General features: G+C 42.6%; 225 protein-coding genes and 5 tRNA genes (1 of these 230 cut by a window edge). 143 read left to right on the forward strand and 87 right to left on the reverse strand.

What is annotated here, in order from left to right; translation table 11 throughout:
- Nucleotides 1-728 precede the first annotated feature (728 nt).
- A complete protein-coding gene (locus tag LX73_RS10675; protein ID WP_148899506.1) occupies nt 729-1,505 on the reverse strand; it encodes a queuosine precursor transporter in 777 nt (258 codons plus the stop codon).
- Between the two features lie 90 nt (nt 1,506-1,595).
- On the opposite strand from LX73_RS10675, the gene LX73_RS10680 reads away from it, so the two are divergent.
- Together LX73_RS10680 and LX73_RS10685 are read left to right on the forward strand one after the other, a co-directional pair.
- Nucleotides 1,596-2,879, forward strand: coding sequence for a Y-family DNA polymerase (locus LX73_RS10680; RefSeq protein ID WP_148899507.1), 1,284 nt, complete (start codon nt 1,596-1,598; stop codon nt 2,877-2,879).
- A gap of 84 nt (nt 2,880-2,963) precedes the next feature.
- Nucleotides 2,964-3,893 (forward strand): 2-hydroxyacid dehydrogenase, encoded by a 930-nt coding sequence (locus LX73_RS10685; protein WP_148899508.1) that lies wholly within the window; start codon nt 2,964-2,966, stop codon nt 3,891-3,893.
- Nucleotides 3,894-3,939: 46 nt separating this feature from the next.
- Here the strand turns inward: LX73_RS10685 and LX73_RS10690 are convergent, their stop codons facing one another.
- The gene (locus LX73_RS10690) at nt 3,940-5,016 is read right to left on the reverse strand and encodes a branched-chain amino acid aminotransferase (RefSeq protein ID WP_148899509.1); all 1,077 of its coding nucleotides are present in this window, start codon (nt 5,014-5,016) and stop codon (nt 3,940-3,942) included.
- A gap of 364 nt (nt 5,017-5,380) precedes the next feature.
- Here LX73_RS10690 and LX73_RS10695 point away from each other — a divergent pair, with 364 nt between their 5' ends.
- Entirely contained in the window at nt 5,381-6,067 is a 687-nt protein-coding gene (locus tag LX73_RS10695; protein WP_148899510.1) for a uracil-DNA glycosylase, read from the forward strand.
- 34 nt (nt 6,068-6,101) lie between these two features.
- Here LX73_RS10695 and ppc read toward each other — a convergent pair whose 3' ends face one another.
- On the reverse strand, nt 6,102-8,891 hold the full coding sequence (gene ppc, locus LX73_RS10700; RefSeq protein ID WP_148899511.1) for a phosphoenolpyruvate carboxylase: 2,790 nt from the start codon (nt 8,889-8,891) through the stop codon (nt 6,102-6,104).
- Between the two features lie 67 nt (nt 8,892-8,958).
- On the opposite strand from ppc, the gene LX73_RS10705 reads away from it, so the two are divergent.
- Both LX73_RS10705 and LX73_RS10710 read left to right on the forward strand, forming a co-directional pair.
- Nucleotides 8,959-9,534, forward strand: a complete 576-nt coding sequence (locus LX73_RS10705) for a DNA-3-methyladenine glycosylase I (protein ID WP_148899781.1) — start codon at nt 8,959-8,961, stop codon at nt 9,532-9,534.
- Between the two features lie 117 nt (nt 9,535-9,651).
- Nucleotides 9,652-9,861, forward strand: coding sequence for a hypothetical protein (locus LX73_RS10710; protein WP_148899512.1), 210 nt, complete (start codon nt 9,652-9,654; stop codon nt 9,859-9,861).
- A 32-nt stretch (nt 9,862-9,893) separates the two neighbouring features.
- Here the strand turns inward: LX73_RS10710 and LX73_RS10715 are convergent, their stop codons facing one another.
- Nucleotides 9,894-11,309, reverse strand: coding sequence for an MBL fold metallo-hydrolase (locus LX73_RS10715; protein WP_148899513.1), 1,416 nt, complete (start codon nt 11,307-11,309; stop codon nt 9,894-9,896).
- Between the two features lie 378 nt (nt 11,310-11,687).
- Here LX73_RS10715 and LX73_RS10720 point away from each other — a divergent pair, with 378 nt between their 5' ends.
- From LX73_RS10720 to LX73_RS10730, 3 genes are all read left to right on the forward strand, one after another.
- The gene (locus tag LX73_RS10720) at nt 11,688-13,217 is read left to right on the forward strand and encodes a M16 family metallopeptidase (protein WP_148899514.1); all 1,530 of its coding nucleotides are present in this window, start codon (nt 11,688-11,690) and stop codon (nt 13,215-13,217) included.
- Nucleotides 13,218-13,260: 43 nt separating this feature from the next.
- A complete protein-coding gene (locus LX73_RS10725) occupies nt 13,261-15,369 on the forward strand; it encodes a M16 family metallopeptidase (protein ID WP_170245668.1) in 2,109 nt (702 codons plus the stop codon).
- 188 nt (nt 15,370-15,557) lie between these two features.
- Entirely contained in the window at nt 15,558-16,115 is a 558-nt protein-coding gene (locus LX73_RS10730; protein WP_148899516.1) for a DinB family protein, read from the forward strand.
- Here LX73_RS10730 and LX73_RS10735 read toward each other — a convergent pair.
- Nucleotides 16,095-17,126: a glycosyltransferase family protein gene (locus tag LX73_RS10735; protein ID WP_148899517.1), complete on the reverse strand. Its 1,032-nt coding sequence runs from the start codon at nt 17,124-17,126 to the stop codon at nt 16,095-16,097. The two genes, LX73_RS10730 and LX73_RS10735, sit on opposite strands and share 21 nt — an antisense overlap.
- Nucleotides 17,123-17,941, reverse strand: coding sequence for a UDP-2,3-diacylglucosamine diphosphatase (locus LX73_RS10740; protein ID WP_148899518.1), 819 nt, complete (start codon nt 17,939-17,941; stop codon nt 17,123-17,125). The genes LX73_RS10735 and LX73_RS10740 overlap by 4 nt, the downstream gene beginning before the upstream one ends.
- Before the next feature lie 189 nt (nt 17,942-18,130).
- On the opposite strand from LX73_RS10740, the gene LX73_RS10745 reads away from it, so the two are divergent.
- Nucleotides 18,131-18,586 (forward strand): OsmC family protein, encoded by a 456-nt coding sequence (locus tag LX73_RS10745; RefSeq protein ID WP_148899519.1) that lies wholly within the window; start codon nt 18,131-18,133, stop codon nt 18,584-18,586.
- Nucleotides 18,587-18,682: 96 nt separating this feature from the next.
- On the opposite strand, the gene LX73_RS10750 is transcribed toward LX73_RS10745, so the two are convergent.
- Nucleotides 18,683-19,624: an ion channel gene (locus tag LX73_RS10750; protein ID WP_148899520.1), complete on the reverse strand. Its 942-nt coding sequence runs from the start codon at nt 19,622-19,624 to the stop codon at nt 18,683-18,685.
- Between the two features lie 87 nt (nt 19,625-19,711).
- Nucleotides 19,712-22,627 (reverse strand): aminomethyl-transferring glycine dehydrogenase, encoded by a 2,916-nt coding sequence (gene gcvP, locus LX73_RS10755; RefSeq protein ID WP_148899521.1) that lies wholly within the window; start codon nt 22,625-22,627, stop codon nt 19,712-19,714.
- A 460-nt stretch (nt 22,628-23,087) separates the two neighbouring features.
- Here gcvP and LX73_RS10760 point away from each other — a divergent pair, with 460 nt between their 5' ends.
- From LX73_RS10760 to LX73_RS10775, 4 genes are all read left to right on the forward strand, one after another.
- A complete protein-coding gene (locus LX73_RS10760; protein ID WP_148899522.1) occupies nt 23,088-23,924 on the forward strand; it encodes a ZIP family metal transporter in 837 nt (278 codons plus the stop codon).
- Nucleotides 23,925-23,999: 75 nt separating this feature from the next.
- Nucleotides 24,000-24,386, forward strand: coding sequence for a response regulator (locus tag LX73_RS10765; RefSeq protein WP_148899523.1), 387 nt, complete (start codon nt 24,000-24,002; stop codon nt 24,384-24,386).
- Between the two features lie 77 nt (nt 24,387-24,463).
- Nucleotides 24,464-25,552, forward strand: coding sequence for a fatty acid desaturase family protein (locus tag LX73_RS10770; RefSeq protein ID WP_148899524.1), 1,089 nt, complete (start codon nt 24,464-24,466; stop codon nt 25,550-25,552).
- Nucleotides 25,553-25,628: 76 nt separating this feature from the next.
- On the forward strand, nt 25,629-26,102 hold the full coding sequence (locus LX73_RS10775; RefSeq protein ID WP_148899525.1) for a hypothetical protein: 474 nt from the start codon (nt 25,629-25,631) through the stop codon (nt 26,100-26,102).
- Between the two features lie 16 nt (nt 26,103-26,118).
- Here LX73_RS10775 and LX73_RS10780 read toward each other — a convergent pair whose 3' ends face one another.
- From LX73_RS10780 to LX73_RS10790, 3 genes are read right to left on the reverse strand one after another with little or no spacing between them, the layout of a single operon-like run.
- Entirely contained in the window at nt 26,119-27,570 is a 1,452-nt protein-coding gene (locus tag LX73_RS10780; RefSeq protein WP_148899526.1) for a PH domain-containing protein, read from the reverse strand.
- Nucleotides 27,563-28,054, reverse strand: a complete 492-nt coding sequence (locus tag LX73_RS10785; protein ID WP_148899527.1) for a PH domain-containing protein — start codon at nt 28,052-28,054, stop codon at nt 27,563-27,565. Before LX73_RS10785 ends, LX73_RS10780 begins: the two co-directional genes overlap by 8 nt.
- Nucleotides 28,055-28,076: 22 nt before the next feature.
- On the reverse strand, nt 28,077-29,387 hold the full coding sequence (locus LX73_RS10790; protein ID WP_246138238.1) for an MFS transporter: 1,311 nt from the start codon (nt 29,385-29,387) through the stop codon (nt 28,077-28,079).
- Nucleotides 29,388-29,484: 97 nt separating this feature from the next.
- Between LX73_RS10790 and LX73_RS10795 the strand changes: the two genes are divergently transcribed.
- From LX73_RS10795 to LX73_RS10805, 3 genes are all read left to right on the forward strand, one after another.
- Nucleotides 29,485-30,051 (forward strand): hypothetical protein, encoded by a 567-nt coding sequence (locus LX73_RS10795; protein WP_148899528.1) that lies wholly within the window; start codon nt 29,485-29,487, stop codon nt 30,049-30,051.
- Nucleotides 30,052-30,384: 333 nt separating this feature from the next.
- Nucleotides 30,385-31,851, forward strand: coding sequence for an SDR family oxidoreductase (locus tag LX73_RS10800; protein ID WP_148899529.1), 1,467 nt, complete (start codon nt 30,385-30,387; stop codon nt 31,849-31,851).
- A 50-nt stretch (nt 31,852-31,901) separates the two neighbouring features.
- Nucleotides 31,902-32,681 (forward strand): alpha/beta fold hydrolase, encoded by a 780-nt coding sequence (locus LX73_RS10805; RefSeq protein WP_148899530.1) that lies wholly within the window; start codon nt 31,902-31,904, stop codon nt 32,679-32,681.
- On the opposite strand, the gene LX73_RS10810 is transcribed toward LX73_RS10805, so the two are convergent.
- The gene (locus LX73_RS10810; RefSeq protein ID WP_148899531.1) at nt 32,678-33,118 is read right to left on the reverse strand and encodes a 5' nucleotidase, NT5C type; all 441 of its coding nucleotides are present in this window, start codon (nt 33,116-33,118) and stop codon (nt 32,678-32,680) included. The two genes, LX73_RS10805 and LX73_RS10810, sit on opposite strands and share 4 nt — an antisense overlap.
- 30 nt (nt 33,119-33,148) lie before the next feature.
- Nucleotides 33,149-34,174 (reverse strand): zinc-binding dehydrogenase, encoded by a 1,026-nt coding sequence (locus LX73_RS10815; protein ID WP_148899532.1) that lies wholly within the window; start codon nt 34,172-34,174, stop codon nt 33,149-33,151.
- 187 nt (nt 34,175-34,361) lie between these two features.
- Here LX73_RS10815 and LX73_RS10820 point away from each other — a divergent pair, with 187 nt between their 5' ends.
- Together LX73_RS10820 and LX73_RS10825 are read left to right on the forward strand one after the other, a co-directional pair.
- Nucleotides 34,362-35,558, forward strand: coding sequence for a CynX/NimT family MFS transporter (locus tag LX73_RS10820; protein WP_148899533.1), 1,197 nt, complete (start codon nt 34,362-34,364; stop codon nt 35,556-35,558).
- A 187-nt stretch (nt 35,559-35,745) separates the two neighbouring features.
- Nucleotides 35,746-36,132, forward strand: a complete 387-nt coding sequence (locus tag LX73_RS10825; RefSeq protein WP_148899534.1) for a hypothetical protein — start codon at nt 35,746-35,748, stop codon at nt 36,130-36,132.
- On the opposite strand, the gene LX73_RS10830 is transcribed toward LX73_RS10825, so the two are convergent.
- Together LX73_RS10830 and LX73_RS10835 are read right to left on the reverse strand one after the other, a co-directional pair.
- On the reverse strand, nt 36,125-37,201 hold the full coding sequence (locus LX73_RS10830; RefSeq protein WP_246138239.1) for a DUF368 domain-containing protein: 1,077 nt from the start codon (nt 37,199-37,201) through the stop codon (nt 36,125-36,127). The genes LX73_RS10825 and LX73_RS10830 overlap by 8 nt on opposite strands.
- 144 nt (nt 37,202-37,345) lie before the next feature.
- Nucleotides 37,346-38,014, reverse strand: coding sequence for a protein-L-isoaspartate(D-aspartate) O-methyltransferase (locus tag LX73_RS10835; protein WP_148899535.1), 669 nt, complete (start codon nt 38,012-38,014; stop codon nt 37,346-37,348).
- 137 nt (nt 38,015-38,151) lie between these two features.
- Between LX73_RS10835 and LX73_RS10840 the strand changes: the two genes are divergently transcribed.
- The 7 genes from LX73_RS10840 (at nt 38,152) to LX73_RS10870 (ending at nt 50,899) form a co-directional block, all read left to right on the forward strand.
- Nucleotides 38,152-41,256, forward strand: coding sequence for an AsmA family protein (locus tag LX73_RS10840; protein ID WP_148899536.1), 3,105 nt, complete (start codon nt 38,152-38,154; stop codon nt 41,254-41,256).
- A 332-nt stretch (nt 41,257-41,588) separates the two neighbouring features.
- The gene (cysS, locus tag LX73_RS10845) at nt 41,589-43,052 is read left to right on the forward strand and encodes a cysteine--tRNA ligase (RefSeq protein ID WP_148899537.1); all 1,464 of its coding nucleotides are present in this window, start codon (nt 41,589-41,591) and stop codon (nt 43,050-43,052) included.
- A 52-nt stretch (nt 43,053-43,104) separates the two neighbouring features.
- Nucleotides 43,105-44,130 (forward strand): prolipoprotein diacylglyceryl transferase, encoded by a 1,026-nt coding sequence (gene lgt / locus LX73_RS10850; protein WP_148899538.1) that lies wholly within the window; start codon nt 43,105-43,107, stop codon nt 44,128-44,130.
- A 205-nt stretch (nt 44,131-44,335) separates the two neighbouring features.
- On the forward strand, nt 44,336-46,072 hold the full coding sequence (locus LX73_RS10855; protein WP_148899539.1) for a phospho-sugar mutase: 1,737 nt from the start codon (nt 44,336-44,338) through the stop codon (nt 46,070-46,072).
- A gap of 261 nt (nt 46,073-46,333) precedes the next feature.
- Nucleotides 46,334-47,086, forward strand: coding sequence for a ZIP family metal transporter (locus LX73_RS10860; protein WP_148899540.1), 753 nt, complete (start codon nt 46,334-46,336; stop codon nt 47,084-47,086).
- A gap of 85 nt (nt 47,087-47,171) precedes the next feature.
- Nucleotides 47,172-49,406, forward strand: coding sequence for a S9 family peptidase (locus LX73_RS10865; protein WP_148899541.1), 2,235 nt, complete (start codon nt 47,172-47,174; stop codon nt 49,404-49,406).
- Between the two features lie 395 nt (nt 49,407-49,801).
- Nucleotides 49,802-50,899 carry a hypothetical protein gene (locus LX73_RS10870; RefSeq protein WP_148899542.1) on the forward strand — a complete coding sequence of 366 codons (1,098 nt, stop codon included), beginning with the start codon at nt 49,802-49,804 and terminating at the stop codon, nt 50,897-50,899.
- 28 nt (nt 50,900-50,927) lie between these two features.
- On the opposite strand, the gene LX73_RS10875 is transcribed toward LX73_RS10870, so the two are convergent.
- Nucleotides 50,928-51,842 (reverse strand): mechanosensitive ion channel family protein, encoded by a 915-nt coding sequence (locus tag LX73_RS10875; RefSeq protein WP_246138240.1) that lies wholly within the window; start codon nt 51,840-51,842, stop codon nt 50,928-50,930.
- A gap of 195 nt (nt 51,843-52,037) precedes the next feature.
- Here LX73_RS10875 and LX73_RS10880 point away from each other — a divergent pair, with 195 nt between their 5' ends.
- From LX73_RS10880 to rlmN, 3 genes are all read left to right on the forward strand, one after another.
- Nucleotides 52,038-52,466: an OsmC family protein gene (locus LX73_RS10880; RefSeq protein ID WP_148899543.1), complete on the forward strand. Its 429-nt coding sequence runs from the start codon at nt 52,038-52,040 to the stop codon at nt 52,464-52,466.
- A 116-nt stretch (nt 52,467-52,582) separates the two neighbouring features.
- Nucleotides 52,583-53,197, forward strand: coding sequence for a peroxiredoxin-like family protein (locus LX73_RS10885; protein WP_148899544.1), 615 nt, complete (start codon nt 52,583-52,585; stop codon nt 53,195-53,197).
- Between the two features lie 62 nt (nt 53,198-53,259).
- Complete coding sequence (gene rlmN, locus LX73_RS10890; RefSeq protein WP_148899545.1) at nt 53,260-54,372, forward strand: dual-specificity RNA methyltransferase RlmN; 1,113 nt, start codon at nt 53,260-53,262, stop codon at nt 54,370-54,372.
- A 60-nt stretch (nt 54,373-54,432) separates the two neighbouring features.
- On the opposite strand, the gene lepB is transcribed toward rlmN, so the two are convergent.
- The 4 genes from lepB to LX73_RS10910 all read right to left on the reverse strand — a co-directional run bounded on the left by lepB (nt 54,433) and on the right by LX73_RS10910 (nt 58,463).
- Complete coding sequence (lepB, locus tag LX73_RS10895) at nt 54,433-55,521, reverse strand: signal peptidase I (RefSeq protein WP_246138241.1); 1,089 nt, start codon at nt 55,519-55,521, stop codon at nt 54,433-54,435.
- Nucleotides 55,522-55,545: 24 nt separating this feature from the next.
- Complete coding sequence (locus LX73_RS10900) at nt 55,546-56,190, reverse strand: hypothetical protein (RefSeq protein ID WP_246138242.1); 645 nt, start codon at nt 56,188-56,190, stop codon at nt 55,546-55,548.
- 27 nt (nt 56,191-56,217) lie between these two features.
- Nucleotides 56,218-58,029, reverse strand: coding sequence for a translation elongation factor 4 (gene lepA / locus LX73_RS10905; RefSeq protein WP_148899546.1), 1,812 nt, complete (start codon nt 58,027-58,029; stop codon nt 56,218-56,220).
- 152 nt (nt 58,030-58,181) lie between these two features.
- Complete coding sequence (locus tag LX73_RS10910) at nt 58,182-58,463, reverse strand: hypothetical protein (RefSeq protein ID WP_148899547.1); 282 nt, start codon at nt 58,461-58,463, stop codon at nt 58,182-58,184.
- A 401-nt stretch (nt 58,464-58,864) separates the two neighbouring features.
- Between LX73_RS10910 and LX73_RS10915 the strand changes: the two genes are divergently transcribed.
- The 13 genes from LX73_RS10915 (at nt 58,865) to LX73_RS10975 (ending at nt 72,047) form a co-directional block, all read left to right on the forward strand.
- On the forward strand, nt 58,865-59,701 hold the full coding sequence (locus tag LX73_RS10915) for a DUF4382 domain-containing protein (protein WP_148899548.1): 837 nt from the start codon (nt 58,865-58,867) through the stop codon (nt 59,699-59,701).
- Nucleotides 59,702-59,890: 189 nt separating this feature from the next.
- Nucleotides 59,891-60,892: a YCF48-related protein gene (locus tag LX73_RS10920; RefSeq protein ID WP_148899549.1), complete on the forward strand. Its 1,002-nt coding sequence runs from the start codon at nt 59,891-59,893 to the stop codon at nt 60,890-60,892.
- A gap of 302 nt (nt 60,893-61,194) precedes the next feature.
- Nucleotides 61,195-62,076, forward strand: a complete 882-nt coding sequence (gene hisG / locus LX73_RS10925) for an ATP phosphoribosyltransferase (protein WP_148899550.1) — start codon at nt 61,195-61,197, stop codon at nt 62,074-62,076.
- Nucleotides 62,077-62,078: 2 nt separating this feature from the next.
- Nucleotides 62,079-63,368, forward strand: a complete 1,290-nt coding sequence (hisD, locus tag LX73_RS10930; RefSeq protein ID WP_148899551.1) for a histidinol dehydrogenase — start codon at nt 62,079-62,081, stop codon at nt 63,366-63,368.
- 23 nt (nt 63,369-63,391) lie between these two features.
- A complete protein-coding gene (hisC, locus tag LX73_RS10935) occupies nt 63,392-64,453 on the forward strand; it encodes a histidinol-phosphate transaminase (protein ID WP_148899552.1) in 1,062 nt (353 codons plus the stop codon).
- Complete coding sequence (gene hisB, locus LX73_RS10940) at nt 64,450-65,343, forward strand: imidazoleglycerol-phosphate dehydratase HisB (RefSeq protein ID WP_148899553.1); 894 nt, start codon at nt 64,450-64,452, stop codon at nt 65,341-65,343. The genes hisC and hisB overlap by 4 nt, the downstream gene beginning before the upstream one ends.
- Nucleotides 65,343-65,954, forward strand: coding sequence for an imidazole glycerol phosphate synthase subunit HisH (gene hisH, locus LX73_RS10945; protein ID WP_148899554.1), 612 nt, complete (start codon nt 65,343-65,345; stop codon nt 65,952-65,954). Before hisB ends, hisH begins: the two co-directional genes overlap by 1 nt.
- Before the next feature lie 149 nt (nt 65,955-66,103).
- A complete protein-coding gene (locus LX73_RS10950; protein WP_148899555.1) occupies nt 66,104-66,700 on the forward strand; it encodes a TetR/AcrR family transcriptional regulator in 597 nt (198 codons plus the stop codon).
- Complete coding sequence (locus LX73_RS10955) at nt 66,687-67,454, forward strand: outer membrane lipoprotein-sorting protein (protein ID WP_148899787.1); 768 nt, start codon at nt 66,687-66,689, stop codon at nt 67,452-67,454. The genes LX73_RS10950 and LX73_RS10955 overlap by 14 nt, the downstream gene beginning before the upstream one ends.
- Nucleotides 67,455-67,565: 111 nt before the next feature.
- Nucleotides 67,566-68,786, forward strand: coding sequence for an ABC transporter permease (locus LX73_RS10960; RefSeq protein WP_148899556.1), 1,221 nt, complete (start codon nt 67,566-67,568; stop codon nt 68,784-68,786).
- 3 nt (nt 68,787-68,789) lie between these two features.
- On the forward strand, nt 68,790-70,010 hold the full coding sequence (locus LX73_RS10965) for an ABC transporter permease (RefSeq protein WP_148899557.1): 1,221 nt from the start codon (nt 68,790-68,792) through the stop codon (nt 70,008-70,010).
- Between the two features lie 109 nt (nt 70,011-70,119).
- Nucleotides 70,120-70,806, forward strand: a complete 687-nt coding sequence (locus LX73_RS10970; RefSeq protein ID WP_148899558.1) for an ABC transporter ATP-binding protein — start codon at nt 70,120-70,122, stop codon at nt 70,804-70,806.
- Nucleotides 70,807-70,877: 71 nt separating this feature from the next.
- On the forward strand, nt 70,878-72,047 hold the full coding sequence (locus tag LX73_RS10975; RefSeq protein ID WP_148899559.1) for a hypothetical protein: 1,170 nt from the start codon (nt 70,878-70,880) through the stop codon (nt 72,045-72,047).
- 27 nt (nt 72,048-72,074) lie between these two features.
- On the opposite strand, the gene LX73_RS10980 is transcribed toward LX73_RS10975, so the two are convergent.
- On the reverse strand, nt 72,075-73,661 hold the full coding sequence (locus LX73_RS10980) for a calcineurin-like phosphoesterase C-terminal domain-containing protein (protein ID WP_211359419.1): 1,587 nt from the start codon (nt 73,659-73,661) through the stop codon (nt 72,075-72,077).
- A gap of 191 nt (nt 73,662-73,852) precedes the next feature.
- Here LX73_RS10980 and LX73_RS10985 point away from each other — a divergent pair, with 191 nt between their 5' ends.
- Complete coding sequence (locus LX73_RS10985) at nt 73,853-74,812, forward strand: WD40/YVTN/BNR-like repeat-containing protein (RefSeq protein WP_148899560.1); 960 nt, start codon at nt 73,853-73,855, stop codon at nt 74,810-74,812.
- Between the two features lie 16 nt (nt 74,813-74,828).
- On the opposite strand, the gene LX73_RS10990 is transcribed toward LX73_RS10985, so the two are convergent.
- Nucleotides 74,829-76,427: a calcineurin-like phosphoesterase C-terminal domain-containing protein gene (locus tag LX73_RS10990; RefSeq protein ID WP_148899561.1), complete on the reverse strand. Its 1,599-nt coding sequence runs from the start codon at nt 76,425-76,427 to the stop codon at nt 74,829-74,831.
- 127 nt (nt 76,428-76,554) lie between these two features.
- Between LX73_RS10990 and hisA the strand changes: the two genes are divergently transcribed.
- Nucleotides 76,555-77,274, forward strand: a complete 720-nt coding sequence (gene hisA, locus LX73_RS10995; protein WP_148899562.1) for a 1-(5-phosphoribosyl)-5-[(5-phosphoribosylamino)methylideneamino]imidazole-4-carboxamide isomerase — start codon at nt 76,555-76,557, stop codon at nt 77,272-77,274.
- Between the two features lie 6 nt (nt 77,275-77,280).
- Here hisA and LX73_RS11000 read toward each other — a convergent pair whose 3' ends face one another.
- Entirely contained in the window at nt 77,281-77,784 is a 504-nt protein-coding gene (locus tag LX73_RS11000) for a cupin domain-containing protein (protein WP_148899563.1), read from the reverse strand.
- Between the two features lie 510 nt (nt 77,785-78,294).
- On the opposite strand from LX73_RS11000, the gene hisF reads away from it, so the two are divergent.
- The 4 genes from hisF to LX73_RS11020 all read left to right on the forward strand — a co-directional run bounded on the left by hisF (nt 78,295) and on the right by LX73_RS11020 (nt 81,461).
- On the forward strand, nt 78,295-79,056 hold the full coding sequence (hisF, locus tag LX73_RS11005; protein ID WP_148899564.1) for an imidazole glycerol phosphate synthase subunit HisF: 762 nt from the start codon (nt 78,295-78,297) through the stop codon (nt 79,054-79,056).
- Between the two features lie 73 nt (nt 79,057-79,129).
- Entirely contained in the window at nt 79,130-79,744 is a 615-nt protein-coding gene (hisIE, locus tag LX73_RS11010) for a bifunctional phosphoribosyl-AMP cyclohydrolase/phosphoribosyl-ATP diphosphatase HisIE (RefSeq protein WP_148899565.1), read from the forward strand.
- A 129-nt stretch (nt 79,745-79,873) separates the two neighbouring features.
- Nucleotides 79,874-80,290: an OsmC family protein gene (locus LX73_RS11015; RefSeq protein WP_148899566.1), complete on the forward strand. Its 417-nt coding sequence runs from the start codon at nt 79,874-79,876 to the stop codon at nt 80,288-80,290.
- A 4-nt stretch (nt 80,291-80,294) separates the two neighbouring features.
- Nucleotides 80,295-81,461: a trans-sulfuration enzyme family protein gene (locus LX73_RS11020; RefSeq protein WP_148899567.1), complete on the forward strand. Its 1,167-nt coding sequence runs from the start codon at nt 80,295-80,297 to the stop codon at nt 81,459-81,461.
- On the opposite strand, the gene msrB is transcribed toward LX73_RS11020, so the two are convergent.
- The 9 genes from msrB to LX73_RS13140 all read right to left on the reverse strand — a co-directional run bounded on the left by msrB (nt 81,462) and on the right by LX73_RS13140 (nt 92,657).
- Nucleotides 81,462-81,914, reverse strand: a complete 453-nt coding sequence (msrB, locus tag LX73_RS11025; RefSeq protein WP_148899568.1) for a peptide-methionine (R)-S-oxide reductase MsrB — start codon at nt 81,912-81,914, stop codon at nt 81,462-81,464.
- Nucleotides 81,915-82,101: 187 nt separating this feature from the next.
- On the reverse strand, nt 82,102-83,106 hold the full coding sequence (gap, locus tag LX73_RS11030; protein ID WP_148899569.1) for a type I glyceraldehyde-3-phosphate dehydrogenase: 1,005 nt from the start codon (nt 83,104-83,106) through the stop codon (nt 82,102-82,104).
- Nucleotides 83,107-83,233: 127 nt separating this feature from the next.
- Entirely contained in the window at nt 83,234-84,148 is a 915-nt protein-coding gene (gene fmt / locus LX73_RS11035) for a methionyl-tRNA formyltransferase (protein ID WP_148899570.1), read from the reverse strand.
- Between the two features lie 6 nt (nt 84,149-84,154).
- Complete coding sequence (def, locus tag LX73_RS11040) at nt 84,155-84,721, reverse strand: peptide deformylase (RefSeq protein ID WP_148899789.1); 567 nt, start codon at nt 84,719-84,721, stop codon at nt 84,155-84,157.
- Nucleotides 84,693-85,148 (reverse strand): Holliday junction resolvase RuvX, encoded by a 456-nt coding sequence (ruvX, locus tag LX73_RS11045; protein ID WP_170245669.1) that lies wholly within the window; start codon nt 85,146-85,148, stop codon nt 84,693-84,695. Before ruvX ends, def begins: the two co-directional genes overlap by 29 nt.
- Before the next feature lie 2 nt (nt 85,149-85,150).
- Nucleotides 85,151-85,483 (reverse strand): HU family DNA-binding protein, encoded by a 333-nt coding sequence (locus tag LX73_RS11050; RefSeq protein ID WP_148899572.1) that lies wholly within the window; start codon nt 85,481-85,483, stop codon nt 85,151-85,153.
- Between the two features lie 156 nt (nt 85,484-85,639).
- Nucleotides 85,640-87,886, reverse strand: a complete 2,247-nt coding sequence (locus tag LX73_RS11055) for a RelA/SpoT family protein (RefSeq protein WP_148899573.1) — start codon at nt 87,884-87,886, stop codon at nt 85,640-85,642.
- A 178-nt stretch (nt 87,887-88,064) separates the two neighbouring features.
- Nucleotides 88,065-88,631, reverse strand: coding sequence for an outer membrane protein (locus LX73_RS11060; RefSeq protein WP_148899574.1), 567 nt, complete (start codon nt 88,629-88,631; stop codon nt 88,065-88,067).
- Nucleotides 88,632-88,718: 87 nt separating this feature from the next.
- On the reverse strand, nt 88,719-92,657 hold the full coding sequence (locus tag LX73_RS13140) for a T9SS type A sorting domain-containing protein (RefSeq protein ID WP_148899575.1): 3,939 nt from the start codon (nt 92,655-92,657) through the stop codon (nt 88,719-88,721).
- A gap of 315 nt (nt 92,658-92,972) precedes the next feature.
- Here LX73_RS13140 and LX73_RS11070 point away from each other — a divergent pair, with 315 nt between their 5' ends.
- On the forward strand, nt 92,973-93,191 hold the full coding sequence (locus tag LX73_RS11070) for a cold-shock protein (protein WP_148899576.1): 219 nt from the start codon (nt 92,973-92,975) through the stop codon (nt 93,189-93,191).
- 74 nt (nt 93,192-93,265) lie between these two features.
- Here the strand turns inward: LX73_RS11070 and LX73_RS11075 are convergent, their stop codons facing one another.
- The 7 genes from LX73_RS11075 to LX73_RS11105 all read right to left on the reverse strand — a co-directional run bounded on the left by LX73_RS11075 (nt 93,266) and on the right by LX73_RS11105 (nt 102,092).
- A complete protein-coding gene (locus LX73_RS11075; protein ID WP_170245670.1) occupies nt 93,266-94,624 on the reverse strand; it encodes an MptA/MptB family glycosyltransferase in 1,359 nt (452 codons plus the stop codon).
- Nucleotides 94,621-96,114 carry a cellulose synthase family protein gene (locus LX73_RS11080; protein ID WP_148899578.1) on the reverse strand — a complete coding sequence of 498 codons (1,494 nt, stop codon included), beginning with the start codon at nt 96,112-96,114 and terminating at the stop codon, nt 94,621-94,623. The genes LX73_RS11075 and LX73_RS11080 overlap by 4 nt, the downstream gene beginning before the upstream one ends.
- A gap of 6 nt (nt 96,115-96,120) precedes the next feature.
- Nucleotides 96,121-96,813 carry a glycosyltransferase family 2 protein gene (locus LX73_RS11085; protein ID WP_148899579.1) on the reverse strand — a complete coding sequence of 231 codons (693 nt, stop codon included), beginning with the start codon at nt 96,811-96,813 and terminating at the stop codon, nt 96,121-96,123.
- Between the two features lie 54 nt (nt 96,814-96,867).
- The gene (locus LX73_RS11090; protein WP_148899580.1) at nt 96,868-97,827 is read right to left on the reverse strand and encodes a hypothetical protein; all 960 of its coding nucleotides are present in this window, start codon (nt 97,825-97,827) and stop codon (nt 96,868-96,870) included.
- A gap of 16 nt (nt 97,828-97,843) precedes the next feature.
- The gene (locus tag LX73_RS11095) at nt 97,844-99,478 is read right to left on the reverse strand and encodes a 4Fe-4S binding protein (RefSeq protein WP_211359420.1); all 1,635 of its coding nucleotides are present in this window, start codon (nt 99,476-99,478) and stop codon (nt 97,844-97,846) included.
- A gap of 4 nt (nt 99,479-99,482) precedes the next feature.
- Entirely contained in the window at nt 99,483-100,832 is a 1,350-nt protein-coding gene (locus LX73_RS11100) for an NAD(P)/FAD-dependent oxidoreductase (protein ID WP_148899581.1), read from the reverse strand.
- A gap of 210 nt (nt 100,833-101,042) precedes the next feature.
- Nucleotides 101,043-102,092, reverse strand: a complete 1,050-nt coding sequence (locus LX73_RS11105) for an NAD(P)-dependent alcohol dehydrogenase (RefSeq protein ID WP_148899582.1) — start codon at nt 102,090-102,092, stop codon at nt 101,043-101,045.
- 271 nt (nt 102,093-102,363) lie between these two features.
- Between LX73_RS11105 and LX73_RS11110 the strand changes: the two genes are divergently transcribed.
- The 5 genes from LX73_RS11110 to LX73_RS11130 all read left to right on the forward strand — a co-directional run bounded on the left by LX73_RS11110 (nt 102,364) and on the right by LX73_RS11130 (nt 108,943).
- Nucleotides 102,364-102,897, forward strand: a complete 534-nt coding sequence (locus LX73_RS11110; RefSeq protein WP_148899583.1) for a hypothetical protein — start codon at nt 102,364-102,366, stop codon at nt 102,895-102,897.
- A gap of 51 nt (nt 102,898-102,948) precedes the next feature.
- Complete coding sequence (locus LX73_RS11115) at nt 102,949-105,360, forward strand: TonB-dependent receptor (protein ID WP_148899584.1); 2,412 nt, start codon at nt 102,949-102,951, stop codon at nt 105,358-105,360.
- A gap of 166 nt (nt 105,361-105,526) precedes the next feature.
- Entirely contained in the window at nt 105,527-105,916 is a 390-nt protein-coding gene (locus tag LX73_RS11120) for a hypothetical protein (protein ID WP_148899585.1), read from the forward strand.
- 241 nt (nt 105,917-106,157) lie between these two features.
- Nucleotides 106,158-106,847: a DUF305 domain-containing protein gene (locus tag LX73_RS11125; RefSeq protein WP_148899586.1), complete on the forward strand. Its 690-nt coding sequence runs from the start codon at nt 106,158-106,160 to the stop codon at nt 106,845-106,847.
- Between the two features lie 131 nt (nt 106,848-106,978).
- Complete coding sequence (locus LX73_RS11130; protein ID WP_148899791.1) at nt 106,979-108,943, forward strand: LVIVD repeat-containing protein; 1,965 nt, start codon at nt 106,979-106,981, stop codon at nt 108,941-108,943.
- A gap of 107 nt (nt 108,944-109,050) precedes the next feature.
- On the opposite strand, the gene LX73_RS11135 is transcribed toward LX73_RS11130, so the two are convergent.
- Nucleotides 109,051-109,123, reverse strand: a tRNA-Ile gene (locus tag LX73_RS11135).
- Between the two features lie 194 nt (nt 109,124-109,317).
- Between LX73_RS11135 and LX73_RS11140 the strand changes: the two genes are divergently transcribed.
- Nucleotides 109,318-109,405, forward strand: a tRNA-Leu gene (locus tag LX73_RS11140).
- A gap of 225 nt (nt 109,406-109,630) precedes the next feature.
- On the opposite strand, the gene LX73_RS13000 is transcribed toward LX73_RS11140, so the two are convergent.
- Nucleotides 109,631-109,768, reverse strand: a complete 138-nt coding sequence (locus LX73_RS13000) for a hypothetical protein (RefSeq protein WP_170245671.1) — start codon at nt 109,766-109,768, stop codon at nt 109,631-109,633.
- Between the two features lie 406 nt (nt 109,769-110,174).
- Here LX73_RS13000 and LX73_RS11145 point away from each other — a divergent pair, with 406 nt between their 5' ends.
- From LX73_RS11145 to LX73_RS11175, 7 genes are all read left to right on the forward strand, one after another.
- Nucleotides 110,175-111,296 (forward strand): efflux RND transporter periplasmic adaptor subunit, encoded by a 1,122-nt coding sequence (locus LX73_RS11145; RefSeq protein ID WP_148899587.1) that lies wholly within the window; start codon nt 110,175-110,177, stop codon nt 111,294-111,296.
- A complete protein-coding gene (locus tag LX73_RS11150; protein WP_148899588.1) occupies nt 111,297-114,446 on the forward strand; it encodes an efflux RND transporter permease subunit in 3,150 nt (1,049 codons plus the stop codon).
- Nucleotides 114,436-115,773 carry a TolC family protein gene (locus LX73_RS11155; protein WP_148899589.1) on the forward strand — a complete coding sequence of 446 codons (1,338 nt, stop codon included), beginning with the start codon at nt 114,436-114,438 and terminating at the stop codon, nt 115,771-115,773. Before LX73_RS11150 ends, LX73_RS11155 begins: the two co-directional genes overlap by 11 nt.
- A 321-nt stretch (nt 115,774-116,094) precedes the next feature.
- Nucleotides 116,095-116,472 carry a response regulator gene (locus LX73_RS11160; protein ID WP_148899590.1) on the forward strand — a complete coding sequence of 126 codons (378 nt, stop codon included), beginning with the start codon at nt 116,095-116,097 and terminating at the stop codon, nt 116,470-116,472.
- A 169-nt stretch (nt 116,473-116,641) separates the two neighbouring features.
- Nucleotides 116,642-118,564, forward strand: coding sequence for a M1 family metallopeptidase (locus LX73_RS11165; protein ID WP_211359422.1), 1,923 nt, complete (start codon nt 116,642-116,644; stop codon nt 118,562-118,564).
- 180 nt (nt 118,565-118,744) lie between these two features.
- A complete protein-coding gene (locus LX73_RS11170) occupies nt 118,745-120,448 on the forward strand; it encodes a sensor histidine kinase (protein ID WP_148899592.1) in 1,704 nt (567 codons plus the stop codon).
- On the forward strand, nt 120,441-121,148 hold the full coding sequence (locus tag LX73_RS11175; RefSeq protein WP_148899593.1) for a response regulator transcription factor: 708 nt from the start codon (nt 120,441-120,443) through the stop codon (nt 121,146-121,148). Before LX73_RS11170 ends, LX73_RS11175 begins: the two co-directional genes overlap by 8 nt.
- A 38-nt stretch (nt 121,149-121,186) precedes the next feature.
- Here the strand turns inward: LX73_RS11175 and LX73_RS11180 are convergent, their stop codons facing one another.
- The 4 genes from LX73_RS11180 to LX73_RS11195 form a co-directional block, all read right to left on the reverse strand.
- A complete protein-coding gene (locus tag LX73_RS11180) occupies nt 121,187-121,753 on the reverse strand; it encodes an NADPH-dependent FMN reductase (RefSeq protein WP_246138244.1) in 567 nt (188 codons plus the stop codon).
- Between the two features lie 93 nt (nt 121,754-121,846).
- Nucleotides 121,847-123,220, reverse strand: a complete 1,374-nt coding sequence (locus LX73_RS11185; RefSeq protein WP_148899594.1) for a replication-associated recombination protein A — start codon at nt 123,218-123,220, stop codon at nt 121,847-121,849.
- A gap of 97 nt (nt 123,221-123,317) precedes the next feature.
- Nucleotides 123,318-124,877 carry an acyl-CoA carboxylase subunit beta gene (locus tag LX73_RS11190; RefSeq protein ID WP_148899595.1) on the reverse strand — a complete coding sequence of 520 codons (1,560 nt, stop codon included), beginning with the start codon at nt 124,875-124,877 and terminating at the stop codon, nt 123,318-123,320.
- A 10-nt stretch (nt 124,878-124,887) separates the two neighbouring features.
- A complete protein-coding gene (locus LX73_RS11195) occupies nt 124,888-126,663 on the reverse strand; it encodes a hypothetical protein (protein ID WP_148899596.1) in 1,776 nt (591 codons plus the stop codon).
- A 196-nt stretch (nt 126,664-126,859) separates the two neighbouring features.
- Between LX73_RS11195 and LX73_RS11200 the strand changes: the two genes are divergently transcribed.
- Complete coding sequence (locus LX73_RS11200) at nt 126,860-127,489, forward strand: ABC transporter ATP-binding protein (protein ID WP_148899597.1); 630 nt, start codon at nt 126,860-126,862, stop codon at nt 127,487-127,489.
- Nucleotides 127,490-127,535: 46 nt separating this feature from the next.
- On the opposite strand, the gene LX73_RS13005 is transcribed toward LX73_RS11200, so the two are convergent.
- The 3 genes from LX73_RS13005 to LX73_RS11210 form a co-directional block, all read right to left on the reverse strand.
- Entirely contained in the window at nt 127,536-127,709 is a 174-nt protein-coding gene (locus LX73_RS13005; RefSeq protein WP_170245673.1) for a hypothetical protein, read from the reverse strand.
- On the reverse strand, nt 127,702-128,607 hold the full coding sequence (locus LX73_RS11205; RefSeq protein WP_148899598.1) for an MBL fold metallo-hydrolase: 906 nt from the start codon (nt 128,605-128,607) through the stop codon (nt 127,702-127,704). Before LX73_RS11205 ends, LX73_RS13005 begins: the two co-directional genes overlap by 8 nt.
- A 73-nt stretch (nt 128,608-128,680) precedes the next feature.
- Nucleotides 128,681-129,052 (reverse strand): co-chaperone GroES, encoded by a 372-nt coding sequence (locus tag LX73_RS11210; protein ID WP_211359423.1) that lies wholly within the window; start codon nt 129,050-129,052, stop codon nt 128,681-128,683.
- Nucleotides 129,053-129,147: 95 nt separating this feature from the next.
- Between LX73_RS11210 and LX73_RS11215 the strand changes: the two genes are divergently transcribed.
- On the forward strand, nt 129,148-129,999 hold the full coding sequence (locus tag LX73_RS11215; protein WP_148899599.1) for an SDR family oxidoreductase: 852 nt from the start codon (nt 129,148-129,150) through the stop codon (nt 129,997-129,999).
- On the opposite strand, the gene LX73_RS11220 is transcribed toward LX73_RS11215, so the two are convergent.
- The gene (locus LX73_RS11220; RefSeq protein ID WP_148899600.1) at nt 129,991-130,497 is read right to left on the reverse strand and encodes a hypothetical protein; all 507 of its coding nucleotides are present in this window, start codon (nt 130,495-130,497) and stop codon (nt 129,991-129,993) included. The genes LX73_RS11215 and LX73_RS11220 overlap by 9 nt on opposite strands.
- Before the next feature lie 138 nt (nt 130,498-130,635).
- Entirely contained in the window at nt 130,636-130,983 is a 348-nt protein-coding gene (locus LX73_RS11225) for a hypothetical protein (RefSeq protein WP_148899601.1), read from the reverse strand.
- A 67-nt stretch (nt 130,984-131,050) separates the two neighbouring features.
- On the opposite strand from LX73_RS11225, the gene LX73_RS13220 reads away from it, so the two are divergent.
- On the forward strand, nt 131,051-131,206 hold the full coding sequence (locus LX73_RS13220; protein WP_148899602.1) for a zinc ribbon domain-containing protein: 156 nt from the start codon (nt 131,051-131,053) through the stop codon (nt 131,204-131,206).
- Between the two features lie 312 nt (nt 131,207-131,518).
- Here LX73_RS13220 and LX73_RS11235 read toward each other — a convergent pair whose 3' ends face one another.
- From LX73_RS11235 to LX73_RS11250, 4 genes are all read right to left on the reverse strand, one after another.
- Nucleotides 131,519-132,760 (reverse strand): hypothetical protein, encoded by a 1,242-nt coding sequence (locus LX73_RS11235; protein WP_148899603.1) that lies wholly within the window; start codon nt 132,758-132,760, stop codon nt 131,519-131,521.
- Nucleotides 132,760-133,812: a nucleoid-associated protein gene (locus LX73_RS11240; protein ID WP_148899604.1), complete on the reverse strand. Its 1,053-nt coding sequence runs from the start codon at nt 133,810-133,812 to the stop codon at nt 132,760-132,762. The genes LX73_RS11235 and LX73_RS11240 overlap by 1 nt, the downstream gene beginning before the upstream one ends.
- A 790-nt stretch (nt 133,813-134,602) precedes the next feature.
- Entirely contained in the window at nt 134,603-135,049 is a 447-nt protein-coding gene (locus LX73_RS11245) for a hypothetical protein (protein WP_148899605.1), read from the reverse strand.
- 108 nt (nt 135,050-135,157) lie between these two features.
- Nucleotides 135,158-135,622 carry a hypothetical protein gene (locus tag LX73_RS11250; RefSeq protein ID WP_148899606.1) on the reverse strand — a complete coding sequence of 155 codons (465 nt, stop codon included), beginning with the start codon at nt 135,620-135,622 and terminating at the stop codon, nt 135,158-135,160.
- Between the two features lie 59 nt (nt 135,623-135,681).
- Between LX73_RS11250 and LX73_RS11255 the strand changes: the two genes are divergently transcribed.
- The 59 genes from LX73_RS11255 to LX73_RS11530 all read left to right on the forward strand — a co-directional run bounded on the left by LX73_RS11255 (nt 135,682) and on the right by LX73_RS11530 (nt 171,084).
- Nucleotides 135,682-135,933, forward strand: a complete 252-nt coding sequence (locus tag LX73_RS11255) for a hypothetical protein (protein WP_148899607.1) — start codon at nt 135,682-135,684, stop codon at nt 135,931-135,933.
- A gap of 49 nt (nt 135,934-135,982) precedes the next feature.
- On the forward strand, nt 135,983-136,234 hold the full coding sequence (locus tag LX73_RS11260; protein WP_148899608.1) for a hypothetical protein: 252 nt from the start codon (nt 135,983-135,985) through the stop codon (nt 136,232-136,234).
- A 6-nt stretch (nt 136,235-136,240) separates the two neighbouring features.
- A complete protein-coding gene (locus tag LX73_RS11265; RefSeq protein ID WP_148899609.1) occupies nt 136,241-136,630 on the forward strand; it encodes a hypothetical protein in 390 nt (129 codons plus the stop codon).
- Nucleotides 136,631-136,640: 10 nt separating this feature from the next.
- Nucleotides 136,641-136,898 (forward strand): hypothetical protein, encoded by a 258-nt coding sequence (locus LX73_RS11270; RefSeq protein ID WP_148899610.1) that lies wholly within the window; start codon nt 136,641-136,643, stop codon nt 136,896-136,898.
- Nucleotides 136,895-137,155, forward strand: coding sequence for a hypothetical protein (locus LX73_RS11275; RefSeq protein WP_148899611.1), 261 nt, complete (start codon nt 136,895-136,897; stop codon nt 137,153-137,155). Before LX73_RS11270 ends, LX73_RS11275 begins: the two co-directional genes overlap by 4 nt.
- Nucleotides 137,156-137,157: 2 nt before the next feature.
- The gene (locus LX73_RS11280; RefSeq protein WP_148899612.1) at nt 137,158-137,724 is read left to right on the forward strand and encodes a nucleotidyltransferase family protein; all 567 of its coding nucleotides are present in this window, start codon (nt 137,158-137,160) and stop codon (nt 137,722-137,724) included.
- 1 nt (nt 137,725) lies between these two features.
- The gene (locus LX73_RS13010; protein WP_170245674.1) at nt 137,726-137,890 is read left to right on the forward strand and encodes a hypothetical protein; all 165 of its coding nucleotides are present in this window, start codon (nt 137,726-137,728) and stop codon (nt 137,888-137,890) included.
- Complete coding sequence (locus tag LX73_RS11285) at nt 137,877-138,320, forward strand: hypothetical protein (RefSeq protein WP_148899613.1); 444 nt, start codon at nt 137,877-137,879, stop codon at nt 138,318-138,320. Before LX73_RS13010 ends, LX73_RS11285 begins: the two co-directional genes overlap by 14 nt.
- A gap of 28 nt (nt 138,321-138,348) precedes the next feature.
- Complete coding sequence (locus LX73_RS11290) at nt 138,349-138,804, forward strand: hypothetical protein (RefSeq protein WP_148899614.1); 456 nt, start codon at nt 138,349-138,351, stop codon at nt 138,802-138,804.
- 1 nt (nt 138,805) lies between these two features.
- Nucleotides 138,806-138,967 carry a hypothetical protein gene (locus LX73_RS13015; RefSeq protein WP_170245675.1) on the forward strand — a complete coding sequence of 54 codons (162 nt, stop codon included), beginning with the start codon at nt 138,806-138,808 and terminating at the stop codon, nt 138,965-138,967.
- The gene (locus tag LX73_RS11295) at nt 138,964-139,323 is read left to right on the forward strand and encodes a hypothetical protein (protein WP_148899615.1); all 360 of its coding nucleotides are present in this window, start codon (nt 138,964-138,966) and stop codon (nt 139,321-139,323) included. Before LX73_RS13015 ends, LX73_RS11295 begins: the two co-directional genes overlap by 4 nt.
- A complete protein-coding gene (locus LX73_RS11300) occupies nt 139,320-139,598 on the forward strand; it encodes a hypothetical protein (RefSeq protein ID WP_148899616.1) in 279 nt (92 codons plus the stop codon). Before LX73_RS11295 ends, LX73_RS11300 begins: the two co-directional genes overlap by 4 nt.
- On the forward strand, nt 139,598-139,834 hold the full coding sequence (locus LX73_RS11305; protein ID WP_148899617.1) for a hypothetical protein: 237 nt from the start codon (nt 139,598-139,600) through the stop codon (nt 139,832-139,834). The genes LX73_RS11300 and LX73_RS11305 overlap by 1 nt, the downstream gene beginning before the upstream one ends.
- 11 nt (nt 139,835-139,845) lie before the next feature.
- Nucleotides 139,846-140,178 carry a hypothetical protein gene (locus LX73_RS11310; protein WP_148899618.1) on the forward strand — a complete coding sequence of 111 codons (333 nt, stop codon included), beginning with the start codon at nt 139,846-139,848 and terminating at the stop codon, nt 140,176-140,178.
- A 2-nt stretch (nt 140,179-140,180) separates the two neighbouring features.
- Nucleotides 140,181-140,891: a hypothetical protein gene (locus LX73_RS11315; RefSeq protein WP_148899619.1), complete on the forward strand. Its 711-nt coding sequence runs from the start codon at nt 140,181-140,183 to the stop codon at nt 140,889-140,891.
- A complete protein-coding gene (locus LX73_RS11320; protein ID WP_148899620.1) occupies nt 140,888-141,067 on the forward strand; it encodes a hypothetical protein in 180 nt (59 codons plus the stop codon). Before LX73_RS11315 ends, LX73_RS11320 begins: the two co-directional genes overlap by 4 nt.
- 265 nt (nt 141,068-141,332) lie before the next feature.
- Nucleotides 141,333-141,530 carry a hypothetical protein gene (locus tag LX73_RS11330; RefSeq protein WP_148899621.1) on the forward strand — a complete coding sequence of 66 codons (198 nt, stop codon included), beginning with the start codon at nt 141,333-141,335 and terminating at the stop codon, nt 141,528-141,530.
- Nucleotides 141,531-141,638: 108 nt separating this feature from the next.
- Nucleotides 141,639-141,875: a hypothetical protein gene (locus LX73_RS11335; RefSeq protein WP_148899622.1), complete on the forward strand. Its 237-nt coding sequence runs from the start codon at nt 141,639-141,641 to the stop codon at nt 141,873-141,875.
- Between the two features lie 25 nt (nt 141,876-141,900).
- The gene (locus LX73_RS11340; protein WP_148899623.1) at nt 141,901-142,212 is read left to right on the forward strand and encodes a hypothetical protein; all 312 of its coding nucleotides are present in this window, start codon (nt 141,901-141,903) and stop codon (nt 142,210-142,212) included.
- A 36-nt stretch (nt 142,213-142,248) separates the two neighbouring features.
- Nucleotides 142,249-143,022, forward strand: coding sequence for a ParB N-terminal domain-containing protein (locus LX73_RS11345; RefSeq protein ID WP_148899624.1), 774 nt, complete (start codon nt 142,249-142,251; stop codon nt 143,020-143,022).
- Between the two features lie 86 nt (nt 143,023-143,108).
- Nucleotides 143,109-144,722 (forward strand): DNA cytosine methyltransferase, encoded by a 1,614-nt coding sequence (locus tag LX73_RS11350; RefSeq protein ID WP_148899625.1) that lies wholly within the window; start codon nt 143,109-143,111, stop codon nt 144,720-144,722.
- Nucleotides 144,722-144,928: a hypothetical protein gene (locus LX73_RS11355; protein WP_148899626.1), complete on the forward strand. Its 207-nt coding sequence runs from the start codon at nt 144,722-144,724 to the stop codon at nt 144,926-144,928. Before LX73_RS11350 ends, LX73_RS11355 begins: the two co-directional genes overlap by 1 nt.
- A gap of 179 nt (nt 144,929-145,107) precedes the next feature.
- Nucleotides 145,108-145,365 (forward strand): hypothetical protein, encoded by a 258-nt coding sequence (locus tag LX73_RS11360; RefSeq protein ID WP_148899627.1) that lies wholly within the window; start codon nt 145,108-145,110, stop codon nt 145,363-145,365.
- Nucleotides 145,366-145,631: 266 nt separating this feature from the next.
- A complete protein-coding gene (locus tag LX73_RS13020) occupies nt 145,632-145,775 on the forward strand; it encodes a hypothetical protein (protein WP_170245676.1) in 144 nt (47 codons plus the stop codon).
- A 31-nt stretch (nt 145,776-145,806) separates the two neighbouring features.
- The gene (locus tag LX73_RS11365) at nt 145,807-146,235 is read left to right on the forward strand and encodes a hypothetical protein (protein ID WP_148899628.1); all 429 of its coding nucleotides are present in this window, start codon (nt 145,807-145,809) and stop codon (nt 146,233-146,235) included.
- Between the two features lie 27 nt (nt 146,236-146,262).
- Nucleotides 146,263-147,036 carry a CHC2 zinc finger domain-containing protein gene (locus LX73_RS11370; RefSeq protein ID WP_148899629.1) on the forward strand — a complete coding sequence of 258 codons (774 nt, stop codon included), beginning with the start codon at nt 146,263-146,265 and terminating at the stop codon, nt 147,034-147,036.
- A gap of 10 nt (nt 147,037-147,046) precedes the next feature.
- Nucleotides 147,047-149,425 carry a hypothetical protein gene (locus LX73_RS11375; protein WP_211359424.1) on the forward strand — a complete coding sequence of 793 codons (2,379 nt, stop codon included), beginning with the start codon at nt 147,047-147,049 and terminating at the stop codon, nt 149,423-149,425.
- 29 nt (nt 149,426-149,454) lie between these two features.
- Entirely contained in the window at nt 149,455-149,877 is a 423-nt protein-coding gene (locus tag LX73_RS11380; RefSeq protein ID WP_148899630.1) for a hypothetical protein, read from the forward strand.
- Between the two features lie 4 nt (nt 149,878-149,881).
- The gene (locus tag LX73_RS11385) at nt 149,882-150,145 is read left to right on the forward strand and encodes a hypothetical protein (RefSeq protein ID WP_148899631.1); all 264 of its coding nucleotides are present in this window, start codon (nt 149,882-149,884) and stop codon (nt 150,143-150,145) included.
- A gap of 17 nt (nt 150,146-150,162) precedes the next feature.
- A complete protein-coding gene (locus LX73_RS11390; RefSeq protein ID WP_148899632.1) occupies nt 150,163-150,492 on the forward strand; it encodes a hypothetical protein in 330 nt (109 codons plus the stop codon).
- A gap of 112 nt (nt 150,493-150,604) precedes the next feature.
- The gene (locus LX73_RS11395) at nt 150,605-150,865 is read left to right on the forward strand and encodes a hypothetical protein (protein WP_148899633.1); all 261 of its coding nucleotides are present in this window, start codon (nt 150,605-150,607) and stop codon (nt 150,863-150,865) included.
- A gap of 599 nt (nt 150,866-151,464) precedes the next feature.
- Nucleotides 151,465-151,537 (forward strand) — tRNA-Met (locus LX73_RS11400).
- Nucleotides 151,538-151,574: 37 nt separating this feature from the next.
- Nucleotides 151,575-151,934 carry a hypothetical protein gene (locus LX73_RS11405; protein ID WP_148899634.1) on the forward strand — a complete coding sequence of 120 codons (360 nt, stop codon included), beginning with the start codon at nt 151,575-151,577 and terminating at the stop codon, nt 151,932-151,934.
- Nucleotides 151,935-151,992: 58 nt separating this feature from the next.
- A complete protein-coding gene (locus LX73_RS11410) occupies nt 151,993-153,447 on the forward strand; it encodes a hypothetical protein (RefSeq protein WP_148899635.1) in 1,455 nt (484 codons plus the stop codon).
- Complete coding sequence (locus LX73_RS11415) at nt 153,447-154,223, forward strand: transglutaminase-like domain-containing protein (protein WP_148899636.1); 777 nt, start codon at nt 153,447-153,449, stop codon at nt 154,221-154,223. The genes LX73_RS11410 and LX73_RS11415 overlap by 1 nt, the downstream gene beginning before the upstream one ends.
- Nucleotides 154,224-154,277: 54 nt before the next feature.
- The gene (locus LX73_RS11420) at nt 154,278-154,742 is read left to right on the forward strand and encodes a hypothetical protein (RefSeq protein ID WP_148899637.1); all 465 of its coding nucleotides are present in this window, start codon (nt 154,278-154,280) and stop codon (nt 154,740-154,742) included.
- Nucleotide 154,743: 1 nt separating this feature from the next.
- Complete coding sequence (locus LX73_RS11425; RefSeq protein WP_148899638.1) at nt 154,744-155,223, forward strand: hypothetical protein; 480 nt, start codon at nt 154,744-154,746, stop codon at nt 155,221-155,223.
- Nucleotides 155,224-155,226: 3 nt separating this feature from the next.
- Complete coding sequence (locus LX73_RS11430; protein ID WP_148899639.1) at nt 155,227-155,724, forward strand: hypothetical protein; 498 nt, start codon at nt 155,227-155,229, stop codon at nt 155,722-155,724.
- 2 nt (nt 155,725-155,726) lie between these two features.
- Nucleotides 155,727-156,068 carry a hypothetical protein gene (locus tag LX73_RS11435; protein ID WP_148899640.1) on the forward strand — a complete coding sequence of 114 codons (342 nt, stop codon included), beginning with the start codon at nt 155,727-155,729 and terminating at the stop codon, nt 156,066-156,068.
- 2 nt (nt 156,069-156,070) lie between these two features.
- Nucleotides 156,071-156,706: a hypothetical protein gene (locus tag LX73_RS11440; protein WP_148899641.1), complete on the forward strand. Its 636-nt coding sequence runs from the start codon at nt 156,071-156,073 to the stop codon at nt 156,704-156,706.
- Nucleotides 156,707-156,716: 10 nt separating this feature from the next.
- Nucleotides 156,717-156,965 (forward strand): hypothetical protein, encoded by a 249-nt coding sequence (locus LX73_RS11445; protein ID WP_148899642.1) that lies wholly within the window; start codon nt 156,717-156,719, stop codon nt 156,963-156,965.
- Nucleotides 156,966-156,969: 4 nt separating this feature from the next.
- Nucleotides 156,970-157,239 carry a hypothetical protein gene (locus tag LX73_RS11450; RefSeq protein ID WP_148899643.1) on the forward strand — a complete coding sequence of 90 codons (270 nt, stop codon included), beginning with the start codon at nt 156,970-156,972 and terminating at the stop codon, nt 157,237-157,239.
- Nucleotides 157,239-157,988, forward strand: coding sequence for a hypothetical protein (locus LX73_RS11455; protein WP_148899644.1), 750 nt, complete (start codon nt 157,239-157,241; stop codon nt 157,986-157,988). The genes LX73_RS11450 and LX73_RS11455 overlap by 1 nt, the downstream gene beginning before the upstream one ends.
- Nucleotides 157,985-158,398, forward strand: coding sequence for a hypothetical protein (locus LX73_RS11460; RefSeq protein WP_148899645.1), 414 nt, complete (start codon nt 157,985-157,987; stop codon nt 158,396-158,398). The genes LX73_RS11455 and LX73_RS11460 overlap by 4 nt, the downstream gene beginning before the upstream one ends.
- Complete coding sequence (locus LX73_RS11465) at nt 158,391-162,593, forward strand: zincin-like metallopeptidase domain-containing protein (RefSeq protein ID WP_148899646.1); 4,203 nt, start codon at nt 158,391-158,393, stop codon at nt 162,591-162,593. The genes LX73_RS11460 and LX73_RS11465 overlap by 8 nt, the downstream gene beginning before the upstream one ends.
- Nucleotides 162,594-162,611: 18 nt before the next feature.
- Nucleotides 162,612-163,358, forward strand: a complete 747-nt coding sequence (locus LX73_RS11470) for a hypothetical protein (protein ID WP_148899647.1) — start codon at nt 162,612-162,614, stop codon at nt 163,356-163,358.
- A 98-nt stretch (nt 163,359-163,456) separates the two neighbouring features.
- A complete protein-coding gene (locus LX73_RS11475; RefSeq protein ID WP_148899648.1) occupies nt 163,457-164,104 on the forward strand; it encodes a hypothetical protein in 648 nt (215 codons plus the stop codon).
- Nucleotides 164,105-164,197: 93 nt separating this feature from the next.
- Nucleotides 164,198-164,965, forward strand: coding sequence for a hypothetical protein (locus tag LX73_RS11480; RefSeq protein ID WP_148899649.1), 768 nt, complete (start codon nt 164,198-164,200; stop codon nt 164,963-164,965).
- Nucleotides 164,966-164,976: 11 nt separating this feature from the next.
- A complete protein-coding gene (locus tag LX73_RS11485; RefSeq protein ID WP_148899650.1) occupies nt 164,977-165,375 on the forward strand; it encodes a hypothetical protein in 399 nt (132 codons plus the stop codon).
- 5 nt (nt 165,376-165,380) lie between these two features.
- The gene (locus LX73_RS11490) at nt 165,381-166,961 is read left to right on the forward strand and encodes a hypothetical protein (RefSeq protein WP_148899651.1); all 1,581 of its coding nucleotides are present in this window, start codon (nt 165,381-165,383) and stop codon (nt 166,959-166,961) included.
- Nucleotides 166,962-167,549, forward strand: a complete 588-nt coding sequence (locus tag LX73_RS11495; RefSeq protein WP_148899652.1) for a transglycosylase SLT domain-containing protein — start codon at nt 166,962-166,964, stop codon at nt 167,547-167,549.
- Nucleotides 167,534-168,163 (forward strand): hypothetical protein, encoded by a 630-nt coding sequence (locus tag LX73_RS11500; protein WP_148899653.1) that lies wholly within the window; start codon nt 167,534-167,536, stop codon nt 168,161-168,163. Before LX73_RS11495 ends, LX73_RS11500 begins: the two co-directional genes overlap by 16 nt.
- 6 nt (nt 168,164-168,169) lie before the next feature.
- On the forward strand, nt 168,170-168,619 hold the full coding sequence (locus tag LX73_RS11505; protein ID WP_148899654.1) for a peptidoglycan-binding domain-containing protein: 450 nt from the start codon (nt 168,170-168,172) through the stop codon (nt 168,617-168,619).
- Nucleotides 168,620-168,668: 49 nt separating this feature from the next.
- Nucleotides 168,669-169,013, forward strand: a complete 345-nt coding sequence (locus LX73_RS11510) for a hypothetical protein (RefSeq protein WP_148899655.1) — start codon at nt 168,669-168,671, stop codon at nt 169,011-169,013.
- A gap of 19 nt (nt 169,014-169,032) precedes the next feature.
- Nucleotides 169,033-169,335, forward strand: a complete 303-nt coding sequence (locus LX73_RS11515; protein ID WP_148899656.1) for a hypothetical protein — start codon at nt 169,033-169,035, stop codon at nt 169,333-169,335.
- Nucleotides 169,244-169,834 (forward strand): CHAP domain-containing protein, encoded by a 591-nt coding sequence (locus tag LX73_RS11520; RefSeq protein ID WP_148899657.1) that lies wholly within the window; start codon nt 169,244-169,246, stop codon nt 169,832-169,834. The genes LX73_RS11515 and LX73_RS11520 overlap by 92 nt, the downstream gene beginning before the upstream one ends.
- Nucleotides 169,824-170,501 (forward strand): hypothetical protein, encoded by a 678-nt coding sequence (locus LX73_RS11525; protein WP_148899658.1) that lies wholly within the window; start codon nt 169,824-169,826, stop codon nt 170,499-170,501. The genes LX73_RS11520 and LX73_RS11525 overlap by 11 nt, the downstream gene beginning before the upstream one ends.
- Before the next feature lie 59 nt (nt 170,502-170,560).
- Complete coding sequence (locus tag LX73_RS13025) at nt 170,561-170,734, forward strand: hypothetical protein (protein WP_170245677.1); 174 nt, start codon at nt 170,561-170,563, stop codon at nt 170,732-170,734.
- The gene (locus tag LX73_RS11530) at nt 170,719-171,084 is read left to right on the forward strand and encodes a PIN domain-containing protein (RefSeq protein ID WP_148899659.1); all 366 of its coding nucleotides are present in this window, start codon (nt 170,719-170,721) and stop codon (nt 171,082-171,084) included. Before LX73_RS13025 ends, LX73_RS11530 begins: the two co-directional genes overlap by 16 nt.
- 12 nt (nt 171,085-171,096) lie before the next feature.
- Here LX73_RS11530 and LX73_RS11535 read toward each other — a convergent pair whose 3' ends face one another.
- A complete protein-coding gene (locus LX73_RS11535; protein ID WP_148899660.1) occupies nt 171,097-172,332 on the reverse strand; it encodes a tyrosine-type recombinase/integrase in 1,236 nt (411 codons plus the stop codon).
- 205 nt (nt 172,333-172,537) lie between these two features.
- Nucleotides 172,538-172,611: transfer RNA gene (locus tag LX73_RS11540), tRNA-Pro, on the reverse strand.
- A gap of 132 nt (nt 172,612-172,743) precedes the next feature.
- Between LX73_RS11540 and LX73_RS11545 the strand changes: the two genes are divergently transcribed.
- The gene (locus tag LX73_RS11545) at nt 172,744-174,588 is read left to right on the forward strand and encodes a DUF4153 domain-containing protein (protein WP_148899661.1); all 1,845 of its coding nucleotides are present in this window, start codon (nt 172,744-172,746) and stop codon (nt 174,586-174,588) included.
- A gap of 120 nt (nt 174,589-174,708) precedes the next feature.
- On the opposite strand, the gene mce is transcribed toward LX73_RS11545, so the two are convergent.
- The 13 genes from mce to uvrA form a co-directional block, all read right to left on the reverse strand.
- Nucleotides 174,709-175,107, reverse strand: a complete 399-nt coding sequence (gene mce, locus LX73_RS11550) for a methylmalonyl-CoA epimerase (protein ID WP_148899662.1) — start codon at nt 175,105-175,107, stop codon at nt 174,709-174,711.
- Nucleotides 175,108-175,175: 68 nt separating this feature from the next.
- Nucleotides 175,176-176,771 (reverse strand): phosphoglycerate dehydrogenase, encoded by a 1,596-nt coding sequence (gene serA, locus LX73_RS11555; protein WP_148899663.1) that lies wholly within the window; start codon nt 176,769-176,771, stop codon nt 175,176-175,178.
- Nucleotides 176,772-176,817: 46 nt separating this feature from the next.
- Complete coding sequence (gene yihA / locus LX73_RS11560; protein WP_148899664.1) at nt 176,818-177,411, reverse strand: ribosome biogenesis GTP-binding protein YihA/YsxC; 594 nt, start codon at nt 177,409-177,411, stop codon at nt 176,818-176,820.
- Nucleotides 177,411-178,910 carry an amidophosphoribosyltransferase gene (gene purF / locus LX73_RS11565; protein ID WP_148899665.1) on the reverse strand — a complete coding sequence of 500 codons (1,500 nt, stop codon included), beginning with the start codon at nt 178,908-178,910 and terminating at the stop codon, nt 177,411-177,413. Before purF ends, yihA begins: the two co-directional genes overlap by 1 nt.
- Before the next feature lie 111 nt (nt 178,911-179,021).
- Nucleotides 179,022-179,834 (reverse strand): mechanosensitive ion channel family protein, encoded by an 813-nt coding sequence (locus LX73_RS11570; protein ID WP_211359425.1) that lies wholly within the window; start codon nt 179,832-179,834, stop codon nt 179,022-179,024.
- 412 nt (nt 179,835-180,246) lie between these two features.
- Nucleotides 180,247-180,510, reverse strand: coding sequence for a GIY-YIG nuclease family protein (locus LX73_RS13225; protein ID WP_148899667.1), 264 nt, complete (start codon nt 180,508-180,510; stop codon nt 180,247-180,249).
- 89 nt (nt 180,511-180,599) lie between these two features.
- Nucleotides 180,600-180,671, reverse strand: a tRNA-Gly gene (locus tag LX73_RS11580).
- A 173-nt stretch (nt 180,672-180,844) separates the two neighbouring features.
- A complete protein-coding gene (locus LX73_RS11585) occupies nt 180,845-182,119 on the reverse strand; it encodes an adenylosuccinate synthase (protein WP_148899668.1) in 1,275 nt (424 codons plus the stop codon).
- A gap of 68 nt (nt 182,120-182,187) precedes the next feature.
- On the reverse strand, nt 182,188-182,541 hold the full coding sequence (locus tag LX73_RS11590; protein WP_148899669.1) for an STAS domain-containing protein: 354 nt from the start codon (nt 182,539-182,541) through the stop codon (nt 182,188-182,190).
- 164 nt (nt 182,542-182,705) lie between these two features.
- A complete protein-coding gene (gene secF / locus LX73_RS11595) occupies nt 182,706-183,620 on the reverse strand; it encodes a protein translocase subunit SecF (protein ID WP_148899670.1) in 915 nt (304 codons plus the stop codon).
- Nucleotides 183,621-183,661: 41 nt separating this feature from the next.
- Nucleotides 183,662-185,482 (reverse strand): protein translocase subunit SecD, encoded by a 1,821-nt coding sequence (secD, locus tag LX73_RS11600; RefSeq protein ID WP_148899671.1) that lies wholly within the window; start codon nt 185,480-185,482, stop codon nt 183,662-183,664.
- A gap of 77 nt (nt 185,483-185,559) precedes the next feature.
- Nucleotides 185,560-186,105, reverse strand: a complete 546-nt coding sequence (locus tag LX73_RS11605) for a hypothetical protein (protein WP_148899672.1) — start codon at nt 186,103-186,105, stop codon at nt 185,560-185,562.
- A gap of 102 nt (nt 186,106-186,207) precedes the next feature.
- Entirely contained in the window at nt 186,208-189,066 is a 2,859-nt protein-coding gene (gene uvrA, locus LX73_RS11610) for an excinuclease ABC subunit UvrA (protein WP_148899673.1), read from the reverse strand.
- A gap of 140 nt (nt 189,067-189,206) precedes the next feature.
- On the opposite strand from uvrA, the gene LX73_RS11615 reads away from it, so the two are divergent.
- The 6 genes from LX73_RS11615 (at nt 189,207) to LX73_RS11640 (ending at nt 196,054) form a co-directional block, all read left to right on the forward strand.
- Complete coding sequence (locus LX73_RS11615; RefSeq protein ID WP_148899674.1) at nt 189,207-189,869, forward strand: DUF975 family protein; 663 nt, start codon at nt 189,207-189,209, stop codon at nt 189,867-189,869.
- A gap of 74 nt (nt 189,870-189,943) precedes the next feature.
- The gene (locus tag LX73_RS11620) at nt 189,944-190,993 is read left to right on the forward strand and encodes a WG repeat-containing protein (protein ID WP_148899675.1); all 1,050 of its coding nucleotides are present in this window, start codon (nt 189,944-189,946) and stop codon (nt 190,991-190,993) included.
- Between the two features lie 111 nt (nt 190,994-191,104).
- Complete coding sequence (locus LX73_RS11625) at nt 191,105-192,487, forward strand: 3-deoxy-7-phosphoheptulonate synthase class II (protein ID WP_148899676.1); 1,383 nt, start codon at nt 191,105-191,107, stop codon at nt 192,485-192,487.
- A gap of 307 nt (nt 192,488-192,794) precedes the next feature.
- Nucleotides 192,795-193,223 (forward strand): Hsp20/alpha crystallin family protein, encoded by a 429-nt coding sequence (locus tag LX73_RS11630; RefSeq protein ID WP_148899677.1) that lies wholly within the window; start codon nt 192,795-192,797, stop codon nt 193,221-193,223.
- Nucleotides 193,224-193,378: 155 nt separating this feature from the next.
- The gene (locus tag LX73_RS11635; RefSeq protein ID WP_148899678.1) at nt 193,379-194,866 is read left to right on the forward strand and encodes a Do family serine endopeptidase; all 1,488 of its coding nucleotides are present in this window, start codon (nt 193,379-193,381) and stop codon (nt 194,864-194,866) included.
- Nucleotides 194,867-195,040: 174 nt separating this feature from the next.
- Complete coding sequence (locus LX73_RS11640) at nt 195,041-196,054, forward strand: DnaJ C-terminal domain-containing protein (RefSeq protein ID WP_148899679.1); 1,014 nt, start codon at nt 195,041-195,043, stop codon at nt 196,052-196,054.
- Nucleotides 196,055-196,165: 111 nt separating this feature from the next.
- Here the strand turns inward: LX73_RS11640 and LX73_RS11645 are convergent, their stop codons facing one another.
- The gene (locus LX73_RS11645; RefSeq protein ID WP_148899680.1) at nt 196,166-196,543 is read right to left on the reverse strand and encodes a DUF2784 domain-containing protein; all 378 of its coding nucleotides are present in this window, start codon (nt 196,541-196,543) and stop codon (nt 196,166-196,168) included.
- Nucleotides 196,544-196,789: 246 nt separating this feature from the next.
- On the opposite strand from LX73_RS11645, the gene LX73_RS11650 reads away from it, so the two are divergent.
- Complete coding sequence (locus LX73_RS11650; protein WP_148899681.1) at nt 196,790-197,569, forward strand: S1/P1 nuclease; 780 nt, start codon at nt 196,790-196,792, stop codon at nt 197,567-197,569.
- Nucleotides 197,570-197,634: 65 nt separating this feature from the next.
- On the opposite strand, the gene LX73_RS11655 is transcribed toward LX73_RS11650, so the two are convergent.
- Nucleotides 197,635-198,171 (reverse strand): macro domain-containing protein, encoded by a 537-nt coding sequence (locus LX73_RS11655; RefSeq protein WP_148899682.1) that lies wholly within the window; start codon nt 198,169-198,171, stop codon nt 197,635-197,637.
- A 284-nt stretch (nt 198,172-198,455) separates the two neighbouring features.
- Here LX73_RS11655 and clpB point away from each other — a divergent pair, with 284 nt between their 5' ends.
- Nucleotides 198,456-201,089, forward strand: a complete 2,634-nt coding sequence (clpB, locus tag LX73_RS11660; protein WP_148899683.1) for an ATP-dependent chaperone ClpB — start codon at nt 198,456-198,458, stop codon at nt 201,087-201,089.
- A 186-nt stretch (nt 201,090-201,275) separates the two neighbouring features.
- On the opposite strand, the gene LX73_RS11665 is transcribed toward clpB, so the two are convergent.
- From LX73_RS11665 to LX73_RS11680, 4 genes are all read right to left on the reverse strand, one after another.
- Entirely contained in the window at nt 201,276-202,274 is a 999-nt protein-coding gene (locus LX73_RS11665; RefSeq protein ID WP_148899684.1) for a lipid A deacylase LpxR family protein, read from the reverse strand.
- A 75-nt stretch (nt 202,275-202,349) separates the two neighbouring features.
- Nucleotides 202,350-203,456 carry an aminopeptidase gene (locus LX73_RS11670; protein WP_148899685.1) on the reverse strand — a complete coding sequence of 369 codons (1,107 nt, stop codon included), beginning with the start codon at nt 203,454-203,456 and terminating at the stop codon, nt 202,350-202,352.
- Nucleotides 203,457-203,583: 127 nt separating this feature from the next.
- Complete coding sequence (locus LX73_RS11675; RefSeq protein ID WP_148899686.1) at nt 203,584-208,029, reverse strand: translocation/assembly module TamB domain-containing protein; 4,446 nt, start codon at nt 208,027-208,029, stop codon at nt 203,584-203,586.
- Nucleotides 208,030-209,955, reverse strand: a complete 1,926-nt coding sequence (locus tag LX73_RS11680) for a BamA/OMP85 family outer membrane protein (protein WP_148899687.1) — start codon at nt 209,953-209,955, stop codon at nt 208,030-208,032.
- A gap of 149 nt (nt 209,956-210,104) precedes the next feature.
- On the opposite strand from LX73_RS11680, the gene LX73_RS11685 reads away from it, so the two are divergent.
- From LX73_RS11685 to crcB, 7 genes are all read left to right on the forward strand, one after another.
- Nucleotides 210,105-211,388, forward strand: a complete 1,284-nt coding sequence (locus tag LX73_RS11685; protein ID WP_170245679.1) for a M14 family metallopeptidase — start codon at nt 210,105-210,107, stop codon at nt 211,386-211,388.
- A 71-nt stretch (nt 211,389-211,459) separates the two neighbouring features.
- The gene (locus LX73_RS11690) at nt 211,460-212,377 is read left to right on the forward strand and encodes a cation diffusion facilitator family transporter (protein ID WP_148899689.1); all 918 of its coding nucleotides are present in this window, start codon (nt 211,460-211,462) and stop codon (nt 212,375-212,377) included.
- A gap of 12 nt (nt 212,378-212,389) precedes the next feature.
- Nucleotides 212,390-212,770 (forward strand): hypothetical protein, encoded by a 381-nt coding sequence (locus LX73_RS11695; RefSeq protein WP_148899690.1) that lies wholly within the window; start codon nt 212,390-212,392, stop codon nt 212,768-212,770.
- A 98-nt stretch (nt 212,771-212,868) separates the two neighbouring features.
- Nucleotides 212,869-215,184 carry a TonB-dependent receptor gene (locus LX73_RS11700; RefSeq protein WP_211359426.1) on the forward strand — a complete coding sequence of 772 codons (2,316 nt, stop codon included), beginning with the start codon at nt 212,869-212,871 and terminating at the stop codon, nt 215,182-215,184.
- 25 nt (nt 215,185-215,209) lie between these two features.
- Nucleotides 215,210-215,803: an SCO family protein gene (locus LX73_RS11705; RefSeq protein WP_148899691.1), complete on the forward strand. Its 594-nt coding sequence runs from the start codon at nt 215,210-215,212 to the stop codon at nt 215,801-215,803.
- Nucleotides 215,800-216,276, forward strand: a complete 477-nt coding sequence (locus tag LX73_RS11710; RefSeq protein WP_148899692.1) for a copper chaperone PCu(A)C — start codon at nt 215,800-215,802, stop codon at nt 216,274-216,276. The genes LX73_RS11705 and LX73_RS11710 overlap by 4 nt, the downstream gene beginning before the upstream one ends.
- A 12-nt stretch (nt 216,277-216,288) precedes the next feature.
- Complete coding sequence (gene crcB, locus LX73_RS11715; RefSeq protein WP_148899693.1) at nt 216,289-216,660, forward strand: fluoride efflux transporter CrcB; 372 nt, start codon at nt 216,289-216,291, stop codon at nt 216,658-216,660.
- A 93-nt stretch (nt 216,661-216,753) separates the two neighbouring features.
- Here crcB and LX73_RS11720 read toward each other — a convergent pair whose 3' ends face one another.
- Both LX73_RS11720 and pafA read right to left on the reverse strand, forming a co-directional pair.
- Complete coding sequence (locus tag LX73_RS11720) at nt 216,754-217,569, reverse strand: 5'-nucleotidase, lipoprotein e(P4) family (RefSeq protein ID WP_170245680.1); 816 nt, start codon at nt 217,567-217,569, stop codon at nt 216,754-216,756.
- A gap of 136 nt (nt 217,570-217,705) precedes the next feature.
- Nucleotides 217,706-219,343, reverse strand: coding sequence for an alkaline phosphatase PafA (pafA, locus tag LX73_RS11725; protein ID WP_148899695.1), 1,638 nt, complete (start codon nt 219,341-219,343; stop codon nt 217,706-217,708).
- 187 nt (nt 219,344-219,530) lie between these two features.
- On the opposite strand from pafA, the gene LX73_RS11730 reads away from it, so the two are divergent.
- The 4 genes from LX73_RS11730 (at nt 219,531) to LX73_RS11745 (ending at nt 221,591) form a co-directional block, all read left to right on the forward strand.
- Nucleotides 219,531-219,917, forward strand: coding sequence for a hypothetical protein (locus tag LX73_RS11730; protein ID WP_148899696.1), 387 nt, complete (start codon nt 219,531-219,533; stop codon nt 219,915-219,917).
- 199 nt (nt 219,918-220,116) lie between these two features.
- Complete coding sequence (locus tag LX73_RS11735; protein WP_148899697.1) at nt 220,117-220,359, forward strand: hypothetical protein; 243 nt, start codon at nt 220,117-220,119, stop codon at nt 220,357-220,359.
- Nucleotides 220,360-220,376: 17 nt separating this feature from the next.
- Entirely contained in the window at nt 220,377-220,946 is a 570-nt protein-coding gene (locus LX73_RS11740) for a TlpA disulfide reductase family protein (protein ID WP_148899698.1), read from the forward strand.
- A 24-nt stretch (nt 220,947-220,970) separates the two neighbouring features.
- Entirely contained in the window at nt 220,971-221,591 is a 621-nt protein-coding gene (locus tag LX73_RS11745) for a TlpA family protein disulfide reductase (protein ID WP_148899699.1), read from the forward strand.
- Nucleotides 221,592-221,635: 44 nt separating this feature from the next.
- Here the strand turns inward: LX73_RS11745 and LX73_RS11750 are convergent, their stop codons facing one another.
- From LX73_RS11750 to LX73_RS11795, 10 genes are all read right to left on the reverse strand, one after another.
- The gene (locus LX73_RS11750; RefSeq protein WP_148899700.1) at nt 221,636-222,088 is read right to left on the reverse strand and encodes a methyltransferase family protein; all 453 of its coding nucleotides are present in this window, start codon (nt 222,086-222,088) and stop codon (nt 221,636-221,638) included.
- 46 nt (nt 222,089-222,134) lie between these two features.
- Complete coding sequence (locus LX73_RS11755; RefSeq protein ID WP_148899701.1) at nt 222,135-222,971, reverse strand: sterol desaturase family protein; 837 nt, start codon at nt 222,969-222,971, stop codon at nt 222,135-222,137.
- 27 nt (nt 222,972-222,998) lie between these two features.
- A complete protein-coding gene (locus LX73_RS11760; RefSeq protein ID WP_148899702.1) occupies nt 222,999-223,394 on the reverse strand; it encodes a rhodanese-like domain-containing protein in 396 nt (131 codons plus the stop codon).
- Between the two features lie 48 nt (nt 223,395-223,442).
- The gene (locus tag LX73_RS11765; RefSeq protein ID WP_211359427.1) at nt 223,443-223,826 is read right to left on the reverse strand and encodes a rhodanese-like domain-containing protein; all 384 of its coding nucleotides are present in this window, start codon (nt 223,824-223,826) and stop codon (nt 223,443-223,445) included.
- Between the two features lie 43 nt (nt 223,827-223,869).
- Complete coding sequence (locus LX73_RS11770) at nt 223,870-224,631, reverse strand: sulfite exporter TauE/SafE family protein (protein ID WP_148899703.1); 762 nt, start codon at nt 224,629-224,631, stop codon at nt 223,870-223,872.
- A 61-nt stretch (nt 224,632-224,692) separates the two neighbouring features.
- A complete protein-coding gene (locus LX73_RS11775; protein WP_148899704.1) occupies nt 224,693-226,108 on the reverse strand; it encodes an MBL fold metallo-hydrolase in 1,416 nt (471 codons plus the stop codon).
- Between the two features lie 298 nt (nt 226,109-226,406).
- The gene (locus LX73_RS13230) at nt 226,407-226,667 is read right to left on the reverse strand and encodes a YgaP family membrane protein (RefSeq protein WP_211359428.1); all 261 of its coding nucleotides are present in this window, start codon (nt 226,665-226,667) and stop codon (nt 226,407-226,409) included.
- A 23-nt stretch (nt 226,668-226,690) separates the two neighbouring features.
- Nucleotides 226,691-227,002 (reverse strand): hypothetical protein, encoded by a 312-nt coding sequence (locus LX73_RS11785; RefSeq protein WP_148899705.1) that lies wholly within the window; start codon nt 227,000-227,002, stop codon nt 226,691-226,693.
- A 31-nt stretch (nt 227,003-227,033) separates the two neighbouring features.
- Nucleotides 227,034-230,279 carry an efflux RND transporter permease subunit gene (locus LX73_RS11790; RefSeq protein ID WP_148899706.1) on the reverse strand — a complete coding sequence of 1,082 codons (3,246 nt, stop codon included), beginning with the start codon at nt 230,277-230,279 and terminating at the stop codon, nt 227,034-227,036.
- Between the two features lie 27 nt (nt 230,280-230,306).
- Nucleotides 230,307-230,686, reverse strand: partial view of an efflux RND transporter periplasmic adaptor subunit gene (locus LX73_RS11795; RefSeq protein WP_148899707.1) — the end only. The gene runs 715 nt beyond the window's last position; the window shows 380 of its 1,095 coding nt (coding positions 716-1,095); the start codon falls outside the window, past its right edge — the gene reads right to left on this strand; the stop codon is at nt 230,307-230,309.

The following is a 230,686-nucleotide window of genomic DNA, read 5'->3' on the forward strand; positions in this document are numbered from 1 at the left end:
TCGTTGATACTCTTGTGGGCCCCAAAAATTCAGGCCCCAACAAGGGCTCGACGTGCGATCGTCTGTCTGTTCTCAATATGGTATAGAACAAAAAATATTGCCCAAATGCTTCTGTGAACAACGCTCGGCCCTGCTTTAACAAATCGTTAACTTCAGTTCCGAAGCGATGCAAATATCAACACTCTGAAGGACATTTCCAAATTTAATTTTAACTCTTTTTTAGAGCTAAAAAAACGGGGTTGAGCTTGCTCTTTGAAGAGGACTCGACCCCGTTCTTAAATTGGAATTCCAAGATACTATAATTAGGGGGTTCGTGTCAACAAATATTTAAGGTTTTTTAAGAAAAATCGGTTATCCCAACTACCATTATTTAAAGGACATTTTGGCAAGATCATACCCCCTTCATATAGGTTATATCGCCGGAAGATTTTTGATAGCTTGAGAATAATTTGCCTTCCAAATAAAAAACGGGGGTCGCTTAGTGCGCAGAAATATTAGACACACCATTTCAGCTGTATGGGACAGCGTGTATATCCTAAATTTTGTTTACGTATTTATATGTAATTTCTGAATAAAGAACTAATTAGTACGGCTAATATAGAAAAGAAGATCAGGGTTATATCATCTAAGATTCCAACTGGAAAACTTACGGCTTATCATTAAGCTGTCTATTATTACCGAGAAGGGGCACACAACAGATATAATAACTACCAAACCAACTGTTTCTATCACTCAGAATCATATAAGCTGTGAGCACTGGGATCTTCCTCAAAGTTTTGGAAAATCTTAACACCCAAATAGCAAAGTGGGGTATCAAAGAGTGCGAAGAAGAATTTAAAGAGATAAGAATTTAAAATGAGGATGATCAATTTTCCAATAGTATCTACTTCTTTTCCTAAGTTACCAGCAACAAATAAAATAGTTAAAATAGCTGTAGAGTCTACTAGTTGACTAATAGTTGTCGATGCATTGTTTCGGAGCCACAAATGTTTGCCGTTGGTAAGCTCTTTCCAAAAATGAAATAAGCGTACATCCACAGTCTGGGCAACCAAGTAAGCGACCATGCTGGCAATAGTGTTCCCAATCATAAATTCATACACCCCTTCAAAAAGCTGCAGTCCTCCACTCACTCCTCCTGTATTGGGCAACCAGTGATTAACACTCATCAGAAATAGCATAAATACATTCATCCAAAAACCAACCCACACAACTAACTGGGCTTTTTTTCTACCATACAACTCAGATATTAAATCAGTTGCCAAGAACGTAAATGGATAAGCAATAACGCCCACAGGTACGCTCATAGTGTAGGTCCCATCATCCCGAACTAGTTCGGGCACAATAGATTGCATCCAACTGGATAGTTCAACTGAAAAAATAGTAACAAACTTCGTTGTTCCTATCACATTACCTAACACAAGAGACGTCAAAAAGATACCCGATAACGATAAAAAAAGTACATCTCTCTTATAACTTACAGGCGATTGAGAATTAGTTTCTGTCATTCGATTGCTTTTTAGAATTGTGTTGTAAATAACCTCGCCATAATAATAAATTACATAAAGAAAATTTTCAGCTTCAGCATTTAGTTTTTTATGGATACTTCGGTTTACGCCCTTATTGACTGCAATAATTTTTATGCTTCATGCGAGCGGGTGTTTGATCCTGCTCTGCGGGATCGGCCCATCGCAATTCTTTCCAATAATGATGGATGCATTATTGCTCGGTCAGATGAAGCCCAAAAGGCCGGGGTCGAAATGGCAGTCCCCAAATTTAAAATCCGAAAGTTAATAAAAGAAAAAGGGGTAATCCTTCGTTCTTCTAATTATGCACTATATGGGGATATGTCTCGCCGGGTAATGTCCACCCTTCGACATCTAACGGATAAAGTAGAACCATACAGTATTGATGAAGCATTTATTGAACTTCCCCTACTGAATAATCAAGATCTGCGCGACTTTGGATGTACTATAAAATCCACGATTAAACAATGGACCGGACTTCCTGTTTCGGTGGGTATTGCTCCCTCAAAAACACTGGCTAAAATTGCTAATGAAAGAGCTAAATCAAATCCTGATCATCACGGTGTTCTCAATCTTGTTGACAATCCTGAATCAGACGACATTTTACAGGATACTGACCTTACGGATATTTGGGGCATTGGCGGCGGACTTTCCCAACGGCTCTTCAAGGAGGGAATTAACAATGCCTACCAACTTAAGAAGCAACATAGTCGCCCCGAATGGGTACGAGACCGACTCACAATAAAAGGACTCCGTACAGTGATGGAACTTAACGGCCAGCCCTGCATCGATATTGAGCATAGAACTGATCCGCGAAAGGGTATTATGACCTCTCGATCTTTTGGTAAAGCTGTTACTGAACTACAAAATCTCAAAGAAGCAGTGGCAGCATTTACCAGCATTGCAGCCGAAAAACTGCGGGCTCAAAAATCAGTAAGCTCTCTGTTACATGTTACACTGCGGACCAACAAGTACTCTAATTATAATTCTCAATATAAATATGGTATTGAAATCCCGCTCCCAACTCCCACAGCAAACACTTCTTATCTGATTAAATGTGCCCATGCCGCTGTACAGCAACTGTATAAAACAAAATGTAAATACAAAAAGGCTACTGTCATGCTTACGGGATTGATCCCAGAATCGGAAGTGCAGGGCGACCTATTTGACCGACAACAATATTCCGAAGAACAGCATAATCTGATGAGCACTATTGATCAGATCAATACGAAATATGGATCAGATACAACACATTTTGCTGCTACGGGTATCGAACAACCCTGGCAGATGAAGCAAGAACATCTTTCTCCAAAATATACGACCTCATGGAATGATATCCTCGAAGCAAAATGCTAATCAATAAATTACGCAGTTGCTTACTACTCCGAATCAGGTTTTCTTATATGTTGGATTAACCCTTTAATCTAAGAATACTACCCAATGTCACTCTTATTAATTGCTCCTGACCGCGACATGTCGGACTGGGAGCAAGCACTCCAAAAAAGCGATCCCAATCTGGATATTGAAATTTGGCCGGATGTTGAAGATCCAAAACGCGTACAATTTGCCGTTTGCTGGAATCACCCCAAGAATGTACTCAATCAATATCCTAACCTGCAGGCAGTATCTTCACTCGGGGCGGGTGTCGATCACCTATTAGCTGATGAGGAACTCCCAGAATCTACTGATATTTGTCGGGTTGTCTCACCTTCGTTAGTTCAACAGATGAAGGAATATGTGCTGGCAGCAGTCTTAAACATCCAGCGTAATATTGTCCATTATATTCATCAAAATGAGCAAGGGAGGTGGCAGCCTCATAACCATCAACTCTCGGGGGAGGTAAAGGTAGGCATAATGGGACTCGGGGAACTGGGCCGACCGGTGGCACAACAGCTGGCTAATATAGGATATCATGTGTCGGGATGGTCTCGCTCAACCAAAGACGTAGAAAACATTACCACTTATGCCGGAACCGAGGAGTTTGAAACTTTTCTCCACAATACCCAAATGCTTGTCTGTCTGCTTCCGCTCACTCAAGAAACGGAAGGGGTTTTAAATCTCGAAACATTCAAAGCTCTAAACAATCCCGCATGGATTATCAACGTAGGCCGGGGTGAACATCTAATAGACGAAGACCTGATTTATGCACTGGACAGTGATATACTGCAAGGCGCTTGGCTGGACGTATTTTCAGAGGAACCACTACCTGATAAGCATGCATTCTGGAATCGGCCAAACATTATCATTACCCCCCATATTGCTAGTATTACACAACCTTCTGGAAGTGCAGATCAGATTGTTGAAAATTATAAACGGGCATTGTCCGGAATGGAATTAAACTACAAAGTAGATCGAAATAAAGGATACTAATCTCTAATCAAAAAGATGATAAGCAACAAGTAAAAAAACTCATTTTTTAGCTATTAACCGAAATCGGTGTAATCCATCCAAAAGGATCTTCTGCCTTACCCCACTGTATATCTGTAATTTGGTCATGTAACTTTTGGCCAACAGGTCCGCGCTGCTCAAAATCAAAGCGTACCGACTGGCCATCGTGATGGATTTCTTCCACAGGAGCAATGACGGCTGCTGTACCTGCGCCAAAAGCTTCATCCAATGTTCCATTGGCGCCCGCTTCCATAACTTCATCAATCGTCAGGCGACGTTCTTTAACCGGCAGTCCCCAGTGCTTGGCCAACTGAATGACCGAAGCACGTGTAATGCCCGGTAAAATAGTACCACTCAGCTCCGGCGTTACCAGTACACCATCAATCACAAAAAAGATGTTCATCGTCCCCACTTCTTCAACAAATTTGTGCTCACAAGCATCAAGCCACAGCACTTGGTCAAACCCCTTCTCTTCGGCCTCTTGCGCGGGATACAAACTGGCGGCATAATTACCGGCTGTCTTCGCAGCTCCTACACCACCCTTAACAGCTCGTGCATATTTTTGAGATGTCGTAAGCTTAACCGGCCTGTTATAGTACGAACCCACCGGAGTTGTAATAATAAAAAATCGATAGCTGTCAGAAACGCGTGCAGAAATAATGGGGTCAAACGCACAGACAAAGGGACGAATATACAAGGTATTTCCTTCTTTCTGAGGAACCCACTGATGGTCAAGTTTAATAAGCTTAGTTATACCGTCGATAAATACATCCTCAGATACGGGCGGTATACACATTCGTTTACATGACCGAACAAGCCGCTGATGATTTTTCTCCGGCCGAAACAGATTAACAGTATTCTCATCTGCATAATAAGCTTTCATTCCCTCAAACACTGATTGTCCGTAATGCAGCGTATTGAGCGCCGGCGTCACCTCAATTGTCCCAAAGGGTTTAATTGAAGGTTTCTGCCACTGCCCTTCCCGATATTCAACCTCCAGCATGTGATCTGAAAAACGTTCGCCAAACCCGGGGTCATCAAGATTTACATTCTCTACTCTTGTGGATGATACTTTGGTAATATTAAATGTATTGTCGGTACTCATAATCACTGTTTATTAAAGATATGGATATCCATTTCGAAAACTTTCAAGCACTTTCTAGCAAAAGCTAAATACCACAAACATTTGTATAACTTTTACCCATCAACGCAAATTACTTGGTTTCTACCGTCTTTCTTGTTGCCATTTTTCAATGGAAGAAACCGTGCAGAAGTTATGAATTCCTTAATGAAAGCAAAAGGGGATCCCACACTATGCTTGAAGAATATGATTTTTTTGATGGGAAGGATGTTCGATATATTGACGGGCAGTAAACTCAGCTTTGGATTATCCCCAAACCATAATATTTACCACTAAGAAACTAAGTACGCTACGAAATTACTTTCTCATTGAGTAACCAAAAGAATCTATGGACCAACTAGAATCTCTTTTTAAAGAACTAAAGAAAACACCGGAAGGTGCTTTTTTTAATCCCTGGTTTCAAGAAGATGCTGCTCACGATCAACCTGAGGATGCTCCGAATATTCGGCGGCGTCAGCTACGAACATACCTTAGCGAGCGGATGGGTAAAGCAAAGTACCTTTTTATAGCAGAAGCACTTGGCTATCAGGGCGGGCATTTTACCGGCATTGCTATGACCTCGGAGCGTATTTTGCTCGGTCATCACAAATCTGTGCACGGCATCCCCGCCGATGGAGCCTTTACATCCATCAAACCAAAACGAACAAGTAAGCCTGCTGTAAACAAAAAAGGGATGTCGGAGCCTACTGCCACTATTATGTGGAAAGCCATTTACCAGCTGGGAATTGATCCTTATGAATGTGTATTGTGGAATGCCCTGCCCTGGCATCCTTATGATGCTGATGAAGGCTTGCTCAGCAACCGGACGCCTACGAATACCGAATTGGAAAAGGGATATCCGGCGCTGCGAGCGTTTTTGGAATTATATCCCGATGCCAGCATTATTGCCGTTGGAAGAAAATGCGAACAAAGCCTTGATGCCTTTGATATCTCAAACTACGTACCCGTCCGTCACCCGGCCCATGGCGGAGCACCCAAATTTCGACGACAAATGAAAAAGCTGATTGAGAACTAGAAGTTAGGCATCAAAATGCGTCCATAGCTGATTATTATCCAGTACTCTGCATTGCCGCGGCTATACCATTAATACTCAAGAATAATGCATCTCGTAAAGAGTCTTCATTATCCCTTTGATCATTTTTCCAACGATCCAACAGTTCGGCCTGCATCATATTTAACGGATATGTGAACGGATTCCGAAAGCGTATTGATTTTTTAATTACCCGACTGTTATCCAAAATTTGTTGCTGGCCGGTTATTTTCTTGATTGCCTGCTCTGCCTTTTTAAAATCTTTTGTAATACGCTTGTGAAATGTTCCGTCTTCTATATCCTCATAAACATTAGCCGTAGGAATATGTGTACGCGCCATTTCGCGCTGTGCATTATCAAGCACCGTTTTGAAAAATATCCCTTCCTCATACCATTGCTGTAACTGTCTCAGCTTCTTATCATTATCAACAAAATCATCAAGTGCCTGACCTATGCCATACCAGCCTGGCACATTATACCGTACCTGTGTCCAAGCAAATACCCATGGGATGGCCCGCAGATTTTCAAAATCAGCAGCCTTGGCACTACCCCGGGATACCGGACGGGAGGCAATCGGCAATCGACTGATATGCTCGATAGGAGTCTTTGCAGTATACCAATTCCAGAAATCTTCATCATCAATCAAGTTCCGATAAGCTTCCATTGACACAGTCGAAAGCTGCTCCATAGTGTTGTCAAACTTCTCTTGCTGGGGATGCCCTTCCTCCTCAGAAATAGTTATCCTAACCATCGCATTGACGATCTGTTCAAGATGGCGGTGAGTAATCGTTGCCAATGAATAACGAAAAGAAATTACTTCGCCCTGCTCTGTAAACCGGATACGTCCATTATTACTAATGGGAGGCAATGCTAAAATTCCCTGGTTCGATCGTCCACCCCCACGACCCACAGTACCACCCCGGCCGTGAAATAATCGGAAATCTATGTCATATTCCCGGCAAACTTTGCCCAGGCTTCGCTGCGCTTTTTCAAGCGCCCAGTTGGCCATCCAGTAACCACCATCTTTATTGCTATCGGAATAACCAAGCATAATCTCCTGCAGATTATCACGTGCTGCCAGCTGTTTCCGGTACAGCGGACTCTCATAGATCTCGGTCATCAGTCGACCGCACTCTTCCAGATCTTCAATCGTTTCAAAAAGCGGAACAACATCAATCTGGCTTTCTACTTCACCATCCCTATAATTCCAAAGGCCCATTTCTTTCGCCAAAATGAATACTTCCAGCATATCACTAACGCCATGCGTCATGCTAATGATATAATTACCAAAACTATTGGGGTCGAGTTCTAGCATCTGTCCGATGACATCAAACACTTCCAACATCTGTGCTGTATCGTCATTTAACTGGGCTCGCAATGGCGACAATGGACGTGGATTTTTTAACTCTTTCGTAAGCAGTGCAACCTTTTCCTCCTCCGACATTGTCTGATATTCATCCGTAACCTCTCCTATCGAAAACAATTCTGCAACGGCTTCTTCATGCTTGGCACTATGTTGACGGACATCTAACCCTGCCATATGAAAACCAAATGTTTGGGCACGCACCAGCAAGTGCTTTAATTTGCCCTGTGAACCTACACATTCCAGCCCGGATTTTATGAGGCTCTGCCCAATCATTTGAAGCTCGTCAATAAAATCCTGTGATGTGTACTTCTGGGCCTCTTCCAGCACGCGGTCCGAATTCTCAGACTTTGCCACCTCTATTTGGTGACGCAGTTTATGCATCATATGTGTAATCTTTCGGCGATACGGTTCCTGAGTGTATAACCGCTGATACCGCTCCGAGGGCGGATCCGTCTGTTGATCTTTTTTCAACGAGTTAACCAGCTCATCCGAGATGGTATATTTGTTTTGAGAAATACTGAGGTAACGTCGCAAGTCATCAAGCTCGTTGAGATACAGTTCCATTACAATTTGCCGCTGCTCTAGAATTGTTTCCCACGTCACTTCGGAGGTCACATTTGGATTTCCATCACGGTCACTTCCAATCCATGAACGGTATTTTAAAATCGTACTAAAATCAGGAACTTCATCATAATACGTTTCAAAAGCATTGCGCAGATCATCATAAAGTACGGGGATGGTCTCCCAAATAGCATTACGGAAATAAAACATTCCGTTTTCAACTTCATCTTCGACGGTCACGCGTTCACTTCGCACCTCATCAGTAGCCAACAGCAAATGGATTTCATTAAAAATATCCATCTTCTTTTCTTTCCGTTCCGAGGGCGTCAAATCCTGCCGGCGTAATTGCCCGATCATCTCAGTAATACGCTGTTGTTTAACCAAAACACTGTGCCGACGTGCTTCTGTGGGATGCGCCGTAATGGTTGGTTGAATATCGAGCTTACCAATAACCTTAGCTGCTTCCTCCATATTATATCCCTTTTCCTTCATATAGAATACAGCCTCGGCAATGCTTTCGCTGCGCGGGGATTGCGGATTAGTATGTATCGCCCGGTCACGATTAATACGTGTGATTTCGCGCTGCTCCTGAGAATTCATTAAATGGAAAAAGACGGTATAATACCGCAAAAAACCGGATATCTGCTCAATGGATAAATCATTAATTTTATGTTCCAGATCTTTGAAAGCCTGATCATCCCCATCATCAAAAGCACTGGCAGCCAGCTGTGGAAATGTAATAAGCATCTCGAGAAATGCTTCGCTCTCTTTTCCCCGGACAATGTCTTCTAAAAAATGAGTAAGCAGTTCAACCTGCCCCGCCAACTCACTGCTTATGTCAGTTTCTTCTCCGAATGTCTCAATTAATTTTTCCCAATGCATTGATTCACTATATATTTTATATAAGGATAAATCATAAAATGCATTTTAAATTGTAAAAAAGACAATGATGCCTGATCGATGCGACTGGTGCGAAAATACCTTTGACCAATATGTCCGATACCATGATGAAGAGTGGGGTGTGCCTGTACATGACGACCGCGTACTTTTTGAATTTTTGATACTTGAAACCGCCCAGGCGGGATTAAGCTGGAGTACCATCCTTAAGAAAAGAGAAGGATACCGAAAAGCATTTGCAGAGTTTGACGTAGAAAAAGTTGTCAAATTTGATGCAGAAAAGATTCAACAGCTGCTAAACAACCCTGACATTGTGCGCAACGAACGCAAAGTTCGATCAGCCATTAGTAATGCTAAATGTTTTATCGAAGTACAAAATGAGTTTGACAGTTTTGACCAATATTTATGGTCGTTTGTTGACGGCAATCCTGTCCAAAACGAGTGGAATAACATGGACCAAGTACCGGCTACAACGAAGCTATCAGACAAGCTAAGTAAAGACCTCAAAAACCGTGGGTTCTCATTTATTGGAAGTACCACCATCTATGCCTATATGCAATCTGTTGGGCTGGTTAATGACCACCTGACCAGCTGCTTTCGCTACTCGAAAGTTAAGAACGCAAATTAATACATCATTTAGGGAAATGCCCTTTAACGCTGTTTCTCGATGTTTTTACTGACTAGAAAAAAGTTGTTTTTTAGTATTTTAAGTGCTTATTGAAATACAATAAAAATGGGTAATATTATGCGCTCAATGTTCTCTCTGGAAGAAGTTGGTGAAATGTTAGACATGAAAACCAGTGAGATAGAAAAAGAAATTAAAAGTGGTCATTTAACGTACTCATTTCACGAAGGTGAAAAACAGATTACCCTGTACGATCTTGAAAAATACATGGGGGCCGAACAGACTAAAAAGATCACCCAAGATTATTTATCCGAAAATAGCTCTGAATAATAACAGAGGCTTCCACATTTATGCTGTTATTTTTAAGTCGTAACAAGCTCCCCATTTAACGCCTTTTCTATTTGATCATTAACATATGTCACATTCAATCCATTGCGTTTGAGCAGTGCTGATGCAACAGATGCTCGTCTTCCTGAACGGCAATACACCAACCAATCTTTATCCTGATCCAACTTCTCTACTTCGTCGGCTAATCGAGTATGAGCAATGTTAACAGCTCCTTCGATATGTCCTTCACGAAATTCGGTAGCCTTTCGCACATCGAGAATAGCATACTCCTTATCGGTAATTTGGCTACGGGCCTGTTCAAAATTAACAGTCTCAATCTGTTCTGCATCAGCTAACGAGAAGAACTGCTCCAGATCTGCAGGCGTTGCATATCCTTGAATATTGTCTAATCCTATACGTACAAGATCGCGAATGGCAGTATCCACTTCTTCATCGTTAATAATCAGAAAAATTTCATCATTCTCATCCACATATGAGCCGACAATGGTATTAAAGTGTTTGTCAAATTGCGCCAGCAGTGATTCTCTGAGATGAGCATTCATGAATTCTATTCGTCCGCGTGTATCAATAACTGTCGCATCCGGTTGGCTACCCCGCGATGCAATTTTTGCCATCTCTATTTTCGAAGGCCTGGGGAGATCTCCAAGTACAGTCGGTCCACTTCTGTTATCACGCTTCATCCGGGCAAAGTAGAGCGGTGGCTCGGGCTGCCCGTCCAGCACAAAATCCACAAAATGCTGCTCGGTATCAGTCGCTTGAATAGAAGGATTAAATCGCAGCTCGTAGCCCACTGTTGATTCGGGTACCGATCCCAAGGCCTTACCACATGCACTGCCCGATCCGTGTCCCGGCCACACCTGTAGATACTCCGGCATAGACTTAAACTTTTCTACGGACTTAAACAATTGCCTGGCAGACGCTTCCATAACTCCTTCTTGTCCCGCAGCTGATTCCAACAGGTCTGGACGACCCACATCCCCCACAAATATAAAATCGCCGGTCAGAATACCCATAGGCTCATCAGCCGCAGCACCATCGGTTACAAGATAGCTAAGATGTTCAGGCGTGTGTCCCGGCGTATGCCTAGTCTCAAAATGAATGTTTCCCACGCTAAACTTGTCTCCGTCTTTTATCAGCTGGTAATCATACGAACTGCCTGGGAGCCACTCATACTTCCAGTCCGAACCACCCTCGTCTGAAGCATATACTTTTGCTCCTGCTTCAGCAAATTCGCGAAGGCCAGAAAGGTAATCGGCGTGGATATGTGTTTCGGTTGCAGCCTCAATGCGCAATCCGTCTTTTTCTGCTATATTCTGATACCGATCTATGTCTCGCATAGGATCAACGATAATAGCTTCTCCTGAAGCCTGACAACCAATCAGATAGGTATACTGCGATAATTTTTCTTCGTAAATCTGCTTAAAAACCATGAAGGTTAACTTAATTGAAGTACTCTTATTAATGATACATCGGTAAGAAATTATGGCAGGCAGTAGATCTTTTTGAAAAAAATATCATTTTTTTTGATTTCAGTGTAACATCTTCACAAAAAACACGTAACCCTAACTGCTTGCTATTATTACCATCAAAATTATGCTATTGAAAAATACAAAAAATGGGCACAAATAGCATTCTGGGACATTATGGATATCGTACTTTTATTATCCGTATCCTATTTCAAATAAATCCAGCCAATGAAAATAGTTTTACAACTAGATTTTTTTACAAATACGATCGAAATGCATAGTATTACTTTTTCAGAAAAATAGCTTAACCTATAACTACCTATCTAATAAAATCACAATAAGATGCTACGACGTGCAATAACCTTACTCACGGTTGTGCTGCTTAGTCTTGGTTATTTATACCAACCTTCGACAGCACAATCAATAGAAAAATTTGAAGATAAAGTAACCGAATTTACCCTTGATAACGGCCTCACCTTTATTGTTATCGAGCGACCGGTTGCTCCTGTTGTCAGTTTTGCCACTTATGTTAATGTTGGCGGAGCTAATGAACCGGTTGGTCATACCGGCATGGCTCATATTTTTGAGCACATGGCCTTTAAAGGTACTCATACTGTTGGAACAAGTAACTGGCAAAAAGAAGAAGACGTGTTGGAAGAAATGGATAACACCTATCAGAAGTGGCTGGCTGAAAAATACGAGCCGCAACCTGATTCTGCCCGCATGGATAATCTCTGGAGCAAGTTTAAGAAGTTGCAGGAAGAGGCTGGACAGTATGTTGTAAATAATGAATTTTCTCAGATTATTGACCGCAATGGCGGTACAGGGATGAACGCTTCAACAAGCCAAGACCGGACCAATTACTTTTATAACCTGCCCGAAAACCGAATGGAGCTTTGGTTTAGCCTAGAATCAGATCGATTCAAAAATCCGGTATTTCGTGAGTTTTACAAAGAAAAAGAAGTAGTCCGCGAAGAACGACGCATGCGTACCGAATCGCAGCCCATTGGCCGACTGATTGAAGAATTTGCCGCCGTAGCATACACCGCTCATCCTTATGGACGTCCAACAATAGGATGGAATTCCGACATTACGGCCACTACTAGGGAGGATGCACGCAAATTCTATAATACCTATTATGTACCCAGTAACATTACCTTTGCAATTGCCGGTGATGTTAAAGCTGAACGTGCGAAAGAACTTGCCAAAAAATACTTTGGTGATATGGAATCAGCTTCTAACCCTCCTCCCGTTTATACCAAGGAACCCGAACAGCGTGGTGAGCGTAGATTTACCATCAAGGGTGAATCACAGCCATTTTTTATAATGGGATACCATACAGTATCACAAGAGCATCCTGATTTCCAAGCACTGCAATTACTTGGGAGTATCTTATCTGGCGGGCGTACGTCAAAGCTATACAAACGTATGGTCGATGAAGAAAAAACGGCATTACAGGTAAGTGCTTTTAATGGCTACCCGGGTACAAAATACAAAACCCTTTTTGCTACTCTTGCCATCCCTAATCAAAATGTTGGCGTTGATACGATGGAAACAACCATCCTCGAAGAGATTGAGAAAGTAAAACAGGGTGAAATTTCACAACAGGCTCTAGATCGTGCACGAACCAATGCACGCGCAAGTTTACTTCGCAGCCTAGATTCCAACTCCGGTCTGGCATCTTCGCTTGCATCCGCTGAAGCACTGCGCGGGGACTGGAAAAAAGTATTTACTGACCTCGAAAAGCTGCAACAAGTTACGGTAGATGATATCCAGCGTGTAGCTAAGAAATACTTGACCAAAGATAATCGCACTGTTGGAGCTATAGTACCAAAATCTGACGACGAGGAGGTTGCAGATGCTAGCCAATAACTTATTATCTCAAAAATTTTTTAATACCAAGAATTCAACCATTATGAAGAAACTAAGCATATTATGTCTGTTAGCTGCCTTTGTGGCTTCTTGCACAGGTTCTCAACAAACAGCTGAGACCAACAAGCAAGAACAGCAGCCGATGCAAGAGAAAAGCGCTCATGAGAAGCTTGAGTTTCCTGAGCTTGACGACTTCCAAAAGCCAGAAGTCAAAACATTTACTACTGAAAATGGCATCAAATTCTTTTTGGTGGAAGACGATGAACTGCCACTCATTAACCTAAGTGCTAATATTCGTACAGGTGGTGTACAAGTACCAAATAAAAAAGCAGGATTGGCCTCCATTACAGGTACTGTTATTCGTTCAGGAGGCACAAAAACGTATCCCGCAGATTCGCTTAATGCCATGCTCGAAAATAATGCCGCCAGTATTGAAACAGGGATTGGGTTTACCTCGGGCAGAGCCAGTATGGATGTCCTTAAAAAGGATTTTGATACGCTGCTTCCTGTTTTTGTGGATGTCTTAACTAATCCGGCTTTCCCAAAAGAAAAAATTAAGCTGGCTAAAACACAGACCAAATCCGGAATTTCGCGTCGGAACGACGACACACAACAAATTGGATTCCGCGAATTTGATCGTCTTATTTATGGCAAAAATTCCGTCTATGGACGTAATACGGAGTATGCTACCATCAACAACATCAGTCGAAAAGATCTCGTAAACTTCCATGATAATAATTTCGTAGCTGAAAATATGATGATTGGCGTAGTCGGTGATTTTAACGCCACTGAAATGAAACAAAAGCTTCGTAAAGCATTTGGAGATATTCCTGAGGGTAATCAAAATAATTTAGATTTTCCTGAAGTTAATTACGAATGGGAAAGCACGATTAATTTCATTAACAAATCAGATGTTAACCAAAGCTTTGTACTGATAGGACATTTAGGTGGCATGCGCGACAATCCGGATTATGCCAAAATACAAGTTATGAATCGAGTACTTAGCGGAGGCTTCTCAGGTCGGCTAATGCAGGTTGTCCGCACCGAAATGGGGCTAGCTTATTCTGTGTTTGGCCAATATGGTATGAACAGTTTTTATCCCGGAAACTTCTATGCTGGCGTTATGACTAAAAGTTCTACAACTGCCAAAGCCATAGATGCTATCATTAAACAAATTGAACGACTGCAAAACGAACCCATAACAAAGAAAGAATTACGAGATACAAAGGATCAGATTCTAAATTCCTCGGTTTTTGAATATGACAGCTATGAAGAAGTACTCAGCCAACAGATGTCATACGACTATCGCGGACTGCCCAGTGACGCTTTCGAGCAATATATAGAAGGAGTCAAGAAAACGACAATTGAAGATGTGCAAAATGTTGCTCAGGAATACCTGAATCCAGAAAACCTGCAAATTCTGGTCGTAGGCAATAAGGATGAAATCGGCGATCAGCTTCAAAAATATGGTGATGTCAACACCATCGACATCAGCATTCCAGAACCTGGTAGTGGCGACCAAAAGATGGTAAAAGGTGATGCTGCCAAAGGGAAGCAGTTGCTCAACAAAATGGCCGATGCCGTTATTAGTCCCAGCACTGACCTAAATACACTTACAGTTTCAGGTGAGGCAACCATGCAGGGACGTAAAATGCCTATGACTATGACAGTAGATTACCCCGATGCCATTCAACAAACGATTGAAGGACCTACGGGAGAAGTCAAGTTGAATTATAAAGGAGGTTCTGGAACCATGGTCGCCGGTGGACAAGAACGTCCCCTCCCCCCGGCAATGGCCAAAGGACTGAAAAGTACCCTTAACAAAAGCTTTGTGTCTATAGCACTAAATGCCAATGAGGTTAATCCTCAATTTTTGGGTACCGAAAAAGTTGAAGGCACGACCTATAACAAACTTAACGTCACAGTAGATGGCTCTAATGTTACACTTCTGCTTGACCGGGAAACAAATTATCCTGACATCATTCGCTACAAACAGTTCAATCCCCAAGCAGGTAGCCAGATAACGATTGAAAATCGTAATTCCAATTGGAAGGTTGTTGACGGCGTTGCATACCCCTACTCACAAGTTACAATGCAAAATGGTAACAAAGCTTCTTCAGTGACCTACAAAAGTCATGAAGTAAACAAATAACTATATTTTAACTTTTATTTTTTAAAAGGCCGGAGCAATCCGGCCTTTTTTATTTTTAACAATAATACTTCCTCAAGCACCGATCTTTGAAGAATACTTTTACTCCAACACATAAATCATATTTTCTTCTCCTTATTTAATCCCCTACTATTTGAGCATAATATTAATTCCAATAGACACTCATTGTCATGTCACTTTTTGACTGGGAAGATAATCATCCCCAACCTGATGAATACGGAACATTTTATCGCGGATATATTGAGCAGGTTACGAGCTCCAATGTACTACAAATGCTTATCCAACAGGGACAAGAAACCTACACCCTTATCCAACAATTAACACCTAAACAAGCATCTTATCGTTATGCAGACGATAAATGGAGCGTCAAAGAAGTCATCGGGCACCTGATAGATACCGAACGCATCATGGCCTATCGAGCACTCTGTATCAGTCGCGGGGAAACCAAATCGTTACCAGGCTATGATCAGGACCAATATGTTGCCCAAGCAAACTTTGAAGAACGCAGCCTGCAAAACTTATCCAGCGAATATGATACACAGCGTAATGCCAACATCAGTTTGTTTAACAATTTAAGTGAACAACAAATTATGCGAAAAGGCACAGCCAATGATGAAACAGTATCCGTTCGGGCCTTGGTATATATTATTGCCGGACATGAACGGCATCATCTCAACATCCTGGAAGAAAAATATAACATTGATCAGTCAACAAATCGCTCTAAATAAAGACTGACTGTTTGCCATATTTTTTTCTTCAATATTATGAGCATCTAAAATATGTTGCACAATGCTTTTCGGGTTAGCAATTTCATCAATAGCTACAGCATCTCGGTTTTGCAACCAATACCATATTTCTTCTTGCTTATTTTCAAGGGAATTTATGATTGTAACCCCCAGCTGTTGCAGCGCAGCGGCATTGCATGCTTGTTCATATTGATTTCGGATAGGGACTGCCAATAACTTTTTACCCAGAAACATTGCTTCAGCACAAGTTTCAAATCCTGCATTACAAATAACGCCACGACAAGAGGCAAAACTATCTAAAAATCGTTGGTTACTTATCGGGTAGATCCAACAGTTTCCAGATTGATATTCACTTTTGCAAGAAGGCGAAAAAATATGCCAATCTACATGTGTAAACGGTGCGAATATTTTTTGTAGTACTTGGTGATGATAAGCAGGCAAATACACGGTAATATGATTGCCTTGCTTAACATCCAACTCTCGAATAGCCTTACGTATAATAGGCGGTGATACAAAATCATCATACGACTTAAAATGAACTCCCACCGGCCGATCGACAGGCGCAAAATGTCTGAGCAGAGTCTCTGATATCAGCGACCTTCTTTCAGGTCGTGGTGTATTGGGTGATAAAAAAGCTGCCTGATGACTCAATCCTACCACAGGTACATTTTGCAACTTTGCTGACCATGCAGAAACCGGTTCATAATCACTGACCACCAAATCATAATCCTGTAATGGGATAGACTGTATGTCACTCATGAACTGAATGGGCCGAAAATCACGAAGGGTATTCAACACCGACACGCCGCCGGCACTGTCATACGTCAGACTAATGCCATACTTCTGATATGTTATTTCATCCAGACTCAATTGGTTCGCATGACCACTGATTATTACATCCACTGAGGCATATTGACGTAATAGAGGAAGCAATTCACGCGCACGGCTGATGTGCCCGTGCCCAGTGCCCTGTACACCATATAAAATATTCATCGTATCACTGTTACTTCTTTGATTTCTTGACGAACGGGAACAACTACTGATGCATCTTTATCAATAAATTCGTCTTCGGCATATTTATACATGTTCCACTCTCCGCCGTCATATTCCAAAGCTGTTAGATTTTCAATCCAATCGCCGGAATTCATATAGATGACCGATCCATTCTCATTTTGATATCCCCGAATTTTAGGCTGATGAATATGCCCACAAATAACATAATCGTACTCATTTTGGATGGCTAAATCCATGGCTGCCACTTCAAAATCCTCAATGAAACGAACAGCTTTTTTTACACTGTCTTTAATCCGCTTGGAGAGTGATATTTTACTGCGTCCCGCCTTTCGCAAAATCCAGTTAACCAATCGATTTAGCAGGATGAGCATATCGTAGCCCTTCCCTCCGATCTTTGCCACCCACTTGGTCTGTTTCATGGTTATATCAAAAATATCCCCGTGAAAAATCCAACACTTTTCGCCATTGAGGTCCAGCACCAACTTGTCTTTGACAAAAAGCGGTCCCAGCTGTAGGCTCGAAATTTTGCGTATTACTTCATCATGGTTCCCCGTCAAATAATAAATATCCGTCCCGTTGCTCATCATGCTAAGAAAACACTTTACTACCTGCATGTGAGAGTCGGGCCAGTAATATTTTTTGAAGTTCCACATATCAAAAATATCACCATTAAGGATTAGCAACTCCGGTTCTATGGAATTCAAATACTGAGTTAATTCTACGGCATGGCAACCCACCGTCCCCAAATGCAAATCAGAAAGAACAACAATATCAACTGCTCGCTTATTATCCATATATGTTTCTTTGTTTATGAGAAAACAACAAAACTGGTGTTAAGGAGCAATAGCCTCACTGTTAATTTTCAGTCATTTCTATATTAAGAGAGTTTGACCTAAAAAGGGTATGCGAATTATATCAAGCTGATATTCTTTTCTTACATTGTAACTTTTAATTGAATTCCGGTATACCAAATCCAACTTATTATGGCTGACGAATCCAACAAGAAAAAGATTGTGCACGCTCATCTGCCCGAAGATGAACAGTTTACGACAACGTTAACAGCTGGAAACCATGAATTGCTTGCTGATGAACCAACCAGTGTTGACGGTGGAAAAGACAAAGGCCCTGATCCCTATGACTACCTCTTGATGTCGCTCGGTACTTGTACGGTTATGACCGTAAAAATGTATGCTAATCGAAAAGGTTGGGAGCTCGGCAATACATATATGGAACTGCGTCACAATAAACAGCACGACGTGGACTGTGAAAACTGTGACGATCCCAAGAGCAAAATTGACGTCATCGAAAAGGAATTGATTATCGAAGGCAATCTCAGCGACGAACAGCTAGACAAACTACTGGATATCTCTAAGAAATGTCCCGTTCATCGAACTTTGCTAGGGGATATAAAAATCGAGAGCAGCATTACTCAGCAGTAACCAATCCGAACAATATAAAGTAATAGTTGTGAAGCTCACTCGATGTGAGCTTCACACATCTAACCCATCGATTTATCAGTGGGCATTTGCCATTACTCACAGCTCTTCATAATTGCTCAACCCTTGCATATCGATCATAATTTTACCCTCTTCATTAACATCAAAGATGCTTTCAAACTCAGCATTCCACGTGATTTCATCATATTTGTAGGATGAACGAGTATGAACCGTCTGCGAAAATGTCTCATCAAAACCAGAAAGCAGAATCAATATCTCGGCGTCGTTCTGTTTAAAGCTCTCTTTGGATCTCTCCCAAAGTGGACTTTTTTCATCGATGGGATGCACGATGGTCCAATTGAGCGGGAAAAATGTAATTTTCTTCCGTTCGAGGGCTAGCGGATAAAATTGCCTATCACCATCCTCAATACACGTAAAAATAACCTCAGCTGAGAGCTCCACAAGCTGGCTGGCACGTGCATTCGCAATCCGAAACATCAGTGCCGTTCCCTCTTCATAAGGTGCAACAAGTGCCTGCTCGCTAAAAGCGATTTTCGCATGTGGACGTGAAAACCGTGCAAACATAAATCCCGTTACCAGTGCAAAGCCCAACAACCCGATAAACGATTCAAAGGTAAATAAAACGTTAGCTGCCACCCCTACGGGCGTCACTTGCCCAAAACCCACTGTGGTAAAAGCCTGTACACTAAAGAAAAAAGCATTCAAGAACAGTGAATCGATGCCCGTAATATTAGTTCCAGCCAACGCTTGCGGAGCCAATGCCACATATCCCAGTGCAAAGATGGCGTTTACCACTAAGTAGGACCCTAACGCAATCAGGTAAAACTTGAGCCACGAGACCTGAATCAAAAAGTGGTACAACGTCATCGACTCCCAAAACGGCAGTCCATCACGTTCAACATTAAAGCTGCCATCTTTGTTAAGCAACCGATAACGACTTTCACTGCTTACGCGTGAGCCAAAACCAAGATCTTTCAGCTCATCTTTTAAGTTTTGACGATAGCGTTTCCAGTCTAGCATGAGAACTACTTCCCATCAATTTTGATTCAGAAAATGCGCAAATTATGTAATAAAATATAACGGCGCCTCTCAGCTATAAGATGCAAATTAATCTACAGCGGCCGGCTCTTGCCCCTCGGCATAAGCGTCTACAGGCACACAGTTACACATCAGATTACGGTCGCCATAGGCATCATCCACACGACCGACTGCCGGCCAAAACTTATTAAATCGGAGGTAGTCCAACGGAAAGATAGCCTGTTCTCTGCTGTAGGGACGGTCCCAATCCTCATCCATAACTACCCGCATGGTATGAGGTGAATTCTTAAGTACATTATTTTCAGGCTCGGCTTCCCCTTCCTCGACTTCACGGATTTCTTCGCGGATTGAAATCATTGCCTCACAAAAACGGTCAAGCTCCTCCTTCGTCTCACTTTCCGTGGGTTCTACCATCAATGTACCCGGCACAGGAAACGACATCGTGGGCGCATGGAATCCGTAATCCATCAGGCGTTTGGCCACATCAATAGAACCAATACCAGCCGATTCTTTGAACGGACGTAAATCCACAATAAACTCATGCGCCGTACGGCCATTCTTGCCGGTGTATAGGATGGGATAATAATCTTTGAGCTTCTCTTTCAAGTAGTTCGCATTCAAAATCGCGTATTGTGTTGCCTGCGTCAATCCTTCGGCGCCCATCATCTTAATATATGCATATGAAATCGACAAGATGCTGGCACTACCCCACGGCGCAGCCGAAATACCCGGAATAGCATGTTCACCACCGGTTTCGATTACAGCGTTAGTCGGTAAAAACGGACCCAGCTCTTCGGTAGCAGCAATGGGACCCATACCCGGACCGCCACCGCCATGAGGAATACAAAATGTTTTATGCAGATTCAGGTGACAAACATCAGCACCGACTTCAGCGGGACTCGTCAATCCTACCTGTGCATTCATATTCGCGCCATCCATATATACCAATCCACCGTGATCATGAATAACTTGGCAAATCTCTTTAATGTCTTCCTCGAATACACCGTGCGTAGAAGGATAAGTTACCATCAATGCCGCAAGGTTATCTTTATGCTCCTCCGCCTTTTCACGCAGGTCATCGAGATCAATATTTCCGTGCTCGTCACACTTGGTAACCACCACATCCATGCCGGCCATCACTGCACTGGCAGGATTAGTGCCGTGCGCAGAATCAGGCACAATAGTCACATTGCGATGAGCTTCACCATGATGCTTGTGATAGGCGCTGATAGTCATTAAACCCGAAAATTCGCCCTGAGCACCGGAGTTTGGCTGCAGCGATACAGAGGGAAATCCCGTAATTTCTTTTAGTTGATTTTCCAGCTTTTCAAACAGCTGATGATACCCTTTGGCTTGATCCTCAGGCGCAAATGGGTGAATATTACCAAACTCGGACCACGTCAACGGAATCATCTCAGCCGTAGCATTTAACTTCATTGTACATGAACCGAGAGAGATCATCGAATGTACCAGTGATAAATCCTTATTCTCCAATTTCTTCAAATAGCGAAGCATCTCGTGTTCGGAGTGGTACAAGTTAAATACCGGATGGTCAAGATAGCTGGATGTCCGTGTTAGTGCTTCCGGATAGTCAACCTCTACAGACTCTGAAAGTGATGGAACATTAACGGTATTTTCTACATCTTTTACAGATGCAAAAAGGGTCAAGAGTTCCTGAACGTGATCCAGTTCCTTTACCTCATCAAACGAAATACCCACCGCCGGCTCATCGAAATAGCGCAAATTAAACTCGTGCTCAAGTGCTAAGCTTTGTAGGGCTTCTTTTTGATCCTGATCAGTCAGCGACACTTTTAATGTATCAAAATAACAATCGGTCTCAACCTCAAAACCAAGTTTGTGTAATCCCTGATCCATAATTTTTGCCAGTCCGTGAATACGCTCAGCAATTCGGCGCAATCCATCGGGGCCATGATATACTCCATAAAATCCGGCAATAACAGCCAACAGCACCTGAGCGGTACAAATATTAGAGGTTGCGCGTTCGCGGCGAATGTGCTGCTCCCGCGTCTGCAACGCCATCCGATAAACGGGATTTTCTTCGGTATCCTGCGACACCCCAATAATGCGGCCCGGTATTTTACGTTTATATTTGTCGCGCGTAGCAAAAAAACCGGCATGCGGTCCGCCATAGCCCATGGGTACGCCAAAACGCTGGGTCGATCCTACCACCACATCAGCCCCCATTTCACCAGGTGGAGTTAGCAAGGTTAGGCTCAGCAGATCAGCTGCCACAACCACATTTACATTTTGGTCATGAGCTGCTTCAATCAGGCTCGAGTAATCTTCAACTGATCCGTCAGTGGCCGGATACTGTAACAGCATACCAAAAAGGTTTTCGTCCGTTACATCCAGCTCGTTATGATCACCAACAATTACCTCTATATCCAGCGGTTCGGCCCTTCCCTGTACCACATCAATGGTTTGGGGATGACATAACTCAGAAACAAAAAACGTGTCGGCTTTTTTACGCTTGGCGCCGCGCCGCGTAGAATAGAGCATCGACATACCTTCAGCAGCGGCCGTCCCCTCATCTAAAAGTGAAGCATTAGCCAGCTCGCGTCCCGTAAGATCCGAAACCATCGTCTGAAAGTTAATAAGTGCTTCGAGCCGTCCCTGTGCAATCTCAGCCTGATAGGGAGTGTACGCCGTGTACCACCCGGGATTTTCAAGCACATTCCGTAAAATTACGTTGGGCATTAACGTATCGTAATAGCCCATACCGATAAACGATTCATAAACTTCATTCTGATCCGCAACTTCACGAAACTCTTCTAAAAACCGATATTCACTCATCGGCTTGTCGAGACCAAATTCTTTGGTCAAACGAATGCCCTCCGGAATGGTCTCATCCATCAGCTTTTTGAGAGACGAAGCGTCAATGTCAGAAAGCATTTCGGTAGTTTGATTCTCATCCGGACCGATATGACGATGTAAAAAACGTTCTTTATCAAAGTTGATGCTCATGTAACTTAAGCCTTTATGTAGATTGTAAAATAGTGACCCAAAACAAATTTGGGGATAAAAAAATTTTATAGAGGCTGTTTCTATATCCTGAAATTAAATGGCAGAAATTACAAAAAAAGTTGCATAGTTAACACATATAACCTCCAATTAGCTGCACCGCACTCCAGTTTAGTAAACCTTTTATATAACCCCATTAAAACTCTTCCCCTAAACTAAACATCCTGTAACATCTTTTGGATTTTGAATAAACGGCCCCACTTCCTCTTTATATTTACTGTAGCAGAAAAATAGTGCGCCACAACCAATACCCTCCCCTTAAAACTACTTTGGCATTCGAGCAGAGTAATGCATAAGCCCCGGATATAGAACGTTTATTTTAGCCTTAGCTAATTTATAGTTTTTATTTACTTTATAAATTTATTTTCTTGTGTCTTAATAAATTAGAAATAAGAACTTAACTATGGAATCTTGGTTTTTAAATGATTGGTTTATTTCGCTCAGTCCCATTTACCAAAGTTTGTTCGGCGGACTTTTTACCTGGGGATTAACCGCACTGGGCGCAGCTATTGTCTTTTTTACACGCAATGTAAACCAAAAGGTGCTGGATGCCATGCTCGGCTTTGCCGCCGGGGTAATGATTGCTGCTAGTTTTTGGTCGCTGCTTGCCCCCGCTATAGATATGGCCACTGCACAGGGGATAACCGCTTGGTTACCGGCTGTTACAGGATTTCTGATGGGCGGCCTTTTTATTCGAATTTGTGATGCATATCTACCTCATTTACACCTCGGATTTCCTATGGAAGAAGCAGAAGGAATACCAACCTCTTGGAGACGCGCCACTCTTTTAGTCTTGGCTATTACCCTGCACAACATTCCCGAAGGATTAGCTATTGGCGTTCTCTTCGGAGCGGCAGCTTCGGGTATTGAAGCGGCTGGTGGAGCTACCGTAGCAAGTGCCGTTGTACTGGCTATTGGTATTGGCATTCAAAATTTCCCCGAAGGTACAGCCGTCTCGGTCCCCCTTCGGCGCGAAGGAGTTTCAGTAGGTAAAAGTTTTTGGTATGGACAACTCTCAGGCGTAGTAGAACCAATATCTGCAGTCTTTGGGGCAGCAGCAGTATTGCTCGTACAACCCATTCTACCCTATGCCCTGGCTTTTGCAGCAGGGGCTATGATTTATGTAGTCGTTGAAGAACTTATTCCCGAATCCCAGTTAAAAGGAAATACTGATATTGCTACACTGGGAACAATGCTTGGGTTTGCTATTATGATGCTTTTGGATGTAGCATTAGGATAAGTTCAAATTTGCTTTATTCCCCTGCTTGATATTTCTTGTGTCATGGTTATGAGCACCAAGAAATAACATGTACATATGAGCAGTTCTATTTCGGAAAAAAAGATACTCGTCGTCGAAGATGATATGATTATCGCACTGGCCCTAGCCCAATCCGTTAAACAATTGGGGCATGCGGTGGTTGATAAGGTAACTTCCGGTGAAGGTGCTATCAATGCAGCTTTAGAGCACAAGCCGGATCTTATTCTGATGGATATCAAACTTGAAAAAAGTATTGATGGTATTACGGCCATAAAAGAAATTAGAAAAGAGATGGAGGTAGATGTCATTTTTATCACCGGCAATTCCGACCGTCACAATTTAACACGGGCTGAGGACACAAATTTCATAGACTACCTCGTGAAACCCGTACAAAAAAATCATCTGCGACAATCCTTTTTAAAAGCGTTCTCAGAAACTGATTAAAATAATTTTTTTACCGCCCATAATTTGATTTATTGAATAGCGAACAGCAATCCAGCAATTTTTAAAGGGCATTTGGTATGGCTGCAACAAGGATTTCTTTTAAAGGGAAAGACAAGAAAAATTTTTCTCGTGAATTAAAAGAAAGAGTTGACAAGTACTTCGAAGAAAACAACCTATCTAAACATGCTAATACCCAGATGGTTGCCAAAACCATCATACTACTGACTCTCTATTTTGGCAGTTACACCCTTATTATGATGGAGAGTTTAAGTGTAGGAGGTATGGCTCTACTCTGCTTTTTGATGGGAATTGGCATGGCCGGTATTGGCTTTTCGGTATCTCATGATGCCTTACACGGTGCCTACTCCTCGAACAAATACGTCAATCAGTTTCTGGGATATACCTTTGACCTTATGGGAGCCAACAGTTATATCTGGAAAATAACCCACAACATCATCCACCATACCTATACCAACATCTATGAACATGATGAAGACCTGGAAGTCGCTGAATTTATTCGTCTTTCGCCCAATGCCGAACACAAAACTATTCACAGATTACAACATATATTGGCTTTTTTTGCTTACGGGTTTGCTACTCTCTTCTGGGCTTTCATTAAAGATTATAAATATTTCTTCCAGTCCAGCCTAGGACCTTACGAAGATAAAACTCATCCTGCCAAAGAATGGATTACCCTTGGCATTACCAAAATACTATACTACGGATATATGCTGGTTTTACCTTATATCCTACTCCCTATCACCTGGTGGCAATTAGCTATCGGCTTTTTGATTGTACATTTTACCGCCGGTATTATTTTGGGGGTCATCTTTCAGCTGGCACATGTTGTGGAAGAAACCGAACATCCCACCGAAAATGAGGAGGGTAACATCGAAAATGCCTGGATGATACACCAGATCGAAACAACCTCTGATTTTGCTCATGACAACGATTTGCTCTGCTGGTACATTGGTGGACTAAACTATCAAATTGAGCACCATCTGTTTCCTCAAATTTGCAGTGTCCACTATCCCGAAATAAGTGATATTGTACGAGATATGACCCAAAAATATGGGCTCCCGTATAATTATCACGAAACATTGGGTATCGCTATAAAATCACACTACAATACCTTAAAAGAGTTTGGCAAGCCTGCTAACGCTTAATCATTGCCGAAAGTTGCATTCTTGCCCTGCCATTACTATTTATTAACATTCCACAAACCAAAAATGGGAGGGTATTATGGAAATACACTTTCTAATGGCAGCAATCTCGGGCTTGGTGGGAGCAATTATTCTAACCCTGCTGATCTATTTACTGCCAATCTTTGATTATGACTTGGATATCCCCTACCTGATTGGATCTCGTTTTGTTGACATCCAAAATACAAAACTGGTTTATACAGTCGGAATCATTGCACACCTTCTTGTCGGGGCCGGATGGGGAATCCTGTATGTCATTTTATTAACAGCCATGGTGGTTACTCCCAATTGGCCCGCCGGTATTTTATGGGGTTTCGCACACGGTATTTTTGTGGGAGCCATGATGGGAATATTGGCAGACACACATCCAAATATAGGTAAAGGAAAGGCCATTGCTCATCCCGGCATCATGGGACGGCGATGGGGCGCTGCAATGCCGTATTTTATTTTAGGATTTCATATCATTTTCGGTGTTTGTGCTATGACTCTCTACCATTATCTGGTTCTGGGATAAATGGATAAGGTTCTACCTATTCTTCTAATCTATCCTTATGCACCTTTTGTATAGGAGTGCCATTCCATGCCGTCCATTCCTTAATATCGATTGCCTCCTCTTCGGTGAGTTCGCGCACCTTAAAGGAGCGCCCCTGATTACCGCTTGCCACATGTATGATAATATCTGCTAAATCCAGCCGAGACTGAAAGGGGTTTTGTTTAACCTGTGCAGATTGGATTCGGTATTTTTGAATTATAGCTGTTGTCTTGCTCAATAAACGGGCTGTCATCACCAGTGTGGAATCATCCGAACGCACCTCAGCATCCCGGTACTGCTGATATCCCAGCAATAACATTGGAATAAGAATAAACCATGAAAATACGCCATACGGAACCGCCCACCATATAAGTGCAATAAGAGGCAGTGATATCCAAACCATCTGTAGTAAATAACGCCGTAATCCCAGTCTGTTAATCTGCAGCCGGTGATTGGTTTCAACGTCATATTCGGGAATTACTTTTTCGATAAAGCTATTTAGCCTGTCTTTGCGAATCAGCGGAAACAGCGTATTCGAGTTCCCCTCATTTTCACCGTATCCCGCACTTTCAATAACAAGCGAAGCATAACCCAGCGGTTGGCGCAGCAGTCCCTCTTTGATTTGAACAGCTTGGATACGGTTAAAGGGGATAGTCAGTTGTTTGCGTTCAAATAATCCTTTGGTGATAAGAAGATCATCTTCCCGCACTTCTACAGAAAAATCATAATACTTAATCAACGTACTTAAGAAAGCAAATAGCCATGCTATTATAATTGCAACCAAAATACCGGAAACGATAAGCGAAGCAGAGGTAGAATGCGGCATATGCGTCTGTATAAACTGTATCATCCGCTCTTCCGAAACCACTTGGTCAAGTTGCGAAAAGGCACCCCCAACAATCGATAGTGCTACTCCCATCCGACCAGAGGTTGAAGCAGCAGTAAGCAAATCTTTGGTATCAAGAGTATATAGCTCTGACAGTGATTCCTGCTTGGATTCTGATTTAACCTCATCTCCATTTGAACGAAGTAGGTTTTTTAGTCGCTCAGCTTCTTCGCGACTCAGAGCATCGATCTTGGCTTGTTTAGAACCACTGCCAGCTGTCTTCACTTCTACAGCTACCAAACCAAATATGCGCTGTATTAGTCCCGCAGAAATATCAATTACCTGAATACGGTCGGCCGTTAAGTATATTTTTTTATGGACGAACACTCCCTGTTCTATTTTTAGCTCACCTTCATCTGCGCTAAAGGTAAAACGAAGCCAGGATATAATACCCCAAATCAACAGTATGATAAAAGCACCGAAAATCCAGTAAAGGGTAAAACTCCCTTCATTCCCGAGATTTCCTACAAAAAGCAAAATAAGGATAGTGAAGAAGTTAGCCCTGATAATCTCAAAGGAACGGGCTAGTGCTGCTACGGGATGTTGACGCTGCGTGTTAAACATCTTCTTTGGCAAGCCGGGCAAACCTGGAAATTTGATTACGCACTTGTTCAGCTGTTTCTTCGTCAAGTGCAGGAATACGATGTGTGGTGGCAGCAGTGGATATGGTTACATCTGCTAAACCATAATTTCTTAATATAGGTCCCTGTCGTGTATCAACGTGCTGCACGCGCTTAACCGGAACCAGCGTACGCGTGATAATAAAAATACCGTTCTGTAAATCGATTTCATGTTTGTCAACCTGGTAATACCAGTGCTGCCAGCGCACCTCCGGCAGATAGGTAATAAATAATCCTGCGATGACTACAATAAGAAAACCCAAAGTAGCAATCATCCAAATGGAAAAATTCCCCTCCCCCGGACTAACCACATTGTATATCCAAAATAAAAAGGGGATAAACCCTATAAGCAGGCAAAAAATGCATGTAGTGAGCCGCCATGCCTTAATTGCTGCCGACGATAACTTATTTTCTGGTTTAGAACGCATAAATTAATATCCTGCTGGTAGTTTAATCAAATGATGATGCTCCATCGACCTGTACCTGCTCTGCATTGGGAACGGTGTAAAGCAATCCGAAACCAATAACAAAAAGAGCGACAATTACAGTCATTCCTATTCGCTGGCTGCCCGACCAATAGGTAAGCCATCCCACAAGAAATGGTCCCATAAAAGCAGTAACCTTTCCAGAAAGAGCCATCAGTCCAAACATCTGATTTTCTAACCCCTCTGGAGAAACGCGAGCCATATACGTTCGGCTTGCAGCTTGTGCAGGGCCTACAAAAATACCCAACAACAGTCCAAAAACCCAAAACAGGTTCAAACTTGTAACAAGCAAAACGCCTGAGGTAGTCATAATAAGCCCCAGCAAAGAAATAAGCATTGTCGGTCGGCTGCCAATTTTGTCATCAAGCCAAGCGAAGATTGCTGCCCCTATTCCGGCAGTCAGATTCAATCCAATCCCAAAATAGAGTACTTCGGTAAAACTAAAATCAAATACTTCTTTGGCATAAATACCGCCATACGCAAATACTGTCGCTAAAGCATCAACAAAAACCATGCGGGCAATTAAAAAACGAACAATATGTTTATACTCACGTACATTTTTTATAGATGTTTTAAGTTGCTGCCAACCAGATTTTGCTGCTTCCAATAAACTTATATTCTGTCTCGGCCGATCAGAAGTTTTCACAAACATAGGAACAGAAAAAACAGCATACCATATTGCTACCAATATGAAAGTAGCCCTTATGTGTTCCGATGATGCTTTTGAAAGCCCCAATGGAGGCTCTTCCACATTTACAAATATAAATAGCGCTACAATCAGACAGGCCAAACCGCCGGCATAACCCAGCCCCCATGACCAACCCGACCAACGCCCTATTCGCTGCTTTGATGCAAGGTCGGGCAGCATAGCATTATAAAAGATGATGGCAAATTCAGCCCCTATTGTCCCAAAGAATACAAGCACCATGGCTAGTACAATATAATCCTGTGAAGGCTCTACAAACCAGAGAGCTGCTGTAGCCCCTATGGATACCAATGAAAACCATCCAATCCAGGGCTTTCTTCGGCCAAGTTGATCGGCAATAGCACCAACAAACGGAGCTGTCAAAGCAATGACCAACCCTGATGCAGCTACAATATTTCCCCAAAGCGTACTACCAAGCGTCTTATCCTGAACAACAGATTCAGAAAAGTACGCTGCAAAAACAAAAGTCAGGATAACCGCAAAAAAAGCACTGTTGGCCCAGTCGTATAGTGCCCAGGAAAACAGCGAAATAAAAGACTCAGATTTGTTATTTTTACTCTTACTCATCATAAAATTATATACAAAATTCATCGTTAGTATGAATGGAATATTTTGAAAATGCAATCTGTTATTTTGGTCCACCGGCAAAGCAAACTATACCCACGCTATGAGCACTGATAAACAAAATTTGATTTATATTTACGATACCGATCGTCAAAAAATCATTATGATTAACGGTGAAACCGGTGAACAAGTAGACACCAAAGATGACCGGGTTACGGCGCTGATCAAACATCTTAATAGCGATAATCGCTCTATCCTTTTGCGAAAATTTGCCGTTTGGTGTGTACAACAAATCAATGATGATCTAAAACCTATTCAGAAAAAAATTCTTGAACTGGCCGAAAAAGCAATTCAACAACAAGCTACTGAAAAAGAATTACGTGAGCTCTATGAAGAAACTGAAGGGACAGCTATTGCAACTGATACAGTAGGATTACGCCAGGGAGAAGAAAGTGCTCCAGCTTATCTTGCAGCTCGGGAATGTATTAATCCTGATGTATTGGAGGGTGCTATTCAAGCGGCACGTTTCCACCGTGTTTGGGCCGAAATAATGCACAAAAATGACAAAGAGCCCGTTCTTAAAGAAGTGAAAGCCAACGCAACTAAAGATATAGTGCACAAAGTAGAACAACAGCAAACCGACTATTTACTTGATTTAATGAACAAATAGTTTTTTGCTCTATTTAAGAGTAAGTTTTTACTTTTTAGAAACATTTTCAGTGAAATGATAATTAATTTCGCAGCCCCGCCTGTCCAAACCACTTACCTGGCAGAACCAACGCTCCCAAAAACCAAAACATATTACACTACTCTAAAATACGTGGTCGGAAGCCACTAATATCTTTCCTGTACGTTCGAAAAGTAATACCCTATTATACTAACGAACAACAAATCTACCGTTAGGAAGAATTACAAAAAAAGAAGATAATACCGAGAAAAATGAACGCTTAGAACTTATATTTGGGTTTACTCAATAAGCATAACTTAAAGTTATACACATATTTTGGCTGATAAAAAATTTTGCTTGGTTACTGGTGCTACAGGGTATATCGGCGGTCGACTAGTACCCCGTCTTTTAGAGGAAGGGCATCGGGTTCGTGTGCTTTCAAGAAATATTGATCGGCTGGATGGACGCCCCTGGGCTGAGAAAGTAGATCTGGTTGAAGCAGACGTTCTAGAACCTGCGACTCTCGAAAATGCCTTCGAAAAAATTGATGTCGCCTATTACCTAATACACAGCATGAGTGGTAATGAAAATGCTGACTTTCATAAAAGAGATATGCGGGCAGCAACAAATTTTGGAGATGCTGCTAACAAGCATAATATCGGCCGTATTATTTACCTGGGAGGCTTAGGTGACGACAATGATCAACTATCCAAACATTTATCTTCACGTCAGCAGACAGGTAAAGTGCTTCGTAAATCCGGCATTCCTGTTACCGAATTTCGGGCAGCCATCGTTGTTGGCTCTGGCAGCAAATCGTTTGAAATGATTCGTTATCTGACCGACCGTCTCCCTGCAATGATTTGCCCAAGCTGGGTCTATAGCAAAGTTCAGCCTATTGCAATCCGAAATGTACTGCAATACTTAACAGCAGCAATCAATAATGAAAAATCCAAAGGAGCGATTATAGAAATTGGTGGCAGCAGCGTTATCACATATGCTCAAATGATGCAGATTTATGCTGATATCAATGGGCTCAAACGCCTACTTATTCCCGTGCCCGTACTTTCTCCCGGGCTCTCTTCTCACTGGGTACATTGGATGACGCCCCTTCCTGCTTCTCTGGCAAGACCATTAATTGAGGGATTAAAAAATGATGTTGTCGTTAAAGATCAACGAGCCCATGAAATATTTCCTGATATAGAACCCCTTAGTTATGCTAAAGCTGTAAAGTTAGCAATCACACGCCTTACTACCACGGAAGACGAAATTGAAACCACCTGGAATGATGCCCTTCTTAGTAGCAAGGGTGATGAGCAGCCCGTAACGCTGAAATCCAAGCAAGGCCTTAATATTGAACGCCGTATCCGTACAGTTGATGCTACACCACAACAAGTATTTGATACATTTACGGGCCTAGGCGGTAAAACAGGCTGGCTTGCCTTCAACTGGGCTTGGAAACTACGTGGAATTATCGATCGATTAGTGGGAGGCGTCGGGTTTCGACGCGGGCGGCGTGATGCCAATGAATTACGTGTCGGTGATGCTCTCGATTTTTGGAGAGTTGAAGCGGTTAAAGAAGAAGAACTTTTACGCTTACGCGCCGAAATGAAAGTGCCGGGTAAAGCATGGCTCGAATTTCAATCTATAGAATTAAAAGATGGCAAAACAAAACTCGTACAAACTGCTTACTTTGCCCCAAAAGGTTTGCTGGGGTTGCTATATTGGTATTCGTTATATCCTTTTCATGCCATCATATTTTCGACAATGATTAACTCTATAGCAGAACACGCAGAGTTAAAATAGATATAAATTATTGGTAAACCTGTCCGTGATTTGTAGCTTAACTATTATACATGCTGTATTATAAAACATATCATAAAGATGAAGATGCCGACTGGGTGGTATTTGTCCATGGTGCGGGTGGCAGCTCTTCTATCTGGTTCAAGCAACTTAAGGCCTACAAAAAAGATTTTAATGTGTTATTGGTAGATTTGCGCGGACACGGCAAATCAAAAGGAATGCTGCAACAGTATTATGAGGATGAATATTCCTTTAAGCTGGCCAGCCAGGATATTATTGATGTTCTGGACGATGCAGGCATCGAAAAAGCACATTTCGTTGGGGTATCCCTGGGAACAATCATCATTCGTACGATCGGTGAGATGCAACCCGAGCGTGTGCAGTCACTGGTGATGTGTGGAGCTATAATGCGACTTAATATACGTTCCCGGTTTTTAGTTTCACTCGGGCACTTATTCAAAAAGGTTGTGCCATTTATGTGGCTGTATAAACTTTTTGCGTGGATTGTCTTACCCCGAAAACATCATTCTGAATCTCGAAATCTATTTATTCGCGAGGCCAAAAAACTATATAAAAAAGAGTTTATAAAATGGTTCAATCTTACGCACAAAGTTAATCCCCTGCTAAAGTATTTCCGCGAAAAAGAACTCAAGATTCCCACACTATACGTGATGGGCAGTGAAGATTATCTTTTTCTTCCCCCTGTCCAAAAGATGGTTCAAAATCATACTAATTCCATTCTTAAAGAAGTGGAAAAATGTGGTCATGTAGTCAATGTAGAGAAACCTGATGTCTTCAATCGCGTATCGCTTAACTTCTTGAAGAATGGCTAAGGTAACAGATAGGAAAGTACTGATTCCCAGTCTTTGTACGGTTCACTGCCAAATTGAATATGCTCTCCTTTAAATTCCGCAGCGCCATTAGCCGCACGATCATCGATAAGATAATCACCGTGGGTTAAATTTTTGTGATGCGTTAAGGTTAACCGTTTGTGACCAACCTCTGGTAAATGTTTTTGGACCCACAATAATTTATCCGTCCACGCAGATGGATTTCCCCACGGAGCTGTGGACAAAATATAGGTATCATAGTGGTGACTCAGCTCTCGAAATCCATTAATAGCTCCGTCAACGGGGGGCAAATCACTAAAAAAACCGGAAATTTCATCAAGCTCTCCTTCATACTCTTTCTTTATCTCCTCTGAAAGCTGTTCCACGCCCCATGGGAAATCAACTAATACATTATCCATATCAACATGTACAATCTGCATAAAAATATATGCTCCTATTTAAAATTAGAATTAAGGTACCAATATAACCTTACCGATATTTTTGCGCTGCTCAATATATCGATGGGCATTACCCACATTTTCAAACTCAAATACCTTATCCACCCGTGGATTAACCCAACCATCTTCAACCCCCTCAAGCAATGTATCTATCCATAATTCTGCCTTTTGTGATTCGTGCCACAGGTGACCAAGATTAACGCCGAATACACCTTTATTTTTATTGAGCAATGGCAACGGGTGGTAAAATGGCATCTGCAACAATGTCTTAAACATATTCCACATTCCCTTTACTCCACCTTGCGTACCTTCACTGGCAGAGGAAATTCCGAACATGCCTAGCCTCCCGGTTGAACGCAGTGCTTTATAGCTTCGCTTCCATTCTTTGCCGCCCAGCGGATCCGTAATAAGCTCCACGCCCTTGTCGTCGGTAAGCTCCATCAGTACATCATACCAGTCATTATTACGATAATCGATAGCATAATCGAGTCCGCGTTTATCTAAAAAATCATGCTTCCGCTGACTGGCCGTGCCATATGTAGTGGCTCCAATATGCTGGGCTATATCCAGAGCAGCAACGCCTACGCCCCCACCTACATTGTGAATCAGGATTGATTCATTGGGCTGCAGCGATCCCATTACCACAATCAATATATAGGCAGTAAGGTAATTTACGGGAATAGCTGCAGCCTCTTCGAAGGACAATTGCTGCGGCTTTTCAAAAACTTGATGAGGTTGTACTGCTACTTGTTCAGCCTGTCCTTTAAACCGGGTTGTTGCAATAACGTTCTTACCGATCCATTGGTCATTTATACTGTCACCAACTTCCGACACAATACCGGACACTTCATATCCCATCACACATGGTTTGTCGGGTCCGTCCGGGTACTGACCTTTACGAGCCAAGATATCAGCAAAATTAATGCCCGATGCTTTTACATCAACAACCAGCTCTTTGGGTTTGGGAACTAAATCAGGTACTTCTTGCAGCTTAAGTATATCGTATCCGCCATTGGCTGTATTAACAATTTGTCTCATTACGATTAATTATATATCGGGATTACAGTTACAAGTATAGTAAACTAAATTTGGCCGATCGGCATTTCTATCAATAAATCTAATATATGAATATATTTAGAAGAAGTTAGTTCATGCATATTGCAAGCAGTTTCATATCTTTAGCAGACATAATTTTAGTCATTAAATTGATAATTGTTTAGCCTGAATGGCAGCATCTTCTCCCTTCGAACAAAACTCTACATCAAAGAATATATTACTCATTGCGGGCATCGTTCTTATTGCCCTCAACCTTCGTCCGGCGTTGGCAGGCGTGGGGCCACTTATTGGCGCTATCCGTGATTCAACCGGCCTCTCCAATACCATGCTGGGCCTGCTTACCACTATTCCCTTACTAGCTTTTGGGGTTCTTTCTACCCTTACCTCCCTATTTTCGCGCCGTTTAGGCATTGAAGGCACATTAGCCCTGGCCATGGGATTACTTTCGGGTGGAATTCTACTTCGCGTGATCCCGGCAAACTGGGCACTGTTCACCGGAACTATACTATTGGGTATTGGTATTGCTTTTGGCAATGTATTGCTCCCAAGCTTAGTAAAACGTGACTTCCCAAACCGCTCAGGAATTATGACAAGCGTTTATTCCAGTATGCTTGGGCTGGGTGCAACACTGGCCGCGGGCATTAGCGTACCCTTAGCACAAAATATTGGCTGGGGATGGCGATGGTCACTCGGTGCTTGGGCCGTAATTTCAATTTTAGCACTGATTGTTTGGATTCCACAACTCAAAAATTTGACCTTACCCAAATATGAACGGAGTTTTGCTAATTCTCTAAAAGACCTTGGAGGCTCCAAAACCGCCTGGCAAGTTGCTTTTTTTATGGGATTACAATCACTCGCCTTTTACGTAATACTAGCATGGCTGCCCGAAATTCTACAAGATCGTGGACTATCTGCCAGCAAAGCCGGATGGATGCTTTCTCTTTCACAGGGGATGGGTGTAGTGGGTACTATTTTAATTCCGGTATGGGCCGAAAATATCGAAGATCAACGTGGCCTTGTCTGGCTGTTGGTAGTCTTTGAGACCGTCAGCTTGATTGGGCTTATGCTTCCCAGTGGATTTTTGGTAAGCCTTTGGAGCTCCCTGATTGGCCTCGCATTAGGAGGAAGTTTTGGATTAGCGCTTCTATTTATTGTTATGCGATCGCCTGATCCAGAAACGGCTACCGAACTTTCAGGGATGGCCCAATCTATTGGCTATTTGCTTGCTGCCTTAGGCCCTACCCTTTTTGGGGGGATTCACGATATCACGCAGGCGTGGGTTGTACCTCTTCTTTTCTTAATTATTGTTGTTGGCCTTAAACTTATTTTCGGCTTGGGTGCCGCACATCCAAAAGTAGTTTCATAATTAGAAAGTACTATTTAAGAACTGTTAATACGAGGGTAAGGAAGGGAATGTAAATTTTTCACCCCTCTCATCTCTTTTAAAACCGTATTTAATTCTCTCTCTTTATAGATTATTAAATTTTGATAAGCCCCTTACTCAACAGTGTATTTATTCCCTATCTTACTAAAAATAATAGTAGGGGTTCAGTATGGGACAACAACAACTTCTTATAACAATTTTAGTTACTATCATTATAGGCATCGCAATTGTGGTAGCAATTAACACCATGCAAAAAGCAGGTAAGGATGCCCAAAGATCTGCAATGCGACAAGATATTTTGATGGTCATAACAGACGCCAGACAATATTATCAAAAGCCAACAGCGTTAGGCGGAGGCGATAAATCTTTTGATAATATCTCAAAGGATAATATTCTTTCAATTGATCCAAATAATGAAAATGGCTCATATAGCATTTCAGGATCGGGCAACTCAGTAACGGTAACTGGTACTGGTTCTAATGGTGACATAACTTTATCTGCTACAGCTACCAAAACAAATGATGGGATGGATATCAGTTGGTCAGACTCTAATTAACTAAAGAGCTTGACCCACGAAGCCTATCAAGCCCGAGCACCATTAAAACCCCAATTAGCATCCCTCCTATACCCGACCAAAAATGAGAAGTACCGGCATCTTGCCTCGTTATATATGGCACAAACGGACTGCTAGCAATAAGCTTTTGTTTGACTGTAAGTACTTCTACTTTTTGAGATGACTGTGAAGATGAATCAGTCGAAATAATTTTGCCAAGCTTAGTAAATTCCGGCTGTTTTTTATTGATAGGATTGGAGCGAAGTTTTTGGGCCTGCGGACTGTAATATTCAACAATACTTCTGTTTGATACAATCTCTTTGTAGCTGCGATCCTGATAGGGCCAAATCACATAAAGGGAACCAATTAAAAAACCGATCAAAACAGCGAGTGTTTTAGCCTCATAACGGTTCAACAACCAAGATAATATTCTTGAAAATATTGCCAATCCACATATAGCGCCAAACACAAAAGGTAATAATGCCCACAAACCCGCTCCCATTTCGGGCGTCCCAACCTTTCCTACCTCACTCAGGATATAATCATATTTTCGGAGGATAAGTAAAATATATGATCCCGAAATGCCTGGCAAAACCATGGCACAAATGGCAACAGATCCACTTAAGAAAACAAAAAGCGGCGATTCGGGAGTACTGGTCGGTACCAATGTAACTACCCAAAACCCTATTCCAGCACCCAATACAATCATCAGTCCGTATATCCACCCAAAACCATCAATGGCTTTAACCAAAATCACTATGGATCCTACGATTAATCCAAAGAACAGTCCATATATCAACTCCGGGTCAGTGAACATATAAACCTGCAAAGGAACAACTTTCGTAAAGAACAATACAGCTCCGATCATTCCGCAAAAAAGTACCAGCAGGAAACGCCAATCCACTTCGCGGAGTGCCGACTTAAATCTGAGTGTTAGCAGTCGCTTAAAAAATGTAGTGTCAAAACTTTTAATAGCATTAATAAGACGGGTATAAATCCCCACAATCAGTGCCATCGTGCCCCCGCTTACGCCGGGTACAATATCGGCCGACCCCATTAAAAACCCTTTCAAAAATAAGAATGGAGACTCTTTCCAGAATAAAGAGTTAGACTTTGAATCAGATTGCTCGGTTTTGGGCAAAAGAATGAAAAGTTAATAATTAGGAATTAGCATAAGCAAAAAGATATAGTAAGGAATGCAATTCTTCATTCCCAATCACTCCTTCCAACCCTTTTTGCCAATTAGAGGCACAAATTTAAAATTACTAAAGCGCTCTTCTTCAAATTCATTTTCTCGAATCTTGGTTATACGCACCATTTCCTGACGATTGTCATCCCCGACGGGAACAACCAGCCGACCGTTGATATTTAACTGTTCCACCAAATCTTCGGGTATCGACGGCGCCCCCGCCGTAACCACAATAGCATCATAAGGAGCATAGGCTGACCATCCCAACGTGCCATCTCCCAGCTTAAACCGGACCGAATAGCCCAACTCTCCAAGAATGGATCGTGCTCTTTCATACAGTTTTTTGTGGCGCTCAATGGTATAAACTTCGGCTCCCAGTTCACATAATACAGCAGCCTGATAGCCCGAGCCAGTACCAATTTCGAGTACTTTTTCGCCGGGCATTAGTTGCAATAACTCTGTTTGACTAGCCACTGTAAACGGCTGCGATATGGTTTGCTCTTTACCAATGGGCAAAGCCGTATCTTTATAGGCTCTGTCGCGCAAAGCGGTATCTAAAAACATATGGCGGGGTACCATATTCAATGCTTCCAGCACAGCTTCATCTTGAATACCCTTCTTGGCTAGTTTTTCAACCAGCTGTCTGCGGCGCCGCTTATATTTTGGATTGTTAGCTCCTGAACCCCAATTCAACATGCCAAATAAAAATTATGGAAATGAGTAAACACTATAACATAAAAAACTTGCAGCAATAAAATCGATTTTAATTGTACTATCAATTGTCAGACATCTATATTTAAAAATAAAATTCTATTACTCGAGGCTATGTTATTATGAAAACATTTTTAAAAATTGTTGGTGCTATTTTAGCCCTCTTCATCGTCGTCATCATTGGACTCAACATCTATTTCACCAATGAGCGGCTGCAATCAACTATCATGCCTTATGTGAATGATGCAGTAGGACGAACGGTAGAAGTTGAATCAATGTCGCTTACTATATTTAGCACCTTCCCACAACCAGGTCTAAGTATCGAAAAAATGAGTATCCCCGGCGAAACACAGCAAGACACCCTTCTTGCACTCGATGAACTGGTTGCCTCTGTTGAACTATTTTCTTTGATGGGGGACCAGATTGAAGTTTCCCAGATTAGCTTGCGAAACCCCCAATTTACTTACGTTGTTCATTCAGACGGATCTACCAACATTGATTTCTTGATGACCAGCGAAGCGACCGCCACAGATACCTCGGCTGCGGATACAACAGCCTCTGCTGGTTTTGCTGTAAACATTCCCTCATTCCAAATTTCTGGCGGCGATTTTGGATATACCGATTCAACCGCTAACACTACGGCCCAACTTAACAGCCTAGATGCCAACATTGCCCTCCGTTATGCTGACCTTATTGAAAGCACTATCGACCTGCAGGTTGGGGGGATATCGGCTAAGGTTGAAGACACTAATTACTTAAACGGGCTTGCGCTGGACCTCAACCAGCAATCGACCATCGATATGAAAAACGAAAACCTGATGCTGGATAAGGGAACGCTTTCTATTCGCGGGCTTGCGCTCAATCTTTCGGGTACCATATCCGACTGGAGCAAATCCCTGAATGCCGACCTTGCGTTTAACTCTTCATCAGACGACTTCGGCGAACTACTTCGGCTGGTCCCAAAATCATACGAAGAGTACATTCAGGGACTTAAAACTGAAGGATCCTTAGCCATTGACGGAACACTCAAAGGTCCATTAGCCGGTGACAAACTACCCCGCTTTGATGTATCCACAAAAGTACAAGACGGCTATCTCAAAAATCCCGATTTACCAAAACCAATAGAAAACATTCAGCTTGATGCCTCGGCCTCAAACGATCTAGTTACCATTTCTAAACTTAATGCCGAAGCCGGAGAAAATACGCTCTCTGCCAGCGGTGAACTGCAAAATCCCCTGGAAAGCAGCGGTAATTTTTCCCTGGATATTGATTCCGACGTTAACTTAAGCACCATCAACAATTTTTACGATATCTCACAATTTGATATCGAGCAGCTGGACGGTCAGCTTTCGGTCAATGGTACAGCCAACGGCAACACCAGCAATCCCGAAGAAGCTAACTTTGATGCCGCTATCTCACTTAGTAACGGCGGGCTGACTTACGCTGATGTCAACAAACCAATTGAAAACATTACCATTGATGCCCAGGCCAGTCAATCTAAGATCGACATTAACAAATTAGCCATGGAAGCGGCTAGCAACACTATCTCCATACAGGGCGACATCAATCAGCCGTTAAAAGAAGAACAACGAAGCATAGACCTGACTGCTAACCTCCAATTTGATCTAGGAACCGTAAAAGACTTTTATCCCATTAGTGAAGATACTATGCGACTGGATGGCATGTTTACAGCCAATGCCACACTCAAAGGTAAGGCTACGCAGATCGAAAATGCCGTGCAAAGCGGTTCCATATCACTAACAAATGGATTTATTGAACATAAAACACTCGCGAAACCACTGCAGGACATTACACTGCAGTCGGATTTAAGCGGTTCAACTATTAGCATTTCTAAGGCTAGTTTCCGCACAGGCAATAACGGAATGTCGGCTTCGGGAACAATTTCAAATTATTTAAGCGATAACAAAACCGTGGACCTTAGGCTTGAAGGGCAAGCTGACCTATCACAAATTACCGAATATTATGATTTGAATCCGACGATTACCAAACTAACCGGCAATGCTGACCTTAACTTGCGTGCTTCCGGTGCGCCGGGAGATCCCGCTAATATGCAATTCAATGGCAAATTAACTGCAAACGGTATCAACATGCAAGGAGAGGCATTAACACAGCCGGTCAAGAATCTTAATGGCAAGCTTACCCTTTCTCCTGCTAAGGTAAGCCTTGATGCCCTCAACTTTAATCTAGGCTCTTCGGACATTTCGCTTAATGGTTCGCTTAATGACTACATGGCCTATTTGAAGGCAGAGAAAGATCGGGATACAACACCACATCTTACCGGATCATATAAAAGTAAACTACTGAATGTAGATGAACTTATTAACTGGGAAGATACCACTACCACTTCTAACGAACCAGTACCTATACATCTGCCTGATTTAACTAGCTCCGTTACGGCCGAAATTTCTAAGCTGGTCATTACAGAAGTTACCATGAAGAATCTCGAAGCCAAGGCCAGCACCACCCCAAAACAGATTAAGCTAAACAGTGCCAGCGTTCAACTTTTTGGCGGACAGGCAAATGGTTCGCTGATATGGAATATTCCCCAACCTGACCGCACAAACTTATCTTTCAATGGCTCGCTGGATGGCATGCAGGTCAACACTTTTTTTGAGGAATACCAAGTACTGGGCGAAAACAGTAAATTCCATGAATATGTCAGCGGCAATTTTTCGGCTAATGTAAACTACGCTACTGAGCTTGATGATATGCTGCTGCCTGTGATGAAAACATCAACTATGGACGGTGATATGAGTATGGCTAATGCCCGGCTGCAGGAACATCCGCTACAAAATAAATTAGCGGTACTCTTTAATTCGAATGAACTTAAAAATGTAGAACTTGATGATTTTAAAAGTACTTATACACTAAAAGACAATATCTTTACCATTAAGAACCTGCGGCTCACCAGTGGTGATATTGGCATGCAAATGGACGGCACTCAACATATGGTTACCGGTAAAATTGACTATCACATGAAAGCTTACCTCCCCGGGCGATTTCAGAGTGCTATCGGATCAGTAATTAGCGATCGGGCAGCAAAAGCATTAAAGCAAGAAGATGGCACCATTATGGTTCCCTTGCGAGTAACCGGCACGCAGGATAACCCCAAAATTCGTCCCGACCAAGAGGCCATAAAACCTATCATCAAAGAATTCCTGAAAGACAAGGCAGGCAACACTCTCAAAAAATTATTTGACGGCTGATATTTTAATACCCCATCCCTGTCCTGCGGAATAGAACTCAATTCCACAGGGTATATACCTTCTTTGGAAAGGAGAGATTGTAAAGAATAACGTAACACTTAAAAAACGTAACATTCGGGGAGCGGCTACTAAACCAATTCTATCTCAACCCGGAGACGATTACAAGTTTAAAATTTGTCCTCATTTCTATACCTGTAACGACTTCTTCGTCTCAGCCTATACCTCCTTTAATATTTATATCTAATCACAAAATGAAGATTGTCAACTATTCGATCTAAACTTTATCTTAGAGTTCAATAAATTTTGTGCGTTAACAAGAGTCATCCCACTCCATGAATAACCTGCATATTTACAATACGCTTAGTCGCAGTAAAGAAAAGTTCGAACCTATTAATGAAGGATTCGTCGGCATCTATGTATGCGGCCCTACCGTTTATGGGGATCCCCATCTGGGCCATGCCAAAAGCTATGTCTCTTTTGATGTCGTGGTGCGTTATCTCCGCTATCTGGGATACAAAGTTCGCTATGTGCAAAATATTACCGATGTAGGTCATCTTACTGATGACGCCGATCAGGGAGAAGACAAGCTCGAAAAACAGGCTGCCATCGAAAAACTCGAACCCATGGAAATTGCCGAGAAATATACGTACAACTATTTTCGCGATATGGATAAGCTAGGCGTGCAGCGTCCCGATATTTCTCCTCGTGCAACAGGCCACATCATCGAACAAATTAAGATGGTAGAGAAATTACTCGAAAATGGACATGCCTATGAAACTGAAGACAATGTGTATTTTGATGTTTCTTCGGATGAGAGCTACGGCAAGCTAAGCGGCCGTGACATTGAAGATCAGGAAAGTGGCTCGCGTATAGATACTGCCAGCGACAAAAAAGCACCCGAAGATTTTGCACTATGGAAAAAAGCCGGCGACGGACACATTATGAAATGGCCTTCTCCCTGGGGAGAGGGTTATCCTGGCTGGCATGTCGAATGCTCAGCCATGTCCACAAAATATCTGGGCGAACATTTTGATATCCATGGCGGTGGCATGGATAACCAGTTCCCTCATCACGAATGCGAAATTGCCCAAAGTGAAGGTGCTTTTGACCAACCGTTTGCCAACTACTGGATGCACAATAATATGGTAACACTGGAAGGCCAAAAGATGGGAAAATCACTGGGCAATGCGATTTCGCTGGATCAGTTTTTCTCCGGTGATCACGAACTGCTAACCCGCGCTTGGGATCCGCAGATTATTCGCTTTTTTCTATTGCAAAGCCATTATCGAAGTACCACTGACTTTTCTGAAGATGCGCTTTCCGGTGCCGAAAATGGACTCCAGAGCCTACAAGATATGGTTAAAACAATTGACCGCATTGATCCCGATGAGGCAGGTAATGAAACCTATGAGCTTGAGAAACTACGTACCACGCTGGAAAGCAAACTCAATGACGATTTTAATACTGCCCAGGCCATCGCCATTCTGTTTGAAGAACTTAAGGCTATCCGGAAAAAAATTAGCGAGGGTGATGTTCCGGCGAATATTAGCGAGATTAACGAATTTCTACATAACTTTGTGGATGGCGTACTGGGACTTTGGCCGAAACAGGAGCACACTACATCTCAAAATGACAAGACGGAACAACTTATCGAGCTGCTTATTGATTTCCGGAATGAAGCGCGTCATAATAAAAACTTTGAACTCTCAGATGCTATCCGCGATCGCCTGCAAGAAATGGACATTAAATTGATGGATGGCCCCGAAGGAACAGAATATAAAATTGATAATGCGTAACGAGTAATAAGTAAACCCCTGTTCCTTATTACTCATGACTAAAAATGAATATATGCAACAATCTGATTATCTAGTTTGGAACATTGATCCGGTAGCCCTCGATTTTGGTACCATAAACCTGCCATTCTCTATTTCTATCTTGGGTATTTTGGCAGCCCTTGTATTCATCTACCTGGGATATCAAAAGATTAAACCTGAGAACACAAGACAAGATGAAGAAGCTGAACCCCCGCCCCTGAAATTTTGGGGGCTCGTGCTCGGTTCTTTTGTACTTGGACAACTCCTATTTTTGATTCTCCCGTCACCCACTATTAGTGAACTTGGTCCCATTCAGTTACGGTGGTACAGCCTGCTTTTTGCATCCTCATTTTTAGTGGGATTTTGGCTGACTCGTAAAATGTTTATCCACGCTGATCGTGATCCTCTAGAGGTTGATCAGCTTTTCTTCTATGTCATTATTGCTACTGTTCTGGGAGCACGGCTGGGACACGTACTTTTTTACGATCCTTCTTTTTATCTACGTCATCCCTCCGAAATATTGGCCGTATGGCATGGTGGATTAGCTAGTCACGGTGCAGCTGTAGGTATCTTAACTGCACTATACTTTTTTGTCCGTGATAAAAGAAATATGAGTTTTTTGTGGGTTACCGATCGGGTAGTCGTTGTCGTTGCCATCGCTGGAGCCTTTATCCGAACGGGCAATTTCTTTAACTCCGAAATTATAGGCGAACCCACCGAAATGGCCTGGGGAGTTATTTTTACGCGGCTCGATATGATTCCCCGCCATCCTACCATGCTATACGAGGCGATCCTCTGTATTGGCGTCTTTGCGATTCTCTGGAAGATCTATAAAAACTATGACAATGATCCCCCAGAAGGCTCTTTATTTGGCCTTTTCCTCGCTATCCTTTTTAGCGGTCGCTTTTTGCTGGAATTTACGAAGATGGAGCAGGCTGCCTTTGCCGCTGACTGGATTTTCAATATGGGGCAATGGCTGAGTATACCACTGATCGCCGTCGGCATCTGGCTGGTCACAAAAAAAGTAGATTGGCAACAGTCTCCTGAAATTGAATCTTGACAACAAATTTAGCAGGTTCTCATTTTTTCTGCTATAGAAGAAAATAACTTTCTTTTATTTATCATAAGGAAATTAAATAAACCATCCTTATGCTCCTACTTGATAAAGAGGGAGTGTTCTGCGAATTCCAAAACTGAAACAAGCTTCTAAATTCTCTCCTTCCAAGGAAACTCACTGAAATAATTAGAAAATTCATTAACCGCCTATGCAATCATTAGATCCTGAAATTAAAGAAAAAATAAAGCAGTGGCTCAACGGTAGCTACGATAAAGAAACCAAAGATGCCATCCGTCAAAAGCTGGATCAGGAAAAATATGATGAACTGACCGATGCTTTTTATAAAGATTTGGAATTTGGTACCGGGGGACTCCGCGGGATTATGGGTGTGGGATCGAATCGCGTCAACAAATATACCTTTGGTATAGCCACACAGGGGTTTGCTAACTATCTGAACAAGGAGTATCCCGATGAGAAAATTAGTGTAGCTATTGCACACGACTGCCGCAATAATTCCGAATCTCTTGCTCGTGTAGTGGCAGATATTTTTTCTGCTAACGGTATTTACGTGTATCTGTTTGATGGGCTGCGTCCCACTCCAGAACTGTCTTTTGCCATTCGCGAACTCGACTGTCAGGGTGGTGTAGTACTAACGGCTTCTCACAATCCCAAAGAATACAACGGCTATAAAGCATACGGCTCCGACGGTGGTCAGCTGGTTGCACCACAGGATCAAGCCGTGATGGAAGAAGTGCAAAAAATTACAAGCATTGATGAGGTAAACTTCCAAGCTGATGAAAGTAACATCGAGATGATTGGCGAAACTATTGACAAGAAATATCTCGATGCCATTGCCGACCTATCTGTTTCTGAGGATGCCATTGCCCGGCAAAAAGATTTGTCCATTGTATTTTCCCCCATCCACGGTACCTCCGGAGTAATGGTCCCCCCGGCACTGAAGCGATACGGGTTTGAAAATGTACACTTGGTAAAAGAACAAATGAGCTTCGACGGTAACTTTCCCACCGTAGAGTATCCCAACCCCGAGGAAAAAGAAGCACTATCGATGGCACTCGAGAAAGCCAAAGCCATCGACGCCGAGCTGGTAATGGCTACCGATCCCGATGCCGATCGTGTGGGCATAGCTGTAAAAAACAACCATAATGAATGGGTACTGCTCAATGGCAATCAAACAGGCACACTTATTATCAACTATATGCTCAACGCCTGGAAAAAAGCTGGCAAGCTATCCGGCAATGAGTATGTCGTCAAAACTATTGTCACTTCTTACCTGATTGATCGTATCGCCGATGAGTACGGCGTGGACTGTTACAACACCCTTACCGGCTTTAAATATATTGGCGAACTAATGACCAAGCTCGAGGGCAAAAAACAATTCATTGCCGGTGGAGAAGAAAGCTACGGCTACCTGATTGGCGAACACGTCCGCGATAAAGATGCGGTGGTTTCGGCAGCAATCATTGCCGAAATGACGGCCTATTATAAAGATCAGGGGAGCAGCCTATTTGAAGCTCTTTTAGACATGTATATTGAACATGGTTATTATCGGGAGCGATTAGTTTCGGTTTATAAACGGGGACGCGAAGGGGCTAAAGAAATTAAGAAGATGATGGATAACTACCGGAAAAATCCACCTAAAAAGCTGGGCGGTTCGGAGATTATACGAATCAAGGATTATCAGACGAAGCAGGAACAAGATCTCAAGTCCGGAGAAACCCAAGCTATTGAGCTACCTCAATCAAACGTTCTGCAATTTATCACTAAAGATGAATCTATCGTTTCGGTTCGCCCCTCGGGCACGGAGCCAAAAATTAAGTTCTATTGTAGCGTGAACACAAATATCGAAAACAGAGCAGACTTTGATACTACTACTAAGCAGCTTGAAGATAAGATGGATGCTATTATTAATGACCTAACTGAATAATATAGTATCGAATGATAAATAATGCATATGAAAGGATTTACAAGGGAAGCCTACTTCCACTATTCTGAGATACAAGTGCAGAATTACAGTTTCTTTATTAGAGATAGGCAATAATACATGGCTTTGCAGCAGAGTTTTTAACCATCTATTATTTTACTCCTCAGTCATCACTTCCCTATTTAATTCCATTCTAAATTTTAGCATCCCGATGGATTAGGAAAAAGCTATATTTATATTCCCCTGCATAAACTATTATACCTTATGTCAGAACTCCTTCAAAATCCTGCTGTTCAAGTTTTTCTGTATGCCCTGATTACTGCCATTGCCACAGGGTTAGGGGCCCTTCCCTTTTTCTTTATAAAAAATCTGACACGCAGTTGGCTAGGGATTTCTAACGCTATAGCTTCGGGGCTCATGCTTGCTGCCAGCTTTGGGCTAATATATGAAGGACTCAACCACGATCTATGGTTCACATTCTGGGGTATCCTGATTGGCCTGGGATTTATCGTCCTCAGTCAAAAAGTGCTGGACCAGTATGATGGAGACTTTTCTATCAAAAATATCAACAAAGCCGACAGCGCCAAGATGCTGCTTATTGTTGGTATTATGACACTACACTCTTTCACCGAAGGTGTAAGTGTAGGTGTATCATTCAGCGGTGGTATTGACCTAGGATTATTTATCACTACTGCAATTGCCGTTCATAATATTCCCGAAGGGCTTGCTATCTCCCTGGTACTTATCCCCCGTGGCACTTCTGTAGCTCGAGCGGGCTGGTGGAGCATCTTCTCGAGCTTGCCTCAACCGCTGATGGCTGTACCTGCTTTTCTGTTTGTAGAAATTTTTCGTACCTACCTGCCCATGGGGCTTGGCTTTGCAGGCGGCGCTATGATCTGGATGGTCTTTGCTGAACTTATCCCTGATGCCATCGAAGAAACCAATACATCAACTGTAGCAACTACTACCACTATTGCCATAACATTGATGATTGTCTTTCAGACACTTATCGGATGATAAATATTTTACTTGCCCAACCCTGTAATATTTAATTACTTCTACTAATCTGAAAAGAATTGATTTTAAACCATACTGCAAAGAAATGAAAAAACTATCTACATTAGGCTTTCGGATTTTCGCTTTAACTATTTTTATTGCTGGCTTTGCTTTTTCTCATCAAGCGTATGCCCAACAGAAAAAACAGTATTCCAGCGTTAAAGAAGCACTTTCAAAGAGTAGTCAGCTCAGTGGCTCCAACGGCCCCCGTAATGTTACATGGATAGATAACGGCAACCGGTACTCCTACATGCAGTACAACAAAGAGACCGAAAGCATGGAAATTCGAGCCTATGACCCTGCCACCGAAGAAGATGAACTGATATTTAACAATACCAACCACACCTTCCCATCCACAGATTCTACCTTTGAATACTCGTCATTCCAGTGGTCTAAGGATTCGGAATATTTGGTGTTTAAATCAAACTTCCGTCCTGTTTACCGGCGCTCTGGTATTTCTGATTATTACCTCTATTCTGTTAATAAAGGCACACTGAAACTATTGGTCGAAGATGCTCGAACAGCAGAACTTTCACCAAACGGTGAAAAAATCGGTTATGAACGAAATGGCGATTTGTTTGTCTATGATTTGGAATCTGAAAAAGAAAAACAACTTACCAACAGTGCCAAAGAAAACTTTTATAATGGACGATTTGGATGGGTTTACGAGGAAGAGTTTGGATTAGCACAAGGCTGGGAATGGTCACCGGATAGCAAACATATTGCCTATTGGCAAACGGATGAACGAGACGTCAACATTTTTCAGATGACAGACTATTCCGGCCAACATCCTGAATACCAGGAAATTCCGTACCCAAAAGTAGGCGACAAAAATCCCAAGGTGAAAATTGGTGTTATCAATATTGAATCAACGAACAAGCAATGGATGGACATCCCTGAAGGCGGATACATCCCACGATTGTACTGGACCTCAAAAAGTAATAAACTAGCGATAGTGCATCTGAATCGTGCTCAAAATCACCTTAAACTACATTTTAATGATATAAATACCGGCACTAGCCGACTGGTAATGGAAGAAAAATCGGATGCATGGATTGATGTGTTTGACTTTTTCGCCGGTATCAATCACCTGTTTTTCTTTCCCAAAGACAGTGAAGAATTTTTCTGGATATCAGACCGCGACGGTTATAGTCACATTTATCGCTATGGATATGATGGCCAGCTCAAGAATCAAGTAACAGATGGGAACTGGGAAGTAACCTACGTACATACCGTAGATTATCGCAATAATCGCATCTATTATAATTCTACAGAAACTTCTCCCCTCGAGCGTCATCTGTATTCTATCAACTTCAACGGCGACAATAAGATGAAGCATACCACTGCCCAGGGTACTCATGATATTAGTATGGGATCAAACGGCAAGTACTTTATCAACCGGTACTCAAATACCACCACTCCTACGCAGGTTGAACTCTGGAACACCATGAATGGGAAGATGAAGGTATTGGAAAATAACAGCTCAGTTAATGATTTTATTCAATCTCACATTTATTCTCCGCGCGAACTGTTTTCCTTTACCACATCCGATGGCCAACAGCTCGACGGCTACATGATTAAGCCCGTTGATTTTGATCCGGACTCAACCTATCCGCTACTGCTGAATATTTATGGGGGACCCGGTGCACAGGGTGTTTATAATTCGTGGGAATCCAACGGATGGAATCAATATTTAGCTCAAAAAGGTTTTGTCGTTGTTAACGTCAATAATCGTGGCAGTGGCGGTTATGGCTCGGAATTTGAAAAAATTGTATATAAACAATTGGGTAAATGGGAGGCCAATGACTTTACCGAAACAGTCAAATATATGGCACAAAAAGATTGGGTGGACGGTGATCGCATGGCCATCCGCGGGCATAGTTACGGTGGATACATGACCACTTATACCTTAACAACTCATCCCGATGTTTTTGCCGCCGGTATTGCCACAGCCCCTGTCACAGACTGGCGATTTTACGACAGCATCTATACCGAGCGCTATATGGGACTACTTAAAAATAATAAAAGTGGATACAAGCAAAGTGCCTCTATTACACATGCCAAGAATCTTAAGGCTAATCTACTGCTCTCGCATTCTACGGTGGATGAGAATGTGCACATTCAAAACACTATGCAGCTAATGACTGCCTTTACCGGCAACGGTATTGGTGTGGATCTGCGAATATATCCGCCCGGCGCCCACGGCGTGGCATTCAATACAGCTAGCTATTATTTGCTCTATGAAACTTATACTAATTATTTAATTGAACACCTTAAATAATCATTCAGTCAAAAGAACGATTATTTCTTATCCCCTGTTTGGAATCACATCCAAGCAGGGGATTTTTTATGCTAAAACATCTGTAATCTTTTGGGTACTTAACGCCGCCTTTTTAAAAAGCTTTTGTATGAAAACGTTGTCTCAAAAGATTAAAAAGTCTTAATTATAGTTTTTACATTCAACGCTCTCCCACTCCTAACACAATCCATAAACTTTTAGCCTTAATAATGGTTTATACCAAAACAAACGTTACCCTTTTATTCATAATTATTCTTGTTCCTTTTATCAGTCATGGTCAAAAAAAGGATGTTTCAGATGGTACCATCAAAATATTTTTAGATTGTAACCGATGTGATCGCTCATATATCCGCGATAACATTAACTTTGTTAATTACATGCGAGACAAAGAGGATGCTCAACTTCATCTACTGCTAACAAAACAACGCACAGGTAGTGGGGGAACGCAATACACGTTGCGTTATATCGGGCGTAAAAACTTTAATTCACAAGATCAAAAGCTAACGTATACTTCTCCAAAATCGGATACCAAGGACGAGGAACGCAAAGGATTAGTTAAAAAAATAAAAGTTGGCCTTATTCCTTATTTATCAACCAGTCCTGTTTTAGGGAATATTAATATAACCTATAAAGCAGATAATGAGTCTACAGATCAAAGATCTGCTCAATCTGACAAATGGAATTACTGGGTATTTGAGTTAGATGGAAGAAGCTTCTTTAATGGCGAAGAAAGCAGGAAAAACTTATTTATTTCGATGGGTGCTTCAGCAGATCACGTTACTAAAAACTGGAAAGTAAACATGGAATATGATTATGACTACAACAGAAAAAAGTTCACATCGACCGACTCATTAGGTAACGAAGAAACCAATATCTTTGTAACACGGGGGCAGAGTTTTGAAAGTTCTGTTGTCAGAAGTTTGACAGAGCATTGGTCGTTGGGCTTACTTGCCGAATCGTTCTCTTCCAGTCGAAATAACATTGACTTTAATATTTCTGGCAGCCCCGCTATTGAGTATAATGTATTCCCCTACGAAGAATATGCAGAACGCAGAATAAGCTTCATGTATGTAATGTCTGCAAGTTACTTTGACTACCAAACAGAAACCATTTTTAATAAAAAGACTGACTTTCTGATCCGTCCTGAACTACGAAGTCGATTAGAGTTTACCCAACCATGGGGAGAAATCGAAGGCCGAGTAAAAGCGTCTACCTATCTTCGCGATCTCAGTAAAAACCGACTTGATCTTAACCTTGAGTTTGACTTTCGCATATTCCGGGGACTTTCGTTAAACCTATCTGGTCGATATTCACTAATAAATGATCAACTTTCAATCCCTAAAGAAAGTATATCGGACGCCGAACAACTACTGAATTTGCGCCAGCAGAGTACCTCTTATTCCTATCGTGGTTCAGTCGGTATTGAATACTCCTTCGGATCTATCTATAACAATATTGTCAATCCACGATTCTAAGTAATGTCGTAATGCTCAAAATATTATTTTAATTATCTTCTCGGGTTGATTGCTCCCTATTTTCCAACATAGCATTCAACTTTTCTCCCCCGCGAATTCCAAAGTCGAGCGTCCGGATTGGGAATGGAATCATGATATCGTGTTCATCAAATTTATTGGTGATAGCCATAATCGCATCACTGCGGGCCGACAGGTAATCGGGATTATTGCGGAAGTCCACCCAAAATCGAATACTGAAATTGATGGAACTGCCTCCAAACTCATCATAATAAAACTCGACGTCGCGGGCGCTGTTATAGTTGTCCAATCCCTTGACAGCTTCAATCGCCAGCTCTTTCGCCTTTTCTAAGTCATCACCGTAAGAAACACCGCACGACAAATCGATACGCCGCTCGTTATTTGCTGTATAGTTGATAAATGGATTTTCATACACTTCCTTATTGGGAATATATACGAGTTGTCCCTGCGGGGTTTTCACCAGCGTATTGCGGAGATTTATCTTACGGACAGTACCATAAAAATCATTGCTCTCAATAATATCACCTTTACCAAACGGATGCCGGATAGAAAGCAGGATACCCGAAATAAAATTGGCTGCAATATCCTGAAATGCAAAACCTATAGCCAAACCAATAATACCAGCACCTGCCAGCAGCGAAGTTACTGTACCTTGTAGATTCAAGATCCCTAAGGCAATAAATAGCCCAATGCCAACAATAATTACGCCAACAATAGTCTCAAGGAGATCAATAATCGTTTGATTGTTGGTTGCTTTGTGTAACAACCGATCAACCATTTTGCGAATCAGCTTACCCAATAATACAAATGCAGTAAGAATTACCGCCGCCAATAAGAGATTGGGTAGCATTTCGATCGTTGCATTCAGCCATCCCTGCAGTTTATCTAAAAGCTGTCCATAAGCTTCGTTAATACTTATATCCATCGTTCAAAAAAATTTAAGTATTTATTTTTTTCTGATTAATATGACAATCAATTCAAGAAAATTGCTCGACATTCCCCATCAAATGAGAAACATTTTTTGATGCCCTAATATAAAAATATTATGCGAAGGAATGCCTAATGATTTGCAATTGTTATCAGTTCATAATCAGAAAATATAATTAATCATTATTTTACTATGCCAAATAGAAAAGCAAAAGCACAATGGAATGGAAATCTGGAATCAGGAAAAGGAAATATGTCGTTTGGCAGTGGTGCCTATGACGGCGATTATTCTTTTAAATCACGATTTGAGGAAGGAGACGGTACTAATCCCGAAGAACTAATTGGGGCTGCCCATGCCGGGTGTTATTCCATGGCTTTGTCTGGAGCTCTTGCGGAAGAAGGATTTTCACCAGAATCAGTACAAACTGATGCTGAAGTATCTCTCGAAATAGTGGATGGTGATCCTGCTATTACTACTATTACACTTAATACAGTCGGTAATATTGCGGATATTGATGATGAGACGTTCCAGGAAATTGCAGAAGCGGCAAAGAAAAACTGTCCGGTTTCAAAGGCACTGGCAGGCGTCAATATTAAACTAAATGCCACACTACAAAGCTAAATTAACGACTTCCATTTTATATTTTGGGGATGTCTCGCTTCAGGACATCCCTTTTTTAGTAAGATTGTGCCGGCCCACAACATCATTAAAAAAAATTCACATAAATAGATCTTACTATGAAATACACTTTTACTGCTTTTTTTGCTTCTTTCCTATTAATACTAGCCACCTCTCTTCAAGCGCAATCATATGCGAAAAAACCATCAGAAATTAGTCCTGTCCTCACTGGGTCCACTATACCTAATTCTTCTCTTCAAACAATTGACGGCTCTCTGGTCAATTTAGAAAATTTGATTAACAAACAAGCAACAGTGCTCGTGTTTTATCACGGCGGATGGTGTCCATTTTGTAATACCCACTTGGCCGAACTCCAACAAATCCAACAAAAGCTGGTAGATATGGGATACCAAATATTGGCTGTAAGTCCCGATAAACCCAGCAATCTTAAAAAGAGTATTAAGGAAAATGACCTGGACTATACCCTGCTTTCCGACAGTTCAATGAAACTAGCTCGGTCTTTCGGACTGGCATTTAAGTCAAATAATGAAGAAAAGAGGTTGACAATAGAAAAAAGCTCGGGACAAAAACATCATCTACTGCCGGTTCCATCAGTCTTTCTGGTTAATCCTGACGGACTCATTACCTTCCAGTATGTAAATCCCAACTCCAAAACGCGCATTAACTCAGATGTACTGTTAACTGCAGCAAAGGCTTATCACCCCAATAATTAATCAGTACATAGTTTTCAATAACTGGTTAACAACACTGCGACAGTATTTGTATCTTTGGGGTTATGGCTACAAAAACCGATACCAAAGAGAAAGTAAACCTCAAAGATCTTACGAAAACCGAACTACAGGAGTTCTGTGATGATCTGGGACTTCAATCTTTTCGAAGTGATCAGATCTTTCAATGGTTGTATCAAAAAGGCGTGCATAGCTTTGAGGAGATGACTAATCTCTCCAAAGACTTACGCAACCAGCTTGCTGAGGTAGCAAAAGTGCCTACTATTGAACACGTGCGCCAACAGGAATCCAAAGACGGTACTATCAAATTCCTGTTTAAATTGCAGGGTGAAGAAGAACACAAAGTAGAATCGGTACTAATTCCCGACTTTTATGATGATGGAGCCGCTAACCGACTAACCGTCTGCGTGTCATCCCAGGTTGGGTGTGTATTCGGATGCTCGTTTTGTGCAACTGGCAAAATGGGATTTTTCCGTAGCCTCACGCACGGCGAAATTGTTGATCAGGTACAATATATCGACGAGCTTTGCGAAAAGAAGTTCGGCAAGGGCATCACCAATATTGTATATATGGGAATGGGTGAACCACTGCATAATTACAGTGCTATCGTCAACTCTGCATCCATTATTACAGACGAACTAAGTATTAACCTTTCTCCCAAACGAATCACCGTCTCTACGGTAGGATTAACAAAGCAGATAAAGCAACTTGCAGATGAGCGGCAACCCTTTAATCTGGCGATTTCGCTGCATGCAGCCAATGATGAAAAGCGTGATGAGATAATGCCCATCAACAATTCGATGAACCTCGAAAAACTCGAAGAAGCCGTAAAATATTATTACGGCAAACTCCATCGCCCGATTACTTATGAATATCTATTATTTGATGAGTTTAATGATACTCCCGAAGATGCTCGTCAGCTTGCTGACATTGTGCAATGGGTTCCCAGCAAAGTCAATATCATCATGTACAATGATGTTGCCGGTGTTGCGCTAAAGGGAGCGCGCGAAGATCGGTTGGATGCATTTATGCAAGAACTTGTTAAACGTGATATTACCGCTACAGTACGTCGAAGCCGCGGTGATGATATAGATGCCGGCTGCGGTCAACTAGCCATCAAAGACGGTCAAGAGAAAGGAAAGACCATCCGCAAGAATTAGTTATTGGTTCACTTTAAAAAACTACCTACATCTATTAACTAATAACAGTATAACCAACAACTATTCATTAATAAAGTTAAGCATGCGTCCAAAGCGCGGTAACCAGCGTTCGCTGTCCCAAGAAAAATAGATCATGCCTGCCTTACCCACAATATGAGACTGAGGCACAAATCCCCAGAACCGGCTGTCCTGGCTGTTATCGCGATTATCACCCATCATAAAATAATAATCCTGTTTGATGGTGTAAGTATCCGTCTGTTTCCCATTAATAACAAACTGATTACCATTACGTTTTACATCATTCTTTTCGTATCGAGTGATAATATTTTCGTAAATATGGTAATTATCAGGTGTTAATGTAACTGTATCACCTTTCGACGGAACAACTACCGGAGGCAGATGGTGATGATTATTGAATCCCGATGAAAAGTTAAAGTCGGCACGACTGTATTCATTAAAATTATCGGGTAGTACAAAAGGCTTTACGTTATTTACTTCCGGCCAATTTTGTACCGTCTCAGCAACTTCTTTGGTCATATTTACCCGGTAACCATTGCCACCCTGAGAGCGCAGAAGCTGTCCACCGGCAGCACGTACTTTGGCAGAGCTTAACCGCACGCGATCCCGAACCTGTACCGCATATGTATTTTGGATCCCGGCAAAAGATTCGGCCGAATCACCATTAACGTAAAGCTGGGTATCATCGATTGAGAGTGTATCGCCAGGCATACCTACCGCACGTTTAATATAATTTGTCTTGGCTGCTATAGGTGATAAATCAATAGGATAATTAAATACAACAATATCGTTACGCTCTATCTCCTCAAAACCGGGCAGGCGGGTCCATGGCATCACAACGCCAGGCAAATACACATTTGTAAAAGGCACACCCAAGACCATAGGAGTTCGAGGACCATAATTGATTTTGGATACGATAAGAAAATCCCCCGTCAACAATGTCTTCTCCATCGAGGGCGTAGGAATACGATAGGCTTCAAAAAGAAACGTTCGAATAATCAGTGCGGCGATGACTGCAAAAAACAGTGCATCCATCCACTCCCTAAGCCATCCCTTAGCCTGTTTATTCTTCTTTTTAGTCCGCTGTTTTCGGCGTTTTTTGCGTTCTTCTTTCGAAAGTTGATCTGCCAATGTTTACTCCTTATCGTCCATTAATTATTGATCGTAATTTATGTCCATTCCGTTGGGAGATGATATTTTCTCAGTCTTATATTCACCGTTCTTATACTCCACTCGAAACCACTGCTCCCGCTCAGGAGAATAAAAATAATCACTATAGTCTCCCGGCTCTTCAATATTCATCAGTTTTCTAACAAAACTACGCTTAATTTGCGGCATCAGGTCAATATATTTGCTCGCTCCTCCAAAGACCAGCCCATCTGTAAACGGCCCGTCCACATCCAGTACCATCATCGGAATGCTGTCATTGACCGTAAACCAGTATTCGAATTGTATAGCCTTTCCAGGTCTAAACCCTTTTGTATTTATTAGGTCTTCAAGCGTTTTTGTAGGATTCCCAAAAGCAGCTTGTAGTTTTGCCCGAATCTTATTCGTTTTTATATCATCCAAATCGGTGTTGTCATATAGTCCGCGACCGGTCCAATTAATATCTTCGAATTGTTGCGAAAACTGCTCGTGCTGGTCCGCTGTTATTTTTTTAAACTCCGGTTTTTCAAACTGGGCATTTGCCACACTGGCAAATAACAACATACAAACTAGGAGCAAACAGCCCCGCATACGTTGCCGAAAAGAGGATTGCTGCAATTTATGTAGTCGTCCTGAAAGCATTATTTTCTTCATTTTGGCTAAATTAGCATACATTAGAGGTTACGAATTGTCATCATCCATCGACAATACAGCAAGAAATGCCTCCTGGGGTACTTCTACTGTTCCTACTTGTTTCATTCGTTTTTTCCCTTCCTTCTGTTTTTCGAGCAGCTTACGCTTTCGAGAAACATCGCCGCCGTAACACTTTGCCGTTACATCTTTACGAACAGCCGGGATTGTCTCACGAGCAATAACATTCGACCCAATAGCGGCCTGGATGGGAACCTCAAACTGATGACGATCAATTAAGTCTTTCAATTTCTTACATAACTTACGACCTAATTCATAGGCTTTGTCACGATGAACAATACTTGATAACGCATCCACCGGATCTTTATTAAGTAGAATATCCAAACGGACCAAATCACCTTCGCGATACTCCAGGAAGTCATAATCTAGAGACGCATAACCACGCGTACCACTTTTGAGGCGATCGTAAAAATCAAAAACTACTTCAGCCATCGGCAGTTCGTATTTAATCTCTACCCGTTGACTCTGCATGTGAAGCTGATTCACATATTTGCCGCGTTTTTCTTCGCACAAGGTCATTACCGGGCCAATGTAATCCGAGGGAGTTAATATACTAGCCTTGATATATGGTTCATACACTGCATCTATTTTATGCTGGTCGGGCATGTCCGTGGGACTGTCAACCGTTATTTTCTGTTGCTCCCCGTGCTCACTCATGAGTACTTCATATTCCACGTTGGGCACGGTAGTAATAATATCAATATCGAACTCACGGTCCAGCCGCTCTTGTACAATCTCCATATGCAGCATTCCCAAAAATCCGGCACGAAATCCAAAGCCAAGTGCTTTCGACGTTTCCGGCTGATAAGTAAGCGACGCATCATTAAGCTGTAGCTTTTCCAGTGCTGATCGCAGGTCCTCAAAATCATCGGATTGTGTAGGGAAAAGCCCGCTAAATACCATCGGCTTGGGCTCTTGATATCCCGGAATAGGCTCTTCAGCAGGATTATCAACCGACGTCACTGTATCACCCACTCGGGCATCATCCAGCGATTTTACGCTGCCTATCACATAGCCCACATCGCCAGCCTCCAGTTTTTCGGTCTGCTCTTTTTCGAGCTTGAGATAACCAATCTCTTCGGCTTCATATTCTTTCTGCGTTGCCATAAATCGGATAGCATCCCCCTTCTCGAGTGTACCCTCCATCACCCGTACATAAACAATAGAACCACGGTAACTGTCGTGAATGGAGTCAAAAATAAGGGCTCTCAGCGGCTCCTCAGATTTACGTCCCGGTGCGGGAATACGCTCGACGATCGCTTCCAGCAGCTCATCAACACCTTCACCGGTTTTGCCTGATACTTTTAAAATTTCCTCATGGTCACAGCCAATAAGATCCACTATCTGCTGACCTACACCTTCAGGATCGGCGCCCGGCAGATCAATTTTATTAAGCACAGGTACAATTTCAAGATCTTGCTCCATCGCCTGATAAAGCGTTGAAATAGTCTGGGCTTCAATCCCCTGAGCAGCATCAACCACCAGCAGTGCACCTTCGCATGCTTTAAGAGCACGAGACACCTCATAGGCAAAGTCAACATGCCCAGGTGTATCAATAAGATTAAAGAGTACCCGCTCCCCACTTGGCCGCTGGTAATCCATGCGGATAGCATGACTTTTAATAGTGATCCCCCGCTCGCGTTCCAGATCCATATCATCAAGAATCTGTTCCTGCATTTCGCGCTCAGTAATAGCACCGGTGCGCTCAAGCAAACGATCTGCGAGCGTTGACTTGCCGTGATCAATATGGGCAATAATACTAAAGTTGCGAATCTGAGTCATAAAGACGTGCCGTCAACAAAAATTGGGTTTCTGAAAAGAACGGTCAAGATACAAAAATGGCGAGGGCATTGCATACATATCCGTCAGAAAAGCAAAAATAATCTTAAAGCCCAATACCAGAAAGTATTGGGCTTTAAGAACAAATTTCTGATCTATTCATCACCACTGGGGATATCTATTGGATCCTGCTCTTCTGCTTCGGGACTTAGCAATTCAACATGGAAACGGAATTCTTCTTTTTCTATCGTCATAGTGTCATACATTTCACGAATCAGTTCAAACACTACTTCGGTCTCACCCCGAACACTTGTTGATAGATAATTTACATCCACTTCTACATCATGCTGAGCAACCAGCTCCAGCAAATAATCAATACTCTCACGCGGATCAGCCGCTCGAAGCGGGATGTAAGTAAATTGAGCCGTTGTAATCATAATATTATATCTCGATTAATTTTCTGTTATATCTTATTCAATTATAAGAATAATCGTTTAGGTATAATAGATCAATCACTAAAATAACCTAAATACTGCGATGGGGAACAATTATTATCGGCGGTAGTAAAAGTATATTTAATACCACTGTACAAAACTTATTAAATGTATAAGTCCGCATGCTCAAAAAATTGATTTATAATCCTATTATACAGTTTTCCCTCTTTACTCTCCTGCTTATTGTTTTCGTAGCGGCTATTTATGCCTGATTAGAACATTTTATCCCTACTCTAAACGAAATATGCAATTAGACTATTTCAAAAAGGTTTAACGTCGAAACAAATTTTAGCAGGTGGGGTTAAAATCTATTCTAATGAAAACATGAATAAATTTATACTGCTATGAAAAACATTTCGCTACTATTAACGATTATAATGACTCTTGCTATGGGATTTACCGCATGTGACAACACTGGATCTAATGGTGGAACAGGCACCATGGAAGTTACCATGACCGATGCCCCCACTAATTACGATTCAGTAAATGTCACCATTAACAAAGTGCGTGTTAACAAAAAAGAAAACGCAGAAACCGATAGTACAGAATCCGATGAGGAAGCTGAAGAAAACGGATGGGTTACCATCATGAATCAGCAGATGAAAATAAATCTACTAGAATTAACCAACGGTAACCAAATCATGCTTGGTTCCAAGGAACTAGAAGCCGGTACTTATTCACAAATTCGGTTTATTTTGGGTGACGATAATACCGTTACGGTAGATGGACAAACTCATCCCCTGCAAACACCCAGCGCAAAACAATCCGGGCTTAAGCTTAATGTAGATGCCGAAGTAGAAAACGGTGTAACCTACTCTCTACTTATCGATTTTGATGTTGCTCGGTCTATTGTAGAAAAAGGAAATGATGGATATTTGCTCAAACCGGTGCTTCGTGCGGTAAATCTTGCAGAAACTGGATCTATTGCCGGAAATGTACAACCCGCAGATTTTAACACCAATGTGCTCGCTGTGCTCGAAGGCGATACAGTAACATCTACTATCACCGCCGAAAATGGAACCTTCGAAATTATCGGCCTTGCTCCCGATAGTGACTATGAAGTTGTTTTTGATCCCAGCAGCGATCAGTATTCTGATTCTACACAAACCAATATTAAAGTAGAGGCAGGTAAAGAAACTGACCTTGATACTATCCAGTTAGAACAAAACAGTACTCTTTAACCCCTCAAGGTTAAATGATGAGTCAAAGGCTCTTGTCGCAAGGCAAGGGCCTTTTTTATTCGAACATCTTTGGCGGAATATTAAAACAAATTAATCCAAAATACCTTTAAATGGATTTTTGCTACGAAACATTACCGGCCTCAAAACAATTTGATTGACCTAAATTGAAGTCGAATAAAAAACCAATACATGAAACGATTATCATTACTAATTTCTGTTGTTTTAATTTCACTCTCATTGGCATTTACAGCATGTAATACTACAAATTCAGATGGTGAGGATGGAACACCCGATCCTGTTCCACCAAGCGAAGCGCAAAACGGGGAATGGACACTGGTTACCTCCTCAGTAGATAATACTATTCACGATGTGGTTATTACCCCCGAAGGAGCCTACGCTGTAGCAGAAGGTGGCATCCTACTTGAACGGACCCAAGAAGAATGGATTAAAGTTGTCGATAGCGGCGTATCCGGTAACGGCAACAACCTGTTTGGCTTAGCTAAAACTGCGGATGAAAATAAGCTCTGGATGGTTGGTTCCAGCGGAGCTGTAGGCGAATACAATATATCTACTGGCAATCTTAATGACTTTTCTCAGCCGATGGATGCATCCAACAATTTCAATGATGTTGCCGTCACCCGAAAGCCTGATGCCACTAATATTTACATAGCCGGAGATTCAGGACAAATGTATTACAATTTTGATGACGGCAAAGAAGGGAAATGGAACAGCGTTACCCCGGGTAATGGTTCTGCCATTAACGCGGTCGGATTTTTCAATGATCGGGAAGGGCACATTATTGATGCGAATCAATCAGTATTTGTTACCCAAGACGGCGGTACGTGGAACCAAGCTGGTATTGCCGATGCAGATGTTGATTTCGAAGGCATAGACAGTGACGGCACAAAAAACGTTCGGGTTTCCGGAGGCAATGGCATGATCTTTACATGGAATGGTTCGGAATGGATGTCCACCAGTGTAGCAGAGGCAACATTAATGGACATTGAAGTCGATGCTGAAGATCAGAGTGGGTATGCCGTTGGTGGTGGTGCCACGATAATTAGCTACAATGGATCCACTTGGTCACCCCAAGAAACGCCAACAACCGAAAATATCAATGCGGTTGCGCTGGGATCTGACACACAACCTGATATTGCAGTAGGTGCCGGTGGTACCATCTTGGAACGATAAGTCCGATATGGTAACTTTGCAGTAAGGCTCCCTTTTTAACGGGGAGCCTTTTTTTTGAAAATGTTTTTATCTCGAGGTCAGTTACAATAGCAGAATTAAATTTTTGCAGATAAATTATTTTTGTGGATGATTTACAAAAAATGTTATCTTAGATCTGATGCAAGAACAACAGTTCCATATTGATTCCCATCTCCATCATGGCGGTTCCCACCGTCAATAGCATCGCTTTAGGTAGCTAATACTACCCACATCTCCCGACATTTCTACAAAACTTTTCTCATTCAATATAATAAACTGTTGTTATGCAACGCACTGCCGACTCTAAGACTTCACTACGTATTGCCATTCAAAAATCCGGACGTCTGACCGATAAAACCATTGATCTGTTGAAAGGTATCGGTCTCCGTTTTGATGATTACAAACGAAATCTGCTGGTTAAATGCCGTAATTTTGATGTTGAGCTCCTGCTCATCCGCGACGATGACATTCCCGAATATGTACAAGACGGTGTTTGTGATCTTGGTTTTGTAGGAGCCAATGAAACACAAGAAAAAGGTGCTGATGTTACTGTACTTCGTGGTTTGGATTATGGCGTTTGCCGATTATCATTAGCTGTCCCTAAAGATGGTAACATCCAATCGGTTGAAGATTTTGAAGGAAAATCAATAGCAACAAGTTATCCCAATATAACCCAAAACTTTTTTAAAGAACGTAATATCAATGCTGATACGGTTACAATTTCGGGAGCTGTAGAAATTGCACCCCGCCTGGAAGTGGCCGATGCTATTTGTGATCTGGTATCTACCGGAAACACCTTAAAAGCCAACGGACTCCAAGAGTTAAAATCAATCTTGGAATCGGAAACGCAGCTCATCCGCACCAACAAAAAATTATCGCCAGGCAAAAAACAGCTTATTGACAAATTTTTGCAACGGATGGACGGGCACCAGCAAGCCGAGCGCAGCCGGTATATCATGATGAATGCTCCTGAAGAAGCAGTACCACGAATCAAAGAGATCATCCCGTCACTCAAAAGCCCCACTGTTATGCCCCTGGCTGATAACGGCATGGTGGCAATTCACACGGTTATCCCAATTGACGAATTCTGGATAGTAATGGAAAAACTAAAGACCGAGGGCGCAACCGGTATTGTTATCCTTCCTATTGAAAGTATGATATTGTAACCATGAGACAGTATACCTATAGCAACTTAACGGAAGAACAGATACAAAAGCTCTGCCAGCGGCCGAAGATGGATTTCAACTCTATCTTCGAGCAGGTTGAGCCTATTATCCAGCGTGTTACTGAGGAAGGTGACGATGGGATCAACCATTTCACTACTAAGTTTGATGGCGTTACCCCTGACCCGTTGGTCATCAGCCCTGAGAATCAACAGATCAATTTGGATAATAAAATTAAAGAGGCCATAGATACGGCATTCGATAATATCTATAAATTCCATAAGGCCCAGCTTCCTTCTACATTAGAAGTAGAAACCATGTCCGGCGTGGAGTGCAAACGTGTAACTCGTCCCATTCAGCGAGTGGGATTGTACGTGCCCGGAGGCACCGCCATTCTACCCTCTACCCTGATGATGTTAGGCATTCCCGCAATGTTGGCCGGTTGTTCTACAATTGCAATTGCAACACCGCCTCAAAAAGACGGCTCCATTGCTGATGAAATTTTGTATATCGCCCAAAAGGTCGGTGCTACACACCTACTTAAAGCCGGAGGGGCGCAAGCAGTAGCCGGAATGGCTTTAGGTACGGAGTCTGTGCCGAAGGTGGATAAAATATTGGGTCCGGGTAACCAATACGTAACTGCGGCTAAAATGATGCTTCAAAACAGTGAAGCACAAATAGCTATTGATATGCCGGCCGGACCATCAGAGGTACTGGTCATTGCTGATGGCTCTGCCAACCCAGAGTTCGTTGCTGCAGACTTACTTTCCCAAGCCGAACATGGCAAAGACAGTCAGGTGGTGCTGTTGGCTACTGCCAATTTTGATTGGAATACATGTAAGCAGGCCATTGCAAAACAAATGGACGATCTACCGCGCAAGGAAGTTGCTCAAAAAGCAATTGAGCAAAGTTTCAGCATTACAGTAGAAAATATTGAGCAGGCCTTTACATTTTCAAATCAGTATGCCCCTGAGCACCTGATCATCCAGTGTAAAAATCCACAACAATTTGAAGAAAAAATCATTAATGCTGGATCAGTATTCTTGGGACACTGGACCCCCGAGAGTGCCGGTGATTATGCTTCGGGAACGAACCATACATTGCCAACTTATGGCTATGCCCGGATGTTCAGCGGGGTCTCTGTAGATTCATTTATCAAGCAAATAACAATGCAGAAAATTACTGAGGATGGCTTGCAAGCACTTGGCCCCACGGTAGAAAAATTGGCCGAAATTGAAGGATTACAAGCTCATAAAAATGCAGTCTCTATTCGGCTTGCTGACATAAATAAGTAACACAACAAATACTTTTTAAGACGATGAGTAGTTCATTTAATATTGAAAATTTTGTTCGTCCTAATATTCGACAACTTGAACCTTACCACAGTGCTCGCGAAGATTTTGAAGATGGGTTGCTACTTGATGCCAATGAAAATAGCCTGGGTGCACCTTTTACTGATGACAGTAAGCTACATCGCTACCCGGATCCAGCCCAAAAAAGGCTGCGGGGGCTCATTGCCAAATGGCGGGGTGTTCGAAGGGAAAATATATTTACCGGAGTTGGCAGCGATGAGGGGATCGACCTGTTATTTCGCATCTTCTGCACTCCCGGTAAAGATCGGATATTAACGGTCCCTCCTACTTATGGGATGTACACCGTATCTGCTAATATTTACGATATTGCAATTGATGAAGTATTGCTGGAAGAAGAAACGTTCCAGCCACGGGTAGAGCCCATCCTAAATGCGACAACTCCAGAGACAAAGATTCTATTTCTCTGTTCTCCCAATAATCCAACGGCTAATACTTTTGAAGCTGACAGAGTAGAACAACTGGTGGAAAAATTCCCAGGTATTGTGGTAGTGGATGAGGCCTATATCGACTTTAGCGAAGAACCTAGCTGGACTTCAAAAATAGCTGAATATTCAAATCTTGTTGTTTTACAGACGATGTCTAAGTCGCTGGGCCTAGCCGGAATTCGACTAGGCATTACCTATGCTCAGGAACAGATTATAAATTATATGATGAAAGTAAAGGCCCCTTATAACATCAATAAATTAACGGCTCAAAAGGCCATCGAAGGATTACAAAATTGGGATACGGTCAGTTTTAAAATTAATGCCATCAAAAAGGAACGTAAACAGCTTGCTGAAAAGTTAAATCAACTGAATGCTGTGCAGAAAGTGTATCCCAGCGAAGCTAATTTCTTACTGGTCAAAATCAACAATGCCCGCACGCTTTATGAGCAACTCACTAAACGAGATATCATCGTCCGATATCGCGGTGATGAACCGCACTGCAACAGCTGCCTGCGGATTACAGTAGGAACGCCGGACGAAAACGAACGGTTAATTTCAGCATTACAAGACCTAACATCATGAATATCAGAATTTCTACAGCATCACTAATCGGTGAAAATGATGACATGCTATGGAGTGGCGCTCTCTATGGACTCAAGCGCCTGCAGGAAATGGATCATCAACTCTTTTTTATCCCAGATGATCTTTCCAAACAACAGCTTGCGTTGCTGGGAAACGAAGAAATTTCTGCCAGTGATATGGACCCCAATGCTGTTGACTTGCAAGTGATTACTGATAATGGCATCCTTAAGGTGATGGATACGAACGGTGCCGAGATCGAGTCCGCTAAAAACTGGATTATCCTGAGTACTAAAATTTGCTTCCCCTCGCGGAAAGCCTTTCTACAACGAACAACCTCTGAAACAGATATCGAAATAGCCCTCAATCTGGACGGCACCGGAGAAAACAGTATCGATACGGGACTTGATTTCTATGATCACATGCTGGAACAAATTGCCAAACACGGACTCATTGACCTGAATATCTCCTGCGACGGTGATTTGAATATTGATGAACATCATACTATCGAGGATGTGGCGATTTGCCTTGGTCAGGCGATAAATCAGGCATTGGGCGACAAAGTTGGTATTCAGCGATACGGATTTACGTTGCCCATGGACGAGTCGCTGGCTGAAGTAGCAATTGATTTTTCAGGCCGCCCTTTTTTGAAGTTCAATGGCGAATTTCAACGTAACATGGTTGGCGATTTCCCCACAGAAATGACGCAGCATTTCTTCTATTCGTTAACTATGAACCTGAAGGCTACCCTACACATTTCGGTACAAGGCGATAATGATCATCATAAAATTGAAGCCTGTTTTAAGGGGCTAGCAAGATGCCTGCGAACGGCTGTCAGTCGTAATGAACGAATAGCAAACATTTTACCCAGTACAAAAGACTTACTTGAATAATGATCGCAATTATTAATTATGAAGCCGGAAACTTGGCATCGGTATCCAATGCCCTTAGCCGACTGAATGCTAACCATATTGTTACCAACCAAAAGGAAGAGCTAAACCAAGCTGAAGGCATTATCTTTCCCGGGGTTGGTCATGCTGAACCGGCAATGGAATCACTGAGAACAAACGAGCTTGACCAATGGTTAAAAGATACCAATAAACCGGTTCTTGGCATCTGCCTGGGCATGCAGCTGCTGTATGAATCCTCAGAAGAAGGTAATTCTGAAGGGCTGGGACTCATCCCTGGTACGTTAAAAAAGTTCAATTCTGAAACCAAAAAAGTTCCACATATGGGATGGAATACTTTTACCGAAGTCAATACCGACCACCCACTAGTCAGTAATTTTGACGATTCGGAGTATTTCTACTTTGTGCACAGCTATTTTGCCCCAATCAACAAATATTCAATAGCCAATTGCCATTATATTCAAGACTTTACAGCTGTTGTTAGCAAGGGCAACTATATGGGAGTACAATTTCATCCAGAAAAATCGGGAAAGGCCGGATCACTGCTGCTTCAAAATTTCTTGGATTACGTGCACTACACCGATCTTGAAACCTAAACAGGCCAGTAGCGTCACCAGCGTCCCGTAGATCTTGCGATACCATATTCTCTGACCTGCCTATACCCTTCTTCGCACCTCCACCTTAACGGCTTGTAAATCTTATTTATAAAATTTAACTTATTGACTGAACATTCAGTCAACATAATATGGCACCGCGAACACCTGAACAAAACGAAAAAATCCGAGAGCAACGCAGCCAGAGTATCATTAATGCGGCGCTCAAGCTTTTTGCCGAAAATGGCGTTGCAAACACCAGTATCAGTCAGATTGCCAAAGAAGCTGATACATCCAAGGGACTCATTTATAACTACTTTAGCGGAAAAAGAGACTTACTTCATAATGTAATCCAAGAGGGTATGGAGAAGATGCCGTTGGATATGCCCGCTCCCCAAACCAAAATGCAAGCCCGCCAACAGCTCGAGCTTACCCTGGACCAAATGCATGAATTAGCAGTCGAGGGCAAACTCTTTTGGAAATTCTATGCAGAGCTTCTGTTCCAATTGGTTCGTAACGAAGAGCTTTCAAAGGAGTTTGAGGACGAGTTTAATTTATTTATCGACTTCTTTACAACACTGCTTGATTGTATGGACTACCCTGATCCACAGATCAACGGCCGTATCCTGGCTGCGAAGCTGGATGGTATACTTTTGCACGGTTTATATTACGACAACTATCCCACCAAACAGATTTTTGAACAGATAAAAAAAACATATCTGACCGATGAAACCAATGAACATCAATAAATCTCTTTCTTTAAAGTCCCTGTTAATACTTGGTGTGGCCTTACTATTTGCCAGACCTGCCCAATCGCAGGATGCTACTGAAATTGTCCGAAAGGCCAACGAAAAGATGCAGGGCAAGAGTTCACAGGTCAAAATGACTATGCAAATCGTGCGCCCAAACTGGGAGCGTAGCATCTCGATGAAAGCCTGGAGCAAGGGACAGGATTACAGCCTTATTTTAATTACCGGTCCGGCCCGTGATAAAGGATCGGCGTATCTAAAACGCGGAAATGAAATCTGGAACTGGCAGCCAAGTATCAACCGGACAATCAAGATGCCGCCTTCAATGATGAGCCAATCCTGGATGGGATCAGACTTTTCAAATAATGACCTAGTCCGCGAATCTTCTATCGTCGTGGATTACAACCACACCCTACTTGGTGATTCGACTCTTAGCGGATACGATAGCTACAAAATTGAAATGATCCCCAAGCCCGAAGCACCTGTAGTCTGGGGAAAGGTTATCTCCTTTATATCAAAGGACAAGTATATGCAGCTGCGGGCCGAATTTTATGATGAGGATGGCGAACTGGTTCGACTGATGAAAGGTTCAAAAGTAAAAGAGATGGACGGACGTATTGTCCCTACCCGAATGGAGATGATTCCCGTAGATGAGAAGGGCAACAAAACAGTTATCAACTATGATAAAATGGAATTTAATATTGACATCTCTCAGCGATTCTTTAGCATCCAGAATATGAAAAATGTAGAATGACACAGTAAAGAGTTCAACAATAATTAATTCTCTTTCTGTATGGCTGTCAACAAGATAATTACTAACAGAATTAACTTTCGATATCTGTTCACGGAATAACTGGTACGTAATATGCTGACTTTAAAGCTAGCTTGGCGAAATATTTGGCGGAACAAACGCCGTACACTTATCACGACGACTTCCATCATTATAGCGGTATTGCTTTCTTCAGTGATGCGTTCCATGCAAGAAGGACAGTACAAAGATATGATTGAAAGTACAGTCGGTACCTTTTCCGGCTATATTCAAGTACATGCTAAGGGGTATTGGGACGAGAAAACGCTGGACAACAGTTTCCAAGCTACCGATTCGCTAATGAAAAAATTGCAAACTCCTGAGGAGGTCTCAGGGGTTGTGCCACGTATCGAATCATTTGCTCTGGGCGCCGGCAAGCAACAAAGTCGGCCGGTGATGGTAATGGGCATTGATATCGAAACCGAACAACTCCTAAGCAAACCGAAGGAGCGGCTTCAAAAAGGGAGCTATTTTAAAAGCAATAGCGAACAATCCGTTCTCGTCGGCCATAAGGTGCTCCAGCGACTGAATATGCAGGTAGGGGACAGTCTTGTATTATTGGGACAGGGATTTCGCGGAATGAGCGCCACAGGGTTATATCCCATTAAAGGAACCCTGGAATTCCCTAATCCGGAAATGAATAAGAACCTTGTAATGCTGCCGCTGCAAACCGCCCAACACTTTTTAGCCGCTGACGAACGCTTAACAACAGCGGCATTTACTGTTGAAAATCCAGAGCATATTGCCCCCCTCGTAAACCAATTAAAGAGTAATCTTACTGATGATTATGAAGTGATGAGCTGGCGCGAAATGATGCCCTCACTCGTCCAAAGTATTGAGGCAGATCGCGGAAGTGGCTATATCATATTAGGGGTTCTCTATATGGTTGTTGGTTTTGGAATTTTAGGTACAGTCCTGATGATGGTTACCGAACGGACATATGAATTCGGCATCATGCTCTCCGTCGGCACTCCACAAGGTAAACTAGCTCGCATTTTGAGCATCGAAATACTATTCATCGCCATGCTGGGTAGCGCCATCGGCATTCTACTGAGTCTGCCTATTACTTGGTATTTTCACCTTAATCCCATTCAGCTTACCGGCGATATGGCTGTAGTAACAGAAAGTTATGGCTTGCAACCGATTATCCCCTTTTCGGTAGAACCCTCAATATTTCTTTCACAGGCACTGGTTATCTTTATTATCACACTTTCATTCAGCCTGATTCCCGTCATAAAAGCTAGCAATATTAATCCCGTAGAAGCCATGAGGTCTTGATTTATGTTTAGCACTATCATCAAACTTGGCTGGAAGAACATTTGGCGAAACCCCACGCGTAGTGCGGTCGTTATTATTGCCGTGCTTTTGGGTACCTGGTCAGGCATTTTCTTATCAGGATTTTTTACTGGGATGATGCAAGGCTATCTCGATAACCAATTTGAACTTACTGTCGGACATATTGAAATAAGCCACCCGCAGTTCGATGATATGTATAGCCCGGAATACTATGTTCCTAACTCTGATCAAGTAATCAGAGAACTTGATCAGCTATCCTATATTCAGGATATCTCAACACAAAGCCTTGCTACCGGCTTGGCACAAAGCGCGCGTAATAACTACGGTGCAACTATCCACGGACTCCATCCCGACAGCAATTATAGTATCAAAGAATACCTCAAAAAAGGATCGATGCCCGGGGCATCGCAAAAACGGAACCCAATTATCATTGGACAGAAACTGGCTGAACGGCTAGATATTAAACTGGACTCACGTATAGTACTCAGCTTTCAAGACAAAAACGGGGAAATCACTGGTGGAGCATTCCGGGTGGCAGGCATTTTTGATACGTTCAGCAATCCCTATGACGAAAGTAATGTGTTTGTCAACCGAAATGATTTAAACGGGTTGATGGAACTAAGTAATCAGGTTCATAATATTCGATTAACCCTCAGCGACTTTAGTCAGGCGCAACACTATACTCAGCAACTTCAGGACCAATTTCCAAATCTGCAGATTAAAACCTGGGGTGAAACAGCACCCGAACTGCAGTACATGTATGATATGACTGATCTTATGATGTATATCGTAATGGTGATCATCATCATTGCGCTAATTTTTAGTATCATCAACACCATGCTAATGGCCGTACTTGAACGTACCCGAGAGCTGGGGATGCTTCGCGCTGTGGGAATGAATAAACCCCGAGTGTTTTCGATGATTGTCTCCGAAACTGTATTTCTTACGATGGTCGGCGCCCCCATCGGTATGTTGTTGAGCTGGATCACGATCTCCTACTTTGGGGATGTAGGCATTGACCTGAGTATTTTTGCCGAAGGGCTTAGCGCTTACGGTTTTGGGACCGTCATTTATCCGTACTTGCCTAATATGTACTATCTGAATATCACACTGATGATCGCCGGAGCTGCCCTGCTTTCAGCATTGTATCCCGCTTTCAAGAGCTTGCAACTAAATCCTGTAAAAGCAATCAGAAAATTCAATTAAAAACCCTATTCCACCTAAACCTCAAATTCGGCTATAAAATTACCCGTAACACAGAAAAAGTAACCTGCAACGTCTAACCCGAAATCCTGCAACACGAATCACCAAAACCATGGCTGTTATAGAAACCACGGAACTTACAAAAGTGTATAACTCAGATCAGGTACCTGTTCATGCTTTACGAGGAGTAGACCTGACAATCGAAAAAGGAGAGTTTACGGCCATTGTCGGTCCCTCTGGATCGGGTAAAACGACATTGCTAAATATTATCAGCGGCCTTGATGAACCTACCAAAGGCAAAACCGTAGTACAGGGTACGGAGCTCAATACCTTATCCGACCGTGAACTCATCGACTTTCGACTACATCATATCGGATTTGTCTTTCAGGCCTATAATCTAATTCCAGTGCTTACCTCAATCGAGAACGTTTCGTTTGTGATGCAGATGCAGGGACGTCCGACCAAAGAGTGCCGCGAAAAGAGCAGAAATTTATTAGAAGCTGTTGGATTGGGAGACAAAATCAACAAACGTCCCTCAGAGCTTTCCGGCGGACAACAACAGCGTGTAGCCGTTGCACGTGCCTTGGCTTCCAAACCTGACTTTGTACTGGCCGATGAGCCCACAGCCAATCTCGACTCCGTATCTTCAGCAGATCTTCTTGATATGATGGCTGAACTCAACGAAAAAGAAGAAATGACTTTTGTTTTTTCAACTCATGATCAGCGGGTAATAGATCGTGCACGGCGGGTGGTTACGCTCGTAGATGGTAAAATTGATAAGGATGAAATACGAAAATAAGTATGCTGAATTACTACATAAAGTTACAGAAAGAAGTCTTTCATAGTTTTCTGAACCTTCTTTATAACTCTTTGTGCAAGAGCTTAACATGTTTAAGTCTGATAGCCGCGATAATATTTTTTAGCACTCATACCATAAATGCCCAAGGTAACAGTGAATTCGATGTTGAACTCAGTGGCTATCTAAAAGAGCTTGGTAAACTTTCAGTTAGTAATAATTTTTCCACCGCACGATACGATAACATTCTGCATCACCGCATCGAAAGTGACTGGACATTATCAGATCATTTTGAATTCAGGGCAGATTTGCGAACACGGTTACTCAATGGCTATACGGTCAATAACACTCCGGGATTGGAACAAATCTACGAGCGGGATGACAACTATTTTGATTTGTCTTGGGTCTGGTTTAGCACCGACCACTCGCTGATGCACTCCAATATCGACCGCCTACACCTTAGTTATATTAACGGTCCATGGGAGGTACATGCCGGCCGCCAGCGCATCAACTGGGGGCGCACGTTGGTTTGGAATCCCAATGACTTGTTTAACAACTATGCTTTTCTAGATTTTGACTACGAAGAACGTCCCGGCGTGGATGCCATCAGCGCGCAATACAATTGGAGCTATGCTTCAAACGTAGAAGTTGGCTACCGCATCGCTGACAGCTGGGAGCGATCCGTGCTGGCCGGGATGGTCCGTACGAGCTTGGGCAGCTACGACATCCAGTTTACCGGCGGGCACTACCTAGACCAACTGACTATAGGAACGGGATGGGCCGGCTATCTGGGGGATACCGGCTTCAAAGGTGAAATCTCATACTTCCATCCCGAAGAGCAGTTTGTTGAACAAACAGGACATTTTACTGCTACAACAGGATTTGACTATATACTTTCAAGCGGTATTTATTTACAGAGCGAACTACTTTACAACGGAGGCTATAATTCCCAGGCCAATCCGCTTAATATACTTACACAGCCACCATCTGCTGATAATCTCTTTGTCGCAAAATCGGGCTTTTATCTCAGCGGCTCCTACCAAATTCATCCATTGGTGAATAGTAATCTAGGATTTATGAGCAGCTTTGATCGCCCCATGTTTATCGTAATTCCACAAATCACAATATCAGCAACCGAAAATCTGGATCTGTTATTCCTCTCTCAGCTGCTGAAAGGGGCGGTATTTAATCAAACCATCGAAACTCCCAACCTGTTTTATTTCCGAGTCAAGTGGTCGTATTAACAGTTACCAGATACTGCTAATCTTTTACTACTTCGGTTCTACAACTTCATAGTTGAACTCATCGGTAAACGTACGCCCAAACATATCAGTTACACGTATCTCGACGGTATATTCACCAAGCGATAAATCATTGGGCACCCAGGTTTTCCATAAGTGCGTGGACTTCTCGGGGTTGGCGGGGCGCTTGCCTTTGGGTAAAGTCTTTGAGTTATCCCACTCGTACTGCAATTCAATCGCATGCGGGTCACGCTCCGATACCTTACTCATCGGTCGCCACTGTTCATGGTCTTGAAGTTTATATTCCACCGTTGTGTATTCACTTCCCAAAAAGTAATTAACATAAAACTGTGGCGTCGGCCAAGAATTTTGAGCCACAACGTCCGGTCCCCAAATGCTCATCTTGAAATCGGCTGGCTTACCTGCCACCTTGTAATCGATCGTGAATGTATTGCCATCAACATTTAACATGGCATAGCCATTGGGTGTGCCATCCGCCATGAGCGCAGGCGGAATACCATCCTCACCGAGAATGCCCGACCACCAGCTGCCGCCCGAAGCTCCTACGTTATAATGCATATGAGGGGTTATCCGCTGCCAACCTTGTTCGGGACCAAAAAAGTGAATTTGCTGAGTATGGGTGTGGCCGGACAATGACAGTGTATGAGAATAATCTTTCAGCAGGCTAAACAATTGCCGCCGGCTATTTTCTTTGAACGATCCAAAAAGCGGTACATGAAAAGCCAGTACCACCAGCCGATCTTTTGAAACATGCTCAAGATCATTTTTGACAAACAGCAGCTGATCTCTCGTCAAGGTGTAATGCATTCTTGCATCATCCTCGGTGGGATAAATCATATCATCAAGGATGATGAAGTGGGCCTTGCCGTGATTGAACGAATAGGTAGCTGGCCCAAACGTTGCCTCAAATGTTTCATCGGCATGTCGGTCTGTTTCGGCATCCAAATTAATATCATTGTTGCCATATACATTAAACCACGGGATCCCGATCTTGGCAACCGACTTACTATACAGGGGATACAGATCCATATCTCTACCGACAAGATCTCCCAGTGTAATGCCAAAATCATAGCTCGTTACATCCTGAAGTTCTGCTACAATATCACGATCAAAATATTCCACTTCTTTTTTTGTATACGGCTGTGGATCACCAAAAAGAAGCACGCTGAATTGGTTATCCTTTTCACCTTTCAAAAGCGGAAAGTTCACCGATTCCGGAAGCGGACCTGTTGGCTCAACTCCATCATAGTTTAACTCAGGCGAACCTTCAGGTTTGTGTAAATAGTAAAATTTTGGATGGTTTTGCTCATCAGTGGGCAATCGGTATCCCGAGGGCTTGATGACAAAAATATTCCCTTCCATTTTGCCAATATCCAGCGAATAGCGGCCCTCATCATCAGTAAGCACTACCTCCCGTCCATTGGAAACGGATACCTCAGGAATCCCTTCCTCACTGGGATCCATCCTCCCGTTATTATTCTCGTCCAGAAATACAGTTCCTGTGGCTGTTTCTTGAGCTTGTGCAGGCAGTGTACAACAGGTCAGAGTGCTAAAAATAAGAAAGAACAACTGTTTCATATTAATTGATGTCATCATTCCAACTCTTACTTTTATCTATAATAACCTAATTACTTTAGCCATTCTTAACAATATCTATTGCTATATCCTTAACGTTTTTTATTCTCCCCACATACTGTAACACAATTAAATCTAATACTGTATGAATTTAAAAACGATATATCCGAACTACCTCTGAATTAAAACTGACGAGAAAAATTGCCAGTACAATGCGTTTACTATTCACACTATTTTATTGCTTTCTTTGTGTTCTTAGTGTCCATGCCCAATCAGAATGGGAAAAACATCAGAGTCCGGTACAGGCCGATTTGCACAATGTCTTTTTTACTAATAATTCGGTGGGTTGGATCGTAACTCACAATACAGGTACCATACTCCATACAAAAGACGGCGGGAAAAACTGGTTTATTCAAGCTCAGAAGGATTCAATGTTTTTTGAGGATATCCATTTTTTGAATGAGCAAAAAGGTTGGGTTTCCGGCGAACATGGTCTCCTTTTTAAGACAACCGACGGCGGGAAAAACTGGTCGAGCCATAAAATTTCTAAAGATGATGCATGGATTTACGGAATCCATTTTCATGATAAAAATCACGGCATAGCTGTTGGTCTTCGTGAAAAAGGACCAACGACACTATTTTTGGAAACTCAAACAGGTGGTACTGAATGGAATGATGTCACTCAAAAAGTACCCGCTTCGTTTTATGAACCAATATCATTTATTAATAAGCAAAGAGGATATGTAGCCGGGGGCAAAAAAATAATTTACACACCCGACAGCGGAAAGACTTGGGAAACTCAATTTTCCGATACTACTTCGAATTCCAAGTGTAGAGAAGCTATCCGTGGATTAACTTTCGCAAACAATAATATTGGGTGGGCCGTTGGCCACTGTGGACTTGTTCTCAGAACTCTGGATGGGAAACAATGGAAACGACTCGATAAATTTACAACAAACCGACTGAGAAGTATTGCATTTCTCAGCAAATCGGAGGGATATATTGTCGGAGACAGTAATAATGAGCCGGGTGTACTCTATCACACTCAAGACGGCGGCCAAACATGGAGCACCGCCTTAAAAGATACTACTGACCTACACCGAGTTGAACTTACGGAAGAGAAAATATGGGTCGTCGGCGATAACGGCACAATTTTGTCGAAATCCCGATAAGATAGACAGGTTCAGCTTATCGCTCCGGTTTAACTACCTTGTAGGTATATTCATCGGTAAACGTACGGCCAAACATGTCGGTCACCAGTATCTCGATGGTATGTTTACCAAGCGATAAATTGTTGGGTACTCCTGTTTTCCAGAGATGTGATGAAGAAACCGGATTCGACGGACGCTTACCTTCAAGTACGGTATCGGATCGATCCCACTTCTGTCGCAACGCTGCCACATGCGGATCTTGCTCTTCCACTTTATTCATGGTGCGCCAGTCACTTTGTTCACCCTTCACTCGATATTCGACTTCAGTATACTCATTTCCCATAAAAAAATTCACAAAAAGCTGCGCGCCATGCCATGAATTTTGTGGAACAACCTCTGGTCCCCACAAGCTCATCTGGTAATCAGCGGGCTTATCAGCAACTTTATAATCCAGCGTATAATCATTGCCATTGATATTGAGCATTGCATATCCGTTTGGCGTACCGTCGCGCATCAACGTATGGGGAATACCACGCTCATCAGCTACGCCCGACCACCAATCTCCGCCGGTAGTACCCACATTGTAATGTACATGAGGATTAACGAGATGCCACCTTTCATCCGCATCAAAGAAACGAAATTGCTGTATATGGGTGTGGGCCGAAAGCGATAAGGTGTTTGGATAATCTTCGAGCAGGTCAAACAGTCGATCCCGATTCTCAACACGGAACGTCCGTCCCGATTCATCGGGCAAAAAGATGGGAATGTGGAATGCAATAATTACTAAACGATCGTCCGGCACGTGTTTTAAATTATTTTTAATAAAGGTGAGTTGACGATCAGTAAAACCACCGATATATCCCGACTTCCCATCCTTTCGAGGATAAACGACATCATCCACAATGATAAAGTGAGCATCACCGTGATTAAACGAATACGTAGCAGGACCAAAGGTAGCCTCGAAAGTCTCATCGGCAAGAGAATCACTTTGTACATCAACATTCATGTCGTGATTGCCATACACATTGAACCATGGTACTCCAATTTTAGCAACTGATTGAGTATAGGGCTTAAACAGATCTAAGTTGTCACCCACAATATCGCCGAGTGTGATACCAAAAGCGTAGCCTCTGGCATCCTTCAACTCCGATACAATATCCCGATCGAAATACTCCACTTGCTGACGCGTGTAGGGCTGGGGATCCCCAAATAACAACACCCTGAACTCCTCTTTGGTATCAGCTTTTAGCAACGGAAAATTGATTTCATCAGGCAAATTTTCCGTCGGCGAAACGCCATCAAATTCTAGTTCTGGAGATCCTTCTGGCTTATGCAGATAATAAAACTGTGGACGATTTCGCTCATCAACCGGCAGGCGATACCCTGATGGTTTAATAACAAACACTTTGGCATCATTTTCGTCAATGGATATGGAATATTCCCCATTCTCATTGGTAAGCACAACCTCTTTGCCGTTGGATACTGGAACTTTAGCCATGCCTTTTTCACCAGAATCGAGTATTCCATTACCATTTGAATCGACAAAAACGGTTCCCTTTGCTGTATCTTGCGCCACTCCTTGAGATACCGAAACCAAGCAAAAGAAAATAATGAGTGAAATTAATCGGGTATTCATAACAAATCATTAATTAAAATTGGGTTCCAAAACCTACCAAAAATCAAAGATCTTTGTTTAACGTGGAGATTAACGAATCATAAACTTACTTTCCCTGCTTCAAACATAATCTAACAACCAACAACTCATGCGCGTAATTCCAGCTATAGATTTACTCAACGGCAAGGTTGTTCGTCTACACAAAGGAAACTATGATGAAGCCAAAATTTACAATGACGATCCCATTGCCGAAGCCCAAAAGTTTAAAGATGCCGGATTTGATCATATCCACGTGATTGACCTTAACGGCGCCAAAGAAGGGAAATTTGTGAACCTTGAGTATATCCAGAAAATAATAAATGGGGTTGGGCTATCCGTTCAAACGGGAGGCGGAATCCGCAGCTATGAAGATGCCGCCATGCTGCTCGATACAGATTTATCAAACATCATTTGTAGTTCCATGGCTGTAAAAAGCCCGAATGAATGGCTCAACGTGTTGGATAAATACGGTGATTCTGCCATTCTGGGTATGGATTTAAAAGATGGCCAGGTAGCTTATAGCGGCTGGCTAGAGACACTTGATAAATCACTAAATGATTTTTTGCAGCCGATGATTAAGCGTGGTTTATCTACTGTGTTGAGTACAGACATCTCCCGGGACGGTACACTCGAAGGACCTAATATGGAACTTTACCGGCAACTTTCTGAACAATTTCCAAACCTCAATTTTATTGCTTCCGGCGGTGTCTCAAATGCTTCTGATCTCGCTACACTAAACAACGATGGTCAATATGGGGTAGTTGTAGGACGTGCTTACTATGAAGGAAAAATATCTCTGGACGAGATGCTCCAATATCATTCAGGATAGTAATTCTTAACGACCAAAATCGTCCTGCACGCGCACAATATCATCTTCGTCGGAAGGATTATCTACATCGGTATGCTGCCAAATCTCAGCTAAAATGCCCCAGTTATCTAATCCAATCAACCGGTGACGCTCACCCTGCTGGAGCCGTACAAACTCTCCTGTTTCATATTCTTTAACGGGACCTTGCTCATCGGTATCGCTGGTCATGACTCCCACTGGCCCTTCAAGCACTTTCCAGATTTCGGCCCGGCGGTGGTGATATTGCCACGACAGGCGTTTATCAGGCTGAACCACCAAAATTTTGGGACTTAATTTCCCTGATATTTTAAGCTCTTCCACATCAATATCACCAAAATAAGTTTTAGCAAACTTAGCAGCTTCACTCTCGTCAATCACGAAAAAACCGCCCCACGGTCGCTCGTAATCCTGATCGACAATGGTAAACCCATTCTCGGTAATTTGTTTTTTAATCTTTTTGAATAATTTTTTCTTTGATTGATTGGTACTCATTAACCAAATACTTAGAAGTTATCAGTTCATATTTTCTGGCTGGAATTTACAAATAATCATCCCCAAAAATTACTTATTAATCCCTTTAGCCAACTAGATAAAAGATTCCCTCTTCAGCAAGATATCCATCGTAAATTGAAGTGGAAACTCTAAGAAAGGAAAGCTGTATCAGGACGTGCTCATAACTGTTTAATTTTACTGAAAATCACTGATCAGTATCGTATAACGCACAAAATAAAAAAGGCTGCGAAATAAATCGCAGCCTCAAAATCGTTTCAAAGTAATTAACTATTAGTGATCACGTTCACAATCGATCTTTGGTTCTTTCTGACATGGATCAACTGCTGTTGCTCCGCATTGTGGACATTCAGTTGGTTGTGCCATAGTGTCTTCGGTTTTTGGATTAACCTTCACTTCTATTCTACCAAAAAATTTGGTAATATGATTCCCTTTTGCACAAATTTATATTCAATCTAATTTAAATACATTAAAGTTTAATTTTACTGCAGCATGCTTGCAAAACGGATTATCCCCTGCCTCGATATCAAAGACGGACGAACAGTGAAAGGCGTAAATTTTGAAGGACTCCGTGATGCCGGAGACCCCGTAGAGCTGGCAAAACGTTATTCTGATGAAGGTGCCGACGAGCTGGTGTTTCTCGATATAACGGCCACTAAAGAAAAACGTAAAACGCTGGTCGATCTAGTGAAAAGGATTTCAAAAAAAATTAATATTCCCTTTACTGTAGGCGGTGGCATCAACAGTGTTAGCCAAATTGCCGAACTACTGCATGCCGGAGCTGATAAGGTATCGCTAAATAGCGCAATTGTTCGAAATCCCGATCTTATTAATAAAGCAGCACAACAATTTGGCTCACAATGTATTGTTGCTGCAGTAGATGCCAAGCGAATCGGGAATCAGTGGACGGTCTTTATTTCCGGGGGATCTATCAACACCCAAAAAGATGCACTGCAATGGATTAAAGAAGTTCAGCAACGTGGCGCGGGCGAAATACTGCTTACTAGCATGGATAAAGATGGAACCAAATCCGGTTATGATCTGGAACTTCTTCAAGCAGTAAATGCCTTTGCCCAAGTTCCCGTTATTGCCAGCGGTGGTGCCGGCACAAAGCAACACTGCATTGAAGCTATTACTGAAGGTAATGCTGATGCTATTCTGGCTGCCAGTATTTTTCACTTCCAAGAGATTGCAATCAGCGATTTAAAAGGAGAACTTAAGAAAGCTCATATAACAGTAAGAGAAACAACTTAATATTGCGTATTTGTAGTGCGTAGCATCTCCTAATCACTACTTTTGCGCAATACGAACTACGCAATATGCTACTATGATTGACATCGAAACATTAGATTTTAAAAAGGTCAACGGGCTTATTCCGGCTATCATTCAAGATGCCAAAACATTCCAGGTACTAATGCTGGGATACATGAATAAAGAAGCTCTTGAAACTACACTAGAAAATGAACGCGTCACCTTTTACAGTCGAAGCAAGGAACGTCTTTGGACCAAGGGCGAAACTTCAGGCAATTACCTTGACCTGGTCGATATCCAACAAGATTGCGATGATGATACGCTTTTGATCCTGGCAAATCCCCAGGGACCAATATGTCATACGGGCGAACAGTCATGTTTCTATGAAAAGGATTTTAAACCCAAACAAAAATTAGCCTTTCTCAATGATCTCGAAGAGCTGATTATCAGTCGTAAAAATGAGATGCCCGACAATTCGTATACTACCTCCCTTTTTGAAAAAGGAATTGATGAAATTGCCCAAAAGGTAGGAGAAGAAGCCGTAGAAACAATTATTGAGGCTAAGAACAATCAAGAAGAAGCGCTTAAGAATGAAACGGCTGATTTGTTATATCACTTGCTGGTATTGTTAGCTGAAAAAAATCTTTCACTCTCTGATATCACAGACTTATTAAAGAAACGTCACGAATGAATTCATAATAATACCTTGAGGATATCAAAACTATTGCCTGTTAAATCAGAGATCTTATTGCTTTCCTCAGCACTTTCCATTTCGTAAGTTTGACAATCTAATTTCTGCTAACATCTAAACTAGAAAATAATGAAAATTACGATTGACCAGCTGAAAAACACTCACATGGAAGCCGAAAACGAGGAGGGTGGACTTATTCGCATGGATGGATCCACTGAAATTGGAGGGCTCGAGGGTGGATTTAGTCCCATGCAATTACTGTTGGCCGGTGTTGGAGGTTGTAGTGCCATTGATATCATTGGCATCCTCAAAAAACAACGGCAAGATCTACAGGATCTGAAAGTAGAAGTGGAAGGTGATCGCCAGTCAAAAGAAGAGTATTCTGAATTTAAGACCATCCATATAAACTTTATTTTTACCGGAGATCTTGATGAATCAAAAGTAGAACGAGCTATTAATCTTTCGCTTGATAAATATTGTTCAGTTTCCAAAACCCTTGAGCAAGCATCCGAAATAACCCACAGCTACGAAATTTTATCCGGCTAACATCATGAATAATCAACAGGAAGAGACAAAAGCAATACGAAATCAGACTAATCGTACCGAGCAGCGAGAACATTCGACACCACTTTTTATGACGTCGAGTTTCGTCTTTGATTCGGCCGAGCATGCTCGCGCCTTGTTTGCCGACGAGATAAAGGGGAATGTATACAGCCGGTATTCAAACCCCAATGTAGACGAGTTTGTTGCCAAAATTTGCGATATGGAAAAGGCACAATCTGGAGTAGCCACGGCATCAGGGATGTCAGCCATCTTTTCGAGCCTTGCTGCTTTATTAGAACAAGGTGATCATGTACTAGCTTGCCGATCGCTGTTTGGATCATCGCATCAGATTCTAAGCGGCATTCTTCCCAAATGGGGTATTGACTTTTCGTATGGTAACATTGACAATCCCGAAAAATGGGAGTCTCGTATTGAGGATAATACCAAGGTACTTTTCCTAGAAACTCCTTCCAATCCCGGGCTTGACCTGATTGATCTTGAATGGGCCGGTAAACTTGCTGATGCTCATAACTTAATCCTCATTGTCGATAATTGCTTTGCTACACCTTATCTCCAAAAACCAATGGAGTATGGCGCTGATGTAGTGCTCCATTCGGCCACAAAATTTATTGACGGACAGGGACGCGGTATTGGCGGAATTGCTGTAGGGAAAGAAAGATATCTTGAAGAAATCAGTTTTTTCTGCCGGCATTCGGGTCCTGCACTTTCGCCCTTCAATGCCTGGATGTTTTCAAAAAGTCTTGAGACACTACCTGCACGCATGGATCGGCATTGTAATAATGCCCTGGCACTTGCCAGCTCGCTGGAAGATCATCCCAATGTGGATTGGGTTAAGTATCCCCATTTAGAAAGTCATCCGCAGTACAATCTTGCAAAAAAGCAGATGAAAAAAGGCGGCGGTGTAGTATCGTTTAATATTAGTGGTGGATATGAAGCAGCAAAGCAATTTCTGGATAAATTAAATACTTTATCTCTCTCTGCTAATCTGGGAGACTCCAGAACTATAGCTACACACCCTGCTTCTACAACACATTCGAGCCTGACAGAAGAAGAGCGTGCCGCAGTTAATATAACCTCTGGCATGATACGTATTGCAGTAGGACTGGAGGGTAAAGATGACATCCTTGAGGATGTACACCAAGCATTAAATTAATTATACACCTTCCTCTGCCAGCTGTAATGCTGCAGAATTAATACAATATCGCAGTCCGGTAGGTTCTTCACCATCAGGAAATACGTGCCCTAGATGGGCATCACAAACGTTACACCTCACCTCTATGCGCTTCGTCATAAGTCCGTAATCTTCTTTGTAGCTAATCACATTTTCCTGTACTGGTTGTGTAAAACTGGGCCACCCGGTACCGGACTCAAATTTTTCGGTGGAGTCAAAAAGCTCGGTCCCGCAGCAAACGCAGGTATATAATCCTGGTTTATGAAACTCACAGTATTCACCGGAACCAGCTCGCTCAGTGCCCTCCTCACGAGTTATCCGGAATTGCTCGTTGGTAAGCTGTTCTTTCCACTCTTCATCAGATTTTTCAACACGCTGAGGCGGCTTAGGATTACCATCTTCGGCAAAAGAATTTACCTGTTCCCAGTCAATCATATTCAATAGAAATTAATATCCAATTATACTTCCGTTAATAACTTTACAATTATTTAGGTTATTACATTCCTAGTTATAAAACAGAATCTTCATAATTAGCAAGTCTCATTATGCATAACACTTTAATTAACAAAGGGTAGCCCGAATTCTCATCCGAACTACCCGCTGTTTCAAATAAGCTTGCAAATTATCCTATTTCGGTAATCAAATCAGCAGTACGAGCAGAATATCCTGCCTCGTTATCATACCAAGCTAATATTTTTACCAAATTGCCATCGGTTTTTGTAAAACCACTATCATAAATACAGGAGTGAGGATTACTCAGGATATCCGTAGAAACCAGCTCTTCTTCGGAGTATTGCAGGACTCCATGCATGGCTCCATCGGCAGCACTGCAAAAAGCATCGTGCACTTCATCTACCGAAACATCACGATCAACAACAGCTGTCAGATCGGTTAGTGAACCATCAGCTACCGGAACACGAACAGCGCTTCCGTCTAGCTTTCCATCAAGATTGGGCAATACTAACCCTACAGCATCTGCCGCACCTGTTGTGGTAGGGACCAGATTATTAGCTGCTGTTCGTCCGCGTCGCAGATCCTTATGCGGGCCATCAAGAATATTCTGGCTGCCGGTATAAGCATGCGTCGTAGTCATAAATCCTTTTTGCAGACCAAAAGCATCATCCAGCACTTTCACCATGGGCGCCAAACAATTAGTGGTACAGCTAGCATTGGAATAGATCTGAATATCATCCTCAATCTCTTCATTATTTACCCCCAGCACAATAGTTTTTACATCCTTATCTCCTTTAGCCGGAGCTGAAATAATTACTTTGTCTGCCCCTGCTTCCAGATGCTTGGCAGCTGCATCCCGGGTTCGAAACAATCCAGTGGATTCAATCACGACATCAGCACCGCGCTTATCCCAGTTGAGGTCAGCAGGATCACGTTCCGACGATATCCCAATTTCCATGCCGTCAATACTAATACTGTCTTCCGTAGCACTTACGTCACCGTCAAAGGTTCCATGCACAGAATCACGCTTAAATAAATATGCTAACGTTTCTGCATCCGTTAAATCATTAATACCTACAATATTAATTTCATCGTTATGATAGGCGAATATTGATCGTGCCACTAATCGACCAATACGTCCAAATCCATTGATACCGACATTAATTTTAGCCATAAATGTAATCGTTTATTTGTCTCTGTGTTGAGTTAAACTCTAAATTTTTTGGGCGCTACTAGTTTAGAGCGCTCAAAAATAATAGTTAATCCATCATTTGTAAATTTTTGGGCTGATTTATTTATATCTATTTCAGCTGTCCGGTCCCGTGATATCCATTCATAAAATCGATCCCGCTCATCCGACGTTTCCCCTCCAGTTGGACTTCACGCAGTACAACAGTACCCGGCTCACATCCTACCAGCAAATCACCATTCCGAACCTCCAGCTGGCCTTTTTTTAGCGAGATATCAGGACCAACTTCGGAGCGATACATGTTAAACTTTAACCCATCGAGCGTGGACCATGCTGTGGGAAAGGGACTCAAACCCCGAATTTTATTGTGTACCGATTCAGCCGGCTCATGAAAATCAATCTCACAATCATCGGTAAATAATTTAGGTGCCGGCGTCGCTTCACTGTCATCCTGTGGAATCGTTTCATACTCATCGGCCGCAATTTCTTGCACGGACTGCAATAACGCCTCACTACCCTGCTCTTTCAGCCGCTTATACACATCACCAGTCGTTTCATTGTCACCAATTTCTGTTTTTTTCTGTTTAATGATGTTACCAGTATCTACCTCCTCATCCAAAAAGAAAACAGTACAACCTGTTTGTTCTTCACCATTCATTACTGCCCAATGGATAGGAGCTGCTCCGCGATATTTCGGTAACAGCGATGCGTGCAAATTGATTGAACCTTTTTTAGGGAGAGATAAAATATTGGGTGGCAGAATGCGAAAGGCAACAACCACAAATAAATCGGCATCAAGTAGTTCTAACTGTTCATAGAACTCCGGATCATCTAATTCTTCAACCTCAATTACAGGCAAGTCCAGCTCCAGAGCACGCTTCTTTACTTTTGTGGGATGCGTTTGAGAGCCGCGCCCCCGGCGTTTATCTACGTTACTGACCACCGAAACAATCTCATGCTCTGACTGATGCAGTTTCTCAAGGCTGGGAATAGCAAAATCCGGAGATCCCATAAAAACAATGCGCATAGACGTTTACCCTGCCTGAGCCTTTTTTGAAACTACCGGATAATCAATCTCCATACGTCCCTCATCAATCTCTTTTAACTTTGAGGACAGCAATTTACGCTTGAAATACGAAAGATGATCCAAAAATAATATGCCATCAAGATGATCAGCTTCGTGCTGTATAACACGTGCCCACCAGCCATCAATTTCGAGCTCTCGCTCCTCAAAATGCCGATCGCGATAGGAAACTACAATCTTTTCGGGACGACTGACTGTACTGTTTACGCCCGGAATACTCAGGCAACCTTCATCCATATCTACTTCCCGATCACTTTGAAAAGTTATTTCGGGATTAATCATCGCAACCGGTCCGCGTTTATCTTCTTCATCCTCGTACATCGGGTCGGCATTGGCCACAAAAATACGAAGCAGCTTTCCAATCTGCGGAGCTGCTAATCCAACCCCATCAGAATTATACATGGTATCAAACATATCGTCGATAAGCTGCTTCAGCTCCGGACCAAATTCTTTGATGGGCTCCGCTTTTTTGCGGAGCACCTCATCATCATACGTAACGATCGGTAATACGGACATCATCTGATTTGTTCTGTTCAATATATTTTTGGAGAATTATCGCAGCGGCTGCCTGGTTAACACGGTCTGACTCACGACGCTTCATTTTGGGTACATCGGCTTCGACCATAGCCCGCACTGCTTCTTTGGTGGTATAACGCTCGTCGATCTTAGCAACTTCCATATCTGGGAATTTAGCTTCAAGCTCTACGAGAAATTCTTCAACCATTTTAATGGCTCTGCCTTCGTTACCTTCGGGTGTAAGAGGCCAACCAACAACAATCTTTTCAACCTCTTCTTTGCTAATTAATTCGTGAAGCGCCTCCATAACCTCTTCAGTATGGTAGGTATCAATAGGATTGGCAACTGTTTTTAACAGATCAGTGCGTGCCACCCCAATCCACTTAGTACCAATATCAAGACCTATGATTCTTCCGTATTCTGCCACTGTTAACCTTCTGATTCTTCTTTTTCCTCTTCTTCAAGAGGCTGTTTTAGAAATTGTTTAAGTAACTTGCTGGGCTTAAAATGTGTTTTGCGATGCGGAGGCACATATATTTCCTCATTGGTACGAGGATTTCGTGCCCGCGGCTTTGCTTTGGTTTTCTTCACTTCAAAAACACCAAAATTACGTAATTCGATCCGGCATTCAGGATCAGCATCCATCATTGTTTCGCGCAGTGCGTTGAGTACACTGTCAACCCACGGTTCGGTGTGCACTTTCGGCTCATCCATCTTTTCAGCTACGCGACGAACAATATCTCGCTTGGTATAGGTGATCATAACCAGAGATTAATAATTTATTCTGCCTGCCGCTTGAAACACAAACTTCCAACAGCGAATAGACAATAACGAAATTAATTTATGAATGCTGGATGATATTACTTTTATCAGGAATATGAAAGTTCTTACACCTCCACATATGCCTATTGTTATCAGCTATTCGTAACGAAATACACTCTTCACACCATCCACTTTCTGAAGCTTCGTGATAATACGGTCCAAGTGATCAATATCATCCACAAAGACGGTAAGCATTCCCTCAAACATGCCGCTGTTACTATTTACGTTTATACTCTTCATATTTGTTTCCATCGACTTTGAGAGCACATCTGTAATATCATTAATCATACCTACACGGTCTTCGCCGATTACTTTGAGACCGCCCAAAAATTTCGAATCAATATTCTTAGCCCACGATACGTCAACAATGCGCTCACCGTCCGTTTGAATAAGATGATGGATATTCTTGCAGTTTGAGCGGTGAATCTTCACCTCACCATTACGGCTAATAAATCCCATAACGTCATCACCTGGAATGGGATTGCAACAATTGGCATAATTGTACTTAACATTGGTAAGCTCACCTTTTACAATCAGTGCTTTATCATCGCTGACCGAACGCGCCGCGTCAATATAGGTCTGCTGAACCTGCTCATCAGTTACCGGCTCTGGTGCTTCCTCATTTTTCTGATCGTCATCAACCCGCCCCTTACTGGTATACTGTTTCGCAGCTTTGTAAAGGTCATCAACATCATAAGTGCCCTTTCCTATGTCATAAAATAGATCCTGAGTAGTATCATAATCCAACTTTTGAGCAACCGGCATCAAATCTTGCTCGGAAATTTCAATATTGCCACGATCGACTCTTTTCTCCCAGGCTTTGCGACCCTCATCAGCTGTTTCGCGCTCTTTCTGCTTGATAAACTGTCGAATCCGCGACTTTGCCTTATGCGTTACGACATCATCAATCCAGTCAGGATTCAAATTAATATCGTTGCTCATAATAATTTCAACCTGATCCCCCACACTCAGCTCTTCGCGCAATGGAGCCATCTTGCCGTTTACTTTTGCTGCTTTGGCTCGCTCCCCAATTTCACTGTGGATCTCAAACGCAAAGTCGATAGGCGTGGCGCCCTGTGGTAATGTGCGCAGCTCTCCGTCGGGCGTAAATACATAAATTTCATCCTGATACAGATTAAGCTGAAAATCCTTTACAAACTCTGTTGCTGCCTCGGGACGCGGATTATCTAAAATATCACGTACCCAGTGCACAAATTTATCGAGGGTCTCTGAACCTCCTCCCTCTTTATACTTCCAATGGGCGGCCACTCCTTTTTCGGCGACATCATCCATGGGACGCGTACGAATCTGCACCTCCACTTTACGCCCCTTTTCGGTGATCACTGTGGTGTGCAACGACTGATAGCCATTTGCTTTGGGTACTGAGATAAAATCTCGAAATCGCTTAGGGATGGGCGTGTACCAGTCCGTAATAATAGAATACACACGCCAGCAGTCTTCTTTACTATGCGGATCTTCGAGAATAATCCGAATGGCAAATAGATCATAGATTTCCTCAAACGGCTTCTGCTGACGCTGCATCTTTCTAAAAATAGAATAGATGTGCTTGGGTCGTCCTTTTATTTCAAATGTGAAGCCCTGACTGTCCAGTTCTTCGCGAATGGGCTTCATAAATTTTTCAATAAAGGCCTCCCTGGCTTCCCGCTTTTCGCGTAGCTTACGAGAAATAAATTTATAGGAGTTTGGATCAATAACTCTAAAACAGAGATCTTCGAGCTCACTTTTGATGCTAAAAAGACCAAACCGGTGTGCCAACGGAGCATATAGCTCCATAGTTTCGGTGGCCTTTTGCATCTGCTTTTCGCGCGGCAAATGCTGAATCGTCCGCATATTATGGAGCCGATCGGCGAATTTTATCAACACCACGCGGATATCCTCGGCCATGGAGAGCAGCATCTTCATAAAGGTTTCGGCCTGCTTAGTATTTCGGCTTTTAAAAACGCCCGAAATTTTTGTAACACCATCTATGAGATGAGCAACAATATCACCGAACAGTTCTTCAATATCTTTGATTGTAACGCTGGTATCTTCAACCGTGTCGTGCAGCAGCGCAGCGATTACCGAAACATCATCAATATTAATTTCGGAAGCCACTATTTTTGCTACGGTAACGGGATGACGGTAAAACGGCTCACCAGATGCCCGGTCAACATCTTGATGAGAGATATAACAAAGCTTAAATGCCCGTGAAACCATCTCTTCATCCACGGAATCAAGGTTTTCTCGACATACCTCTAACAACTGATCCAGATCCTGCTGCTGAGCAGCATCCAAATCAAAAGCGCTGAAATCAATATTTTCTATGGTTTTTAAGTCAGCCATACATTTTAAAACCCTACCAAAAGATCATCACGGGTTATTATTAACAATCTAATATCAGTCTGCATTCAAAATAAACGAACTTGCTGCTTATTCCAATCAATCATCAGGCACATACTGCCCTAGTAAAATAAAAAAAGCGGGCGCCGTTAAACGCCCGCTTAACATACTTGTGCTCCAATTAGAAACTAAAAGAAATACCAAAAATCAGACGGCCTGTATTACTGTCAAAACTGGCATTTTGTGTAACACCGCTGAAACTTTCAGCAGATTGGAACCGATATTCCACAAACGGTTTTAGTGCAGGAATCGGACTTACTTTTGCCCCAACAAAGCCATTCCAAAAGAATCTGTTTTCTGATCCGGAAGCAAGTTGGGAAATCTCCACATCCGTTGTTGTAGAACCTACTCCTGTACCTACATATGGACTGACCAGTCCAATTGAGGCACCCACTGTTGCTGCAACCCCATAGTCGTAGTTTGTTATTTCTCTGGAGAAACTTTGGTTGTTCTGAGTAATTGTATTTTCATCATTGAAATAGCTAAAGTGTGCCCGCAATCCCAAATTTAGAACCGGCATTTTACTCAAAATCTCGCGTTCCAAACGCACACCAAAACCATTTGTGGGATCTTCATTCCTAATTTCATAAGAAGCACCAATACTCCATTGTGCCGCAGCAGATTGTGGTATACCACTTATGACAAATGCAAAAACAGCGAAGGCAAATAGTAGCTTATGTAGTCTCATAGTAATAATTAAATTAAGGATTAATGTTTATGTTGATTATGAGCAACATACAAGCTTATAAAAAGTAATTCCACATTCTGCGAAATACTATTTTATAAGCGTCATCTTTTGAACTTGAACAGTATTTCCTGCTTTTAAGTGTATAAAATAAGTTCCGCTGGCTAAATCACTCCCATCAAATTGTAGATTATATTTTCCGGGACGCTGTCTGTCATTAACCAAGGTTCGTACTTTGCGACCCAAGACATTATACACATTAATATTTACATCTGCTTCTGAAGAAAGCTGGTAGCGTATTTTTGTCGAGGGATTAAACGGGTTAGGATAATTTGGCTTCAAACTCGTTTCGGTTATGCCGCCTGCCACCTTTGAATTATCCAGTAATAGTTTTTCATATTCGCGATCTATACTAACCGTTTTACCGGGCGCTAAATCATAAAATACCGTATCCTGGTCGGTAACTCCTTTAATAGTATACCCTTCTGAAAGAGATTGAGCCGACAGCCGTGCTTTAACCGGAAAGTTATAAGTGGTAAGCTGTAATTCTGTATTTGGCTTGTCTGCTATGCGATATCCCTCCTCCGAACGAACATCAAGCTTAGGTTTTGGAGATTGGGGAGGCATCAAATAGGATTGACGCTGCTGACCATTAAGTTCTGATGGGGACACATAAAACTTCTGTACGTTATTGCCACGACGAAAGGTAACAACATCAGGCTGATTTTTATCAGTGGATACGATCCTGTTTTTAGGTGTACTGGCTCCCACAGCCATGGAAATAGTACCCGATTGATTAGCATTAATCCAGTAACCGTCATTCGGGTTAATTTCAGTGGCCGATTGATAAGTTCCACCTTCATATTTAAAGATGTCTGCCGAACTTAAAATAGCTCCCGGATCGTTGATAGCTGAAGCTTGTACTGTATCTGCAATTCCGGCTATTAAGTTCCAACCCTGATCAAGGGTAATACTTGCCGAGATGCTAGCCTCTCCGGCAAAGCCTATCTGTGAACCTGAGCGACTTTTAACCCAGTATCCCGTTTGGGATTCTAAATCAGAAGACGAACTATAGCTGCCTGCAAAACCATATACCGTTACATCATTACCAATTTGACTACTGCCGGTGGAAGATGTCAGTGGTGAACCAATGAGATTCCAGCTGTCAGTAACGGATGCATTTCGTTGATGGTAACCCAGCAGTCCGGAAGCATTACTTTCATTATCATCTATATCTTTAGCCGTAATTTTATAATAGTAAAAATTATTCCCCACATTGGTATCAGTATAAGAAGGACTACCCAATGCAGCCACAGAATCATACTTGGCTAAAGTATTGCTATCCAGTCCACGGTAAATATAATATTTCGTGATATCTGACTCTGTGTTTGCATCCCATTGCAGCTCTACGCTAGAACTATCGCCAGTTAGTGCCGAACCGGTAGGAGCACTTGGCGTCATGCCATCACTTGTCAGCTGTACATCAGCAGAACCGGCAAAAATACCACGACCGTGGGTAGCGGCCGCCACCGTACCATCTGATGGTCGAGATGTAATATGCTCAACAATAGAATAGCCAATACTGCCGGGCGAACCGTCATCCGATTCGCGAACCCATGTTGTGGATGGCCCGTTTAATGCCCCCGTAGAATAGATACCGGTACTTGTACCTACAAAATACACCGGCCCAGCCTGGGTGGGCAAAATTGTTGCACTGCGTAACGAAGGTCCCGGATCGGAATTAGTACCTTCCAGATCTCCTTCAATAGCCGTCCAATTGGTACCCCCATCAGCTGTATGATATAAACCTACGATATCATAGTTAGACATTACCACCATCGCTTCGTCACCGTCAATAGGGTTAACTGCAATATCATGCACGTAAGCACCTGATGGCGCCCCAGAAATCGAAATATCTTGGGGGGTAAAATTATTTGAGGCATCATCCGAATAAAATATTTCAGGAGTCCCATTTGTTGATGAAGTAGCATAATACAACCGATCCGATGGTTGTGAGGTTGTTACTGCAAGCGTTGTCACCTGATAACCTGTACTCGTAGTCGCATCATACTTACTCCAGCCTTGCGTAGTCCCTCCACTATTAAAATTTGAGATTTGATCTAGTTCGGTATTAATCCACATATTTGCCTGAGACGGATAATACATAATAGCATCATCATTCGGGTCAATGGCAAATGGGTGCACAAATAATTGGCCTGAAGCTTGGGACGGATATACAGATGTCCACTCGGTTGAAGTAGATGAATTATAACGAGAGGTTAAGTTTCCATCATTTTCTATCGTTAATCGAGTTACCTTTCCTTGTTGGGAAGAGACATAAGCATAGTCTGTGCCCCAAAATGCATAACTGCCGTCACCACTAGAAATATCAACCAAATTTGTCTGTGAAGTATTTTGGGTAGCCGCACGAAAGTATGGTGTTCCATTATCCTGTGTGCCCCCCATATAGCGATTGTCTCCTGCCTGTGAGGGAATAGCTACGGTATAAAATTGACCTGTCACATATCCTTCATCCTTGTCTTGCCAGCTAACTGATGAAGCTGTGATATCTGACGATACGCTGATACCCCCGTCATGACCACTCCAAACCCTGTCCGGGTTGGCAGGGTCATACGCAACTACATGCTGATCGGGATGCTGACCGGGATACTGAGATACATTGTTAATTTTTGCATATCCGCCAATCCAATGCTCGTCTTTGCTTGTATTAGCAGCAGTTGAAAATCCATCTCGAGATCGGAATAAGTTGGTGCCTCCAATCATAACAAAATCTGAATCATCTGGTTTTACTGAAACAACCATATTATACCCGCCTTGTAGATTAACCCCTCCGACAGAACCTCCAAAGTCAGGCAAGTTGGCAGATCGATCTTCAGCAGTAGGATTTTGAGGATCAGAAATATCAATTTTGTAAAAGCTAACTCCCTGATTCGAGGTATTATTCGCCCCTTTCAATGTAAAAACGTATAGAATATCCGGACTGCTTGGTGCAAAAGCCAAAACACTGCGGCGATAAGTATCAGGAAAATCACTTGGCGTTATCTCCGTCCAACTGCCCGATTGTCCGTCATTGTCAGAAATATAGATACCGGGATTGTGGTTATTTGCAGGATCCGACGACGACTGATCACTAAACGATGCCTCTGATATTACGGCTCCCACTGTACCATCAGAAGCAACCGTGACATCCGTAAAAAGTTGTTCTCCTTCAGTACCTAAGACCGGAGAACTGGAGAACGATTGGCCATCTGTTGAACGGTATATACCATAACCTGTGCTGGCGATAAAAATACTTCCAGTGGTAGGGCTAATTCTAATGCGGCTTACCGAGTTAAACTTATCAACCAATCCTTCGGTATCAGAACTTGCCTGGGAAAGCAGCTGCCAAGTATCGCCGTTGTCGGTTGACTTGTAGATTCCTTGCCCATAATAGGCCGCATTCGGAGCACTGGCAGAATTAGCCAAAACTTCTCCCGAGGCATAATACCAGTTGTCCAGATTCACGGGACTCTGGGCAAGGCTGGTTACGCTCATATTTTGATTGGGATCAGATCTAAGATTCCATGTACTACCGCCGTCCGTACTTTTCCAGATACCGCCTGATACTCCTCCTGCAATAATGATATCCGAGTTACGCTCATCAATAGCTAATGCTCGCGTACGACCACCTAAATCTTTGGGACCAGCAAGCTCCCAAGTGAGATCAATATTGGGATTACCCTGCACTGTTTTCGGACGCAGACCACTTCCACTTTTGCTGGGGATTGTTTGGGCATGCTTCAACTCTCGTGAACGAATATTTTGGGGAATTTTTCCTGTTGCCGGATCTCTGAGTAATCGGTGAAAATATTCACCCCGAGCCTTCTTCATCTTAATGGGATTCTCTTCAACCTCCTCAGCTACCTGCTCACTGTTAATCTTTTGTGATGGCTGAACATACCATAAGCCTGTAAAAATAATGAGGATCCCTACTGTAATCCCAACAAATATATACGCTTTTTTACTCATCTTTGAAGAATTTATTAAAAACTAATATAGCTATCTAATGATCATTATTTCTAACAATCCTACTTCTAATTAAAGCATTTTTTAACAATTCTGGAAATCCGACACTACCATCTTACTTAGCAACAAAAAAGCATTTTCAAATTTATAAATTCAGAAAATAATGAATGGACATTTCACAATTATACCCTTATTTTATGATACAATTTTAATTCCCACCTGTAGCAATACATCTTAATTAAGATATGTAACGGTATACACGATGCTATTCTTATTCAAAGATGAAGCTTGAGGTGCAAAACACAACATTTATTTTACATGACACAACAAGGAAAAGTTAAATGGTTCGATATCGAAAAAGGATACGGTTTCATCGAGCCTGAGGACGGAAGCAAAGATGTATTCGTCCACCGAAACAACGTAGAAAATTTAGATTATAATCAAGGTCTTGAAGACGGAGAAAGCGTAGAATTTGACGTCGAAGAAACCGATAAAGGATTAAGTGCGACTGATGTTCGCAGCCTTGATTACAAGTAATTCTTAGCTTGTTTATAAAAAAAGGTCCGTTTCTTTATTGAAACGGACCTTTTTTATTTTTCTCCTGTTTCTCCTTATTCCTTTTCTTGCATCAGCCACTGCAGTCTTGGCTTGGCCTTCTTTTCTGTTCTATAGTAGTCAAGCCCGATTACCACAGCCAACAATAAGTATTCCACTGCTACTAACCACAGATTTTCGGTGTAGTCTGCCGTAGCATAGGTTACATAGCTAAGAGGAATAACCACTGACCATGCCACCGGATACAACATGCCCGTCAGTGGCATAAACACGAGTAGTGAACTTATATACCAGGGATGCACTGTCGTTGAAAACAGATAATAGGCAGTAAGCGTGATCAAAAATACCAAGGGGATATTTTTAAGGGATCGATCTCGCAGCTTCCATGAAATCCCGAAAATTAAAGCTGTACTTACTGCTGCCAAAGTGGGTCCCGCGAATTGAATTATATTATATCCCACAACCTGCATTCCTACCCAGCGAATTACATAATACAGACTGGCATTAAATTCGAAGGTTTGAAAATAAAGTCCCAAGCTATCGCCAAAATTTTGGAAAAATGAGGGATCGAGAAAAGGCATATGCAGCAATATTGTACCTCCTCCCAAAACGCCTGTAAGCCAAAGGGCCTGTTTGCGAGACAAACTAAACAGCAGATATGGAACCAGTAAAAGTGGAATAAGCTTCACATTTACTGCAATCACAAATGAGATGAGCGCCCATAGCTTTTGATGTATCACAAAAAAGTATAACGAGAGTACCAAAAAGAAAATCATCACCGCTTCGAAATGCAGATTTCCGGAAAGCTCAACAATAATTAACGGGTTTAATGCATAAATAAGAAGATAAGAGGAGTTTAACCCGTAGTACTTCAGCAATTTTTTTAGTAACCATATTGTACCTAGTTCGACACCAATAACAAATAAACGGATGGTGACCACATTGCCCAGCAGCTCTCCTCCAAATATCCACGCAGAAAAGCCAAAAATATATTGGCAAACCGGTGGATAAACCGAGTAATAGTCCGGCGAATTAAGCTGCTGATATAAATGATCACTCACAATTGACAGTGAGGCAGATTCTTTCAGAGCCGAAGGCGTATGTGCAAAAGGATTGATACCGTTTACAAAAAGATTGCCGTCCCAAATAAACCGAAAAATATCATCCGAAAGCTCGGGAACAGAAAAAAGAAACAACAACCGGAAAATAACCGCTGCGGCAATCCCCCATTGTAGTTTAATCGTAGTATCCCAAGATGACCTCAGCATTAGAATATACTGAACAAACAAGAGGCCAAAGGTAGCCAGTACCCAACCAGTTTGGCTACGTTCCAGAGCGTATCCCAACAAAAAATATGCGCCCAGTGATACCAGCACTAGTCCCGCAAAACGAATATGGCTGCCGGATTTTTTCATACCGCCTTCGCCCATCGCTCATAGAAAGAATAGCCCACGAGAATTCCAAAACCGGCACTAAGCATCAGGTGAAAAACAAGCATAGCCTTATCCCCAATGAGAAAGGCAGCTACAACCCCGAGCAGAAAATAGAGCGCCAATAGGCCCTCTGCAACCGTCGAGAATGAAATATCGTTGCTTAGATACTCATTCGATTTCCATGAATCTGAAAGACCTGTAATATTAAATTTGGGCGTTCGAATGAAGGCAGAAGACTTTCCCAAAAATCCCTTGAAGACGGCAATAGAATTATGGGCGGAAAGAGCCATAGATATAGATAAAAATACGGGAAACATCAGTATAAATCGCCCGATTTTTCTACTTGTTTTACCTTCTTCAGTAAGTAACGGCAGGCTATAAATAAAAATCCATAGCAAAATACCACTCAAGAAGAAGCTTAATGTTTTCAGTACGGTACTTATGCCTCCTGTTGAAGCACTTATTAAAAGAAGAGGTACACTTATAACCGATATCAAGAGGATACATACAAAGATACTGCTGCTCATCAGATGACTGCTTGCCTGTAGTTTGGTGATAAATGGAAGGCGGCTATTCCAAATATTGGTGAAATGTTTGCGGGCAGTCTCCGCTGCACCCTTCATCCAGCGATACTGCTGACTTTTAAGTGCAGACACCGTAACCGGCAATTCGGAGGGCGATGTTACTTTTTCCAGATATTTAAAATCCCAATCCTTAAGCTGGGCACGATAGCTGAGATCCAAATCCTCGGTAAGTGTATCGTGATGCCAACCTCCGGCGTCTTTTATACAGGAGTTGCGCCACACTCCGGCCGTGCCATTAAAATTCATAAAAAAACCGGCACTATTTCGTCCCTTCTGCTCAACCGTAAAATGAGCATTCAGCGCAAAAGCCTGCATCCGGGTGAGCAGTGAATAATCGCGATTCAAATGGTCCCAGCGTGTTTGAACCAGCCCAACCTCCTCATCTTCAAAATGAGGGATCGTCTGCTTTAAAAAGTCAGGATCAGGTACAAAATCCGCATCAAAGATAGCAGTAAACTCACCTTTTGCCCGCTCCAGCCCATGCTGCAGAGCTCCGGCCTTGTATCCCTCGCGCGAATCTCTGCGTATGTGCTTAATGTTAATATTCTCCGACTGAAGCTGTTGTACCTTCTCTGCAATAATATCAACCGTTTCGTCAGTAGAGTCATCAAGGACCTGGATTTCAAATCGCTCTTTCGGCCAGTCGAAATCCGCCACCGCATCAATCAACCTGTTGACCACATATTTTTCGTTAAAAATCGGCAGTTGCACCGTCACCATAGGACATTCATCCGGACTCCTTTTTGACCAGTCCACCTTCGGCTCCCGGGATTCACCTCTGCCCTTCAGGTAGTGATATGCCAAATGACTTTGGCCCAGCGTATAAATAAAGATAGCTGCAAGCCCCAGCATATATAAGCCAACCACAATGACATCTACAAACTCCATGGAGTACTATAAATTTTTAAAAATCGTATATAAGATTTTGTACCCGGCTTTAATTGATCCGTTGATGGTACCCGAAATTTTAGAAACGCCAATACGCTTTTTATAGCTTACCGGCACCTCGGTATATGCAAAATTGTGCTTTAATGCTTTTACCTGCATTTCTACGGTCCATCCAAAAGTTGTATCTTGCATATTCAACTCCAGTAACTTGTTGAATTTTATAGCCCGGAACGGACCAAGGTCAGTAAATTTTGCATTCCAAAACAGTCGCATAAGACTCGTAGCCAGCCAGTTACCAAAAATTTGCTGTGGTTTCATCGCTCCCGGCTCTCGGTTACCCAACGCCCGAGAACCGATGACCAAATCAACATTATTTTCAATAATCGGATCTACTATTTGTCCCATTTCATCAGGGCTGTCGGAATAATCTGCATCTAAAAAGACAACAATATCCGGCGGATTCTTACTTTTCTTCAGATAGTCAATGCCTTTTAAACAAGCATTGCCATATCCCCTTTTGGGCTGATCAATGACCGTAGCCCCTGATTGTCGTGCTCGCTTTGCCGTGGCATCGCTGGAGGCGTTATTAACAACTACAATTCCATCAACCAGCTTCTTGGGAATATCCTCAATGACCTGTTGAATGGATTGCGATTCATTAAAAGCCGGAATAATAACTTTAATTACAGGTTCTTGCATCTAAATAATAACACTAAAAAATTCGTACTGTTTCCTTTATAGGAATACAACTATTTATAGCCCCAGCTTCTTTCGCAGTTTCTCATCTGAATTTGTATTTTTCTGCCAATAAGAGCTTTTGATGGAGTGCGTTCGCACTGATTTTGCCGTTAACGTATCGTCCTCTGAGGTCACCTTCGACTGTATCCACCCCGCAATTTGGTGCGGAAACGACTGCTCATAAATAATATTCAGCATGCGTCCGCTCTCATTATATCGCAAGGAATAAGATTTTAAGCTGTCGCCGGGAAAGCTGCTGCCTGTCCATTTACTTTTTTTAGCCGTTGCTTGTTGAATACCCCATTCGGCATGAGTGGTACGAATAGAAAAACTAGAGGGAATAACCTGAATATTACCTTCCGGCAGCAAGTCGGGATTGAGCCGCAGCTTGGTCCAAATCTCATCTTCCAGTAATGTAGCCTCAACCGATTTTTGGTAATCACCTTCAGCTTCAAAATATGAGTGCCCGGTGATTTTATACTTATTTTTTACAGCATTGAAATTCATCTGCGAATAGGTTGTTCCACACCACTCCTGGGATGAGCTGGCTACTTTTAAGGATCGCGGCCGATCTTGGTAGTTTACCGGCGTAAATATCGATGACATCATATTATATTCATAAATACCGGTTACAAACTCTTTTATAAAATTGAGCTTTAGCACTGAGGCTGTTTCTCTGCCCTCGGCCGCCGACTCCAGCTTGACCTGTTCTTCAGTCAAAAAATCCTCCGTCACAAATACCATTACAGCATCACCATCACGTACTTCACCATATCGAATCTGCTCCATATCATACCGGTTCAGCTCAGCCTCGCCCTGGTACCAATAAGCTTTAAAAGTAGAATCACTCATCAACGACTTGCCGGATGAGAAGGCACCGGACTGCACCTGAGGATTCCCACAGCCGGCTACTGCTAGCAGTACGACCAATGATAGATAAACGATTACATTACATTGTTGGCTCGTAATATCCATGAAATATGAGTCTATTTTATGTTTCTATGCCGCCATTTACCGTTACTCCATCTTCGTGAACAGTGAAGGCCTTCGGCTCATTGAACCGACCTTCTTCGGGACCGTTTTCAAGTTTAAGAACGCCACGCGGACATACCGATGAACACACACCGCATCCTACACACGAAGAACGAACAATATTTTGCCCGCGCTGGGCATACCAGCGCACGTCGATACCCATTTCACAGTATGTAGAACAGTTGCCACAGCTGATGCACTGTCCCCCATTAGTAGTGATGCGAAAACGGGATTTAAACCGCTGTATCAATCCGAGGTAGGCCGCCAACGGACATCCAAACCGACACCACGGCCGGTTACCCAAAATGGGATAGGTGCCTACTCCAATAACGCCGGCAAAAGCAGCACCAATTAAAAATCCATACCAAGATCGTAGGTTATACGTATCAATACCCAGTAAACTACTGCTGCCTGTAAAATAAGTGTAAAGCACGCCAATAGTCATTATAGTAACAAGGACCAGCACGCTGTGAACCGACCACCGCTCAAGCTTCCAGGCGCTTTTTGAGTTATCAGAAAGCTGGCGGTAAGGATCTCCGAATGTCTCAGCTAATCCCCCGCAGCCACATACCCAAGAACAATACCATCGTTTGCCGTAGAAATAAGTAAGAACCGGCACAACTACAACAGTTAAGGCAATGCCCCACATTAGCATAAACATTCCCAACGAACCACTGTTGACGAAGGTATTAATCTGCCAATCAAAAAAGAAATCATAGTCGAGCGGCCAGATATTTTTAAAATCGTAATAGGGTTTATTAAAAGCCACCAGCAGCTCGGGGATAATAAAAGCAAAAGCAGTTTGAAAAAACATGACCGATGAAGTGCGCACCAGATGATATTTGCTATGCCGATATTTGATAAACATGCGCACTCCCATCACAACAATGGCCAGTGTATATAGCAATCCATATAAAAACCACTGCCCGGCCGGCTGACCCTTAATAGCCATACTGATAGGATCTACCATTTTAATCCAGTTGACAGCATATTCGGGATACCAGTAGATAAACACATAAAAAGCGATAAAATAAAGTCCCGTTGCCCAGCCGATGGTACCAAGACTCATAGCCGAATTGTGATAAATATGATCGTTATCGATACCCGGTAGCCGTAACCAAATCTTAGGCAAAAAGAAGATAATAGCACCCAGACAACCCAGCCCTATGCTCAGCCAAAAGTATAGCATAGAATAGCTATCAATAATGCCCGTACTGGCCTGCTTAGCGATATTTAGTCGATATACTCCCTGTTTATAGTCATTAATCCTATCTCCATCATCTAACGTTTCATTCGCTTCCTCAATGGCCGGTTTTAAATTCGCAATAAAACTAAAAACAGTAGTATACGACTGTTGCTGCATCGTTGTGGTTTGCTGCGCTATAGCCTGCCGGTGCTGCTTATTTGAAATGGAATCCTCAATGCTACTTTTGGACAGCTCAAAAGGACCCATAAACATGACATAAGTAAACAGCAGGAGTCCCATTACAAACAGCGCCAAGCCGGTATAACGAATAATATACAGTCCCTTGGATGAGGGATTCGTATCGTCTTTAATTTCGTTGATAACCTTGTTCAATTTTTGGTCACTCATATCCCTAGGCCGTCATTTGATTTTCGAACTGAAAAAGTCCCAGCAGGCCGCGCTTTTGTTTTAGCTCAAGTTGCCGATCGGGATACCTTTCATTGTAATAGGTGATAATTTCTGACTCATGCTGATCACAAAATTCGGGATCAAAATTAACTTCTCCCAAGTGTTCCAGCACATATTCCAGCGTCTTGCCTTCATCAATCCACTGCTCACAAACCGCATGACGGAGCCGCATGCCAAAAGAATTAAAACCAGTAACAGCACGATCTGATTTTTTGTAATTAATCCGCAACAGCAGATTTTCATCGGGATGTTGCCAGCAAAATGTCTCACAACCATCAGGCAACTGCGGGGGGACACGTCCATACGTTTGCCACTCGATGGTCATAAACTTGGCCGAATTAAACCAAATTCCGCGATCATAAGCTTTGCGCTCTCCACACAGATTACGTGCCAGGCATTCACCCTGCAGGCGACCGGTGTACCAGAGTTGTTCAATAGACGGATCCCCATCAGGCACCTCCTTAAATTCGGCACAATCGCCGGCGGCATAAATATCATCAATATTAGTTTCGAAGTGACGATTCACCAATATGCCTCGGTCGGTTTCAACAGGTCCCGATTTGACCAGCTCTAAATTGGGATGGACGCCGGGTGTGAGAGCTACGAACTGGCAATCAATTTGGGTTCCCTCCTGCGTAACCACTGCCCGCACTCTACCATTATCATCAGGCAATATCTTTTCTAGATTTGTTTCTAGCCGCAGATCAATATGATGCCTGCGAATTTCTTCGTTGATCATCTTGGCCTCATCTACCGGCAAAGCATTATCCCAATAGTTGGATTCGCGCACCAAAAAGGTGACGGGGATATCACGCGTGTGTAGCATCTCAGCCACTTCAATACCAATAAGTCCGCCACCTACAATAACAGCGCGGTCAATATTCTTAGTATTTTCTTCCATCAACTGCAGATCTTGATAGCTGTAAAGCCCCTGAACACCATCTAGATCTTGTCCCGGCCAGCCAAACTTATTGGGCTGCGATCCGGTAGCCAATACCAGTTTATCATAGCTGACAGATTCGCCTTCCCGTAAATCCAGCTCCCTGTCTTCTACATTAATATCCATAACGTGATCACAGATCAGGTTTAGATCGTTCTTTTCCCAGAAGTGATCCTCATAGGGCTTGGTATGCTCGTACTCCATGTGCCCCATATAGATATACATCAGCGCTGTTCGCGAAAAAAAGTACTCCGTTTCGCTGGAGATAATAGTTATATCCCAGTCGGTGGCTTTTCGCACATAGCGCGCTGTAGTAACTCCGGTGATACCATTGCCAATAATTACAAGATGCATAAACGACCCATAGGTTCTGTTTGCCAATTAGATGTAATTGGCAAATAAGATATTACGTTATTCCTTACAGTTTCGGGAAGGTAGTATGGAAATCCAAACGAAGAACTACGAATGTATAAAAAAGTGATCAGTTACATTATATAAATATCATGATTCTAGAACTAAAAAAGAATAGTAGCTGGAGGCTTTGTAAAAAGCTTCTGCCGATAATTAATTTTTCAACGAATCCATATCAATCACAAAACGATATTTGACGTCGGAGTTGACGACACGTTCGTAAGCTTCATTGATATTCTGGATGTCAATCATTTCGACATCACACGTAATATCATGTTCCCCGCAGAAATTGAGCATCTCTTGCGTTTCCTTAATGCCGCCAATTACTGATCCAGCTACACGCTTGCGACCCATGATCAATCCGCCACCGTGCATCTCTTCTAGCGGTTCAATAGCCCCCACAAGTACCATGGTAGCATCCAGTCCCAACAACTGAATGTAGGGATCCAAATCGTGACCAACAGGAATAGTATTCAGCAGGAAGTCAAAAGATCCCTGATGGGCCGCCATCTGATCATCATCCGTGGAGATCAGTACTTCATCAGCACCCAACCGCTTAGCATCATCGGCCTTTTCAGGAGAGCGGGTAATCATCACAACTTCAGCACCCAGTGCATCAGCAAACTTTACTCCCATGTGGCCAAGTCCGCCGAGACCAATCACTCCTACCTTGTCGCCTTCATCGACCTCCCAGTGCGACAGCGGAGACCATGTAGTAATACCGGCACAAAGCAGCGGTGCCGCGGCATTGGTATCAATATTTTCGGGCATATCCAGCACAAATTCTTTATCAACTACAACCTGTTCGGAATAACCACCATAGGTATGCCCGCCCAGATGCTCATCGGGGCCATTGTAGGTCATGACAGCTCCATTTTCGCAGTATTGTTCCAGATCTTGTTTGCAAGATGCACAATCCTGGCAAGAATCAACCATACATCCCACACCTACAAGATCGCCTTCATTGAAATTTGAAACGTTGTTTCCAACTTCCGTCACACGGCCAACAATTTCGTGTCCCGGCACTACCGGATACATGGAATTTCCCCAGTCATCCCTCACTTGGTGAATATCACTATGACAAACACCGCAATATTCAATTTCAATTTTGACGTCATCTTCGGTTATCTCTCTACGCTCAATTTCAAGGGGTTCCAAATCTTTATCTGAAGCATGAGCAGCATAAGCATCTACATTTGTCATATTACAGCTATTTTATCTGTGTTAATATTTTATTTGTGTCAATGAAGTTTATTGAACAGAAAGACTCTGTACTTCATTCCTAATATAGCTGCCCAAATTACAGCACAATAACCGATCAGCCAGATAAAACGGAACGGAATCGAGGAATCTTCTTTTCTTCTACTCACCTATTTACTAAGACCCAACACTTACAAGCGGTACCCATAAAAATGGTATCAAAATAAGCACTGATTTTCTCTTTATAACGCAGGATTTTGTATCATTTGCATTCATGAAACGGCATACCACCATACTGCTCCTTATTACCCTTATTTTCAATTTCTTGGGGGTTAGCTTTGTCTATAATATCTGGCTGTATTCTATAAAAGAAGAGGTTAAGAAAAAGATTGAAAGCGATTTCCAGGAAGAACCAAAAGTGATCAAAGTCCCTTTAAGCTGGGCCGAACATCCGCCAAAAGAATTTAAGTGGCACGAGTCTCATGAATTTGAATACCAAGGACAAATGTACGATATCATCCGCAAAGAGATCCACGGTGATACCATTTGGTATTATTGCCACTGGGATAAGGCCGAAACAAAATTGTTGAATAATCTGGCAGAATATATATCGAACTACCTACAAGAAAGTAAAGCCAAGCAACAAAAATATGTCTCTTTAAAACAGTATCTCGATAAAATATTTCTCCTCTCTCATTCAGAACCTCGCTTTGAGCTATTTACCCAAACGCTAGCTCGTTTTGCGCACGATATATCCCGTCTACATATTTTTCTGGATGTGGATCTGCCGCCCCCAAAGATACAATGAGCAACACATTCGATTCATTTTCACAATTTTTACTAAAACCCTATTTGTTTTATGAAGAAGTATCTTTTAACGATGCTCTTAACAGTACTATATGTTTCTGGGGCATTTGCACAAAGCATTACCGTTGTTGATAAAGAGACCGGAGATCCACTGGAAGGAGTAAACATCTTTACCAAGGATCGGTCGATTGCAGAAGTCACGAATAGTCAAGGTAATGCATCCATTGAGGATTTCGCAGAAGCAGAAACCATAATTTTTAGCTACGTCGGATACAATACCGTCCGGTTCTCTTATAATGAAATAGCTAACAGAACTTCTCCAATCGCACTTCAGCAAAAACCGCTGTCTATGGGTGATATGGTAGTCTCGGCCAACCGCTGGAAACAGGATACTCGGGAAGTACCTGTATCAGTAGCCCAGATTACTCCCGAAGAAGCACAGCTTCAAAATCCACAGACTGCAGCCGATCTGCTGGGGGTCTCAAACGAAGTATTTATTCAAAAAAGCCAGATGGGAGGAGGCAGCCCCATGATTCGCGGCTTTGCCACCAATCGCGTGCTGCTGGTCATCGATGGCGTGCGGATGAATAACGCCATCTTCAGGGGTGGGAATCTACAAAACGTAATCTCACTCGATGCCAATGCCATCGAAAATACCGAGGTCGTACTCGGACCGGGATCCGTAACCTATGGCAGTGATGCCATCGGTGGCGTCATGAGCTTCAATACTCTGACGCCAAAACTTAGTGTTAGCAGTGAGCCCAGAATAGAAGGCAATACCCTGACGCGTATTTCTTCGGCAAACTGGGGCAAAACCGGTCATATTGATTTGAATCTCGGATTCAAAAATTGGGGGTCTGTTACCAGCCTGACCTATTCCGATTACCAAGATATGCGGATGGGTACCGACGGCCCCTCCGATTATCGACGGTCGCAATATGTGGAACGCATAAACGGACAAGATCAAGTCCTGACGAATGAGCGGCCAAACATCCAGCATCCCACCGGATATAACCAGGTAAATGTGATGCAGAAGTTTCGGTATCGACCGTCTGAAAGCTGGGATCTTAAGCTGGGCATGCATTATTCCACCACCACCAACCTGCCCCGTTACGATCGACTGACTGAAAAACAAAACGGACAGTTCCGAAAGGCAGAGTGGTATTACGGACCACAGCAATGGTTTATGACCAACTTCAATGCTACTTACTATTCTGATGCTGCCCTTTTTGACAAGCTCAAAACAACAGTGGCATATCAGGATTACGAGGAAAGCCGTAATGACCGCGACTTCCAAGACCCCAACCTGCGAAATCGCGAAGAGCATGTCCGTTCGTATTCGGCTAATGTTGATTTTGAGAAACAACTTACAAACCGCAGCACACTGTTTTATGGTCTTGAGGGTGTCATCAACAAGGTGTACTCGAACGCTCATGTGACTGATATTACGACCAATCAGCAAACGCCTACATCTACGCGCTATCCCGATGATTCACGATGGCAGTCGTATGCGGCCTTTGTAAATTATAAAAATAACCTCAGCGAGAAATTTACCCTTACAGCCGGTGCGCGCTACAATCAGTACCTGATTGACGCTACCATCGACGCGCCTCAGTTTCAATACAATTTTGGTAGAGCGGATATCAACCGCAGTGCTGTAACAGGAAGCGCCGGATTTGTATATCGTCCCACAGAAAGTTGGAAAATTGACGGCCATATCTCTACCGGCTTTCGCGCTCCCAATATCGACGATATCGGCAAAATATTTGATTCCGAACCGGGATCAGTTATCGTGCCTAATTCTAATCTGGACCCCGAATATGCCTACAACTTTGAGCTGGGACTCCAAAAAATGTTTGGGGATCGTCTAAAACTCGATTTATCTGCCTTCTATACCATTCTGGATAACGCCCTTGCCCGCCGTGACTTTACCGTCAACGGACAAGACAGCGTAGTTTATGACGGTACGCTAAGTCAGGTACAGGCCATCCAAAACGTAGCTTCAGCCAAAGTCTGGGGAGCACAGGCCAGCATGGAGCTTCAGATTTCTCCGTCACTCAACCTCTCGTCTGATATCAGCTTACAGAAGGGTGAAGAAGACGGACCCAATGGAACCACCGTGCCCGTACGTCACGTTGCCCCCACTTTTGGCAGCACCCATCTGACGTATGAACCCGGTAACCTGACTATTGATGCCTATGCTGACTATAACGGAGAGATTCCGTTTAGCGACTTAGCTCCATCCGAAAAGGGGAAACCGCATCTTTATGCGCTTAATAGCAACGGCAACCCCTATTCCCCAAGTTGGTACACCCTCAATCTAAAAAGCTCATATAATATTTCGGATAATATAAGCCTGAACTTTGGGGTTGAAAACATAACCAATCAACGCTACCGCCCATATTCTTCCGGTATTGCAGCGCCGGGTCGCAATATTATTTTTGGAATTCGCGGGCACATCTAACAAAAGTCAACAGGTCAATAATTACAAAAGCCCCTCTATTATGAGGGGCTTTTGTATTAAGGCCGTTAATAGATGTAAAATACTATGAGGTACTTTTAATCTCATCTATTAGTTATTAAAATTAAATAGCTGTATTGATACCGTAATTATCAAATCAGGCATTGAGATGGATGTATTCATACTTACACTCCTTTTTCTGCTGGGTATTGTTTTGATTAGCGGTCTTGTCTTTTGGCAATATGGCGGATCGGAATACGAAGAAAAACGTATTATCAAAACTAGTTATGAAGATGCTTCAACTGTTGTGGAAGATGCACTGCGCTACTGTAAATTTACCCCGAAAAGTAAATATCCCAATCGAGGTATTATCAACGCTGAAAGCAAATGGACGATGAAATCATTTGGAGAAGATATACAGGTCATTCTTTCAGAAAAAGAAGAAGGCGTGCATATCTCTTTTTATTCGAGATGCAAGCTGGAAACGCAAATCATTGACTGGGGAAAGAACGAACAAAATGCTGAGCAATTTTTTAAGGCAGTAAAAGTGATGGCATGATTTTACGACCTCCTCTACAGAATAACAATGCCAATAAAATTACACTCCGAAATTTCCAGCATAGAATTTCACGCTGGAAAGGCCAAGAAGACAGTTTGGAATGTATACCTATTTATCCAGATCCCTCCTTCGATACAGATAATTACTTTTAAAAATAATTTCTTTTTAAATACAAGGTGACTCTTATATATTAGAGTATCTTAACATTGATAATAATTGAATATTTGATTAACCATTTGCAATGATGAATATCAGTAATTCCCTTTGGGGTCGTTTTATACTGGTCGTTCTTTTTGTGGCAGGGATGGCAGCATGTAAAAGTACAGAAAACACAAAGACTGCTTCTTCAACTCCTGAAAAAGATAGCTTAGAAGAACTTTACTGGGCGCGTAAAGACAGTGCAAAAATGTCATTTACGCAAGCTGATGTGAAATTTATGACGGGGATGATTGCTCATCATGCCCAAGCACTAGTTATGTCTCGGCTGGCTCCTAAAAATGGAGCTAGTCAGCAGGTACAAACACTGGCTGCGCGTATCATCAACGCCCAGAAAGATGAAATACAATCCATGCAGAAGTGGTTGCGTACTCGTGAACAACCCGTGCCCCAAATAGAAATTAACGGTCTCATCCTATCTATTACGCTTGATGGCAAGCCCTATACAAGCTACCGAAAAATGCGGGGTGTGCTCGCGCAAGAAAAGCTGGAAGAACTTGCTGCTGCGCGTAACAAAGAATTTGACAAACTTTTTCTCAAGTATATGATTCAACATCATGCAGGAGCCGTATATATGGTCGAAAATCTTTTCGACACCGATGGCGCAGCTCAGGATAACCGTGCCTTCCGCCTTGCCTCTGATATACAAGTAGATCAGCGTACTGAAATTGAACGTATGCGCCTGATGCTTGATAAGCTACAAAAATCAAGCTAAATGGCCACTCCTTTAACCACCTTCATAAATCAATAACCATCTATAAAACCACTATTATGAACTTTGATTTTTTAAACCAAAGATCTGCCTCAGAGAATCGGGGTGCAAGAAAACCGTCACTCTGGTTATTAATGGCAGCATTGATGCTCATTAGTTATTCCTGTGCCACCTCTTCTTCATCGATGGAGGAAATGGAATCAACAAAGACGAACATTAAACCGTTAAGCCAGGTAGAAGCCCCCACTCCCGATCCACGTGTGGGATTGGAAGCAGGGTTATTTGATGCCGAAGAGGCCAGCTGGAATATGACTATGGTTGCTCAAAAACGTCCTCCGGAAAAATACGTAGGAGTAACTAATTCTGATCTTGCCTTTAAAGGAAAGTATGCCATCCAAGGTAATTATAACGGATTTCTTATATGGGATATCTCAACTCCCAGCTCTCCCAAGTTGGTAACTGACTTTCTCTGTCCGGCATCCCAAAGCGATGTATCAGTATATGGCGATCTCCTTTTTGTTTCCGGCGAAGGATTGGGCGGACGTCTGGACTGCGGAACTGAAGGTATAGATAAAAAAGTAAGCGAAAAACGACTACGCGGCATTCGAATTTTTAATATCGATGACATTAAAAATCCTGAGTACGTCTCTAATGTACAGACCTGTCGAGGTTCACATACTCATTCTGTGCTCAAGGATCCCAAAGATGATGAAAATGTTTATGTATATGTTTCCGGATCAGCTCCTGTACGCCCCAGTGAAGAACTACCCGGCTGCTCTGATGCTATGCCCAAGGAAGATCCCAACTCTGCCCTATTCCGTATTGAGGTTATAAAGGTGCCGCTGGACAATCCTGAAAAGGCAGAAATTGTCAACTCTCCGCGCATCTTTGAAAACTTAACGGAAGCACCAAATCACGGCATGTCTCCCGCTGATGCTGAGCAATTGGCCCAAGCCAAAGAAGAAGGAGCCTTTGTTGCTGAAATTGGCGGTCAGCCACGCATTATCCCCGACCGGTATGTTCAAATTATGCTTAAGCAAGTAATGAAAGAGCAGGGCAAGACAGGCGAACCTACTGCTGCCGACAGTGCTATGCTGCGCAAAAAGTTGCCTGAAATTATTGCTGAGCGTTTTGGTGGAAATGATGAGGAGACCGAAGGCCCACAGCGCGGGCCCAACCAGTGTCATGATATTACACTCTATCCCGAAATTGGACTAGCTGGAGGAGCCTGCGAAGGATATGGACTGCTGCTCGATATTAATGATCCGGCCAATCCAAAGCGCGTAGATGCGGTAGCCGACTCTAACTTTGCCTACTGGCACTCTGCGACCTTCAATAACGAAGGCGATAAAGTACTTTTTACGGATGAATGGGGCGGCGGCGGTCAACCCAAGTGCCGCGAAAAAGATCCTATGGAATGGGGGGCTAATGCTATCTTTACCATTAGTGAAGACAATACAATGGACTTTCAGTCTTATTACAAGATGCCTGCACCACAAACAACACAAGAAAACTGTGTAGCGCATAATGGGTCGTTAATTCCCATTCCCGACCGCGACATCATGGTGCAATCGTGGTATCAGGGGGGTATTTCTGTCTTCGACTGGACCGATCCCAATAATCCGGTTGAAATTGCTTTCCACGATCGCGGCCCTGTAGATTCTACCCAAATGCAGATGGGCGGCAGTTGGTCGGTATATTGGTACAATGGTGCTATTGTGAATTCCGAGATAGCCCGTGGATTGGACATTTTCAAATTGGAGCCAAGCCCATATCTAACGAAAAATGAGATAGCGGCTGCAAATACGGTCACCTTTGAACAACTTAATCCCCAAGGGCAGCCACAATACGACTGGCCGGCTACCTTCGCGCTTGCCAAAGCCTATGTAGATCAGCTGGAACGCAATAATGGAATGAGCATGAATTCGATTTCCACGGTCAGGAAGAAGCTTACAAAAGCTGAAAATGCACCTGAAGCTGAACGGCGTGAGATACTTACTGATGTAGCTGAGGACGTAAAAAAGCAGGGTAATAATTCAAGCCAGCCTCAAAAAATTCGCAAACTTCGCAATACCTTGGAAACGCTGTCTACTAAGTAGGCACAAATTCTTTTGGCTATTGGAATCCTCTTTGGATGCGGTTACCTACCAATTCTGAAGGGGATTTTTTTATGCGAAGAGTTTTTCAAGAGATGCTTTATAAAAAGTGGGCCCGGACGGATTTGAACCGCCGGCCAATCGATTATGAGTCGACTGCTCTAACCGCTGAGCTACGGGCCCGTTTTATTTGCTTTGAAAGGCTGCTAAAGTTAACGGTTTCATATTCACAATACAAGATGTAATCTTACTTTAGCTCTATCCACTAATCTGCAAGGGGTATATATTTTGTACAATTTTCAATTGCAGAAGTAAAGATGAATACCTTATATTTAGCGTCTCTTAACGCACGTCCGACTGCAAGTTTTGACACACATGCCCGAGTGGCGGAATTGGTAGACGCGTTGGACTTAAAATCCAATTGGCATCTAAATGCCAGTGTCGGTTCGAGTCCGACCTCGGGTACATTACAGAACCCTAAGTTGTTGACAATAAACAGCTTAGGGTATTTTTATGTGACTATGGCCAAACAAAAGGTCTTGTTTTCTCACCTCAGGATGGAATAAACTCACCATTCTCTTTGCTCGGATGTATTCATGATTAATAGCAGGAGACAATCTCTCTTAGGCATTTTTACTGCCATACCAAAAATCTGTAACCTATTGGGATCTACCAAATTCACTGAATCGTTCAGAGCATACTTATGCAGGTTGCTCGTCCCTCCATCAAACAAGATCGGGGCTTTGGACATCCACCGGCCAGTGTGGCGGCTATACAATCCACCAGAAACCCCATATCGCTAAATTCGTCCTGGTTTTGCAACTGCATAATGTTGTCCCTCTACTATGCTAAAGCTTTGTAGAGCAGGCAGGCGTCGTAGTCGATGCGCTCAAGAGCACTTTAGTTTCTCTGTTCATTTTTTTAGTTGCCAATTAAACACCTCATAGCTCTGGTCCGCCCCAAGTTTTCTCGAACTGCTTTGAGTGTTGGCAATAACCGAACTCTGTCAGGGAATTCCACCTTATCTTTTGGTTCCTTGGAAACCAACGAGTTAAAAATGAAGGATTTGACTAAATTTTAAGGAGCTTCTTTCTTATTGAATGATAGGAATCTTCGAAATCTGTACAGACTTTGAAGATTATCTTAAAAGTCGAAACGTTGGCAGTTTATTGTTAGTTTAGAGAGGCCTGCTTAACAGGTTTTCATCCCAAAAATTTAATGCATTCGCTATCCTATGAACCGCCGCAAATTATCGGTATTAGCCGGTGCCCTTATCTTCATCATTAGTATTCCTCTTGCATGGTACTTATCGGGCAGTGCTCCCGAACAGGCCGACCGTGAGCCACCCGTTGATGTTATTAAAGTACCAACTATTACTGCTAATCCCGGCACGCTCACCAATCGTATACAATTTACCGGGCGCGTCATTCCCGAAGGTCGATTTGATATCTTTGCTGAAGTAACGGGACGCCTAATGCCCGAAGGCAAACCCTTTAAAACAGGTACAACCTTTGAAAAGGGTGAAGCCATCATTACCCTTAATGATGATGAACAACGGCAACAACTGAAGGCATCCAAGTATGAATTTTCGGCGCTGATATCTCGCATCTTACCGGATATCAATATTGACTACCCCAATGCTTATGATGATTGGCAGCAGTACCTCGAAAACTTTGACGCTTCCGACGCCATCCCTCCACTGCCGGAAGTTAACAACCGTCAGCTTCAATTATATTTAAACAGCCAAAATATATACAGCAGATATGCAAGTATCCGCCAGCAAGAAGTGCGGGTTGACAAATTTACCATTGAAGCCCCCTTCGACGGGGTGGTAACCGAAAATACGGTAGATCCCGGCGCACTGGTACAGCCCAGTCAGCGCCTTGGAGAATTTACGAAAATAGATCCGCTGGAGATCGAAGCCTCTATTCCTGCCGAGCAGGCCCAGTTTATTAAGGTGGGCGATCGTGTGGAACTGCAATTTCGTACGGCTGGACGCAAAGATGTAGAAGCACGCATTGACCGCAAAAATGCAGTTATTGACCCTTCCAGCCAAAGCGTAAAGGTGTTTATGAAGATCAACGATTCTAATCTAAAAGCCGGTGCCTATGTGGAAGGGAGTATTGCCGGCCGACCTTTTGATAATGCAGTACGTATCCACCAGGATGCACTCGTACGCGACAACAATATTTTTGTAATCCGCGACTCTACCGCCCACTTTACCGAGATTAACGTGCTGGCACAATCCGGTGACAGTGTAACTATAAGCGGACTTAAACCGAGTACTGTCATCATTGATGATTTCCGTGAAGCATCTTTTGAAGGGTCAACAGTAGCACCGCTGGGGGATCAATAAATGAAGCGCATCATAGAATATTTCGTTAAGCACGTTGTACTGGTTAACTTTACGATTTTTGCCATTCTAGTCCTGGGATCGGTGGCAGCATTTAACATGACCTCCAGCTTCTTTCCTGAGGTAGAACCGCAGTTCATTACTGTGCAAGCAGTATATCCGGGTGCTTCACCTCTCGAGATGGAAGAAAGTATTGTCCTCAAAATTGAGGATAACATCGAAGGCGTCAATGGAGTAAAACGCATCACTTCTTACACCGAAGAAAATCGCTCTACAATAAATGCCGAAATTTATGCCTCTGTGGATGAGAATGAGGTACTCCAGGAAATAAAAAATGCTGTTGATCAGATTAGCACCTTTCCCACCGGCTTAGAAGAACTCATTGTATATAAGGAAGAACCCACAAACCTGGCCGGCAAAATGGTACTGCGCGGAGACGTGCCCATTACCACTCTTAAAGATATGGTTGAGCAGATAGAAGATGACCTGCGGGACTATGAAAACATCACTAACGTCAGCAATTTTGGGTATAACAATCCTGAGATTGAAATTAATGTTAGTGAAAAAGAGCTACGTAACTATGACCTCACTATTCGTGATATCAGCCGGGCCGTATCCGAAGAGAATATTCGCGGTACCGGGGGCATTATCCGCGGCCCCGAGCTGGAATACCGCATCCGGGTGGAACAAAAATCTGATTATGCCAAAAACTTCAAAAACATTCCTGTAAAAAATAAGCCCGATGGTACTATTATTCGGCTTAGTGATATAGCCAAGGTTAAAGATACTTTCAATGAAGGTACCCAGCGTGTATTCCTAGACGGTCAGCGCGGAGTCACTATTACTGTAAATACGACTAATAATGAAGATATACTTGCTGCGTCATCCAGTATTAAAGAGTATATCAAGGAGTTTAATAACCGTAAGAAAAACTCCGAGCTTATTCTGGTTGACGATGCCACAAAAAACCTGCGCGACCGCATTGACCTGCTGCAGGAAAATGGCCTGCTCGGGGCGGCACTGGTTCTGCTGTTACTGGGACTTTTTCTACGTATCCGACTGGCCTTCTGGGTGGCACTGGGAATCCCGATCTCTTTCTGCGGCATGTTTATGCTGGCCCTCTATTATGGTATTACAATCAACGTTATTTCTCTTTTCGGGATGATCATCGTCATTGGTATCCTCGTGGATGATGGCATTGTAGTGGGGGAAAATATTTACCAGAAGTACGAACAGGGCTTGCCGCCCATCAAAGCAGCTGTTGAGGGTACCCTGCAGGTGGTACCTGCCGTAACGTCGGCCATTATTACAACTGTCATTGCCTTTAGCTTTTTCTACTTTATTCCGGGACAGCTGGGACAATTTTTCTCGGAGGTAGCGTTTGTGGTATCCGCCACACTACTCATCTCACTGATTGAGGTATTTATCTTTCTGCCGGCACACTTGGCACATTCAAAATCACTGCATCAAAATAACGGCAAAGGCGGGATACAGGAATATACTTCCAACCTTGTAAAAAAAGTACGCGACCGTTTTTATATTCCCTTCCTCGAATTTTCGCTCCGCAACAAGACCTTGGTAGGCCTCAGCTCAGTTGCAATCCTGCTGGTGACGCTCGGAGCCATCAGCGGAACAACAATTCGTACCACTTTTTTCCCTGAAATTGAATCGAATACTATCCGTGTGGATATACGCCTGCGGAGAGCTCTCAACAATGACATTACCGAATCAAAGGGACGAGAGATTCTGGCAGCTGCACGGCGGCTGAATAAACGCTATCGCAAAGAATTTGACATGGATCGCGACATGTTTGAGCATATGGAGCTACAGGTGGGGTATGAAAGTAATCAAATGAGTCTTGTATTTTATCTGATGCCGGCAGCTGAACGAGAAATACGCAGTGCCCAAATTACTGAGGACCTGCGCGAAGAGGTAGGCCCCATTCCCCGCACTAATCAGCTTTCGTACGGTGGAGGCACCCCTTTCGGGAAACCGGTGGCAATTTCGCTGGTCTCCCCCAATTTTGACCAGCTTCGCAAAGCGGCACAAGAGCTCAAAGTACGTCTCTCTGAAATGTCGGAGCTGACCGATGTTATTGATAACCAGAACTCAAATGAACCGGAACTGCACCTTACCCTCAAAGACAAAGCTCGAGCACTTGGCTTTTCGCTGCAGGATGTGATCTCGAGAGTCCGTGACAGCTTTTTTGGAAATGAAGCTCAGCGTTTGCAACGAGGTAAAAATGAGATCCGCGTGTGGGTGCGTTATGACCTGGCCAACCGTAGCGGCGCTGACGATCTGCTAAATATGCGTATTGCTAATAACCAGGGTAATAAATATCCACTTAAAGAACTGGTAAATATTGATTATAAACTGGGACTGGTATCAATTAACCACCGGGGTGGAGAACGCGAAATCAGAGTCGAGGCAGATCTAAGTGATGCGGATCTGTCGGCACCGGATGTGTTGGAAGAAATTGAAACATCTATCTTGTCAGTGCTTACGTCCAAATATCCTTCGTTGGATTATTCACTCGAAGGACAGGCTCGCGAAACCGGCGAAGTGGCAACGGCAGCAAAAACAGTTTTACCTATTTTACTGCTGCTCATTTTTGCACTCATCCTGTTCACCTTTAAATCATTCAGTCAGTCTATCGTGTTATTCCTGATCATTCCCTTTGGCATTATTGGCGCTGCCTGGGGGCATTTTATCCATGGGCTGGGGCTTGGTATTTTATCTGTCCTGGGTATTATCGCCTTGGTTGGAATTATTGTAAATGATGGGCTTGTACTTGTTACAACACTTAATGATAAACTGCGGGATGGCATGCCCTATTATGAGGCGTTGGTTGAAACCGGTCGCGCCCGCTTTCGCCCCGTTATATTGACGACCGGTACAACAGCTGTTGGATTGGCACCACTTATCCTAGAGGAGAGTTTTCAGGCCCAATTCTTAATACCTATGGCTGTTAGCGTGGCTTACGGACTGCTGGTAGCAACTTTTCTCCTCTTGGCACTGCTACCCCTACTGCTAATGGCAGCTAACAATCTAACCCGGCTTTGCCATTGGATTTGGGAGGACGAATGGATTACGTACCGCGCTGCTGAACCAGCCGTTAAAGAATTAAAGTGGGAGGAAGAAAATGAAGAATAAAACGATTGTCACAACATTTGTTTTAGTTATAATCACAGCGGTAACAGCTGCAGGGCAATCCAACCCCGCACAGGCTGATACACTATCGCTGTCACAAGCTGTAGGCTTAGCACTCGAAAAAAATCATAATATTACTATTGCTCGCAACCGGGCAGAAATTGACGAAAATAATGCCACCTTGGGTAATGCCGGATACCTGCCATCGCTAACGGCAAACGGTTCGTATAGAAAATCTATTGAAAATACTACGTTAAACTTTTCCGGCAATACTCCCGACACTTCGCGCACGGGCAGTATCTCGAGTCAACTTGCGGGCTCACTGAATGCACAATACACGCTTTTTGACGGTTTTGGTAATGCATACCGCCTAAAAAGCTTAAAGCGACAGGCTAAATTGGGAAGTGTACAAAGTCGCCTGGAGATTGAGAATACCCTTTTACAGGTCATCCAGCGCTACCTGCAAACCATTGCCCGCGCTGAGTTGGCAACAATAAATCGCCAAAGTATTGATATATCGGAACAGCGTTTTAAACGAGCGCAAAAGCAATATCAGATGGGCGGTCGCACAAAAGTAAATCTGCTAAATGCCGAAGTTGCTCTCAACCAAGACAGTATCCGGTATGTTCAGTCAAATGCTGATCTCCAGGATGCCAAACGAAATTTACTGGTATTGCTGGGAGAACAACCTTCAGGAGATATCCACGTACAAAAACAAATTTCTATTAATCGTGAGCTTAATTTACAGGAGCTCATGCAGTCTGCCCTTCAAAATAATGCCTCGCTGGTTACTTCTGAGTTGGAAACCAAACTGGCCGAAGTATCACTAAAACAGTCGCGTTCTGATCGGTATCCACAACTAAATGCTGAAGCCTCCTATAACTACACACGCTCACAAAGCGAAGCTAATTTGCTTAGCTTCCAAGAAACCAATGGCTTAACCGGTACTCTCTCACTCAGCTTCAATATTTTTAATGGTTTCCAACGCAAAATCGACATCCAGAATGCTAAAATACGCCTCCGGAACAGCAAGGAACAACAGCAGCTGGCCCAAAAACAACTACGCCGTGATATGCGTAATGCTTATGAAGACTATAGCACAAATATTTTTCTGCTAGATAAACAACAACTGAATGTACAAACTGCTGAACTTAATTTTCGGCGTACCCAAAAAGCATTTAAATTGGGACAAGTGTCGAACACTGAATTTCGGGAAGCACAACTGAACCTACTGCAAGCTCGCCAAGAATTGGTCAACCTCAAAGTCAATGCGAAATTATCTGAAATTGAGCTGTTAAAGCTCGGAGGACGATTATTAGAAATAGAATGATCCTTTACCTAAAACAGAATAGAATTTTTAAATAACTATTTTAAATTGTAAAATCTATTTAAGGGTTTATTGATTTATTTTCTAGCTAACAATTACTTACAGTTAGGAACTTGCATCTGATCGTTATGATCAGCAATTTTTTGTGTAAGTTAAATACTAATACAGCTTTTCATTATGGGTGTACGCTACAATTTTTCGGGATGAACGGTTACATAATGCATGATTATACTGTTAACTTCTTTGACAATATATAATATAAAAGGTTGTCATACGTCTCGATTTTACTATTTTAATTGATCACCGAAAATAGATGACATAAATATGAGTTTAAGCAATAAAAAAGTAATTATTGTTGAGGATGACCTTATCCTTAACCTTTTATACGAAAGCTATCTCGAACGGCTCGGATTTAAGACTGAAGGCGAACTTGTTTATGGCAAGACAGCTATCAAATCAGTTGAAGAGCACGAGCCCGACTTAATTGTTATGGATATTTCTCTCGAAGGTGATATTGACGGCATTGACGCCATGCTGGAAATCAGGAAATTTTCTGACGTCCCTGTCATCTTTATTACTGGTAACTCTGATCCCCATCACGTTGAACGTGCCGAAGGGATTGACTATCTGGATTATCTGACTAAGCCCATCGAATTTGATGATCTGCAAAATGTCATTCAACAACATTTCCCGACTAAGTAGTACTCCCATTCAATTCGTAACATTCTAATTATAAACCAATCTGTTTATATCAATGAGTTTGCCTAATCGCAGTTTTATCATCTCTATTTGTTTTCTCCTGAGCATAGCTTTGCTTGGTTGTTCAGGCTCTCAACAAATGACCGAGAATGAAAAGAGAGAGAAGGAATCGATGAATAAAGTGAAGCAAAAAAATCTTCACAAGCCTCCTTCGCAAATGGATCGGGCGGTTGCCAACGATATTACCAATGAAATTCCTTCATCATTTTTTAAGGCTATTGACAAGAATACTCGAACCATGTCGGGCAAGCCAGGTGCTGACTATTGGACACAACGTGCCCACTATGATATTGATACCGAACTTATCCCTGATGATACCCTGCTGAAAGGAAGTGGAACCATCACTTATTACAATAATTCACCTGATACGCTTAACAAGCTAGTTATGGAACTGGCTCAGAACCTCCATAAAGAAGGAGTGCCACGTTTGAGCAACCAAGAAATAACGGGCGGTGTTAACCTGCATTATATTGCTGTAAGTGGTGATACACTGTCACAAATACAGTCACGCAAAGCATCCAGCGGTTATACTGTTAATGGTACTTTGCTCAATATTCTTCCCGGCCAGTCCGTTTCGCCCGGAGACAGTGTCAAAATAAATATTGGATGGGATTTCAAGATTCCCCAACGAGGTGCAAGCGGCCGTATGGGTTATAATAAAGATAACCTCTTTTACATTGGCTACTGGTATCCCCAGATGCGTGTATATGATGATGTAATTGGATGGTTTATGGAACCGTTTCTTGGTAATGCTGAATTCTACCACGATTTTGGCAATTATGATGTAGATATCACTGCCCCTGAACAGTGGATGGTTGCCTCAACCGGTAAGCTCCAAAATGGGAAACAGGTTTTACAAGACAATATATATCAGCGTCTAAAAAAAGCTCATCAGAGTGATACGGTGGTATCAGTTGTTACCAAAGATGACTTTGGCGACGTAACAAAATCGACAGAAAACGGAAAGGTTACATGGTCGTTCAGCGCCAAAGATGTACGCGATTTTGCATTTAGTGCTACCAAAGAATCTATGTGGGATGCTACCCGTGCCAGTGTGGGTGACCTTGATGGAGACGGGCAAGAAAATTATTCAAGTATCAACGCTATATATCGCAGCTCTGCCCCACTTTGGACAAATGGTGCAAAATATACTCGCGATGCTATTAGCTTTTTGTCTGATTATACTGACATGTCGTATCCTTGGCCACATATGACTTCCGTTGAGGGTGGTGGTATTATTGGCGGAGGCATGGAATTTCCTATGATGACGGTCATCGGCGACTATAAAGATCAGCCCAAAAACGCCTTATATGCCGTCATTGCTCACGAACTTGCCCACATGTGGGTTCCCATGCAGGTTAGCTCAAATGAACGCCGCTATGCCTGGATGGACGAAGGCACTACAACATTTAATGAGAATCAGGCCAAGCAATCATACTTCCCCGACGGACCTGATGCTGACAAACAAGAAATGCAGAGTTACTTGCGTATCACACAAACCGACCTCGAAGGACCTATTATGCGATGGTCAAACTTTCATTATAACGGTGCTGCTTATGGTACAGCCTCGTATCCCAAGCCGGCCACTATGCTTGCTAGCCTTAGAAATTTACTGGGCGAAAAGACCTTTAATAACGCTCTTCAAACCTTTATGGACCGCTGGCAGTACAAGCATCCCTATCCTTGGGATATGTTTAACACCTTTGAGGATGTAAGCGGCAGAGAGCTCGACTGGTTCTGGAGAGCTTGGTACTACGAAACGTGGACGCTGGACCAAGCCGTTGGAAAAGTAACCACTACTGAAAACAAAACTGAAATTGTTATTGAGGATCGTGGCCAAGCGCCAATGCCTGCTACAGTAGAAATTACCATGGCCGACGGTTCCACTATTATGCGTACGATACCGGTTGAAAAATGGCTGAAGGGAATGAGAAGAACAACCCTCACGGTTGACGGTACTGCAACCAAAGTCGTAATCGATCCCGACAGCAACTATCCTGATAAAAACAGGAAAAATAACCAGTGGAAACAATAAACACCCCACTATTTGAGCATACAAAGGGCGCCGTCTCCGGTGCCCTTTTATTATTTAATGATCGTTTATACTTACCATCCATCAATAATCACAGCTATAAATTTGTAAACTGCGTATTTTTTTTACCTTTAAAGGTAGATTTCCAACATTAAGGGGACATTTTTCTTAATTTAGACTTTCATGAAACGATACGGAACACTTCGCTGGGTACTTCTTGCAGTAGGCATTGTTGCTATACTGGGTATTACTGCTATGAATGTGTATTCGCTCTATGCTCTTCGTGAAAATACCCTGGAATCGAATCGTGAAAATAAAAAACTGCAAATAACAGAGTTTACTGATAAAGTACGGTTCCGGTTCTTTGAATCTTTTGTTGGGCTAGGTTCGAAGGATATCAAACACTTGCAATCCACCTTTCAGCAAACCGGCCAATTTACGAATGAGATGAACGAGCTGCTCATAGATGCGAGCAAAGATTCGATATATAAAAACATTTATTTTATTTCCGGTAATTCAGGAAAGTGTAAGGATAATAAGCCAATATTAACATACAACGGCTCTCAAGAAGAATTTACTTCTATAGCTGACTATCCGGAAGTTGTTTGTGACGGGATGAGCATTGCACGAACACAAATGAAAAGTCTCATCAATGATTATGAAAATAGTAGTAAAGTAATCTTTGATTCCCATCGTAGTATTATCATCGCGCTCATCATCCCCTCCGAAAATACTATTTTCGGGTATTTGATTATGCCCTTTGATCAGGATTACCTGACGAATGAGTATTTGCCGAAAAAAATAACGGAAAATTTTGGCGGACCCGAACAGGCAGGTATTACCGTTTGGCTGCGCGACTGGACGAACAATAAAATTATTGCCAGCAGCAATCCCTATATTAATTACAGTCCCGAAAAGGTTAACTTTGAGCAGAATTTCCCCGACTTATTTGACTACTGGAAGTTGCATGTAGCATTCACTGAGCAATCAGCGGTGGCTGCTTCTAATGCCTCCTTATACCGAAATCTGGCCGTCTTAAGTATCGCTATTATCATTTTACTTGGTGCACTTGTATTCATGTTTATATCAGCACAAAAAGAACGGGCACTGGCACAGCAACAAGCAGGTTTTTTGGCAAATGTAACACACGAACTTAAGACCCCCTTGTCGGTAATGCAGGCTGCTGGAGAAAACCTGGCAGATGGACGTGTTACCGATCAGCGACGGCTTAAAAGATACGGCGGGCATATCTACAACGAAGCTGTACGACTGCGCAGCATGATTGAAAAGCTACTGGATGTCGCCAAAATTGATGCCGGTAAGTCATTAATAGACCCCGAACCGGTAGATCTGAGCCAAGCTGTCAATTCTTATATTGAAGAACATTGGGATTACATCAATGAAAAGGGATTTTCTCTGCAAACCTCTATTGAAGATGACACCCCGATGGTTATGATAGACAGCGGAAGCTTCAATACGATCATAACCAACTTGGTCGAAAACGCTCTTAAATACAGTCCCAACTCAAAATCTATATATATTCGTTTATACAGCGAAAATGGAGAAGTGACCCTGGAGGTCGAAGACAACGGTATTGGCATGACCAAGAAGGTAAAGTCTCAAATTTTTGATAAATTCTACCGAGCTGAAGATACGTTAACAGCCAAAACAAAAGGCCACGGACTTGGGTTATCTATTGTTAAAAATCTGGTTGAACTCAATGAAGGATCAATAACAGTATCCACAGAACCAGAACAGGGATCGACCTTTATCGTAACTTTCCCTATTATTTCCGATACTTCAGAAAAGGTAGGAGAAGTACCGGATGAAGAATCATCGGAGAATAAACACGACTCACTAAATAAAGACTCTGAATCTTATGTCTGATCAAACTAAAAAAATTGTAATTGTAGAAGACGAGCCGAGTCTTGTTTTTACTCTACAGGATACACTGCAAAATGAGGGCTATAATGTTTTTGTAGCTAAAAAAGGTGCCAAGGGAGTAGAAATTGTTAAAAAAGAAGATCCCGACTTGATGATTCTTGACCTAATGCTTCCTGGGATGAGCGGCTATGACGTCTGTGAAAAAGTCCGTGAAATGGACTACACCTTTCCCATTATAATTTTGACTGCCCGCGATCAGGAAATTGACAAAGTTACCGGGCTCAACATTGGAGCTGACGATTACATAACCAAACCATTTGGCGTTAAAGAACTGCTGGCTCGTATTCAAGCACGGCTTCGACGTTCCGACGAATATACCAACAAAACACTTATTGAAGAGGCTAAATTAGGTCCTGTTTATGTGGATCTTGACAATGCCGTAGCCGAACATCCTGAAAAAGGAGACATTGAACTTACCACCCGTGAGGTTGAACTTATCCGCTATCTGATGGCCCACGGTAATGAACCGGTATCACGTGATGCATTACTAGAAAATGTATGGCGATACGAATTCAGCACCAATACCCGTACTGTTGATGTGCATATCTCCAAATTACGTTCCAAAATTGAGATGGAGCCTGATGATCCTAAATTTCTGGTTACACTACACGGGGTCGGATATATGCTGAAAGTAGGGACATAACCTGACTTTTATACTGCTCTATGTATGATGTTTCGGGGTTACCTTCCTGAAACCGTTGATGACTTTCGTACATCCTGAATAAAAGAGGGAAACGAATTAACTTGAGACTCCAGCAGCTCCTGCTGAAATTCATCATCTATTCCTTCATCGTCGTCAAAATTGTCGTGAACTCTGGGGATAAATACCCGTTCGGGATACAGATGAGCATTCCGGTAACCTACGACCTGCTGCAGCTGTTCCACTGCGCGCATGGCTCCAAAAGCTCCTTTGGCTTCGCCGATCATAGCAACCGGCTTTTTGTTTAAACTTTCGGGAAACGGCAGATAATCAATAAACAGCTTTAATATTCCCGGATAGCCGCCGTTGTATTCGGGACAAACAAACACTAGTCCATCAGCCGAAATCAACTGATCGGCAAAAGCATCAACATCCGGAAGATCATCGTCATAACGTCCCCCGCTTACCTGCTTAACAGGAAAGTTTTGAAGATCAATAATTTGAGCGCCAACACCCTGCTCTTTGTACTTTTGTTGCACATATTTCGACACGCGTAAGGCATACGAACCCGGCCTGTCTGTTCCACTTATAATTCCTAAGTTAATCATCTGTTTTATTTGTAGTTTAAAAATCTGTTCAAATCTATAATATCACTTTGATCCCATGGACCAGAAAGGACACACAGGACTTACAAAAACTTTCTACTTATTCTGTGCTTTAGCATAGGCCTGCTTGATCTTTTCAAGCCGATCCCAAAGCTTCCCTTCGCGGCCAATAGTTCCGGGCTCATACCATTCTTCGTTGGCCAATTCCTGGGGCAAATATTGTTGTGGAATCCAATGATGATCGTACGAATGGGGATAGTGATAATCATCGGATGCATTTTCTACGCCCAAATAACGAGATTGTTTAGAATTTGCTGTCTTGTCCCGCAGGTGCGGCGGCACGGGGTCTATTCCCGCTTCGCGAATATGACTACGCACTGAAAAAATAGCCCCGGTACTGTTACTCTTGGGGCAAAGCGACAAATAGATACAGGCGTGCGCCAAAAAATAAAGCCCTTCGGGCATACCACATTTTGTGAAGGCTTCATGTGCTGCATTAACCACCGAAAGAGCGTGCGGTGTGGCCATCCCTACATCCTCAGAGGCAAGAATAAGCATTCGCCGAAACAGAAAGTTCGGGTCTTCGCCCCCTTCTAGCATCGCCACCATCCAGTACAGGGCTGCATCAGTATCGGAACCTCGCATCGATTTAATAAAAGCTGAAGCATAATGGTAATGCTCATCACCGGTACCATCATAGCGAACGCCTCGCCGCTGGATACACTCTTTGGCAATATCTAAATCAATATGGATAGTACCGTCATCATCTGCATCACTCGACAGTACCGCCACTTCCAGTGCATTAATAGCATTGCGGATGTCTCCGCCAGCAAATTCTGCCAAATGGGCTTTAGCCTCATCGGTCACTTCAATGGACTTATTACCTAATCCCCGTTCTTCATCTTCAAGGGATCGATCAATCATAGTAAGCACGTGATCGGTGGTAAGGTCATACAACTCAAAAAGCTGGCATCGCGATAACAGCGGACTCACCATCGAATAAAATGGATTTTCGGTAGTAGCTCCAATCAGCGTAATAACGCCCGACTCCAGGTGTGGTAGCAGCGCATCCTGCTGGGCTTTATTCCACCGGTGAATTTCATCCACAAAAAGAATGGTCTTTTGCTCATTCATTTGCTGCATTTTTTCGGCCTTGGCCACCACTTTTCGCAGATCTTTAATGCCATCGAGTACGGCGTTCAGCTCTATATACTGGGCATTAATTTCACGCGAAATAACATGGGCCAGCGTCGTCTTGCCGGAACTGGGCGGTCCATGGAAAATAAGCGAACCAATCACCCCGGATTCGATCATCCGCCGCAGCATTTTGCCCTCTCCCACGATGTGGTCCTGGCCTACAAACTCCTCCAGCGATCGGGGACGCATGCGCGTAGCCAGCGGCTCATGCGGATTTACAAAATCGGATTGCTGGCTATCAGCTTGCCCATCATCCTCGTTAAACAGATCCATTGCTACAGATTGTAAGTTGAATATTTCAGGTTTCTAGTTCTAAAATTAAACTCATTTAGCTGAATTAACATTCAACTTTTAACCTTCAATGTTCAATCTATAGCGGAAGGTTATCATGTTTTTTCTCAGGAACGTTTTCTACCTTGTTCTCTGATATTTCGAGCGCATGGATCAGCTTTTCACGCGTCTCACTGGGTAATATTACGTTATCAATAAAGCCGCGTTCGGCTGCTTTGTAAGGATGTGCAAATTCTTCTTTATAGTAATCGATCAGCTCCTGCTCCTTCGCTTCAGGATCATCAGCATTGGCGATTTCTTTGCGAAAGATAATTTCAACCGCACCTTTGGGTCCCATCACCGCAATTTCTGCCGTAGGCCACGCCACATTGTAATCAGCGCGGATATGTTTGGAGTTCATCACATCATAAGCGCCGCCGTATGCCTTACGTGTAATGACCGTCATCTTGGGAACGGTAGCTTCGCAAAATGCATACAGGAGCTTGGCTCCGTGTTTGATGATGCCTCCCCACTCTTGGTCGGTACCGGGCAAAAAGCCGGGAACATCTTCAAAGGTTACCAGCGGAATATTAAACGCATCACAAAATCGAACAAAACGTGCTCCTTTAAGAGAAGCATCAATATCGAGCACACCGGCCAGCGACAGCGGCTGATTGGCAACAATGCCTACACTTCGTCCGTCAATACGGGCAAAGCCTACTACAATATTGGTGGCATAGTGTTCGTGGACTTCCATAAACGAATCCTTATCTACAATACCGCCAATCACCTCTTTAATATCGTACGGTTTATTGGGATTGTCGGGCACAATATCGTCAAGCTTGTCAGCTTTTGTGGAATCCGGTGCTTTAGATTCTTCACGCGGCGGCTTTTCTTCACAGTTTTGTGGTACATAGGTTAACAGCTGCCGCAGCTCTTGCAGGCAAAGAGCATCATTTTCTTCGGTAAAGTGCGCCACACCCGACTTTTTACCATGAGCACTGGCCCCACCCAACTCTTCGGAGGTGACTTCTTCATGGGTCACCGTTTTAACCACATTGGGTCCCGTTACAAACATATAGCTGGTATTTTTGACCATAAACACAAAATCCGTGAGCGCCGGACTGTAAACTGCTCCACCGGCACAAGGTCCCATTACAGCCGAAAATTGAGGCACCACGCCCGATGCCATGCTGTTACGATAAAAGACTTCGGCATAGCCCCCAAGTGATGAAACCCCTTCCTGAATACGTGCACCGCCGGAATCATTGAGACCAATAACGGGTACACCGTTCTTCATGGCCATATCCATAATTTTACAAATTTTCTCGGCGTGGGTCTCCGACAGCGAGCCGCCGATAACGGTAAAGTCTTGGCTAAACACATAAATAGGTCGACCGTGAACTTTTCCAAAACCGGTAACCACTCCATCCCCGGCAATTTTTTTCTCATCAAGACCAAATTTTTCACTCCGATGGGTTACAAAGGGATCAACTTCTTCAAACGATCCGTCATCCAGCAGCAAATCGATACGCTCACGAGCTGTAAGCTTACCCTTGTCATGCTGTTTTTGGATACGTTCTTCGCCACCTCCTTTTTTAGCGTCTTTCCGTTTTTGTTTAAGCCATTCTACTTTGTTATCCGGTTTTTCTGAAGCCATCTAATTGTTATTAATTACGATTTTCTTTTTCTAAAAAATAACTCTGCAGCTGATCGGTAAAATCGACCGCTGCTTCTGAATACACATCAACGAGATTGCGCTTAAAAATATCTTTTTCTATATACTTGCTGGCATCACTCCAACTGCTGTAAGCCGCAATATCCTCAACAGCCGAGTCAAATGCCCGTTCAGAACCGCCAAAAATCTCTTCTACAAACAGCTCGCGATCGCCCTCAAGCAGATCGGCAAGCTCTTCGACCTCGTTATCCAACGTATCTTCGCTGGTTAAATCAATAATGGGATCCTCAATAAACCCTTCATCTTCGGCCTCCTGCTCTTCACGATATTCCCCCATCTCTTCATCACTCACAAACCGCATCCACATGGGGTTTTCATCTTCTTGCTGCCCATTCGTTTGCGAAGCCGCTTCCTTTTCTTCCTGAAGATCTCCTTCTGATTCCTCTTTGTCATCCACTTCTTTTGCTTCTGACGGCTGATCTTCTTCTCCTGATGTTTCTTTTTCTGTATTTCCCGGAACATTATCTCCAGAGGTATTATCAGCTTCTGCATTTTTGGACTCTGCCGGCTCCGATGGATCTAATTCATCATCTGATTCCTCCTGTTCTGCATCACTTTTTTCAACTTCCGAGACCTTGGATACAGCAGTCCCTTCATCAGTTTCATCATTTAACTGACCGGCAAAGGCATCATTCAATGCCTTAAGCTTTTGCTCTTTATTTTCTTCTGAGTCTGACTGAGTTGATTCGGTATCCCCTTTTTCTTCTTGCGCCTCACTGCTGGTGTCTGAATCTTTTTTTGCCTGCTCTTTTGATTGCTTGGCAAATGTTGATGCAATATCTACCTCTTCTGGGTCATCTTCGGCAGAAGATTGCAATTCGTTTTGGGTCTCCTTTTTATCAGCTTGGGTCTCATCCGATGCGTTCTGAATCTGCTGGTTTTTTTTATTCTCTTCTTTTACAATCTCCTGTTCATTCTTATCAACGGCACTTTCTGCCGGTTGATCCTCAAAAAGCCTCGATTGTTCATCTTCATATCCTTCAAAATTTAACAAGTCAGGCGAAGATAATTCTTCAATAAGTTCAGCGCGGCTCAGTTCTTTATTCATCAGATCAAAATGCCGAGCAACGCGCGGACAGTTCTTATCCTCAAAAAACAATCGCAACAGCTCACTGTCGATATTGCCATCCAACAACTTAAAGAGCGTATCCAGCATCTGGGCCCAGTTCAACGGAGAATAACGCTTAGTCAATTTTTGGTCGGCTTCTCGAATAATATCTTTACATCGCGATTTGCTCAGCCTATCCAGCTCCTTTTTTTGCATGTAACGCAAAATCAAGCGGGAAAAATGCCGATAGACAACTACCGACTGTAACCGCTTGTTTATCTCTTCTGCCGATAGTGATTCGTCACTGCCAAAAATAACATCAGGGATTGTTTTACAAGGCTGTACCAGCATTTCAACCACATCTGCCACGGCTGTTTCGATCACTGTTTTGCCATAGCTGGCGGGTAACCGCGCCTCAGCACGAATAGCATCTACAAACTGCTGCCAAGCATCAAGTACTGCATCAGATCGGGTGTTGGCCCAGTCTGTCTTGGGTATAATCATTGACTCAGCCAGATTCCGCTCGAGCTCAATCCTGATTCGTTGTACAATATACGGCGGAAAATCCCAACCACGGAGTTCATCAAGCCGATAATATTGATCATTATCCGGCAGCCGGTCAATAAATTTTTGCGTTATTCGCTGTATGATCTGTTGCATAATTCAGGTGAAATATATTGTCTAACGGTGGTCAATACAACCAAAGAACACCGCAATATGTTAATTCCTGCGAACCTTTGGAAATATGTATTGGACCGATCCTATTTGTATCTTCATATTATTGATAATACCAATACAGATAGCTGAATACCGGATTAATATTTGGGAAGTTTCAGTGCCTTTTTACCTTTGAGCTATGATTACGCTTACTGTTTCAAAACTTTACAAATCGTTTGGTTCCAACACGGTTTTTGAGGATCTCACTTTTACGAACGAAACCAAATCGCTGGGTATTGCCGGACCAAACGGATCAGGCAAGTCAACCCTTCTAAAATGCCTGGGACAACTGCTAAGACCGTCATCCGGTACTGTTACATGGGATATCAATGGAGAACAGCTGTCCAACAATAACCTGACTAACATTCTGGGATATGGTGCTCCATACATTAATTTATATGACGTACTAAACTGCCGTGAAAACCTGCAGTTCTTGTCAAACATTCGGCATCGGTCATCCGATAGTAACCAAATTGACGATTGGATCAACCGTGTCTCACTGAATGAAGTAGCGGAGCAACCGTTTGGAAATCTCTCTACCGGTCAACAGCAGAGACTTCGGCTAGCTGCTGCACTTTTTCACGAGCCAAAAATTCTAATGCTTGATGAACCCGGTTCGAACCTTGATGCAGCGGGACGATCGCTGGTCGCTGATATTGCCGAGTCATTCCAGACTCCGGATAAAATGCTTATCCTAGCTTCCAACAACCCGGATGAACTGCAGCTCTGTGAGCAGATCTTTTCTGTTGAGGAAGAATCTTTGGTTTGATTAAAGGCCTTTACAAAACCATCTCAACTGTGTCATTCGGAACTTATTACTCATTAGCTGTATTTTTACAGGTTTCACCTTGGCAACACTCCTGAACATTAATTCCACACTCAGCACATTGCCCGTGCCCATGCACCCAAACAAGCGGTGCTTGTGATCCGCAGAAGGGGCAACGACGGGCCCCTTCGTTCTTATTTTCAGCAGTCTCCTTCTTAGCCATTATGCATTTCTTTCACTTCCTGAAAAGCCACATTAAGGTTATCGGGTAATGTCCAAAAATCAGCATAACGGAAATCCTCAAATCCATCGAGCACCTTCTGTTTGGTAATTTCCTTTTTGGACATGCCCTGTTCAATACCGTTTTGAACATGCTCGATAACAGCTGACAAATAATTACCCATGACTTTCAAATCTTCCTTTTTGCCCGTTACGCCATATTCAGGCTTAGCATGACCAAAGATATACATAGCATCAGCAGGATACTCTTCAGCGACCGTATCAAGAATTTTAATCCAGTTTATCATTGAAGCGCCTGCAGCACGATCGGTATAGGGATTCATTCGATTAAACACCAAGTCTCCCATATGAACTACATTCGCTTTTTCGAAATAAATGACCGAATCGCCGCTGGTGTGTCCAGGCCCATAGTATTTAGCATGGATAGTCTCATCTCCCAGATCCATCTGCCAACTCTCTGCATAAGTGGTTGTGGGATAAGCAGTATTCCCTTCGCCCTCGCTCTCTTTGTTGGCCTGCTTCATCAGCTTAGGTACATTCTCGTGGGCAGCCATTTTTTCTGCTGTACCTTTAAATACCGGATTTCCCGAAGTATGATCTCCATGGTGGTGAGTATTAATCAGCAGATCGAGTGGATGATTTGATCGGTCTTTAAGACCATTTAAACAGTGCTTCGCCGTTTTGGCATACTGAGAATCAATTACGGCCATACCCTCATCTGAGGCAAGCCAGCCAATGGTGCCACCGCGTTCAGTAAAATACCCTACGTTGCGACGGAGAGTATTAAACTTACCCGGAGCAGCTGCCCACATATTCTTAAATGGCAAAACCGCTCCTGCTGCCAACAGTGAAGAATTATACAGAAATTTTCGACGATCCATAATACTGGGATTTAATTATTAATTAAGATACTCACTATTTTTTATCCAACGATCAAAACAATTGCCGACGGGATTAAAGAGCCATATCATCCCGAATCAATAATAAAATAGCGGCATGGGGACAGATAAGGTATTTCTCATTTTCAAATTCGATTTCGTGGGTTTGATCCTTAATAAAAATGGCCAGATCACCTTCTTCGGCCTGCATGCCAATATATTGTGTGCCGTCGGTGTCTTTCCACGACTCATCGATTTCATTGGAGGGAATGGGATAGCCTGGCCCCGATTTAACGACATATCCACTGTGGATATCCTCTTTTTCTTTGACAGTTGCCGGCAGTACCAACCCGCTTTTCGTTCGAGTTTCCATATCGCGTGGTTTGATAAGTACGCGATCACCTACGACAATAAATTTATCTACAGAGTTAAGATATTCTTGAATCATTAATAAAAAGTTTTATACCAGATTATTTATATGTTTAAAGTTACATTGTTTACAGAACAATCTGAACCGTAAATTCGATTCAAAATGCTGTAATTATGGATCTAACCAACAAGTTATGCGTTGTCACAGGTGCTAACTCGGGTATTGGCAAAGAAACTGCGCGGGCTTTTGCCCAGCAGGAGGCTTATGTAGTGATGATTTGCCGAAATGAACAGCGAGCCCGAACAGCCAAAAAAGAGATTATCAACAGTACCGGCCATACCGGAATCGAAATTGTTTTAGCGGATTTAACCGTACAGCAAGATGTGCGCCAGGCAGCGGACCAGATTATCCAACAGTTTGACAGAGTTGACATACTGGTTAACAATGCCGGCATCATTCCCGACGACCGACAAGAAACTGTTGACGGCATTGAAAAAACGTTGGCTATTAACCATTTGGCTCCATTCCTATTGACAAATTTGCTGCTCGATCATCTGCAAAAAGCCGAGCAGGGTCGTATTGTCAATGTCTCCTCTGAAGTCCACCGGGTGGGCGCAAGTATTTTTGATTTAGATAATATACAACTAAAAGATAACTACACTCCCATGAAGGCCTACGGCCTTTCAAAACTTTGCAATATCATGTTTACGCATCAATTGGCAAAGCGTACGACTGACACTTCTATCACCGCCAACTGCCTACATCCCGGCGTTGTAAATACGCAACTGGCCGAAGAAGCAAACTGGATTATGAAATTCTTCTACTGGATAGGAAAGCCATTTATGAAATCCCCACAATCGGGTGCAGAGACTATCATTTATCTGAGCACTTCAGATGAAGTGCGAGACATCAGTGGCAAATATTTTAAAAACCAAAAAGAAGCATCTCCTGCTTCCATTGCATATGATGATGTCATTTCTGAAAAACTCTGGGAACAAAGCGAGGAGCTTACCGATCTATCCTAGCACAAAAAATCGTTTCATCCGGATTTTCCGCGACCGCCAAATTAGATTCCCTACTTGGTCAGCAAATAACTGTTGATCTGAGTGATCTTCGGCGTCATTCTTCTCAGGGAGCTGATCTTTAGCTTCATCAAGCTGCAGATTATTCAAAAACAGCTTCAGTTGCTTGCGGTTGTAATTCGAATATCGCTTTTCCAACACTTCTATAATTGAAGGCCAGAGTTCGGGCTTGGATGACCATTCTATGCCCAATCCTATTGCATTTTCAGGCACAGCTTCGCCCAGACAAACTTGCAATCGTTCGGTCATATCAGTGGGCGGCGGCTCGTGACGCAATAATTTGGGTCCCAGCTCATCTTCTGTAGATCGCGGGAAAAAACCTTTCCACATCTGGTTTGTATAGGGATGATGGTAATACACCTCGCAAGTTTCGTCATCTTTGCGAAGCTGCTTCATTTCGTTGATGAGTGAAATTTGCTTGTCGTAATCAATGATATACATGGTAAAAATACCGGTTGAATTTGGGGATATCCCTCATCAATATTACTGCATAAAAATGCGACAGTTGACACATTAATAGTAACAATCAGATTCGATTTATGTTCCGTTTTTAACGAAAAGAAACAACTTTTAACAAACTTACCGCAGTAGTTTTAGTACAAAACCAATAAGCTCTCTGCTAAGCTGCTCCTCTTTAAGACGGGCATTCATCTGCTGATCCGAAACCGCTATGTCTCCCTGGCACGAAAAAGAAACGCTATGATCTTTGTCTTTTGGATTCCGGAGCTCGAGAGAAATTTGTTGAGGATTAGAACTGTGCAATTCCATGTCATCAAGCGGGATGGAAAAGTCAAGAATCGGATCTTTAAATCCACCGCCGGTGTCAATTGCCGAGAATTCGAGCTCAATAGTTTGCTGATCTGCAATGGGTAATTCTTGTCCATCAACAGAAAGAGCAGAAATATAAGCGAAAGTCTGAATTTTCATTTTGCTACTGGTATTTTACATTCGTAAAGCCTAAGGATAGCAAAGTGTTCACGAATTAAGAAATGATATGGAGCAAAAAGAATGTCCTGGTTGTGCAGTTCAGATTGACAAAGATGCCAATATTTGCCCTATCTGCGGATATGAATTCCCGACCCAGCCCCTAAGCGTTAAAATTGTAGCCTGCCTTATGATTGTGCTACTTGTTTGGTGGCTAGTATTTTAAGATATAATACCTTTGAGTACTGACAGAAGTTCTAAACTCACCTCAATCCTTCTGCTTCCTTTTTAAAAATAAAAAAGGGCCTTTAATAGCCATATTTAGCTACTAAAGAACCCTTAAAGTCGGGACGGCCGGACTTGAACCGGCGAACTCACGACCCCCAGCCTGCATATTTAGGGCTTTACAACGTTTAGAAGCCTGCTTTTTACGTTATTGTACCCAACACCAATCAGGCTGTATAAACTCTTATCTTACTTTTGTTTAATGTGAATTGATTTCACATTTATTCATATTTTATCAAAATATTCAACTAGCTTAAAGAACCACACCAACTAATGTTAAAATGATTGCAGTAGGAATAATTAGAACAAAAAATTTCATCCATGCTGCGAGTGAGCTAGCAATAAAACCTACCCCAATCGTTGTAATTGCAATAGCAAAACCAATTATTATAACCCCTACTAAAACAATACTTGTTCTAAGATAATTAAACCTCCGACTCATCTTTTGATTTACACTTTTGATATCCTCTTCGTTTAATGGAGACTTACTTTCTATTTTGTCAATATCATCCTCAAAATCTGATTCAATCTCTTGGGTGTCATCCCAGGCGATTTTTAATAAATATGATGTAAAAATAGCATAGGCTACATATCCAACAACAACCAAAATAGATAAAACACTATTCTCCTTAACTCGATATAATGCAAATGCTGCTGCTGAAATAGAAATAGGAACTGAGACTACCTTATTGAAAAGCTTACTAATCAGTTCTTGGACCGAAGACAAGTATTTTTCTTTTTCTTGACGTAACTCATCCCTTAGCTTGGCGAAATCAAATTTATTTAGGAATACTTCATAGTTTCGATTTGCTTCCTCTATAAAAGAATCTAGTTCTACAAAGAAATTGTAAGCTCTATCAGGTTTGTCTTCGGTACCTAATCTGGAAATCATCACTTCTTTCAAAAAACGGAAATAATCATTCCCATTTTCAAGTACATCCTTCAATTTTTGAGGCTTATCTGATAGATCTTCATTAACGTTAAAATTAGGAGTTACGTTATTATATCCTAACCTGAACTTTCCTTGTTTAGAAGATAATAATATGAACTGTCCAGTAGAACCATCTTTATGATCCACAATTCTACTATCATCAAGGATTGTTTTTACTTTTTCATAGCTGAAATAATTATTAAAAAAGTAATAAGCTAAAGGTTCTCCATCATGATTCAAGGCCTTTTGTTCATCATGACTAAATCGAATTGCACCATTTATACTGGTTTGAACTAAATAAATATCACGTCTTGATTCACTGGTATGAAAATTACTTTTGAAGTCATCTTCATTGAAAAAGATATCAAACTGATCATGATGAAGCCGAAAAGAAAAGCCATCAGTGCCCTCAGGCCTAGTATCAAATCCTGAGCCTTCAACGTAATTCTGTAATCCCTGCCTTTCACCTGGTTCACATTCAATTTGAATTCGGCCTCCATCAAATCTAAAAGTGTTTTCTCCTAAAAAATCATTTAAGTTTTCAAAATCGTTGTGAAACGGCATTAGTTATCCATTTCTTCAGTTATCATTTCAGAAAGCCTTTCTGATCGAACTACAACATATTTTGAATTTTCACCGTCTGATTGTTGTACAACTTCTATCAATTTACCTTCACCATAATTTCTTCGGTCGAAATCTAATTCAACGCCATCAGCTTTAACTGTAACAGATGTTAATTTATTAAAAATATTAGAGACGTATGGGAACTTTGTACCAATAGTTAGATCATGTTCTTCAGCCTTGTTGACAAAAAAGTCTTCATCGCTATGGAAGTTTTCACCTAAAGTTTTTAGATCTACAACTCTCTCAGGGGTATTACTTGCCATCTGAAAGATTTGTTTACGGTATTCATCTCTGGTCATTCTTGTCTCATCATTCTTAAGGGGTAGTTCCTCATCATCAACTAGTGATATTAAGTCTAAAAAATCTTCAGTATATGTCTTATTAGATTCTCGATCTCCGGCTGCTAACCATGAGGTAAAATATTGTGATATTTTTGTTTGCTTGTTGATAAAACTTAAATAGTTATCAAGCTCATCATCGTATTTATTATTATTCACCCTACATGCCATAGCGAGCTTATCAAGATCTAGATGTTCCCTAGGGTCAATTATATAACTTTCAGTCTCATCATTTCTTTCGAATACCATTCCATCAGTCATACGAATTAGAAACACCCCTAAAAAGCTATTCCCATGATAGCCATACCGCACAAATACAACATAACCTCCTTTCGACTGCCCTTTTTGTTCTAGTCTATCCGCTAAATCAATAACTAAATTTTGAGTTGAATCTAAAAACTGTTCATCAGTATTCTCTGCTCTTATTTCACTGTATTCAGTTGGAAAAGAATGTTGTCGCCCATCCTTAAAAGTCGCATAAGTCCTGTACGTTGACCGGTAGCTTTTATTTAATTTAAAAGTCAGATCAATTAAATAGTCATCTACAGGTAGTAGATTTTCAGAAAGCGTTAGCTGAGCGTCATTAACTCCTAAATCTTTATCAATGAGGTGAACAATAGCCTGTTCAATATCAATTTCTTCTTTTTGAATCATTATTTGTACCCAGTAATTATATTATGATTTCTCTAGTTGTGAACGAAATACTTTTATATACGTACGTTCTCTAATATGAATAGCATCAATCAATTCGTCATCTTTAACCTTTTTCGTGAAAAGGAAATATCAGCAGTACATAATTTTATACTTGCTTTATTTTACTCCCCAAATTCAAATTGATCTAGCCAATCATCATATTCCTCAAATGAGTTTATCTTAGTAGGCGAATCGTCTTTTATTTTTCTTACAACTCGCAATCTTTCAGATTTACTGATGATGATTCTACGGTCGCAATAATCCTACGTGCTATATCTGATAGTTCTGATTTATTCCTTGAAAAAAATAAGACTGTTCTAATTAGATTACTCACAGTTCGTGACGCACACACTGTGAACATAATAAAAAAATGATAGTAACAGTTTCATTTGACGATTTAAAACAAGCATTGCGGCTTGCGGGCTAAGACAGTCACATTCGTTCACATCATTTCACATACTGTGCGCGAAAGGCAATAAAAAAAGCCGTTAGGATACCTTGAAGGCTACCTTAACGGCTTCTAAACGTTCTTTATATGTGTGTCGGGACGGCCGGACTTGAACCGGCGACCTCACGACCCCCAGTCTATCTATTTAGACCCTTAGCACGTTTATAAGCCTATCTTTCTGTTATTTTGTACCCAAAATTGTACCCAAATAGTAAAAGAACATGGCAAAATGGGGCTATGACAACACTGCATGGGATTCTGTTATAAGCCCTCATTTTACCACCGTTCATAATATTTCACATTTTAATTATTCGATAATCCTATTTTGGCTACTTCAACTTTATTGATTGCATCTATTAAATCTTCTTCATCAGCAACTTTTTTCGGGAAGTTAATTTCAGATTTGCCTGCTCTTATTGTGCATGTATATTCACGAGTTTTGAAGTAATAGACTATAGATATTAAGCAAGCTGCAGCCGATAAAAATGCTAAATCATTTGTGTATTGGTATGGTTGCACAAACAAAGAATAGGAGATCACTGCAAAAAGTATTGCTGATATAATAGCTCTAATACTGCTACTATACTTTAGATCAATTGAATCGATTTCATCAATTAATATTGTTCGAAACGACGGTTTTCTGCCAGTCCTATAATATTTTCTAATTCTTTTGTTGGTAAATAATATACCGGCAGTACCATTCTGGAATATTGTCTCTTCCCCTTCTACCCTTTCCATGTACTTTACCATAACAAAAATATTTTAAGTATTGCCCCCGCCAACGGTCTTACTGTCTCACTATAATGATAGTTTAATCGAGGGACAGTATGTGTGTTTCAATTAAAAATCATGTTAATATTATTCATCCTCATCGCTACGAGCTTGCTGCTGAATTTCTAGCAGTGAGGTTGTTAATTCCGCAGATTCAAGCGCAAGATCGCCGAGCAGCGAAGCATCTTTTATCGAGTCTGGCTTTTGCGCTATCGAATCGATCAGGCGGCTTACCTGCTTAAATTGTGCTATATATCGCTCTTCCGGTTCGGCAGCTCTGTTTTTACGGGGCTGCTCCGGATAAATTTTTCGCTCTCCTTCTCCACTTATCACCCACAATGGGTTTACATTCTTGGCTTCATATAAACTTGAAAGTAGCCGGTCGCTTATTTTTGGTGGTTCATCTTCGTTTTTGAAATAGTTTACCCAATTGTGGCTTAATTCCATTTGACGGCAGAAATCAGCATTGCTATCAAACTCTTTTTCGACCACATCTAATAGACGCTTCCGCCTATTTTCAAGTTTTTGTGATATATTTCTTGATTCTTTCAAGTTTTTATGATTATGTTACGAAGTGTTGCAACGAACCGTTACATGAATGAACAAAAAAAATGACTAAAGACGCAATTTTAAAAGATCTCAAAGACGCGCTAAAACTGGATGATGAAACCATCGCTGATTTTGCGCGTTCGGTGAAAAAAGACGACGGCACTTCTATTAGTCGCGGCATGGTTTATACGGCTATCGACCGCAACGCCCCGAAATGGATTATGGATGAAATACACGCACGTATTACCGCCGCGCGTCGCAAGTATCCCGAATATTTTGCTAAACGCAATGGAAATAGTAAGACCGCTAAATAACCGAATCCTTACAAAATAATTTTAAAAACCCTGTAAATCGCCTTTATGAATGTCCAACCGCAGCCGAAAACAATTGCTAGCACTATGCGACGAACTCGAAAAGCAAATAGGCTTGCTGCGACAAATGATCATCGACGAGATCCCGGAAAACAAGTGGATCACCACGGCAGAGTATGCCAACCATCCCAACACGAATTTAACGGCCAAAACGGCGGCCAACTACTGCAAGCAGGGGCGGCTAAAAAGCCGACAAACACCAACGGGACGCTGGCAAATTCACAAATCAGAACTGTATAAATAGACAATTATGGATTCGACTAAAAAACCGGCACGGCACCAACAGGATAACAGCCAACTAAACCGCATGAAAATTATGCACGTTTTGCGGCGCAGCTGGCAAGAAAAATTCGGAGAAATAAATGAGCAGCAATTCGACTACCTCTCTGATGTATCGTATATGCTGGCCGAACAGGTGCCTGCTGATGTACTGCTTAATGATGCTGATATACTGACGCCCGAAGATATTTTGGCAACGGATATTGTAGGCAAGGCCGGGCTGACTAAAAAATACAAGCCTAAAATAAAACCGCGTGTGCTCGATGATCTGCAAAAGAAAGGCAACAGAGATTCAAATATTGGCGCGTTTCTTGGTTTGCTAGGGCTGATAATCATTGTAGCGGCTGCACTATTAATCTAACCTATTTGTCATGGCTTCTACGCAAAAGGCAATTGAGCTGCTCAAAGAAAAGAACAAACGATTAAAAAAGCGCAACCAGCAGCTGCGCAATCAAGTACGGGAACTTAATTATGAGCTTGAACAAATGAATGCGCAAAATTTGATTCTTAAAAACCGAAATAACAAAGCTGCCGAACTTAAAGAGATTTATAGCCATCCCAATGAGGCACCGCCAAAAGTGGTAAAAACGTTTGAAATTGACAACCGCAACGAATCCCAAAAAATATGAGTAACGATAATATGAACCTGGTGAACGGTAACGGAAATGGCAACAGCCAGCGAAACAATATTCAAGTCTCTGCTGATGAACTAACCGTTGTAGAATGTGAATGCGGCGGTAGCGTATTTCAGCAGGCCCACCAAATACACAAACTGTCTGCCGCCCATCCCAAAAACCCCACCGGGGAACCGCAATTTATGAATTTGCCGGTACATATCTGTTTGAACTGCGGCCATGTGAAAACCAATCAAGATTTAACCGAATAGTTATGCCTGCCACTGCCAAACAGAAAACACCCTTGCGCGAAGCCGCCTTAATTGCCGGCTACGTGCAGTCCAATATTGAACCGATGTGCAAGCGGTTTACCATTGCGGGATCGATACGCCGCCAAGAACCCTACGTTGGTGATATCGAAATAATCTGCATCCCCAAAGTTGGCAATGTGGCCCCGCCCGGCGAACTATTCCCCACAGAGGCAAACAAAGTGATCCATCATATTAAGATGAACCGGCAAGAAATTGTAGGCGACTGCCGGGGCTATAAGATTAACAAAGGCGGCAACCGGTACTACCAGTTTATGTATTTAGGCATGCAGGTTGATCTGTTTATGACCACCCCGAAGCAATGGGGACGCATGTTGGCTATACGCACCGGTCCTGCTGAATTTACAAAGAAAATGGCCCGCCGATGGAAGGATTTAGGATATAAAGGCGTGGACGGAGAGCTTGTATATACTGATGGGAAAGAACACCGCTCTACACCGAAATTCCCCACCGAAAAATCGTTTTTCAAGTTTTTAAGATGGGATTACATCGAACCGCAAAACAGAGGATAATATGAGTAGTGATAAGAATGAACAATGCCCGAAATGTGATAGAAAGGTATCGAAGCTTGAAGAAAATGAAACTCATTATATGTGGACTCATTCGCTTGAATCCGAAGGTGTTATTCCAAGAGCAACAATTTGCATGATCAAAAAAGAAGATTATGAGCAACAATAGAACACGTATTTATGCTCCGGCTCCATTTGAAGAATCAGTAACGTTTGAAACTGCTTCGGGCAAAATAATTGAAGCAGACAAATATATGGCTGCGGCGATAGATGCACTCACGGTTTTAGATATCCCCGAACTACTTACAGTAATGGATATCTCTCATGAGCGTATAGAGATCGAACTAGAAAAGGAGAAAGCAAAGCTCTGTGATAAAGCCCTGCGATATTTTAAGAAAGGGAATTGGTACTGGCCGGAAACTGGTAGCTCTATAACCATTGATACGGACTTTGTAAAAGATATGCTGAATCAGGACGTAACTAAGCAAACTGTTTATCGACGACTTAAAGAGCGGCGAATGAAAATAACCGAAGTGATAGCCATTATTGACTTTTTTGAAAGCAATGAAATTAACCTGTCAAATCCAGAGATATTTTAAACAAAGATTTACTAAAACAGAGGATAATATGAGTAGTGATAAGAATGAGCTAACAGCTAAAGATTTGGCGTTGTATTCTAATTGTAAAGTGCAAGTCCCAAAGGGGATGGTCTTAGCTATTAAAGCGATCTATCCCAATGCGGATTTTCATCATCTACAATTAAGTACCAGCGGGCTGGAAGGTGCCTATAGCGTTGGTGCTATAACGCCCATCCTTCGACCTCTTTCGGATATGACGAATACAGAAGCCCTGGAAGTTGCAAAGGAAAAATTCCCCAACCCCGATAAAGCCTACTGGCATAAAGAATGGGATAATATAGCCGTATGCAAGGGGGATTTAGTTACTGAAATGGATATTGAAGTTACCAATCCTGACGGTTTTAAATACCTGTTAGAACGTAATATCGACCTGTTCGGCTGGATCGACGCCGGACTAGCCATTGATGCAACTACCCTTACCCCTAATCCATACAGAGGTACTTAATATGTGGCTTTGGATAATCATAGCGATAATCGTACTCAGCTTTTTGGCCTTTTTATGGGCCATTTTGGGAGCCGCTAAGAAAGCTGACCAGCAAGTGAACCAGGCATATCGTCGCCGCCGAAAAGAACGTGAGCAAATAACAACAAATGAGGATGAAAAATGATTACACCAAAATTTAAAACACCCACCATTGGGAAAATTATTTGGCCGCTGGCAGTCTCTATATTGATTTTCTTTGCCGGCGACTACCTGCTTAGACAGCCTATTACTAACCAAACCGCTGTGGTAGCAGTACGCACTTTTGCAAGCCCCCAAAGCGAAGATGATTCTATATATATGATTGTGTTAGTCCGCGACAATAAAGTCTGGAAAACGCACGTATCGCGCAGCCGGTTCTACGATCTGCAAACCAACGACAGGCTGTTGCTTACACGTTATCAGGGACTTCTAACCGGATATACCTACAACACTACCCTGCCACCCGAAATAACCCTTAAACCAGCAAGCGAACTCCAATGAATATTACGTACAGCCTTTACGAGTATAATTTTAAAACAAAACAAACAGGCCGTCGCATTCTCCGTGATAAACCGTTAACGCGGGCCCACAAACGCGCTATTATCGAAGCTGACATTAGCGCGGCGCTGAACTATACCGACTGGATATTTAAGCCCGCTGGAGAAAACGGCACGTTTCGTATTAAAGGCAGAGACGAGGGCTTTATTGTTATTGCCTCAAACGCAGGCATTAACTACGAGACTGCACTGCAAAAGCAAACCAAAAAGACCGCATAATGTATAGTTCAATTTATACTTCTTCGAAAGTCTTTGACAAAATCAGCAAGATCGCTGCCCTAAATTATGAATGCGATTTTGATGATATCGGCATGATTTGGCCCGGTAAAGAATCAGTTAACGGCAGTGATGAAATGTGCTTTTACGTCTTTGATCATCACTTAGAAATGATTGGCACCGTCTATCGACACGAGGTGCGAAGCTACGCGAATAGTAAATCGGAAACTGATAATTAAATAATAAAATTATGACTGACACAGGCTATTTAATACTCGACAAAAACGGAATTGCAGGGTTTAAAAAGACCGCAAGAGGTGCAGAAAATTGCGGACGCAATGAGATCCCTGTAAAAGTTGAAGTATCGATGGATGAATCGAAATTCAACAAGCCCTATCCCACCAAAAAGATTCATGTAACACCGTGGGATAAAGATATAGGCATTGAGGATATCCACTTTGAGGATAGCTGGATCACCGAGGAAGAAGAACAAATGATACGTGAGCGCCGGTTAGAAAAGTATGAAAAGGTGCTGCGGGATCAGGGCTATAAAGTTGAAAAAATAGAGGACGAGGAAGAATAGCCATGACAGACCACCAAATCTTATACACCAAACCAATGATTCTAGCCAAGCTCAACGGCTGGAAAACAGTAACGCGTCGGCCGATAAAGCCACAGCCCAAACGATTGGAAACTGGAAAAGACACTTGGGAAGATGAATTTTACGCTTATGACCATAAAAATTGTGATGGTGATGCTTGTGAATATGCCTGTAATGGAGAATGGCTAAAATCCCCCTACGGAGTACCAGGCGACCAGCTGTGGACCAAAGAAAATTATACGATTAAGGATTACAGCAACTTCGAGCAGTCCGTATTAGTAGAGTACACCGCCGATCAGCACCAAAGATGGGTACAATTTACCGATGCCGACTGGCAAAAGTACCGCAACTGGGAAGAACCTATCGGCAAAAAGAGCAAGCTCTTTATGTTCAAAACGCTGTCCCGCTTTTGGGATGAAGTAACCGACATCACCGTCGAGCGCATTCAGGATATTACGCCCAAAGAAGTATGGAACGAAGGTATTAGGATTCCCCGAAGTGAATACCAATCCCGAAAGTTTGAGCCGCCTTCAATTTGTGAAATACCATATTTAAGAGCATTCCATGAACTCTGGCAATCCATGTACGAAGGCGGCCCGTTCGACTGGAATAACGACCCCTACGTGTGGGCAATCAGCTACACCCCGCTAATCGTCAACCACGATACCGTTAACGAAAAAGCTACAGTGATATGAATAAGCCAGAGTACGACCAAATACAACGTCTTTTACTTCTAGAAGCGCAATCTATTACTACACTTTTTGATAATCTAGATGAATTTATCACGGACATAGACAGAGCCGAAATAACCGGTCCCCTACTAGACTCAAAATTATACCGGCAGGGCCAAAAAAAAGATGGATCAGATTAAGACTATTGCTAAGGCCATTAACAAGGCAAAAAAAGAGATCGAACCGGCACTGGATTATTTAATAGAGCACGAGAACGATCCGGAGAGTACTGATAAAATATCATAATCACTTTACCAGCAACCAGTATGAAAATTCCTAATTCACAATTCAACATTCCTAATTAAACACCTTGTACCCCGAAGCCAACGTACGGAACCGCCGGCTGGAACTAAACGCCGCGGGGACTTAGAAGACATCCAACTTAGACAACCAAAATAATATATCATGGCAGATTTAACTCACGGACAAGAGATTGAAATCACTAATGAATTAAAAATTACTGCAAACGTATCCGTTAATGGAGTTTGCCGAATATCCTTCACCGGTTATCCTTTTGAGGTTTTTTATTCTATTGATGGGTATAGAGAATTAAAAAAAGAAATGTTCGAAACTAAGGAGGTTAAAATTGTAATCAGGCAATAGTTAAACCGCGCTGATGTATAACGACGAGTTATCCCCAAGCGCAGCGCGGGATGAACGACCAGTTATATATCAGCGCAAGTGTAACATTAAATATAAAATTACAGGACCATGAAAAAGGCAAAACCCATTGTAGATCGAATTATTGTATTGGATCGCAAAGATCAAAACAAAAATATCACAGAACTTCGTGATATACAGGAACAGGCAGAACAATTAATACACGATTATGCAAATCATTACTTAGAAAAACAGCGGCGGTTAATTGCTAATAAGCTTTCTGCCCGTTCTGATGTTGATATAGAAAAATCCGTAATCATAGAAATGGACCAGCCCAAACTACTTTAATTAACCCGCGACCCGAAAAATTACGATGGCTAACAAAGAATTTACACCAACAAAAATTCCGAAATGCAGTATTGATCCAGAGGCTATTCATACAGCCCGCCGTAAGTTGCAGAGCCTAAGCAAAGACGGAAAAATCAATTTTAACTGCAAAGAACGCGAAGCCCTGCTGCAGCTTATTTCCGACGGCAAAAAAGAGCTATATCCGCATCAAATGGCAATGGACCGTTACCAGTCAGACCTAAACGATTTGGCAAAACTCGATAAAAATACGCAACCCAAACAGTGGGAGTTTCACTACCGGCGAATCCAAGAATTTGAAGATAAATATTGTACCTAATATGGAGGAATTAACATCAATGAAGCCAGAATAACTATGTCAAAAACAAACACTGCAGCAAAACTTGAAGAGGACAAAATTGACAGCTCTGTCAACAGTGTTCACGTCACCAAGGACTATGGTAAATTTAATTTTAATTCAAAAAACAGGCATGTAAATCCAGCCCATAAAGATAATCTGGTAGAAAGTATTGAACAAAATAATCTACTAGAGGCACAGCCTATCACGATTAATGCCGACTTCGAGATCATAGACGGCCAGCATAGATTTATCGCTGCCAAGGAATTAGGATTGCCGATCTATTACATCAAGGTGGATAGGCTTGAGATCGATGATGCGATTACGCTGAATATCAATACGCGGAACTGGCGATATAAGGATTACCTGCTTTACTGGATTGCCCAGGGTAAAGAGGAATACACCTACTTTAAGAAGTTTATGGACCAATATGGGTTCGGATATGCGGTATCACTGGCATTGCTGGGACTTGGGCAAGCTGATAAAGGGCAAAAGCTTACTGACATATTTAATGCTGGTAAGTTTGTCCCCAAGTACCGCGACTATGCCGAGGATATGGGACAGAAAGTAAAACAGCTTGAAGAATACGGCAAGTTTGTAACAACACGCTCATTTATGCTCGCTTTTGATAAGGTAATGCAAATGGATGAATTCAATTTTGATGAGTTTCTTCGAAAAGTGAAACAAACTCCGGGACGCTTTCAAAGACGAGCGGATGTAGACCATTATCTACGCATGCTGGAACAAGTGTATAATTACAATCGACACGGCAAAAATGTTCGATTTTATTAACTGATATATGCCGCCTCAATAAAAAATCGAAAACCAATAAGCTGTCTGGCGAAGCCAAGAATTTGAAGATAAATATTGTACCTAATATGGAAGACTACCCCTTAATCTTAGAAATAGATTTATTTTGCGGTGCCGGTGGTACCACTACCGGATCCGTCCGCGCCAGAATCGACGAATATCAGCCAGTAAAAGTTATAGCCTGCGTTAATCACGACGAAAAAGCCATAGAGAGCCACAAGGTCAATCACCCCGACACTTTGCATTTTAATGAAGATATCCGTTCGCAATATGTGATTGATGAACTACAACGGCTTGTCAAGTACTATCGCAGCAAGTATCCGAACGCATATATACTGCTGTGGGCGTCAATGGAATGCACCAACTACTCAAAGGCCAAAGGCGGTGAACCTAAAGATCCGGACAGCCGCAGTCTGCCTAACGAAATGTTCCGTTATTTAGATGCCATTAATCCCGACTATTTCGAGTTTGAAAACGTCGAAGAATTTATGGCCTGGGGTCCGCTCGATGAAAACGGCCGCCCAAAATCCATGAAGCGTGGGCAAGAATACCTGCGGTGGGTGCAAGCCATTAAAGACCGTGGGTATCGCTACGAAAAGCGGATGCTAGATGCCGCCGATTATGGAGCCTACACAAGTAGAGAACGCCTGTTTGGTAAATTTGCAAAAGGGGACCTGCCTATCGTTTGGCCCGAAGCTACACACACCGCAGAACCTAGAGATAATATGTTTGGCAAGCTGGAACCGTGGAAGCCCGTCCGCGATTGTCTGGATTTCCATATTGAAGGCAAAAGCATGTTTACCCGGAAGAAACCACTTGTAGAAAATACGTGTAAGCGAATCCTTGCAGGACTTGAAAAGTATGTACCCGATTTTGAAGAATTCTTAATGAAATATTACGGCAATGGGGCAAATGTAGAATCCATTGATCAGCCGGCCGGTACGCTAACCAAGAAAGACAGATTTTGCTTAATACAAACCGCGTTTATTGATAAGCAGTACCGCAGCAAATACAATCATCAAAGCATTAATGAGCCCGCCGGAACGATTGTATCCAACGATAAGCATTGCCTGGTAACCGCGTGGATCGACAAAGCCTACACCGGCAAAACCAACCATCAAGGCATTAACGAGCCTGCCGGCACATTACTTACCAAAGATAAATTTTCGCTGGTACAGGCACATTTTATCGACAGGCAATACAGTAGTGGTAGTCATAACCATTCGAGCGTTAAAAAACCGCTGGGAGCCATAACAACCGTCCCCAAATCTAATTTAGTATCGGTAAAAGTACCATGGATCATGCAATATAATTATAACAATGTGGGCAACACAGTAAATGAACCTAGCCCAACATTGTTGGCTTCACGGCACCATCATTATGTAGCCCAAGCAGTATATGGGAATAATTTGAGCCGGTTAGAACCCAAAGAAGCTGACAACCCCACCATGAAAAAGATTAAAGCCTTTTGCCGAAAGCGCGGCATTATCGATATCAAAACGAGAATGCTGCAAATACCGGAGCTCAAACGCATTCAGGGCTTCGGGGATGATTACTATTTAGCCGGTACCAAAACCGAGCAAAAGAAATTTATCGGCAATTCAGTAGTGCCGATAGTGGTAAAGGCCATGATGGAAGCACTGGCCCACGAATTAAAAGATGAAGTTAAACAGGTAGCGTGATGTCAAAAATTGAATACGACAAAGACGGAAAAATTAAGCGGCGGTTCACTCCTGACTGGAAAGAGTCAGGCGAAATAAATATTGATTCGCTGCTGCCCAAACTGGTTACCGTAGTAATTGCTCAAATAGATGTAATGGTTACATATATCCAGGAATTGCACGATGAAATTGACCGCCTTAATAAAAAAATCGAAAACCAAGAATAATGGCCATACCAAACCATTTAAAATTCATTTTATCCGCTCTACGGCCAATTATGAAAGCCGTTTTGAGGCCGTAAACGGCATTTTTAGGTATTTGGGCTATATCGTCCATAATTGACAAATCATAATCATTCGGCAGCTTAACTGCCATAAATAACACCCTTAATCAAATGTTTAGTCTTATGCCAAAATCAAAGAAGAAAGTAAAAGCTAATGTTTCGACAAATGTCATTTTTAAAGCTGATCCAGAGGAACACCCCAAGATTGCAGAAGTCAGTGAGGATGGAGAAGCCGCAGCCATTGTAACGCGCTCATCCCGCGGGGACTGGTCCGAAGTGAACCTGCATGTATTCGTGAATACGCGCGGCCCGCAGACCGTGCTCAACGTCCCGCACAGCAACCATGCAGAGGATGGGGTAAGCAGCTGGGAGCACCGGTAACGGTCAATCATAAACAAATGGAGCCACCGTTCGGCGATTTCTCGAACGGTGGACATTCCATCATTCCTAATTCAACATTCATAACTCTTAATTAAAAAATCCCCCACACCCCCTTTAAATAAAGATAGGCCGCGCGACCAATAAAAGCAGACAACCCCGCAAAATCGACCGTAAAACGCAAATATCACCGATTTAAGAGCATACTAGCTATGGATGAATACCACGCATTAATAACTGAAAGAGACAGCACAATAGAAGTTTTGCAGATGAAGTTTTTAGCCGATAACGATAAGCAAGCAGTTAAGAAGATTTGCAATATCGCCGAAGCTCTTAACCATGATAAGAAACTGGCTTTTATTTATCACCGGCACAGAGAAATAACGCTAAATCAAAAGCAACCTACTACCTAAATCGTAGTCCAATATTAATCTTTCTGACCCTATGGATATTCAACCACCAGTAACCCAGATTATTTACGGCCCAGCAATGACGGGTAAATCAGCGTTTTTAAGGAAAAAATCTGATCAACTATTTCCAGATAAAGATCACCATGAAACTATCCATCACTTATTTAACCGATTAGGAGACTGGATCCCGCAACTGATAAATATTATACAAGACCAAGAGACTGTATTAATTGATGAACTTACCCTTGAAACCAGCGATTGGCTTATTTTAATGGGTGTTTTATCAAAATTTATGACAGAAGATCGAGTGGTCTATATAGTAACCCAGTCCCCACCACCTGACATATTAAATAAGTTTCCAAACACTGAATTATGGAAAACACAATTCAGTAAAGCACGTCGGCGAAACAATCAGATTGATACTCTGCTGGTATCTCCAATTTCAGTAGCCTCCAACTCATAATTCAACATTCGTAATTCCAAATTTAGCATGATTCCACAAGAGCAAATAGACCGCATTAAAGAAGCCGCCAACGATGATATCGTTGCCATAATAGAGAAGTATGTAAAATTAAAGCGGTCCGGCAGCAGCTACAAAGGCCTCTGCCCTTTTCACGACGAAAGCACCCCCAGCTTTTCGGTAAGCCCGCGACGGCAAATGTATAAATGTTTCGGCTGCGGAGAGTCCGGGGACGCTATTGACTTTATTCAACAAATGGAAGGCATGAGTTTTATCGAAGCCATCCGGCACCTGGCAGGTATGGTAGGCATTATCATCACAGAAGAAAAAGCAGAACGTCCCCAAAACTACACCCCGCCCAGTAAGGTTATCCCGGGCATAAAAAAGGCTAAACACGAGATCCGGAAAAAAGATATTGCAGTTATCGCTAAAGAAGAAAAGACCATTAAAAAATTGCGGGCCGAGGGCAAAAAAAACAGCGTTCTATTGCCGGTGTTAAAGCCCACACACGCAAAAGTACTGGCAAAATATTTATCTGATCATGGCTCTGTTGTAATCATTTGCAGCGGATATACCTTAACAGAACTTTTTACCATGATACGTGCTGTATATAAAAGAAATTTAAACGTTCAATTAGCAAAAAACTATGATGACAATTCCTTGCATTGGATCCAGTTTTTATCAACACATTTTGACGACACTAAAAAGCTTCGGGAAGCACAAATACAAGTGTTGGCAGCCATCCCGGATACCTTAAAACGTAATATTGAAACAAAGCATTTTGCAAGAATTTGGGATCAATAACATTAAGGCAATGACAGTTATGCAAACCGATTTCGATCAAATTGAAGCTGATTTTTGGCGGCAATATTTAAAAAACTACTCCGACTTTGAAGGCGTTTCTCCCCATCAGTTGGTCATTAACAATTATGAAAACATTTTTACGCAAAGCGGAGCGTTTGATTTAACCATTGATATGGAAAGCGGCCGCTGCTATGACAGCAACGATAACACCCACACCATCACAGAATTTGTAGCTGGCCTGCGGGACGAAAGCCTTTCAGAAACAAAATCTCATCTTAATGTTGAATATACGCGGTGGACCGAGCAAGAAAAAGCGCGGAAAGAGAACCTGCTGTTTGTCCGTGATTCTGAAAACTACCGGTGGAAAAAACGAAGCGGCCAAGACAGCTTCGAAGAAGTAACCGACTTTGATATTGTTCTTAATTCCGTGATTGAGCGCTACGACATTAAGAAACAACAATGGGAACGATACTACGAGGCCACGCTTCGCTATGAGCGACTGGATCGCTTTATCACCAAAGAAATTAGCTTAGATCCGGCCGATGTACACTCAAAAGATGATTTTTCTAAAGCCGTATGGGAAAAAGATATATTGCAAGTCAAAAACATGCGCCGCGGCGAAATGCGCAACTTTTGGCATCATGTTCACAATGAATTTAATCCCCGTATAGTGCGCGAATATAATCACTATGGATTTATTGAATTCGGCGAAAAAAAGAACAAAACAAAATATTTTCTGGCCGAAAACGTCCTTATTGAATTTCCCTCACAAAAAAATGAGCCGTTAAAGCTCATCGATAAAGAAAAGGGAGCATTCCCCGTTGATGATAACAAATATGTGAAGCCTCCGGAAGATGCTATTAACCTGCCGCGCTTTGATCTGGGATTAGCTAAGAACGGTATATATAAAGACATGATGAATAAGCTGCTCGATGACCAGGCATTTGAGCGACAGCTAGACAAAGTAGAAGATCGGTTTTGTAAAATGATTGGCGGTGAATCGCGCCATAGCCAATGGGGAAAATTGATTATCGGCTATGTATTCAGCTATCTGTTTTTTGATGATATTTACGACCGCTTCAATCACATCATCTTTTTATACCTGTACGGCGAAGGCAATGTAGGAAAAGGAGAGCTGGCAAAGCTGATTCAAGATTTTTACGGCATTAATCATCTGGATAGCCTTAACACACCCACGGCCCGCCCCGTTGATAACGCCTTAGAACAAAAATCTCAAATTCCGCAGTGGATCGATGAGCATGTTCCCGAAGTGCCGGGGAAAGATGCAAAGATAAAAGACCAGGTTTGGAACTCACTATTTGAATTAAAGCCGCGGCCAACATCCATGCAGAAGAATGGAACATGGGCTACCGAACGTAAAGAAGTACGCACCATGCCGCTGTTTTGCTCCAACTTTAAGCCCAAAACCGACCACCTGTTAAGCCGCTGCTTAATTTTAAAATATACCAAGCAAAAGCGCGGCGACGAAGAGCATGTACAATGGCTCAAAAACAACCGCGACCGCCTGCAGCTGCTCATGCTTAGTTATATGCAGCATTACAGCTTAATGGACCGGCAAGCTTTTATCTGGGACGTTGAACGAATGCGTAACAAACTAAAATCAGAAGTGAAACAAGAGCTTGAACGCAAAGCCGGCAACGCCCTGCTGCAAGACCGGCAGATATCGCAATTTGCCGTACTCATTACCGTTCGGCATTGGCTTGAAAAAGATTACCGCCAAAAGATAACCAATATTGCGCGTGAAAGCCGTACGCTGGATAATGAAGAAGATGAAACACACCGCGAAATTCTACAAGAACAAATTGATGACCAGCTAAAAGGAATGTTAGACCAAAAACTGTACCTATTTGTAAAGAATGAGGTTGTACGGTCCGCCATAGTTGCCGCCCACCACGATCCATTAAGTAATTACATTGAAACCATAGGCACACTTATCCAGGCCAAAGAGATTAACCAGTCTCACTTTAACTGGACTGATGACGGCCATCTTAAAATATGGGCCAAAGCCGTTTGGGACTTATACATCAAATCTAAGCGCGGTACCGAAGAGATTGTCCGCCGCGAAACCGTAGAGAATAAACTTAAACAGTTTAGCGAAACGAACCCAGACGGATCCCTTAAAACCGTGAATTGGACCATCTACTATGGAGACAACGAACAGCCCAAAGAGACTATTCGTAAGAAAGGCTTTTACATCAAGCATGCCTACACTAACGAACTGTTCCGTAACGCCTTTAAATTTGATACACTGGGGCCGTCTAAATCACAAGTAGAAAAGCCAGAAACGCTTGAAGATGATCCCAATAGTATAGCGGGATATGAACCAGCAAAAGATGATACCGATATCAACGAAGATTTACCCTTCTAAACTAAAATTTTTTAACCATGTGGTTTTTTATGGAAAATCCCCCAAAAGTGAGGTTTCAAAGTTTCAAAGTGCCAAAAACGACCAATACAGAACATGAAGCCAGAAATTTTGAAACTTTTTATGAAACTTCTTTGAAACCTCTTGAAACTTTTTTACCGATTCTTGAAACCTTTGAGTCCTTTTGGGTTTCAAGAAAGTTTCAAAGAAAAACGGTGCTAAGTCTAGTAAAAACATATACTTATCGAAAACAGGGTAAAATCAATGAAACCCGGCAGGTTTCAAGCATTTTATGGGTATATAGCCTGCTAAGCTCGATTTTAGCCATTTTTGAGACTTTGAAACTTTTGAGAACGGGGGTGGGCTATTTCCGTAAATTTCAAAAATTACGCTTAAATAATTTAGTTAAAACCGCTAAAAAGTTAATTCCTTATCAGAATCGTTTAAACGCATAATATTATGGCACAACACCAAAGAATATTAGATGAATTAGAGCCTTTATTTGAGAAGGCCGAAAAACAAGGACTGTGGTTTTATACCAAGCATGGAAATTCATGGTTTAGCCCGGAAAAATTGCGGCTAATGCATGAAAATGGATGTCATATATGGGGTAAAGAAAACTGGCAGTTAAAGGATCCAGAAGAGCGGTTGGCCCAGTTACGCTCTGAAAAACGAGCCATTGAAGAAAAAATTAAACGATTTGAAATCCAATTAAACCAATAACCAGTAACAAATAACCAATGTATAAATTTCCCGAATTCACACCCGAAGAAGTGCAAGAAAGAATCAATAAAATGTGGGATATGTCCGGCCCCGTCCCACTGCCTAAATTTGATCTGCAGTGTGGCTTTTGCGGCCATGAAGAAGTATTAATTAAGCACCTGCGCTACCACATGCGTAACAAGAATCGATCCAGTAACCCACACCGCTGCGATGTAGGCATGAAATGTACCTTGTGTAGTGCCGTCTGGCAGCACGGCCTTGTCGTACCCGAAGAAAAACATCCGGGACGGGATCGTATTTACGGCTGGCGCTGGATTAAAGAGCAGATGCAAGAAGCTGATGTATAACAACGAGTTATCCCAAGCGGTTTATAGCGCGGGATGAACGACCAGTTATATATCAGCGAAGCAGCGGCAATTACAAATATCAAATAACAACCAATAAAAACAGCATTCAGTTATGAGTATTGAAAAATACACCGATGAAGAAATTATCGATATGGAAGTTTTTACTCGCGATGAGGCAAAAGAATATGTCGAGGATAAAACGAAGGCTGGCGGAGGCCTCTGGAAGGATTGTATTAAGCCACTGCTTAACTTTCGACCGATGCTCAAAAACCTAAAACGGCAGCGTTATTCCCATGAAGTAGTGCCCAAGCCAGAAGTAGATCAACTCATTCTTAAATTTAAAAAAGGGCTGCTGGACGATGAAAATTACTGATGAAATGATGATTAAAAGTGATTTTACACCACTTGAATAGGGTTTTATAGATGTTATTACCGACCAATCATTATCCTGGTATTATCGTACCAAATTTTTGGCCCGGTTTAAATATTGTGTTCGGCCTCTAGTATATATGACTATGGCAACCAGCTTATCCATTGAATTCAAGGGTTGGGATATACGGCAATTATGATTCCATATAACAACGAGTTATCCCAAGCGTAGCGCGGGATGAACGTCCAGTTATATGGAATCCGATAGTCCAAATATTAATGGATCTCAACCACACAAGCGGCCCTTTCGCGCACAATTATCCCTTTCTAAGCAATTACATCCACAAAATACGCCTCATCACCGCCGGTACCGGTCCTTAAAAAGCCCTTAAATTATCCACTTTCAGCCATATAAATCCAGATATTTAGGAATTTAATAAGATGATAACAGATAAATACCAATATTAAGGGTTAGCGTTGGATATTCGTGGATATTAATTGATAAAAATAGATATAAAAAGATAAAAATGGATGATAATTGATATAAATAGATAAAAATTGATACCCCCTTGCCTGCCTAATCTTCAATAATCAATTTACGGGTGCGCTGTGGAGCAACTGGTAGCTCGTTGGGCTCATAACCCGAAGGTTGGCGGTTCGAATCCGCTCGGCGCCACTACTTTTAACCCTCACAAACAACAGAGGTACCAGATATGAAAAGCAAGTATTTTGCCCCGTTGATGTTGCTGGTTATGGTCCTTTTTACGACGGCCATACAACCGGTTGAAGCATCACCGGCCCCCGATCTCGACACTACCATTGAAGTGGCAGACGCTGACAATTCAGCCGTCCAAGCCCCGGTTCTAACGTCCATTATGGACTATCAACTCTCTGATACCGGTTCACAATATACCGCAATGGAAGTGTGTAACTCTTCTTTCCATTATGATGGACTAATTGACCATCAAATTATTATCGTGCAAGCTCCCGAAAATAGCGTTTTACAAGAGCAAGCAGGATATACACCCTACAGAGCCAGGTCAAATATAGGCCAACTCTCTATTTACGCATGATACTTTAGTGCCCTTCATTATGGAGGGCACGCTATATTTTTTAAATCAATTTTTAGCAATGGCAAAGGCGGCATCAAATAATACTTCAACCTCAAAGGAACCGCAGGAAGGACATGAGCAACCCTTTTTGCAAAATACAGGCGACAATCCCGTAGGTGAGAATAGCCAACATAAGAATGGCAACTCATCAAATAGGGGCCGTCAGCCATTGCCTAGTTTAGATGACACCGAAGACCCTGCAGAAGAATCACAATTTGCATTTTCCAAAAAGCGTATAGAAGAAAACTATCCCTTCTTTGGCACCTTATTAAAGCGCGAAAACGGACTATATAAGCGCAAAGAGGTTATTTCAAAAGATGAACCGCGGACTATCGAATATGTAAAAGAGCGGTACCAGGGTGGTGCTTACCAGCTGCGCCAGACCGTTAAAGGTGACGGAGAACGTAAAATTAACTTTAATGTTTCGGGTGTAGAAAAGCCTGACAACACGAAATCCGGGAACTCAAATTCCGATAATGAAAAATTAGACGAAAAATTTATAGCTGGGCTGCGGCAAGACTTAAAGAAAGAGATTCGCAGCGACTATAACGATTTAATTGAACGCCTGGAAAAGCGACTAGAGGCCCGCAACGATGAACTGGACGAGTTGAGCCGTAAAAACCGGCAGCTGTCCGGAGAAATGGCCGAACTGGAACGCAAGAACGCCCGAAACGCACGCGAAGACCAAAAAGAGTATGAGCGTAAAATTGATACGCTTAAAGAAGACAAGCGCGATCTGGAATTTGAGGTTTTTGAGCTGGAACAAGAGTTAAAGTATGCCGACGCCGAACAAGGTTTTGACCTTAAAAGCATGCTTAAAGATGCCGCTAATGATCCTAATATACGCGCCATGTTGGCCCCTATTTTAGCCAAACTCTTTGGCGGTGGACAAATGCCACAGCAACCGGCAGCACTGAACGGGCAACGCGCCAACCCATCAGCCGCCAACTCGCAACCCGACACCACGCAACCTACATCCTCCGAAGCTTCGGCGCAGGAGGGCGATAACGCGCAAGAAGATAACTCGGAACCCGCCAACTCGAAAAACGAAACTCAACAGACACAAATGCAGCAGCTTGTAGAGCAATTTCAAACCGGAGTAATAAAGACAGTAGCATCCTCTATGGTTAACGGTCAGCCCGAAGCCTCGGAATTACAAGAACTAGTAGTAAACGGCGTGCAAGAGCTGGAAAACCAAGGTATTTCACCACAGCCGGCTATGTGGGTGCAAATTGCAAAACAACTGGTAGAATTTGCCCTTGATAATTCCGTAACGGCAGAAAAGGCGGCCAATACCATAAAACCGATTTTACAGCAACTGGATGGAGCGGCAAACAATTTAAAATATTTGCCGGCAAAAGGCGCAGCACATGCGCTTATCAACTTTTATAGCATTGATGTAACAGATGCCCAAAAACAGTTTTTGATTGATATTTTAGACGAATTTAAACAACAGTTATCACAATCTGAATAATGGCCTTACCAATTATTCAAATACATCAGATTCCCAACAGTCAACGGTCAACACCACGACTGCGGGGAGGGAACGGGAGCGTACGGCCCGGGAACTCTCCATTTATGATACGTCAGGACTATCCAGGTCTTGATAAAGTGTTGAGCGAAATGAAACGACTGGTTAAAGAATACAAAGGGAATCCGAAAATAAGAGACAAGGCCGTTACGCTTACAAAAGGTATTGCAAAAGACGGCAGAACAGGCCTGCCGGACCGCCGCAACTATCATAATATTGCATCGGCTGTTTACGATTGGATGAAGCAAAACATTGCCTACATCCGCGATCCCGACGATATTGAATGGCTACAAACGCCGCTTGTTACGCTCAAAAACGGCTACGGTGATTGTGATGACCTTTCGGTATTAGCCGGTGCCCTGCTTAGCAGTATTGGGGTACCAACGCAGTTTAAAGTTGTTAAGGCAGATCGCCGAAAGCCTAATTCTTATTCACATGTTTATTTAGAATACAAGGTAAATGGAAGCTGGCAGCCGTTTGACCCGACCCTGCACACCAAAGCAGGCGACGGACTTAACGACAGCCAAATATTTGATTCAAGAACGATTCTGCTAAGTGATGGACTCTCTGATTGTGGATGCGGGTGCGGCGGCAGCTGCAGTTCTGGTAGTGGGCTTTCTGATGTAATGGCTGGTGCAAATTGGAATATGATGGGCCTGCTGTTATTAGGAACAGCCTTTGGTTTTGCCTATTGGAAACAGAATTTAGCGACAACTTAGTCATAGTGTGTTGATTCGGGCTGTTGGGGCTTGAATGATAATTAACATCACATTATGGCACTTTTAGCAACAAATAACAGCCTTTCGGATGCCGGATCGCAGGTGTCAAACCAGCGGTTGGCAGAGTATGTCAAAAAATTACAAGCCCAAGAAGGCGGCAGCGATCCCGGCAAGCACAAAATTAATGGCAACATGGCTTGGTGGGAGCGCGAACAGCCGTCCGATCATCCCATGAATAAATATTTTGACTCACTGGGACGCGACGGTCAAAAAGTACTGGCAGATCTTAAATCTAAAGTGCCCGAAGCCTTTAACAACATTTCTGCTGACCAAACACCCGATATGGGAAAAGGTGATAATGCCGGAACCACACCAGACACCACACAACCCGTGCCCACGCAACCCGCCAACACCCAATCAGGTTTTGTATCAAAAATTATGAACACCGATCCCAAAGTGTGGTACGTGGTAGGCGGCGGCGCTGCAACATTAACGTTAATTGCAATTTTAGCAAAGTAATATGGGACAGCTAATAGGATATAACACAGATCAGGATCACAACTTGGGCTTTATTGATGCTGATAGGATAAAAAAGCTTGCTAAAGAAAGAAATCGCATCCGTCAGCAGCTTTCGGAGTTTACGACGCCCCAAGAACGCAGAGATTTTGTAGCCCAATTTGGCGCGGTAGATCGTATTGGTACGACGCCTCAAGAAATGGCCTATTTCTATACCGGCGAAGATGATTTTAAGCATAAAAATGTATCTGCCAACCACCAGCGATTTTTAGATGAATTAATGCCGTGGTTGGAACAAAAAATGGCAAAGCGCCAGCCGGATATTACAACACAGAACGAAAATCAACCGTCGGTACCGCAAAATAATAACCAAAACAATATCCAGGCAGGCTTTGGCGGATTTAATTTATCTCCTACAACTATAGGCATAGCCGCAGGCGGTGCAGTACTGCTTACAACCGGCATACTATTACTAAGTAATTAAAAAATGGGAAAACTACTAGGTGCTGACATACAAAATGATGATGAGTTAGGTGCAGCAGCAGCTATTGCTACAGGTGCAGCTACGCTCTATAACATTGGCCGTAATATATTTGGCGGTAGAGATGACTGTACAGCAGCTAAGAAAAAAAATGAGCAGAAAATACGCCAGCTGTTACAGCAATTTACAACGCTTCAAGAACGTAAACGATTTGTACAAAAATTTAATGCGCTAGATCGTATTGGTGCAAGTCCGCGAAGTATGGCAAGATTCTGGATTGGTGAAGATGATTGTAAGCACAAAAATGTATCTGATAACCATCAGCGATACTTAGATGAGCTTATTCCATGGATTCAACAAAAAGTAAAGCAGAAGACAAATGATAATCCATTAAAAGGGGCTTTTGGTGATTCTGCAGCAGATATATTAGGCGGCATAGGTACTTTTTTAGCGTTAAGCAGTTTTGCGTATTTCGGATATGAACAACTTAAAGACAAGGTATAATTATGTTATTAGCTAAGGAAAAACAAGACGAGCACGATCACAGTTTAGGTGAATGGTTTGAAGATGTCGGCCAAGGAGATTTTGCTAAAAATCTCGAAAATACCGCTGATACGGTTAACAAAGTCAGCAGTTCAAGCTCACGCATTGCAAGCAGCATACAAAGTATATTTGGCGGCGGTGGCAGCGACGGTGGCGGCAGTGGATCAGGGTCAGTGCCGGCAATTAAAATTAGTTCTCAACCGGCGGGGCAAGGCGGTTCTAACGTGCTGTTATATACCGGTATTGGTGTAGGGCTACTATCACTGGCGGGAACAGTCTATTACATCTCACAACAAAATAATTAATTATGCCACGGTTAGCAGAGCAGAGTTCTAGCATACAGTCATCGAATGATAATTTATCTGGCTTCTTGTTCTTTGGCGGCTCTCACGAGCGAAATAAAGAAGCATTTAACGCCGCTCCCGATGACCAGGTAACAGTTTTCTTTGATGCCGGTTTTAATGGTAAATCAATGTCATTTCCACCAGGCGCTTTTAAACTGTTTGGAAAAAAGAATAGAGATGAAATTTCATCTATTAAGGTTCCCAAAGGGTTAAAACTTGAAGTTTGGACCGGCGGCCCTCCCTCCCATCCGGATTTAGGACCAGACTCAAACCCACGGAAAAAGAAAGAATTTACTTCATCCGTAGCCTATGTAGGCGACGAACTAAACGACAAAATTGATACACTGCGTGTTTCTATTTACGCATCAGCAAAAGAGCAACAAACAGGATTTGATTTTGGCGGCGATGAATCAAGCACTACGACAAATGGCGAATCTGAATCTACAACTACCGCACCCGACAACACACAAAGCAGTAACGGGCAACCCGACACCACGCAACCCGAACCCCCAGGACAAGGCAATACGCTAATGTATGCCATAATAGGCGTCGGGGCGGTTACCGCTATTGGATCAGCCGTACTATTAACAAGAAACTAATTTATTTGTTATGCCACTACTTACCCAAAACGGTTCCACGATAGAAACAGATTTACTTAGCGATAGCAGTGCCAACAGCGAAAGTCCGTGTACCGCTATCATTAATCAAGACAATGGCACAGATAAACCCGACACCACGCAACCCGAAACGCCACAAGTAAATTGCAAATGGCTGTACGACTGGATGCAAAAAGAGTGGGTGCCGTGGGCCGTGGCCGCTGGATTTGGCATTCTTTGGATAACAAAAGGCAGTAATTAAGCAAATGGCACAAAACAATACCAACATACCAACAATTAACTTAAAAGGCATTGGCGCCGGAGAGGTACGCGTAGATGAGATTACAAATACTACACGTACGATTATCAACGAATTTCGAAAATTGAACGGTAAAGAGCCGCTGGAAGTGGAACAGGATAGTTCTGATACAACCATATCCCAAACGGACGTTAATTGGGCAAAGATGCGCAAATATGGTCTTTATACCATTGGCGGTGTTACGGCAGTCTATTTAATTGGCAAAGCTTTAGAATAATGCAAAAACAAAAAATAGCAACATTAGGTAACGACAATGTGCTTGCTGACAGCAACAGTTTAGCAGGTACTTTTTCTCCCGATATCGTTTCGGTAAAGGTTGTGAACCGATTTCCGTCAAAGGGATTGCCGCCTAAAGGCGTTCCTTTTTCACTTGAAGTGCAAGTAGATGTAGATCGTACAATTGGCAGCCAGGCACGGGAATTTTATACCGGATGGTTGCTTACTGTTAATGCCGCCCGTTGCCCTGATGTAGTAGTTGCAGCGCGAACGGCTTATACCGCTGATCCCAAAGTATTAGCAATATCTGATGTCATTACTGATATCACAAAAGGCTGTGTAGGCAGTGTTAAGCTTTCATTTCCAAAATCATATCGTCCAAGCGAAAAAGATTGGATTCAACTAGAAGTATATGATGAAGGGACATCAAAAGAATCTATTAAAAACGGAAATACAGATCCTCTATATATCGGAGAGAAATTTCAACCGCGACTTAGTTATGAGCAAGGTGTCGCAACGGGAGTGTATGAACAGAAAACAGGTGTGTTGGGCTTTCAGCAAGGTTCCCTTAATCCCTTTGCCGGTGCCTTTAGCGGCGTAGGCAATACTGTGAAAAGCCTTACTGTCTTAATTGCCGTAGGAACCGGCGGGTACCTGCTGTGGAAGAACGGCGAAAATATCCAAGAATATATTGATGATAAGATAGATGCCGCAAAGCCTTCAAATATTAAAAAGAAATTAACCAAATGAGCAGAGTAGGCGACATAGAAGAAGCCCAGGTTATTGACGAAGAAACGTTGCCGCTTTCCGGCAATGGCAACGGCAGTACGTGGATCCAATGGCTGGCAAAACAAGCCGATAATATTACATCCGGAAATCGCGGCGGCTGGGTTACCGAAGCTCTGATACTTGCAGATCTGACAGATAATGAAGAACAGCTTAAATCTGCCTATCAGGCTAATAAACAAGCTATTGACAACTACTTTGAACAGGTTGATGTAGAGAAAATTATCAACGATGCCGGACCAGGCATTCAAAAACGCCTGCAAAAAGGAATTACAGAAACAGTGAAAAATAACGTACCCGGTTTTTTGGCCGGAACTATTGTAGCTGCCGGATCGATAATTGCAATCAAAAAGTACAGAGATAGCAATGATTAGTACCGCTGAACTTGCTAATACAGAATTTGAGGGGATTACACTGCCAGATCCATACGGCGATTTCTTAGGCGAAATTCCCAATGATGCTTCTATGTCTATTTGGGGTCCGCCCGGTTCCGGCAAATCTACATTTGCTATTGCACTGGCATTGATATTAGCAGATAAAGTGGGTAAAGGCATTTATTGCAGCAGTGAGGAAGGACCGGGGCCATCCATGAAAAGCAAAATTAAACGCTTAAAGGCCGAGCATGATAATGTACTTGTTTCCGATTATGAAGGTATTGAAAGGTTAAAATCTGCCGTAGAATTTAGCCATTCAAACTTTGTAGTGGTTGACAGCATCAGTAAGAGCGCAATAACCGTAGCCGAATTTGAAGAGTTTTTGGACTGGTGTAAAAAACAGGATGTCATTTCCATATTCATCCTTCATACTACCAAAGAGGGTACCTATAAAGGTCATACCGAATTTATCCACAATCCGGATATCGAAATTAAGGTAGAAGACGGTTTGGCAAAGATTGATAACAAAAACCGCTTTCAAGAAACACCCCGCGAAATGGAAGTGGAGTTTGAGCGGGATGCGGCAGACGGCAGACGACAGACGGCGGATGACAGCAGCAGAAAAAATCCAGAAGAAGATGAACGATATCGGAACCGTGTAATTATAGAGCATTTTCAACTAGATACATATAGAGATGCTGACTTCGATTATTTTAAAAAATGGTTAAAAGAAAATTACCCCGACCGCAAAGATGAAGCTTCGGAAATATGGGATACGCCGAAGTATGGATATGATCGTCCGGATCCGAAAGCGGATCGCGAAAACCCCACAACCGCTGGAAGTGATTTAGTTGGCATTCCGTTTATCGAAAACCCCGGTAAAGAGCTGCGGGAAAACCGTGGTGTTAAGCCCGACGAGATATATCAGATGGTTACTGATATGATCATTAATACCATTGAAGATAAAGGTCATTTACCATGGCAAATGGCATGGGATGACAGCAGCCTAAGCGGTGGGAAAACTGCAACAAACTTTGTTAGCGGCAACGCCTACCGAGGTATAAACTTTTTTATGCTCAACTTTCGTCAGGTTATAAATGATGACGGAGAGCTGACGCTTGAAATGATCAATTTTGATAACCCTTATTTCCTCACATTTAACCAGGTAGATGATTTAGGCGGTAAAGTAAAAGAAGATAGTCGCGGCCAAAAGGTTATATATTTTACTAAGCTGTATAAGATCGAGCAAGAGGATCCCGAAATTGATTTCGGAACGTATAGCTTGGATGAAATGATCGAGTTTGTAAAGGAAAATTACGATGACATTAACCGTACCGGTGGCCGTTCCCCAGAGCAGGTTGCAAAAAGCAAATATATCCCAATTCTAAAATACTATAATGTATTCCATGCCAGTGATATTGAAGGCATAGATTGGGGGGAACTGCCTAAAAATGAGAATGCTGATAAGTCAACCGAATTAAAAATTAAGGTGGCAAAAGCTATTTACGACCACTATCCCAATGCTCCGGAGATAAAGCATACAGAACCGCGGGCATACTATCAGCCGGATATGGATTTCATTAACATGCCGCCACTGGATCGGTTTGATGAAGAGCAATTTTACCATACAACGCTTTTCCACGAAGCAGTACATAGCACTGGGCATAAAAGCCGATTGGATAGGAATTTGAAAGGTGGCAAAACGAAAGCCTTATATGCCAAAGAGGAACTAATTGCTGAAATGGGCGCGGTTTATCTGTGCTCTGAAAGTGGGATTTTATTTAAGACTCTTGATAACAGCGCAAAGTATTTACAGAGCTGGAACAAACGGCTGGTTGGCAAAATGAAAGATGATAACCGGTTCTTTTTCCGAGCTGCATCCCGTGCACAAGCCGCGGCCGATCATATTTTGGACCGCAACGAAGACGGCGTGCCAGCATATCGAGCTGATGTAAGTTTAGATAATCGCGAAAACCCCACAACCGATACACAGTGCCTTGTCAGCGCCAAAGCACAAACCAATGAAGAAAAAAACGGCATTGAGATCCAGTTTAGCGACGCACCGCCCAAGTGGGTCCGTGATCAGCTAACAGACAACGGCTTTACTTTTTACAATCCCAATGATGGGGAATCCTTTTGGGCCGCCGAAAAAACATCTAAGCGTAAGCAAGTGATTGAATCTATTGCCGGTGATTTAGACCAGGCAGTTGTTAAATGGAAACCAAAGACTGACAAGCAACCCGACACCACACAACCTACATCCTCCGAAGCCTCGGCGCAGGAGGGCGAAAACACAGAGACCGATAACGCGCAAGTTAAAACAGATTCTGTTGATGTAGAGGTCAAACACGTTCTAGGCAACAAAACCACCGTCGATTTTAAGGCTGATGGATCCATACAGGAACAAGGCCGGTATGCCATTGTGGAAGCTGCTGATCTCATTCCATCCCACAACAAAGATTGTACGCCAAACAGCGCCCATAAAATTAGCAAGGGCCAGCCCCGGGATCGCAGCCTAGATGCACTATGCAGCCAGCCCAAATTTATTGCGCAAAATCTTAATCCCACGTCTATCACACGGGGTAATCTGGCGTTCAACGGTGCCCCTACCACCCTGCCCGATATTCAACATATCCAGGGTAACGGACGTGGCATAGCTCTTGAAATTGTCTATGACGAGCACCCACAAAACGCTAAGAAATATGTCAATTACTTAGAAGATAACGCCGCAGATTGGGGGTTCACGAAATCCGAAATAGAAGAATTTAAACAACCGGTATTAATACGCATTCTGGACGTATCCAAAGACCGTGCCATTGAACTAGGCAATGTGGTAGATACCAGTCAAGCCAAAATGAGTAAGGTTGATCAAGGCAAGGCTTATATTCGCAATCTCCCCAAAGACCAAAAACAAGTAATTGGCAATTTAATCAATAATTCCAGCGGCGAAACGCTGGGCGAAGTGATTAATGATGTAGGTTTACGCATCATGGATCAGTTCGAGGATTTAGACCGGCAGGGACTAGTAGAAGAAAACAGCCTGACCAGTGAAGGGAAAGACTTTTTACGATCAGTGTTTGCCGGACTTGTTTTTGATTCTGATGAAAACAAGCAAGCGCTGCAACACTTTATGAATTTGAAGCACACGCAAAAAGCAGGATTGCAGCGGGCATACGGAAATATCATCCCGTTTATTGATACCGATGCCGATCTGACGCCTACTATTCAAAAGGCGGTTGAAATTACAGCACAAGTGCAGCAAAAAGATGGTATTGATACCGTCCGCGACTTTATGAGTCAATCCGATGCTTTTAGCGGTGCCAATAAAGATGAGTTTTCAGAGCAACAGGCACAGCTGGCACGCTTTCTACTTGATGCGGATACCCAAAAAGCCATTCGCAATGGTTTTCGAATGTATCAGTATAAGATTAACGGCAAAGAAGATCTGTTTAATCCGATTGAAAAAGTCTCTCCGGAAAAGGCCTTTAAAGATGCTTTTGTAGAGCGGATTCGTATTAATCCTGATGGGGAGCAAGTGAAACTGCAGGCGGTATCTGAATTTGATACCGGTGAAATTATACGCGATTTCTATGACACTGATAAGTACGAAGTGGTTGGCACAAAAGATGATAATTATATCATCAAAAACACCCGCACCGGCAAAAAAGAAAATATAGCACCTGATGTACGACGCTTTGTGCCTGACCGAAGCGAAACACCTACGATGGAACTGTTCGATGATTTCCGCACAAACCCCAAAGATCCGCTGGTGTATATCGGTTTTACAGAACGCATCCATATTGATACCGGAAACGGCATGAAGGCCCTAAAAGGTGAATTTCCGACCTTTTTAAGTGATAACAAACTGTACATTGTACCACCAGATAAGGTAGAACAGGTAAGCGGCGTGGTTGAAGAACAGGATGCCATTGAAGGCTTTGAGGAATGGCATAATTATGATGCTGATGATACTGATTTTGCTATTGACTGGCCCGAAGATGCACCGGCAGAACCGATTGGCACAGCATCAAAAATTTGGTATGGATCTGACAAAATTATGCAAGAAGGAGACCAGGAAGGCATGTTTAATTATTATGTACACGAATTTGACGCCGGAAAGCGTCCGGCCGTGGTAAAAGGCGATATAATGATTGTTGGGAATATCGACTGGAATAAACGCGGACTACTTAACTAAAACAACTAATAGATTTCTATGAAACGTTACGCAAAAAATCCAGCACCGGACGATATCGAAACGCTACAAAATCCGGCAGAATTTGTAATTCAAAACCCAACACCAAAAACCAATAAGAAAATGGCAAAGAGAAAACGAGACTCTGACGGAAAGTTTAAATCAAAACGAAGTAATCCTATGGATGCTGCAGATGAGTTTGTCGATACCGGCAAAAATTTATTCATGCAGTATGGCCTTGCGGCTCTGGCATCTACCGGAACCGTAAAGGGTGCGGAATTTCTGATTAATCAAGTTCCTGACATTCCACAATGGGCTAAAGAATGGGCAATGATTGCCGGCCCGGCAGCAGCAGGTATTATTGTATCTATGATGGCCGACCGGCGCAATGCTATATGGCAGGGCGTATCCGGCGGTATGGTTCTTGCAAGCGCCAACGGATTGTCTGACAAGCTGATTAAAGGCGAAAGCCCATCCGGTGCTAAAAATGGCAGCGGTAACGGTGGAGACGGCATGTCCGATGGCGTTGTAGAAAAAGGCGATTTAATCGTTAAGCCCGATGGCTATTTGTATGATCAGGACGGTAAGAAAATTGCACGTATAGACGCTGCCGGAATGCAGGCAGATCCACAAGCAATGCCTGCCGGCAACAATCAAGCAATGGTGCCTGAAACTAACACAGAGCGCGGCAGCTTTTCGCAAAATGACGACCATCTGCTGCAAGACAGTACAACGAACTTTGAACAAGGTGAAGTGTTTAATCCCTAATATAAAATTTGCCGCTTTTTGCGGCTTATAAGACGTGGAGTTGATTCGATTGACTGTTGGGGTTAATCGAAAACTCAAAGACAAAAGAGGAACTCCCTATGTCTTATAAGAACATTCCAGCACTACCCAGTAATATTGAAATTGTAAAGCGGTTTGATACGCGTGAAATCGACGGAAGCACATCCAGTTTGCAGCTGTTTCCGCCCAATCCCGCGCGTGATGAGTCGCAGCGAAACTACGTGAAAAACCCTTTCCAGGGTGATTACAACCACGTTGTACTTGATCTGTCGCTAAATCTTACCTCGCAGATCATTAAAGAGGACAGCGCAGGTAACGTTCTGCCCGCAACAATTATGAATGAGTTGAAAGACTCTACCGTACTTGTTGAAACGAACGGCGGCCGCACCGAGCGTATTCTGCAGCCTACAAGCGATTACATGAACTTCTCGCAAACGCGTTCCGAGCTGGCCGCAGCCGAGGATAATACGACCTCTCCGGCACCGCTTATTAGCCGCACGCTTGTAACAGTAGAGGCTACCGGCCCACGCCGCGTACCTGATCTGTTTTACTTGACGAAAAACGAGTCGTTCACATTCGATATTGAGTTCAACGACGGCAGTAATTTCCCAGCCGCCGCGGACTACAGTCCCGGACGCTTGGCAATTACCGCGCAGTTTACGCTTGCGCAGATGAGCGACCAGCAGCTTAATAAGTATAAAAATAAGTTCCGTTCTGCAAATGGCTAACGGTGCTTTCTAAGCTAAGATACCTTAAATCTGTCTCCCGGATAATCGGGAGGCAGATTCTTTAATCATTCATGTAAAACGACGACGAAAACCATGAAAAATTCCAAAGAACAGTTAATTAAAAAAGCTTCGTACTATACCCCTGCCAAAAGCGTAGAACTAGACGCTTCGGGCGGTGCTAATGATGAACAAACCATTAAATTTACCGGACTTGATAATGAACTATACGGCGTAAACCGATTTTTGGCCGGAGGCACCGGATTAAATGAAGTGGTTGCAACCGCATCATTCAACAATGGGCGCGATGATAAATTTGAAGAAATCCATCTAAACTGCCTTAATCAGCTGTTTATGAACCGTTCATTGCGTGGTGCCCTTCCTATACAGCGCGGTGATGAAATGTTTTTAACGCTCAAAAACACTGGCGCTAATCCGCATATTGTCAATACCGAGATTATCGGATTTGATGATTTTCAGCTGCAGCAGAAGCGGCAAAAATATGAGTCCAACGGAGGTCAATTTCCTAAACCCGAATTTGTATACTTAAAAAATACGACTATCCCGGCAGGTACAACAAAAAGCAAGTTTTCAATCAGCTTGCCCTCATATAAACTGCGACTATATCGCATGGCCTTTGCCACCGATGATCCGGGACAGAATTTAACCGTTGCTATACGACAGGCGCGTAAAAAGATTAAGCCGGAAGTGTATATTTCACAGCTCAATAATGAGTTCAAAAATATGGATATCATACTTCCGCAAACACTTGCTGCAAGCACGCCCTTTGACCTGTTTGTAAGCAACGCTGACGGCGCTAATTCATACCAGCTGTCAATGCTGGCTGAATGCTATAAAATTTAAGGATTATTGCTATGGATAATGAATTAAAATTGCTGCTTTGCAAGCAAATTGAAGCGGTCAACCGGCTAATTGATGGTATCGGCGGCCCCACCGTCGGCACCAGCAATGGTACACCCGGAAGCCCGGATATTTCTGCACTGTCTCAAAAAATTTCTTTTGATGCCAATGGCGAAGCAACACTTGAAACCAATGAATATCGGCAGGGTTTTATTGTTGTAAATAAAACAAGTGATCTTGTTTATGGCATTGCCGATCAGGAACAAGCCACAGCAGATAATTTTACGTGGCAGATAGCATCAGAGGCAAGCGAATATTACATCCCTTCTAACGGTACATATACCGGCGAAGTGAATTTTAAAGCTGTTGGTGCAGGATACCTAATGGTAACTGAATTTTCATTTCAGATATAACAGCTATGAAAAAAGGCACAATACCACTGCGTAACTCATTAATAAGGCCAAATTTGCCATTTGGAGCTGGTAGTGGTTCTCAATCTGCAGACTTAACAATTACCCAAGAAGATAGTTATGGTGACGGCTGGAATGGTGCGGTGATGACAATAGAAGATTCTGATGGTAACGAAGTGTATTCTGGAGAGGTAGAATCAGGGAGTAAAGATACAGATATAATAACATTGGAATGCGGTGATTACACCGTTAATGTTACTTCTGGGAACTATCCAAGTGAAATTAGTTGGAAAATTGATAATACCGAAGGTACTATATTAGCCGGTGGTGCCCCCTCAAATAAAACATTTAATCCATGTACTGCTAAAGCTGATAACGAGGGGCCTATACCAAAAGATTCAAGCGGTACTATCAATAAAGACGTTGTTGTCAATAATCCAACATCAACTAGCTTAGATATTACATTTCAAGCAGCCGAAGATGATAACCCTCCCATTTCATACACATTATATGGCTCTAACAGCAATAATATATGTGCTTCAATAAGCGATGCAGAAAGCAATGGTGAATTTATAACCTCTTACAATGATATTAATAGTGAAAAGACATACACGGAGAATAATTTAAACCCTAATCAACAGAGATATTACACCGTTATTGCCGAAGATAATTTTGGAAATAAGACATTATACAACTGCGGTAATGATACAACTTTAGCTGATACAAGTGCTCCATCTGCAAGAGGACCGTTTTTTGGTCAACGAACACAGGGCGATTTCCAAAATGCAGTACGGTTTATTAAACCGGATGGTTCGGGCGGTTATGAAAGACAAGCATTTACCTTTTATCAAACTGGCCCAAATGCATCTGATAGTATAGATGCTATATTAGATGGAGACAGGAATATTAGTGTGCGAGTTGGTAAGGATAACGTAACTGGTACAATTGACTTGGTTTATGAGTTTTATATTTCTGATTCACCCCAGCTAACACCTGCTGATGTTGAAAATAATAGTGAATTAATTGCAACATTAACTGATCAAGGTGGACTTCCACTAGATGAAGTAGAAGCTGTCCACGGTCCTTTTACGTTGAGAAGTCTAAATACTGTAGCAGAGAGTAAAAACAATTATTATTTCAATACAATTGTAAAGGATGAAGCTGGTAATAAAGGACTGTATAACACTGGTATTTTATGCTCAAAATGGGTGTACCGGCAAGATATAAATTTTATTTCAGTTACTTCTTCTAGTTTTGATATTCAGTTAGGTATAGATCAATGCTTAACTAACGTTTCTTTCCCATTTACGCCAAATGTAGAGCTATATTATTCAACTCAAAATAATATTTGGGGTTCTGCGTCTCGTATTAGGCAAAATGGAATTAATGTTTATGATGGCCCAACGAACTATGAATTTACTGATTATAACTCCAAATCAGCCACGACTGACGGTAATGCTTATGATGTATTCAACGGTAAATATACTGGGCTGCAGTCAGACACATTGTATTATCTCTCATTTATTGTAAGCGATCCGGTTGGTAATGAACTAATCGGTTATCCTGTAGCAGTTAAAACATTATCATAAATGGTAACATCCACGCAAATATCGAACCAGCTTGCTGCCGCCCGCATAAATGGGCTGCTGCAATACTTTCGGCAGGCCGCCCGCCGGTGGAATATCCCCGTTGAAATTCTATTGGCCGTAGCATCCCGCGAAACACAGATCGGCACTAACAGGTTTTATCTCAATAACAATTTTACCGGCCGCGACGGCCATGGTAAGGGTATTATGCAGATTGACGACCGGTTTCACAATTTTGCACGCATCACAGCCCCCAACGACCACAGGGCTATGATTAACCACGGAGCGCAATTTTTAAGCGACCTAAAAAAGCGGTTTGGTAATATGAAAGATGCCCTTTCGGCCTATAACGCCGGACCCAGTGCCGTTATGAAGGCCTACATGCAAGGCGTTGATCCAGATAGCAAGACCACCGGCGGCAATTATAGCCGCGACGTGCTGCGGCGGGCACAGCTTATAAAAGATCAGCTGGGCATTACAACCGAAACAGCGGCATTTAACTACATTCCGGCTATACTACTGCTGGCAGCCGGAAGTGGATTTTTATACACGCAATTGCAAAAACAAAATTTATTATGGGACAACTACTAGGAGCCGTCGAAGATCACAATTTAGGGCGCATACAGCAAGAGGGTGCCGTTTTGGAACGGCAGCTTATTACCGAAGATGAAAAAGTGATGTCTGCCGATACGATTAGTACCGATTCCGGTACGGTGGGTAGTGAAGATATTAACACCGGTGATGATACGATTATTCCCGATTTGCCTGACGAAGGCCCCGGTCCGCAAACACTTGAGGCAATGGACACCGATGATGACAGCAGCACAAGTGATGATAGTAGCGGTTCGGATGATTCCACCAACGGTGATACCGTAGTGGTTGATCCCGTACTACCCGCCGAATGCCCCGGCGGTTGCCCCCCAAGTGCGACCTGCCAAAATGGGACGTGTGTTGTGGACGGGGAGCCAATGGATGGCAAGAAAATAACGATAACCGAAAACGGCGAATCTGATGACTCCGGTTCTGGAAACGGAGAATCACAAAACGGGGCCGGTTCCGGCAGCGGTTCAAAGGTAGTGAAAGCCAAAGGACAAAATATAATTGACAAAATTACAACGACTGTTAAAAACACTGATAACAAAGTGCTGTACGGTGTTGGCGGTGGCATTGCACTTATTACACTCATTTCAATCTTACAAAACTAAGTTATTATGCCTTTAATGAATCAAACAAATGCGATGGAACTCGAAAATGATAATGCGCTTGCCGAAAGCCAACGAACACTAAAAGTTTCAGATCCGCCTATGCAGGGTAGCGATGTTAAGCAGCTACAAAAAAAGCTGATGTCGAAAGGCTATGCCCTGCCCCAGTATGGCGCCGACGGTATTTATGGCACTGAAACTGCTGCGGCTGTTAAGGCTTTCCAAAATGATACGGCAGGGTTAGATGCTACCGGTATTGTTAATGCCCAAACGCGGAGTAAGATTAATAGTTCTGCACCGGCTACTACGTCGCAGGCATCTATCCTCTCGTTTGCTAATCCTATGAAGCTTAAAACGCAATTTTGGGATCCTCTTTCAAGCTCCCAGAAATGGATGTACGGCGGCGGTGCAGCACTCTTAATTGTGGCCGGCGGCATGGCAATACTGAACGACCAATAAGCCTGTGATGCGGTGTAATTTTAACTTTTTAATTCTAAAGTATAGCAGTATGCAAACAGCCATCGTTGCAGCTATTTCAAGTATTATAGGCGCGGGAATAACCGCAATTGCAAATTATTTTATCACAGTCAGAAAAACCGATTCTGCCGAAGAAAATACGTACTACGGGCGGCTCGATAAGCGCGTTAAGCACTTAGAAAAGGAATATGATGAGCTGAAAGCAAAAGTCAATTTGTGGACGTCTCGTTACTGGGGGCTGCATTACTGGCTGGTCCGTTTTTGCATGCTGAACGGAATTAGCCAAACACCGCCAAAATTCCACCAAATGAGCGCAGAAGAAATCGCAAATACAGAATTTAAAGAAAGCTATGAATCCTCTGAAAAAAATAAGTAACTGGATATCAAAAAAAATAATGGCTTTAAGAAAGAATATAGGTCCATTAATGTTTTATGCCCTGCTGGTTGGGCTAGGCGGCCTAATCACATGGGTTACCTATAACTACTTAATCATATTCAGTGATTTTGGATTAATCATGCTCTTTTTAGCCGTCTGCATCGGCATTTATCACGCCTTTGACAGCCTGGTATTGCACGAAATAGACTTTATAACTGAAATACAATCTGATGGACGAAAGCAGCAGGGAAATATCGCTTATGCGCTTGTTCTCGTGGCTATTGCTATTGTCATTCTTGCCGGTGCTATTACCGTCGGCTAAGGCACAGTTTCCGGCTCATGTTGATACGGCACTTACGTACTTTGGCCCCAAAGAGCAGGTTCGCGAAAACTACGGTTTAGATATAAAGAAATTCTTAGGATCGGTAGGTTTAGGGCAGGGTTATCCTTACTGCGCAGCTTTTAACAGCTATTGCCTGGATGCCGCCGGTGCTGTTGAACCTACCGTTCGTTCAGCTTCATCCCGCGATTTTATCACAGAACAAAGCATTGATGCAAAGAAAGTATTGCGCGGCCAGAAAAACGTTCCCCGCGGATGGATTCATGTGATGCCGAAAGGCGAAACGCCGTACGGACATACCGGCATTGTCATTAAGCAGTTCAACAATGCGAAAGTGCTTGCCATTGATGCCAACACCGGCACGGGATTAGAAGGCGAAAGTGAGCGCGAAGGACAAGGTGTTTGGGTACGGATTCGGCAGATTTACAGCAGCTGCTATTTTTGCATCAAATATTTTACACCGGTTAAGTATGAAAATTGAGCTAAAACACATATTGATAACCGCACTGGTATTAATCCTGTTAATTGCAGCGAATGTCTATCAGTGGAATAATCCGCAGGTGGTAGAAGTACCGGCAGAGCAAACAAAAATTGATAAAGGAGCGTGGGTACAGAAAAGCGCCTACCAAACCCGCGCGGCGATTATCGACAGCCTTAGAGCGCAAAATGAGAAGCTTGCTGATAGGATCGAAGATACCGGCGACAAAATTGCTAACTATACGTCCATCATTGGCAATCTTCGGCTACAGTTAGATTCTGTGAAAAACGAAAGTGCAACGAATGCAATTGATCTTACCAGTCTCTTAGTTCAACGCGACAGCACACAATTTGCTGATACTACCTTTACGCGGACCGAAATTTTCGGGGACAATTTTTTGAGCGTAACGGCAACGGCAAAAATCCAAAACAATACAATGAGTTTGGATATCCAGCAGCCGCAGCAACTGCGGCCGCTGCGCATTGATGTAGCCAACACCACCAATGAGAGCCGCACCCGCAACTTACTGTACGTGCAAAGTCCGGATCTGGACAGCGTACAAGTGCGAAGCGTTACTGGACTAGAACCCAAAAAAGAATTGCCAAAATTTTGGATAGGCGCGGGAATTGGAGTTGCAGGAACGCTGACAGGCTTTATACTGCTGAAATAAATTGCTTTGCAGCTTCGTTTTTGGATATATTGCAGTACTTCTCAAATAAACCCACTGTTATGACGGACAAAAGAAACAATCCCAAGGTTGACCAAAAGCCGCCAAAGGCAGACTATGTGGGTGAAGACCCATTGAAAGAAGCCGTGGGCATTTGGAAGGATCGCTGGCCCGATGATAAAACTTCTACCGAAATTGCAAAAGAAATGAGAGAGCAGCAGTGGAAGAGATCTTAATTGACACTGATATTTTTATCGAGATATTTCGCGGTGATGAAGTGTTGCGTGCAGAGATTGCCAACTATCACCTGTTTACCAGTGTCGTATCTTATATTGAGCTTATCCAAGGTACAACCACCAGCCGGAAAGAGATCCAGCAAATAAAACACTACTTGCGTAATACCCGAATACTCCACATAACCGAAGATATAAGCCGTAGTGGAATGGAGCTGGTTGAATACTATGGACCAAGCCACAATTTAAAGCTTGCGGACGGGCTAATTGCTGCCACAGCATTAGAATATGGAATGTATTTTAGGACAAATAACAAGAGAGACTTTGAGTATATCGAAGATATCGATATGTAAGGGTATTGCCATTCAGTTATCAAGTTTTTGTTCCTGATCTATTTTATGTTGCTTTTCAAGTAATTTTTGCGCTTTAAGGTGGGTGTACTCTCTTGTTTGGCTCGTCTTCGAATGGCCCGACATAAATTGTGTTTCAAAAATATTATACCCCTGTTCCAGCCAACGTGTTATTCGCTCATGCCGCATTCCATGAAGGGTTCGACTTGTTGGGATATCTGCCTTTTTAATGTATTTGTTAAACGCTTTCGATGCTCTGGCTCCGGTTACGGGATAGCCTTTCCGCGGACCCCCGTTATAAACAAACAGATAGTCATCAGCCCCAACTTCACCGCGGATACTTAAATATTCATCAATTAACTGCTTGCAGTATGATGGTACAGGGATGGACCGCTCTTTACGTCCCTTGGTAGGCGGCAGATAAATAAGTTGTAGCATGCTATCATCAAACTGCAAATTGCGCCCCTGTAAGCCCGAATATGGAAGCGTACTTTTATAAGCTGCTTCATGCTTTCGCAACCCGCAAAAGAAGTAGATCCCTATCAACGGTTTAAACCAATGCTGGGCTTGGTTTTTATCATATTCCGGGAGTTGCAATTTGCGTTCTAAATCTTTGTCAAAGGCATTGAATAATTCTTTTAGCTCTTTTGCCCGAAGCATCTTTGGCCTGGTATTACTTTTTTTGTCCGGCAGGTCTTTTTTGATAGCTGCAAAATAGTTGTGCTCTACTACATCCCAGTCTAGCAACTTATTCCAAAAAACCCGCAGCTGTTTAAAGTAAAAATGCCTGGTTGCCGGTTTTATATTTGGCTTAAAAATCACCTTTTCGAAATGGTGTTGGCGAACCATAAGCGGCGGCAGATCAGCAATATCATTAAGTGAAATAAAGTGCTCAATCGCTTGTTCATAGGCCCCGGAATTATGGATAGTTCTATTTTCGGCGTTATGGACGGTGGAGTTTGATAAATGTGATTTTCGGTTATAAAAATAGTCAGCAGCTTCGCGAAGGGTATTAATTTGGATCTGCTTATCATTTCGGTTGTACTCTTTTAAAATAGCCTGCGGTTCAAACTCTTTATGGTAGGGATCGATCACATTGCGGTCCTCTAATTTTTCTAGCGTTTCTAGGGCTTTTTCTGCCTCTCTTTTATTGCTTAAACCCAGACTTTTAACGCGCTCTGTGGTTTCCCCTTCAACCATTCGCGAAAACTTAATGTAATAGTTCGATCCTCTTTTCTTTAATGAAGCCATAAAAAATTATGCCAAGTTAATTTTGTACCCAAATTGTACCCAAAATTGTACCCAAATTGTGTGAAATTTATGAATAGAACCGTTCATAATATTTCACATATTTCACATTATTTCATGTGGGTGTTCGCGGATAGGCAATAAAAAAAGCCGTTCTAATAGAGCTAACGCCCATTAAAACGGCTTATAAACGTTGGTAAGAAAGGTGTCGGGACGGCCGGACTTGAACCGGCGACCTCACGACCCCCAGTCGTGCGCTCTACCTGGCTGAGCCACGTCCCGATTAGCAGATGCTTAAGATAGCACTGTCAGCTGCAAAACTCAACCTTCCTTCGGTCGTTGTAATTGTAATTCGAATCCCCCATATTGCTTATCAAAATTGACAATTGTGCCCATAGCTAACGGTTACCATTCATGAATTTCCCTTCCCTGAATCAAATTATTCAAAAGTCATCCAAAACCCTGCAACGCTTTCCGCTGGCACTGGTATCAGCCTTCATAGCCACTTTTACAGCCATATACCTTGCTGATCTTTCTTATGAACAAACCACACGGGCTGATCATCTTTATGGCCTCATCATGGTTACTGTTTTAGGCATTGCTCTCTTTACAGTGATTCAACTCATTTGCGAAAAAGCAAAAGCATCGACGAATATCAAAATTGGGAGTAATATTGTTGGAGTAGGGCTATTGGTAGGCTACTATTTTCTGCTGCCTGCAGACCTGCATCATGCACCCAATGAATACATCTTCCGATATATTCTCTACGTTCTTGCTGTTCACCTGTTGGTTGCCGTCGGTCCGTATTGGAACAGTGGCGAAATGTCGGAATTCTGGCAATATAACAAATCGCTATTCTTGCGATTGTGCACGGCTATATTATTTTCAGCTGTATTATATGTGGGATTGACCATCGCAATGGCCTCCATCAATGTACTGCTTGAAATAGACATCGATCCGGAACGGTATTTCCAGCTCTTTGCTTTTACGGTCGGTATTTTTAACACTTGGTTCTTTCTGGCCGGGATTCCAAAATCGTTTGGCAAGCTCTCTGAGACTGAACACTATCCCAAGGGACTCAAGATCTTTACCCGCAATATCCTTATTCCTCTTGTAGTTATCTATACGGTGATTCTTTATCTGTATATGGGTAAAATTATTGTGGAATGGTCTTGGCCGCAGGGATGGGTTGCATATCTTGTACTAAGCTTCTCTATTGTTGGAATATTTGCTCTCTTGCTATTACATCCCATCCGGGAAAAGGTAGAGAACAAATGGATTAAGGGATTTTCGAAAATATATTTTTGGGCTCTGGTCCCATTAGTCATATTACTTTTACTATCAATCTGGGTTCGAATTGACGAATACAATTTCACTATTAACCGATACTTTGTGCTTGCACTGGGATTGTGGCTAACCGGAATTGTTAGCTACTTTATTGTCAGTAAAACAAAAAATATCAAGGTCATTCCCGCCTCCCTGTTTGTTACTGCCGTACTGGTGTCCCTCGGCCCCTGGAGCGCCTTTTCCGTAGCCGAACAGAGCCAAACTAACCGGCTGGAAAGATATTTAACTAAGCATCAAATTCTTGCTAATGGCACAATTCAAAAATCCGAAGAACCCGTGCCTTTTGAGGATCGCAAAGAAATCAGCAGTATCATTCATTACCTGCACGACTCACATGGCATTACCAGCATCCAGCCATGGTTCGAACAAGACCTCACCAATCTGAGAACATCAGTTTCCAATGCCGATTCTGTTCGTCAACTAAGGTATAACGAAACGCCGAAACACATTGTAGAACTTATGGGCATTGAGTACGTACAGAAAGGACAGCAGTCGAATCAGGATTCCAATTCTTATCAGTTCTCAGCCGAAAAAAATAACATTATTCCTGTTCAACAATACGACTGGATTATTGATTATCCGGTCTTCAAGGATGGTAACTCAGCAAATGCTATCAACATTGATGGAGATTCCCTGTATCTTAACCAGAAAGACGTAATACTAAATATATCGTTGGCCAGTCGGCCAGAGGATACCCTTAAAGTTGATTTTCAACCGCTGTTTGAATCCTTATCCCAAAACTATAAGCGGTCAAGTGATTTCGATATCCCTCAAGAAGAGATGATGATTGAATCCTTAAACGAGCATATGCAAACCAGATTTTATATATCCAGTATCCACTTTAAAAAGCAGGATAGTACAGTTTCCCTAACTAATCTGGATGGTAAACTGTTGTTGAAGCTCAACAGATAAAGCTGTGATTTATGCTCCCCAGCGGAGAAACGGAGAACAAAGTATCCAATAAGGATGCTTGATTCAGTTGAAAAGCACAATTTCTCTCGAAGTTCACAATCAGGTAAATAATTCGTTTAACTAATCCTGGCTTTGGCATAACTCAACCAACACGCCATGGTTGTCTTTAGGGTGAACAAAAGCAACCAGCTTGTTATCGGCGCCTTGCTTGGGCTTTTCATTAAGTACCGTAAATCCCTCATCACGCAGTCGGTCAAGCTCAGCATGTATATCCTCAACCTCAAAAGCTACGTGATGCATGCCTTCACCCTGTTTATCTACATACTTCCGAATCACCGAATTAGGATCCGTTGGTCCCAACAACTCTACTTTTGATTCACCCGTCTTAAAAAAGGCAGTATCAACCTGCTGATCTTCAACCACTTCACGTTTATAGCACTCTTCATCCAGCAAGTTTTCATATGTTTCTACAGCCTTTTCAATATCTTCAACTGCGATACCTATATGGTCTATATGCATAATAATAGAATTCGGGATTCGGTAATTAGTATCAAAGTGTTTGCCTACTCAATACTTATTTCTCTCTGCTAATCGACAGGCAAACTTACGTATTGCAGGGCTCGTACGCCATCTAAATCCAGGATGGTCTTCAATTCTTGATCAGTCAGCTCTTTGTCCACCGAAACGGCCGTAATCGCATTTTCTCCTTTTTTCGTCCTTCCAAGACTCAGCGAAGCAATATTGATATCCTGATTAGCCAATGCACCACTCACACCTGCAAGCATGCCCGGCTTGTCCACATTTTGATACATAATGATATCGCCCTCTAACTGTAATTCAATTCCAAAGCCGTCAATCTCTACAATACGATAATCATTATCACCAAATACCGTAGCCGACACTTCTTGATACTCAGCACCATCATCCAACGTTATGGTAATCAGGTCGTTAAATGTTTGGGCCTTGCTGGCTGTTGTCTCCCGAATATTAATACCACGCTCATCCGCAAAGTGACGGGCATTGATAAGGTTAACCGCTTCACTTACATGCTGCGACAGAATTCCTTTTAGGATAGAATCCGTCAATACATCGGCAAACTTTGCACAGGTTCCGGTATATCGAAATGAAAACTCGTTAGCATGCTCGGGGGCCAGCTGTATAGCCATACTTCCTAATTTCTCGGCCAGTTTTAAATAAGGCTGAACTTCTTTGTTCGTGGTCAGCGAAATGGATTTACCGTTAAGACTCCCCTTAAAACTCTTCTGCTCTAGCGCATCGGACATTTGCCTGGCAATTTGTACGGCTACTTTCTCCTGGGCTTCTTCCGTAGAAGCTCCCAAGTGTGGCGTGGTTATAATTTGTGGATGATCCAGCAGATCGTACAGTTCATCAGTCGGCGGCTCGCTGGAATAACTGTCCACCGCTACCCCTGCTATATAACCTTCTTCGATAAGGGGAATAAGATCATCTTCTTTAAAGATGCCACCGCGCGCACAGTTGACCAAAAACATTCCCTTTTTCAGCTTATCGGCATTATCCATAGAAATAAGTCCTTTCGTCTTTTCGGTAAGCGGGGTATGGACTGTCAAAAAATCGGCGGTACTTAGTAACTCATCCAGCTCGGTAAGTTCAACCCCTAAGCGTTCGGCTTTTTCGACGGAAGCATAGGGGTCATATGCCTTGACCTCCATGCCAAACTGCTGCATCCGCTTTGTTACTTCACTGCCAATTTTACCAAGCCCTACGATGCCCAGCGTTTTAGTCTGTACTTCGGTTCCCATGTATTTCTTGCGATCCCAGCCCCGGTTTTTCACCTTGTTAACTGATTGCGGAATATTTCGAGCTAGTGCTAAAATCATTCCACATGTATGTTCGGCAGTAGAAATAGTATTACCGTCGGGCGTATTCATTACTAAAATACCGCGGGCGGTTGCTTCTTCAATATCAATATTATCTACACCCACGCCGGCCCGGCCCACTACTTTTAAGTTATCGGCCGCCTGCAGCAAATCGGCATCCACGGTTGTGGCACTGCGAACTACAAGACCATGGTATGATTTGATTTCATCATAAAGTTCCTGCCCGCTAAGATTATGATTGCGATGGACGGTAATGCCGCACTCTTCAAACACCTCTTCGCAGTTTTCGTTTACGTTATCAAGTAAGAGAACATTAAATGACATGGGAAGTTTTATGATTACTTAACGTTGTGTTGGATAATTTTTACTGTTATTTAATTTCTGTAAACTCTCTTATCAGCTCTTTGAGATCTCCAATACCAATGTTCTTCTCTGCCGAACTGATCACAATAGGCACTTCAATATTCATTTCATCCAAAATACGCTCTACCCGTGCTTTGGATTGCTGTCTTTTATTGTGAGAAATTTTATCTCCTTTGGCAAGTACTACTATAAACGGTAACCGGTTAGATGCCAGCCAGTAAAAAAACTGCTCATCCAAATCGCTGGGCTCATGACGAATATCAACGAGATGTAACACGAGCCTGATCGTTGATCGCTGCAGCAGATAATCCCGAATGTCTCGTCCCCATCGCTCTCTTTCTTCTTTGGATACCTTGGCATAGCCAAAACCGGGCAAATCTACCAGGTATAGTTTATCATCAAATAAATAATAATTAATGATCTGTGTCTTTCCGGGTCTGTTACTAGTACGGGCCAATCCATTATGATTCGCCAGCGTATTAATAAGAGAAGATTTACCTACATTTGATCGGCCGGCAAAACAAACTTCCGGGAAGTGTGGATTGGGACAACCTTCCAGTTCGGCCGCACTCGTTATAAACTTAGCTTTCTGAAAATTCATTAAATAATTTCGTTAGCTTCTTTTTCTACCCCAAAATTAACCGGTACGGGATAATCTTCGGTAAAGCAGGCTGTACAATACCCCTTGGGAGATACATTAGCTTCTTTAACGGCATTGACCAACCCATCGGGCGATAAGTAGCAAAGGCTATCCACGCCTATTTCTTCAGCCATATCATCAATATTTCGGTCATAACGATTCGCCATCAGCTCTTCGGGCGTAGGGAAATCCATACCATAATAACAGGGACTAATGATCGGTGGGGAACTCACCAGAAAATGTACTTCGGCGGGATTAGACTTGCGAATCATATCTACCAAGTAACGAGAAGTGGTGCCACGAACAATAGAATCATCCACAATAATAACGGAACGACCTTCAATAACTCCTTGTACTGTATTAAACTTCGTGCGTACTTTTTGTTCGCGCTGTTTTTGTCCCGGAGAAATAAAGGTACGACCTACATAATGATTTCGGATAAGGCCAATTTCAAACTTACACTCGCGACCAAGCTTTTGATTCTCATGTACATAACCCAGTGCTGCCGTATTGCTGGAGTCGGGCACCGAAATTACAATGGGTTTGTGTTTTGTTTCTTTGGTTAGCATCTCATCAATAGGATGCTCTTTAGCCAAATACTTGCCCAAATTACGCCGTACTTTGTCTACATTTTCACCAAAAATCTTACTGTCGGGACGAGAAAAATAGACATATTCAAAAATACACTGGCTGGTGTCGGTACCATGTTCCGGTTCTAAAAAATAAGACTCCGGCTCCGAATCAGCGTCTGATTCCTGATCCATTACCAACACTTCGCCCGGTTCTACATCACGGATGTATTCTGCATCAATAATATCAAAAGCACAGGTTTCACTGGCCACACAATACGAGCCATCCACTTTGCCCAGGGCTAGTGGGCGAAATCCATTGGGATCGCGAACAGCAATCAGCTTATCATCGGTAAGCATAACCAAACTATAGGCCCCTTCCACTTGTTCCAACGCTTCGAGCACCTGCTCAAGCTGAGTATCTTTTTGACTGTGAGATATCAGATGCAGGATAAGCTCGGTATCTGATGTGCTTTGAAATAATACTCCCTCTTCGCGAAAACGATCACGCAGCTGTTTAGCATTCGCTAGGTTACCATTATGACCAATGGCAATATTTCCCTTCCGATAATGAACGCGAAAGGGCTGTATATTGGCGGGGTTTTTGGAAGCCCCTGATGTAGAATATCGGTTATGACCTATTGCAGCACGACCTTTAAGCTCTTCTTTAAAAATATTTTGATCATCAAACACATTAAGCACAAGACCAAAATCGCGGTGGGTGGGCATTATCCATCGTTCTTCTTCTTCATCAAAATAAGAGGTAGTAATGCCCGCTGATTCTTGTCCCCGGTGCTGCAGGGAGTGCAATCCATAATAGGTTAACAGTGCTGCATCGGGATGGTTCTGTATCCCAAAAATACCGCAATAGTCGCGTGGTTTATCGGTCATTAAGCTAATTAATAAGAATTAGTTTCCAATGATTAGAAAGTTAAAAAAAATAGTGCAATATGTGGGGACAAAAAATAATTTATTTTGCGCCATACAACCCAATCCTACAAATCAAGATTCATCTTTTACATTAACATTCAAGTCATTTACATCTATGGCAGTTGATACCTCAGAACTAAATATAAAGCTATTATTCATTAATAGACGACGTGTCTTATCCATAAGACTAGATTTTATATCTGCCAGAAAATATTCCTGTTTATCCACATTAACTTCTATCCAAAAATATACAGTTAATTCAATATAATTGGGAGTAAATCCGGTAGTTTGCACCGTTGGAGCAGGTTTTTGGGCAACCTTGCTATCCGTTTTAAGTTCTTCAAGAATTATACTACAAGCTCTATCAGTATCATCCCGATAATCAATACCTATGGTAAACGAACCACGCCGCATGCCATCTCGAGTATAATTATGTAGTGGTTTTGAAATTAACTGTGAGCTCGGAACAAATACATCACATCCATTACCCGTTCTAATATGAGTATGACGCAACTCAATATTTTGGACACGACCTCTCACACCCTCTGTCTCAATAAGATCACCATTAGTAAACGGTCGGCTAAATGCCATAAAAAAACCGGCTAGAAAATTTTCACCGATATCCCTAAATGCGAAACCTAAAATTACTGCCGTAATACCACCGCTAGCCAAAATACTAGCTGCAATAGTATTTAATCCCAAAATATTAAGAGCTACAATAACGCCAATAATAAATACTATGGCATAAATCAGCTTGCCAAAAAATTCTACGTTTGATGATGAAAAGGGAGTCTGATCTAAAATATTTTGATATAATTTTTTACTCCCTTTGGCCAAGAAATGAAATAGTACAAGCGTAAGCAGAGCAAAAAGTAGCTCAGGCACTTTTTGCAGAAATTGGTCAAAATAGTATTCAAAACGTGCATATAAAATTCCCACAATCTAATCATATTTGTTTAGCAAGACAGAAACTAAGATAACAGATTTGACTATAGAAACTTATTTAAATAAAAAATATGTTTATCACTATTTGAAATATACAATGCTTCTTTCATTTAGATAAATAGCTGAAAGTATTCGGAATATATAGGTCCTTAGAGAAGATGGGACGCGTATTTAAACAAGATTCACAAAATTGATCCAAAGAGGTAATCAATATCAAAATAAAAAAGCCCTTACAATGACGTGCAAGAGCTCAACATTATTTTCTAAACATAGTTGAGCGGGAGACGAGATTTTCCGAATACTCGGAACGCCCTTCACGTTGGTCCCGAACCATCGGGACTCTACCACTGAACTACTCCCATTCGTTTTCCTCAGAATTAATTAACTTTTCAATAAACTCCCTACTTTTCTGCCTCTTAATAAGATTCTCCCACTTAATTGCTTCTGTCTTCGTTTCAAAGCTTTTAACATACTTAACCGTCCATGGTGCACCGGATTTTGTGGAAGGGCTATCACCTTTATTATGTCTTCGCAGACGCTTGTCTATGCCCACCGATGTATAACCACTGTAATACGGATCAATGGATTTGCTATAAATAATGTAGGTGTGGAACATATTCGATATCAAAATAAAAGAGCCCTTGCAATAACGTGCAAGGGCTCAGCATTTCGGACGTGCTCAACATAACTCTCTGAACATAGTTGAGCGGGAGACGAGATTCGAACCCGCGACCTTCACGTTGGCAACGTGATGCTCTACCACTGAGCTACTCCCGCTTGAAATCGAAGCTAAATATAAGGGTTACTCATCCTTTATTTCAACTTAAATATTATTTTTTAAAAGACACTTTAAACAAATTCTAACAAGAACTTGTACTAACTAATAAATTAATACTGATCTACCACTCTTTAGTAAGCAATTACTCTTCTAAAAGCTATCCATTTAAGATCTAAAGAATAATCGTTTCACTGCGCTTAGGACCTTTAGAAAGAATCGTCAGATCCAATTCGAGATAGTCTTGTATAAACTGAAGATAATCTTTAGCGTTCGCCGGCAGTTCATCATAACTGCTGCAGTCCTCCAAGGATTGCTGCCATCCGGGCATGGTCGTAAATTTAGGTTCGATAGCATTTACGTCAGACAGATCAATGGGAAATACATCCACACGTTCGCCGTCAATCTCATACTCGGTGCAAAGTTTAATCTCTTCAAAATCATCAAGGATATCCAGCTTTGTGATGGTCAGCTCGTTAATACCGTTAACACGGGCCGCATATTTTAAGGCTACCAAGTCAATCCAGCCACAGCGGCGCGGACGGCCAGTCGTGGCGCCAAATTCTTGTCCTTCAGTACGCAGCTTTTCTCCAACTTCTGCATCCAGTTCAGTAGTAAACGGGCCATGTCCTACACGTGTACAATAGGCTTTGGATATTCCCATCACCTTATCGATAGCAGTAGGAGGAATGGCCGAGCCAGTGCATGCTCCACCCGCGGTGGGACACGAGGAGGTTACATACGGATAGGTGCCATGATCAAGATCCAGCATACTACCCTGAGCACCTTCCAAAAGGATATCGCGATCAGCCGAAATAGCCTCATGCAACAACGCACTTGTATTTGTAATATATGGGCGAAGTGCTTTGGCCGCTTCCTTTAACTCGCTGATAATTGGCTCTGCATCCAGCGGTTCGTGTTCATAAATATGCTTGAGCTTTTTGTTAACCCCTGCAATATTAGCTTTTACTTTTTTCTGTAATTTTCTTGGATGCAAAAGGTCGGCCATCCGTATACCAGCCCGCGAAACCTTACTTTCATACGCCGGACCTATACCGCGACCGGTCGTTCCTATGGCATCATCGCCGCGGTGTTCTTCTTTAACTTTGTCCAGTAATTGGTGGTAGGGAAGAATAACGTGGGCTGCACTGCTTATTTTTAATCGGTCTTCAAGATTAGCTCCCAACGCCTGTACTTCCTGTATTTCTTCAATCAGCGCATGGGGATCCACAACAACGCCATTTCCTATTATACAGGTAGCATTCCCGTTAAACATACCAGAAGGGATAAGATGCAGTACAACCTTTTTGTCATCGAACTTGAGGGTATGCCCTGCATTTGCTCCCCCTTGATACCGAACAACAAAATCTGCGTCTTTACTAAGCAGATCTACAATTTTACCTTTCCCTTCATCACCCCATTGAGCACCTACAACAACACGTACAGCCATAGTAAAAATTAGACACAAAAAAGGAGTACCATCACCCCTTTCCCATTGTTATTAGTTCTAGTTGATTATTACTCTTCTTCTGAGCTGGAAAATGATTCTACTGCTTCTTCCAGCGACTCGAAATGATCAAATACCGTAACTAACTTAGTTACTACCAGCAAGCTTTCAATTTTATCAGTAGGATTAGCAATTCGCAAGTCACCGCCGGCTTTGCGCATAGTCGTAAGTCCGCCAATAAGCATACCAAGGCCGGAAGAGTTCATAAACTTTACTTTCCCTACATCCGCAACAACATTGGTCTTGCCGTCATCAATGAGTTCGTGGAGCTTCTCATTTAGCTTAACAGCGTCGGGACCACCCATGACATTGCCCTTAAATTGGATAACAACACAATTGTAACGTTCTGATACATTGAAGTTCATACTTGAATCCCCTTTATTATTTGGAATTAAAAATTAAACAGAAGCTTTTTAGCAACATCTTGATGCTAATTTCTGCCCTGAACTTTTACTACGATTACAACCCAAAGTTGTTACAATAACTAAAAAATATTGTACAACAGAATAAAATTATTGACTGCCCGATATTACGAAGCTTCCTTTCTCCATCTTCGGAGCTCTACAACCATAGCACTCGCTACAAATAACGAACTATATGTTCCAATAATTACGCCCAACATCAGCGCAAAAGAAAATCCCTTGAGTACTTCACCGCCAAAAATAAACAGCACAGTTACCACAAACAAGGTTGTCACCGATGTAATGACGGTCCGGCTAAGCGTATCATTTAAGCTTTTGTTTATCATTTCGTCATAATCCATCGTTTTGTAGAGCAAACTGTTTTCCCGGATGCGGTCAAAAACTACCACGGTGTCATTCAGAGAATAACCCACAATAGTCAAAAAGGCTGCAATAATCGACTGGTCAATCTGCATGCTAAAGGGAGCAATTTCACCAAAGATCGTAAATACTCCAACGACGATTAGTACATCATGAAACAAAGCGGCCACCGCCCCCGCTGAGAACGTCCAGTTTTTGAATCGAATAAATATGTATATAAAGATGACAATAAGTGCAAAGATAATAGCATTGAGGGCACCTCGTTTGAGATCTTCAGCAAAACGGGCTCCTACAATATCGGTTTTAATGACATTAGCCTGATTACCTTCAAAGCTCTGCTCCACGGCACCTAAAATAGCATTCTGTACAGTCGTGATATCGCGTTCATCATCGGTACGGATAAGGATATCACGGGGAGATCCAAACCGCTTTACCACAGGCGTACTGCCCAGCGATTCTGTAAGAGCTGAACGTAATTCAACAACTTCTATCGGTTCGTCAAATTCAAGGGTGAATTCTTTACCTCCCTTAAAGTCGATGCCATACTGTAGACCTTTGGTAAAAATTCCGATGATTGCCGCTAGCAACAAAATGCCGGAAATGACATAGCCAATCTTATGGGCCTTAATAAAGTTAAAATCTGGTGTTTCGAACCATCTCATAATATCTGAACCTTAATTCTTAATATTGAATTTTCTTTGTATTAACCGAAGCTAATGTCTTTGGATTTTTCGCGCGTCAGGTAATCGACAACTACCCTAGTAATCACAATAGCACTGAAGAGTGAAGCCACAATACCGGCCATCAATGTTACTGCAAATCCTTTAATAGGACCTACCCCAAAACTGTAAAGGATGATACCCACGAAAAAAGTGGTAATATTGGCATCCATAATCGCACTCATGGCATTTGAATATCCACCATCGATAGCCGCATTCAGGGTTTTTCCGGTACGCCTTTCCTCCCTGATGCGGTCAAAAATGAGTACGTTAGCGTCAACAGCCATACCAATGGTTAGCACAATACCGGCAATGCCCGGCAAAGTAAGCGTAGCTTTAAAAGCCGCCAAAATTCCTAGAATAAAGATGATATTCAGCAACAGTGCCAAGTCGGCAATGGCTCCACCGGAATGGTAATAGGCAATCATAAACATAGCGACGATAACTAAGCCGATGAGTGTTGAATAAAAACCGGCCTGAATAGATTCTTGTCCCAGCGTGGCACCAACCGTACGCTCTTCAATAATTTCGAGGGGAGCTGGCAGTGCACCCGAAAGCAAAATATTAACTAAGTCTTGTGCTTCGGTAACACTTCCCAATCCTGAAATTGAGGATCGGCCATCAGATATTTTTGTTTCTACGTTGGGATAGGAGTACACATAACCATCAAGCACAATGGCAATGGGCTTCCCGATATTAGCACCGGTAATACGTGCCCAGCGTCGTGCTCCTTCGGCATTCATATTCATGGATACCCGCGGCTGATTGGTTTCCCGCCGGAAGTTTACGCTTGCCTCAGAAATTACATCACCCGTCATTTCAACTTCGGAACGTACAGCAATAATTTCATACAGCTCCTGCCCGTTTTCAGCAGTTTGAAAAGGAGTTGCGCCCCACATAAGCTCGATATTCCGAGGGACAAATTCCTGAACTTTAGGATCCTGCAATAATTCATTAACACGACCCGTATCTCGTGCAGTAGCATAACCAATGGAATAAGGATTGCGTCCCCGGGGATTCAATACCTCTAATAAGGGATTTTGTCCTGAGCTTTGTTGAACAGTATCAGTCGTATCAGATTGTGCCTGCTGGTTATAGTAACTGACAATACTTTCTCTGGTAGACTGAATCTGATCAGGTTGGCCAACCAATCGAAATTCCAAACGGGCCGTTCCCTTTAACAGGCCACGAACTCGTTCCTTATTGGCTACACCGGGCAGCTCAACAACCACTCTGCTATTACCCTGCTTGAAAATAGCAGGCTCAGTTACACCGTATCGGTCCACACGCGAACGGATAATGTCCATTGCACGATCTACTGCAGAGTCACGCTGTTTCTTTAGATAGCTTGCAATTTCTTGGTTTGATGATCGCCGCGTTATATTCTCGGTTTCTGAACGATAATACCGACTCAAACGACCGTCGGGATAACGCTGCTCAAAAATCTGTACCATCTCATCAATAAAATCGGTATCATTTTGTAGTGATTGTTCTTTGGCTGCATCAATAACCTTATTGAGTGTAGAGTCTGCATCCTGACCGGCCAGTTCACTCATCAGCTTAGCAGTACCAAGCTCCATCGTAACGTGCATACCACCCTGCAAGTCAAGCCCCAGTGAAAGAGAATTCTGGCGCAAATTTTGAAGACGCTGCGCGTTTTCATCTTTATACTCTACGCGTTCCGCCTCTGGTAATCCTTCGATATAATTTTGCTCGAGCATATTTGCCATTGTCGGCCACAAATACCATACTGAAATGGCCAAAAAAGCAACAATAAAACCTATCTTTGTTCCATTACCTTGCATAATAAGTCAGTTAATGATTGTTAAAATTGAATTTCATACGTCGCAAAAGAGAAAGTAAAAAGAAGAGCAAATCAAAATTACGGAGCCCCAATCGCTATGCTATTTGCCATGGGCGTCAGTGATTGCTCATGGTCAGAATAAGTATTAATAAACGATCCCACAGCGGGTTGAAAAAATACTGCCCGTCGGGCTATAAAAGAATCGACATGTGATAACGAAAGATGCTCTTTGCCCGAAAATAGCGACTTGGGAAATGGTGATGTAGAAACCGCCGACATCCCATTTCCTGTTTGAAAATAATTCCACTCAATAAGCAATAATTGATATACCTTATCAGAAGCTGCCGACCTTAAGAAGGAAAATGCGAAAGCCTTATTATTTTGCCGTACAATCTGTGAAGCTTCTTCAATAACCTTATCGATATGCCGTTCTGACTTCCGCAGATTATTGAGCTCCTTCTCCAGCTTGATATTATCACCTGACTTAGCCTTGGTTCGCAGCCAATCGGCAAAAGCAGTAGACGTATCAGCAGCTTGTGCTGGCTGTAGAATGGAGAAACCAAAACCTACTCCCACAAACAGGATAATAACCAATCGAATAATATGTAATCGCAGTCGATTCATCAGTGGCAGAAAATAGGGAGAAACAAAGAGTGGAACAAACAGTTTTTAGTGAACAGCCCTATCCGTCTTTAATCATACTGCCAATTAAGGCGTAGTAAATCGTTACTCCGCAAATACTTCCTGCTCTCCTTCGCGGGCAAATTCTTCTTTGAGATATTGCCCGGTATAACTTTCATCCATCTGTGCCACCTCTTCAGGTGTTCCTTCAGCAATAATTTGCCCACCGTCGCGACCGCCCTCGGGGCCCAGATCAATAATCCAGTCAGAGGCTTTGATCAAATCCAGGTTATGCTCGATAACAATTACGGTATTCCCCTTATCCACCAGTTGTTGACAAACATCCACCAGCAAGCGTACATCCTGGAAGTGCAATCCCGTCGTGGGCTCATCCAGAATATAGAGCGTATCTCCGGTACCTACTTTGGATAATTCTCTTGCCAGCTTGATACGCTGTGCCTCACCCCCGGATAGCGTAGTACTGGGCTGCCCAAGCCTTAGATAACCAAGTCCCACATCTACCAGCGTACCCAAAATACGATTAATGGCCGGCACGGAATCAAAAAACTCATGCGCCTCTGAAACAGACATGTTAAGTACATCCGAAATATTCTTGCCTTTATAATAAATTTCGAGCGTTTCGCGGTTATAGCGCGCGCCATTACAAGTTTCGCAATCCACATAGACATCAGGCAAGAAATTCATCTCAATTTTGCGTACACCATCACCGTTGCATTCCTCACAACGGCCGCCTTTTACATTAAATGAAAATCGTCCCTGATCATATCCACGGATCTTAGACTCGGGCAACTCGGCAAAAAGCTTACGGATATGGTCAAACACCTTAGTGTAGGTCCCGGGATTTGAGCGAGGCGTTCGTCCGATGGGACTTTGATCTACCGATATAATTTTATCCAGATTGTCAATTCCCTGCACCTGATCATACGGCAGCGGCACCGATTTTGAATTATAGAATTCCGATGACAAAATAGGCTCAAGCGTCTGATTAATAAGGGAGCTCTTACCACTGCCACTTACACCGGTCACACAAATAAATTTGCCCAATGGAATATCCACACTCACCTTTTTGAGGTTATGTCCCCGTGCCTTTTGCAGCCGCACCGTCTTCCCATTACCCTCGCGGCGCTCATCGGGATAGGGTACAACTTCTTCATCTTTCAAGAATTTGGCTGTCATTGATTCAGGATCCAAATCCTCGGGGCGTCCTTCGGTGACAATTTCACCGCCGTGTTCGCCGGCACCCGGACCCAGATCAAGTACATAGTCCGCTTCCTCGATGGTTTCACGGTCGTGCTCAACCACAATTACACTGTTGCCCAAATCACGAAGGGTCTTAAGCGACTTAATCAGCTTAATATTGTCTCGCTGATGCAAACCGATGCTGGGCTCATCCAAAATATACAGTACCCCTACCAGCTGTGTACCAATTTGCGTGGCCAAACGAATGCGCTGCGCTTCTCCACCACTAAGTGTTTGTGCTTCGCGGTTAAGCGTTAGGTAATTGAGTCCCACATTGAGCAGAAAGTCAACGCGGTCCCGTACTTCCTTAAGTACCTGGGTGCCAATTTTCTGTTGGCGCTCGGTCAGATCTAAGTTATTGATGGCATCGCGCAGCTCGGCAATATCCATATTCACCAGCTCGTCGATGGTATATCCATCAATACGATATGAAAGTGCTTCTTTGTTCAGCCGGCCACCCCCACATGCGGGGCAATCGATCTTGGCCATATATGATTTGGCCTTGTCACGCTTTTTGTTGGATTTGCTTTCCTCATACTGCTCGCGAATCTTATTCCGTAGTCCCTTATAGGAATGTTTATACGTTACATCATCATTACGGAAGTTATAGCTTACATCATACTGCCGGTCACCACCGCCCTCAAACAGCAAGTCAAGCTGCTCATCAGAAAAATCTTTTATAGGCGTCTCAAAATCCAAGTCCACTGTGTCCAGAACAGCCTTAAGCTGCTTAAAAGCAAAAATATCCCGAGGCTCACCCAGAAAACGAATAGCACCTTCTTCTATAGTCTGTTCCGGGTTGGGGATTACCAAATCCCGATCTACATCGTGAGTATAGCCGAGACCGTCGCACTTGGGACAAGCACCATAAGGAGAGTTAAATGAAAAAATATTGGGAGCCGGATCTTCGTAGGCCAGTCCACTTTCGGGATCAAATAAATTCTGGGAATACAGATGATCCTTAAATTCGACGTCTCCGTCCTCTTCGGTTGGTACCGATAAAATCACATTTCCTTCAGCCATCTCAAGTGCCAATCGTACGCTCTCAGCAATACGTTTTTCGCTCTTCTCAGTAATTACAAAACGGTCAACAACAACCTCAATATCGTGCTTCTTATAACGATCCACTTTCATATCTTCTTCGATATCCATCAGCTCACCATCCACACGAACCTGTACAAACCCCTGCTTCATTGTCTGTTCAAACAGCTCCCGGTAATGTCCCTTTCGTCCCCGTACCACTGGTGCCAGACAATAGGCTTTAGTACCTTCGGGCATATCCATTATTGTAGATACAACCTGATCGGCCGTCTGCTTTTCCATCTTATTTCCTGATTTCCACGAATATGGCACACCTATTCGTGCATAAAGCAGTCGCAGGAAATCGTAGATTTCGGTCACCGTACCTACTGTTGACCGTGGATTGCGATTGGTCGTCTTTTGATCAATAGAAATAACTGGTGAAAGACCATCAATAAAATCGACATCGGGACGCTCCATCATCCCCATAAACTGCCGGGCATAGGCCGAAAGCGATTCTAAAAAGCGGCGCTGCCCCTCAGCATAGATTGTGTCAAAGGCCAGCGACGATTTGCCGGATCCCGATATGCCGGTGACTACCACCAGTTCTTCTCGAGGTATGTTAACATCTATATTTTGAAGATTATGTTCGCGTGCTCCACGAATAACTATATTTTCTCGCAAGGGTACTCCAAATTTTTTGTATTGAATAAACTGTAAAAGATACGGAATTATCGTATCTTATGAAGCTTAAAATTTCTTTGAATTTCGTTCTCCTTATCAGCTTTTATTAACTTCAAAACAACGGTTTTAATTCACGCTGTATGCAGCAACGATCTATCGATCTGGCTCAATTATTTTCCTATTCTTTTCAGCAGTTTAAAAAGTATGCCATTTTCATTGTGGGGGCTACGCTAACTCTGCTGGTGGTAGGTGGACTGCCGCAAACTTACTTTATGCTCAATGCTCCTCAAAATCCCACGATTAAAACGCAGTTCTTCTCTTTTGTAATTACACTAATTCAAGCGTTCTTAAGCCTTGGTTTTACCAAACTTATGCTCCTTTTAGTACAGGATAAACCGGCATCCACTACTGATATGTTTAATAATTTCAGGCCATTTATCAGTTATTTTGTCGGTAGCTTTCTTTATGGTATTGCCACGGTTCTGGGCTTGTTACTATTTATTGTGCCCGGCATCTTTATAATGATACGGTTCCAATTTTATCCCTATATCATACTTGAAGAAAATGATATCACAGCGTTTTCTGCATTGAAGAAAAGCTATATGCTTACCGAAGGGCTTTCACTGGAACTCTTTCTATTGGGCGTTTCCATTTTTGCTCTTAACATCGCAGGAATACTGCTGTTCGGCATAGGTATTTTATTTTCCTATCCTTTAACGGCAATGGCTACTGCTGTTGTCTATAAAAGCTTTTCCGAGGAAGAAGGGTCAATCCCCATAGACCAATACCAACCTAACAGCTGAAACACTTCCATTACATCTAGATAGAAACCAATACATCCTGAGAGTAAATCAACATATTAAATACCGAATACTATATGAGACAACACGTTACAAAGCTTTTTTCTGTTTTAATAATTTGTGTTTTAGTTACATTCTGTAAATCGATTGAACCGTCTTCATCTGGTGAAAAGGCCTTATATCCTTTTGTCAAAGATGAACAGGTAGGCTTTTTGGATGATCAGCTTAATACTGAAATTACTGCTCAATTCAAATTTCTCGATGGCAAAGTTTGGCCTTATACTTTTTCTGAAGGGTTGGCAGCTGTTAATTTTTTTGGAAGAGTCGGCTATGTTAATGAAGATGGTAAAATAAAAATTGACCCCAAATTCGATTATGCCGCACCATTCCGTAATGGGTTAGCCCTAGTCCGCAACAATGGACAATATGGCTTCATCAACCAGTCAGGTGACTATGTGATCAAACCCCAGTTCTGGATGGCAAAATCATTTCATGACGGCAGAGCTGCCGTGCAAAAACAAAAAGGCGGCAAATGGGGATACATCAACCGTGACGGTGAATATATTATCCCTCTCACGTTAAATGGAGCTAAAAATTTTAGCAACGGATATGCTGCTGTACAAACGCCCGAGCATAATGAATGGGGGTATATTGACACTAACGGCAACACTATTATTGAGCCCAAATATCGCAAATCGAAATCCTTTGCCGAGGGATTGTCACCCGTACTGCTCGACTTTAAGCAATGGGGATATATTAACGAAAACGGAGCCATAATTTTAGAGGCTCAGTTTTTAGAAGCTGCTCCTTTTTCGGAAGACAAAGCAGCTGTAGCAATGCCAATGGATAAAAACGATCTCCAGAAAAAGAAGTTCGGATATATCAACAAGCGCGGTTCATTTATTATTAAACCTCAATTTGATAAAGCATATTCCTTTAAAAATGGACGAGCCCGTGTAAAGATGGATGGCAAATTCGGATACATAGATACCGAAGGCAACCTTATTGCCAATGCAATCTACGACCAAGCATGGGATTTTGACGGGAAATTCGCACTCGTGAAGCTAGACAACAAGTTCGGATATATTAATAAACAGGGCATCTTTGTGTTGGAACCCATCAGCTAATTATTTTGCAGGTTAACATTTACTAATATCTTGCCCTACTTATTGCCCCTATGCACATATTTCGGTATTCTTAGAATTCAGTTGAATAAATATCAGAAGACATAAATTATAATGTTTCCCAAAAAATCCGCAGCTCCAAAAGTCACTAATCCCAAAAATTGGTCTCCTCAGTCCTGGCAGGACTACCCTGTTAAACAACTGCCTACTTATCCTGATGAGGAAGAGCTGCAGCAAGCATATCAGCAACTGCAGAACAATCCTCCGCTTACAACCTCCTGGGAAGTCGAAGCACTAAAATCGAAACTCGCTGATGTGGCTGCGGGCAAAGGGTTTTTGCTGCAAGGTGGTGACTGTGCTGAAAGTTTTGCGGATTGTAAATCCGATAAAATTGTAAATCTGCTCAAGGTATTAATGCAGATGAGTTTTATTCTGATCCACGAGATGGAAACATCCGTGGTACGGCTGGGACGTATTGCCGGTCAGTACGCCAAGCCACGATCGCGGGATTACGAAATTGTTGATGGAGAAAAAATCCCCAACTACCGCGGAGACCTCATCAACAGCATCGAGCAAAATCTAGAAGATCGCATTCCGGATCCTCACCGGCTGCTCGAAGGATATAATAAAGCATCACTTACGCTTAACTTTTTGCGAGCTCTTTCTAACGAAGGATTTGCAGACCTACATCATCCTGAATACTGGGAGCTCGATTTTATGAAACAAAACGAGTATTACAAAGACTATGAAACAATGGTGAACTCCATACAAAAGGCCGTAAATTTTATGGAGACCATCACCCCTAATCAGTTTAACACGCTGCAGAAGATAGATGTTTATACCTCTCATGAGGCACTCAATCTTTGGTACGACTCGGCTCAAACACAGCAGGTGCCACGTCAGCCAGGCTGGTATAATCTTAGTGCTCACCTCGTTTGGCTTGGCAACAGAACGCGTGACCTGGATGGTGCTCACGTAGAATATTTGCGTGGCATTCGTAATCCGATCGGTATTAAGATTGGACCTAATTACGATATGGATCATACACTAAAGCTCATTGAACGCTTAAATCCTATACATGAGCAAGGTAAAATTGTGCTGATTACCCGTTTCGGAAAGGATGAAGTTGAAGACGGGCTTCCCGATCTTATCAAAAAGGTGAAGCACGAAGGCATGCCGGTTGTCTGGAGCTGTGACCCCATGCATGGCAACACTTTCGCTACGGATGATAATATCAAAACCAGAAATTTTGATTCTATTATTTCTGAAATGCGCAAGACTTTTGCCATCCACCGCAGTCAGGGTAGCTACCTCGGCGGCGTACACCTTGAGCTTACCGGCGACAATGTTACAGAGTGCGTGGGCGGTGCTAAAGGATTGCACGAGGGCGAACTACACAAAAGTTATGAGACCTACTGCGATCCTCGGCTCAATTATCAACAAAGCCTGGAAACGGCCTTCTTGATTGCGAAGGAGTGGAACGAAAGTTATGGCTAATATCGGTTAGCAAAGATCAGAAGTCTGAATCTTGTTAATGAACCTACAGCAACTAATACAACTACATACTGCTACTGTTCGCTGTTTAATGGCCTGTTCTGCCACAAATACAGATCCTTCTGACTGCTTGGCGAAACAGCAATGACATTTTTTTCACTTCTCGGTCCTAACTCTGAAAAAAACACAGATTATATTGGCTTAATGTCATAAAAACAGCCTTAAAATCCTCTTGGCATGGGTGTTGCTCCTATAAAAGTGAGTTTATGAAAGCAAACAACATCCAATAAAAAATTATGAGGTAGTTATTATGACTTTGATGAAGTATAATCGACCAAACAAAGATGTCGCTAGTAAACGATTTTCCGATATCATGGACGAGTTCTTTAACGATGCCTTAAGTGCGCGTCGTGACAACTTCGTTCCCAGTATCGACATTTCTGAAACCGAGGATCAGTTTCTTATTTCTGCTGAACTGCCGGGCATGAAAAAAGAGGACATCACTATTAGTCTTGAAAATGGCCGACTTAGCATCAGCGGTGAACGTAATATTAAAAGCGAAGAAAACGGCAAGAAGTACCACCGCGTAGAAACAAGTTATGGCTCATTTGAACGTTCTTTCCAACTGCCCGACAACGTGGATGAGGAAAGTATTTCAGCAAGCTATGAAAATGGACTACTGGATATTTCCATCCAGAAGAATGAGCAGGAAGTGAAGAAACAGATCGAAATCAGCTAACAATGCTGATATTGTGTTTTCAATATTGCGGGAGCTGCCTTACCGCGGCTCCCGCTTTTTTTATTTCACCGTACAATAAACATACCCTCGAAGCTGTTTATTGATCTGTCGGAAATAAAAAGTATTCTCATTTAAAAATTTAAACCGAGTACATTATGAAAAAGTATCGTTCATCGTATCTACTATTGGCATTAGCAGCTGTATTTATTGTTGGATTTTATTCTGTTGATTTCCAATCGAAGAACGCATCAGTGATATCTCTCCCTGATTTTTCTTCGAACACTGATATCCAAAAATCCGAACAGAAATCGACCCCTACACTCAGTGAATTTAATGATGCCATTGTTGATGTGGCTGAAAAAGCAAAATCAACCGTGGTTACGGTAACCGTTACCCAAACAGTTGAGGCTCGTCAAAATCCACTGGCTCGCTTTTTCGGAAATCCCAGAGATCAGCAGCCCGAAGAGTTTCAGCGGCAGGGTCTCGGCTCGGGCGTTATTGTCTCAAAGGATGGATACATCCTTACCAACAATCATGTTATAGAAAAGGCTGATGAAGTAGAAGTACAGCTTTATAATGACAAGCAATATGAAGCTGAAGTTATTGGCACTGATCCGCGTACTGATATTGCAGTACTTAAAATTGACGCCGACAAACTTGATGTTATAAAGCTGGGCAAAAATGCAAAAACCCGCGTGGGAGAAATGGTTTTGGCCATTGGAAGCCCCCTGCAGCCCGGCTTGGCACATTCGGTATCTATGGGAATCATCTCTGCTAAAGATCGCTCAATAGGTATCCTCGAAAAGCAAGGCGGATATGAAAACTTTCTCCAAACGGATGCTGCTATTAATCCCGGTAACTCAGGCGGAGCCCTCATTAATATGGACGGCGAACTCATTGGTATTAACTCTGCTATCGCCTCACGCTCGGGCGGCAGCGATGGCATCGGTTTTGCAGTACCGATTGATATTGCCAAACGCGTAATGAAATCAATTATCAAAAATGGGCGTGTAGTACGTGCTTATCTTGGTATTGCGGGACAGGATATTACCCCTACTCTGGCAAAAGCATTGGAGTTGGATAGCAACAGGGGGATCGTCGTCAATCAAGTAAGTGAAGACACTCCTGCAGAAGAAGCCGGACTTCAAGAAGGCGATGTCATTCAAAAACTAAATGGAAAAGAGATATTAAATTACGGAAACTTCCGTACAAACATTGCTACTTCAAGTCCCGGTGATGAGATTCAGTTACATATTTTACGGGATGGCCAAATGAAAAAAGTATCTATTACCCTTGGCGAGCTACCCAATGAATTAGCGATGGATCAACAGACCACTCCAGATAAAACAATGAAAAAACAACTGGGCTTTCGCGTACAGGATCTGACGCCCAAAATTGCACAACAGCTTAACTTGAATCGAGGTCAGGAAGGTGTAGTTGTAGCTCAAATTTCGCAACAAAGTGAAGCCTACCGGCAGGGCCTTCGCCAAGGACATGTTATTACCAGCGTTGGGAATCAATCTATTGCAGATGTCTCAGACTTTAATGATGCCATCAATAACCTGATAGAACAAGAAAAGGATGTCGTTTTACTTCGCGTCCTCGCTGGAGAAAATAGCCGATTAGTTGCCTTTGAATTATGAGATAGATAATCACCATAGCTAATTTAAGGAGGCTCTTCCACTTGGGAGGGCCTTTTTTTATGACAAGCTGACGAATTTATTTGACAAATCGTTAGCTTTAATTGCTGTGGCACTTTATTTGCTTAGATAATAGTGTAAGCAATCAAACAATTTTAAAAGGCACTTTTTTGCCATATGGAATACAAAAACTATTACGACATACTCGGAGTTGGAAAAAATGCTTCTCAGGATGAGATAAAGAAGGCCTATCGCAAAAAGGCGGCCAAATATCATCCTGATAAAAACCCGGATGATCCCTCTGCAGAAGAAAAATTTAAAGAGGTAGGTGAAGCCTACGAAGTATTAAAAGATCCTGAAAAACGAGAGTTGTATAATAAGGTTGGTAAAGACTGGAAAAAATATCAGCGGGCCGGCGGCAACGCCCAAGATTTTAACTGGTCAGACTATACCCAACAAGGGCAAAGTCGTGGCCGGCGACAGCAACGTCAAACCAATTTTGACATCAATGACCTTTTTAACGGTGGAGCACAACAAGGACGTGCCCGTACCGGACAAGGCGGATCTTTTTCCAGCTTTTTTGAAACTATTTTTGGCGGCGGCGGTGGGGGCAACCCGTTTGAACAGGCACGAGGACAACGAACCCGCACTCAGCAACGAAGAACACAAAATAAAAATACGAAGAAAAATATTACGGCAAATGTCACCATTTCGCTGCAAGAGGCCTACAACGGAACTTCCCGAACAGTTCGAATCGGCAACGAAAAAATGAAGGTAGAAATTCCGGCCGGGATCCGTGACGGACAGAAGCTAAAACTCAAGGGAAAAGGATCAACAAAAGTTCGTGGCGGCCAACGCGGTGACTTAGTTCTAAAAGTCAACATCGATATGCCGGAAGGGTATAAACGTAAAGGGAAAAACTTGTATTACGATCATCCCGTAGATTTATATACGGCCGTGCTCGGCGGTAAAACGATCGTGAATACATTGGGTGGTAAAGCAAAGATTACAATTCCCGCCGGTACTTCAGGAGGCAGTACCTTTCGACTCAATGGCATGGGCATGCCTGCATTTAAAAATAGTTCAACAAAAGGAGACTTTTTTGCTCGCATCCAAATTCAGGTACCCGAGACACTTTCTGATGAAGAAAAAGAGTTGTTTAAGAAGCTATCAGATTTGGAATCAAAATAACTCGATATAGCGCCAACGGTTATCAATAGAGCAAGTACTTGAAAAAGTCTGTTTATAATATCAGGCTTCTTCAACTAGTTTCCTATCACAAGACAATTCACAAATTCCCTATTAATTTTTATTCTTGTTTCGGTAATCTCGGATATTAACATAGAGCGATCCGGCTATTGCCAATGCAAAGAATATGACAGTTCCAGTATCCACTACAGCCGCACTAACATCTATTCCCGTCAGTTGTTCAATTAAAAATTTAATATAAGAGTTGGGCATCTCTGTATATCCTAATTTGCGGCGCACCATCCAGTGCCAGTCGGTGCACGGGCAGTAGCCAAGTCCATACCAGATGCCCAACCCCAGCCACGAAAAACCTGTAAACAACAGCGTAGCCAGATTCCACCGCCGGCTTGCCTTCCAAAGCCATCCAAACAGATTAAACAGGATCAGTACTGTATGGAAGATAATAAATGTGATATCGAACAATACATACATCCCTGAGCTATTCTATGTTAAGAAGGCTTTTATTAACTACATCTCCTGATTAAAAAACAGGATTCATTGCGCTCAAACCGACATTATGTTGAACGTAGTTCCCACTTACATTTAATATGGATCATAGACAACGATAGAATGCCAGTATTTTAAAACTCTCAACAAATCTTAAAAGTATTTATCTTTTTGTTAAAAAGTAGGGATATTTCCCTTTGTTAAACAATCTTATTCGAAACAGATTCTATTATGTACATTCTCGCTCTGTTATCATTATTACTAATTACACCTGCAAATCATACGGGAAATGAAAAAGTTTGGGGCAAAAACGGACACCGGATTGTCGGCGAAATTGCAGCTGATTATCTAACTCCTGAAGCCCGTAAAGCTGTTGATCGTATTATTGGTCCCACTTCAATGGCTATTGCCAGCACCTGGATGGATCGTATCAAATCAGATCCGGCTTATGATTATACGCACAGCTGGCACTGGGTAACTATTCCTGATGGAATGACCTATAAAGAGACAAAGAAAAACCCTGATGGTGACTTGGTTAATGCACTGCGAACAATCATCAAGAAACTGAAAAGCGGCAACCTTTCTGCGGATGAAGAAGCAAAAAAACTAAAAATGCTTATTCATCTGGTTGGAGATATCCACCAGCCGCTGCATGTGGGCAACGGCAAGGATCGCGGCGGTAATGATACCAAGGTAGAATGGTTCTATGAAGAGTCAAACCTGCACCGCGTATGGGACAGTGAAATGATTGATGATCGTCAGCTCAGCTTTACTGAGTTTACGGCAGCCATTAATCATCCTACAGAAACACAAATTACCAAATGGCAAGAGTCATCAGTTGTTGACTGGGCCCATGAATCAATGAAATATCGCGACCAAGTGTATGATCTGCCCGACAATCATGAAATTGGATATAAATACCAGTATAAAAATCGGCATCTGTTAAATAAGCAACTGCTCAAAGGCGGCGTCCGACTAGCCGGTTTGCTTAATGAAATTTATAGCAAATAGCTTCCATTGAAAACGTCCACGCTTGAAATTAAACCAAGTGATTACCTTAGACGCTGATCCAGCTATTAGCCAAATACTTCTTCCATTACATCTTCGTGGACCGCAATATCACCCTCGCTCCAAAGCACAAAGCGAATAAGCGAAACGTATTCCAACCCATTCATTTTTTCTTGGACTGTCTGAAAAGCAACACGGGCAGCATCTTTCATCGGATAACCAAAAGCACCCGTCGAAATAGATGGGAAAGCAATCCGCTCGATTTGATGATCTTCGGCAAGATCCAGTGCATTGGAATAACAGTTAGCGAGTAATTTATCCTCCGGCTTGTCTTCCCCATAAACAGGACCCAGACAATGGATAATATATTCATTCGGCAAATTGTGCCCACCTGAAATAACAGCTTCGCCCGGCTCTATTGGAGCCATAGATCGTGTTTCTTCCGTAAGTTCTGGTCCCGCCGCACGATGAATGGCTCCCGCTACTCCACCGCCAATTCGCAGCTCCGCATTAGCAGCATTTACAACGGCAGCAATCTCCGGCTGATTAGCAATATCTCCCCGCTTTAACTCAATTGTTATACCTGATTGTTTTGTTTCTCTCATAGTTTTTTCGATCTGTTTCTATTTACTAGTTAAAAACACAAAATGCATGATTCAAATTCAACAAACACTCTAATTACACAACTTACTGACAATCGACTGTCAAACAGACTCGATCTTAATTCTAAATGACAGTTTTCCTACCATAATTACAGTTCTCGGACAAAAGCATCATATTCAAGAGCAATAACACTGAAATTTAGACACCTTTTTCTGTTCGGTACGGTATTAGCTTTTATAATAATGAAATAAACAAAAAGAAATTTCCATCTAAGTATTGACTTATTATGAATTTAGATAAACTGACCCTAAAAGCACAGGAGGCTGTACAATCAGCGGTAGATCTGGCCTCCAGCAACAACAATCAGGCTGTTAGTCCCACACACTTACTGATGGCTTTCCTCTCTGATTCCGAGAACGTCATCAACACAATATTAAATAAACTCGGTGTGCGGACCCCGCAACTGAAAACTGAACTTGAGCATCGTATCGACAAACTGCCCGTGGTAAAAGGAGCTTCAGTTTCGGGACAGTATCTGTCAAATGATTCAAAAGAAGTTTTTGACAACGCTCAACAGTCAGCTGACAATCTTGGCGATGAGTATATCAGTTCAGAACATGTACTTATCGGGATGTTGGAATCCAAAAGCGCAGCCGGCAGCCTGTTACAAGAAAATGGAGTTAAAAAGAACGATGTGCTTAAAGTACTTGAAGATGTCCGTGGGTCTCAAAAAGTAGATGACCCCAATGCAGAAAGTCGATATAACGCCCTCAAAAAATATGGGCGTGATCTGAACGAACAGGCTGAAAAAAACAAGCTTGATCCGGTAATCGGACGTGACCAAGAAATTCGCCGTATCATGCAGATTCTATCGCGGCGTACGAAGAATAATCCCGTTTTGATCGGAGAAGCAGGAGTTGGTAAAACAGCCATTGCAGAAGGGCTGGCCCTACGCATCAACAAAGGCGACGTGCCCGAAAGCCTTAAAAGTAAACGTATTGTAGCTCTTGATATGGGTGCCCTGATGGCCGGAACCAAGTTCCGCGGTGAGTTTGAAGAACGGCTCAAAGCCATCGTCAATGAGGTGCAGGAATCTGAAGGCGAAATTATCCTGTTTATTGATGAAATTCACACCCTTGTAGGCGCCGGTGCTACTGAGGGAGCTATGGATGCAGCCAACATCCTGAAACCTTCGCTCGCTCGCGGTGAGCTTCATGCCATCGGTGCCACAACGCTGGATGAATACCGTAAGCATATCGAGAAAGACCGTGCATTAGAGCGACGAATGCAGAAAATATTGATCAATGAACCCTCGGTTGAAGATACGGTTTCTATATTACGTGGTTTGCAAGAGCGATATGAGCTCCATCACGGAGTTGAAATTCGGGATGAAGCACTGGTTGCTGCAGCCGAACTCTCACATCGATACATCAGTGAGCGATTCCTCCCGGATAAAGCGATTGACCTCATTGATGAAGCCGCTTCGCGACTGCGCCTGGAAATTGATTCTATGCCCGAAGAGCTGGATCAGGTTGAACGACAAATTCGTCAGCTCGAAATTGAACGCGAGGGACTTAAGCGAGACCAGAACGAAGAGAAAATTAAAAATATCGAAAAAGAGCTCGCTGATCTTGAAGAAAAACGATCAACTATGCGTAACCAGTGGGATACCGAACGGGATCTCATTAAGAAAACGCGCGACCTCAAAAAAGCTGTTGAAACCACCCGCAATGAGGCTGAAAAAGCCGAGCGCGAAGGCAAATATGAGAAGGTCGCCGAGTTGCGCTATGGCACCATCAATCAGCTTGAAAACGATCTGGAAGAAACCCAGGAAAAGCTGGAAGAAGTTCAGGAAGGCCGCGCCATGTTAAAAGAGGAAGTCGAATATGAAGATATTGCTGATATCGTCTCGCGGTGGACCGGCATTCCTGTACGCAAGATGCTGCAAAGCGAACGTGAAAAACTGGTCCATCTTGAGGAGGAGCTGCACAAACGTGTGGTAGGACAGGATCCTGCTGTGGAAACAGTATCAAATGCGGTACGTCGTTCACGCGCCGGACTGCAGGATGCTCAGCGGCCCATTGGCTCGTTCTTTTTCCTCGGGTCTACGGGAGTCGGAAAGACCGAACTTGCCCGATCACTGGCTAATTTCCTCTTTAATGACGAGGATGCCATGGTTCGCATTGACATGAGTGAATACATGGAGCGCCACAGCGTGAGTCGACTTGTTGGGGCCCCTCCCGGCTATGTGGGCCATGATGAAGGCGGACAACTGACTGAAGCGGTACGTCGCAAACCATACTCAGTTATCTTGTTGGATGAGATCGAAAAGGCACATCCCGATGTATTCAACATGCTGCTACAGGTTCTCGATGAGGGTCGTCTGACTGATAACAAAGGCGTTACTGTCGATTTTACTAACACTATTATTATCATGACCAGTAACATCGGCTCACATCTTATTTCAGATAAAATTGAAGAAACCGGCGGCGAATTTACTGATGAAGTGTACAGCAAACTGCAAGATAAGCTGATGGACCAGCTCAAAAAACAAATTCGTCCCGAGTTCTTAAACCGTGTGGATGATGTAATTGTATTCCATCCGCTAGAGCAAGAACACATCCGCGAAATTGTGGATATCCAACTTCGACGCGTACACAAAATGCTGGACAAGAAAGACATGAAGCTGTCGGTATCTGATAACGTCAAAGACTGGCTGGCTGAACGCGGTTACGATCCCGTCTATGGTGCACGTCCGCTCAAGCGACTTATCCAGACGAAGATCATTGATCAGCTGGCTACAAAGCTACTCAAGCACGAAGAAGAAGGCGAAATAAGCTTTGAGGCTACAATCAGTGAAGACGGCGAAAGTATTGAATTTGCCGAGGCGTATGAGGATGCTGAGGCAGTAGTAGATTAAATTAGTGGTAATATCCAGTTAGTAGTTGGGCAGTAAGCGGTTCCGTTTGGGCTGCCGGCTACTACTGGCATATTGCCTATTCTATCTACTGTCATTACCCGTGGTGTTAATATGTTGGAGGTGTTCATCATTTCCGATCGAAACGATGGAATCAGATTGGGTGATCCATTTACTAATTATTAGCTGCTAAAAGCGAACCGCCATACTTACTCTTACAATATTATGTCGGCGTCCGCCCTTTACTTCGGGACTCAACTGACTCATTACTAGTCTCCACGAAACAACGGGCAGGGCATATTCAAATCCGCCGGAAATAGTTAGCAAATAAGGTTCCGCCTCTTTGATATACGCTTGTTTTGTGCTATCAAAAGTATTGCCTTCAATAAGTGCATTATGCAGCACAAAAGTATTATTAACCCCCAAAAATACGAACCATTCTTTTTTGTGATGGTCGGCGGGAGTATCTTTTCCTTTTTTTTGCAGCTGGCTGGCAGTAGCAACAGAATGATCAATAGCATTTATATCACCTAATCTTAGTTTTGCACCTGCGGACAAATCGTTGAATGCCGTACCGGCTCTAAATCCCGTATTGGAAATAATATCAGCACTCGAGGATAGCGGAAAAGAGTACTTATAATCCATATTGATATTAGCAACGGGTAAGTTCTGTATCTGAAACTGCCACCCAAGGGGCTGGGGAAACCCAAACCACTTGTGCCATTTTTTTTGTAGCTGCTCTCCGCCGGCTGAAGGTCCGATAACACCCAGCGTCAACCCTAATTGTAGATAATTTTGCCGTCTCCAAAAGGTATCCAGAGTTGAAGTTAAAAACAGATAGCCAGCATACGGTCGATCAATATTAGCTATGGTCTGTGCACGGATTAAACGAGGAGTATAAATTTCCTGTCCTAATGTAAAGCGCAAAATCTGTTTGCGCTGTTCCCCTGACATTATATTAGACAAGAAAAAATCGCTATTTACCAATCGGCTGTAGCTGAGATGCAGTCCGTTGGTAAAATAATAGTCCTGATAAGGCGGCAAAAAATTATCATTGATGGTACTGGCACTAATCTGATTTTGAAACTTTTTGTCAGTATTGGCCTGACCATAGCTAACAGAAATAGCTCCACACCAAATACAAATAATAAATAATATTGCTGGTAATTGGGTATTTCTTAGCGCCATAGCAGTTTTTTATCAAAATGGTTTAACCCACAGATTAACTGCGAAATAAGATTACTTATGAAATAAACGAGCTATTTATTTTTGAAGTAAGTTTTCGGGGTTTAATCCTTTTAAGTCATCAGTAATAAATTTGCGTCCCTCGCGAATTTTCTCACCATCTAAATAAACATCCGCGCCGATACAAACGAGATCCCAGTGAATATTACTTTCATTTCCGTTGGGAGCAATCTCGTAATCATTACCCAGGGTCAGATGATTAGAACCGTAAATCTTTTCATCAAACAGAATATCATACATAGGTTCTTTGATAACGGGATTGAGTCCAAAGCTGAATTCCCCAAACTGGCGCGCGCCGGCATCAGTATCTAAAATTTCCTGCAATTGTTCGTTATTCGAAGAATCAGAATCAACAACCACGCCGTCACGCACTTCCAATTTTACGTATTCAAATGGTTTGCCCTGGTAGACCGACGGCGCATACGAAATATGTCCATTCACGGAAGATAAAATCGGAGACGAAAATAATTCTCCATCTGGAATATTCTTTTCACCAAAACAAGGAATCCACGTCTGGTCTTTTACCGAAAAGGAAATATCGGTCTCCTCTCCTTTCAGCCGGATCATATCGGTATCTTCCAGACGATCCTGCAGTGGCTTCATGGCTTCGGCCAGCTCGGTATAATCCAACAAACAGGCTTTGTAGTAAAATTCGCGGAATTTTTGCGTGGGCATTTTGGCATTCATGGCAAAAGCCTCAGACGGGTATCGCAAGACAACCCAGCTGGTATTGTTGACGCGTTCCTTATAATGCACGGGATCAACAAAATAATCGGCATACGCTTTGTTGGCCTCTTTGCTGACCTCGGATTGCTCATAAATATTTAACGAAGCGCGGACTCCAACGAAAGCATCCATCTGTTTCATCAGCGGCAGCTGATCTACTTCGGCCTGCGTAGTCCAGAAGTCTTTATCACCGCTTTCAATAAGCATACGACGAATTTCGGTATCTTCAATCTGTATAAATGGATTTGCTCCCATCTTGCGTGTGTGCTCTACCAGCGCCCGCAACAAACCAATGCCATTAAGTCCTACCAGCTGCAGCATCACATTTTGGCCGGACTCCAGATCACAACTGAATTCTAATACTTTTTCTGCTAATTGCTTGTCTTCGTTTGAATACATGTCAAAAAAATATTTTAGTTCTAAAAAGTTTATAGAACACGAATTATATGGATCAAGCAAATTTACACAGATATTAACATATATAATCTGCGAAAATCTATTCAACCAGCTTTATCTGTGTTCTATCCTAATAATCATAATCCCATTTTATATCTATACCTTCTCGGATGCCATTACCTTGGCGCAATAGAAGCTTTAAATTTTTCTTGAGTTCATACTCCAATAGGAAACTGGTATCCGGTCGTGAACCGGTAATTACATTCTGTATAGCAAAAAATACTTTGGGACTGATATACCAACCGGTAGTAATAGCAGTGCCATTGTCTCCAGCTGTTTGGGTATTATCAATTTTTACTACATCTATACCCAGCTTGCGGGTAGCCAACGCCTCTACCCTATCCAGTAACACATCGATCGCAATATTGGCTGCTGCATTGTTGCTTCCGGACCCTGCCACTGCCTGCTTCCAAGAGTTGAGCGCATAATAAGGCTGTCCAAATATAGTATAGCTGATAATATTGTCCAGCTCCATCTGTGGCTGACTCTCATACTTGAATTTCGGCTTCTCTACCGTTCCTTCTATGATATACCAAATGATAATATCCTCTTTGGTTTGGGGCGGTTCGTACCGAGTGCGAATCATAAGGTTGGGGTTTTTGGGATTGCCGGTAAAGGTAACCGCTCCTTCCTGCAGCTTAAATCGTTTACCAAACGGTAAGGCGTAGCCTTCGGGGGTATTGATCGTGCCAAAAAGCTGTAGCTTACTGCCGGGTTCTTTCAGCAATTCCACCGAACCATCAAGTTTGGCTTCCATCTCCAAATATCTTTCATTCCTGATAAAAAACCGGCGATTAAATGAGACGTTCATATCCAGTGACAGCGAATCATATACACTAACTCTAGGTTCTTCTTTCGTGGAGTCAAGAGAAACTGTTTCTACCGACTTTTCTCCAAAATTATCCAGTCGCACAAAACCATCTACAAAGCTGAGGTTGCCGCTTACTTTGGGTTTCGTGACAGTACCTCGAACTCGGGAATCTAAATTAATGGCCGCACTGTATTTTTTACTATTAGCTGCACGAAAATTACTTGCATTCACATCCAAATTGATATTTCCCGGTACCATTTCAGCAAACTCAACCATACCCTTGGCGGTGAGTTTACCCTTGCCGCTTTTAGCAGAAAAAGACTGCAGCTGAATTTCATCAGATCGAAATAATACTTTTGAACTGATATTCTGTACCTGAATACCTGCCGGCACCAAGTGGAATACACCATTACGAAATGTAAGCTGGCCCTTTGCCTGTAAGTCACCCGCCGGTCCTTCAATACGCACATCACCGTCAAGCGTACCTTTCACCCCGCGCACCTTCTTTGGATCCAGAAAATCATCCACAGCTGCCAAATTAAAATCATTTGTTGATATATTAGCAGATACTGAATCTTTGCGGCCCGGTAAATCCACATTGAAAGTTTTTAAATCGATAAATAAGGGGAACTGCACATTTATTTCGGCTGCCTTCTGTTTTAGAGATGTTACCGAAGCATCCAGATTGAGACTTCGCTTATCGTGATTATAGGTACCGCCGGCAGTCACCGAATCGACCCCCACCCCTGACAGCTCTCCCTCTGTTAAGCTGGCATCAATCGTAAATTTTGGGTTACCGGCCTCACCGCTGAGTGATCCTGCGAAAGCCACTTTCCCGGTACTATTGGTAATACCTAAATCAGCAAAAATATCCCCAAATTGTTTAATTGATATTTTTTTCATCCGAAGCTTGCCCTCGACAGGTTCATCAAAAAAAGACGGCGGCAAGTCTTCGGGGTTTGCCAATCGGAAGGGGAGTGAGGCTTCACCTTCTAACAGAGTTTTTCCCCTGTCTCGAACTCGCAACCTACCGTTAAGTCGCTCATTTTCTACACCTCCTTCTATAGATAGGGTATTAAATCCGGCCCCTTTGTAACGGACCTCTGACAATAGTATTTCTCCCTGAGCATCTAGTGCAGTATCTTTGCGCGTAATTTCCATCCTGCCAGAGAGCATCCCTTCAACCACCGGCTTACCAAACAGGCAGTGCTGTATAGTTGCAATATTCAGGTCCTTACCTTCTACTACTCCACGCTGTTCCTCTTCTGAAAATATCGGCAGCGCTAATTCCAGGTACGCTTGGTCAGAGACTACGCGCATAGTACCAACACTCAGTCTATCATTACTATATGTGGCGGCAAAAGGTTGTTCAAGACTTAACGTTCGATAATCACTGATTATATCTAGTTTTGTGGTTGTAAGCTGTACAGAGTCAGGACGTATATCATAGGAACCAGCCTGTTCAATACGCCCTTCTTTGGGACTAGAAAACGTCAGTTCAAAACTACCTTTAACTGCCGGGTCAAAATATTGTCCCTGACTCTTAAAACTAAAATCCTGCATATTTAGCCCGTAAAAAGCTGGATTCTCTAAGTCCAGATCTACCGAATAATCAATAGTTGACTGTAGTTTCGTGTCCACCGATCCCTGGAGCTGATTTGTCGAAAATACGGTTCCATAACGAACATCAGAAAAATCCACATTACCCGAAAACTGGATACCCTGATCCAGCCCTGGGCTCAACCGTCCGGTTATTTTCCCTTCGGCATTTAACCCTTTAACTCCTGCCAGTGGTGCTAAGGCACCAATATCCTTAAACTCAAGATTCAGCGATAACTTATTTTCCGGATCATTGTGATTTAGCAAATGCATCCGAGCTTCCAGTGAACCCTCTGCAATGGTACTTTTAAGACGGGCACTATCTACAACCGCAATCGTATCTTTAATCGAAACCCCGGCTGACAAATTTCGCAGCAGCTCTCCGTTGATAAGTGATGAGTCTACTGAAACAGATGTTTGAAGCTGCAAATCTGCCAAGCTAATACCACTTCCACTACCCGAAAGCTCAGCATTAATAGCGGTATTAAAATTTGGCTTACCCATGAGCGCTCCTACATTGAGATTACGGGTTTGAAGCTCATAATTATAATTCGGAATGGTAAAAATATTGTTCGCATCTGCTGTAAATTGTACAATACCCTCACGAATTTCTGCTTTCCCATCAGCCGAAATTTGTTGTTTATTTACTTCCCCACTTAGCGAAAAACCGCGGATATATTTTTCCATAAACCGGCTGTTGCTACTCCTTATAGCATAACTCCAGCTTTCTTCTCCCGGATACCAACCTTTGCCCGAAAAGGAAGCATCAAATGAAATATCTCCGACAAGGGTAGAATCAACTGCCCAGTAGCCCGGATTAATATGTTGAGCATTAACCTGTCCCAAAACCTGCGGTTGCTCAGACCATAGCTGTTCTGCCTCTAACTGTGCAGATACTGATTGCTTCTTACTTTGCCCGTCTAAACTTATTGCGGCTGAACCATTATTTATATTTCCTGTTGCAGTAAGCACATCAACTTGATATGGAGGTCGTGAGATGTCGCGAACAGTAAACTGTAAATCTCCCTGCGACTGCTGATATGACTCCAAAGGAACTCGTCCCGTAAATTGGGTATGCAATTCACGGATCTCCGGCATAGTCGTATCAGCCAACAACATTGCCAAATCCAACCGGGATGCATCTATCGACAATTGACTGAGTGCTATCCCTTTATTCCACTGAACCTGGCTCTTCATATCAAAAGATGCAATACCGCGGCCCTCCATCTGCAGCGAAAGATTAACAGTTTCTGCCGTTCCACTGATACCTGCTGACAGTTGCAGATCGCTGCGCAGAGGCATCTGCCTAGCTACCTGTACCAAATCTTGCCAGCCGAGCGGTTCAGCTGAGAAATCCGCCGTAAACGAAGAGTCATCCACTTGAAAAACGCCTGAAGATTGAATTACTGAATTACCCGTAGCCAGTACTAGCTTCTGGAGGGTTATCTTTTTATCACTGGCCGCTGCGGAAGTTGACAATTGAAATAGATCATCTGTAAGATGCTGCACCTGGAATGATAAATTCGTAAGATCTACATTATAGGAAGGCTGGTTGTAAGATATACTGCTGGATATTTCCAGATCGGCTATTGTGAGGGGCGAATCCGGCAGGCCGGCTCCGTTAGCTGTTACCTTGCCCTGATGCAACTGCAAATCATCGATACGAAAAGGTATCATACCACCATCGCCTGATGACGAAGGTGCTACATTTGCTATATCCCAGCTTCCATTTTGTTGTTTTATATCAGCCGTAGGCCGATAAATATCAAGTTCAGAAACATCAAGTTCTCCACTGGCCAAGGCCCAAATATTATAATCTGCCCTTACTGAATCTACAGCAATAAGCGTATCTCTTTGACGGGTTAAGGTAATGCCAGAAAGCTTTAGCTGATGCCATAAATCTCCGGAAAGCTTGTCGATATCCAGTTTGGCATTTATCTGATTGTTAGCTGTATTAACAACTATATTTTTGACCCAGCCCTGAACAAGCGGGGTTTTTAGGGAAAGGCGAGCAACAACTGCTAATACAGCAACACCCAACAGTATCCCTGAAATACGGATCCCCCACTTCTTGAACGTCTTATTTTTTGTTGATTGTTTAGCCATTTAGAATGCTTGTCCAATACTTAGATGAATGCCGATGCGATCCCAGGCATTACCAAAATCCTGGCCATTAAATTTATTCAAGTCTCGGGCTGTGGGATTAAGTTTATAACCTACATCAACTCTGATGGGACCAATGGGAGATTGGTATCGAAATCCACCGCCGGTACCAAACTGTATGGGCCTCCGCTGTAATCGGCGAAATGTGCCCCACACTTGTCCCCCATCAAGAAAAACGGCCATACCTAAACCCTTAATTAAAAAGTTGAGTTCTTGGCGAACCTCCAGATTGAAACTAAACATGCTGTGTCCGCCCAATGGTATGTACTCCTGAAAACTACCAGTACTGTCGGTAAGAGCACGCTTGGGGCCCAGCTGTTGTCGGCTCCATCCCCGCACTGAGCTGGTTCCGCCCAAGTAAAACCGGATGTTGTTGGGTAGCGAATCGGTCGGCACATTAAATAGACTCCCCGACTGCACCCGCGCGGCCAGCATAGTAGAATTTGTCAGTTGTGTAAAACGGCGTACATCAATTGACAGTTTTTGAAATTTAAAAGTTGCTAAGCCAAATATTCCTGAGACCTCAGCATACGGCTGGATAACCCATCCGGGGCGGTTGCGTCCAAAGGTATTATTAAAGTAACTGCTAAACTGGAAGGATGACAAATCATATTCAAGTGTAGTATCCGGCAGGCTGGTGTTAAAACGTTTGGAAAGTTCTTTGTTTTTGGTGAATTCGTATGAGGCGGATGCAGTAAATTTTTTATTATATCGATAAATAAAGCTGTTGGTTACTCCCGCACGGAGCAGCTCAAAATTATTTTCCAGCAGATGCTGCCCAAAAGGCGAGATAACAAAACTGCTTTTGGTATTATAAACATAGGGGAACAAGTAATCGAACCGGAGTGACTGCTCTATGAAAGATCCGTGAGCTGTTGTTGTAAGCCGATGCCCTTTGCCTGCCACATTTCTATTGGTCCAGCTAACTTGCCCCCGAAGATACTCTTCGGTACCAAAGCCGGCCAGCAGTTCTACCGAGCGCTTTTTGTTTTCGCGCACCTGCATTGATAAATTCAGAGTTGAATCTTTAGCCTGCTTGGGAATACTCACCGTCACAAAACGGAACAGGTGGTGATTAAATAACTCCTGTTGTGCTTCTTGTAACTTTTGAGAACTAAATTGCTCTCCCTTTTTCAAAGCCGACTCCCGAACTACATACTCATCGGATATATTTTCATTGCCTTCAACGGCAATACTGTCAATAAAGGTTCGTGGACCTAAATCTGCAATAATACGCACATCAGCCGAAAGTTTAGAAGTATCTACTTTGGCCTCAATATCAACCGCGGCATAAGCAAATCCCATATTTTCGAACAGATCTGCAAATTGACCCGTCACCTCCGGTTTTCGGATAGTCTCATAGCGCTGTCCCTCACGATAAGAATGCTTACGCTTTGTTTTCTTGAAACCCTCACTATTTCGGATCTCTTGCTCATCAGCTCCATTTGTTTTTAAATCATACTGTACCTGCCTAATGCGAATAGGGACTTGCTCATCAATCTCGAATGTTACTCTTTTCTTCCACTCTTTGCCCATCGTTTCTAATCGATAATCAGCTTCTACATTTACAAAACCACGCCTCCGATAATAGTTTCGAAGCCGAATAACATCTTTTTGGAGGGTTACCTCATCAACGGCATGCCCTTTTTTATTGAAGAACCATACTTTTTGCAAAAAGGTAGGAGCTTCCGCAGCAATCTGCTTATCCAATACTACCGCCGGGTAATTTTTATTACCCTCAAATCGAATATCCCAAACCTGATCGGGTGTGGAATCTTCCTGCGCCCAGGCTTCTGATAATGGATTTATCATCAGTACTGCCTGTATTGCAAATAAAAAAATAAGTAGAGCCGCTGTTCTGGCTGACATCAAAAACTGGATGTTAAAAAAATTATTTCAATAGACTCGAATAATAAGAGATTGGTATAATGCTTCAAAAATCAATTTATTCCATATTATATTTTATACTGATCTTTTTTATAAGTCGAAGTATATACTTCGAGAATACAAAAACAGATATGACGTCACCATTTTCAAAAATACTCGCTCATTTATTCATTGCTATATTATTTATAATCGCAGGCTGTAGCTCCTCGGATAATTTTTCAGGCTTTTCATATGATCCGGAAGGAGTTACCGAAACTACTGATAAAGGAATTAATCCCCAATACAAACGTACGATCGGTGTAGAAAGTGGAGGTGTCTGGGTAAGCAACGAGTTTGCCGGTGCGCGGATGAGCGATTTTTACAAAGTCAGTGACTCTTTGTATCGCATAGAAATAAGTCCCGAAAATAAAAAAATCAACAATAGTCCCTGGTATGCATTCAAAGTCTGGGGAAGCGACAAGGATTCTGTGACATTACAACTACACTATAATCACGGTGAGCATCGATATATCCCCAAGCTGAGCAAAGACGGTAAAACATGGAGACGCATCGACCCCAGCAATTTCTCTGCAGATACCACTAACGGAACCGCTACGCTTTCGCTGGACCTCACGCTTGATCCGCTTTGGGTTTCAGCCCAGGAACTTTATTTGTGGGACGATTACCGCCGGTGGACTGACTCTTTAGCAGCCAAAAGATTTATCAAAACCGATACGGTGGGATATTCACATAACCGGCGCCCCATTATAAAAATGGGTATTTCAGAAACAAACAACGACAGCAAAAAAGGCGTTCTTATTATCATGGGCCGTCAGCATCCATCCGAGGTAACCGGCGCCTTGGCTGCTCAAATATTTATTAACGAGCTAGCATCCCAGAGCAAGCTGGCAAATCAATTTCGAAAGAATTTTGATGTATGGACTTATCCACTGGTCAACCCCGATGGGGTGCAACAAGGACATTGGCGCCACAACAGTGCCGGTGTTGACCTGAATCGCGACTGGCAAGCCTTCAATCAGCCGGAAACCCGGGCGATCCGCAACGACCTGCTTTCGCTTAACAATGATTCACTTAGAACTGTTTATTATGGCATCGACTTCCACTCTACGGACGAAAACCTTTTTTATCCCATCAACCGAGATATTTCTACATTTCCCGAAGATTTTACGTACCAGTGGATCGACTCACTTACAAAGACTTTCCCCAATTATCCGGTTAAGGTAGAACCCTTTGATACCAGCTCTCCCATTGCTAAAAACTGGATTTATCATACTTTCGGCGCCGATGCGGTAACCTACGAGATCAACGATCGTGCCAACCGCGATAGCATTCGCATAGTAACACGCAAAAATGCACAAATTATTATGCAGCAACTACTCAATGAAAAGGAGGAACAGAAAATGCCGGCTAAATAATCAAAAATTCATGGACTCTTCATCTTTGGTGCTTAAGATTGGTATCGCCTTTAAGGAATGACAGAATCAGCATGCAACATTCACACGATCACGGACATCATCACCATCACGGCGAAGGACAAACTGAAAATCGTCTGTGGATATCTATCGGCCTAAATTTTGTAATTACCCTGGCCGAATTTATTGGCGGTATTATCTCGGGTAGCTTATCTCTGCTATCGGATGCGCTGCACAATCTCAACGACACAACTTCGCTGGGTATTAGTCTGGCGGCACGAAAAATATCCAAGAAAGATGCCAACAAAGATAAAACCTTTGGCTACCAACGAGCCGAGATTATAGGGGCATTCATCAACTTAATTACCCTGGTAATTATTGCGCTTTTTTTAGTTAAAGAAGGTGTTGAACGATTTTACAATCCTCAGCCTATTAACGGCACGGTGATGTTCACTGTTGCCATAATTGGGTTGTTGGGAAATGTCATTACGGCCGTACTACTTTTCCGCAGCTCTGAAGAAAATATCAATATCCGCAGTGCCTATATCCACATTATGTCAGATGCCTTTTCATCGGTGGGTGTAATTGTGGCCAGCCTTCTCATTCTCTATTATCAGCTCTATATTATAGATACCATTTTAACAATGGTGATCGCCGGATACATTTTGTGGCAAAGTTACTATATGCTGCGCGAAACTATCAATATTTTGATGGCCAGTACCCCGGCCAATATTGAAGTCCCAGATGTAAAAAAAGCTATGACAGACGTAACCGGGGTCCACGATATTCATCACCTGCACGTGTGGCGGCTCGATGAACAGAACATTCTGCTTGAAAGTCATGTTGTAATTGATGAGAATGACATGGATAAGATGGAATCTATAAAGTCTAAACTTAAGACCCTGCTTGGCACTGATTTTAACATCCACCATTCAACACTTGAATTTGAATTTAAGCCTTGCGAAAAGTACGGTGAAAATCCTTGTCACTAGCTAAATAATTTTATGATCAGAAAAGCAATAACCATATCGCTGATATTGTGTGTGCTGGGTTCGTTAGTTCGTTTTGCCATGCCGCTTACATGGTATATTGCTAATTATGATTATATCACTTCTGAGCTTTGTGTAAACAGGGACAACCCGGATATCGACTGTGACGGGATGTGTCAACTCGAAAAGAAAATGCATGAGCGGCAAGAGAAGCAAGCACAGACAGCTCCTCACCAAAGAGTAGAACGGCAAGCTCGTATTACGCTTTTCTTTTCCAATGCCGTATCCCTGATTGCAGACTTCAACAAGAATATGCAACCTGTCTATATTCAAGATATCAAAAATTATTGTCTCTGGTTTTCGGAGCCTTCCTCCCCTCCTCCCCAAATCGGTTAGTACGATCATTCCAAAAATCTGTCAATTATAAGGTACAATTGACCAATTGTGGCAGATCTATAACCGTAAATCATTTTTCGTAAAGTCATACCAGAACTATGAATATTATTAGACATTTAATTACTACTATAGCTATACTTTTTTTCTGCAGCCTAAGCACAGCAATTGCCCAACAAACAGGTACAATTAAAGGGCAAGTTATTAATGCAAAGAATAATAATCCTCTTCCCGGCGTCAATGTTATTGTTAAAAATACCAATCAAGGAACCTCCAGTAATGGGCAGGGCGTATTTACCCTCTCCGAAATCGATCCCGGAACGCATACGCTGATCTTCTCTTTTATCAGCTTTAAGAAAATAGTCAAATCGGTTCAGCTTTCTCCCGGCGAAACAGCTGAAGTGAATGTAGAGCTAACTCCGCGTTCTATGTTATTAAATGGTATTGAGGTTACAGCCCTGCGTCCCGATCAAATTGCCGAAGCCAATATGGAAGAAAATGAAGTCAAAGAAGCGAATCCAAGAGATTCAGGAGAACTCCTACGAAACATAGCCGGTGTTGATGCCGTACGGAGAGGACCCGTAGGTCTAGATCCTGTGATCCGGGGTTTACGAGAAACAGAAGTTGGCACCTACCTTGATGGTACCCGTATTTTCCCGGGCGGACCTGCTCGTATGGATTCCCCATTAAGCCATCTCGATCCAACAGCTATTAAAAAAATCGAGGTTGTCAAAGGGCCCTACGCGCTAACCTGGGGTGCCGGAAATATGAGCGCTGTTCACGTTGAAACGCAACCTCTTAACACCCTGACCCAAGTTTTTGGGGGAACCATTTCCAGCGGCTACAACTCAAACTTGGGCGCTATTGAAGAAGCCGTATCAGTACGGGGCAGCACAGGAAAGTTCGGCTATTGGGTACACGGTGCCTGGCGCGAAGGCAACGATTTTACATCAGGTGATGGCACCAGCATTCCCGGAGACTTTTTATCCCGTGAATTACGGGCTAAACTGGGATATGCTCTTACCTCCAATTCATACGTAGATATTTCTATAGGATATCAGAACCAAGAAAACCTTGATTATCCCGGCCGGCTGCTTAATGCCGACTTTTTTGATACCTACAACTATTCCGCCAACTGGGAGTGGACTCCAGAAAGCGGTATTCTAAGCTCACTAAAGGCTCAAGCCTATATCAACAATGTGGACCATGGTATGGATAATGATGGGAAACCCACCGCACAAGCAGACCAAAATCGCATGCCCCCTTTCCCATTGGACGTCACAGTTGATGCCCGTGCCCATGTAAGTGGTGGTAACATCACTGCAGAACTTACCCCTGCCTCTTCATGGAATCTTGAGATAGGCACAGACATTTACAGTGCCAATCGGGATGCCGTACGCACTATTGACCGGCGTAATAAAGGTATGAAGCCGGCCATGTTTCCCCTTGTTGACCAGATGTGGCCCGATGCCACGATCACCGACCTGGGCCTTTTTACAAAAGTAAAACATTCCTTTACCGATCAACTAAATGCCACATCAACAGTTCGGCTGGATCTGGTTTATACTGATGCCGGACCTACAAGCAATTTTTTTGCCAATAATGTATCCGCAGATCTAGAACAATCAGAAACCAACTTAAGTGGTTCTTTTACCCTCAACTATATCACCAACAAACACTGGACTGTAGGTGCAGGCCTTGGCTCGGTAGTACGTACTGCTGACGCTACCGAACGCTATTCTGATCGCATTCCCGCAAGCAAAGCCCAAACGAGTGCCGAATTTGTGGGCAATCCCAGCCTTGATCCCGAGCGAAGCACCCAAGCCGACCTCTGGATTGACGCTAGCTACCAATCTTGGAACCTATCCCTTAATATATTTGGTCGTCAACTTGATGATTACATAACCTTTGAGGCTACCAACTTGCCAAAACGTCTACCCTTAAGCCCTGATACCGTATTTCAATATATTAATGGCAAAGCGCGTTTCTGGGGGATGGACCTTTCAACCACCTACCGAATTATCAACGAACTGTCACTTAACGGATCTGTCCATTATCTTTGGGGGAAAGATGTTTCATTAAACGAACCTGCGTTAGGCGTCTCCCCCTTTGGTATAGATGGCGGGCTGCGCTATGAATCAACCAATCGCCCCTGGTTCTTGGAGGGAACTCTTCACTGGATGGCTGAGCAAGACCGTATAGCCACCACACGCGGAGAAACTTCAACCAATGGGTACCTAACAGCTGAAATAAAAACCGGCTTAACGGTTTGGAATCGACTATCGTTGCAAGCGGGGGTGGAAAATCTGACAAACACCCAATATGTCAATCATCTGAATGCAAAAAACCCTTTTACTAAACAACCTATTCCGGAACCGGGTCGCGTTTTTCACCTGGATGTCACATACAAATTTTAACCCTGGCAATTAGCTAATTCATTTTATGAAACATACCGCGATTACATTATTAATTGTTTTTTCTGCAGCGGTTATCCTGGCCTCGTGTAACAGCAGGCCAGAGCCGCTGTACGATATCAGTGATGAATCATATCAGCTTCTTAATACCGACAGTACGCTTGTTAACTTCCCCGGTGACTTTGAGGATAAGATTTCGGTTATCACCTTTATTTATACCCACTGTCCCGATGTATGCCCGGTTATTACAGCCAATATGACCAACATCCAGAAAAAGCTGGCTGACACTACCGATGTACAATTCATTGAAATAACTTTTGATCCTCAACGCGATACGCCATCAGTACTTAAGGATTACAAAAATATGTATCAATTAAATAACCAGTTCTCGATGCTGACGGGCGATACCACAACAGTCAATAACCTATTGGAGAAGCTGGAGATTGTTGCAGTCAAAACAGAACCGGATTCGAGTGCTCAAAATACCGAGAACTATTACATACGGCACTCGAACACCATCTACTTGATGGACAAAAACGGACAAATTCGCACAGAATATCCGGCCAACGTTGTTCCACCTGAACATGTAATAGAAGACATACAAACATTACGAACGCCATGAAATCATCCATTATCTTTACTTTCATAATCCTATTGGGCTGCATGATACTTTCGGGATGCGGTTCAGAATCAAAAAAAGAAAAAAGTACTGATGAAGTTATATTAGGAAAACTAGAGCTTTCTAATAGCTGGGCCCGACCGGCAGAAAAAGGACAAACAGCAACGGCTTACCTCACTATTACGAATGGCACCGCTACCAAGGATACTCTTATAAGTGCAAACAGTACAATTTCTGAAGTTGTCGAACTTCACCAATCCCTCAAACACGAAGATGGCACTATCTCTATGAAACCGGCCGGAAACCAAGCCATACCATCGGGAGAAAAGCTACGTCTCGAACCCGGTGGCTATCACCTTATGCTCAAGAACATAACCAGAGAACTTACTGTCGGCGACTCCCTCTCGGTAACACTCAACTTTGCCCGCCTGGGTACGAAAAAAGTGACCATGCCTGTACAAATCCAACGGAATTAAGATAAATTATATATGCTTCAATCAATCCTTTATGTGGGCGTTGGGGGATTTTTTGGTAGCGTGCTCCGCTACCTGGTCTCCTACTATGTGAACATTAACTGGTCATCCCATTTCCCTTTCGGCACCTTTGCCGTTAATCTGGCGGGCTCTTTTCTTATTGGGATTATTATTGCAGCTTCGCTAAATGAAGATATGAGTCAACAAACACGCCTGCTGCTAGCCACCGGGTTTTGCGGAGGCTTTACCACGTTCTCATCTTTTTCTTATGAATTTTTTTCGCTGCTACAAAATGAACATACCGGCTACGCCTTTCTGTATGCCGGCACCAGCCTCATTCTAGGTTTATTTTTCGTTTGGCTGGGCTTTAGTCTGATAAAAGCATAATAGGTTATCAGCTTAAAACCTAAGGCAAGAAGTTAAATCAAACCCTTATCTCTAAAAAATCTGCACAAGGTAATTGTGCAGACTCTTATACAATTAATTTTTCGTATCGAGTTTTTCCAGCTTTTGGGCCTCTATTTGCTCTGGGGAGAGTGAGGAATCAAAGTTGTATAATGCATCTTCCCACGATCCATATACCGGATTGGGAAACACAAACCATTGTGTACCAAGCCGATTCTTATGCTCGCTAACAAACTTCTTCCTTTCACTTCCACTTCTATCCTTAGCAGGTAAAAAGTCATTTAGATTGTCACCCAGAAGCATAAGAATCCGATAGTTTTCTGCCACATATTTACGGCGGTTTGTCTTATCTGAGCTCCAACCGGGACGTTCATTATTGGTAAGCAACACATCAACATCCTTTTTAAGTGGAAAGCCGACTTTCTTTAAGTTCTGATACGTTGCCTCTTCAACAGAAACATCTCGATTGGTTAGATAAATTACTGTAATTCCTTTAGCCTCTGCTGCTTGTGTAAAAGAAAGAGCACCGGGTACAGGATCCGCCTTTTGCTCACGTACCCAGTTATTCCACTTCTTTGAAGAGTAACTTTCGCTCTTTTTGATTAGTCTAGCCTGGAAAGCAGAATTATCAAGGACTGTTTCATCCACATCTAAAACAACTGCCGGTGGCAAGCTCCCATAATCGTTTCCCTGCTGTTCTAGTGAGGCAGTCCACGAGTCGGTATGTAAAGCGGTATCCAATTGTGCTTCAGCCGACTGATATGCCATTGTCGTCAATGCTTCATACTCAGCAGAATTCTGTACCCATAAGGTGGCACTTACAGTAGAATCATTCAGTGGCTTTGAAGCAGTACAACCTGCAAGAATGGTTATAATTACAACTGATGCCAAAGATCTTATGTGAGATAACTTTTTAAAAATGGATACCATACGTAATCGCTGAGTAAAAAAGTTATATAAATCGTCTTAAACTGACGTAATATCACTGATGGATTCAGGTCGCCAGTAATTCAAATTAGGCTGGGGTTTATTCCTCAAACTGAAGCACATTTGCCGGTGAACCGCTCGGCATGGAAATGTTGAGCATATTTGAAATCGTTGGAGCAATCTGTGGAATCACCGTGCGACGATCCGTACGCCCCTGTGGCACGTTCCATCCGTAAAAAATAAGCGGCACATGAGTATCATAACTATAAGTTGAGCTATGGGAAGTACCAGTGGGGTAATCTGAGTCCAACCAGCCGGACTTTAACTGAATAGAAACATCACCCGAACGATCATACATAAACCCGCGCTGATGCATAGCCTGCTGGCCTTCAGCATAAGATTTTTGTTGATAGTTATATGCAGTATTCGTAGCACGTACACCCTCAAACTGCAATAAAAAATTAGCAGCATTACGCTGTATTTCTTTCAGTGAAATGCCCCTTTCAGCAATGAGGTTACGATCCAAATACACCTGCTGATTTATATAGCTTTCAATCCAATCGCCACTGCCATATTCATCCGCAAGATAAACCGACAGTTCCTGTAATACTTGGTCGCTGTCAAAATATCCGCCGGGCAGGTTCTTGTCCTTCAGCTCCGCAGGTACATCCACTACACCATGGTCAGAGGTCAGCATTACCAGATAATTTCCTTTCCCGACCTGCTGATCCAAATAGTTAAGCAGATCAGCCAATTGGTTATCCAATCGCAAATAGGTGTCCTGCAGTTCGATGGAATGTGGTCCAAACTGATGTCCTACATAATCAGTGGAAGAAAAACTAACAGTCAAAAAATCCGTAGTGTTATCACTTCCCAATGAGGCTCCTTTTATTGCTTTTTGGGCCAACTCTGCAGTAAGTTTATTCCCAAAAGGGGAAGTTTGAATTCGCGCTGTAGAACTATCCATAGCATGTGGAAAGACTGGCTCATCCTCCCCATCAAACGTACCTTCGTAGGGCGTATCGTCGGCATTGCTCTCGGTATATTCTTCGATAGGCAATAACGTTTCCCAACTTTGGCGGGATAATTTTTTAGCCATACCATTATCATTAAACTCTTGCAGCCACTGCGGTAGTTTATCCCCATACCACGAGCTGCTTACAAAATGTCCGGTGGCATCCTCATACCAATAGGCACCATCGGCTAAATGTCCCGCCGGCAGTACGGCTCCGCGATCCTTGATTGAAACTCCAATCACTTTGCTCTCGGGACTAACATTCTTTAGCTCATCGGTAACAGTAGTACTCAGTAAATTAGCAGGCGACATTTTTCCCATATCCTCATCCGTCCCTACTGGATTTACCGTCGAGTCTGCAACCACATACATATTGTCATTGATTGACCGATCATACCAAGCATTTCCGACGATACCATTTGCTGAGGGCGTGGTACCGGTATAAACAGCGGCATGCCCTGGCCCGGTATAGGTAGGAAAATAATTGAAATGATTATTTTCGAAACTAAATCCCTGCTGAATCAGTCGCTTAAAACCGTCCTCTTCAAACTTATCCCAGTAAAGCGGTAAATAATCGTATCGCATCTGATCAACCACAATACTGACTACCAGCTTGGGTTGATCCGCCGCCGAATGAGTTTGCTTATTCTTTTGCCCACATCCAAACTGGATGACAAGACAAAACGTTAATAAAATTAAAATACTTTTATTGATATATCGCATTGTTTAGCTGTTTTATAAAAAGTTGATGCTGTGAGAAAAGTAACTTCTTTTAGGTGAATTATCGAATTATCTTTCTGTAAAATGATTTTAGTTCAGTTGTCGTTACATTAATCAGCGATAGATAAAAAATAGCATTTTTAATACCTTCAAAAGGTGTTTTGCCAAAACTGCAACCAACCACTATTAAATGGCTGACCCCATAAAATATATACTCTTACTCACCCTTCTTTTTGTGGTAGGCAGTGCTATATCTCAACAGAATGTGGCTAAGCTTGATAATATTGGCAGTTCACAATCCAGTTCAAAAACGCTTTGTCAACAACGCACCAACGGAAGTATTTCCAATCCTCCAAGAGAAGTTGATCCCCTTTTTGAACACGCGTCTGAATCACATACCAATAACACACCGCCCAAAACAATCACAAGCTGTAACTCATCGCTGCATATTCTTCCGGCAGAAAGCAACTTTTCTTTCAACCCGGGAAATTATCAAATAAGCACCGGCTTCTATAACTCCTCACTCTCCTCTCAAACATTTGTATTTCAAGAACCCGATCCGCCTCGGCTCGGTTGATTTATACCTAATCGGTCCGGTCTTCGATCCAGTTGGTTTAATCTTACTTAAAAATTAGCAGTAGTATCGCAATACCTTTTCATAGGTTTGCATTATTTGATCAATCACCAAATCAACGAAATCGAAATGAAGTAATTAATTCAGCTTTCGTATTGCAGCATAAGAAATTCAAAACTATAACATTTTAATTTAATAGCAGATGCATTTGTTAAATCAACGCAAAGAGCTTATTCCATTAATTATAGTAGGTATTCTGCTTGGCATTGCTGCTTATGATCTTTTTAGCAAACAACAGGAAAACGCTGCGATCCTTAATTCCGGAAAAATGATTGATCCCGCAACCATTAGCGGACGAACAGCCTGCGAGGTCCCCATTCCGGATTTATCCAAGCAAGAACAAGCAAAAATACCTGTCTTCAATACAAAAGAAATTTCCAACTAACCATTTCATTATTCACTATGAATCCTTTTCGATTTTCAACACACATATTTTCTATCATCCCGATGGTCTTGCTAATAATAGCATGCGGTACCTCAAACGAACGAGTCTCGGGTAACACTCAAACAGCTGAAGGACAAGCTACAAACACTCAGGACTCATCCCGAAAACAGTTTAAAAAAGCACCCGATTTCACCCTAAAAACCATGAGCGGGGATTCATTTACTCTTTCTGATCATAAAGGGAAGGTAGTGGTCCTTAATTTCTGGGCAACCTGGTGTGGTCCCTGCCGCAAAGAAATCCCCGATTTTATGGAACTATATAAAGAACTGAAAGATGAAGGAGTATTATTTGCCGGCATTTCACTTGACGAGGAAGGTTGGGAAAAGGTGCGTCCCTATGCCAATGATATGAACATAAATTATCCTATTATGGTTGACGACGGCAATGTATCGCGCAAGTATGGTCCCATTCGTGCCATCCCAACAACGTTGATCATCAACAAAAAGGGACGAGTGGAATATGTAGCCCCCGGCATGCTCACAAAAGAAAAGCTAAAACCCATACTTACTAAATTAGCCAATAGGTAATTCTAGAATTCTTACAATTGAACTATGACTTCTACAGAAAAAAATAAAACATCAGATTGGAAACGAAGCCTTATTAAATGGTCTGTCATTGGCGCTGTTATTGCTCTACTCTATTTTACCGGATGGCATACTGAAGTCTTAGGCACATTACAACGCGGCATGCTCTGGACCGGCCTATTTGATGCCGACACCTCCCAGGTTACGACCACAGATGGACCGGTATTAACCTCACAAGACTATCAGTTTGAACTGCTGCAAACCAATGGAAGCAGAACTACCCTAAGCGAATTTAAAGGAAATGTCATTTTTCTGAATGTATGGGCTTCGTGGTGTCCACCCTGTGTAGCAGAAATGCCTACTATTGAGTCCCTCTATAACAAAGTAAGTGACAATGAACATATCCGATTTGTCTTGCTTTCAATGGATCAGGAACCGCAGAAAGCTGTACAATTTATGAAAAGTAAAAAGTTCGATATGCCATATTACTTTCCCAGCTCTGAACTGCCCACTAAATTTCAGAGCCAATATCTGCCTACAACATACGTAATTTCAAAAGAAGGGAAAGTTATCTATAAAAAAGAAGGTATTGCCGATTACAGCGCCCCGGTTTTTATGCAGTGGATAGAAGAGCTAGCGCAAAAATAGTAACCTTTAGGTACTGTTCAGTTTCACATGAACTGCACCTCATATTATAACCAGCGATGAACTTCAGATTTATACTTGAGATACTTAGAACTGAATTTTTCTTCCATAATTTCTTCTTCGGGAATAATCTGATACTTATTCATATACCAGATAAACAACGGTAATATGAATAAGTTCAACACATTCTGTAAAATTGAGGCGTAAGCTATCAACAGAAAAAACAGTGCTAAATACATGGGGTTTCGCGTATACTGGTAAATACCATCTGTCACTAATGTGCTGGCTTCAGCCGGTTTATGAGGATCAACTGATGTGCCATTACGATAAAACTGAAGTAATCCCGCTACTCCCAACACGCCGCCTGCAACCATCAGTAGACCTGCTACCCAGTAAGCACCGGATAACGTTAAACTTCCAAATGGCAAAAATAACGACACCAAATGCATCAAACCCGCAATAATGACGAAAACAAGAGCAGGTGGAATTTTTAGAGCCATCAAAGCAACTATTAAAGTTCAACAATTATGAAACACAATATACCATCTATTTCGATGAATTTTGATCATCTGCTTTGCGAAACGGCATCGTAAACAGTCCTTTTACTTTTCGGTCCTGTTCAGAGTCAAACTCATCAAGCCCAATCCGCAATGTTTTAAGGGGATTGTGTAATCTAAATGTTTTACCAATACGATCCCAAAATGAAAACAGGGAGCTATAATTAGAGTCTGTCTCAGGCTGCCAGCGGGAATGATGCACTTTATGCATGGCAGGGGTTACAATTACTGCCCGTAAGGCCTGATCTACCTTTTCGGGCAAGGCAAGATCGGCATGGTGAAACTGCACTACAGCAAACATCAGCGTCTCATACAGTAGCAGCTCCCAGAGCTGCAACCCAATTAACAAAATGATACCAATGCGAAGAGCTGATGACAAAATAATTTCACCGGTATGAAACCGACTGGCAGTTGTAACATCCATTTTGGCATCGGCATGATGCACGCGGTGAAAACGCCACAGAAATGGGACTTTATGATTAATAACATGCCACAGGTACATCCACAGATCCATTAAAAGTATTGCTCCAACAGTATGGCCCCAGGCAGGTAAGCCCGACAACTGTAACCAGTTCAACAATCCAAACTGATGTTCGTAAGCCCAGTTCGAGGCCCAAAGCCAAGTTCCTACAAAAAACACCGAGATGATCAGCGCATTGGTTAGTCCCAGCGCCATATTGGCCAACAGGTGTTTGCCTTTTTCTTTGATGGATCCCTTGAAAAAATCAAAAAACGGATGAGCCTGCTCCAGCATCATCAAAATCACAAGCCCGATGACTGCAGCCAGTACCTGGGATTGCTCCATTAGGTTAATAAGTGCCTGCATACGGTGGTAACATTTGGTGAAAGTAGGTTACTTTTTTTTGTCAAAACCGGCATCAACTAGCTGCTGGTAACCGCCTACATTATACACATCCTTAAATCCATACTTCTTCATCAGCTCAAGTGACTGGCCGCTGCGATTACCCGACCGGCAGTACAGGTAGTAGGTTTTCTCTTTGTCAAGTGAATCAAGATGAGCCTCAAACTCCCCGCTCAAATAATCATATTGGTAATCAACCTTCGCAATATGACCGGCGTTATATTCTTCTTGGGTACGTACATCTATAACCACACCCCCTTGCTCATCAAGTTTTTGGCGAAACTCACTGGGATCTAGTTCCTTTTCCGTCTCTTTACCACCACACGACAAAAGGGTAAAAAAACCAATGGCCACAACTAATCCGATTGATAATATTCGTCTCATCATAATCTCACAGGATATTGGATTACTGAAATATTTTTATTCAAAATTTATCTATTGTTTCTTAAAGCCTGCAGCTACTAAGTCCTGCATACCCCCTACATTATACACATTTTCGAATCCATTTCGTTTCATTATCTGCATTGCGCGTCCACTTCGGGCACCTGATCTACAGTACAAGAAATAGCTCTCCTCCTTCTCAAGATTGCTGATTCCATCATTAAAATCAGAGGATGAAACATCAAAATTATGATCAGCCTTTTTAAGATGACCGTTACTATATTCAGCCGGAGTACGAACATCAATAATAACACCCGACTCTTCGTTTAGTAACTCTTTAAATTTTTGTGGAGGTATCATACTGTTCTTTATCTTCTTGAAATAAAAAAATACAGCTGCAACAACAACTAAAATGACTATGATCAGTGATGTGCTCATAATAAAATGACCGTTAATTATTCAGGATTTAATAATCCATTATTCAAATATTCATATAGATGATATAACCACCCATCAGAATAAGGAATACAGCAAATCCCTTCTTTAGATTTTCATTCGATACTTTTCCACTAACTTTCTTGCCGACCAAACTCCCGACCGCGCCAATAAGGCTGAAGACCAGTATAAGCTCCCAATTCATTGACAACTCTAGGTTAGCCAGCACATCCATATACTTAAAAAAGCCGCTAAAGCTTTTTAGGGCGATTATAAGCAAGCTCGTTCCTACCGCCAGACTCATCGGCAACCCACCGAGTAATACCAGTGCAGGGACAATAAGAAATCCCCCACCAACACCTACCAGACCAGTGAGCACACCCACGGCCAGTCCTTCAAGTACAATCTTCCACCAGGCATGGACAATTTCGACCTCACCATCTACTTCCACGCGCTTTTTGTTATCACGAAACATCATGACAGCAGCAACAACCATCACTGCTGCAAATAAAAGCAGTTGAAAAGTACCCGACACATATCCTGCAATCATCGCACCGCCATAAGTACCGATCATACCCGGGATCCCAAACAAAATAACGCTGCGCCAATGAACCTGCTGTTTTAGCGCATATGGAACAAAACCGGCCAGGCTTATTGTCCCTACGATACCCAATGATTCGGCAATCGCTACTTTTTCCTGTTCACCAGCTAAATATATAAGCACGGGTACCGTCAGTATTGATCCACCAGAACCTAACAGGCCCAGAGAAATTCCTACCAACAGTGCTCCGATCCAAGATAAAATCATAAGTTAACTTATTCTGAAGTTAAGTCTCGTTGACCAAAAATATGTCTCCTGTACCTATATGTTATTGACCAACCTCTCTGGATTTTAACTGGCCGTATTTTTGCTCCCAGTCTTCGAAATCATCATCGACCCATTTAACCCGGAAACCCTCCCTGGCCAACAGTCCGCTGGCATAGGATGCACGCCTTCCGGTCCTGCAATGTACCAGCAGCTCTTTGTCTTTGGGCAACTGACTCAACTCATCCGCCAAACGCGTATGTGCTATATTGATAGCATTCGGTACGCTGCCTTCAGCATTTTCCGTAGCTTTTCGTACATCCAGTACTTGTATCTTGTCATCTGTTCGGAGCTGTTCCATGGTATCAAAATCAATAGCTTCTACCGACGTCAGATCCTGATCCCAGTTCATCAACATTTGTGGCGTAGCATAACCTTTGATATTATCGAGGCCTACCCGCACTAAATCACGAACTGCTTCCTCAAGATTCTGATCATCAATAATGAGATAAATATCCTCATCTGCATCAGCGTACGAACCAGCGATGGTATTAAAACTTCCACCAATAGGTGCCAGCAGTGAACCATCCAAATGTCCATTCATAAAGTGTTCCGCTTCACGAGTATCAATAATAAGTCCATCACTTTGAGTTAGATTAGTGATACTCATCTTTTTTGGCTTAGGAAGCGTACCCAATACAGCGGGCCCTTCCCTGTTTACATTCTTCATACGCCCAAAGTAAAGCGGCGGTTCTGGCTGTCCATCCAAAATAAAGTCTACAAATTCGGTTTCGCTTGTAGCCGCGTTAAAAGCCGGGCTAAATCGAAGCTCATAACCGACAGTTGATTCAGGAACAGCACCGAGTGCTTTGCCACATGCACTTCCGGATCCATGGGCCGGCCATACCTGTAGATAGCCTGGCAAATCTTCGAACTCCTTTACTGATTTATAAAGCTCTTTTGCCGCTGGTTTCATGGCCCCCTCTTGTCCGGCAGCTGTTTCCAACAAGTCAGGACGGCCGACATCGCCGACAAAAACAAAGTCTCCAGTCAAAATACCCATCGGCTCATTGGTAGCTGCACCATCTGTAACTAAAAAGCTGATAGATTCCGGCGTATGTCCGGGAGTATGAATGACATCAAACTTTATATTCCCAATACTAAATACGTCACCTTCGTTTATGAGCTCATAGTCATAATCACTGCCAATCAGCCATTCGTATTTCCAGTCGGCACCGCCTTCGTCGGAGGCATAAACATTAACGCCCCGATCAGCTAACTCCCGCAATCCCGATACATAATCGGCATGAATATGTGTGTCAGCTGCCGCTGTAATTTCCAGGTCTTCCTCCTCAGCCAGCTCATAGTATTGATCCACATCGCGCATGGGATCAATCACGATGGCTTCGCCAGTGGCCTGACATCCAATGAGGTATGCATACTGTGCAAGTTTCTTGTCAAAAATCTGTTTAAAATACATAATTGTTCCTTTTTTAAATCAAGTTGCTCAATCATTGAAATTCCTATTTTATAAACTATACTCAACTGCTGTAGTTAATGCGGGAGCCTAACTTGAAAACCCAAACTCCTAAAATTGCAGTTGCGATAGACATCACAATAATCTCATTACCAACACCTGTAAGACTTCGGTACCGTTAAAAAATATTATTACCTACAGAATTTTGTCATGCCTAAAACTAGCGGATAAGCACCTGCTTATCAATACAAGTAAATACAAACAAAGGGATTCCAATGAAATATATAGATGGCACTTGTCCCTACCTTTTTGGAGATTTCGAAGTTTGGGAAGCCTGGCTCTCAACTCCAATCCCAAGTTTAGATAAAATCTGTTCAGCCAAACACCAGCCAGATAAAGAAGACTGAAACAAATTCAAGCCTACAAACAGCGTAAATAAAAACCAATATGGGCTCACAAAGTAACCCAAAATTACACTGATCGTCACGAAAGTTCCGGCCAACATTCGTATCGCTTTTTCCATCGGCCGCATTGTAGTACAACTTTGATTTGATTGTTCCATAGTAATAAATTTTATGTTTGGTATTAAGCTGATTGATCAATGTCCAATGAGTATGCATGCAACGGATTCGGCTGATCATCGCTCTGTCCGTCGTTATAAGATCGCACCTCTTTGAGCACGCGCCCTACACATGTTCCATCCTGTATAGAAAAGAACAATGTAGAATAAATGCCGTGTTCACTGTGGGCAAACCAGTTGGAAATATCTGGCTGATAGGCCTCCGTCCGGAACCCATGTACCTCTGTCTCGCTGTAAATCGGCACTTTCTGACGCGCCAGTATTTTCCGTACTTCATCAGTATGCTCTTCTATGCTAAGAATGATTAATAATTTCATTGGTCTTGTTATTAAATTATTGGACAATAGTTTACACTTCGCCTGCTTCTTGTTTAGATGCAGTCGCTAATTCTTTTACCTTCTTTTCCGCCATAAAATAAATCAGGGGAACCATAATAAGTGTGAGAGCTGTTGAGGCAACCGCTCCGCCCATCAGCGAAATGGCCAGTCCTTGAAAAATTGGATCGAACAGAATAACCACAGCACCAATCACTACGGTACCGGCTGTCAGGATAATCGGCATGCTTCGTACTGCACCGGCCTCAATAACAGCCTGCTTCAGTGATTCGCCTTCATCAAGTCGGATATTGATAAAGTCGATCAGTAGTACCGAGTTACGTACCATAATACCTGCCAGAGCAATCATGCCAATCATCGATGTTGCCGTAAAGAAAGCGCCCAGCAACCAGTGTCCCAGTATAATCCCTACCAGTGACAGCGGGATCGCGATCATCATAATAATCGGTACCTTGAAATCCTGGAACCATCCAATAATCAGCATATATATGATGATAAGTACCACCGCAAAGGCAATCCCCAAATCTCGAAATACTTCGTAGGTTATCTGCCATTCACCACCCCACTTTAGCGTATAATCGCTGGTAGAAAATGGCAGGCCCGCAAAAATTTGTGTTAGCTCATAGCCTTCGGACAAATCTATGTTGTTAATCTTTTCGTCGGAATCCAGTATCGCATATACTGGACTTTCAATAGCCCCGGCGACCTCAGCCATGACGTATTTTACGCGCCGCTGATTTTTGCGATGGATACTCTGCTCCAAAGTATCCTGTTTTAGATTAACCAGATCCGTAACCGGAATCATACTACCGGTAGCCGACTGTACATGGAGCTGTTGCAGTTTTTCAATTCCGGAGCGCTGTTTTTCCGGCAGGCGTAACATAATAGGCACATTGTTAAGGTTTTTATCGCTATATAAACGCGATACCTCTCGTCCGTGCAGTCCCATTCGTGCTACCTGCACTGCTTTCTGGGCAGGAATGCCTGTCAACATCGCTTTTTCATTATTTATATCCAGCACGTATTCTGTCTGGGGTGCCTTATGGGTCCAGTCAACGTCAACAACGCCGTTCATCTCCTCAAAAATGGTGCGTACTTTATCAGCTACACGCTCTCGCTGATCAGAGTCCGGGCCATAAATTTCAGCTACTAATGTTGAACGCACCGGTGGTCCCGGTGGAACTTCTACCACCTTGATGTTAGCATTATACTTTTTGCCCACTTTTTGAACGATCGGACGTATACGTTTGGCAATACCATGACTTTGATCCGAACGCTCGCCTTTATCAATCAGGTTCAGCTGAACATCTGCGATATTAGCACCTTTCCGCAAATCATAGTGCCGTACTAACCCATTGAAATTGATGGGAGCGTTCGTTCCCGAGTATATTTGATAATCGTGAATTTCCGGAACGTCTTTTAGAGCCAATGCCGCTTCACGAGCTACAGCATTTGTGCGTTCCAGCGTAGTGCCTTCCGGCATATCTACGATAAGCTGTACTTCGTTCTTATTATCGAAAGGCAGCATTTTGACTTCCACCATACGGAAGACAAACAACAGTGTGGATGCTAGTAACATCACTGTAACACCACCGACAAATAACCAGCGGTACGTCACATTTTCCAACAGCGGCTTCATAATTCTCGAATACCACTTGTAGATAAACGTTTCTTCGAGTTTATACTCCTTGTCATTGCCCTGTTCATCCTGTTCAGGCTTTACATGCGGCAGCAGTTTGTACGCCAGCCAGGGAGTTATAACAAGAGCTACAATCAAGGAAAAAATCATAGCCAGTGAAGCACCAATGGGCATTGGACTCATATAAGGCCCCATCAATCCCGAAACAAATGCCATCGGCAATACTGCTGAAATTACAGTGAAAGTGGCCAGGATTGTAGGATTTCCAACCTCGTTAATCGAGGCAATAGCAGCCTGCTTAAAGGGCAACTTGCGCATCTTAAAGTGCCTGTGCATGTTTTCAGCTATAATAATCGAGTCGTCCACCACTATACCGGTCACAAACACCAGCGCAAAGAGCGTAATACGGTTTAGCGTGTAGCCAAACATATAATAGAGGAATAATGTGAGAGCAAAAGTAACCGGCACCGACAGAAAAACAACCAGACCGCCGCGCCATCCCATGGCCAGAGCTACGACAACCGTTACCGCCAAAATTGCCACCAGTAAGTGTTCTAGCAGCGATAGCACTTTCTGCGAAGCCGTCTTCCCATAGTTACGGGTAACGGACACATTCATATCTCCGGGGATCAACGTTCCCCTAGCTTTGTCGAGCTTCTTATTTACCCGCTTGGCAATATTCATAGCATCAGAGCCGGGTCGCTTAGCCAGCGATATGGTTACCGCAGGATAGGCAGCCCCGGCATTTAACGCTGAATCCTGTCTGGCCATCGCGTTACCAATACCAAAAGAAGCATAATCTGCCGGCTCTCCCGGACCGTCTGTTATGTTGGCGATTGTTTTTAAATAAATGGGATCTCCATTTTGTACATCAACAACCAGGTTGCGAACCTCATCAGCACTTCGAAAATAATTGCCGGTCTTCACCAAAAACTCAGTATCATTTTTACTAAATGATCCCGATGACATTTCACTGTTAGCCGCTTGAATCTGTTGCGCTACTTTTAGCGGATCGATATTGTAGGATGTCATCTTATTCTTATCCAGAGAAACGGTCACTTGTCGCGACCGACCACCGTGAATTTCGGCCTGGGCCACATCATCCACCTGCTTAATATCCAGCGAAAACTCTTCAGCCACCCGCCGCATCTCATAATCACTATACGACTTACTCCAAAAGGTGAGAGTCATTATAGGAACGTCATCAATAGAACGGGTCTTTACCAACGGTTGTGTAGCACCATCCGGCAACTGATCCATATTTTTCATCAGCTTGTCATACAGCCGCACCAAGCTGCGCTCTACGTCTTCGCCCACAAAATAACGGGCTGATATCATAGCCTGTCCCGGCATTGAACTAGAGTACACATACTCTACCCCCTCGATATTCGATAAAATACGCTCCAAGGGAATAGCTACACGCTTTTCTACCTGCTCGGGTGTTGCTCCGGGATAACCGACAAAAATGTCGGCCATGGGCACATTAATTTGCGGTTCCTCTTCACTTGGTGTTAAATAAGTACCGTAAAATCCCAGTCCCAGAAACACCAACATTAAAAGTGGCGTCAACTTTGAATCAATAAACGCCTTTGCAACTTTACCTGCTATTCCAGTCTTCATAATGTTATAGCTAATTAATTTCTATTACTACTGTACCGTTACTTTTTGACCCTCAGTAAATGGTCGGTCCACCTGTGCGATATACTGCTCTCCGGGCCCCAATCCAGATAATACTTCTACCTGGCTCCCCGTATAATCTCCCAGCCGAACCCAGCGCAGTACTACTTCAGATTCATTATTAAGCGTGTATAAACCCGTAAGCTGTCCCCGCTCTATAATCGCCGACTGCGGAACCGTAATAGTGCGATTCCTGGCACTCCGTATTGTGACTTCAGCAAACATACCAGACTTCACACCAGAACTTTTATCCAGCTTGGGCAGTGCTACCTCAACAGCAAACTGCCGACTGCCACGGTTACCCGACTGATTGATATTTGTTACAATTCCTTTCGTATTCTGATATCCCA

The organism is Fodinibius salinus, from assembly GCF_008124865.1.
Taxonomy (GTDB): domain Bacteria; phylum Bacteroidota; class Rhodothermia; order Balneolales; family Balneolaceae; genus Fodinibius; species Fodinibius salinus.

Excerpts from the sequence above, each read along its gene's own strand:
- LX73_RS10675 (WP_148899506.1), bottom strand. The coding sequence starts at position 1,505 with ATGACAGAAACTAATTCTCAATCGCCTGTAAGTTATAAGAGAGATGTA.
- LX73_RS10680 (WP_148899507.1), top strand. The coding sequence starts at position 1,596 with ATGGATACTTCGGTTTACGCCCTTATTGACTGCAATAATTTTTATGCT.
- LX73_RS10685 (WP_148899508.1), top strand. The coding sequence starts at position 2,964 with ATGTCACTCTTATTAATTGCTCCTGACCGCGACATGTCGGACTGGGAG.
- LX73_RS10690 (WP_148899509.1), bottom strand. The coding sequence starts at position 5,016 with ATGAGTACCGACAATACATTTAATATTACCAAAGTATCATCCACAAGA.
- LX73_RS10695 (WP_148899510.1), top strand. The coding sequence starts at position 5,381 with ATGGACCAACTAGAATCTCTTTTTAAAGAACTAAAGAAAACACCGGAA.
- ppc (WP_148899511.1), bottom strand. The coding sequence starts at position 8,891 with ATGCATTGGGAAAAATTAATTGAGACATTCGGAGAAGAAACTGACATA.
- LX73_RS10705 (WP_148899781.1), top strand. The coding sequence starts at position 8,959 with ATGCCTGATCGATGCGACTGGTGCGAAAATACCTTTGACCAATATGTC.
- LX73_RS10710 (WP_148899512.1), top strand. The coding sequence starts at position 9,652 with ATGCGCTCAATGTTCTCTCTGGAAGAAGTTGGTGAAATGTTAGACATG.
- LX73_RS10715 (WP_148899513.1), bottom strand. The coding sequence starts at position 11,309 with ATGGTTTTTAAGCAGATTTACGAAGAAAAATTATCGCAGTATACCTAT.
- LX73_RS10720 (WP_148899514.1), top strand. The coding sequence starts at position 11,688 with ATGCTACGACGTGCAATAACCTTACTCACGGTTGTGCTGCTTAGTCTT.
- LX73_RS10725 (WP_170245668.1), top strand. The coding sequence starts at position 13,261 with ATGAAGAAACTAAGCATATTATGTCTGTTAGCTGCCTTTGTGGCTTCT.
- LX73_RS10730 (WP_148899516.1), top strand. The coding sequence starts at position 15,558 with ATGTCACTTTTTGACTGGGAAGATAATCATCCCCAACCTGATGAATAC.
- LX73_RS10735 (WP_148899517.1), bottom strand. The coding sequence starts at position 17,126 with ATGAATATTTTATATGGTGTACAGGGCACTGGGCACGGGCACATCAGC.
- LX73_RS10740 (WP_148899518.1), bottom strand. The coding sequence starts at position 17,941 with ATGGATAATAAGCGAGCAGTTGATATTGTTGTTCTTTCTGATTTGCAT.
- LX73_RS10745 (WP_148899519.1), top strand. The coding sequence starts at position 18,131 with ATGGCTGACGAATCCAACAAGAAAAAGATTGTGCACGCTCATCTGCCC.
- LX73_RS10750 (WP_148899520.1), bottom strand. The coding sequence starts at position 19,624 with ATGCTAGACTGGAAACGCTATCGTCAAAACTTAAAAGATGAGCTGAAA.
- gcvP (WP_148899521.1), bottom strand. The coding sequence starts at position 22,627 with ATGAGCATCAACTTTGATAAAGAACGTTTTTTACATCGTCATATCGGT.
- LX73_RS10760 (WP_148899522.1), top strand. The coding sequence starts at position 23,088 with ATGGAATCTTGGTTTTTAAATGATTGGTTTATTTCGCTCAGTCCCATT.
- LX73_RS10765 (WP_148899523.1), top strand. The coding sequence starts at position 24,000 with ATGAGCAGTTCTATTTCGGAAAAAAAGATACTCGTCGTCGAAGATGAT.
- LX73_RS10770 (WP_148899524.1), top strand. The coding sequence starts at position 24,464 with ATGGCTGCAACAAGGATTTCTTTTAAAGGGAAAGACAAGAAAAATTTT.
- LX73_RS10775 (WP_148899525.1), top strand. The coding sequence starts at position 25,629 with ATGGAAATACACTTTCTAATGGCAGCAATCTCGGGCTTGGTGGGAGCA.
- LX73_RS10780 (WP_148899526.1), bottom strand. The coding sequence starts at position 27,570 with ATGTTTAACACGCAGCGTCAACATCCCGTAGCAGCACTAGCCCGTTCC.
- LX73_RS10785 (WP_148899527.1), bottom strand. The coding sequence starts at position 28,054 with ATGCGTTCTAAACCAGAAAATAAGTTATCGTCGGCAGCAATTAAGGCA.
- LX73_RS10790 (WP_246138238.1), bottom strand. The coding sequence starts at position 29,387 with ATGATGAGTAAGAGTAAAAATAACAAATCTGAGTCTTTTATTTCGCTG.
- LX73_RS10795 (WP_148899528.1), top strand. The coding sequence starts at position 29,485 with ATGAGCACTGATAAACAAAATTTGATTTATATTTACGATACCGATCGT.
- LX73_RS10805 (WP_148899530.1), top strand. The coding sequence starts at position 31,902 with ATGCTGTATTATAAAACATATCATAAAGATGAAGATGCCGACTGGGTG.
- LX73_RS10810 (WP_148899531.1), bottom strand. The coding sequence starts at position 33,118 with ATGCAGATTGTACATGTTGATATGGATAATGTATTAGTTGATTTCCCA.
- LX73_RS10815 (WP_148899532.1), bottom strand. The coding sequence starts at position 34,174 with ATGAGACAAATTGTTAATACAGCCAATGGCGGATACGATATACTTAAG.
- LX73_RS10820 (WP_148899533.1), top strand. The coding sequence starts at position 34,362 with ATGGCAGCATCTTCTCCCTTCGAACAAAACTCTACATCAAAGAATATA.
- LX73_RS10825 (WP_148899534.1), top strand. The coding sequence starts at position 35,746 with ATGGGACAACAACAACTTCTTATAACAATTTTAGTTACTATCATTATA.
- LX73_RS10835 (WP_148899535.1), bottom strand. The coding sequence starts at position 38,014 with ATGTTGAATTGGGGTTCAGGAGCTAACAATCCAAAATATAAGCGGCGC.
- LX73_RS10840 (WP_148899536.1), top strand. The coding sequence starts at position 38,152 with ATGAAAACATTTTTAAAAATTGTTGGTGCTATTTTAGCCCTCTTCATC.
- cysS (WP_148899537.1), top strand. The coding sequence starts at position 41,589 with ATGAATAACCTGCATATTTACAATACGCTTAGTCGCAGTAAAGAAAAG.
- lgt (WP_148899538.1), top strand. The coding sequence starts at position 43,105 with ATGCAACAATCTGATTATCTAGTTTGGAACATTGATCCGGTAGCCCTC.
- LX73_RS10855 (WP_148899539.1), top strand. The coding sequence starts at position 44,336 with ATGCAATCATTAGATCCTGAAATTAAAGAAAAAATAAAGCAGTGGCTC.
- LX73_RS10860 (WP_148899540.1), top strand. The coding sequence starts at position 46,334 with ATGTCAGAACTCCTTCAAAATCCTGCTGTTCAAGTTTTTCTGTATGCC.
- LX73_RS10865 (WP_148899541.1), top strand. The coding sequence starts at position 47,172 with ATGAAAAAACTATCTACATTAGGCTTTCGGATTTTCGCTTTAACTATT.
- LX73_RS10870 (WP_148899542.1), top strand. The coding sequence starts at position 49,802 with ATGCGAGACAAAGAGGATGCTCAACTTCATCTACTGCTAACAAAACAA.
- LX73_RS10875 (WP_246138240.1), bottom strand. The coding sequence starts at position 51,842 with ATGGATATAAGTATTAACGAAGCTTATGGACAGCTTTTAGATAAACTG.
- LX73_RS10880 (WP_148899543.1), top strand. The coding sequence starts at position 52,038 with ATGCCAAATAGAAAAGCAAAAGCACAATGGAATGGAAATCTGGAATCA.
- LX73_RS10885 (WP_148899544.1), top strand. The coding sequence starts at position 52,583 with ATGAAATACACTTTTACTGCTTTTTTTGCTTCTTTCCTATTAATACTA.
- rlmN (WP_148899545.1), top strand. The coding sequence starts at position 53,260 with ATGGCTACAAAAACCGATACCAAAGAGAAAGTAAACCTCAAAGATCTT.
- LX73_RS10900 (WP_246138242.1), bottom strand. The coding sequence starts at position 56,190 with ATGAAGAAAATAATGCTTTCAGGACGACTACATAAATTGCAGCAATCC.
- lepA (WP_148899546.1), bottom strand. The coding sequence starts at position 58,029 with ATGACTCAGATTCGCAACTTTAGTATTATTGCCCATATTGATCACGGC.
- LX73_RS10910 (WP_148899547.1), bottom strand. The coding sequence starts at position 58,463 with ATGATTACAACGGCTCAATTTACTTACATCCCGCTTCGAGCGGCTGAT.
- LX73_RS10915 (WP_148899548.1), top strand. The coding sequence starts at position 58,865 with ATGAAAAACATTTCGCTACTATTAACGATTATAATGACTCTTGCTATG.
- LX73_RS10920 (WP_148899549.1), top strand. The coding sequence starts at position 59,891 with ATGAAACGATTATCATTACTAATTTCTGTTGTTTTAATTTCACTCTCA.
- hisG (WP_148899550.1), top strand. The coding sequence starts at position 61,195 with ATGCAACGCACTGCCGACTCTAAGACTTCACTACGTATTGCCATTCAA.
- hisD (WP_148899551.1), top strand. The coding sequence starts at position 62,079 with ATGAGACAGTATACCTATAGCAACTTAACGGAAGAACAGATACAAAAG.
- hisC (WP_148899552.1), top strand. The coding sequence starts at position 63,392 with ATGAGTAGTTCATTTAATATTGAAAATTTTGTTCGTCCTAATATTCGA.
- hisB (WP_148899553.1), top strand. The coding sequence starts at position 64,450 with ATGAATATCAGAATTTCTACAGCATCACTAATCGGTGAAAATGATGAC.
- hisH (WP_148899554.1), top strand. The coding sequence starts at position 65,343 with ATGATCGCAATTATTAATTATGAAGCCGGAAACTTGGCATCGGTATCC.
- LX73_RS10950 (WP_148899555.1), top strand. The coding sequence starts at position 66,104 with ATGGCACCGCGAACACCTGAACAAAACGAAAAAATCCGAGAGCAACGC.
- LX73_RS10955 (WP_148899787.1), top strand. The coding sequence starts at position 66,687 with ATGAACATCAATAAATCTCTTTCTTTAAAGTCCCTGTTAATACTTGGT.
- LX73_RS10960 (WP_148899556.1), top strand. The coding sequence starts at position 67,566 with ATGCTGACTTTAAAGCTAGCTTGGCGAAATATTTGGCGGAACAAACGC.
- LX73_RS10965 (WP_148899557.1), top strand. The coding sequence starts at position 68,790 with ATGTTTAGCACTATCATCAAACTTGGCTGGAAGAACATTTGGCGAAAC.
- LX73_RS10970 (WP_148899558.1), top strand. The coding sequence starts at position 70,120 with ATGGCTGTTATAGAAACCACGGAACTTACAAAAGTGTATAACTCAGAT.
- LX73_RS10980 (WP_211359419.1), bottom strand. The coding sequence starts at position 73,661 with ATGATGACATCAATTAATATGAAACAGTTGTTCTTTCTTATTTTTAGC.
- LX73_RS10985 (WP_148899560.1), top strand. The coding sequence starts at position 73,853 with ATGCGTTTACTATTCACACTATTTTATTGCTTTCTTTGTGTTCTTAGT.
- LX73_RS10990 (WP_148899561.1), bottom strand. The coding sequence starts at position 76,427 with ATGAATACCCGATTAATTTCACTCATTATTTTCTTTTGCTTGGTTTCG.
- hisA (WP_148899562.1), top strand. The coding sequence starts at position 76,555 with ATGCGCGTAATTCCAGCTATAGATTTACTCAACGGCAAGGTTGTTCGT.
- LX73_RS11000 (WP_148899563.1), bottom strand. The coding sequence starts at position 77,784 with ATGAGTACCAATCAATCAAAGAAAAAATTATTCAAAAAGATTAAAAAA.
- hisF (WP_148899564.1), top strand. The coding sequence starts at position 78,295 with ATGCTTGCAAAACGGATTATCCCCTGCCTCGATATCAAAGACGGACGA.
- hisIE (WP_148899565.1), top strand. The coding sequence starts at position 79,130 with ATGATTGACATCGAAACATTAGATTTTAAAAAGGTCAACGGGCTTATT.
- LX73_RS11015 (WP_148899566.1), top strand. The coding sequence starts at position 79,874 with ATGAAAATTACGATTGACCAGCTGAAAAACACTCACATGGAAGCCGAA.
- LX73_RS11020 (WP_148899567.1), top strand. The coding sequence starts at position 80,295 with ATGAATAATCAACAGGAAGAGACAAAAGCAATACGAAATCAGACTAAT.
- msrB (WP_148899568.1), bottom strand. The coding sequence starts at position 81,914 with ATGATTGACTGGGAACAGGTAAATTCTTTTGCCGAAGATGGTAATCCT.
- gap (WP_148899569.1), bottom strand. The coding sequence starts at position 83,106 with ATGGCTAAAATTAATGTCGGTATCAATGGATTTGGACGTATTGGTCGA.
- fmt (WP_148899570.1), bottom strand. The coding sequence starts at position 84,148 with ATGCGCATTGTTTTTATGGGATCTCCGGATTTTGCTATTCCCAGCCTT.
- def (WP_148899789.1), bottom strand. The coding sequence starts at position 84,721 with ATGTCCGTATTACCGATCGTTACGTATGATGATGAGGTGCTCCGCAAA.
- LX73_RS11050 (WP_148899572.1), bottom strand. The coding sequence starts at position 85,483 with ATGATCACCTATACCAAGCGAGATATTGTTCGTCGCGTAGCTGAAAAG.
- LX73_RS11055 (WP_148899573.1), bottom strand. The coding sequence starts at position 87,886 with ATGGCTGACTTAAAAACCATAGAAAATATTGATTTCAGCGCTTTTGAT.
- LX73_RS11060 (WP_148899574.1), bottom strand. The coding sequence starts at position 88,631 with ATGAGACTACATAAGCTACTATTTGCCTTCGCTGTTTTTGCATTTGTC.
- LX73_RS13140 (WP_148899575.1), bottom strand. The coding sequence starts at position 92,657 with ATGAGTAAAAAAGCGTATATATTTGTTGGGATTACAGTAGGGATCCTC.
- LX73_RS11070 (WP_148899576.1), top strand. The coding sequence starts at position 92,973 with ATGACACAACAAGGAAAAGTTAAATGGTTCGATATCGAAAAAGGATAC.
- LX73_RS11075 (WP_170245670.1), bottom strand. The coding sequence starts at position 94,624 with ATGAAAAAATCCGGCAGCCATATTCGTTTTGCGGGACTAGTGCTGGTA.
- LX73_RS11080 (WP_148899578.1), bottom strand. The coding sequence starts at position 96,114 with ATGGAGTTTGTAGATGTCATTGTGGTTGGCTTATATATGCTGGGGCTT.
- LX73_RS11085 (WP_148899579.1), bottom strand. The coding sequence starts at position 96,813 with ATGCAAGAACCTGTAATTAAAGTTATTATTCCGGCTTTTAATGAATCG.
- LX73_RS11090 (WP_148899580.1), bottom strand. The coding sequence starts at position 97,827 with ATGGATATTACGAGCCAACAATGTAATGTAATCGTTTATCTATCATTG.
- LX73_RS11095 (WP_211359420.1), bottom strand. The coding sequence starts at position 99,478 with ATGAGTGACCAAAAATTGAACAAGGTTATCAACGAAATTAAAGACGAT.
- LX73_RS11100 (WP_148899581.1), bottom strand. The coding sequence starts at position 100,832 with ATGCATCTTGTAATTATTGGCAATGGTATCACCGGAGTTACTACAGCG.
- LX73_RS11105 (WP_148899582.1), bottom strand. The coding sequence starts at position 102,092 with ATGACAAATGTAGATGCTTATGCTGCTCATGCTTCAGATAAAGATTTG.
- LX73_RS11110 (WP_148899583.1), top strand. The coding sequence starts at position 102,364 with ATGAAACGGCATACCACCATACTGCTCCTTATTACCCTTATTTTCAAT.
- LX73_RS11115 (WP_148899584.1), top strand. The coding sequence starts at position 102,949 with ATGAAGAAGTATCTTTTAACGATGCTCTTAACAGTACTATATGTTTCT.
- LX73_RS11120 (WP_148899585.1), top strand. The coding sequence starts at position 105,527 with ATGGATGTATTCATACTTACACTCCTTTTTCTGCTGGGTATTGTTTTG.
- LX73_RS11125 (WP_148899586.1), top strand. The coding sequence starts at position 106,158 with ATGATGAATATCAGTAATTCCCTTTGGGGTCGTTTTATACTGGTCGTT.
- LX73_RS11130 (WP_148899791.1), top strand. The coding sequence starts at position 106,979 with ATGGCAGCATTGATGCTCATTAGTTATTCCTGTGCCACCTCTTCTTCA.
- LX73_RS13000 (WP_170245671.1), bottom strand. The coding sequence starts at position 109,768 with ATGCAGTTGCAAAACCAGGACGAATTTAGCGATATGGGGTTTCTGGTG.
- LX73_RS11145 (WP_148899587.1), top strand. The coding sequence starts at position 110,175 with ATGAACCGCCGCAAATTATCGGTATTAGCCGGTGCCCTTATCTTCATC.
- LX73_RS11150 (WP_148899588.1), top strand. The coding sequence starts at position 111,297 with ATGAAGCGCATCATAGAATATTTCGTTAAGCACGTTGTACTGGTTAAC.
- LX73_RS11155 (WP_148899589.1), top strand. The coding sequence starts at position 114,436 with ATGAAGAATAAAACGATTGTCACAACATTTGTTTTAGTTATAATCACA.
- LX73_RS11160 (WP_148899590.1), top strand. The coding sequence starts at position 116,095 with ATGAGTTTAAGCAATAAAAAAGTAATTATTGTTGAGGATGACCTTATC.
- LX73_RS11165 (WP_211359422.1), top strand. The coding sequence starts at position 116,642 with ATGAATAAAGTGAAGCAAAAAAATCTTCACAAGCCTCCTTCGCAAATG.
- LX73_RS11170 (WP_148899592.1), top strand. The coding sequence starts at position 118,745 with ATGAAACGATACGGAACACTTCGCTGGGTACTTCTTGCAGTAGGCATT.
- LX73_RS11175 (WP_148899593.1), top strand. The coding sequence starts at position 120,441 with ATGTCTGATCAAACTAAAAAAATTGTAATTGTAGAAGACGAGCCGAGT.
- LX73_RS11180 (WP_246138244.1), bottom strand. The coding sequence starts at position 121,753 with ATGATTAACTTAGGAATTATAAGTGGAACAGACAGGCCGGGTTCGTAT.
- LX73_RS11185 (WP_148899594.1), bottom strand. The coding sequence starts at position 123,220 with ATGGATCTGTTTAACGAGGATGATGGGCAAGCTGATAGCCAGCAATCC.
- LX73_RS11190 (WP_148899595.1), bottom strand. The coding sequence starts at position 124,877 with ATGGCTTCAGAAAAACCGGATAACAAAGTAGAATGGCTTAAACAAAAA.
- LX73_RS11195 (WP_148899596.1), bottom strand. The coding sequence starts at position 126,663 with ATGCAACAGATCATACAGCGAATAACGCAAAAATTTATTGACCGGCTG.
- LX73_RS11200 (WP_148899597.1), top strand. The coding sequence starts at position 126,860 with ATGATTACGCTTACTGTTTCAAAACTTTACAAATCGTTTGGTTCCAAC.
- LX73_RS13005 (WP_170245673.1), bottom strand. The coding sequence starts at position 127,709 with ATGGCTAAGAAGGAGACTGCTGAAAATAAGAACGAAGGGGCCCGTCGT.
- LX73_RS11205 (WP_148899598.1), bottom strand. The coding sequence starts at position 128,607 with ATGGATCGTCGAAAATTTCTGTATAATTCTTCACTGTTGGCAGCAGGA.
- LX73_RS11210 (WP_211359423.1), bottom strand. The coding sequence starts at position 129,052 with ATGATTCAAGAATATCTTAACTCTGTAGATAAATTTATTGTCGTAGGT.
- LX73_RS11215 (WP_148899599.1), top strand. The coding sequence starts at position 129,148 with ATGGATCTAACCAACAAGTTATGCGTTGTCACAGGTGCTAACTCGGGT.
- LX73_RS11220 (WP_148899600.1), bottom strand. The coding sequence starts at position 130,497 with ATGTATATCATTGATTACGACAAGCAAATTTCACTCATCAACGAAATG.
- LX73_RS11225 (WP_148899601.1), bottom strand. The coding sequence starts at position 130,983 with ATGAAAATTCAGACTTTCGCTTATATTTCTGCTCTTTCTGTTGATGGA.
- LX73_RS13220 (WP_148899602.1), top strand. The coding sequence starts at position 131,051 with ATGGAGCAAAAAGAATGTCCTGGTTGTGCAGTTCAGATTGACAAAGAT.
- LX73_RS11235 (WP_148899603.1), bottom strand. The coding sequence starts at position 132,760 with ATGCCGTTTCACAACGATTTTGAAAACTTAAATGATTTTTTAGGAGAA.
- LX73_RS11240 (WP_148899604.1), bottom strand. The coding sequence starts at position 133,812 with ATGATTCAAAAAGAAGAAATTGATATTGAACAGGCTATTGTTCACCTC.
- LX73_RS11245 (WP_148899605.1), bottom strand. The coding sequence starts at position 135,049 with ATGGTAAAGTACATGGAAAGGGTAGAAGGGGAAGAGACAATATTCCAG.
- LX73_RS11255 (WP_148899607.1), top strand. The coding sequence starts at position 135,682 with ATGACTAAAGACGCAATTTTAAAAGATCTCAAAGACGCGCTAAAACTG.
- LX73_RS11260 (WP_148899608.1), top strand. The coding sequence starts at position 135,983 with ATGTCCAACCGCAGCCGAAAACAATTGCTAGCACTATGCGACGAACTC.
- LX73_RS11265 (WP_148899609.1), top strand. The coding sequence starts at position 136,241 with ATGGATTCGACTAAAAAACCGGCACGGCACCAACAGGATAACAGCCAA.
- LX73_RS11270 (WP_148899610.1), top strand. The coding sequence starts at position 136,641 with ATGGCTTCTACGCAAAAGGCAATTGAGCTGCTCAAAGAAAAGAACAAA.
- LX73_RS11275 (WP_148899611.1), top strand. The coding sequence starts at position 136,895 with ATGAGTAACGATAATATGAACCTGGTGAACGGTAACGGAAATGGCAAC.
- LX73_RS11280 (WP_148899612.1), top strand. The coding sequence starts at position 137,158 with ATGCCTGCCACTGCCAAACAGAAAACACCCTTGCGCGAAGCCGCCTTA.
- LX73_RS13010 (WP_170245674.1), top strand. The coding sequence starts at position 137,726 with ATGAGTAGTGATAAGAATGAACAATGCCCGAAATGTGATAGAAAGGTA.
- LX73_RS11285 (WP_148899613.1), top strand. The coding sequence starts at position 137,877 with ATGAGCAACAATAGAACACGTATTTATGCTCCGGCTCCATTTGAAGAA.
- LX73_RS11290 (WP_148899614.1), top strand. The coding sequence starts at position 138,349 with ATGAGTAGTGATAAGAATGAGCTAACAGCTAAAGATTTGGCGTTGTAT.
- LX73_RS13015 (WP_170245675.1), top strand. The coding sequence starts at position 138,806 with ATGTGGCTTTGGATAATCATAGCGATAATCGTACTCAGCTTTTTGGCC.
- LX73_RS11295 (WP_148899615.1), top strand. The coding sequence starts at position 138,964 with ATGATTACACCAAAATTTAAAACACCCACCATTGGGAAAATTATTTGG.
- LX73_RS11300 (WP_148899616.1), top strand. The coding sequence starts at position 139,320 with ATGAATATTACGTACAGCCTTTACGAGTATAATTTTAAAACAAAACAA.
- LX73_RS11305 (WP_148899617.1), top strand. The coding sequence starts at position 139,598 with ATGTATAGTTCAATTTATACTTCTTCGAAAGTCTTTGACAAAATCAGC.
- LX73_RS11310 (WP_148899618.1), top strand. The coding sequence starts at position 139,846 with ATGACTGACACAGGCTATTTAATACTCGACAAAAACGGAATTGCAGGG.
- LX73_RS11315 (WP_148899619.1), top strand. The coding sequence starts at position 140,181 with ATGACAGACCACCAAATCTTATACACCAAACCAATGATTCTAGCCAAG.
- LX73_RS11320 (WP_148899620.1), top strand. The coding sequence starts at position 140,888 with ATGAATAAGCCAGAGTACGACCAAATACAACGTCTTTTACTTCTAGAA.
- LX73_RS11330 (WP_148899621.1), top strand. The coding sequence starts at position 141,333 with ATGGCAGATTTAACTCACGGACAAGAGATTGAAATCACTAATGAATTA.
- LX73_RS11335 (WP_148899622.1), top strand. The coding sequence starts at position 141,639 with ATGAAAAAGGCAAAACCCATTGTAGATCGAATTATTGTATTGGATCGC.
- LX73_RS11340 (WP_148899623.1), top strand. The coding sequence starts at position 141,901 with ATGGCTAACAAAGAATTTACACCAACAAAAATTCCGAAATGCAGTATT.
- LX73_RS11345 (WP_148899624.1), top strand. The coding sequence starts at position 142,249 with ATGTCAAAAACAAACACTGCAGCAAAACTTGAAGAGGACAAAATTGAC.
- LX73_RS11350 (WP_148899625.1), top strand. The coding sequence starts at position 143,109 with ATGGAAGACTACCCCTTAATCTTAGAAATAGATTTATTTTGCGGTGCC.
- LX73_RS11355 (WP_148899626.1), top strand. The coding sequence starts at position 144,722 with ATGTCAAAAATTGAATACGACAAAGACGGAAAAATTAAGCGGCGGTTC.
- LX73_RS11360 (WP_148899627.1), top strand. The coding sequence starts at position 145,108 with ATGCCAAAATCAAAGAAGAAAGTAAAAGCTAATGTTTCGACAAATGTC.
- LX73_RS13020 (WP_170245676.1), top strand. The coding sequence starts at position 145,632 with ATGAAGTTTTTAGCCGATAACGATAAGCAAGCAGTTAAGAAGATTTGC.
- LX73_RS11365 (WP_148899628.1), top strand. The coding sequence starts at position 145,807 with ATGGATATTCAACCACCAGTAACCCAGATTATTTACGGCCCAGCAATG.
- LX73_RS11370 (WP_148899629.1), top strand. The coding sequence starts at position 146,263 with ATGATTCCACAAGAGCAAATAGACCGCATTAAAGAAGCCGCCAACGAT.
- LX73_RS11375 (WP_211359424.1), top strand. The coding sequence starts at position 147,047 with ATGACAGTTATGCAAACCGATTTCGATCAAATTGAAGCTGATTTTTGG.
- LX73_RS11380 (WP_148899630.1), top strand. The coding sequence starts at position 149,455 with ATGGAAAATCCCCCAAAAGTGAGGTTTCAAAGTTTCAAAGTGCCAAAA.
- LX73_RS11385 (WP_148899631.1), top strand. The coding sequence starts at position 149,882 with ATGGCACAACACCAAAGAATATTAGATGAATTAGAGCCTTTATTTGAG.
- LX73_RS11390 (WP_148899632.1), top strand. The coding sequence starts at position 150,163 with ATGTATAAATTTCCCGAATTCACACCCGAAGAAGTGCAAGAAAGAATC.
- LX73_RS11395 (WP_148899633.1), top strand. The coding sequence starts at position 150,605 with ATGAGTATTGAAAAATACACCGATGAAGAAATTATCGATATGGAAGTT.
- LX73_RS11405 (WP_148899634.1), top strand. The coding sequence starts at position 151,575 with ATGAAAAGCAAGTATTTTGCCCCGTTGATGTTGCTGGTTATGGTCCTT.
- LX73_RS11410 (WP_148899635.1), top strand. The coding sequence starts at position 151,993 with ATGGCAAAGGCGGCATCAAATAATACTTCAACCTCAAAGGAACCGCAG.
- LX73_RS11415 (WP_148899636.1), top strand. The coding sequence starts at position 153,447 with ATGGCCTTACCAATTATTCAAATACATCAGATTCCCAACAGTCAACGG.
- LX73_RS11420 (WP_148899637.1), top strand. The coding sequence starts at position 154,278 with ATGGCACTTTTAGCAACAAATAACAGCCTTTCGGATGCCGGATCGCAG.
- LX73_RS11425 (WP_148899638.1), top strand. The coding sequence starts at position 154,744 with ATGGGACAGCTAATAGGATATAACACAGATCAGGATCACAACTTGGGC.
- LX73_RS11430 (WP_148899639.1), top strand. The coding sequence starts at position 155,227 with ATGGGAAAACTACTAGGTGCTGACATACAAAATGATGATGAGTTAGGT.
- LX73_RS11435 (WP_148899640.1), top strand. The coding sequence starts at position 155,727 with ATGTTATTAGCTAAGGAAAAACAAGACGAGCACGATCACAGTTTAGGT.
- LX73_RS11440 (WP_148899641.1), top strand. The coding sequence starts at position 156,071 with ATGCCACGGTTAGCAGAGCAGAGTTCTAGCATACAGTCATCGAATGAT.
- LX73_RS11445 (WP_148899642.1), top strand. The coding sequence starts at position 156,717 with ATGCCACTACTTACCCAAAACGGTTCCACGATAGAAACAGATTTACTT.
- LX73_RS11450 (WP_148899643.1), top strand. The coding sequence starts at position 156,970 with ATGGCACAAAACAATACCAACATACCAACAATTAACTTAAAAGGCATT.
- LX73_RS11455 (WP_148899644.1), top strand. The coding sequence starts at position 157,239 with ATGCAAAAACAAAAAATAGCAACATTAGGTAACGACAATGTGCTTGCT.
- LX73_RS11460 (WP_148899645.1), top strand. The coding sequence starts at position 157,985 with ATGAGCAGAGTAGGCGACATAGAAGAAGCCCAGGTTATTGACGAAGAA.
- LX73_RS11465 (WP_148899646.1), top strand. The coding sequence starts at position 158,391 with ATGATTAGTACCGCTGAACTTGCTAATACAGAATTTGAGGGGATTACA.
- LX73_RS11470 (WP_148899647.1), top strand. The coding sequence starts at position 162,612 with ATGAAACGTTACGCAAAAAATCCAGCACCGGACGATATCGAAACGCTA.
- LX73_RS11475 (WP_148899648.1), top strand. The coding sequence starts at position 163,457 with ATGTCTTATAAGAACATTCCAGCACTACCCAGTAATATTGAAATTGTA.
- LX73_RS11480 (WP_148899649.1), top strand. The coding sequence starts at position 164,198 with ATGAAAAATTCCAAAGAACAGTTAATTAAAAAAGCTTCGTACTATACC.
- LX73_RS11485 (WP_148899650.1), top strand. The coding sequence starts at position 164,977 with ATGGATAATGAATTAAAATTGCTGCTTTGCAAGCAAATTGAAGCGGTC.
- LX73_RS11490 (WP_148899651.1), top strand. The coding sequence starts at position 165,381 with ATGAAAAAAGGCACAATACCACTGCGTAACTCATTAATAAGGCCAAAT.
- LX73_RS11495 (WP_148899652.1), top strand. The coding sequence starts at position 166,962 with ATGGTAACATCCACGCAAATATCGAACCAGCTTGCTGCCGCCCGCATA.
- LX73_RS11500 (WP_148899653.1), top strand. The coding sequence starts at position 167,534 with ATGGGACAACTACTAGGAGCCGTCGAAGATCACAATTTAGGGCGCATA.
- LX73_RS11505 (WP_148899654.1), top strand. The coding sequence starts at position 168,170 with ATGCCTTTAATGAATCAAACAAATGCGATGGAACTCGAAAATGATAAT.
- LX73_RS11510 (WP_148899655.1), top strand. The coding sequence starts at position 168,669 with ATGCAAACAGCCATCGTTGCAGCTATTTCAAGTATTATAGGCGCGGGA.
- LX73_RS11515 (WP_148899656.1), top strand. The coding sequence starts at position 169,033 with ATGGCTTTAAGAAAGAATATAGGTCCATTAATGTTTTATGCCCTGCTG.
- LX73_RS11520 (WP_148899657.1), top strand. The coding sequence starts at position 169,244 with ATGGACGAAAGCAGCAGGGAAATATCGCTTATGCGCTTGTTCTCGTGG.
- LX73_RS11525 (WP_148899658.1), top strand. The coding sequence starts at position 169,824 with ATGAAAATTGAGCTAAAACACATATTGATAACCGCACTGGTATTAATC.
- LX73_RS13025 (WP_170245677.1), top strand. The coding sequence starts at position 170,561 with ATGACGGACAAAAGAAACAATCCCAAGGTTGACCAAAAGCCGCCAAAG.
- LX73_RS11535 (WP_148899660.1), bottom strand. The coding sequence starts at position 172,332 with ATGGCTTCATTAAAGAAAAGAGGATCGAACTATTACATTAAGTTTTCG.
- LX73_RS11545 (WP_148899661.1), top strand. The coding sequence starts at position 172,744 with ATGAATTTCCCTTCCCTGAATCAAATTATTCAAAAGTCATCCAAAACC.
- mce (WP_148899662.1), bottom strand. The coding sequence starts at position 175,107 with ATGCATATAGACCATATAGGTATCGCAGTTGAAGATATTGAAAAGGCT.
- serA (WP_148899663.1), bottom strand. The coding sequence starts at position 176,771 with ATGTCATTTAATGTTCTCTTACTTGATAACGTAAACGAAAACTGCGAA.
- yihA (WP_148899664.1), bottom strand. The coding sequence starts at position 177,411 with ATGAATTTTCAGAAAGCTAAGTTTATAACGAGTGCGGCCGAACTGGAA.
- purF (WP_148899665.1), bottom strand. The coding sequence starts at position 178,910 with ATGACCGATAAACCACGCGACTATTGCGGTATTTTTGGGATACAGAAC.
- LX73_RS13225 (WP_148899667.1), bottom strand. The coding sequence starts at position 180,510 with ATGTTCCACACCTACATTATTTATAGCAAATCCATTGATCCGTATTAC.
- LX73_RS11585 (WP_148899668.1), bottom strand. The coding sequence starts at position 182,119 with ATGGCTGTACGTGTTGTTGTAGGTGCTCAATGGGGTGATGAAGGGAAA.
- LX73_RS11590 (WP_148899669.1), bottom strand. The coding sequence starts at position 182,541 with ATGAACTTCAATGTATCAGAACGTTACAATTGTGTTGTTATCCAATTT.
- secF (WP_148899670.1), bottom strand. The coding sequence starts at position 183,620 with ATGAGATGGTTCGAAACACCAGATTTTAACTTTATTAAGGCCCATAAG.
- secD (WP_148899671.1), bottom strand. The coding sequence starts at position 185,482 with ATGCAAGGTAATGGAACAAAGATAGGTTTTATTGTTGCTTTTTTGGCC.
- LX73_RS11605 (WP_148899672.1), bottom strand. The coding sequence starts at position 186,105 with ATGAATCGACTGCGATTACATATTATTCGATTGGTTATTATCCTGTTT.
- LX73_RS11615 (WP_148899674.1), top strand. The coding sequence starts at position 189,207 with ATGCAGCAACGATCTATCGATCTGGCTCAATTATTTTCCTATTCTTTT.
- LX73_RS11620 (WP_148899675.1), top strand. The coding sequence starts at position 189,944 with ATGAGACAACACGTTACAAAGCTTTTTTCTGTTTTAATAATTTGTGTT.
- LX73_RS11625 (WP_148899676.1), top strand. The coding sequence starts at position 191,105 with ATGTTTCCCAAAAAATCCGCAGCTCCAAAAGTCACTAATCCCAAAAAT.
- LX73_RS11630 (WP_148899677.1), top strand. The coding sequence starts at position 192,795 with ATGACTTTGATGAAGTATAATCGACCAAACAAAGATGTCGCTAGTAAA.
- LX73_RS11635 (WP_148899678.1), top strand. The coding sequence starts at position 193,379 with ATGAAAAAGTATCGTTCATCGTATCTACTATTGGCATTAGCAGCTGTA.
- LX73_RS11640 (WP_148899679.1), top strand. The coding sequence starts at position 195,041 with ATGGAATACAAAAACTATTACGACATACTCGGAGTTGGAAAAAATGCT.
- LX73_RS11645 (WP_148899680.1), bottom strand. The coding sequence starts at position 196,543 with ATGTATGTATTGTTCGATATCACATTTATTATCTTCCATACAGTACTG.
- LX73_RS11650 (WP_148899681.1), top strand. The coding sequence starts at position 196,790 with ATGTACATTCTCGCTCTGTTATCATTATTACTAATTACACCTGCAAAT.
- LX73_RS11655 (WP_148899682.1), bottom strand. The coding sequence starts at position 198,171 with ATGAGAGAAACAAAACAATCAGGTATAACAATTGAGTTAAAGCGGGGA.
- clpB (WP_148899683.1), top strand. The coding sequence starts at position 198,456 with ATGAATTTAGATAAACTGACCCTAAAAGCACAGGAGGCTGTACAATCA.
- LX73_RS11665 (WP_148899684.1), bottom strand. The coding sequence starts at position 202,274 with ATGGCGCTAAGAAATACCCAATTACCAGCAATATTATTTATTATTTGT.
- LX73_RS11670 (WP_148899685.1), bottom strand. The coding sequence starts at position 203,456 with ATGTATTCAAACGAAGACAAGCAATTAGCAGAAAAAGTATTAGAATTC.
- LX73_RS11675 (WP_148899686.1), bottom strand. The coding sequence starts at position 208,029 with ATGGCTAAACAATCAACAAAAAATAAGACGTTCAAGAAGTGGGGGATC.
- LX73_RS11680 (WP_148899687.1), bottom strand. The coding sequence starts at position 209,955 with ATGTCAGCCAGAACAGCGGCTCTACTTATTTTTTTATTTGCAATACAG.
- LX73_RS11685 (WP_170245679.1), top strand. The coding sequence starts at position 210,105 with ATGACGTCACCATTTTCAAAAATACTCGCTCATTTATTCATTGCTATA.
- LX73_RS11690 (WP_148899689.1), top strand. The coding sequence starts at position 211,460 with ATGCAACATTCACACGATCACGGACATCATCACCATCACGGCGAAGGA.
- LX73_RS11695 (WP_148899690.1), top strand. The coding sequence starts at position 212,390 with ATGATCAGAAAAGCAATAACCATATCGCTGATATTGTGTGTGCTGGGT.
- LX73_RS11700 (WP_211359426.1), top strand. The coding sequence starts at position 212,869 with ATGAATATTATTAGACATTTAATTACTACTATAGCTATACTTTTTTTC.
- LX73_RS11705 (WP_148899691.1), top strand. The coding sequence starts at position 215,210 with ATGAAACATACCGCGATTACATTATTAATTGTTTTTTCTGCAGCGGTT.
- LX73_RS11710 (WP_148899692.1), top strand. The coding sequence starts at position 215,800 with ATGAAATCATCCATTATCTTTACTTTCATAATCCTATTGGGCTGCATG.
- crcB (WP_148899693.1), top strand. The coding sequence starts at position 216,289 with ATGCTTCAATCAATCCTTTATGTGGGCGTTGGGGGATTTTTTGGTAGC.
- pafA (WP_148899695.1), bottom strand. The coding sequence starts at position 219,343 with ATGCGATATATCAATAAAAGTATTTTAATTTTATTAACGTTTTGTCTT.
- LX73_RS11730 (WP_148899696.1), top strand. The coding sequence starts at position 219,531 with ATGGCTGACCCCATAAAATATATACTCTTACTCACCCTTCTTTTTGTG.
- LX73_RS11735 (WP_148899697.1), top strand. The coding sequence starts at position 220,117 with ATGCATTTGTTAAATCAACGCAAAGAGCTTATTCCATTAATTATAGTA.
- LX73_RS11740 (WP_148899698.1), top strand. The coding sequence starts at position 220,377 with ATGAATCCTTTTCGATTTTCAACACACATATTTTCTATCATCCCGATG.
- LX73_RS11745 (WP_148899699.1), top strand. The coding sequence starts at position 220,971 with ATGACTTCTACAGAAAAAAATAAAACATCAGATTGGAAACGAAGCCTT.
- LX73_RS11750 (WP_148899700.1), bottom strand. The coding sequence starts at position 222,088 with ATGGCTCTAAAAATTCCACCTGCTCTTGTTTTCGTCATTATTGCGGGT.
- LX73_RS11755 (WP_148899701.1), bottom strand. The coding sequence starts at position 222,971 with ATGCAGGCACTTATTAACCTAATGGAGCAATCCCAGGTACTGGCTGCA.
- LX73_RS11760 (WP_148899702.1), bottom strand. The coding sequence starts at position 223,394 with ATGATGAGACGAATATTATCAATCGGATTAGTTGTGGCCATTGGTTTT.
- LX73_RS11765 (WP_211359427.1), bottom strand. The coding sequence starts at position 223,826 with ATGAGCACATCACTGATCATAGTCATTTTAGTTGTTGTTGCAGCTGTA.
- LX73_RS11770 (WP_148899703.1), bottom strand. The coding sequence starts at position 224,631 with ATGATTTTATCTTGGATCGGAGCACTGTTGGTAGGAATTTCTCTGGGC.
- LX73_RS11775 (WP_148899704.1), bottom strand. The coding sequence starts at position 226,108 with ATGTATTTTAAACAGATTTTTGACAAGAAACTTGCACAGTATGCATAC.
- LX73_RS13230 (WP_211359428.1), bottom strand. The coding sequence starts at position 226,667 with ATGGAACAATCAAATCAAAGTTGTACTACAATGCGGCCGATGGAAAAA.
- LX73_RS11785 (WP_148899705.1), bottom strand. The coding sequence starts at position 227,002 with ATGAAATTATTAATCATTCTTAGCATAGAAGAGCATACTGATGAAGTA.
- LX73_RS11790 (WP_148899706.1), bottom strand. The coding sequence starts at position 230,279 with ATGAAGACTGGAATAGCAGGTAAAGTTGCAAAGGCGTTTATTGATTCA.